Source organism: Croceibacterium ferulae, from assembly GCF_003660445.1.
In the GTDB taxonomy this organism is placed as follows: domain Bacteria; phylum Pseudomonadota; class Alphaproteobacteria; order Sphingomonadales; family Sphingomonadaceae; genus Croceibacterium; species Croceibacterium ferulae.
This window is the reverse complement of record NZ_QZVQ01000008.1, coordinates 1-225,436: the sequence shown is the minus strand read 5'-3', so window position 1 is coordinate 225,436 and position 225,436 is coordinate 1. Positions and strand designations below refer to the sequence as shown.

Genomic DNA, 225,436 nt, shown 5'->3' with positions numbered 1-225,436 from the left:
CGTCGCGCTGGAGCACTTCACCGCCCTGTTCGCGCACGAGTTCCTGGCGCAGCCCGACCGCTACATCAGCGGGGACAACGAACAGGCGGAACTGTGGCGCTGGCACTCGGTCGAGGAGATCGAGCACAAGGCGGTGGCTTACGACACCTGGAACCACGCGACCCGCAGCATGAGCCGGTGGAAGCGCTGGAGCCTGCGCAGCGCGCTGATGCTGCGCGTCACGCGCAACTTCATGCGCAGCGCCAATCGCGACGCGCTGGACCTTCTGGCGCAGGACGGGATCACCGGCATGCGGGCCAAGGCGCGGCTGGCCTGGTACCTGCTGGGTCGGCCGGGCATGCTGCGCCGCCTGCTGCCCGCCTGGGCCGCCTTCTTCCTGCCGGGCTTCCATCCGTGGGACCGGGACGATTCGGCGCTGATCCGGGGCTACGATGCGCCCCGGACCGGGCACGATCACGCCGCGGCGTTGATGCCGGCCACATAGGCGTCCGACCGGACCCAGGCCGATCGCCCGGCTTGGGCCGGGTCGCCATCGGCCAGATCCGTCTCGTACTCCACCGCCGGTGCCGCCCCGCCGCGCGCCAGGCTGGCGCAGGTGCCGACGGCCTCGGTCGGGCGAAAACCGGCGGCCACCAGCACGCGGCCCGAAGCGGGATTGTCGGCCATGTGCCGCCCGCGCAGGTGCCGGTGGCCGGCCATGCGGGCGATGGCGAGCAGGCCCGACAGCGCCTCCCGCGCATAGCCATGTCCCTGCGCGGCGGGCGTGATCCAGTAGCCGACCTCCGCCGGGGCACCCTCGGCACCCGCGTGCAGGCCGCAGCCGCCGATCACCGTGCCGCCTTCATCCGGGATCGTGACCAGCAGACCGGGAAGGAGCGGATCGCGCGGAGCGCCGATCCAGGCGAGCGCATCGCTTTCCTCGTAAGGCCATGGCACGCGCGCCAGCATCCGCGCCACCGGCGCATGCGCGATGGCCCGGGTCAGCGCGGGTGCATCCTCTGCCCAGGCGGGCCGCAAGAACAGGCGTTCGGTGCGGATGAACATTCTCGTGTCTCCATATCCCACCACGCAACCTTCTCGCAGGCGCTTGTGGCGAAGTGATGGCAGACCTGTTGCAAAACGATGCCAGGGCCAGCCGGTGGAGAGGGAGAATGCAAAAAAGGGAGACGGGGTGGCCCCATCTCCCTCGATAAACCGGTATCGTCGCGCCGGCTGGGCCATCCCGTCTGGACAGCCCCGTCAGCGAACTATCCTGATGTTATTCTGCGGCCTCGGCCATCATGTCGACCGACACGTAGGAACGGCCCAGCTTGCCGGTGTGAAAGCGCACGCGGCCTTCGCCCAGCGAGAACAGGGTGTGATCCTTGCCGATGCCGACATTGGTGCCGGGATAGAACTTGGTGCCGCGCTGACGCACGAGAATGTTGCCGCCGACCACGACCTGGCCGCCGAACTTCTTCACGCCAAGGCGCCGGCCTTCCGAGTCGCGACCGTTGCGCGACGAGCCGCCTGCTTTCTTATGTGCCATTGTCTAACTCCTCGAAGCCCAGCCGGGCTTAAGCCTTGCCGACCGAAACGATGCGCAGCAGCGTCAGCTGCTGGCGATGACCGTTCTTGCGGCGGTAGTTGTGCCGGCGGCGCTTCTTGAACACGATCACCTTCTCGCTCTTCGCCTGGGCGATGATTTCGGCGCTGACGGTCACGCCGGCCACATCGGCCAGGCCATCGTCTTCGCCGGCGAGCAGGATGTCGCCCAGCGTGATCGTCTCGCCAGCCTCGCCGGCCAGCTTCTCGACCGCGATCTTGTCTCCTGCGGCGACGCGGTACTGCTTACCGCCGGTGCGCACTACTGCGAACATGGTGTCTCGTATCCGTTCTTGCGATGACGCCCCACTGCGGAACGCCGACAGGGCACCCGAAACGGGCGCCGGAAAGTGCAGGGCCGATAAGGGACAGCGGCCGGGCTGTCAATGGCCGCGCCCGCTTTGCACACCCTCCAACCCGACGATCTGGCCCTTGGCCGCCACCCCCGCTAAGGCGGAAGGCGATGCGACGCAACACCCCCATCGCGGCCCTGCTGCTGCTGCCGCTTTTCCTGCCGGCCTGTGCGCCGGCGGCGGAAGGCTATCCCAGCCTGGCGATTCGCCCGGCCGAACGCGCCAGCGGTGCCTGGACCCCGCCGCCGCGCCACATCCCGCCCCCGCCGCCCGCCGCCGCCCTCGCCAGCCTGGATGCGCTGGCGGCAGAGGCCCGCGCGGCGCACGGCGCCTTCACCGAACAGACGGCGCAGGCGACTCGCCTGGTGACCGCCGGCCGCAATGCCGCGGTGGGCAGCGAGGCCTGGGCCCGCGCGCAGGTCGCCCGGTCCAGCCTGGGGGCGGCGCACAGCCGCACGCTGGTCCCGCTCGCCAGCATGGACCGGTTGTATGTGGAAGCGTCCAGCGCCGGCGAGGACCTGGACCGCATCGCCGCCGTGCACGCCGAGGTGGAGGCGCTGGCACAGCAGGAGGACGCCGTGCTGGCCGGGCTGGGGAACTAAGGCACGCGCGGCCTGCCCGGGTGCGGGTCAGGCGGGGCTGGACAGCTTCATCAGCACCAGCCCGCTCACGATCAGCAGGGCGGCTGCCACCCGCATGGCGGACAGCGTCTCCCCCAGGAAGGTCACGCCCACCACGAAGGCGCCGATCGCGCCGATCCCGGTCCAGATCGTGTAGGCCGTCCCCAGCGGCAGCACGCGCATCGACCATGCGAGCAAGCCGAAGCTGACGAGCATGGCGACCGCCGTGACGATGCTGGGCAACAGCCGGGTGAAGCCTTGCGACTCCTTCATGGCGGAGGCCCAGACGACCTCGAACAGACCCGCGACAACCAGGGCGATCCACGCCATTGCAGCCTCCTTCAAAGCTGCCGGGCCGTCCCGGTCTTGATCACCCACCGTGGGGCGGGAACGTGGTCGCCGCCCCGGCGATCTAGGTCAGGCCGGGCCGCCCATCAAGCGGGCGATTCGCGCCAGCGGGCCAGATCGGCATGATCCTGCTCGCGCGGCTCGATCCAGTGCCAGCCATCGGCGCGCTGCTCCCGCTTCCAGAACCAGGCATCGGATTTCAGATGGTCTATCGCGTAATCCGCCGCCTGAAACGCATCGCGCCGATGGCGCGCAGCGGCCGCGACCAGCACGATCGGCTCGCCCGGCCGCATTAGGCCGGTGCGGTGCCAGATCAGCAGGCCGGCGAGCGGCCAGCGGGCCAGAACCTGTTCGCCCAGCGCCGTCATCCCCGGCAAAGTCAGCGGGGCATAATGGCTCAGTTCCAGCGCCAGCACATCGCTGTCCAGCCGGACCTGCCCGGTGAAGCTGGTGATCCCGCCGGCCTGCGGATGGGCGGCGGCAAAGGCATCCACCGCCGCGCCGGGCGCAAAGGGCGCGTCCAGCAGGCGGATGTCGGCGCCCATCTCAGCCGCCGCTGACCGGCGGCAGCAGGGCGACCTCGTCCCCATCGCCCGCCTGCAGCTGCGTCTTGTCTGCCAGCAGCGCGCCGTTCAGCGCCAGCCGCACCCGGTCGCTGGCGATCTGCGCCGCCAATACGGTGTCGAGCGCGCCCAGCAGGCCCGCCCAGTCCAGCGGCGCGGGCAGCTGGCGAGTCGCTCCGCCAGCCTGCCCGGCAAGACGGCCGAGGAAAACGAGCGTGACCATCACCCGCCGGTCAGCGACATGTGCCGCGGCTGCGCCGGCGCGGCGCCGCGCACATGGGTGAAATGGTGCCGCTCCGGCTTGATGGCCATGGCGGTGTCCAGCGCCTCTGCCAGCAGCGCATCCGGCGTGTCCGATCGCAAGGCCGCGCGCAGGTCGACCTGCTCCGCCCCGCCAAGGCAAGCGAACAGCTGCCCGGTCGCCGTCACCCGGATGCGGTTGCAGGTGGCGCAGAAATTGTTGGTCAGCGGCGTGATGAAGCCCAGCCGCCCGCCGGTTTCCAGCACATCGACATAGCGCGCCGGCCCGCCGGACCGGTGCGCGCTGTCCACCAGCGTCCAGCGTGCCTCCAGATCGTCGCGCACGGCGGTCAGCGGCAGGTAATGGTCCACCCGCTCGCCCTCGACCTCGCCCAGCGGCATGACCTCGATCAGCGTCACCTCGTGCCCGTGCCCGTGCGCCCAGGCGACCAGGTCGGGAATCTCGTGCTGGTTCAGCCCCTTCAGCGCCACGATGTTCAGCTTGACCGCCAGGCCCGCAGCGGCAGCCGCGCGGATGCCTTCCAGCACCTGCGCCAGCTGGTCCCGCCGGGTCAGTTCGAAGAACAGGCCCGGGTCCAGCGTGTCGAGCGAGACGTTGACCCGCCGGATGCCGGCCGCGAACAGCGCCTCCGCATGGGTGGCGAGCTGCGTGCCGTTGGTGGTGAGCGTCAGCTCGTCCAGCCCGTCTCCCAGCCGGCGGCCCAGCGCCTGCACCAGCTCGATCACGTCGCGCCGGACCAGCGGCTCGCCCCCGGTCAGACGAATCTTGCGGATGCCGCGGTCGATCATGGCAAGCGCCAGCCGGTGCAGTTCCTCCAGGCTCAGCACCTCCTTGCGGGGCAGGAACTGCATGCGTTCGGGCATGCAATAGGTGCAGCGCAGGTCGCACCGGTCCGTCACCGACAGGCGCAGATAGGTGATGCGGCGGTCGAACGCATCCACAAGAGGGCCGGAGGCACAGCTCATCCAGCAGCCAATCTAGGCCCGACTGCCGGAATTGCCATCCACGGCGAACAACTGCCCGGTGATGGCGGGCGCATCCGCCAGCCAGGCGATGGTGGCGGCGGTCGCTGGATCATCATGCCCCTCAACGCCGTTGACGCGCCGTGGTGCCGCCTCGCGCGCCAATTCCTGCACAATCGCCAGCCGCCAGGCGCGATAGGGGTGATCGGCAAGCGGGAAATGGATGGCGAGATCGTCGCCTTGCTCCAGCAGCGCACGCGCGCGCGGCAGGTCGGCGGCATGGAACGCGGCGGCGGCATCCAGCGGCGCGGCGGCCAGCGGCCCCGCCACCAGCACGGCCTGCGCCATCAGCGGCGTTCCCGCCGCAGGGTGATGCCGATCTGCTCGTCCGCCTCGCTCAGCGCCAGCTTCACGATCTTCACCGTCACCACCAGCACGCGCGCATCGGCGACGAACAGGGTTTCCGCCACATGGTCGGCCACCGATTCGATCAGCGTGAAGTGGACCCCCGCCGGCAGGGCGTCGGACCCGGCGAACTTCAGGTCCATGTAGTTCTTGCTGGCCGACAGCGGCGTATCGGGCGCGTAGCGTTCCGCCGGCTTCATCTCGACAGTGATGGTAAAGCGCAGCGGCTGCGGCTTGCCGGTCTCTTCCGAATAGATGCCGGTGTGCACGTCGTGCACGAAATCGGCGATTTCCAGCATCAGTCGGTCGGCCATGGGCGCGCACTGGCAGGCAGGCGCCGTGCTGTCCAGCGGGCGCGACGGTTGCAACCGGGCACCGATTGCTGAACAAGCGCGGGAGCGGGAGGGGTATGATGCAGATGGAGGCACGCCTGGCCGGGGCAACCACCGGCCCTGCCCTACAGGTGGCCGGCCGGCACTTCCCGCAGCTGGACGGCCTGCGCGCGCTGGCGGTCATGTGCGTGCTGATCACGCATTACTGGCTGCAATCGGGGCATCTGGGCCATCTGGGCGTGCGGCTGTTCTTCGTGCTCAGCGGCTTCCTGATCACCGGCATCCTGCTGGAACAGCGCCCCGCCGCCGGCCCCGCCCCGCTGGGACCGCTGCTGCGCAGCTTCTACGCCCGGCGCATCCTGCGGCTGTTCCCGACCTATTACCTGATGCTGGCCATCGCCATCGCGCTGAACGTGGAGGGGGTGCGGGAAACGGCGGAGTACCACGTCACCTTCCTGTCCAACCTGTGGTATGCGCGCCAGCCCGACTGGGAGCCGTGGACGACGGTCCATCTGTGGACCCTGTCGGTGGAGGAGCAGTTCTACGTCGTCTGGCCGCTGGTCATGCTGCTGGTCCCGCGCCGCTGGCTGCTGGCGATGCTGGCGGCGACGATCGCGGGCGGCGTCGCGTTCCGCTTCGCCTGCGGGCTGATCTGGCCGGACATGCCGCCGCAGGACGTGCTGATGCCGGCGATGATGGACGCGCTGGCGCTGGGCGGGCTGGTGGCGGCGCTGCTCCACCGGCAGGCTGGCGACATCGCCGCGCGGGAACGGCTGCTGCAGATCCTGGCCGGCGCCAGCCTGCTGTGCCTGGCGCTGGTCGGCGCGACTGTGCTGATCGACCTGCCCTATGCCGTGATGGACTTCGCCTGCACCGTGCCGATGGCCTTCCTGGTGCTGGCCGCGCGCCATGGCATCCCGGGGCGGGTCGGCCGTGCGCTGGAATATCGCGCCGTCCGCTATCTGGGGCGGATCAGCTATGGCCTGTATATCTGGCACCTGCTCGCCTGGGTGTTGGTGATCGCGGCCATGCCGGCGCGGAACTGGGACCAGCCGGGACCGGTGACCTTCATGGTCGTCAGCGTGGTGGCGATCGCCCTGGGCGCGGCATCATGGCACTGGGTGGAACAGCCGTTCAACGGGCTGAAGCGCCTGTTCCCCTATGCGCGGCGTCCGCAGCCTGAGCGCTCCGCACTGTAGCCGTCCACGTGTCACGGAAGGGCTGCTCCGCCTCAGCCCGGATGGGAGATGATGCCAGCGGGTTCCGCCTCCTAAATCTGTCGGGAACGCACAGAGTATGAGGTCTAATATCGAATGATCCGACCGGAAGTCACGATGATTGAACTGAGTGCGACGGTGGCATGGCCCTTTGTAGATCTACTCAACGCATCATCCTCCGATGCGGGAGTTAGTCTGCAATACCATTTCGTAGTTACATGAAAACGCCAGAGAAGATTTACACATCTTTGCTGTGGTCAAATTATGAAATACAATGTCATTATGATATTTGTCGCGGTCCAAGCCTTTGGTTGAGCGATCTTTTACGTTACTCAGCGTAAAGTGGCCAAGCTTGTTCTCCAATCCCTGCCTTTTGCAGCAAAGCGAGAAGAAGCTGTCTTCACGACCGTAGTGTCCGGCAAACAGTTCATCGTAGCCGCCAACCTTGAAGAAGTCCTGCCGCCTTATCATGAAGCAATTCACATTATGCTTTAGCTCTTCAACTTCCCTTTGATCCCCAATCTTCCGAAATGTCCGGCGAGATGGAGTCACCTTTTCGCCAAGCCGCAGCTGGCGGGCCGTGGCAAGAACAAGGTCCACTTGATCGGGCTCAATGAGATGATCGACATCCATGAACAAGATCACCTGATTTCTAGCTTCAAGTGCGCCAACATTCCGTGCGCCGGCCTGATTCCACGTGATATCATCCAGCACTCTGAAAATTCTAAGATCCGGAACCGATTGGTAGCTTGAAAAATCCATTACCTTGTCACTGTGATCATCGACAAGGACGAGCTCGCACTGTTGTGGATACCTTTTAACGATCGACTCGTAATTACGAATGAGTGCGTCCACTCCCTCCTCGTTGTTATAAAAGTTTACAACAATGCTTAAAGTCATGAGCAACATCCTATAACAGCGGACTTGGGGGTGGTTGTCCTCGGCGCGCCGGCAGTCTCTGCAGCGATCAGCAATCCATCCACTTTCCACTCTCCCCCGGCGAAATCGCGGAGGTCGAGGCGCTACCCTCGCGACCAGCGCGCGAAGATGGCCGTGGGCAGCAGGCGGCCGCCCTCGCCTTCCTCGCGCATCGCCAGATCGCCATGCTCCACCGTGCCGGGCAGGTCGGCGAACAGGCCGTGCAGCAGGCCGCCCAGCGCCAGGCTGGACATGCGCACGGCATAGACGGTGAGGAACAGGAAGCGGCTGTCGCCATCCAGCAGGCGGCGGCAATCGGCCAGCAGCGGCGGCAGGTGCTCCTCCAGCCGCCAGACTTCCCCGCCGGGGCCGCGGCCGAATTTCGGCGGGTCCAGGATGATGCCGTCATAACGCCGCCCCCGCCGCACCTCGCGCGCGGCGAACTTCGCGGCATCGTCCACCAGCCAGCGGACCGGGCGGTCCTCCATGCCGGACAGGGCGGCGTTGGCGCGCGCCTGCGCCACCGATTTCTTGCTGGCATCGACATGCGTGACGGGGCCGTGGGCGGAGAGCGACAGCGTGCCCACACCGGTGTAGCCGAACAGGTTCAGCGTCTCCGCCGGAGCGGCCAGGCCGGCCAGCTGATCGCCCATCCAGTCCCACACCGGGGCCATGTCGGGGAAGAACGCCAGGTGGCGGAACGGGGTGCATTGCGCGGTGAAGCGCACATCGCCGCGCGCCAGCGGCCAGCCATCCGCCGGCAATGCATGGTCGAACTGCCAGCGGCCGCCGCCATCCTCGTCCGATCCGGGGATGAACTCGCCATCCGCCTGCCAGTCACCCCGGCGCGGCGGCCACAGCGCCTGCCCTTCCGGGCGGATCAGGCGGTGCGGGCCATAGCGTTCCAGCTTGCGCCCGTCGCCGCTGTCGATCAGCCCGTAATCGCCCCAGCCGGCGCCGGCCAGCAGCACTGGCTGTTCGCGAAATTCTGCCATCAGCCCACGACCTCAGCCGTGCGGATGCGCGTGCTGCAGGATGTAACCGCTCACCGCCTCATAGGTGCCGGGCAGCTCGGTATAGCGCTCCTCCCGCTCGAACAGGTCGCCCAGCCGATGCGGCAGGCTGGGGCGCTGGCCGGTCGCCCGCTCCACCGCGTCGCGGAACTTGGCGGGGTGCGCGGTCGCCAGTGTCACCACCGGCACATGCGCCGGCAGGCCGCAGGCGAGCGCGGCATGCAGGCCGATCGCAGTGTGCGGGTCGATCAGCTGGCCGCACCGGTCCTTGGCCCAGGCCATCGCCTCGGCCATCTCCATCTCGTCCGCCCGGCAGCTGGCAAAGCCGCGGGCCGCGCCTGCGATCTGCTCAGGGGTCAGGCGCATGGCGCCGGCGGATTCGAAGCTGCGCATCTGTTCGGCCAGCAGCAGCCCGTCCCGGCCGCCGCAATCGAACAGCAGCCGCTCGAAATTGCTCGACACCTGGATGTCCATGCTGGGGGCTGCGGTGGCGGTGACCACGCCCGCGGAATAGTCGCCGGCCGACAGCGCCCGGTGCAGGATGTCGTTCACATTGGTGGCGACGATCAGCCGCGCGATCGGCAGGCCCATGCTCTGCGCCACATGGCCGGCGAACACGTCGCCGAAATTGCCGGTCGGCACGCTGAAGGCGACCTCCCGCTCCGGCGCGCCCAGCTGCAGGGCGGCATGGAAGTAATACACCACCTGCGCCATCAGCCGCGCCCAGTTGATGGAGTTTACCGCACCCAGCCGCAGCGGGCCGTTGACCGCCGCGTCGCCGAACATGCGCTTCACCATCGCCTGCGCATCGTCGAAGCTGCCATCGATGGCGATGTTGTGCACATTAGGCGCCAGCACGGTGGTCATCTGCCGGCGCTGCACATCGCTGACGCGGCCATGCGGGTGGAGCATGAAGATCTCCACATTGTCGCGGCCCGCCACCGCGTCGATCGCGGCGGAGCCGGTGTCGCCGCTGGTCGCGCCGACGATCGTCAGCCGCCCTTCGTGACGCGCCAGGAACTCCTCGAACAGCCGACCCAGCAGTTGCAGCGCCACGTCCTTGAACGCCAGCGTGGGGCCGTGGAACAGCTCCAGCAGCCAGTGCTGCTCGTCCAGCTGCACCAACGGGGTCACGGCCTTGTGATCGAACCGGGCATAGGCACGGCGGCACAGGTCGCGCAGCTTGTCCTCGGTCAGGCTGTCGCCCACGAAAGGCAGCATCACCCGCACGGCCAGCTCCGCATAAGGCAGGCCGCGCATCGCCGCGATCTGCTCGGGCGTGAAGCGGGGCCACTCGCGCGGCAGATACAGCCCGCCATCGGCCGCGAGGCCGGTCAGCGTCACCTGTTCGAAGTCGAGCGCGGGCGCGGTGCCGCGAGTGGAGATGTAATCCATCGTGCCAGCGCGCCTAGCGGCCGGTTGCGGGGGAGGCAAGGTCCGTCGGGCCTGCGCGGCGGCGCAACGCCATTGCGTAAATGACCGCCGCCGTGATCGCAAAGAAGAACCATTGCCCGGCATAGGACAGGTGATTGTTCGGCAGCGCCTTGGGGTCGGGGCGGGCCAGTACCTCCAGCCCGGCCTGCGGCGGATCGGCGACCAACCGCGCGCCCTCGCCCGCCGGTGCCACCGTGCCGGTCACCCGGCCGCCGTCCCATACCGGCGGGGTGGGGGCAGCGGACCAGCCCAGCGCCACTTCCGCCTCGCCGCCTTCGGCCAGCCGGCACTTCGCGACATGCGCCCAGCCCGATTGTCCCTTGGCCGAACGGCCGGCGGTCTCCCGCATTCCCAGCACAACTGCGCAGGTGAAGCTGCTCGGCCGGTACAGTGCGGCCTCTCGTGCAGCGCCGTCATCCGGCCATGCTACAGGCGGCAGGGTTTCCGCGTCAGCGTAGCGGGCGATCATGTCGCCCTTCCATTCCGCCCTGCGCAGCTGCCACACACCCAGCACCAGCATCAGCGCCACCGCCGCCGCCACCACGATCGTGGGCAGCAGCGGCACCCGCCGGCGGGCCGACGGCATCAGTGGTATGCGGCGCCCCAGCCGCCCCAGACATAGACGGTGATGAACAGGAACAGCCACACCACGTCCACGAAGTGCCAGTACCAGGCCGCCGCCTCGAACCCGAAATGCTGGCGCGGGGTGAAGTGGCCGGCATAGGTGCGGCGCAGGCACACGGCCAAGAAGATGGTGCCCACCAGCACGTGGAAGCCGTGAAAGCCCGTCGCCATGAAGAAGGCGCTGGAATAGGTGTTGCCGCCGAACTCGAACGGCGCATGCGCATATTCGTAGAACTGCACGAAGCTGAACACCACGCCCAGGATGATGGTCAGCCACAGGCCGGTCTTCAGCCCTTCACGATCACCATGGATCAGGGAATGGTGCGCCCAGGTGACGGTGGTGCCCGAACATAGCAGGATCAGCGTGTTCAGCAGCGGCAGGGCGAAGGGGTCCATGACCGCCTCGATCCCCGCAGGCGGCCAGACCCCGCCGACCACCTCGACCAGTTCGCTGGGGAACAGGGCGAAATCGAACCACGCCCAGAACCAGCCAACGAAGAACATAACTTCGGAGGCGATGAAGGTGATCATGCCGTACCGCAGGTGCAGCTGCACCACCGGCGTGTGATCGCCCGCCTGCGCTTCCTTCACGATGGAGGACAGCCACAGATAGAAGCCCGCGATCACCCCGGCGATGCCCAGCCCCAGCACCACACCGGCGCCCGCCAGGTCGTGCATGAACAGCACCATGCCGCTGGTAAAGGTCAGCGCGGCGACCGACATAAGCAGCGGCCAGGCCGACGGTGGCAGGATGTGATATTCGTGGTTCTTTGCGCCGGCCATGCCCTGATCCCGTGACTTCGATGTTCTTGCGTCGATGTGTAATCCGCCGCTGCGGCGCGGTCCAGTGCCGCTATTCCTTGCGGTGAAAAGTGTAGCTCAGCGTGATCTGTTCCACGTCCTTCATGTTCGGATCGTCCGCCGCGGCAGGGTCGACGAAGAACAGCACCGGCATCGCGACGCTTTCACCCGGCTGCAGCACCTGTTCGGTGAAGCAGAAGCACTGGATCTTGTTGAAATGCACGCCTGCCTGCTCCGGCTCCACATTGAAGGTGGCGGTGCCGGTGATGGGCCTGTCGGTGTCGTTGCGGGCGTCGAAGATCACCATGTCGCGCTCGCCGATGGTGACGCGGTCGATCGTCTGGCGGGGCGCGAAGCTCCAATGGAGATCGCGCGCGGTGTTGGCATCGAACCGGATGGAGAACTGCCGCGCGCCCGCGCTGCCGGCGAATTGCGCGGCCAGATCGGCATCGGCCAGGCTGGCCCGCTGCGTCGTGCCGCCGAACCCGGTGACCTGGCAGAACAGGCGATACAGCGGCACGGAGGCGAACCCCAGGCCCAGCATGGCGAGCGCCGCCAGCAATGCCAGCAGCCCGGTGCGGCGATTGCGATGATGCAGCGGTGCGCTGGCCATCAGACGGTGAACTTCACGAAGGTGATGGCGTAGAACAGCACCACCATGAACAACAGCGCCAGCCCCAGCGCGCGGTTGCGGTTGCGGCGGGTGCGGGCGATCGCCTCCTGCTGCTCGCGCGGGGTCATGCCAGCACCAGCCGGTCGGCCACCAGCGCGCCGAACAGCACGAACAGGTACAGCACGGAATAGCCGAACAGCCGCTTCTCCGGCCGCATCGCATCCCCTTCCCCGCTGCGCCGGAACGCCACCGGCAGCGACAGCGCCACGAACAGCGCCGACAGCGTCAAGGCGGAAATGCCGTAGATCGCGCCCGCCCCGCCGATCGCCCAGGGCGCCAGCGTCACCGGCAGCAGCACCAGCGAATAGATCAGGATCTGCCGCCGCGTCGCCGCCTGACCGGCCACCACCGGCAGCATGGGGATGCCGGCATTGGCGTAATCGGTGCGCACGAACAGGGCCAGCGCCCAGAAATGCGGCGGTGTCCACAGGAAGATGATGGCGAACAGCAGCACCGGCATGGCGGTGATCTCGCCCGTCACCGCGATCCAGCCGATCAGCGGCGGGAAGGCCCCGGCGCCGCCGCCGATCACGATGTTCTGCGGCGTGCGCGGCTTCAGCCAGATGGTGTAGACCACCGCATAATAGACGATGGAGATCGCCAGCACGATCGCCGCCAGCCAGTGGATCGCCAGCCCCATGATCCCGACGGAGGCGCAGGACAGCGCGATCCCGAAATCGCGCGCATCGGTCCGCGCCATGCGGCCGGTCGGCAGCGGGCGCTTGGCGGTGCGCTTCATCAGCGCGTCGATATCGGCCTCCCACCACTGGTTCAGCGCCGCCGCCCCGCCCGCGCCCAGCGCGATGCACAGGATCGCGGCGAAGCCCAGCACGGGATGGATGTGGCCGGGCGCCGCCAGCAGGCCGCACAGGCCGGTGAACACCACCAGGCTCATCACGCGCGGCTTGGTCAGCGCCACGAAGTCGCGCCAGTCGGCAGGCAGCTGGATCGCCGGTGCGGGGGGTGGCGCAGGCTGCGCCGGATTGAAGGACATGCCCTGCCCTATAGCGATGCCGAGGCCCGGGGCCAACTGCCCGGCCGGCATGTTGTGCGCCGGGGGCGAAGCTGCTTTAGCGCCGGCCATGCGTATCCATCCCGCCCTGCTCGCCACCGCGCTGATCGCGGTCCTCGCCCCTGCCGCCCATGCGCGGACCGATCACGACCTGCAGGCCTGGGGCAATCTGACCGTGACCGGCGCGATCGCCGGCGACCTGGTCTATTTCGCGGAAGTGCAGCCCCGCATCACTGAAGATCTGTCCCGCGTGTCGCAGACCCTGCTGCGCCCGGCCATCGGGGTGGCGGTGACGCCCGACGTCACCGTGTACCAGGGCTATGCCAAGGTGCTGCAGCCGGTGCCCGGTGGTGGGTCGGCGGACGAGGACCGGTCGTTCCAGCAGGTGTCGTGGATGATGCAGCGCGGCCCGCGCGAGATCCAGTCGCGCACCCGGTTCGAACAGCGCTGGAACGAGCGCGGCGACGACACCGGCTTTCGCCTGCGGCAGATGATCCGCTACGAACATGCGCTGGGCGATGGCACCGGCCCGGCGCTGCTGACGTCGGTGGAGGCGTTCGTGGCGCTGAACGACACGGACTGGGGCGCGCGCGGCGGCTTTGACCAGCTGCGCACCTTTGTGGGTGCGGAGGTGCCGCTGCCCGGCGCCTCCACCGTCGAGGCCGGCTACCTGAACCAGCTGGTCGACGGCGCGGGCAGCACCCGCATGGGACACACCCTGTCCGTGGCGCTGTTCATCCGCCACTAGGACGCCCTCTCCCGGCGCGCATCTCACGACAAGGCGCGCCGGCCCGGCACCGTCAGTGCGCGGGCCGGTCGTCGGCCGGGCCGATGTGGTCGTGATAGTCGTGATGGCTCTCGATCACCGGCAGCGTCTCGTACTGGTGGAACGGCGGCGGGCTGGACAGCGTCCATTCCAGCGTGGTCGCACCCTCGCCCCAATAATTGCCCTCCGCCCGGCGGCCCGCCACCAGCGCCCAGGCGATGTTCACGAAGAACACCAGCATGGACACGGCCATGATGACATAGCCGATGGAGGCGATCTCGTTCCAGTAGGAGAAGGCCGGTGTGTAGTCGGGGTAACGGCGGGGCATCCCGTTCATGCCCAGGAAGTGCATGGGGAAGAAGATCACGTTCACGCCGACGAAGAAGCCCCAGAAATGGATGTGCGCCAGCAGCTCGGAATGCCACCGCCCGCTCATCTTCGGGAACCAGTAGTAGAAGGCCGCGAACAGGCTGAACACCGCACCCATCGACAGCACGTAGTGGAAGTGCGCCACCACATAATAGGTGTCGTGCAGGTTGTCGTCCACGCCGCCATTGGCCAGCACCACGCCGGTGACGCCGCCGACGGTGAACAGGAAGATGAAGCCCAGCGCCCACACCATGGGCGACTTGAACTCCAGGCTGCCGCCCCACATCGTGGCGACCCAGCTGAAGATCTTCACGCCGGTCGGCACCGCGATCAGCATGGTGGCCGCGGTGAAATACATCTTCGTGTTCACGTCCAGGCCGGTCGTATACATGTGGTGCGCCCACACGACGAAGCCGATCACACCGATCGCCACCATGGCGTAGGCCATGCCGAGATAGCCGAACACCGGCTTACGGCTGAAGGTCGCCACGATCTGGCTGATCATGCCGAAGCCCGGCAGGATCATGATGTACACTTCGGGATGGCCGAAGAACCAGAACAGATGCTGGTACAGCACCGGATCGCCGCCGCCCGCCTGGTCAAAGAAGGTCGTGCCGAAATTGCGGTCGGTCAGCAGCATGGTGATTGCGGCCGCCAGCACCGGCAACGCCAGCAGCAGCAGGAAGGCGGTGACCAGCACGGACCACGCGAACAGCGGCATCTTGTGCAGCGTCATGCCAGGTGCGCGCATGTTGAAGATGGTGGTGATGAAGTTGATCGCGCCCATGATCGACCCGGCACCCGCCAGGTGGAGCGAGAAGATCGCGAAATCGACCGCCGGGCCCACGCTGCCGCTGGTCGACAGCGGGGCATAGACCGTCCAGCCGGTTCCCGCGCCAAGGCCCGTTCCGCCCGGCACGAAGGCGCTGAACATCAGCGAGCAGAAACCCGCCACCGTCAGCCAGAAGCTGATATTGTTCATCCGCGGGAAGGCCATGTCCGGCGCGCCGATCATCAGCGGCACGAACCAGTTGCCGAAGCCGCCGATCATCGCCGGCATGACCATGAAGAACACCATGATCAGGCCGTGCGCGCTGATCAGCACGTTCCACATATGGCCGTTCTTGTCGAAATCGGCCGGGCCGCCGCCCAGGAACTCGACCCACCAGCCCAGATACTGGATGCCCGGCTCCGCCAGCTCGGCACGCATGATGCCCGACACCGCGCCGCCGATGATGCCCGCGCAGATGGCGAAGATCAGGTACAGCGTACCGATGTCCTTGTGGTTCGTGGACATGAACCAGCGCTGAAAGAAGGGCGGCTTGTGATCGGCATCGTGATGATGCGCGTGATCGTCATGATGCGCCTGGAAGGCGCTGGCAGACGAGGGGGCGGTGGTGGCCATGGTCAGCGGATCCTGGCTGAATGTTCTGCGATGAAACGGGTGGTGGCGCGCGGCATCAGGCGGCCTCTGGCACCGGAGTGCCGGGCGCGGTCTCCTCGGTCGGCGGGGCACCGGCGCCGGGGGCACCCTCCACACCGCTTTCCGGTTCCTGCGCCGGGGCCAGCGCAGGCGCTGCTTCCGGCCCGCCCAGCGTGCCACCCTTGGACAGCAGCCATGCGTTGAATTGCGGGCGCGGCAGGGCCTCCACCGCGATCGGCATGTAGGCATGGCGCGCGCCGCACAGCTCGGAACACTGGCCGTAATAGATGCCCGGCTCCTCGATGAACAGCACCCGCTCGTTCAGGCGGCCGGGCACGGCGTCGATCTTGAACCACAGGCTGGGCACCGCGAAGGAGTGGATCACGTCCGCGCCGGTGGTCTGGATGCGGATCGGCTCGCCCGCGGGCACCACCATCCGGTTGTCCACCGCCAGCTGCGGCGGCAGGCCCTGCGCGATGGCATCACCTTCGTCCATCATGTTGGAGATCACCTCGAACCCGCCATTGTCGGGATAGGTGTAGCCCCAGTACCATTGGTAGCCGGTCACCTTCACCGTCAGCGCGTCTTCCGGCGGGCTGCGATATTGGCGCGACAGCAGCGTGATCGAGGGCACGGCGATCGCGACCAGGATCAGCACCGGCACCGCAGTCCAGATCACCTCGATCAGGGTGTTGTGACTGGTGCGGCTGGGCACGGCATTGGCCCGGCGGTTGTAGCGGGCAACCACCCACAGCAGCAGGCCCAGCACCACCAGGCTGATCGCCACGATCAGCGGCAGCAGGATCGCGTCATGCATCCACAGCGCGTAATGCCCGTCAGGCGTATGCTGCTGCTGGAAGGTCATGGCGCCGTCCGTCGGCTGCCCCTTGATCCATTCGGGGCCGAGCGGGGTGTAGCCGCCCGTGGCCGGCTGCGCACCGACCACTGCATCGGTGGTGGACGGTTCCGCCGCAGCTGCCGCGGACACGCTGTCCGACGCAACGTTGGGCGACTGCGTGTCTTCCACATTGGTCACCGCAGCGCCCGGCTCGTTCGCCGGCACGGCGGCCGTTGCCGCAACGGCTCCGCCGCCCAGCGCAAGCGCCGCAAGCAGCGGCAACAGGCGGCGTGCTGGCCGCGATGCAAGATTGCCCAGGTTCATTTCCCCGCCGGTCTGTAATATTGCCAACTAATCGTTCCAAACTGGCAGCAATCTTCAGTGAAGGCAACCGGCGCGTGCAGTCGTCGCTTGCGCCCCCTGCTGGCCATGTGGCCCGCGCCACACGGGCCACGCGCCCGCTTGCCCCCCGGTGCAAGCGCTTCTACGGATGTCCGATCGCGCCGCCGGCCCTCTGCCGCGCGTGCGGAACGGGGAAATTGTTGCCGACCATGACCGATGACGAGGTGCTTGCCGAATTCCGTGCCAGCCATGCCTTGCTGGAGGGGCATTTTCGCCTGTCGAGCGGGCGGCACAGCGCCTGGTACCTGCAATGCGCCCGCGTGCTGATGAACGGCGAACGCGCCAGCCGCCTCGCCCGCGCGCTGGTCCAGAAGCTGCCGCGCGAACTGCGCCCGCGCATCGACGTGGTCGTCTCGCCCGCGATGGGTGGCCTGATCATCGGGCACGAGGTCGGCCGCGCACTGGAACGCGACGCCATCTTCCTGGAACGGCCGGAAGGCACGTTCGAACTGCGCCGCGGCTTTGCGCTGAACCCGGGTGACAGGGTGCTGATGGTGGAGGATGTCGTCACCACCGGCCTGTCCAGCCGCGAAGCGATCAAGGCGGTCGAGGCCGCCGGGGGCGAGGTGCTGGGGGAGGTCGCACTGGTGGACCGCTCCGCCGGCGCGGTCGATCTGGGCGTGCCGTTCTACCCGCTGGTGGAGATCAACTTCCCCACCTACGCCCCCGAGGACCTTCCGCCCGAACTGGCGGAACGGCCCGTCACCAAGCCGGGCAGCCGCGCCTGATGGCCAGCGGCGCCTTGGTCGGCGGAATGGGCGGACGCCTTCGGCTGGGGGTCAATATCGACCACGTCGCCACCATCCGCAATGCCCGCGGGGGCGAGCATCCCGACCCGGTCCGCGCGGCGGAGATCGTCGCCCGTGTCGGCGGGGACGGCATCACCGCCCATCTGCGGGAGGATCGCCGCCATATCCGCGATGACGATCTGCGCCGCATCCAGGATGCGACCGACCTGCCGCTGAACCTGGAAATGGCCGCGACGGAGGAGATGCTGGCCATCGCCCTCGCCCATCGCCCGCACGCCGCCTGCATCGTGCCCGAACGGCGGGAGGAACGCACCACCGAAGGGGGGCTGGACGCCGCCGGGCAGCACAATCGCCTGGCGCCGATCGTCGCCCGGCTGGGCGATGCCGGCATCCGCGTCAGCCTGTTCATCGCGCCGGAGGAACGCCAGCTGGAAGCCGCCATCCGCCTGGGCGCCCCGGCCGTCGAGTTCCACACCGGCGAATATGCCCATGCCACCGGCGAACAGCTGCCGATCGAACTGCGCCGCATCGCCGACATGGCCGCGCTGGCGGCCAAGAACGGGATCGAGCCGCATGCCGGCCACGGCCTGACTTACGACAATGTGCAGCCGGTCGCCGCCATCCCGCAGTTGGCGGAGCTCAATATCGGCCATTACCTGGTGGGCGAGGCGGTGTTCGTGGGGCTGGAGGCAGCCGTGCGGCAGATGCGCGAGCTGATGGATGCGGCGCGCTAGATGATCATCGGCCTTGGTTCCGACCTGTGCAACATCGACCGGATCCAGGCCGCGCTGGACCGGCATGGCGACCGGTTCGAACAGCGCTGTTTCACCGAACTCGAACGCGCCAAGGCGGCGCGGCGGCCCTTCACCCGCGCCGGCACCTACGCCAAGCGCTTCGCCGCGAAGGAGGCGTTCAGCAAGGCGGTCGGCACCGGCTTCTTCCAGGGCGTCTACATGAAGGATATCGGCGTCGTGAACCTGCCATCGGGCGCGCCGACGCTGGCGCTGACGGGCGGCGCGGCGGCGCGGCTGGCGCAGCTGACGCCGGCCGGGCACGAGATGGTCGTTCATCTCACCCTCACCGACGATCACCCATGGGCGCAGGCCTTCGTGATCCTGGAAGCCCGGCCCCGATGAGCTCCGTCCCCGACACCCTGTCCGACCATCCGGCAGAGCCGCCGGCCCCCCCGCCGGCCACAGCCCGCAAGCGCGAGCGGGTCGACTGGCTGGCCGAACTGCGCGGCCTGGCCCTGATGCTGCTGGCGGTGCTCGCCTTTCACAGCCTGGTGGCCAAGCCGTTCTACATCCCGTCGATCTCCATGCTGCCCAATTTGCAGGTGGGCGACCGGCTGATCGTCAGCAAATATCCCTATGGCTGGAGCTGGGTGTCCGCCAGCTTCCACCTCCTGCCCCGCTCCACCCACCGCATCATGCCCGCGACACCCGCTTATGGCGATGTGGTGATCGTGGTCCCGCCTGATCGGGCGGAGGATTACATCAAGCGCGTCGTCGCCCTGCCGGGGGACCGGATCGCCGTGGCCGACGGGCAGATCATCCTGAACGGGGAGCCCGTTCCGCAGGAGGTGGTGCCCCCGGCGCGCATCCCGGTGGCGGACCAGCAGTTCTGCGGCGGCGCACCCTGCCTCGCCGCCTTCGAAGGCTACCGCGTGACGCTGGCCGATGGCAGCCAGGTGTACGAGCCGCCGACCTATCGCGAGACGCTGCCCAACGGCGCCACCTATCTGGTGATCGACGACAATGCGGACGGCCTGCTCGACAACCGGCCCGAAGTGACCGTGCCCGAGGGGCATGTCTTCCTGATGGGCGACAATCGCGACCATTCGGCCGACAGCCGCGCCGATGCCGCGCCGATCGGCAACGGGCTGGGCGGGCCGGTGCCGATCGCCGATGTCGGCGGCCGCGCGGAACTGGTGACCTTCTCGCTCGACGGCAGCGAAGGCTGGAACCCGCTGAGCTGGATCCCGGCGCTCCGGTCCGGCCGCGCCGGCACCTCGCTGCGCCCGGACCGGGCGGCACCGTGAGCGCGCGGGAACGAAGCTGCCGGCGGGGCGTCGCGAGGCCGTGACCGAACCCGACAGCGACACCGAAGCCGACCACCGCCCCAGCCCCGCGCGCATCCTCAATCCGGAAATCCGGTTCGAGGTGCAGCGCGCGATGGCCTGGGTCGCGGTGGTCGGGCTGGCGGTGCTGTTCGTCCACATCTCGCAATCCCTGCTGGTGATCTTCGGCGGGCTGGTCTTCGCCGCGATGATCGATGGCGGTGCGCGGCTGCTGGGCCGGGTGCTGCCGGTCGGGCGATCGTTCCGCATCCTGATCGTGCTGCTGCTGTCGATCGCCTTCTTCCTGTGGCTGTTCTACTTCGCCGGGTCGAACATCTCGCAGGAGGCGGCGCAGCTGCCCACGCTGGTGCAGCAGCAGAGCATCCGCACCATGACCTGGCTGCAGAACCGCGGCATCGCGGTCGATTTCGGCATGGTGCAGAACCTGGCCGGCCAGCTGATGAGCGGAGTCGGCATGGTCACCTCCTATATCGGCGGCTTCGTCGGCGGACTGACCACGATGTTCCTGATCCTGATCATCGGCCTCTATGTGGCGCTGGAACCTCGCCTGTACGAACGCGGGCTCGGCTGGATGCTGCCGCGTGGATCGCGTGACGATTTCCACGTCACCATGCTGCGCATGGCCAGCACGATGCGGCGGCTGCTGGCCGGGCGGCTGGTCGGCATGGTGTTCGAAGGGGTGCTGACCTACGCCCTGCTGGCCTTCTGGGGCGTGCCGATGGCCGCGCTGCTGGGCATCCTGACCGGCCTGCTGGCCTTCCTGCCCAATGTCGGCGCGGTCGTCTCCGGCCTGCTGATGGTGCTGGTCGGCTTTTCCGGCGGGGTCGACATGGGGCTGTACACCATCGCCGTCTACGTGATCGTGCAAGGGTTCGACGGCTATGTCGTGGTGCCGCTGATCGCGCGCAAGACGGTGGACCTCGCCCCGGCGCTGGTGCTGGGGGCGCAGCTGATCATGGGCATCCTGTTCGGCATCCTGGGCCTGTTCCTGGCCGATCCGCTGATGGCGATGATCAAGGTCATGCTGGAACGCCGCAGCGAACGGCTGGAAGCAGGCGAGAACACCATGGCGACACCGACACTCCATGGCGCGTAAGTTCCTGTATGTGATCGCCGGCCTGGTCCTGCTCGGCGCGGCCGTGCTGTTCGCCCTGCGCATCTGGGGGCAGGACCTGACGCGCGTCGCGCTGATCCCCTCCGCCGCGTTCGAGGAACAGGCCCCGCTGGCCGGCAACGCCTATGCCGATCCGCGCATGTGGCTGTCGCATCCCCGCTTCCGGCGCGACACCGACCCGGCGCGCTGGCTGCCGCCCGGTATCGAGCCCGGGCCGGAGCTGCCGGCCGCGGTGTTCTTCGTCCACCCGACCAGCTATCTGGAACGCGCCCGCTGGAACGCCCCGCTGGACGATGCGCAGAGCCAGTCGCGCGCCCGCACCTTCGTGCGCGGCCTCGCCAGCCCGTTCAACGCGGCGGCGCAGGTCTGGGCGCCCCGTTATCGCCAGGCGACCTTTGGCGCCTTCCTGACCGATGCGCCCGAAGGGGCCCAGGCGCTGGACGCCGCCTATGCCGATGTCGCGCAGGCCTTCGACCTGTTCCTGGCGGAGGCCGAGCCCGGACAGCCGATCGTGCTGGCCGGCCACAGCCAGGGCGCACTGCATGTGCTGCGTCTGCTGCGTGAACGGGTCGCCGGCACGCCGCTGGCCGACCGGATCGCCGCCGTCTACGCCGTCGGCTGGCCCATCTCCGTCGCGCACGACCTGCCCGCTCTCCCGCTGCCCGCCTGCGCCACGCCGGACCAGGCGGGCTGCATCATCGGCTGGTCCTCCTTCGCGGAGCCGGCCGATCCCGGCCTGCTGCTGGACAGCTACGCCATGTCCCCCGGCTTCGACGGGCAGCAACGCGGCGACAGCCCGATTCTGTGCTTCAATCCGCTGACCGGCACGATCGGCGGCACGGCGCCCGCCAGCGCCAATGCCGGCACGCTGGTGCCCGATGAAGGGCTGGAGAACGGCCGGCTGGTGCCCGGCGCCGTGCCCGCCCGGTGTGACGAGCAGGGCCTGCTGCTGATCGGCGACCCGCCCGAACTCGGGCCCTATGTGCTGCCGGGCAACAATTACCACGTCTACGACATTCCCCTGTTCTGGCGCGACCTGCGCGCCGACCTGGCCCGGCGGGTTGGCGCATGGCAGAACAGCTGACCCCGCCCATGATCACGCCCCCCATGATCACGGAGGACGCCCGCGCCTTCGCCGGCGCGTTGCCCGATGGCGGTGTGCTGCTGGGGCTCGACCTCGGCACCAAGACGATCGGCACCGCCTTCTGCGATCCGGGCTGGGGCTTCGCCACCGCCGGCAAGACCCTGCCCCGCGGCAAGTTCACCGCCGACCTGGCCACCCTGCGCGCGCTGATCGCGGAGCGGCGCGTGACCGGGATGGTGCTCGGCCTGCCGCTCAACATGGACGGCAGCGCCGGCCCGCGCGTCCAGGCGACGCGCGCCTTTGCCCGCAATTGCGCGGTCCTTTCCCTGCCGATCCTGCTGTGGGACGAACGCTGGTCCACCCAGAGCGCGGAGCGGGCGATGATCTCGCAGGACATGAGCCGCGCCAAACGCGCTACCCGCATCGATTCGCACGCCGCCGCGATCATCCTGCAGGCCGCGATCGACCGTCTGGCGGGCGGCTGGCTGGACTAGCGGCGGGCCGGCGGGCGGGCGGAAGTCTAACCTGCCTCGTCACCCGCGCTGTCAGGCGTGATCTTCGGCGGTTCCGGATTGTCCGGCCCCGGCAAGGTCTCCGGCCTGTCCTCGGGAACAGGCGTACCGTCCGGCTTGCGCTCGGGATCAGGAGCGTAGGGATCGGGGGGAAGCGTGGCCATTCCGTGTTCTCCTGTGATGAAAGCCGAACCGCCAACTCTGGTCCGGGGTTCCAAGGGTTGGCCGGGCCCTGATGCCACTGCTTACCGGTATCGCCGCACAACGATGCGCGTCGCGGAGCCGAGCACGAGCGACTACGATCGAATAGCTCGCCGCCTTCAAGGTGGCCCACACTCCATCATCTGTCGTCGCCTCTGCGCCGGCAGGGGCCCAGCTGACCTCGTCACCAGCAACGCCAAGACGGCGGAGCCGCGGATTACCCCTGTCTTCGCAGGGGCAACGGTCATTATGGTGTTAGGTCCGCTTGTGGGTGGAAACCAGACGCGAGCCTGCCCTACTCATTCCAAAGTTCTGGGTGACGACTTTTGCTCTCTTCGCGAAAAAGTTCTTCAGCTCGTCGCAGAAGGTCTGCGCCTTCTTTGCTGTATCTTGCCGCTTCTGCTTCACTGACTACGCGACACAAATGGTTGAGAAAAGTAGCGCTGTATTCTGCTTCATTGCCGCTCGACCAGTCCGAACAAGTTCCACTTGCAGGTGGAAGGCCCAATCCTTCGCTATCAAGCCACTTGACGTGCATCTTCGATGAACTCGGTCTCAGCCGAAGCTCATCGTGTGCCGCGCGCATTGCAAGCAGAAGGGCTTGTATCCCATCTACGCCCCATATCGTCCGCTCGGACGTCCCATCTGGCCAGTCAATTGCAAAGCGACAGCTGTAATCTTGGCCATCCGTGATCGGCTGAAAGAATCTACAGCATATGACGTCACTATCCAAAGTGAAGCTTCTTTCAACATAGATGCGCTCTTGGGTCATTCGTCACCTCGCCTTAGCACTTTGATCCAGGTCGGCATTGTCGGCAATGGGGCGTAAGCGGACAATCCTCCCCCAGCGGGGGAGGGGGACCACCCGCAGGGTGGTGGAGGGGCACGCGCCGCCTCTCAACAGGGAGCTGGCCAGGAGCGTTCGGAGAGATCGCGGGGTGCCCCTCCACCCCTCGCTGCGCGAGCGGTCCCCCTCCCCGTGCCGGGGAGGATGTCGCCCGCACCACGCCAGCCAAAAGCATTTTCCTACACCCACACGCCCCCCCTACGCGCGTGGGCATGAGCAACCGCCGCAACTCCAGCAAACGGCCCCGCCACAAGCCGTGGGCACCTTACCTCAAGCTGCCCGCCTTCCTCCCCGTCCCGCTGCGCACCCGCCGTGACGGCTGGACCCCCGCGCGGCAGGCCCGCTTCATCGCCCTGCTCGCCGAAACCGCCTGCGTGCGGAAGGCCGCACAGCTGCTCGGCCTGACCCGCGAGTCCGCCTATCGCCTGCGCAAGCATCCCGGCGCCGGCTCGTTCCGTGCCGCATGGGAGACCGCGATAAGGGGAAAACAGCAGCCCCGCTGGAAGTTCACACCGGTGGAAGCGCGCACGCTGGCACTGGAGGGGCCGTTCCACATCGCGCTGTATCGCGGCCGGGCCCGCACGATCTGGAGAAAGCCCGATGATTCAAGGCTTTTGTCCGCCATCCACCGGCTCGACCGACTGATCGGCGACGTTCTGGACGCCCCCTACGCATGGCCGGACCTGCGGCGACAAATCCGCCGTTCCGTGTAACCCCCGCCTCTGCCACAATGGGACCCATGCCGATGACCCGCTTCGCCGCCGCCCTGCCCCTGCTGCTGCTCGCCGCCTGCAACGGCCAGCCGGATGATCTGCCCGGCGGCGAGGATCCGCGCCCTTACGCCGGGATCGCCGAAAGCGACCGGCTGCGCTTTACCGGAACGGAGCCGTTCTGGGGCGGGGAGGTGCGCGGCACGACCCTGCGCTTCAGCACGGCGGAGGAGCCGGAGGGGCGCAGCATCACCGTCACCCGCTTTGCCGGGCGCGGCGGGGCCAGCTGGTCGGGCGAACTGGCCGGCGCGCCCTTCACCCTGCTGGCCAGCGAAGGGGCGTGCAGCGACGGCATGTCCGACCGGAGCTACCCGTTCACCGTCACCGTCCAGAATGGCGAGCAGCTGCTGTCCGGCTGCGGCTGGACCGATGCCCGCCCGTTCACCGGGTCGGAGGCGCCATAGGGCTCAGCTCTCGCCGGCCGGCCCCAGCTTGGCCTGCAGCACCTGGTTCACGACCTGCGGATTGGCCTTGCCCGCCATCGCCTTCATGGTCTGCCCCACGAAGAAGCCGAACAGCGCCGCCTTGCCGCCGCGATACTGCGCCACCTTGTCGCCATTGGCCGCCAGCACCTGATCGGCGGCGGCCTCGATCGCGCCGCTGTCGGATTCCTGCTTCAGGCCTTCGCGCTCCACGATCACGCCGGGCGCATCGCCGGTGGCGATCATGCCTTCCAGTACCTGCTTGGCGATGGAGGCCGAAATGGTCCCCTTGCCCACCAGCGCCAGCAGTTCCGCCCCGCTCTCCGGCGTCACCGCGCCATCGCCCGGCGTCCGGCCCGCCTTGTTCAGCGCGCCCATCAGTTCGGACAGCAGCCAGTTGGCCGCCTGCTTCGCGACCTCGGCGGGCTGCTTGCCCTGCGCGGTGGCGCTGGTCAGCAGCAGCGCCTCGAACCAGCGCGCCGTCTCCACCTCGGCGGTCAGCACATGGGCGTTGTAGTCGCTGAGGCCCAGCGCCTCGACATAGCGGGTGCGCTTGGCATCGGGCAGTTCGGGCAGGCTCTCGCGGCACTCGTCCAGGAACGCCTCGTCCAGCTCCAGCGGCAGCAGGTCGGGGTCCGGGAAGTAGCGGTAGTCGTGCGCATCTTCCTTGGAGCGCATGGACCGCGTGGTGCCGGTCCCCGGATCGAACAGCCGCGTCTCCTGCACGATGGCGCCGCCATCCTCCAGCAGGTCCACCTGCCGGCGTGCCTCATGCTCGATCGCGGCCATGACGAAGCGGACCGAGTTGACGTTCTTGGTCTCCGTCCGCGTGCCCAGCGGCTCTCCCGCACGGCGGACGGACACGTTGACATCGGCGCGCATGGAGCCTTCCTCCATGTTGCCGTCGCAACTGCCGACATAGCGCAGGATAGCCCGCAGCTTGCGCAGGTAGGCGCCGGCTTCCGCCGGGCTCGCCATGTCGGGGCGGCTGACGATCTCCATCAACGCCACGCCGCTGCGGTTCAGGTCGACATAGGACATGGTCGGATGCTGGTCGTGCATCAGCTTCCCGGCATCCTGCTCCACATGGATGCGCTCGATCCCGATCACCTTGTCCGCCGGGATGCCCGCCTTCTCGTCCGCCTCGATGGTCAGCGATCCCTCGCCCACCAGCGGGTGGTACAGCTGGCTGATCTGGTAGCCCTGCGGCAGGTCGGCATAGAAGTAGTTCTTGCGGTCGAACCGGCTCCACCGGTTGATCTGCGCCTCGATCGCCATGCCGGTGCGCACCGCCTGGCGGATGCATTCGCGGTTCAGCACCGGCAGCATGCCGGGCATCGCCGCGTCCACCAGGCTGACCTGCGCGTTCGGCTCCGCCCCGAAGGTGGTGGCCGCGCCGGAGAACAGCTTGGCGTTGGAAGTGACCTGCGCATGGACTTCGAGGCCGATCACGACCTCCCAGTCGCCAGTGGCGCCGTGAATGCGATAAGTGCTCATCAGTTCTGCCTAGTGCGGGCAATGCAGGCTGTGAAGAGCCTTAGGCGGGCTGCGAGACCGCCCTCTTGCGCCCGAGCAGCTTCCGTCCGAGCCGCACGCCTGGTTTTTCCACATACTCCGTCAGCACCCATGCCGCGGCAAGCACGACCATGAGCCAGACCGCCTTGAAGGCCAGGCTGCCCATGATGCCGTCCAGGTCGACCAGCCAGTGCACGAGAACCCATACGGGCATGTGCACGATGTAGATCGAGAACGACAGGTCACCCAGCTTCAGCAAGGGCGGCAGGCTCAACACGCTGTGGGACCGGGTGCCGGCCACCATGATGAGGGTGATGAAGATGGGGGTGAACATCGCGATGATCGGAGCAAGATCCCGCAACACGATCAGTACGGCAAAGGCGCACAGGAACAGCGGCACGAACCATCGCGTCGTCGGAACGGAGATGAAGCCGCGATCGATCATGGCCGCAAGCACTGCTCCGAGCGAGATACCGACAAAGCCGCGCATGATCGGGTAGTACACATCGGGCGTGACGATGCAGGACAGCCACCCTTGCGCCACCACCAGCAGTGCAAAGGCCGCGAACATCGTCACTCGCGGGATCCGCCACAGTTGCAAGACCCCGAGCCCAAGCAGCACGGTGATATAGACCTGGACGTTCACGGACCAGCTCGGCTGGTTCCAGCCCGGGAAACCATCGAAGAAGAAGATGTATAGCCCGAAGAACTCGGCCGCGAGAGGGGCCGGATGGACCGGCTTCAGCACAGCCGGATCGGTTCCGCCCCAGATCATCAGCGCCCTGATGGTAAACAGCAGCGCCAGAACAACCATGTGGCAGGGCAACAGCCTGAAGACGCGCTCGATCAGCGCCTCCCCGATCGGGCGCGGCCTTTTCACATAGGATTTCGCCAGCACAAAACCGCTGAGGACGAAGAAGAAGTCCACGATGACCGGGAAGGCGGGAGTGACCACCACCCCGCCGCTGACCTTGTGCAGGAAAGACTTGAGGCCGAAATGACCGAGTACGATCACGACCGAGAGGATCCCCCGGATCCCGTCGAGATCACGGTATCGCCTATGGTCCTCGGGCGGTGTCATTCCGAGCCACTTACAGCATGCGATTGCACAAGTGAACCGGCTATGTTGCACTGCACACTTGGGCACGAGGCTCAGATCGTCAGCGCCTCCCGCTCCGCCGCGCCGGCGCCCCAGCGCCGCGCATGGTCGCGCGACCAGCGGCGGGCGGGCTCCTCCAGCCAGCGAAAGGAGAGCGCGGACAGGCCGACCGTCAGGGCGATCATCACCAGCGACATGATGGTGGCCGCTCCCTGGTCCAGAGCCAGCGTGCCGAGCCCGAAGGGGCGCGGATCGGTGGCCACAAGGTCCGGCCGGCCCATTGCCTGCAGCACCGCCGGCCCGGCCTTAGCCAGCGGGCGGATCAGCAGCATGTGCAGCATGTAGATGGAGTAGGACAATGTGCCGAGCACGATCAGCGGGCGCAGCTGCAGCAGCCGGCTGACCCAGCCCTTGTCCCGCGCAAAGATCAGCACCGTCGCGGCAAAGACGGGCGATGTCAGCAGCAGCGTGCTGTTGCCCAGCGGCATCGCCGCGAGCAGCCAGACCAGTGCGGCAAGGCTCGCCACCTCCAGCAACGTCAGCCAGCTCGCGCCAATCTGCCCGTGCCAGCGGCGGTGCAGCCAGTGGCAGCCGACGCCCAGCCCGAAACCCAGCATGCCGCGTTGCAGCAGCCGGCCGAGCCCCGGGTGATTCCACTCCAGAGCCAGGGCCGCCACGCATCCGCCGACCAGCAAGGCCGCCAGCGTCAGCCCGCGCCGTCCACGGCCGAACAGGGTGGCGGCGATGGCGTACAGCACGATCTCGACCGAGATCGACCAGCTGACCGGCGCATAATGGTTGTTGGCGCCGGTGGCGAAGCCGTCCAGCAGCAACAGGCCGCGCCAGAACAGCAGCGGATTGCTCCGTTCCCCCAGCACGCCGTGGACATAGAACAGCTCGAACGCACTGGCCGCCAGCACCGCGGCCACATGCAGCGGCACCACCCGCCCCAGCCGCAGCGCCAGGAACTGCCGGCGCGAGAAGCCCTGCGCCAGACGCTCGCCATAACTGGCGGCAATCACGAAGCCTGACAGGACGAAGAAGAAGTCCACCATCAGCCAGCCATTGCGCAGGAAGCCTGCGCCGGCCAGCCAGCCGAACGGTCCCATGTGGAACAGCATCACGGCAATCGCCGCCACGCCGCGCAATGAATCGAGAGCGATGAACCGTCCGCCATCCGGCAGGCGGGCCAGCGCCTCCCGACTGGCTACCACCAGCGGTCCGGCTGCGCGGTAAAGCCGGCGCGCTGTTCGATCGCCAGGGCGGCGTTCAGCACGCCCTGCTCGTCCAGCGGACGGCCGATCAGCTGCAGGCCCAGCGGCAGGCCCGCAGGATCAAGCCCGGCCGGCACGCTCATCGCCGGCAGGCCGGCAAGGCTGGCGGGCACGGAGAACACGTCGTTCAGATACATCGCCAGCGGATCGGACAGCTTCTCGCCCAGCGCGAAGGCGGTGTTGGGGGCGGTCGGCGCCAGGATGACGTCGCACTTGTCCCACGCTTCGGCAAAGTCACGCGCCACCAGCGCGCGCACCTTCATCGCCTGCGTGTAATAAGCGTCGTAATAGCCGGCGGAGAGCACATAGGTGCCGATCAGGATGCGGCGCTTGACCTCGTCGCCGAAGCCGGCGGCGCGGGTGGCGGCATACATGTCCTGCAGATTGGCGCCCTGCGGCAGGTCGCGCAGACCGTACCGCACGCCATCATAGCGAGCCAGGTTGCTGGACGCTTCCGCCGGGGCGATGATGTAATAGGCTGGCAGCGCATATTCGGTATGCGGCAGGCTGATGTCGACCACTTCGGCTCCGGCATCCTTCAGCCAGGCGATGCCGTCGTCCCACGCCTTCAGAATGGCGGCATCGGTGCCGTCCATCCGGTATTCGCGCGGAATGCCGACGCGCTTGCCCTTCAGGTCGGCATTCAGCGCGCCGCTCCAGTCCGGCACCGGCAGGTCGAGGCTGGTGGAATCCTTCGGGTCGAAGCCCGCCATCGCCTGCAGCATCAGCGCGCAATCGGCCACGCTGCGCGCCATCGGGCCCGCCTGATCCAGCGAGGACGCAAAGGCGACGACGCCCCAGCGACTGCACCGGCCATAGGTCGGCTTGATGCCGCAGATCCCGGTCAAGGCGGCGGGCTGCCGGATGGAGCCGCCGGTGTCGGTTCCGGTCGCCGCCGGTGCCAGCCGCGCCGCCACCGCCGCGCTGCTGCCGCCGGAGGAGCCGCCGGGGGTCAGGCCGGCAGTGCTGCCGTTCCTGCGCCATGGGCTGACGACATCACCGAAATAGCTGGTCTCGTTGGAAGAGCCCATCGCGAACTGGTCGAGGTTCAGCTTGCCCAGCATGCCAGCGCCGGCGTCCCACAGGCGCTGGCTGACCGTGCTTTCGTAGCGCGGCGTGAAGCCTTCCAGGATGTGGCTGGCTGCCGTGGTCTGCACGCCGTTGGTGGCGAACAGGTCCTTCATGCCGATCGGCACGCCGGCCATCAGGCCCAGCTCGCGCCCGGCGGCGCGGTCCGCATCCACCTTGTCCGCCGCCGCGAGCGCGTGGTCGGGCGTGGTGACAATGAAGGCGTTCAGCGCGGAGGCATCCGCGACCGCCGCATTGCAGGCCTCGGCCACCTCGCGCGCGGTGAAGGTGCCGGCGGCGACACCGTCACGGATCGCCTGGACGCCCAGGTGAGTCAGTTCGGGCTGTGTCAGTTCGCTCATCACTCGATCACCTTGGGCACGCCGAAGAAGCCGTGCTCCGCCGCGGGGGCGTTGGCCAGCACCGCATCGCGCACGCCGCCGCCGGTCAGCGGGTCGGCGTTCACCACATCGTCACGCAGACGCAGGGGCTGCGCGATAACGGCGGTCATCGGCTCCACGCCGGTCACATCCACCTGACCCAGCTGCTCCACGAAGCCCAGGATCTTGTTCAGTTCCGGCACCATACGGTCCAGCGCGGCATCATCCATGCTGATGCGCGCCAGGGAGGCGATCTTGGCCACGGTGGCCTTGTCGACGGACATGCTGTTCCTTCGGCTCGCTGCTTACTGGCCGGCCGGCGGAGCGGCAGGACCGCCTGCGCCCGGTGCGCCCGGCATGCCACCCGGCGCGCCGCCACCCTGCATCATCTGCTGCATCATCATCTGCTGCTGCATCTGCATGATTTCCTCCCGCGTGCGGAACTCGATCAGTTCGACCTCGAAGGTCAGGTCGGCATTGGGGGGGATCGGCCCGCCGGGCCCGCTGCCCTGTGCGCCATAGCCCTGCGCGGCCGGGATGTGCACGCGATAACGGCCACCCGTCTGCATCGCCTGCAGCGCGGTGGAGAAGCCCGGCACGACCTGGTCGACCGGCATGGGCGCCTGCTGGTTCTCGTCGAACACGGTGCCGTCGTCCAGCGTGCCGCGATAGCTGACCAGAGCATAGTCGGTCGCGCCCGGGCTGGGGCCGGTGCCTTCGGCCAGCGTCTCGATCGTGACGCCTTCGGCCAGGGTCCGCACCTTGGGCACCGCGGCCCAGGCGACGCCGGCGGCGGCCAGCAGCACGATCACGATGCCGATCCACAGCTTCGTGAGCGATCCCTTGGCGATGGGCTGCAACGGTACGCGGGTGATTTCGGTCATGAAACGGCTGATCCCTGAAATGCGAAGGGGCGCGAAGGATGATCCCTTTCGCGCCCCCTTGGCTGAAGCAATGGCGGCCTGCAAGCGGCGAGGTGATGCCCCCCGCCGGCCACCCGTGCCGGACGGCTTACTTGCCGCCGTCACGCTCCACGCGCTTGCGCTCCAGCTTGCGGGCGCGGCGCACGGCGGCGGCCTTTTCGCGGGCGCGCTTCTCGCTCGGCTTCTCGAAGTGACGGCGCAGCTTCATTTCGCGATACACACCCTCACGCTGCAGCTTCTTCTTGAGCGCGCGAAGGGCCTGCTCCACATTGTTGTCGCGAACCATGATCTGCATAAAAGTAACGCCACCTCTTTCGGCTGATCCCCTCTAGCGGGTGAAGGGTCAAAATGATGAAGGAGCCGAAGCTGCACGCAGCCCGGCAACAATTCTGCCGCGCCCGTTATCGCACTCGGGTCGAAAAAGCAACCCGACCTGCCCGGCCATATCCGCCATTCCCGCAAACAAAAAAAATGGCCCGGTCGTTGCCGACCGGGCCTGAAAAGTTTGGGAGAGGATGCCTGAAAGGCCCGTCCCTTATGTCTGCGGCGGATGATTCGGCATAACGCATAAACCACATGGAGTGTTGCATAGGACGCAACACTACAGCTCGTGCTAGCGGTGAAAACCGCGGGGCTCGACAGGCGCTCCCGCCCGCGCGACAAGACGATCCGAACAGGAGCGCACAGCATGGTCGAGACACGTCGCAGGTTCCTTGCCATCGGTGGCGGCGCGGCCGCCGCCTCGCTGGCACTGTCCATCCGGCCGGCCGCTGCGCTGATGCAGGATCGCGGTGCGGTGCGCGCGACCGGGCAGGACATGCCCGGCAATGTCGAGCTACCCGCCAGCCCGCCGGAGCCTGGCAGTTCGGACAGCATCGGCTTCGCCATTGTCGGCCTGGGCGGTTACGCGCTCAACCAGATGATGCCCCGGTTCGAGCAGGCGAAGGGCGCGCATATCGCCGCCATCGTGTCCGGCAACCCGGACAAGCTGCGCCGCGTGGGCGACGCCTACGGCATCCCGGCGGATGCGCGCCATTCCTACGAGACATTCGGCAACATCGCGGGGGATGACCGGATCGACGCCGTCTATATCGCCCTGCCGAGCGGGCTACATGCCGAGTGGGCGATCCAGGCCTTTGCCGCGGGCAAGCATGTCCTGTGCGAGAAGCCCATGGCGCTCAGCAGTGCCGAGTGCGAGCGGATGATCGCGGCCAGCCGGCGCGCCGACCGCAAGCTGATGATCGCCTACCGCTCGCATTTCGAGCCGCACAACATGCAGGCCATGGAACTGATGGCGCAGGACGCCACGGGCCAGTTGCGGCTGATCCGGGCCGAGAATTCCTATCGCATGCAACCGACCACTCCTGCGGAAAACTGGCGCGTCGATCGCGCCCTGGCAGGCGGTGGCCCGCTGGAGGATCTGGGGATCTACTCGCTGCAGGCGGCGCTGTACCTTGCCGGGGAGATGCCCGAGAGCATCAGCGCCAGCACCTTCAAACCGGCAGACGATCCGCGCTTCGCCCAGATCTTCGCGCATGTCTCGTCCCATTGGCGCTTTCCGTCGGGCGCCGTGGCGCAGATCGCCACCTCCTACGATTCCGCCGGCATCAACTTCGCGGAGGCGCGCGGCACGACGGGCGCGCTGACGCTGAAGCCGGCGACCAGCTATTCCGGCCAGAAGATGACGCTGGAAAGCGGAGGTGACCGCCGCGAGCTGTCGCCCGGCGACCCGTCAGTGCAGTTCGCGGGCCAGCTCGACCATTTCGTGGACGCCATCCGCAACAACACGCCGATCAGGACGCCCGGCGAGATGGGCCTGCGTGACCTGCGCCTGATGGAGGCGATCTATGCCGCCGCCGCGACCGGGCGGACCGTGCATCTCAACCCCGATGGAACAATGCGGGGCTGACCCGGCTCCCGTAGCCGAACCTAGAACGCCGGCTCGTATCCCGGTGGCAGGTCGCCTTCGCCCTCTAGCCCCGTCGCGGCGGGATTGTTGGAGGAATGGATGCCGCATTCGGTCTTGTTCCAGCCGCGCCAGCGCCCGGCGCGCGGGTCCTCGCCGTCGGCCACCGGGCTGGTGCATGGCTCGCACCCGACGGACAGGTAGCCCTGCCCTTCCAGCGGGTGACGCGGCAGGTCGTTGGCGGCGAACCAGGCATCCAGGTCCGCCTTGGTCCAGTCGCCCAGCGGATTGATCTTCAGCCGCCCGTCCTCGATCTCGAACCGGGGCAGGTTCTGGCGGGTGGAGGACTGGAACGCCTTTCGGCCGGAGATCCAGGCATCCAGGCCGTTCTTGGCGCGGGCCAGCGGCTCCACCTTGCGGATCGCGCAGCAGCCGTCCGGATCCCAGCCCCAGCGCAGGCCGGCCTCGTCCTTTGTCTGCAGCGCGGCCGGATCGGGCCGGACAACCCGTGAGTCGGTGAAGCCCAGCCGGGCGATCAGCGTGTCGCGATAATCCAGCGTTTCGGGAAACATCTTCTCCGTATCGACGAAGATCACCGGCACGGTCCGGTCGGCCTTGGCCACCAGGTCCAGCAGCACGGCGCTTTCCGTGCCGAAAGAGGAGACCACCGCCAACCGGCCCAGGCTGCCTTCGGCGAAAAGCTGCGCCAGCATGGTCTGCACATCCACCCCGGCGAAGCGGGCGTTCAGCGCATCGGCATCCGCCTGCACGAAGCTGGGGCCGGTATCGATGATGTCGCGCGCACGGCTAGCCATTGGTGTCACCATTCCGCTCACCATGCCGAAGGGTCCAGATCGGCGCGCGGCCATCGACCGCCGCCTGATAAACTTCGGGCCAGGTCGCGAAGGCGCGCGCGGCGTCCTCCTCGTCCAGCCGCACGCCGGGCGCGAAGCTGTCGAACCCGCAGCGGCGCATATGGCTGAGCTGGTCGATCAGCACATCGCCCACCGCGCGCAGTTCGCCCTGGTAGCCGGCTTCACGCAGGATGCGTGCCGCGGAATAGCCGCGTCCGTCCCCGAAGGAGGGGAAGTTCACCTCCACCAGCGCGATGCGGCCAAGATGCGGCAGCAGGTCGCGGGCATCGTCGCCCGGTTCGATCCGCACGGCGCTGGCATTGGTCTGCCCCACGAAGGCATCCACCGTCACCGCCGGGTGATCGACCATCTCGTCCTCGCGGAAACGGAACTGAACATCGTCCAGCTCGCGCGCCTCGCTGTCGGTTCCGCTGATCGGCTCAGCCATAAAGCGCCTCCTTGAACGGTTCCATGCCGATCCGGCGATAGGTGTCGAGGAACCGCTCGCCATCCTGCCGTTGCGCCAGATAGACCTCGGTCGTCTTCTCGATCGCGTCCACCACGCCGTCCTCGTCGAAACCGGGACCGGTGATCTTGCCCAGGGACGTGTCCGCCCCCTCGCTGCCGCCCAGCAGCAGCTGGTAGTTCTCGCGTCCCTTGCGATCCACGCCCAGCACGCCGATGTGGCCGGCATGGTGGTGGCCGCAGGCGTTGATGCAGCCGCTGATCTTCAGCTTCAGCTCGCCGATCACCGCATCCTTGCCGTTGTCGGAAAAGCGCTGGCTGATCTTCTGCGCCAGCGGGATCGCCCGCGCATTGGCCAGGCTGCAATAGTCCAGGCCCGGGCAGGCGATGATGTCGCCGATATTGTCCAGGTTGGCGGTCGCCAGCCCGGCCGTGTCCAGCCGTTGCCACAGCTCGTACAGGCGGCGCTGCTCCACATGCGGCAGGACGATGTTCTGCGCATGGGTCACGCGGCACTCGTCGAAGGAGAACTCCTTCGCCAGATCGGCCATCAGGTGGATCTGCGCCGCGGTGGCGTCACCCGGGATGCCGCCGACCGGCTTCAGGCTGATCGTGGCGGAGGTGTAGCCGTGCACGCGGTGCAGGTGCGTGTTCTGCTGCACCCAGGCGGCAAAGGCCGGGTCGGACTGGTCGACGCCATCGCTCAGCCCTTCCACGAAGGGCGGATCGGCGAAGAAGGTGCGGATCCGCTGCAGCTCCGCGAAGGGCGGCTCCACGCCCTGGTCCAGCAGCTGCTGGTATTCGGCATCGACCTGCGCGGCGTAATCTTCCGCGCCGATCTCGTGCAGCAGGATCTTGATGCGCGCCTTGTACTTGTTGTCGCGCCGGCCGTAGCGGTTGTAGACGCGCAGGCACGCCTCCGCATAGGTGATCAGCCGATCCAGCGGCACCCATTCGCGCACCAGATGGCTGATCATCGGCGTGCGGCCCATGCCCCCGCCGACATAGAAGGCAGCGCCCAGCTCGCCGGCATCGTTCTTGTGGATGCGGATGCCGATATCGTGCAGCCGCATGGCCGCGCGATCGGTTTCCGACGCGATCACCGCGATCTTGAACTTGCGCGGCAGGTAACTGAATTCCGGGTGGAAGCTGGACCATTGGCGCATCAGCTCCGCATAGGGGCGCGGGTCGGCGACCTCGTCCGCCGCGGCACCGGCGAAATGGTCGGCGCTGATGTTGCGGATGCAGTTGCCGCTGGTCTGGATGGCATGCATCTCCACGGTGGACAGCTCGGCCAGGATGTCGGGCGCGTCCTCCAGCTTGATCCAGTTGTACTGGATGTTCTGACGGGTGGTGAAATGGCCATAACCGCGGTCGTACTTGTCCGCGATGGTGCCCAGCATGTGCATCTGCGTGCTGTTCAGCGTGCCATAGGGCACCGCCACCCGCAGCATGTAGGCGTGCAGCTGCAGGTACAGGCCATTCATCAGCCGCAGCGGCTTGAACTGGTCTTCCGTCAGCTTGCCATCCAGCCGGCGGCGCACCTGGTCACGGAACTCCGCGACACGGGCATCGACCATCTGCTGGTCGTATCGGTCATACTGGTACATCAGATCACCCAGGTGCCGGCCTCGGGATCGGCCGGTCGCAAAGTCAGGTCGGCGCGGACGGTGGGGCCCAGCGCGCGGATGCGGTCCTTGATATGCGCCGGCCGCACGCGGCCTTGCGCATCGGTGGTGGCCTCGATCGCATAGGGCACCACCACGCGCCGCTCGGCTTCCTCGCGCGCGGCGATGCTGGCGGCGTCCTCGCCCACGTCGCAGGCATCCTCCACATGCAGGGACCAGCTGCTGCCGTCCCACCACACGACGGCGCCGCTCTTCAGGTCGCTGCCGGTCAGGATCTTCATGCTGCTGCTGCTCCAAGCGCGACGGGGACCAGCGCGGCGTCACTGCCGCGCGTCACGGCGCCGATAACGATCAATGCGGGGCTGACCACCCCTTCCTGCGCCACCAGGTCGGGCAGCCCGGCGAGGCACCCGCGCAGCACCCGCATTTCCGGGCGTGCGCCATTCTCGATCACGGCCACTGCCGTGTCGGGCGCCAGGCCGTCGGCCATCAGCTTTTCGGCGATCTGCGGGGCGGTCTTCACGCCCATGAAGATCACCAGCGTGCGCCCCGTGCCGGCCAGACCGGCCCAGTCCTGTTCCGCCAGGCCCTTGCACTGGCCCGCCACGAAGCTGACGATGCTGGCATGGTCGCGATGGGTCAGTGGGATCTGCGCGGCGGCTGCGGCACCCAGCGCGCTGGACACGCCCGGCACCACCTCAACCGGCACGCCGGCGGCGCGGCAGGCCTCCGCCTCCTCGCCCCCGCGGCCGAAGATGAACGGGTCGCCGCCCTTCAGCCGCACGACATCCCGCCCGGCCAGCGCATGGCGGACCAGCAGCGCGTTGATGTCATCCTGCGGCAAGGTATGATGCGCACGGCGCTTGGCGACGTTCACCAGCAGTGCGCCGGCCGGGGCCAGTGCCAGAACGGCAGGTTCCACCAGCCCGTCATGCACGACGATGCCCGCCTGCCCGATCAGCCGCGCGGCGCGCAGCGTCAGCAGGTCCGGATCACCCGGTCCCGCACCCACCAGAAAGACTGTGCCTGTTGCCATGGCGCCCAGATGCGCATGGCGGCCAATTCATTCCAGCGAGAAACGATATGGCGGGGGCTAGGTCAGCTTTCCCGCTGTGCGTCGGTCGCTGCAGCCGGCGGTGTTTCGCGCCTTTCCAGCGCGGCGATCAGCCGTTCGAACTGGGCATTGTCGCGCAGGTTCAGGTCGCGCTGCGGGAACGGCACCTCGATGCCGTTGGCCTTGAACAGCGCCCACAGCCGCTTCAGCACTTCGGATTTCACATTGCCGACGCCCTCTTCGGGATCGGTGATCCAGCAGTGGATGGTGAACAGCAGCCAGCTTTCGCCGTAATCGGACAGCCAGGCGGTGGGCGGCGGGGTCGCCAGCACGCGCCGGGCACCGCGCGCGGCCTCCAGCATCAGCTCCTCCGCCCGCACGATGTCGCTCTTGTACGATATGCCGACGGGAATCTGCACCCGCACGCGCCGGCTGGAATAGGACCAGTTCTCCACCTGATTGACCATCAGGTTCTCGTTCGGGATCAGATATTCCTTCTCGTCCCGCGTGATGATCGACACGGCGCGCACGCCGATCTTGCGGATCTGGCCGAACGTTTCGTTGCCGGCCATGTCGGTCACGGCGATCACGTCGCCCGGCTTGATGGACCGGTCCATCAGTAGGATGATGCCGGCGATCAGGTTGCCGAAGGTCTTCTGCAGGCCGAAACCGATGGCCAGGCCAAAGGCGCCGGAGAACACCGCCAGCGCGGTCAGGTCGATTCCCAGCAGGTCGACCCCCATCAGGATGGCGATCGTCCAGACGACGATCGTCACCATCTTTTCGCCCAGCACCGCCTGCGACGGGTTCAGGCGGGTCACCTTGCGCAGCAGCCGGTGGCCGAACTTGTTGCCCAGCCGCGCGCCGACGAACACGCCCACGATCACCAGCACCACGACCAGCAGGGTCCACAGCGAGAAACGCGTGTCCCCGACGGTGAAGCCGATCACATCCAGCTGGGTGACGATGTCGCCGACCGTGGTGCTGCGATCGTTGATCGCCTCGCTCAGCGCCTCGGCCCCGACCAGCTCCTCCGGCACCTCCACCGGGGTTGCCGGCGTCACCGGCACGTCGATGATCGGTGGCGAGATCGTCGCTTCCGGCGTCGGTGTCGGTGTCGGCGTCGCTGCCGGACTGGTCAGCGCGCCGAGCACGGCGGTCATGCGCGGTCCATTGCCGCGAATGCCTGCGCCAGGTCGGCGATCAGGTCGGCCGGATCCTCCAGCCCGATGGCCAGGCGCACGCCCAGCCGGTCCTCCGCCGCCCAGCCGGACCGGGGCCAGACAGTGCTGGTGCGGATGCGCTGCGGATCGACCGGGACCACCAGGCTTTCATAGCCGCCCCAGGAAAAACCGATGCCGAACAGGCGCAGATTGTCGATCAGCCGCGCCCGGTCGCCAACGCCGCGGCCGCGCAGCACGAAGGAGAACAAGCCGCAGCCGCCGTCGAAGTCGCGCCGCCACAGATCGTGCCCGGGTGCACCCGGCAGCATGGGGCACAGCACATGCGCCACCTGCTCCTGCGCCCCCAGCCATTCCGCCACCGCCAGCGCACTGTCCGCCTGTCGCTGCAAGCGCAGACCCATGGTCCGCAGGCCGCGCAGGGCCAGGGCCGCATCGTCCGGACTGACCACCTGCCCCAGCAATTGCGCGCGTTCGCGCAAGGCATCGTGCACGGCAGCCGTGGCCGTGACCGCGCCCATCATCAGGTCCGAATGCCCGCCCACATGCTTGGTCAGCGCCAGCACGCTGGCATCCACGCCATGGCGGATCGCCGTGAAGCCGGTCGGCCCGGCCCAGGTATTGTCCAGCACGCTGAAGGCGCCGCGCTCCCGCGCGATGGCGGCCAGCGCGGGCACGTCGCACACCTCCATCGTCAGGCTGCCGGGACTTTCCAGCAGCACCACCTTGGTGCGCGGGCAGAAGGCATCCCGGTAGGCGGCGATGTCCAGCGGATCGAACCAGCGCGTCTCTATCCCCAGCGGCGCCAGCAGCTTCTCCGCCAGAGAGCGGCTCGGCTCGTAGGCGTTGTCGCTCATCAGCAGCACGTCGCCCGCATTCAGCAGGCCCAGCAGCGCGCCGCTGATCGCGGCGAGGCCGCTGGGGTACAGCAGCGTCCCGGCCGCGCCCGGCTCCAGCCCGGTCAGGGCATCGCACAGTGCCCATTGCGTGGGCGTGCCGCGCCGGCCGTAGAAGAAATGCCCATCCGCATTGGGACGGCCCGCCGCCAGATCGGCGCTGTCGGCATACAGATGCGTGGAGCCGCGCCAGACCGGCACATTGACCACGGGGCCGGTCCATTCGGGCCGGCGACCGGCGGCAACCAGCCTGGTCCCGAGGCCGCAATCGTCAGGTGCGTCGCTCATCCGGCAGCCTTCGGTGTCGCAGGATCCGCGCCCCATTCGCTCCAGCTGCCATCATAGAGCGCCGTGTCGGTCTTGCCGGCCAGCCGCATGGCGAACAGCAGCACCGCCGCCGTCACCCCGCTCCCGCAGGTGGTGACCACCGGCCGCGTCCAGTCGAGGCCGGCGGCATCGAACGCGGCGCGCAGCTGCGCCGGGGGCAGGAAGGTGCCGTCAGCGGCGAACATTGCCTTGTAGGGCAGGTTCAGCGAATGCGGAATGTGCCCGCCCGCCAGGGCAGGGTTGGCCTCCGGCTCCTCGGCCGTGAACCGTGCGCGGCTGCGGGCGTCGAGCACCTGTTCGGCACCGCTGTCGAGATTGGCGAGCAGGTCGGCCTTGCTGCGCACCGACATGGCCGTGGCTCCCGGCTGCCAGTCGCCGGCCGGCTGCACCGCGGTGGCTCCGCTCTCCAGCGGGCGCCCCTCGGCCCGCCACTTGGCCAGGCCCCCGTCCAGGATCGCCACATCGGTGAAGCCATGCTGGCGGAAGATGAACCATGCACGGGCCGCGGTCCTGATGTCGCTGTCGTCATACAGCACCACCCGCGTGCCCGCGCCGATGCCCAGTTTCCGCAGCCGGGTCGCAAACTGCTCCGCAGTGGGCAGCGCCGCCGGAACCGGGCTGGCACGATCGGTCAGGCTGGCGAGATCGAGGAAGAGCGCACCCGGAACATGCGCGGCGGCATGCTCGGCAGCGGCATCGCGCGCGGCGGCGGGCAGGTGGGCGGAGGCATCCAGCACCACCAGCCCGGCCTCCCCGGCATGATCGGCCAGCCAGCCTGTGGAAACGAGTTCGTTCATGCCTGCGATGCGTAGCGAAGCGGGCACGGGCGGTAAACCGTTCAGCCCAGCACGCGGGCCAGCAGCGGGGCAACCACGCGGGGTCCGGCATCCAGCCGCACCGGCTGCACCTGCCCGCCCTGGCCCGGCGGGCCGACCAGCAGGGTCAGCGTGCGGCGCCCCTGCCCGTCGCCCTCCAGCGCCAGTCGCAGCAGCGGCACGAACAGGCTGGACCGCCCCTGCCGGATGGCGGTGACCTGCGCCAGCGGCAGGCGCACCTCGGCGGCGATAGTCCGGGTGTCACCCGGCGGCAGGCTGGCCAGCTGCGCGATGACAGGGGCCTCTCCCGCCGGACCGCCCAGTTGCTCCGTCTGCTGCAGGGCCGCATGGGCCCCGATCATGTCGGCCCGCAGCACCAGTCCGGTCAGCGGTGCCGGTCCGGCATGCCGCAGGGTCAGATCGAAGGAGAGCGCAGCGTTCATCAGCGACAGGCTGAGCCGTCCGGCGGTGACATGCATCTCCACGCCTGCCAGGCCGACATCGACCTGGAAGTCGGATGCGGGCGAAGCCGCCGGAGCGGGTGCAGGTGCGGGCGCAGGCCGGGGGGCCGGAACAGGTGCCGGAGGCGCCTGCGGCACGATACGCTCTTCGCGCTTCGACTGCGCCGGCTCGACCCTGTGCCGTCTGCGGCGCAGCACCAGCAGCAGCGCCCCGCCCGCCAGCAGTCCGGCGCCCGCGAGCCAGCCGAGCATGGTTACGCTGCCCTCCTCCGATCCCTCGGCCGTCGGTACCGGCGGCGCTACCGGCGGAGGCGATTGCGGCGCATCGCTGATGGCGGGTTCTGGCACCGGGGTGACAGGTGCGGGAGCCGGCTCTGCCGCCAGAGAGGGTCCGCTGTCCGGTGCGGCCGGGCGATCCGCAGCCGGACTTGGTGCGGAGGTCGGGCTTGCGGTTGGCGTCGGCCGCGCGGATCGCGCTGGCGCGGCTGTGCGCGCGGGGGCGGGCGGCACCACCAGCGGCGGTGGCGGCTGCACCGCTTGCGTGGCGGTCGGGGTGGGTGATGGCGCGGGCGTCGCGCGGCTCTGCGGCAGGTCGGGCGCGACCGGGCCCTGGCGCTCCGGCTCGGGCGAGGCGGTCGGCTGGGCCGGCGGCAGGCGGAAGTCCGGCACCGCCACCTGCGCCAGTGCCGTACCATGCAGCAATGCTGCGCTCACCAATGCTGCGGACCGTGCCGCTGTCCTGCCCCAAACCATGCCCGCCGCTTGCTAGCCTGCGCTGAACGGCTTGTGAACTGGTTACGCCCCCTCTTGCGATGCCCGCCCAACGAAGGCAGGGCCGCCGGCATGAGCGAACCCCTGTTTCTTGGCCAGTCCACCCCGCTGCCCGCCTCGCCCGAAGAGGCGCGGCTGGATTACGTGCCCAACCCGCGCAAGGACGAACTGTTCTGCGTCCGCTTCGCCGCGCCGGAATTCACCAGCCTGTGCCCGGTGACAGGACAGCCTGATTTCGCGCATCTGGTGATTGATTATGCACCGGGCAAAACGATCGTGGAATCGAAGAGTCTGAAGCTGTTCCTGGGATCATTCCGCAATCATTGCGGCTTCCACGAAGACGTGACCGTGGGGATTGGCCGCCGCCTGTTTGACGAGATGCAGCCGCAATGGCTGCGCATCGGCGGCTACTGGTACCCGCGCGGCGGCATCCCGATCGACGTGTTCTGGCAGAGCGGTGCGCCCCCGGCCGGATTGTGGCTGCCCGATCAGGGCGTCGCCCCCTATCGCGGCCGGGGGTAATCGGGTCAGATCTCGCTTTCGACTTCGCGGCTAGCGGACTGCAGATCTTCGCCAGCACCGGATACGGTGTTGCAGGCGGTGGTCGCCAGGGTCAGGACGGCGAGGGTGGAAAGCGTGATGGCGCGCAGGGTCATGGGTAATCTCCCGTAAGGGTTGCTGTGCCCTGCCAACGTCTTCCTTGTAGCAGCGTTCCCCAGGCCGCTTGCGGGCAGACCCGCCGCGGGCCGCAAGGTCGATGACAAACCGCATGGAACCGGCTAATTCCGCGCCGGCGGGCAAATCTCGGGATCGGACGGAAAGGGCCTCCCGGCCCGGACAGTCGCGCCATGATGGGGGGAATGAGCGGTGGACAGGCGTCAATTCCTCGTCCGGTCAGGCCTGGTCTCGCTGGGCAGCCTGCTGTCGGCAGGCTGCGGCGGCGAAGATGGCGGCTCGCCCCCGGCCGGCGGGGCACCGCCTGCCGGGGTACCGCCGGTGGCATCGCCGCCGCTGCCCGGCGAAACGGTCGTGATCGCTCTCGTGGGCTCCAGCAGCGCGATGCAATATGTCTCCCGCTTCGACGGGCCGACCAGCGACGCCCGGGTGCAGGTCACGCGCGACGGCACCCGCTACGCGACGCTGCAGAGCGGTGCCTTCGGCAAGGTCGCGGGGCAGGCGATCGTGCAGGCGACGGGGAAGAACGTCGTCTTCATTGATGGCGGCGTTTCGGGTGCCACACTGGCCAGCTGGGCGGAGACCGGCTCGACCCATCGGCGCCAGCTGGTGAACAGCATCAGGGCGGCCGGCCGGGCGGATCTGGTACTGCTGCAGGCTGGCTGGAACGATGCGGCGAGCGGTCTGGTCAGAAGCCGCGAAGAGCAGTTCCGTCTGTTCCGCACCCTGATCGGTGCCATCCGGTCTGAAGCCGCCATCCCGAATGCACCTGTCGTGCTGGGCGCCTGCCAGAACCTGCATGGCGGGGTGGCTGGCCGGCAGGACCAGCTGGCCCTGCAGCGCCTGGCCGAACTGGACGCCGCGGCCGGCATCCCTGACGTCGCTTACGGCTTCTCGACCTATGACCTGCCGACTCATGACGGGACGCATCAGTCGGAGCAGGGACAGATCCTCTCCGGCGGGCGGTTCGCCGAACAGGTGATCGCGCGCCTGGCCGGCCAGACGCTGCCGCGGGGCCCGCGGGGGACAGCCGCCACGCAGGTGAGCGATTCCATGACGCAGATCCGGCTGGATCTAGCGGGCGGGGCCGACTTCATGCCGGCCAGCGGGCTCGACGGCTTCTTCGTGGGGGACGCCGCGGGACGGAGTCCTGTCACCTCCGCCGTCCGGATCGATGCGAATACCATCCAGCTGGTGCATCGCCCGCTGGACATGCGGCAGGGGACGGTCCGTTATGCGCTCGATTCCGCGCTTCGCCTGCCCGGCTGTGTCCGCGACACCTCCGCCCTCGCCCGCCCGATGGAGCCGATGCTGCTGCCGGTCGGCAGCGCTGCGACGGGAATGGTGCCGGCTGCAGGATTCGAACCCGCGGCCCCCTGATTACAAATCAGGTGCTCTACCAACTGAGCTAAGCCGGCCTGATGCCAAAGGCACGGGGCGCCTGATGCATCACGGAACACCGAAGGTCCAGCCCTCCGTTGCAGCAAGCTGCGGGGTGAGCGCGGGCGGGCACCACAGCTCCGGACGCTCCGCCGCCAGCCGCAGCCAGGCCGCCGCGAGCAGCGCGTCCGCCGCATGGTCGGTGATCGCGCCGCTGCCGGGCACGGGCGGACTGCCCAGCATCGCCAGGGCATCGTTCAGCGCCACCATTTCGCGCATCTTGGCCCGCCCCGCGCTGCGGCCGGCGGCGATGGCAGGAATGGCGGTGTAGATCTCCACCACCACCGAACCCGCCGCCGGCAGCGGGTCGACCGGCCAGACGGGCAACCGCCCCGCCAGCCGGTGCAGCAGGCGCATGCCCGCAAGACTGGCCTTGCCGACCTGAGCGGCCCCCACCAGGTTGAAATTCGAGGTCGGGCGGCAGCCCAGAACGCTGGCCTGCGCGCCCTCCGTCACTCGCAACCGCCCGCGCCGGTGCGCGGTGCCGGGCAGGTGGAACCGGTCTCCTTCCCGCCCGCCATGACGGCGGAAATGACGGCTCGCCTCCGGATGATCGACGAAGCTGCCGACGCCGAGATGCGGGTCGCCGGCGCACACCCGGTCCACCAGCGCCCACAGCGCGCGCGCATCGGGCGGGCTGGCGGCCCAGCCGGGAAAGAAGGCGCCGCAATCCGCAGAGGGCAGCGACAGGCCGAGGTCGAGGCCGACCAGCGTGTCTGCCGGCAGCTCGGCCAGCAACCAGTCCAGCACCTCCGCCCGTGACCAGATGTGGCCGGGGCGGACGGGCGCCGGTGCGCCGGCGAGGCCGCACAGCGCCACGGCGATGCCCGGCTGCCGCTCGCCCGCCGCGCCGGACCAGTCGATCGCGGCGAAATGCGTGAAGCGGCTCATCCCCGGCGCAGTTCCTCCCGCCGCCGGTTCCACCAGGCGAGGCGTTCCTTCACCTGCCGCTCGAACCCGCGCTCCACCGGGCGGTAGAACTCCTGTGGCCCCAGATCTTCCGGCCAGTAATCCGCGCCGGAGAACCCGTCCGCCGCCTCGTGGTCGTAGGCGTAATCCTTGCCATAGCCGATATCCTTCATCAGCTTGGTGGGTGCGTTCAGGATGGAGGGCGGCGGCGGGAGGCTGCCGGTCTCGCGCGCGGATTTCCATGCCGCCTTCATCGCCTTGTAGGCGGCATTCGATTTCGGCGCGGTGGCGCAATAAAGGCAGGCCTGCACGATCGCCAGTTCGCCCTCCGGCGACCCGAGGAACTGGTAGGCATCCTTCGCCGCCAGGCATTGCACCAGCGCCTGCGGATCCGCGAGGCCGATATCCTCCGCCGCGAAGCGGACGATCCGGCGCAGCACATAGAGCGGCTCCTCGCCAGCCGTGAGCATCCGGGCGAGATAATACAGCGCGGCCTGCGGGTCCGATCCGCGCAGGGATTTATGCAGGGCGGAGATGAGGTTGTAGTGCCCGTCCCGGTCCTTGTCATACACCGCCACGCGCCGCTGCAGGAACGCACCCAGTGCCGCGGGATCGAGCGGTCCGGGCAGCTGTGCCGCATAGAGCGTCTCCGCCTGGTTCAGCAGGAAGCGGCCGTCACCATCGGCGCTGGCGACCAGCGCATCGCGCGCCGGCGGTGTCAGCGGCAACGGTCCTTCCAGCGCTTCCGCCCGGTCCAGCAGCCGCTCCAGCGCGTCCGCGCCCAGCCGATGCAGGATCAGCACCTGCGCCCGGCTGAGCAGCGCGGCGTTGAGTTCGAAGCTAGGGTTCTCCGTCGTGGCGCCGACCAGCGTGACCGTCCCGGATTCGACAAAGGGCAGGAAGCCATCCTGCTGCGCCCGGTTGAAGCGGTGGATCTCGTCCACGAATAGCAGGGTGCGCTGCCCGGCGGCGCGGGCGCGATCGGCTTCGGCAAAGGCCTTCTTCAGGTCGGCCACGCCGGAGAACACCGCGCTGACCGCGTGATAGCGCATGCCGGTGGCGTCGGCGAGCAGCCGGGCGATGCTGGTCTTGCCGGTGCCGGGCGGCCCCCACAGGATCAGGCTGGCCAGACGCCCTGCCGCGACCATCCGGCCGATCGGCCCTTCCGCGCCGGTCAGATGCTCCTGCCCGATCACCTCCCCCAGATCGCGCGGGCGCAACCTGTCGGCCAGCGGGGCGTCGGCGGCGGGCTGGTCGGGTGCGGGCGGCGGGTCGGCGGGGAAGAGGTCGGTCATGGGGTGGGCATATAGGGGGTTACACGAAACGGCGTAGATGTGGCTGGGTGACGGCCCATGCCAGCAGGTCATCCTGCTGCGATGGCGTGAGGTGGGCAACCAGCCGGTCAAGCCGGGTGACGAAGCTCAACAGCCTGGAATCGTCGGGTTTTCTCCAGATGGTGCGCGGGGAACCGCGATGGAGCGCGATGCGGAAGGGGCCCTCCACGGCGAGATCGCGGGCTTCGGCCTGTGTGAACTTCCAGCGCGGCTGCTGCTTTCCGCTCACCGCGGTGTCCCATGCTGCGCGGAAGGAGCCGGCGCGGGGATGGCGGCGCAGGCGGTAGGCGGATTCGCGGGTCAGGCCGATCGCCTGTGCGGCTTTCCGCACGCAGGCGGTGCGGACCAGCGCGGCGATGAAGCGCGCCTGGCGGGCGGGGGTCCAGCCATCGCGCCGTGTGCGCAGCGGCACCGGGAGGAAGGGCGGGATCTGGAGATAGGCTGTCCAGGGCTTGTGGCGGCGGCGGGTGATCGGGCGGCGTTTGCTCATGAGCTCGCGCGTAGGCTTCGGGCGTGGGTGTAGGAAAATGCTTTGGGGCGGGTTGCGCTGGCGTCCCTCGACAGGCTCAGGATGAGCGAGGTTGAGGTGGCGGGTTTCGCCCCATTGCGGCCATTCGTCCCGCTTGTCATATTGCAGCATGGCTAAAGACGTTGTGGAGCGTTGGGTACCCTCAACAGGGTTAGGCGAGCGGCCTGCGAGCATTTTCGATACAACATGGCAGGGCGGCCAGCAGCGCCTTATAGTCAATTTGAAACTTGCCACCGACGCCGGAGAAGATGACGAGGCTAATGCCCTGATTATCTTTCACGACGTGTTCGCCTATCAGATCTTCGATGAAGACATGGACACTAGCGGATTGCTAAACGCGCCAGCTGCGGAACTGGCTATAGGATACCCATGCGGCGGCAGGTGGCCTTTTCTTGTAGTCAGATCATCGACCTGGGTGAGTCAGTTGGTCGAGCAGCACCGCGGGTGGACCAAAGCAGACTTTCGACATTTCATCGTCACGTCGCGGAACATGCATCTACATGTTTCCTGCCGGAATCTAGCGGCTCCCAGTTATATCGCATAACGAAGCTCCCTACGACTGCTTGCCACCAATACCTGTAAATCGAACAGCGGCGATTTCGAACCCGACCTTGCTTGACCCTAAGGTAGGGAGACAATTGCCAGGGCGAGATCGGCCACGAAAGGCGTGGTCTCGTACCGGAGCTGGCCATCGCGGACCGGATGATCCGACACGCGCACGACCTCGCCTGTCACCGTATTCCACTCCATCACCTGCACCCGCCCTGTCGCCATTGGCAGCGTCAGCATGGCAGGTCGTGGCGGAGCGTCCTGGCGCATGCGTCCGTCGCCATCCAGCGATCGGGCGCGCAGCAGCCAGGCGACGGCCTGGCTGTCGTCCCCGCAGGCGAACAGGTGATGACCCGTGGCGCTGCCCTCGGCATTGAGGTTGCGGCGGGCGAAGCGCGACCAGTCGATCAGCGGCATGAACCCGGCCATCGCCTGCTGCGCGACGCGCATGCCGGCCGTCAGCACATGCGGGTGGCGGTTGGGCCAGCGCATGCCGCCCCCTGCCCCGCCCGATGCCAGATGCGCCCAGGCCATGTGGCGGAAATATTCGTCGTCGAACGCTTCCGGCAGGGTGATCCGCCGGTCCTTGAAGCTGTGGATCGGGCCATGCTCGGTATCGAGGAAGGGGCGCCCGTCCGTGATCTCCGCCAGGCATTCGCGCACGATGTCGCCCATGGCGCGCGCCGGGGCGACGGTGTTGCGCGGATTGTCGATCGAGCGTTCGCCGTAGATGTGGATGGTGGCGAAATCGAGCGCCGGATGGCGGAAGATCGGATCGTGCAAGGGCTGGTCCGGCTTCCAGCGCAGTTCGGGCCCGTAGATCGATACGGTCTGCAGGTGCGACCGGCCATGCAGCTGCTGTTCGCGCATCCGCACATGGCGGGAGAGATCCTCGATCACCTCGCCGAAGCAGCCGGCATCATCGCGGGCATGGGCCGGGTGGATCTCGTTCCACAGATCCCAGGCAAACAGCGTGCCCGACCCGCCCCAGCGCTCGATCGCGAAGTCCAGTCGGGTCTTCAGCGCATCGCGCGTCTCGGCAGACAGCAGCGCTTCCCGCATGGAGGCGAGCGGGCCGCCATTGGCGCTGTTCCACGGATGCTGTTTCCATCGCATCCACATCCAGAACGTGTCCAGCGGAGTCAGCAGGATGCGCAGGCCGACCGCCTCGCACAGGGCGAACAGATCGTCCCACACCTGCACCATCGCGGGCACGAAGCGGCCGGCGGGCTTTTCCAGGAAGCGGTGCCGGCCGCGGGCATCCTCCAGCATCAGGCGCAGGCAGGTGACGCCGCTCGCCTTCAGCCAGCGCAGGTGCCGTTCCACCGCCGGCAGGTCGCGCCGGCGGAACAGCGGCGCCAGTTCGGGCCAGTCGATCGAATCGTTCTGCCCGATCGGGTGCCACGGGACGCCGGTCTCGTCGCAGAAATAGGGCGCGCTCGCCGCGACCTCGATCCACGGCAGCCCCGGTGTCGTCCCCGTCACTCGACAGCGATGGCCGGGGCAGCGGGCGGCTGCTCCTGCAGTTCCGCCTTGTGCCGGCGATAGGTCGCCAACGCCTGGCCCACCACCTGATCCATGTTGTAATAGCGGTAGGTGGCCAGCCGGCCGACGAACAGCACATCGGGCCGGGCGTTGGCGAGCGCCTCGTACCGCTTGTACAATGCCTGGTTGTCGGCGCGCGGGATGGGGTAATAGGGATCACCCTCCGCCCGCGGATACTCATAGGTGATGCTGGTCTTCGGCGATTGCTGGCCGGTCAGGTGCTTGTATTCGGTGATACGCGTATGCAGCACCTCCTCGTCCGGGTAGTTCACGACGGCGACCGGCTGCAGCCATTCCTGCTCCAGCGTCTCGTGCACGAATTCCAGCGAGCGGTAGGGCAGCTTGCCGAAGCGATAATCGAAGAACTCGTCGATTGGCCCGGTGAACACCAGCCGGTCGTAATCCACCGTGTCCTGCACCTGCGCAAAATCGGTGCCGGTGCGAACGTCGATGTTGGGGTGATCGAGCATGGCGGCGAACATGGCGGTGTAGCCATCGCGCGGCATGAACTGGAACTTGTCCCCGAAATAGCGATCGTCGGTGTTGGTGCGCGTCGGCACCCGGGCGGTGACGCTCTTGTCCAGATCGGCCGGGTCGATGCCCCATTGCTTGCGGGTGTAGCCGCGGAAGAAGGTGCGATACAGGTCGCGTCCGACGGCGGAGACCACGACATCCTCCGATGTGCGCACCACCGGCACCGGCTCGGCCCGCGCGGCCAGGAAAGCCGCCGCCTCCTCGTCGGTGGTCAGGTCCAGGCCGTAGAGGCGGTTCAGCGTCGTGCGGTTGATCGGGACGGGCAGCAATTGTTCGTCCACGCTGGCCAGCACGCGATGCTCGTAGGCGTGCCATTCGGTAAACTGGGACAGGTAGTCGAAGATCTCCGCACTGTTGGTGTGAAAGATGTGCGGGCCATATTGATGGATCAGGATGCCCGCCGCATCGGGCCGGTCGAAGGCATTGCCGGCGATATGCGGGCGGCGGTCGATCACCAGCACGCGCTTGCCGCCATCGCGGGCGAGCCGTTCGGCCATGACCGACCCGGCAAAGCCGGCGCCGACCACCAGATAGTCGTAACGGTCCTTGTGCACCGCGGTCAGGTGCGGGCGCTCCGGCTCCGCCACCTGGCGGATATGCGCCAGCATGCGGGCGGCGACCTGGTCCCACGATTGCGCGGACAGCAAGGCGTCGGCCTCCGCACGCCAGTGATCACCATCGCGGCGCAGTTGCAGTGCCTGCTCGCACGCGGCGACGAACGCTTCCGCCCCGTCGGCGATCAGCACGCCGGTGACCGTACCGTAATGGCGGATCACGTCGGCGATCGGGGTCGAGACGACCGGCAGGCCGGCGGCGAGATATTCCGGCGTCTTGGTGGGGCTGATGAAGCGGGTCGCCTCGTTGATGGCGAATGGCATCAGCGCCACGTCCCACCCGGCCGCGCAGGCGGGCAGTTCGTCATAGGTGCGCGCGCCGAGATAGTGGATGTTGGGCCGCCGCGGCAGATCGGCGGGGTCGATCTTCACCACCGGGCCGACCATCGCGAGCGACCAGTCGGGCCGGGCATCGGCAATGGCGGCGATCAGGGCCAGATCCATCCGCTCGTCGATCACGCCATAGAAGCCGAAGCACGGGCGTGGCAGGGCGGAGGTATCGGCCGCGGCCGGCCCTGTCCGCGCGGTCGCGAAGTGGGCGACATCGACGCTGGAGGGGAACGGATGCACCGACGGGTGCTGCTCGCGTTTCACCTCGTACAGGCTGTAGCCGCCGGTGAACACCAGGTCGGCCGCCGCCAGCAGCTGGCGCTCCAGCGGGATCAGTTCGGGCGGTGCGAAGCGGAAATTGGCCAGCTCGTCCATGCAGTCATAGACGGTGCAGGCCGCGTCCAGATGGGCCGAGAACGGCAGCATCATGGGCGTGTAATACCATCGCAGCAGCGGCCCGGGCATGTCGCCCACCTGCCGGTCGAGCAGTTCGCGCAAAGCCTGGCGGCGGGCGTCGCCGGCAAGATGGCGCGGCAGACGCGGAGTGGCGACCGTGACGCCGGGTGCCGCTTCCCGCAGGTCCAGGCTGGCCGCTTCGTCATCGGTATCGATCGGCTCTTCCCAGAACAGCACGTCCATCGTCCGGGCAAACCGGACCATCAGATGCTGCGGGCGCTGAAAGACGAAATCCCACCTCAGATGAGAAAAGCATAGCAGCGTGCCTGAGGAGGCGGGCGGAGTGCTGGGCCGATCCGAGCCGGCAGGGATCTTGGGCAATACTGTTTCCTGAAAAGCAGTGAGCTAAGTAAATGCTTGCAGGTCCGGCAAGTTCCTTGGCCGTCGGAAGTCGAGGTGCAACCCGGATCAAGACCCGGTCGCTTCCTAACTAATGTCAGTATTTACGGCGGCAAAGATGTGTCGGCAGCGACACACGCCGGCCTGCAGCGGTTGCGCTGCTTCTTTTCGGATTGTGGAGATGGAGCGGGTGAAGGGAATCGAACCCTCGTATTCAGCTTGGGAAGCTGCTGCTCTACCATTGAGCTACACCCGCGATGGCGCGGCGAGTGCCATGCCGCCCCCGTGCCGTCAATCCGGTTATTCCGCCGTGCCGCCATGCGCCGGCCGGTCACCCATCCTCTCCCCCAGGCGCACGGCGCGTTCGGGTGCCCATTCGTCGTTGAAGGCAATCGTACCCTGCTGCCACAGCATCACCACGGTGGAACCGAGCAGGAAGCGGCCCATCTCCGCCCCCTTGGCCAACGAGATGTCGCGATCGGCATAATGCCACTCGGCAATCTTGCCAGTACGCCGGGCATTGACCTGCCCGTGCCACACGGTGCTCATGCTGCCGACGATGGTGGCGCCGACCAGCACCATGGCGAAGGGGCCGTGCTCCGGCGAATCGAACAGGCACACGACCCGTTCGTTGCGGGCGAACAGGCCGGGCACGCCGCGCGCCGTGACCGGGTTCACGGAAAACAGCGCGCCCGGCACATGGATCATCCGTAGCAACCGGCCGGCGCAGGGCATGTGCACGCGGTGGTAATCGCGCGGGCTGAGATACAGGTTGGCGAAACTGCCATGGCGGAACGGCGCCGCCAGCTCCGGATCGCCGCCCAGCAGCTGCACCGTGGTGAAGCGGTGTCCCTTGGCCTGCACCATGTGGTGATCGTCGATCGCGCCCAGCTGGCTGATCCGGCCATCCACCGGGGAGACGAAGTCGGCCGAGGCCAACGGCCGCAGGCCGGGCTTCAACGCGCGGGTGAAGAAGTGGTTGAAGCTGGTATAATGGGCCGGATCGGCCTGCTCCGCCTCCGCCATGTCGACCCGGTACCGGGTAATGAACCAGCGGATCAGCCGGGTGGTCAGCCCGCCGCCCTGCGCCCCGGCGACCCGCCCGGCGAGGCGGGTCATCAGCTGCTTGGGCAGCACATATTGCAGCAGGACGGCCGGGGTTCGTGTCATCAGGGATGCTTATGGCCGATCCTTCCGGTCCGACAAGGGCCTCACTCCGCTCGACGAACGCGCTTGCCGCCGGTGGGCTGTGCGTTACTCATCAGGGGATCAGACATCCGGGGGGAGAGTTCACATGTTCAAGCACTTGGCGACCAGCGGCTCCATCGCCGCTCTGGCCCTGGCCATCGCCCCAACCAACGCACTTGCCCAATCGGGAGATTCCATGACCGCCCCGCAAAGTTCCAATGCCGCCGACGCCGTGAAGTCCGTTCCGCTGATCCCGCGCGATGCGCTGTATGGCAATCCCACGCGCGCTGGCGGGCAGATCAGCCCGGATGGACAGTGGATCAGCTGGCTGGCGCCGCACGAGGGCGTGATGAATGTCTGGATCGCGCCCGCCGCCAGCCCGGACCAGGCGCGCCGCATGACCAGTTCGACCGACCGGCCGATCCCGCAATATTTCTGGGCGCCCGATGCGCGCAGCATCCTGTATGTGCAGGACAAGGGCGGGGACGAGAATTACCTGCTGTATCAGGTGGATGTGGCCAGCGGGCAGGAGCGCACGCTGACCCCGTTCGAGAATACGCGGGTGCAGGTCGTCGGCACGTCCAACACCATCACCGACAAGGTGCTGGTTGGCGTGAACAACCGCGATCCGCGGCTGCACGACGTCCACCTGCTGGACCTGACCACTGGCGAGCTGACGCCGGTGATGGAAAATTCCGGCTATGTCGGCTTCCTCGCCGATGACAGCCTGACCCTGCGCTGGGCGCTGCAGATGAACGCCGCCGGCGGCACCGACATGTTCGAGATCACCGACGGCAAGGTCGCCGAAACCCCGCGCGAGAGCACGGCAATGGAAGATTCGCTGACCACCAGCGTCGCCGGCTACACCACCGACGGCAAGACGCTGTACTGGATCGATTCGCGCGGGCGCAACACCGCGGCGCTGATCGCCGAAGACACCACCACCGGTGAAAAGCGGATCATCGCCGAAAGCGACAAGGCCGATATCGGCGGCACCATGACCGATCCCCGCACGGGCGAGGTGGAGGCCTATTCGGTCAACTACCTGCGAACCGAGTGGACCGCGCTGGATGCCGAAGTGGGTGCCAGCCTGGCCTTCCTCGGCAGCCAGCTGGAAGGTGATTTCGGCGTGCAGTCGCGCACGCATGACGACACCAAGTGGGTTGTGTGGAACGACCCGCTGACCGGGCCGACCAGGGTCTATGTCTATGACCGCCCCGCCGGCACGCTGACCGAGTTCTACAACAGCCGACCAGAGCTGGAGGGCGCGCCGCTGCAGCCGATGCACCCGGTGGAGATCGCCGCACGCGACGGCAAGCCGCTGGTCAGCTACCTGACCCTGCCCCCCGGCAGCGATCCCGACGGCGACGGCGTGCCCGATGCCGCGGTGCCGATGGTGCTGCTGGTGCATGGCGGGCCGTGGGCGCGCGACAATTACGGCTTCAACCGGGCGCATCAATGGCTGGCCAATCGCGGCTATGCCGTGCTGTCCGTCAATTTCCGCGGCTCCACCGGGCTTGGCAAGGACTTCATCAATGCGGGCAACCTGCAGTGGGGCGCGGCGATGCATGAGGATCTGCTGGACGCGGTGAGCTGGGCCGTGGCCGGGGGGATCGCTCTGCCTGAGAAGGTGGCGATCATGGGCGGCTCCTATGGCGGCTATGCCACGCTGGCGGGCCTGACCTTCACGCCCGAGACCTTCGCCTGCGGGGTCGACATCGTCGGCCCGTCCAACCTGGAAACGCTGCTGGAGACCATCCCCGCCTATTGGGAGCCGATGGTGAAGCAGTTTCACGAGCGGATGGGCGACCCCACCACGCCCGAAGGGCTGGCGCTGCTGAAGGAGCGCAGCCCGCTGTACAAGGCCGGCGAGATCACCAAGCCGCTGCTGATCGGCCAGGGCGCCAACGATCCGCGGGTGAAGCAGTCCGAAAGCGACCAGATCGTGGCGGCGATGCAGGCGGCGGGCGTGCCGGTCACCTACGTGCTGTTCCCCGATGAAGGGCACGGCTTTGCCAAGCCGGTGAACAACATCGCGTTCAATGCCGTGGCCGAGAACTTCCTGGCGACCTGCCTGGGCGGCCGGGCGGAACCTGTGGGCGACACGGTCACCAGCTCCACGGCGCAAGTGCTGGCGGGTGCCGAGATCGTGGGGCTACCCACGGAAACAACCGCACAGTAGAAATCCGCAAGGGGAACCATTCCGGCAATGTTTCCCCGCTGAAACATCCGGAGTGGTTTCTCTTGCTGGCGCACCGGCGATCGCCTAGGCCGGGCTTCATGCAGGCGGCATTGACAGCGACGGGACTGGTGTGCCGCCGGGGCGACCGGCTGCTATGGGGTCCGCTGGAACTGGCGCTGGCGCCGGGGCAGGCCCTGCACCTGACCGGGCCGAATGGGATCGGCAAGACCAGCCTGCTGCGGATCGCGGCCGGATTGCTGCGTCCGTTCGCAGGGGCGGTGGAGCGATCCGGCGCCTTTGCCCTGCTGGATGGGGCGCTGGCGCTGGATGAACACCAACCCCTCGATGCCGCGCTCGCCTTCTGGCGGCGCATGGATGGCGGCCCGATGCCGCTGGAGCGGCTGGGCCTCCACACCCTGCTGGATGTGCCGGTGCGCTATCTGTCCACCGGGCAGCGCAAGCGTGCTGCGCTGGCGCGGCTGATCGGACAAGGGGCCCGACACTGGCTGCTGGACGAGCCGCTGAACGGGCTGGACGATGCCGGCGTGGCGCTGGTCGAGACACTGATCGCGGAGCGGCGCGCGCAAGGGGGCGCGGTGATCGTCGCCAGCCACCAGCCGATCGCGCTGGATGGCGCGGCGGTGATGGACCTGCGGACCCACGCGGCATGAGGGTCGCGGCGACCTTGCTGCGGCGCGATCTTGCGACCCTGCTGCCGGGGCGCCAAGGCGGCACGCTGCTGCCGCTGCTGTTCTTCCTGGCGGTGGCGATGCTGTACCCCTTCGCCGTAGGGCCGGACCCGCAGCTGCTGGCGCGCACCGGCGGCGGGGTGATCTGGGTGGCCGCGCTGCTCGCCGCGATCCTGCCGCTGGACCGGCTGCTGGCCAGCGATTTCCAGAGCGGCTTCTTCGATCAGTGGGCGATGCGGGGCATTGCGGAGGAGCTGGTGGTCGCCATCCGGCTGCTGGCGCACTGGCTGAGCTTCGGACCGCCGCTGATGCTGGCCGCCCTGCCCGCCGCCGCGCTGCTGGGGCTGGACGGACGCACGCTGGCGATCGTGGAGCTGGGCCTGCTGGCGGGCACGCCGGGGCTGGCGGCGATCGGCATCATCATCGCCGCGCTGACACTGGGCCTTCGCAGCGCCGGCATGGCGCTCGCCGGGCTGCTGCTGATCCCGCTGGCCGTGCCGCTGCTGGTGTTCGGTGCCGGTGCGCTGAGCACCGGTGGTACCAGCGGCGTGGCGCTGTGCGGCGCGATCAGCCTGGTGCTGGTGGCGCTGGCGCCCTTCGCCGGCGGTGCCGCGATCCGCGCCGCACGGGAGAGCTAGCCCCTACGCTCAGGCGAAGTTCGGCTTCTCGATCCCAGCGGGGCTGCCGGTGAAGATCTCGCACCCGTCCTCGGTGATGCCGATGGAATGTTCGAACTGCGCGGACAGGCTCTTGTCCCGCGTCACCGCGGTCCAGCCATCGTTCAGCACCTTCACCGCCGGGCGGCCCAGATTGATCATCGGTTCGATGGTGAAGATCATGCCAGGCTTCAGTTCCGGACCGGTGCCGGCGCGTCCGGCATGGACCACCTCCGGGGCGTCATGAAACAGACGGCCCACGCCATGGCCGCAGAAATCGCGCACCACGCCATACCGGTGCCCTTCGGCATAGTCCTGGATCGCCGCGCCGATATCGCCCAGCCGGCCGCCGGGACGGGCATGTTCGATGCCGATCATCAGGCATTCGTACGTCACCTCGATCAGGCGCTTCGCCTTGATGGAGGTTTCGCCCGCCACATACATCCGGCTGGAATCGCCGTGCCAGCCATCCAGCAGCGGCGTCACGTCGATGTTCAGGATGTCGCCATCCTTCAGCGTCTTGGCCGAAGGGATGCCATGGCACACGACATGGTTGATGGAGATGCAGGAGGAGTGGGTATAGCCGCGATAGCCCAGCGTGGCCGGCACGGAGCCGCCATCCAGCATCATGGTGCGGATACGGTCGTCCAGTTCCCCCGTGGTGACGCCGGGCCGCACATATTCCCCGATCGCGTCCAGGATCTCCGCCGCCAGCCGCCCCGCCCGGCGCATGCCGGCAAAGGCGTCCGGCCCGTGCAGCTTGATGGTCCCGTCGCGAGTGACGGCATCGCCCGCCTCGATCTGCTGATATTCGGTCATGCCGCGCGATGTAGCGGCTGGTGCCCGGCTTTTCCAGCCGGACCGGCCACTCAGGCCCGGCTGCGGGTGGCGAAGCTGTTGCGGTACTGCGGCTTGACCGTCTGCAGCACGGCCCGGTCAACCGGCAGGTTCACCCGGAAATCGCCCTCCGCATAGGGGCCGGCGACGTAGGGGCCGGCATAGAGGGTCAGACGGTCGAACCGGCGCCCGTTGCCGGAGCCGACCAGCACGGTCAGCTCGTCCATGTCCGGGCAGTTGTTGAACAGGTCGTCCGCATCGGGGTTCACCGGTTCGCCGCGACGTTCCTCCCGCTGCTTGTTCAGCCCGTCGCAGAACCGGTCGCCCAGCGCGTCTTCCAGTGCCTGGGGCGAGGTGAACAGCTCGATCGCCTCGATCGCCTCGGCCTCCTGCTTGTCCCACACCAGCGACGACACGCCATAGATCCCGTGCGCGCCGCCGCTATAGCTGCTGAATTCGTTCGACAGGCTCAGCCAGTCGGGAAGGCTGGCCACGACCTTCCATTCCGCCTGGTAGCTGTGCTTGTTGTACGGAAAGCCGTCCGCCCGCGCCTCCCGCTTCGCCTGCGCGGAGGAGGTGGCGAGTTCGGTGCGGCGTTGTTCCAGCTGTCGGTCCAGCAGGTCACCCAGCGGGGCGATCGATCCCGCCGCAGCCGGATAGCTGTAGGTGAACATGTAATCGTCAGTTTCTTCCGTCACGGCACGCGCCCCGCCGCTCTTGCGCGCTGCCAGCCCGGTTTCGACAGGCTGAGGGGCGGGCGAGTCGGTGGCGACTGCGGTGACGGTGGCGGCGGGCGCGTCCGCCTGCTGCTCCGGCTGCTCCCCGGCAGGTCCGGTGCAGCCGGCCATCGCTGCCGAACAGGCAAGAAGGAGAACCAAGCGCATCACGGACAACCTTTCCAAACCTTGCGCAAACAGGCAAGCGGCCTTTCTATGGGCACGAAAGACGAATTGATCCAGCCGGATCGCGGCGGCGCCGCCACCACCATCCGCCTGGTCACGACCGACAGCTTCGACCGCACCGCCACAACGCTGAGCGGACCGCAACGCTCCCTGCTGGCGGCACAGCGCTTCACCGGCAAGCCCGGACAGACCGCGATCGTACCGGATGGCGAGAGCTGGCTGGCGCTGGGCGGGGTCAAGGATGCAGCCCGGCTGACCAGCTGGTGCCTGGCCCGGCTGGCCGAGGTGCTGCCCGCCGGCACATACCGGCTGGCGGACGAGAGCGGGTTGGCCGGCGTCGGCCATGCCCTGCTCGGCTGGCAGACCGCGCAATATCGCTTCACCCGCTATGCCAGCGACCCTGCCGCCGAAGGCCCGCGGGTGCTGCTGACCAGGGAAGCGGCGGCGATCGACGGCGCGCTGGCGGAAGCGCGCGCGATGCAGCTGGTGCGCGATCTGGTGAACACACCGGCAGAGGACATGGGGCCCGCCGCGCTGCAGCAGGTGGCCGAGGGGATCGCCGCCGCCACCCGCGCGGAACTGACCGTGATCCGCGGCGAAGGGTTGGAAGCGGACTACCCGATGATCCACGCCGTGGGCCGCGCCGCCGCGCACCATCATGCGCCCCGCCTGCTGCACCTGACCTGGGGCCGTGCCGGCGCGCCGGTGCTGGCACTGGTCGGCAAGGGGGTGTGCTTCGATTCGGGCGGGCTCGACATCAAGCCGTCGGCCGGCATGCTGCTGATGAAGAAGGACATGGGCGGCGCGGCGCATGCCCTGGCCCTCGCGCGGCTGGTGATGGAGGCCGGGCTGGATGTGCGGCTGCATTGCCTGGTCCCGGCGGTGGAGAATGCCATCGCCGGCAACGCCTTCCGCCCGGGTGACGTGCTGCGCAGCCGCAAGGGGCTGAGCGTGGAGATCGGCAATACCGATGCCGAAGGGCGCCTGATCCTGGCCGATGCGCTGACCCGCGCCAGCGAGGAGAGCCCCGCCCTTCTGCTCGACTTCGCCACCCTGACCGGCGCGGCGCGGGTGGCGCTGGGCCCCGACCTGCCGGCCATGTTCGCCCGAGAGGACGCGACGGCGGAGGCGCTGCTGGCCGCAGGGCGCGCGCAGGATGATCCGGTCTGGCGCCTGCCGCTGCACGCCCCCTATGCCGAAGGGCTGAAGTCCGACATCGCCGATATCAACAATGCCACCGCCAACAGCTTCGCCGGCGCGGTCACCGCCGCGCTGTTCCTGGATCGGTTCGTGAGCGACGATGCGGCGGGCCGGCCGATCGACTGGGCGCATTTCGACACCTTCGCCTGGAACCCCGCCGCCCGCCCCGGCCGCCCGCGCGGCGGAGAGGCGCTGGGCCTGCGGGCCGCCTGGCACATGCTGCGCGCCCGCTTCGCAGGTTGAGCCATGTTGGTGCGGCTTGCCGATCGGGCGGTCGGCAGGTAAGCGCCCGCGATGCACGTGACAGAGGAACCGAGTGGCGCGATCGCCGCCCATCCGGATGATGCCGCCGGTGCGGATATGCACCGCAATCGGGGCCCCTATGCGCTGAGCGGCGCGGTCGAACGGCCCGCCGCCGGGGCGCTGCCGCTGCGCGGCGACCTGGCGCATATCGCGCTCGCCGGCCGGCATTTCGTGCCCCATTACGCCGTGCCGCAGCCGCGCACCGTGCTGCCCGGCGGCGCGCCGCTGCTGCCGCAGCCGGACATGGCGGCAGAGGAATTGTGCACGCTGATGGAAGGCGACAGTTTCGAAGTGCTGGAGGTCGGGCCGGATTGGGCCTGGGGCTGCCTGTCGCTGGAAGGGCCGGTCGGCTATGTCCGGCTGGACCGGCTGGAGATGCTGCCCTGATGGCGCACACGGTGTTCATCGACGGCGCGGCCGGTACGACCGGGCTGGAGATCGTGGAGCGGCTGGCACCCCGCCCGGAGTTCGAGCTGCTGGTGCTGGAAGGCGACCGCCGCAAGGATCCCGCCGCCCGCCGCGAAGCGCTGAACGAGGCGGACTTCGCCATCCTGTGCCTGCCGGATGACGCCGCTCGCGAGGCAGTCGCGCTGATCGATCCGGCCAGCGTCACGCGGGTGATCGACGCCTCCACCGCGTTCCGGGTGGCGACAGGCTGGACCTATGGCTTCCCCGAACTGGTCGGGCGCGACGTCGTCGCCGGTGCGCAGCGGGTGAGCAATCCCGGCTGCTACCCCACCGGTTTCCTGGCGCTGGTGGCGCCGTTGGTGCGCGGCGGCCTGCTGCCGGCGGACTGGCCCTACACCGTCAACGCCGTGTCCGGTTATTCCGGCGGCGGCAAGGCGCTGATCGAACGGTTCGAGGATGATGGCGACATCGCCTGGCGCGGCTATGGCTTGGCGCTGGGGCACAAGCATCTGGCGGAGATGCGCCGGCATGGCGGGCTGGTGCATGACCCGGTCTTCTCACCGGCGGTGATAGCCGCCCATCGCGGCATGGCGGTGGAAGTGCCGCTGCCGCTGGTGGCCATCCCCGGTGCAGCCCCTGCCGATGCGTTGCGGAATGCGCTGGCGGAGTTCTATGCCGGCAGTCCGGTCGTGTCTGTGGCCGATGCGCGGCCCGACGAACTGCTGCTGCGCGCCGGCGCCCCGGGCAGCGACCGGCTGGAACTGCATGTGTTCGCCGCCGCCGACGGCAGCCAGGCGCGGCTCATCGCTCTGCTCGACAATCTGGGCAAGGGCGCGAGCGGTGCGGCGATCCAGTCGCTGAACCTGATGGCCGGGCTGGACGAGGCGAGCGGGCTGCGGCTGTAAGCCGCTGCCGCATTTGCGGGCACTTGCCGCCTTTTTAGGCAATGAATTGACGCAAAACCGGCCCGGCGTGAACGAAGCCGTTGCTCCGGTAGCACAATCATGTTGCAATCTTGCTGATCGCTCTTTCGCGGCGCAGCACAATTGTCTACGCCCCGAACAGGAATCGCGCCACGGCAGCGATCAGGACAGTCCGGCATCGGACCCGCGGGGACAGTTGTGAAGAAGATCGAAGCGATCATCAAACCCTTCAAGCTCGACGAGGTGAAGGAGGCGCTGCACGAGGTCGGCGTGTCCGGCATCACCGTGACCGAGGCGAAGGGCTTCGGCCGGCAGAAGGGCCATACCGAGCTCTATCGCGGCGCCGAATATGTGGTCGACTTCCTGCCCAAGGTGAAGCTGGAGGTCGTGGTGCCCGACAGCCTGGCCGATGCGGTGGTGGAGGCGGTCAGCGCCGCGGCCCAGACCGGGCGCATCGGCGACGGCAAGATCTTCGTCAGCACCGTCGACACCGTGCTGCGCATCCGCACCGGAGAGCGGGACGACGCCGCGATCTGAACCGAATTCCGCAGGGTCGCGGCCCTGCGCCCAAGCATTCTAGCGTCAAGGAAGGAACGCCATGTCCACTGCATCGGAAGTCATGAAGCGGATCAAGGACGAGGAGATCGAGTGGGTCGACCTGCGCTTCACCGATCCCAAGGGCAAGTGGCACCACCTGTCCATGGTCGCATCCGCGCTGGACGAGGACCAGCTGGAAGAAGGCCTGATGTTCGACGGCTCCTCCATCGAAGGATGGAAGGTCATCAATGAATCGGACATGGTGCTGAAGCCCGACCTGACCGAGGTCTATATGGACCCGTTCAGCGCCACGCCGATGATGATCGTGTTCTGCGACATCATCGAGCCGTCGACCGGCGAATGGTATGCCCGCGACCCGCGCACCACCGCCAAGCGCGCCGAAAACTACATGAAGAGCCTGGGCATCGGCGACACCGTCTATGTCGGCCCCGAAGCCGAGTTCTTCATGTTCGACGATGTGCGCTGGCACGACGGCTACAACGGTTCCGGCTTCCAGATCGACGATATCGAGCTGCCGACCAACACCAACACCGAAATGGACGCCGGCAATATGGGCCACCGTCCGCGCGTGAAGGGCGGCTACTTCCCGGTGGCGCCGGTGGACAGCGCCGTCGACATCCGTGGCGAGATGGTTTCCACCATGCTGGAAATGGGCCTGCCCTGCGACAAGCACCACCACGAGGTGGCGGCGGCGCAGCACGAGCTGGGCATGACCTTCGGCACGCTGGTGCAGACGGCCGACCGCATGCAGATCTACAAGTATGTGGTCCACATGGTCGCCCACGCCTACGGCAAGACCGCGACCTTCATGCCCAAGCCGATCAAGGGCGACAATGGCAGCGGCATGCACACCCACTTCTCGATCTGGGATGGCGGCAAGCCGACCTTCGCCGGCAACGGCTATGCCGGCCTGTCGGACACCTGCCTGTATTTCATCGGCGGCGTGATCAAGCATGCCAAGGCGCTGAACGCCTTCACCAACCCGACCACCAACAGCTACAAGCGGCTGGTGCCGGGCTTCGAGGCGCCGGTGCTGCTGGCCTATTCCGCGCGCAACCGTTCGGCCTCGTGCCGCATCCCCTACGGTTCGGGCGAGAAGAGCAAGCGGGTGGAGTTCCGCTTCCCTGACGCGATGGCCAACCCCTATCTGTGCTACGCCGCGCTGCTGATGGCCGGCCTGGACGGCATCCAGAACCGCATCCACCCGGGTGAGGCGATGGACAAGAACCTGTACGACCTGCCCCCGGCCGAACTGGCCGAGGTGCCGACCGTCTGCGCTTCGCTGCGCGAGGCCCTCGATTCGGTCATGGCCGATCACGAGTTCCTGCTGCGCGGTGACGTGTTTACCAAGGAGCAGATCGAGGCCTATGTCGAGCTGAAGCAGGAAGAGGTGATCCGCTTCGAGACCACGCCGAGCGCGGTCGAGTTCGACATGTACTACAGCGCCTGATCGGCTCTGCAGCGACATGACAAGGGGCGTCCGGAGCGATCCGGGCGCCCTTTTCCGAATGCGGCAAGGCGACAGTTGCTGAACCGGTGTGGTTCCTTCTCTGGCTTGGGAGAAACCATTTTCCTACACCTCCATGCTGTTCCTAATGCGCTGCCCTTGCCATCGGAGGACAGCAGATGAACAGGAAAGCCATTTTCGACGCCGTACGCCTGATCCTGGGCCGGGGTATCTCCCGATCGGAAGTCACCCGGCTGGATGACGCCATTGACCAGGCGATCACCAGCGAAACAACGACCGGTGGCGAGCGGATGATCGGTGATGCGGGATTGCGGCTGATCCGGGAGTTCGAGGGCTGCGCAAAGCGGCGCAGTGATGGGACGGTCGAGGCCTATCCCGATCCCGGCACCGGCGGCGCCCCGTGGACGATTGGCTGGGGCTCGACCACGGACGAGGACGGCAAGGCGATTACCCCCGGCGCGGTGTGGGCGCAGGAGCGGTGCGATGCGCGCTTCGCCACGCATGTCGCGCAGTTTGCCGAAGAGTTGGCAGCGCTGCTGGGCGAGAGTGCAACGGGCCGGAACCAGTTCGATGCGCTGGTCTCCCTCGCCTACAATATCGGTACGCAGGCGCTGGCCAGTTCCACGCTGCTGCGGATGCACCTGGCCGGTGACCATGCCGGCGCGGCGGAGCAGTTCGGGCGCTGGAACCGGGCGGGCGGACGTGTGCTGGCCGGACTGGTGCGGCGGCGTGCGGCCGAGACGGCGCTGTACCGCCGGGCGGACGGTCCGCTCGGCTAGTCCTGCTTGACCTTGTATTGCTGCTGCCCGCCCGGGGCGCCGTCCTTGCCTTCGCCGCTCAGCTTGCGATCGCCTTCCTGGGGAGCGGCGGTGACCCGGGCGATCAGCGCCGCCTGTTCCTCGTCACCGAAGCGCACCCAGCCGGTGGCCTCCAGCCGTTCCAGCGGGCGGTAGCGGACCTTGTACTGCATCCGGCTGGAGCCATCGACCCAGTAGCCGAGATAGACGTAGCGCAGCCCCTCGGCAGCGGCGCGGCGGATATGTTCCAGGATGATGTAGTTGCCCAGCCCCGCCCGTGCGCCATCGTCGGGGTCATAGAAGCTGTAGATCATCGACAGCCCGTCGCCCTGCCGGTCGGTCAGGCAGGCGCCGATCAGGCGGCCGGGCTCGCCATGCTCGTCCGGCTCCCGATATTCGATCATGCTGCTGGAGACGGTCGTGTGTTCCACCATGTCGGCGAAGTCGATCTCGTCCATCGCCGCCATGCCGCCGCCGGGATGGCGGCTGGCGAGGTAGCGTTGCAGCAGGGCGAACTGTTCGGCGGTAGCCCAGGGGCGGCATTCGGTGACGATCAGGTCGCCATTGCGCCTGAACGCCCGCTTCTGCGTGGAGGAGGGGCGAAATTCCTCCGCGACGACGCGGACCGACACGCAGGCGCGGCAATCCAGGCAGCTGGGGCGGTAGGCAACGGTCTGGCTGCGGCGGAAGCCGATCCGGCTCAGCGCATCGTTCAACCCGTCCGCCTGGGGGCCCTTCAGCTCCGTGAAGACCTTGCGTTCGGTCCGCCCGGGCAGATACGGACACGGCGACGGTGTCGTCACGAAGAACCGGGGAAAGCGCACAGGGGCGGTCACGTTCCGGGCATACTTTCCTGGGGGGCGGCAGAAATCAGCGGCGTCTGAGCGGAAAGGTAGGCACTAAGCGCCCGCCTGCAAACCACTTTCGCCGAATATCTGCGCACTGTCCCCTGCTGGATCAGTTGAGTTCGACCTGGCCGACCAGATAGCCGCGCTGTTCCAGTGCGGTCACCAGCCGTTCGATCTGCGACCGGTCCCGCGCCTCGCATTCGATGTCGGTGATCAGCCCCTTGGCAGGCAGGGTGGTGAAGATGCGCTGGTGGTAGATTTCCAGGATGTTGACGTTGTGCGCGTCGAACTCCCGCATGACCTTGTACAGCGCGCCCGGCCGGTCCTGCAGCGTGATGCGCAGCCGGGCGATGCGGCCCGACCGGGCAAGATCGCGCAGCAGCACATTGGTCAGCAGCCTTGTGTCGATATTGCCGCCGCACAGGACCAGGCCCAGCGTGCGGCCGGCGAAACGCTCGCGGTGCGCCAGCACCGCCGCCAGCCCCGCCGCGCCGGCGCCTTCCACCACCGTCTTCTCGATCTGCAACAGCAGCGCGACGGCGCGCTCCAGCTCGCTTTCGCCGACCAGCAGGATGTCGTCGACGACATCGGCGATGATCCGGCTGGTGAAGACCCCTGGCTCCTTGACCGCGATGCCTTCCGCCAGCGTGTCGCCGCCGGCGGGCATCACCTGTCCCTTCAGCCGGGCATACATGGACGGGTAGAGTTCCGCCTGCACGCCGATCACCTCGATCGCCGGGCTCTGCGCCTTGGCGACGGTGCCCATGCCGGAGATCAGCCCGCCTCCACCGATCGGCGTCACGATGCAGTCGATATCCGGCGCATCGGCCAGCATCTCCAGCGCCACGGTGCCCTGCCCTGCGGCGATATGCGGGTGATCGAACGGGTGGACGAAGGTCAGGCCCAGCTCCGTTTCCAGCAGGTGGGCATGGGCCTTGGCCTCGTCAAAGGTCTCGCCTTCCAGCACGACGGTGCCGCCGACCTGCTCGGTCTGCATGATCTTCACGGTGGGCGTGGTGCGCGGCATCACGATGGTGACGGGCACGCCCAGCCGTGAACCGTGATAGGACAGGCCCTGCGCATGGTTGCCCGCGCTGGCGGTGATGACACCGCGCGCGGCCTGGAGCGGGTCCATCTGCAGCAGGGCGTTCAGCGCGCCGCGTTCCTTGTAGGCGGCGGTGAACTGGTGGTTCTCGAACTTCAGCCAGATCTCCGCGCCGGTGATCTGCGACAGCGTGCGGCTGTAATGGGTGGGCGTGCGCACCACGGCGCCGGCGATGCGGGCGGCGGCGCCCTCTACATCGCCAAGGGTGAGGGTGCTGTCGAGCAGGTCTGCACTGTCCATGGGCGGTGCGCGTAGCCCAAAGCGGCGCAGGAGAAAACCGGCACGGCGGGCAATCGTTGCTTTGCCGCGCCGCAGGCGGCATTGGCGGCGCATGAGCGAACCCCTGCAGATCACCTTCCTGGGCATTGGCGTGATGGGCGCGCCGATGGCCGGCCACCTGGCGCGCGCGGGACACCGCGTCACCGTATGGAACCGCACCGCCGCCAAGGCGGAGAGCTGGGTGCAACGGCATGACGGGCTGGATGTGGCGAGCGCGCCTTCCGTGGCGGAGGCCGTGCAGGCCGCGCAGGTGGTGCTGTGCTGCGTCGGCAATGATGCCGATCTGGCGCAGGTTGCACTGGGCAAGGGTGGCGCGCTGGCCGCCATGCAGGCCGGCGCGCTGTTCGTGGATCACACCACCGTCTCCCCGGCCGCCGCGCGGCAGGTTGCGGCGGAGGCGGAGCGGCTCGGCCTGCTGGCGCTGGATGCGCCCGTCTCCGGCGGGCAGGCGGGTGCGGAGAACGGCAAACTGTCGGTGATGTGCGGCGGCACGGCGGAGGCGATGGCCCGGGCCGAGCCGGTGCTGCAGGCCTATGCCGCCCGCATCGTCCATATCGGGGAGGCCGGCGCCGGGCAGAGCGCCAAGGCAGTCAACCAGATCTGCATCGCCGGCACGCTGGCCGGCCTGTCCGAAGCGGTCGGCTTCGCGCAGGGCCAGGGGCTGGAGATGGACAAGGTGCTGCAGGCGATCGGCGGCGGCGCGGCGCAGAGCTGGCAGATGGACAATCGCTGGACCAGCATGGCGGCGGGCGAGTTCGACTTCGGCTTCGCGATCGACTGGATGCGCAAGGATCTCGCCATCGCGCTGGCCACCGCCAATGCCGCCGGGCAGCCGCTGCCGGTGACCGCGCTGGTGGACCAGCTCTATGCCGCCGTGCAGGCCACCGGCGGCGGGCGGCAGGACACCAGCGCGCTGGTCCGCCACCTGCCGGAGGTCGCCCGATGAAGCGCGCCCTGCTGCTCGCCGCCGCGCTGCTGGCCGCGACTGCCCCGCCGGCCCTGGCGGATACGCTGGTCGACAACATCAACGGCATCTCGATCGATCGCGAGGGCCAGGTCACGCGCTTTCGTGGAATGGTGATCGATGATGCCGGGCGCATCACACGGCTGCTGCAGCGGCGCGACAAGGCGCCGGAAGGCATCGACTATCACCAGGATGGGCGCGGCCGGACGGTGATCCCCGGGCTGATCGACGGCCACCTGCACCTGATGGGCCTGGGGCTGGCGCAGCTGACACTGGACCTGTCGGACACCGATTCCCTGCAGGAGGCGCTGGACAAGCTGGCCGCCTATGCCGCCGCCAAGCCGGACCAGCCCTGGCTGATCGGCCGCGGCTGGAATCAGGAGCGCTGGGGTCTGGGCCGGTTCCCGACCGCGGCCGAACTGGACGCGGTGGTGGGCGACCGCCCGGTGTGGCTGGCCCGTGCCGACGGCCATGCGGGTTGGGCCAATTCGGTCGCGCTGGCGGCCGCCGGTGTGACGGCCGAGACGGCCGATCCCACGGGTGGCCGGATCGAACGCGTCGCGGGGTCGAAAGCGCCCGCTGGCGTGCTGGTGGATGCCGCCACCGCGCTGGTCGATGCGCAGGTGCCGCCGCCGCGCGCGTCCGACCGCGACCTGGCCCTGTACGAGGCGCAGCGCGTGCTGCTGCGCAATGGCGTCACCGCCGTGGCCGACATGGGCACCAGCGTGGAAGACTGGATGACTTACCGCCGGGCGGGCGATGCCGGGCGGCTGGACATCCGCGTGATGGCCTATGCCGCCAATGTGGATGCCTTGCTGCTGATCGGCGGCCCTGCGCCAACCCTGTGGCTGTATGACGACCGGCTGCGGCTGAACGGGATCAAGCTGTTCCTGGATGGCGCGCTGGGATCGCGCGGCGCACTGCTGAACGCCCCCTATGCCGATGATCCGGACAATCGCGGCCTGCCGCTGCTGGACGGAACGCAGCTGCGCAACCTGATGAGCCGCGCGGCGATGGACGAGTTCCAGGTGGCGATCCACGCCATCGGGGACCGCGCCAATCGGGAGGCGCTGGATGCCATCGCCGAACTGTCCGACGACTATGATGGCGATCGGCGGTGGCGGATCGAACATGCGCAGGTGGTGGACCCGGCGGACATCACCCGCTTCGGCCAGCATGGCACGATCGCCTCCATGCAGCCGCAGCACCAGCCGTCGGACCGGCAGATGACGGAGGCGCGGCTGGGGCCGGACCGGCTGGCGGGCGCCTATGCCTGGCGCTCCATGCTGGCGGCGGGCGCGCCGCTGGCCTTCGGCTCCGACGCGCCGGTGGAGCCGCCGCTGCCCTTCACCGGCATGGCGGCCGCGATCAGCCGCACGGGGGCCGATGGCCAGCCGTTCGGCGGGTGGCAGCCGCAGGAGGCGATCAGCCGCGAACAGGCACTGGCCGCCTACACGGTCGGTGCGGCCTATGCGGGCTTTGCCGACCGGCGCTTCGGGCAGTTGGCCGAAGGACAACGGGCGGATTTCCTGGTGATCGACCGCGACCCGCTGATGGCCAGCCCGGAAGAGATGCGCGAGATTCGCGTGCTGGAAACCTGGATCAACGGCCGCAAGGTGTTCGGTGGCGAGGAGGCCCGCGCGCCCGACGCTGCCGGCCGCTGACGCGCGAGGGGTTGCGCCGGGACGGCGAGCGTCTATTGCCGCTGCAAATCACTTGCAGATAACGAGGATCGTGTGGCGTTCGACGGCTTGCTGTTGCTGGGGCGGGAAAACAGCCTTCACGCTCGCGGCAATGCCCGACATCTGCGGCCCGGGCCGAATGGGCTGGAGGCAGCCGCCGCCCGGCTGCTGAGCGCGGCAGAGGACAGCGCAATCGTGGCCGGGGCGATGCCGTTCGATCCGGCGCAGGACAGCTACCTGTTCGCCGCCGGCGCGCTGCACCATGGCCCTGCCGCGGAGGCGGTGCTGGACACCGCGTCCGCCGCGTCTTCCGCCATCCTGCGCCGGCTGGACGAGACGGGCGACTATGCCGCGATGGTGGCGCAGGCGCTGCGCCTGATCGACGGTGGCGCGCTCAGCAAGGTGGTGCTGGCCCGGCAGATGGCGGCCCGGGCGAGCGAGCCGGTCGATCCGCTGGTGCTGGCCCGCCGGCTGCATGCCGCCGACCCTTCGGTGCTGACCTTCCTGCTGGACCTGGCGCCGGTATCCGGCCGGGGGAACCACTGGCTGGTGGGCGCCACGCCGGAACTGCTGGTGGAGCGGCGCGCGGCGGCCATCCTGTCGCACCCGCTGGCCGGCTCCACCCCGCGCGGGATCGACCGGGTGAGCGACGAGGCGGCAGGCCGTCGGCTGCTGCAGTCGGACAAGGACCGGCGCGAGCACGCGCTGGTGGTGGAATATATCGCCGACCTGCTGGCGCCGCTGTGCGCCGATCTGGCCGTGGACGGCCCTGCCCTGCGCTCCACGGCCACGATGTGGCATCTGGGCACCCGGATCAGCGGCACGCTAGCCGGAGGCGACGGGCCGAGCGCGGCGGGGCTGGCGGCGCTGCTGCATCCCACCCCGGCGGTCGGCGGCGTCCCGCGCACTGCGGCGCTGCAGGCGATCCGTGATCTGGAGGGCGACCGCCGGGGCTTCTATGGCGGGGCGATCGGCTGGGTCGATGCGGCGGGCGACGGGCAGTGGCACGTCACGCTGCGCTGCGCCGAGATCAGTGGGTGCGACGTCCTGCTGCATGCGGGCGCCGGGATCGTCGCCGGATCGGAACCCGCGGCCGAGTTGGCGGAGACCACCGCCAAGTTCCAGGCCATGCTGCGCGCGCTGGAGCTCGACATGCCCGTACAGGCCGGAGAAGCCGCATGACCGACACCCCGCGCCGCCTGCCCGGCATCGCCCCCTACCCCATGCCCGCCGCCGCGGACTGGCCGGCCTCCCGCGCGGACTGGCTGCTGGAGCGGGACCGGGCCGCGCTGCTGGTGCATGACATGCAGCATTACTTCGTCGACGCCTTCCAGGCCGAGCCGGTGCCGGATCTGGTGCAGCATATCGGCACCCTGCTGTCGGCGGCGCGGAGCACGGGCGTGCCGGTGTTCTACACCGCGCAGCAGGGTGACCAGCTGCTGGCCGACCGGGGCCGGCAGGCCGATCTGTGGGGCCCGGGCATGCGCCATGTGCCGGAGCATCAGCCGATCATCCCCGCGCTGGCCCCTGCCCCGGAGGATATCGTGCTGGTCAAGCACCGCTACAGCGCGTTCCAGCGCAGCAATCTGGAGGTGCTGATGCGGGCGCGCGGGCGGGACCAGCTGATCGTGTGCGGAATCTATGCCCATATCGGCTGCCTGTTCACCGCGGCCGAGGCGTTCCAGCTGGACCTGCAGCCCTTCATGGTGGGCGATGCGCTGGGAGACTTCTCCCGCGAGTGGCACGACGCCGCGTTGCGCCAGGCGGCGGATGCTTGCGCGCGGGTGGTGGCCACGAATGATGTGCTGGAGGCGCTGCGGTGAGCCGGTCGCTGGGGCTGGAGGGGCGGATCGCCTTCGTCACCGGAGCGGCCGGCGGCATCGGCGCGGCGGTGGTGCGGCTGCTGCGGGAGGAAGGCGCGCGGGTGATGGCGACCGACCTCACCCTTCCCGCCGGCCCGGATGCGGCGGTGCTCGACGTGACCGACAGCGGCGCGATGGATGCGCTGGTGGTACGGGTGGAGCGCGAGTGGGGGCCGATCGCGCTGGGCGTGAGTGTCGCCGGCGTGCTGTCCACCGCATCGGTGCTGGAGCTGGACGATGCGGAGTGGCGGCGGACCTTTGCGGTCAATGCCGATGGCGTGTTCCACCTGGGCCGCGCGCTGGGGCGGGTGATGGCGCCGCGCGGGCGTGGCAGCATCGTCACCGTCGGGTCCAACGCGGCGGGCATTCCGCGGCAGAACATGGCCGCCTATGCCGCGTCCAAGGCGGCGGCGGCGATGTTCACCCGCTGCCTGGGGCTGGAGCTGGCGCCGCACGGCATCCGCTGCAACCATGTGGCCCCCGGATCGACGCTGACGCCGATGCAGACCGGCATGTGGGCCGACGAGGACGGCGCCGCGCGGGTGATCGCGGGCAGCCTGGAAGCCTACAAGACCGGCATCCCGCTGGGCAAGCTCGCCACGCCGGAGGACATTGCGGAGACGGTGCTGTTCCTGCTGAGCGACCGCGCCGGGCACATCACCATGGCCGATCTGTATGTGGATGGCGGGGCGACGCTCAGGGCCTGAGCCTGGGTCGGCGTGTAGGTACGCAGGGCACCGAGTGTGCGGCCCTGCCCGGCGGTGCGGTGCATGGCGAGGTGCGCGCGAACCTGTTCCAGCTGCTGCCGGCCCGCAATGAGGGCCGCACCCGGCAAGGGTGACACAGGTGACGCAGGTTCGCGTCGGCTTGCCCGATTTCGCGTCACCCTGGCGGCATCCGGTGTCACCTTGCCGCCGTCCGGTGTGACCCTGCGCGGCGGCAGTGTCACTTTGCCGCCATCCGGCGTGACCCTGCGCAGCGGCGGTGTCACCTTGCCACCTGGCGGTGTCACGCACCGCAGCAGCCGGTGTCGCGTTGCCGATCACCCGTGTAACCTTGCAGCGCGGCTCGCGTCACCGTGGCGCAGGCGATAGGTGCTCTCCCGCGACAGGCCGAGCTGCTGCGCCGCTTTGCGCACGCAGCCGCCCTGCGCCAGCAAGGTGATGCACCCCGCCTGCCGCTCCGCCGTCCACCCGTCCCGCCTTGTGCGGGTGGGCACGGGCAGGAAGGGCGGGAGCCTGAGGTAAGGCTGCCAGGGCTTGTGGCGCGGGCGGCTGGTGGCGCGCCGAGGGCGGGCGGTATTGCGGCGGTTGCTCATCGCCGGAGGCGGTAGGTGTCGGACGGGGATGTAGGAAAGTGGTTAGTAAATCCCGAATGTCGGAGGTCGTTTGTTATAGGCAAAACGTTCGGCCTTGCTTTTCTGCAACCCAACGATAAAGTTGTGTTCATGCTCCCCGCGATGGTCGCTCGGCCTCACTCAGCTTTCGATGTGCTCCCCCAAGGGCTGCATCATGTCAGCTTAAGGGAGTTCCGAGACGTATTCGCCTACAACGATCATCGCGCTTGGTTGTTTGAAGGCCTCGTGCTTGCCTGCCGCGCCCTGCGGCAGGCGGGCTGCGGAAGAATCTATATCGGCGGAAGCTATGTGAGTTCGAAAGAGCGCCCTGGGGATTACGACGCATGCTGGGATCCAGCCGGGGTGCTGCCAAGCCTCGACCCTGTCTTGTATGACGACAACCTCGCTCTGGAACGAAGACAGATCTACCGAGGAGACCTGCTGATCGGGGGAGCGCATGATGGCCCAGCAGGAGAGAACTTCCGGTTCCTTTCACGTGACAAAGTCACGCACGAAGAGAGAGGAATGGTAGGTATGAAGTTGAATATTTTGGAACTTTTAAACATATGATCAAGAACGAGCGCGAGTATCGCTCCACGCGCAAATCGTTAGCTGGGTACGAGACCTCACTCTCTAAGTTCGACTTGCTAAAGCTAATCGCCAGTGGCGTAGACCCTGTGATTGCTCACGCTCAAAAGGCATCTTACGAGCGACAAGCTAAAGATCTTCGTGAGCAATTAGTTGCATACGAGCGACGTCGCCAGTCGGGTGACGAGCCAATCGAGATAGAGGGCTTGCCCGAATTAGGAAGGGCCTTGGTTGAGGCGCGGATTGCTGCTGGGTTGACACAACGCGAGTTGGCCAACGTTGCGGGTGTGCAAGAGCAGCAAATTCAGAAATACGAGAAAGAACTCTACGAGTCGGCTAGTCTGAGGCGAGTAGCGGAGATGGGGCGTGCAATCGGCGTACGCTTCACAGCCACGGTCTCAGTTGAACGCCAGAAGGAAGCTGTAGAGCAAGGCTTGCCAGAAGATCTTACTCTAGCTGACTTCCCCTTCGCCATGATGAATTCACGCGGTTGGTTCGATACCCGTATCGACCTGCGACGAACGTCCCCTGCGGAGCGTAGTCGTGTTCTCGCAGACTTCTTTCATCGGGCACCCTCTGAGATCAGCGTGGCCCTGCATCGTAAAACTAACGGAGAAATCTCGACAGCACGGCGGGCTGCACTGCTCGCGTGGCAAGCGCGCGTTCTGTCTCACGCCCGCAGAAAAATCGGGCTCGCGCGTCAGTTTTCACCACCGTCGGCCGAGGACACCGCACAGATCGCTAAGCTTAGTGCAGTTCCTAATGGCATCGAAAGTGCGTTTCAGCTGCTGCTTCAGCATGGCATTATCGTAGTCGTTGAACCACATCTGCCAAAGACGAAGCTGGATGGAGCAGCAATGTCCCTCGACGGACGCTATGGCGTTATAGGTATAACGGCTCGTCATGACCGAGTGGATAACTTCTGGTTCGTTCTACTGCACGAACTGGGGCACCTTGTTCGCCACTGGCCAAGAGTCTTGTACGGTGCCATTCTCGATGAGAATGCTGGTGAGTCCAACGACGAGGTCCTTGAAAGTGAAGCTGACGAATTTGCTGAAAACGCGATAATCCCTCGTACTACTTGGCAATCATCATTGATCAGGTTCACAAAATCAGCCGATGCAGTAAGAGACTTTGCTGGACGCAATCACATTCATCCAGCGCTTGTCGCAGGGCGTATCCGGCGTGAGCGAAGCTACAAAGAATTTAGTGACATGCTCGGCAATGGTGAAGTTAGCATCGCACTCCGTGCGTTAGGCATCTTGGAGTAGGTATTATGCACGCGTCGCAAGCAATTTACCTCCCGCAGCTAAAGTGGAAGGCAGGCGAGCGCCGCGCCTTGAAAAGCGTCTCCTCTGCTCGAAGCGGGCGCGTCCTCCCAGCTTTTAAGATCCCGCCGGCTGGAAGCTTCGATCCAGATCAACAGCGGGTGCTCACAACTGTTGAGTATCTGCACAGCTTTGGCCGCCAGCTCGCTGACTGTTGGGATCGTCGCCTCGCTTTCATCGATGCAGAGTTGATTGATGATCAGCGGCATAGCGCAGTTGTTACTGACCATCCTCTGACGGCTTTAATCGAGCGAGCCAGATTGGCTGGAGCTAATGCGGCGCCAGTATTTGGCCTTCGCAATTCCGCCGCGTACTATCAAGCTGTCCAAAGATACGCAGAGCGGAATCCTGCTGCTCCCGCGTGTTTTCGGCTTGAGCTTGGCGAAATTGAAAGCGTCTCAAGTGCTGAAACACTGACGCAGTTCGCTTCTCAACTCAGCTTAACGACGCAGTCTGTAATCCTGCTTCTCGATGGTGGCCCACTCGAAATCTCCGACGGAGAGGATTTCACTCACCTCCTAAGCGCTCAGGTAGCCCGCCTCATCGCACCAAACACGTGGGCTCGTGTCTTCTGGAGCGCCACATCCTTTCCTGAGAAGCCGCGCCTTAAAGCTGGAATGGATGGTCAATTTTCTAGAGCAGACTGGAAACTCTACCAGGCGATTTTGGCAAACAGCGCCGAATTTCCGATTGTGCCAATGTTCTCAGATTATGCGCTTGAATACCCTTCGGCATACGCGCCATTCAACGGTGCTCCATCTGCCCATCTACGATACTCCTGCCCGGAATATTACCATATTTTCAAGGGACCCTCGGTCAGGAAAGAGCGCGGCTACAAAGCTATTTTCGAGGTGGCCGAACGTCTTGTTGCATCCGATGCATTTAGCGGGGTTGGTTTTAGCTCAGGTGACGCATTCATTCATCAACTTGCCGATGGGATGGGAAGGACTGGAGATGCTGCGGCCTGGCGATGGTCGGCAACGGATCACCATTTCACGCTAGTCATAGACCAGCTCGCCAAGGCAATGGGACTGGAACACGATGTTGCTCGTACCAGCCCAGCAGCTAAGCAATTGGAACTGATTTAGAATCGACAGCGAAACAGCTACCGTTTCGCGCCAACAAAAAGGGCGGCCCCTACGGACCGCCCCTCTCAGCACCTCAGCACTGACACCAGGCCTCAGGCCATCGCGGGCATCAGCTTCTCGCCGGCGATCCGCTGCATGGCCTTCTGCACCTTCTCGAAGGCGCGCACCTCGATCTGGCGGATGCGTTCGCGGCTGACGTCGTAGACCTGGCTCAGCTCCTCCAGCGTCTGCGGGTCGTCGGTCAGGCGGCGTTCGGTCAGGATGTGCTTCTCCCGATCGTTCAGCCCGTCCATCGCCTCCACCAGCATGGAGTGGCGCACGCGGGCCTCCTCCGCCTCGGCCACGACGTGGTCCTGCAGCGGGCGGTCGTCGGTCAGCCAGTCCTGCCACTGGCCGCCGCCTTCCTCGTCGGCGCGCATGGAGACGTTCAGCGAGGCATCGCCGCCCATCATCATGCGGCGGTTCATGTTGATGACCTCCTGCTCCGGCACGCCCAGGTCGGTCGCGATCTTGGCGACATCGGTCGGGTGCATGTCGGAGTCCTCGTAGGCCTCCAGCTGCTTCTTCATGCGGCGCAGGTTGAAGAACAGCTTCTTCTGCGCGGCGGTGGTGCCCATCTTGACCAGCGACCAGCTGCGCAGGATGTATTCCTGGATAGACGCCTTGATCCACCACATGGCGTAGGTCGCCAGGCGGAAGCCGCGATCGGGCTCGAACTTCTTCACGCCCTGCATCAGGCCGACATTGCCTTCGGAGATCAGGTCGCTGACCGGCAGGCCGTAGCCGCGATAGCCCATGGCGATCTTGGCCACGAGACGCAGGTGACTGGTGACCAGTTGCGCGGCGGCCTCCGGATCCTCATGTTCCTGGTACCGCTTGGCGAGCATGTATTCCTGCTCCGGCTTCAGCACGGGGAATTTCTTGATCTGCGACAGGTAGCGGTTGAGGCTCTGTTCGCCCCCGAGTGCCGGCACTGTCAGTTTTCTCTGCTCGCTCATCATCTGTGTCCCACAACCTTGTGTCGGCCAATCATTGCGTGGACCCCTTCTGGGCATCCACAGGGCCCGGCCACTCCTGCCCCCAACGGTCTTATATACCGACCGATCCTGTAATTCAGCTTCGTTTCGTCGATATCATTGACCGCATTCGTCGATTAACTGGCGCATATCGGCCGGCAGCGGACTGCTGAAGTGCAGGTATTCGCCGCTGACCGGATGGACGAAGCCGAGTTCCGCCGCGTGCAGCGCCTGCCGCGTGAAGCCGAGCTCCCGCAGGATCGGCCGGACGATGGAATTGGCGCGCCCATAGACTGGATCTCCCAATAGCGGATGGCCGATTGACAGGAGGTGAACCCTGACCTGGTGCGTGCGGCCGGTCTCCAGCCGGCACTCCACCACGGCCGCGCCGGTGAGTCGTTGAAGGGTCTTGTAATGGGTAACGGCATGTTTGCCGCGTGAGGAATCCTTGGGCAGCACGGCCATTTTCTTGCGGTCCGCATCCGACCGCCCGAGGCGCGCGGTGATGGTGCCGGCGGGCGGCTGCGGGTGGCCGTTGGTGACGGCGAGGTAGGCGCGGGTAATGGAATGATCGGCGAACTGGCGGGCGAGGCCTTCATGCGCGCGGTCGCTCTTGGCCACCACCAGCAGGCCGGACGTGTCCTTGTCGATCCGGTGCACGATGCCCGGCCGCGCGACGCCGCCGATGCCCGACAGCTGGCCGGCGCAATGGTGCAGCAGGGCGTTGACCAGCGTGCCGTCCGGATTGCCGGCGGCGGGGTGGACGACCATGCCGGCGGGCTTGTCCACCACCAGCAGGTCGGCATCCTCGTGCACGATGGTCAGCGGGATCTGTTGCGGCAGGGCGTGGGGGTCGGTGGCCGGGGGCAGGCGGATGGCGAAGGAGGCGCCGTCGGGCGCCTTGGCGCTGGGGGAAGTGGCGGGGGTGGCCGCGACGGTGATGGCGCCTTCGGCCAGCAGCGCCTTGATCCGTTCGCGCGACAGGCCGCTCGCCTCCGCCAGCGCCTTGTCCAGCCGGGGCCCGCCGGCCAGCGTGCCGGTGATTGTATCTGCCGCTGTCATGCCGCAGGCTGTGCCGCATGGAATGGACGGTCACAAGCGCCGTGCTGGCGGTGATGCGCAGCGCAGCGGCGGCGGCGCATCCGCGGGAATGCTGCGGCCTGCTGCTGGGCCGGGGGCAGGCGATCGTGCAGGCGGTGCCGGCGGCCAATGTGGCGGCCGAGCCCTGGCACCGGTTCGAGATCGATCCCGCCACGCTGATCGCGGCGCACCGGGCGGCGCGGGCCGGGGGGCCGGCGGTGCTGGGCTATTACCACTCCCACCCGACCGGCGATGCGCGCCCCTCCGCCACGGACCAGGCGCAGGCCGCCGGCGACGGGCGGGTGTGGGCGATCGTGGCGGCGTGCGACGTATGCTGGTGGCAGGACGACGAAGCGGGCTTCGTGCAGCTTTCCTGTTCCCTCGCGGAAAGCTAAGGGCGGCAATGATGATTTCACAACCCGATCTCGCCGCCCTGCTCTGTTCGCGCCTGTGCCACGATCTTGTCAGCCCCGTCTCCGCCTTCGGCAACGGGCTGGAACTGCTGGAGCACGAGAACGACCCCGCCATGCGCGACAGCTGCACGCAGCTGCTGGCACAGAGCGCGCGGGTGGCGGCCGACAAGCTGACCTTCTTCCGCTACGCCTTTGGCGCGGCCGGTTCTTCCGTGCAGGAGATGCCGGTGGCCGAGATGCGGGAGCTGATCACGGCGCTGGCCGCCGGCGGGCGCGACGTGGCGCTTGAGTGGGGCATCGCGGCGGACACGCTGCCCGGCCCGGCGGCCAAGCTGCTGCTGAACATGGCGGCGATCGGCCTGGACACTCTGGTGCGCGGCGGCGTGCTGGCCATTGCGGCGGAGCGGCGTGGCGGCGACGTCGAGATCGCCATCCGCGCGGAAGGCGACCGGATCGCGATGGACCGCGACATCGGCCGCGCGCTGGACGGCACCCTGCCCCCGCACCAGCTGTCCGCCCGCACCGCCCCGGCCGCACTGGTGCGCCAGCTGGCACAGGCGCATGGCGGCACCGTGCAGCAGGCGCAGGGCGACGGCGTGCTGGTGATGGGCGCCACGATCGGCGCGCCGGCCGATGCAGGCGCGGATGGCTGAGGACGAGCTCGTCCACCGGGAGGTCCCCTCCCCCAACTGGAACGAGCGGGCCGGCGCCATCTCCGCCGTGGTGCTGCATTATACCGAGATGCCGTTCGATGCCGCGCTGGCCCGGCTGATCGACCCGGCGGCGGAGGTCAGCGCGCATTACCTGATCAGCGAGGCGGGCGAGGTGATCCGGCTGGTGGCGGAGGAGAAGCGCGCCTGGCATGCAGGCGCCAGCTTCTGGCGGGGCCTGCGGGACGTGAACTCCGCCAGCATCGGGATCGAGCTGGACCATCCGGGCCATGCCGGCGGGTACCGCCCCTTCGCCCGGGCGCAGATCGACGCGCTGCTGCCGCTGCTGGCGCGCATCGTGCAGACCCATGACATCCCGCGCGCCAATGTGGTCGGCCATTCGGACGTCGCCCCCACGCGCAAGATCGACCCGGGCGAGCTGTTCCCGTGGGACCGGCTGGCGCGCCACCGCCTGTGCCTGGCCCGGCCGGAACGGCTGGACCTGGGCGATCCGTTCGACAATGACGGCGCCTTCATGCTGGCGCTGGAGCGGTTCGGGTACGACATCACGGACAGCCACAAGGTGGTGGAGGCGTTCCAGCGCCGCTGGCGGCCCGAACATATCGACGGCATCGTGGATGGCGAGGTGCGCGCGATCCTGTTCCAGCTGCTGGTGGACCGGGACGCCGGACGGACACGTTAAAGGGAGAGCGCAGGATGCCGCAGGTCGATAGTGCACAGGGACTGCTGGTCGAGGCGCTGCAGGACATGGCCGACGCCGCGCGGGCGCTGGCGGAGCGGGGCGGCGCGCTGGCGGCGGCGGTGCATGACGACGCCTTGCGCGCGCTGATCCACGCCGACCTGCCCCACGCCGGGGAGGAAGCAAAGACGCTGGCCGAGCTGCTGGCCCGGCTGGGTGCCGAGGCGCAGGGCGCGGACAATATCTGGCTGCGCGCGATCCTGGACGATGCCTGCCGCGATACCGAGACGGAGGTGCCCGGCCGCTGGCGCGATGTCGCGCTGGCCGGAGCGCTGCGCAAGGGCAAGCAGGCGCAGCGGGTCAGCTACGAGACGGCGATGGCGCTGGCGGCGCATCTGGGCGATGCGGAGATGGCGGGCGACCTGGAAGGCCTGCGCAATGGCGCGGCGCGGGTGGATGCGGTGCTGGCGGTGCGGTTGCGGGCGCTGGTCGGGGACAAGGGTGTGGGGTGACGGGGTTACGCCGGTTCGCGTCGGCTTGGCCGCATTTCCCGTCGGCTTGCACCGGGCAGGCGACACCGTGCCGACCGGTGGTGTCGCCATGCCGATCACACCCTGCCGCCTTGCGCACCGGCCCTGTCGCCAAGGTGGCGGACAGCGTCACCTTGGCGGGGCGCGATGTCGCGGTGTGGCGAGGAACTGTCGCCCAGCCCGGCGGGTGTGTCGGTTTGCAGCCAGGGCAGTCCTTCCGCGAACCACCTTGCATCGTTCTGCCGGCGCCGCGCGGCCGCCCGCTGCGTCTCCGCCCGCGAGGGTAGCAGCGCCGCCTGCTTCAGCCCGGCGGCGAGCGCCAGCGGCCAGGCCTGCGCCACGGTGAGCGAGCGGTCGCGCAGGCGATAGGCCGATTGCCGCGTCATCCCGACGCTGCGCGCCGCGCGCGCCACATTGCCGTGGCGGCCGAGGTCATCGAGGAAGGCCAGCGCCTTGGCCGCGGTCCAGCGGTACTGGTCGTGCGCGAGCGGATCGGGGTGGCGGGTGCGGGGTGAGGCGGCTGGCGACGGGGCACCGGGCGGGGGCGTGGTCATCCTCAAGCTTTGGGCAGATCGGGGGCGTGTAGGAAAATGGTTTTGGACGGTGGGGTTCTGGCGCGGGCCGACTGAACCGGGCGGCTGCGTTTCACCACATGCTGCGTTATACGTCAGACCGCCCGCCCGGCTCACGAACAGGAGCGCGACCTTGGACTACTGGCCCCAGCGTTTCACCGCCCCGGATGGCACGGAGATGGTCGTGATGCGCGCCGAGGATTGGGAGCGCCTGAGCGCCTATGCCGAGGACGAGGAAGATGTGCGGATCGCGGACGCGCGGCTGGCGCGGTTTGATGCCGGCGAGGGGACGATGCCGGGCAAGGTGCTCAACCTGATCCTGGACGAGAACCTGTCCCCGCTCGCCGCATGGCGCCGCTATTGCGGGCTGTCGCAGGCGGCTTTGGCGCAGAAGGCGGGCTTGAGCCAGGTGTGGGTCAGCCGGATCGAGGCCGGCGCCGGCTATGGCTCGCGCGCGACGCGGCGGAAGCTGGCGGCGGCGCTGGAGGCGCCGGTCTGGGCGTCGGAGCAGGAGTGATCGAAGCGCCCTTCCGCCAACCACACCTACGTCATTGCAAGCGCAGCGAAGCCATTCGGGGTCGAATGGGGTGACGCATGTGGCTCTGGGCCGCCATGTCACCTCCGGCTACTCGCGATGACGATTTTGGAAGCTGGTGGCGGCCTCGGAGGAACGCACCGACACCAGCTATGACCCGTGCGCTTTGCCGTTGCTGACTTTGACGGATCAGCGCCCATCGCGTGACCGCCGGATTACGGATGAGCGGGTTACGGTGATGGCCACGCATTGGCGAAGTACGTTGTTGAGCTTTCACGAGGGAGATCAAGCACCGAACTACACGACTCTACCCGACTCCACATACAACGCCTACTAACATAAATCGCCATTTAGCTTACTTAGCGCGTTTTAAGTCGTTTATAGCTTCCAAGAGCCGAATTGTCGCGTTGCCATCGAGTGCGTCACCCTCATACCTACCTTCATAAAGGCCTTGGAGATTTGAAGGAAGCTTCACACCATTCTTGACAAGAAGTATAAACCTCTTGCCGTACAAAGCCATTGCAGCACCGATCTCGATTAGCACGTTAGGATTTAGAACAATGTGCTCTTTCGCCTCAGCATCGATCAAGGTCATTTCACCTTCGACGTGAATAATCGCGGCGCCACACTCACGCATATCATTCATTACTTTTTCGGGGACTGGTTGTGAAATCGACTGCCTCTCCACCGAAACGACCGCCTCCATCTCACCGAACGACAAAAGCTTTTTTATCGGATCCACAAACTGTTTATTATAACCATGAGTAATAAATACCTTCTTATTCGCAGTATCTTTGCGAATAAAACCAGTATCAATATTCTCAGATGACTTTGCTTCTATATCTTCGTTTGTAGTTGACTTTGCAAGCGGTTCACCGCTCTCCAAGTCCACCCTATCGCTTACATCGATCTCGTCATCAGCTGGTATCTTAGAAGAGTTAGGCCCTGCCCTCTCCAGATTGATATACTTTTTCCCCTTTATCTCTTGCAACATACCAATGGACGCCGCACCCTCAACTATCAACGCGTAAACAGACGACGCTCTTTCTCGCGGGACACCTAGCGCTACAAGAACATTTTCAGCGATGCGCTCGGGGGGAAGCGGACTGTTATTATACTTGTTTAGAAAAGTTCCAACAATGTTCGGCGTAAGCAGCGCTTCCCGCTTTCCGGAAATATCATCACCTTCTGCCAGAGGAGATAAGATTTGGTTAGCCAAAGGTGTCAGTGAAATTTCAGCTGCGTTGTAAGCACCGGAAGTCAAACCATAAGCTATCGCAGAGCCCGTGAGCATCCTAAAATGACTCGAGTTCGGAGCGAGGTTCATCGCTGCAGCCACATCTAACGGCTTAGTCGCAGCGCCTGCATAATTGTCCGCTATGGCAGACGCTACTCTCAATGCGTCCTCAAGCGAGTAGGCGGGAACGTCAGTTTGACTAACTCTTACTCGCTTGGCCTTAGGACTTGAAGGCTCGCCTTGCTTCTCTCCCACACCGTCCCCCTATTCGCTGCGGAGCGAGAATAAGCGGTTTCGTCTCGTTCCTGCAAGCTCGGGCACTTGTTAATTCTCATAAGCGGGTCAGGTTAGCAGCATACTCGTTGCCATCGCCCGCGATAGTCGCTCGTTACTACCCCTTCGCCTTCCCCTTATGCTCGGCAATCAGCCGGTCCAGTTCCGCGATGCGCATGCGCTCCGGCGTGGTCTTGGGGAGGCCCTTGAGGCGACAGGTCGCCCACAGGGCCTTGCGCTCGGATTCCAGCGCCTTGAGGTAGAGATCGGCCATGGCGTGTGTTCGCGCCCCGCGGGCCGGTTGTAAAGCGCGGGCGTGGCTTCGGGGCCCTCCGGAGTGCGGCAGGGTGGGGGAAACCAACGCGGCGCCGCGTCGTTCGCCTTCCATCCCCCACAGCAGAAGAGGAGTCATCTGCCATGAAGTTCGTCACCCTTGCCGCCCTGTCCTCGCTCGCGCTGGGCGTGGCCGCGTGCCAGTCCGAGGCGGAGAAGCAGGCCGATGCGACGGAGGACGCGCTGGAGCAGCGGGCCGATGCCGGCGTTGCCGCCGCCGACGGGTCGGCCGTCGCGCTGGGCATGACGGAGCGGCAGCTGCTGGATGCCGATCTCGTCTCCGCCAATGGCACCGAACTGGGCGAGGTGCAGGCCCTGCGCCGCACCGGCGACCAGGTGAGCGGGGAGGTGACCGGCCTGATCGTGGAGCTGGAGAACAGCAATCCCGACCGCTACGTCACCGTGCCGCTGCAGGGCCTGACCACGCGCAAGGATGGCAACGACATGGATGTGCAGACCGCGCTGACCGCCGCCGAACTGGCCGCGATGCCGGACGTCCAGCTGCCGACCACCTGATGATGGCGGCGGGGGCGATGGCGCGCGGCCTCGCCCCCGCTTCCCCTCAATCCTGCTCGCGGCCGTTGGCGCCGATATAGAGTTCGTTGCCGCCGAGGCGGTATTTCTCGCTCATGGCGGCCATGCCCGCCTCCGCATCCTTCGCCGCGAAGTCGCGCACTTCCTGCGTGATCTTCATGGAGCAGAATTTCGGCCCGCACATGGAACAGAAATGCGCCGTCTTGGCGCCTTCGGCCGGCAGGGTCTGGTCGTGGTACTGTTCGGCCGTTTCGGGATCGAGCGACAGGTTGAACTGGTCCCGCCAGCGGAATTCGAACCGCGCGAGGCTGAGCGCGTCGTCGCGCACCTGCGCCGCCGGGTGGCCCTTGGCCAGGTCGGCGGCATGGGCGGCCAGCTTGTAGGTGACGACGCCGACCTTCACATCGTCCCGATCGGGCAGGCCCAGATGCTCCTTGGGCGTGACGTAGCAGAGCATCGCCGTGCCGTACCAGCCGATCTGCGCCGCGCCGATGCCGCTGGTGATGTGGTCGTAACCCGGCGCGATGTCGGTGACGAGGGGCCCGAGGGTGTAGAACGGCGCCTCCCCGCAGGCCTCCAGCTGCTTGGTCATGTTCTCCTTGATCTTGTGCATCGGGACATGGCCCGGCCCTTCGATCATGACCTGCACGTCCTGCGCCCAGGCGCGCTTGGTCAGCTCGCCCAGCGTGTAGAGTTCGGCGAACTGCGCCTCGTCATTGGCGTCGGCGATGGAGCCGGGGCGCAGGCCGTCGCCCAGCGAATAGGCGATGTCGTAGGCGGCGCAGATCTCGGTGATCTCGTCGAAATGTTCGTACAGGAAGCTCTCGCGGTGGTGGGACAGGCACCACTTGGCCATGATGGAGCCGCCGCGGCTGACGATGCCGGTGACGCGCTTGGCGGTCATCGGGATGTAGGGCAGGCGCACGCCGGCGTGGATGGTGAAGTAGTCGACGCCCTGTTCCGCCTGTTCGATCAGCGTGTCGCGGAAGATCTCCCAGGTCAGGTCCTCCGCAATGCCGCCGACCTTTTCCAGCGCCTGGTAGATGGGGACGGTGCCGATGGGGACGGGGGAGTTGCGGATGATCCATTCGCGCGTGTCGTGGATGTTGCGACCGGTGCTGAGGTCCATCACGGTGTCGGCGCCCCAGCGGATCGACCAGACCAGCTTGTCCACCTCGGCCGCCACGTCGGACGCCACTGCGCTGTTGCCGATATTGGCGTTGATCTTGACCAGGAAGTTGCGGCCGATCGCCATCGGTTCGCATTCGGGGTGGTTGACGTTGGAGGGGATGATTGCGCGGCCGCGGGCGAGTTCGCTGCGCACGAATTCGGGGGTGACGTATTCCGGGATCTCGGCGCCCCAGCTGTTGCCGTCCAGTTCGCGGCGGACGAATTCGCGGCCGAGATTCTCGCGTTCGGCCACATACTCCATCTCGGGCGTGATGATGCCTTGGCGGGCGTAGTGCATCTGGCTGATGTTGCGGCCGGCTTTCGCGCGCAGGGGGCGGCGGATGGTGTTGGGATAGGCGGGGACGCCGGCGGAGCGGTCGGGGCCCTTGAGGCCGTTATCCTCCGGCTTCACTTCGCGTGCGTCATACGCCTCCACGTCATTGCGGGCGAGTTGCCAGGGGCGGCGCAGCAAAGGCAGGCCGGCGGCGATGTCGATGGTGGCGTCGGGGTCGGTGTAGGGGCCGGAAGTGTCATAGACCCGCACCGGCGGTTCGCCACAGGAAGGCTCCAGCACGATTTCGCGCATGGCCACGCGGTGCGGGCCGACATGGATCTTGCGCGATCCGCGGATGGGTCCGGTGGTGACGCCGATTTCCAGCGGGGAATTGATGTCGGCCATGTACACGCTCTCCGTTTGTCGGAGGAGGTGCGGAAAGCCGGATTGCGCCTGTGCCGCCGCCCTTCCCTCCGCCCGTATTAACGGGTTCAGGTTCGACGGGTCGTGGGATGCCAGCCCCACCTCTCAGCCATGGCAGGCTCCCCGAGGGTGCCGGCAGGATAGGCCGGCACCCTCGGGCATGCAAGGGTCAGAACGTGTAGGCGAGGCCGATGCCGCCGACCCACTGGTCGGCGCTGCCGCGGATGCTGGTGAAGGGCGTATCCTCCGCCGAGCCGAACAGCCGGTTGTAGCTGGCGAGGCCGACGATGGAGAGGCCGCCATCGGTGATGTCGCCATTTAGGTCGAACCCGGCGACCAGGTTGATACCGGCCGACTTGAAGCCGCCATCGGCGTCATATTGCGGCAGGCCGGTGACGGCCGCATCCGCCGCCGTGACGCCGTAATAATATTCCGCGAAGGAATCGTCGACCCATTCGGCGTTGGCGTTCAGCGCCGCGAAGATGCCGCGGCTGAGCGGGGTCAGATAGCTGATGCCCGGCGTGATCACCATGCCGTCATGCGCGCCGGCCACGTCCCAACGAATGTCGGAACTGACGGTCAGCCGGTCATAGGGATGCAGCACCTGCGCGAAGGTCACGCCGGCATTGGCGCCGACCTCCACCGCCAGATCTTGATCCTCCAGCCGTTCCACGACATCGTCCTTCACGTCACCGTCGCGGCCGAAGCGCAGGCGGGCGACGGGGCCGAGCTGGAACTGCACATTGCCCGGCGTGTCGTAATCGCTGATCAGATCAAGGGCGATGCCACCCGCACGCGGGGCGATGCCGATGCCGCCCACCCGCCCGGCGATCGCCGGAAACGGGGTCACGACGTAATCATCCGACCCTTCATAGGTCGGCACCAGGCCCACGCCGGCGCCGATGATGAAGAAATCGCCGTCCAGCACGCCGGCATCGACCTGATCGCGCGGCATGTCATATTCGGTGGCCCGAACCGTTCCGGACGCGCCGGCCGTGTCCTGGGCGATCGCAGGCGCGGCGAGCAGAGCGGCCAGAGCGACGCCGGGAAGGATAATTCGCATGTTGTTTTGGGACCCCAAGGATGATTTGCGCGATACGTTCGGAACGTCGCCTTGTTCCTGCCGCAGGTAGAAAGATGGCTGCATTGCCTCCGCCCGGCGATCGGGTAAGGCAAGGCACATGAGCAGCGCCCCCGGCAGCAATGGATGCGACGTGGCGATCGTCGGCGGCGGGCTGGCGGGCGGGCTGATCGCGCTGGCGCTGGCGACACGCTGCCCGCAGCTGCACCTGCGGGTGATCGAGGAAGGCGCGCGGGCCGGCGGCAATCACCGGTGGAGCTGGTTCGCCAGCGACCTGAACGCAGCGGGCACGAAGCTGGTGGCGCCGCTGCGCAAGGCGGAGTGGCAGGCGGGCTACGAAGTCGATTTCCCGCGGTTTCGGCGGGTGCTGGACACGCGATATCGCTCGCTCGCCTCGCATGATTTCGCCGCCCATCTGGCGGCCGCGCTGCCCGCCGGCACGCTGGTGACGGGGAAGCGGGCCGAGGCGGTCGCGGCCGACGGCGTGATGCTGCCCGGTGGCGAGCGGCTGCCGGCGGGCGCGGTGATCGATTGTCGCGGGTTCCGGCCGACGCGGCACCTGCGGGGCGGCTGGCAGGTGTTCCTGGGCCGCCACCTGCGGGTGGACCGGCCGCACGGGCTGACGCGGCCGACCATCATGGATGCGCGGGTCGACCAGACCGACGGGTACCGCTTCGTCTATGTCCTGCCGCTGGCGGCGGACGAGCTGTTCATCGAAGATACCTATTACCAGGACAGCCCGGTGCTGGACCGCGCGCTGCTGTCGGCGCGGCTGGATGCCTATGCCGCCGCGCATGGCTGGACGGGGACGATGCTGGCGGAGGAGACGGGCGTGCTGCCGGTGATCACCGGGGGCGACTTTGCAGCCTGGCAGGCAGAGAGCCGTGTGCCGGGCGTGGCGCGGGCCGGGGCGGGCGCCGGCTTCGTCCATCCGCTGACCAGCTACACCCTGCCTTTCGCGGTCGAGACGGCACTGGCCGTGGCGGATGCCTTCGCGCAAACGCCCGGCCTGACAGGCACGGCACTGGCCGATCTGCTGGAACGGCGCGGGCGCGAGCACTGGCAGGCGATGGGCTTCTATCGCCTGCTCGGCACCATGCTGTTCGGCGCGGCCGATCCGGCGGAGCGTTATCGCGTGTTCGAGCGTTTCTATACGCTGAAGCCATCGCTGGTCGAACGGTTCTATGCCGGGCGCAGCACCTGGACTGACAAGGCGCGGGTGCTGAGCGGACGGCCGCCAGTGCCGGTGGCCGCGGCGGTGCGGGCACTGGCAGGCAACCGGCCGCGGCTCTATCTTGGCGCGCAACAACAAAGGGATAGTGCATGATCGACCCCCAGGCGAAGCGCGCCTGCATCATCGGTGCCGGGTTCGGCGGGCTGGCGCTCGCCATCCGCCTGCAATCCGCCGGCATCGCCACCACCGTGGTGGAAGCGCGCGACAAGCCGGGCGGGCGCGCCTATTACTGGCAGCGCGACGGCTTCACCTTCGATGCCGGGCCGACCGTGGTGACCGACCCGGCCTGCCTGCAGGAATTGTGGGCCATCACCGGCCATGACATGGCCCGTGATATCGAACTGATGCCGGTGATGCCGTTCTATCGCCTGAACTGGCCGGACGGGGTCAATTTCGATTATTCCAACGATGATGCACAGCTGAAGCGGGAGATCGCCAAGCTCGATCCCGGCGATATCGATGGCTACGAACGCTTCCTGGAATATTCGGCGGGCGTGTTCCAGGAAGGCTACGTCAAGCTGGGCAGCGTGCCGTTCCTGGACTTCGCCAGCATGATCAAGGCCGCGCCCGCGCTGATGAAGCATCAGGCGTGGCGGTCGGTCTATTCGGTGGTCAGTTCCTACGTGAAGAGCGAGAAGCTGCGCGAGGCGCTGAGCTTCCACACGCTGCTGGTGGGCGGCAATCCGATGACCACCAGTTCGATCTACGCCCTGATCCACAAGCTGGAGAAGGATGGCGGCGTGTGGTGGGCGCGCGGCGGCACCAACCGCCTGATCGCGGCCATGGTACGCCATTTCGAGCGGCTGGGCGGCGTGGTCCGGCTGGGCGATCCGGTGACCGCGATCGGCACGATGGGCGACCGGGCAAGCGACGTGACCTGTGCCAGCGGCTGGAACGAGAGCTTCGACGCGGTGGCCAGCAATGGCGACATCGTCCATTCCTATCGCGACCTGCTGAGCGGCAACCAGCGCGGCCAGCGCGAGGGGCGCAAGCTGATGAAGAAGCGCTTCAGCCCCAGCCTGTTCGTGGTGCATTTCGGGGTGGAGGGCACCTGGCCCGGCATCCCGCACCACATGATCCTGTTCGGCCCGCGCTATAAGGGCCTGCTGGACGACATCTACACCCATGGCGTGCTGCCGGAAGATTTCTCCATCTACCTGCACCATCCCAGCGTCAGCGATCCCTCGATGGCGCCGCCGGGCATGAGCACCTTCTATGCGCTGGTGCCGGTCGCGCATATGGGCAAGCTGGCGATCGACTGGTCGGTGGTCGGCCCGCAGCTGGAGAAGCGCATCCTGGACGAGGTCGGCCGCCGGCTGATCCCCGACATCCACAACCGCATCGTGACCAAGTTCCATTATGCCCCGCCCGATTTCGCCACCGACCTGAACGCCCATCTGGGCAGCGCCTTCAGCCTGGAACCGATGCTGACGCAGAGCGCGTTCTTCCGGGGTCACAACCGCGACGACGTGATCCGCAACTTCTACCTGGTGGGTGCGGGCACCCATCCTGGCGCGGGGATCCCGGGGGTTGTGGGAAGTGCGAAGGCGACGGCGGGGCTGATGCTGGAGGATCTGGCGGGGTGAACACCGAGCGGTCCGGAGAGTGGCCCGTGCCCCTCCACCACCCTGCGGGTGGCCCCCCTCCTCGTATCGGGGAGAATCATCGCAATCCTCCCCCGCCGGGGGAGGGGGACCATGCGCAGCATGGTGGAGGGGCACCCGGTCATCTCTCCGGACGGCGAGATACGGTAAAGCAGGCCCGCAAGCTGCGGAGTGAGATGACGTTGCCCGAAAGCCTGCTGTGGAGCGAATTGCGGCAGCGGCCCGGCGGGTTCAAGTTCCGGCGGCAACACGCAGCAGGCGACTACATACTCGACTTCTATTGCGCGGCAGCCAAGCTGACGATTAAAGTTGATGGCTGGGTTCATGACACGGTGCTTCAGGCCCGCAAAGATGAGGCTCGGTCTTGCTGGCTGCGGAGCCGAGGTGTGGCAACGACCCGGATACCGGCCCGGCTTGTGATGGAGAACAAGGGCGCAGTCGTGGCGCGGGTGGTGCAGATTTGTCGGGAACGGCTGGCAGCGTCCGGAGAGCGGCCCGTGCCCCTCCACCATCCTGCGGATGGTCCCCCTCCCCGTTCCGGGGAGGAATTTGCGTGACGGTGCTGGTGCTGGACGGAGCCACGATGGGGTCGCTGGCGGATCTGCACGCGCAGGTGGCGCGGCATCCGGAGACGCCGGGCGATCACGGCCCCAATCTCGATGCGCTGTTCGACGTGCTGCTCGCCTATTACACCGCCCCCTTGCAGGTGACCTGGCGCAATGCCGCCGCGGCGCGGGCCACGCTGGGGCCGGATTTTGCCCGGGCGCAGCAGGTGTTCGACGATGCGGTCGAGTATTACCGTTCCAAGGGCCGCCCGGCCGAGTTCACCATTATCGAAGGACCCGAAGCGCCATGAACCGCCTTGCCGTCTATTGCGGCTCCGCCACGCCCGCCGATCCGCGCTATGTCGCACTGGCCCATGAAACGGGCGCCCTGCTGGCGCAACGCGGGATCGGCGTGGTCTATGGCGGGGGCACGCGCGGGCTGATGGGGGCGCTGGCGAGTGGCGCGCTGTCCGCCGGGGGCGAGGTGATCGGCGTGATCCCGGAGGCGCTGGCCGCCACTGCGGAGGTGGCCAACCATGCCTGCACCGAGCTGATCACCGTGGCCAACATGCACGAGCGCAAGCTGCGCTTCACCGACCTGTCGGACGGGTTCCTGACCCTGCCCGGCGGGGTCGGCACGATGGACGAATTGTGGGAGGCGATGAGCTGGGCGCAGCTAGGCTACCACACCAAGCCGGTGGGTCTGCTGAACGCCTTCGGCTTCTATGACGGGCTGGTGGCGTTCAACCGGACCATGGCCGAGACCGGCTTCGTCCGGCCCACCCACCAGAACATCATGCTGGTGGAGCACGAGCTGGAGCCGCTGCTGGACCGCATGGCCGCCTATCAGCCGCACCGCCCGATCTTTGCCATGACAGCGGAGGAACTGTGAGCACCACCCCGCCCATCCGACCCGCGAACCGCCGCCCGCTGACCGTGCCGCGCCGGCTGCTGGCCCCGTCGCGCATCATGCGCCCCACCCCGCGCCAGATCGGCGGCGGGCGGGAGCGGGAGGACCTGGTGGCAGAGGCGCACCGCGCCATCCGCAAGGGCAGCAAGAGCTTCGCCGCGGCCAGCCGCCTGTTCGACCGTGACACGCGCGAAAAGGCGTGGCTGCTCTATGCCTGGTGCCGGCGGTGCGACGACATCGCCGACGGGCAGGATAGCGGTTTCACCCTGCGCCCCGGCACTGACGGGCACGAGCGGATCACCGGCATCCGGGTGCTGACGGGCCGCGCGCTGGAAGGCCAGCCGACAGCGGAGCCCGCCTTCGACGCCTTTGGTCAGGTCGCGCTGGAGGCCGGGCTGAAGGCCGACATGGCGGCCGATGTGATCGAAGGCTTCGCGCTGGACCTGGCGGGCTGGCGTCCGCGCACGGAGATGGATCTGTGGCGCTACTGCTATCACGTGGCCGGCGCGGTCGGCGTGATGATGGCGCGGGTCATGGGCGTGGAGGCGGATGACGAGGATCTGCTCGACCGCGCATGCGACCTGGGCCTCGCCTTCCAGCTGGGCAATATCGTGCGCGACATCAGCGAGGATGATGCGGGCGGGCGCTGCTACATCCCGGTGGAATGGCTGGCCGAGGCGGACATTCCGCCCGGCGAGCACATGAAGCCGGCCTTCCGCCCGCAACTGGTGGCGCTGGTGGCGCGGATGGTGGCGCTGGCGGAGGAGCGCGAGGCATCGGCGCGGATCGGGGCGGCGAGCCTGTCGTTCCGGCAGCGCTGGGCCGTGCTGGCGGCGGCCAACATCTATGGCGCGATCGGGCGCAAGGTGCGCGCGAAGGGTGCCAAGGCGTGGGACCGGCGGGTGCGGATCGGCAAGCTGGCCAAGCTGCGCCACGTCCTCGCCGCCCTGTTCGAGGCGCTGCGCTCTCCCGCAGAGCCGCCGGCGCAATGGCCGACGCCGTCGCGCGGGCAGATCCTGCTGGCGGTGCGGATGGCCGGGCCGATCGCACCGATGCCGATGACTCCGCTGCCTGATGAGGATAGTGTGTAGTCACAAAAGAAACTGGGTGAGGCTGCCATGATCCGTTCCGTCCTGATCGCCAATCGCGGCGAGATCGCCTGCCGCATCATCCGCACGGCGCGGGCGATGGGGATCCGCACGATCGCGGTCCATTCCGACGCCGATGCCCGCGCGCTGCATGTGCGCGAGGCGGACGAGGCGGTGCCGATCGGTCCGGCCCCGGCGGCGGAAAGCTATCTGGTGGCGGAGCGGATCATCGAGGCGGCGCTGGCGAGCGGGGCCGATGCGGTGCATCCGGGCTACGGCTTCCTGTCGGAGAACGCCGAGTTTGCCGAGGCCGTGATGGCCGCCGGCCTGATCTGGGTGGGCGCGCCGCCGGCGGCCATCCGCGCCATGGGGCTGAAGGACGCTGCCAAGCAGCGGATGCGCGCCGCCGGCGTGCCGGTGACACCCGGCTATGACGGGGCGGAGCAGGATGCCGCCAGCCTGGCTGAACATGCGGAGGCGATCGGCTGGCCGGTGCTGATCAAGGCGGTGGCCGGTGGCGGCGGCAAGGGGATGCGGCTGGTGGAGAACCGCGGCGACTTCCTGGCTGCGCTGGACAGCTGCCGGCGGGAGGCCGCCGCATCCTTCGGAAATGACCGAGTGCTGCTGGAGAAGTGGATCAGCGCGCCGCGCCATATCGAGGTGCAGGTGTTCGGCGATGCCCACGGCAATGTCGTGCACCTGTTCGAACGCGACTGTTCGCTGCAGCGGCGGCACCAGAAGGTGATCGAGGAAGCGCCCGCCCCCGGCATGGACGACGCCACCCGCGCGGCGATCTGCGATGCCGCGGTGCGCGCGGCGCGGGCGGTCGACTATGTCGGCGCGGGCACGGTGGAGTTCATCGCCGATGGCAGCCGGGGCCTGGCCGCCGATCGCGTCTTCTTCATGGAGATGAACACCCGCCTGCAGGTGGAGCACCCGGTGACCGAGGCGATCACCGGGGTCGACCTGGTGGAATGGCAGCTGCGCGTGGCCGCGGGCGAGAAGCTGCCGCTGAGCCAGGACGAGCTGGCGATCCGCGGCCATGCGGTGGAGGCGCGGCTCTATGCCGAGGATCCGGCGCGCGGCTTCCTGCCGGCGACCGGCCCGCTGGAGCTGCTGGACTGGGGCGAGACGCCGATCCGGATCGAGACGGGCGTGGAACAGGGCGACCAGGTGTCGCCGTTCTACGACCCGATGATCGCCAAGCTGGTGGCGCATGGCGAGGACCGGGCAGAGGCCCATGGCCAGCTGGCCGCCGCCTTGCGCGATCTGCGGGTCTGGCCGGTGCGCACCAACGCCGCCTTCCTGCTCGCCTGCCTGAGCGATCCGGTGGTGCAGACCGGGCAGGCGACCACCGGCCTGATCGCGGAACGCGGCGCAGATCTGACCGACAACGGCGGGCCAGGCGACAATGAGTGGCAGATGGCGGCGCTGGCGCTGTTCGCGCCGTTTTACAGCGCGGGCGAGCAGGCGATGGCCGGCCCGTGGGACCGCGCCGCCGGCCTGCGGCTGAACGCCCCCGATGCGATGCAGGTCACCGTGCAGCATCACGGCCCCGGCGGCGAGACGGAGCTGCGCCGGATGAACCTGGCCGAATGCGTCTATGCCAGCGGCACGGCGGTGCCGGTCAGCGGGCGGGATGGGGACGGCGTGCTGGCCACCCGCGATGCGCAGCCCTTCCTGTTCAGCCTGCCGCGCTTCGATGCCAGTGCCCTGAAGGCCGGCGATGGCGCGATCCTGGCGCCGATGCCCGGGCGGGTGATCGCCGTGGACGTGGCGGAGGGGCAGGCCGTCACCGCCGGGCAGCGGCTGCTGGTGCTGGAGGCGATGAAGATGGAACACGCGCTGACCGCCCCGGTGGACGGCATCGTGACCGACCTGCAGGTGGCCACCGGCGCGCAGGTGCAGGTGGATGCCTCGCTGGTGCGGGTCAGGCCACCGGAGGAATAGGCGCCGGCCCCTTGCGCGGCGCGTTCAGGCGGCGGAACAGCTTGCCCCGTTCGCTGAACAGCACCAGCACCAGTGCCGACACGCTGCAGATCAGCAGCGCATGGGCAAACGGGCGCGCGCTGCCATCATAGGCCTGCCCGATCATCAGGCCGACCACCGCCGCGCCGAACATGCGGCAGAAGGTCTGCACCGAACTGGCCGCACCGGCGATGCGCGCGAAGGGCTGCATGGCGATGGAGCCGAAATTGGCGCCGAGGAAGCCCAGCAGCATCAGGTTGGTGGCCATCAGCGGCAGGAACACCGCCAGCTCGCCCGGCCGGTAATGCGCGGCCCAGACCTGCGCCGCGGACACCACGATGAAGGTCAGCACACCCGCATGGCTGACCCGGCGGGCGCCGAACCGTTCCACGATGCGCGAATTGACGACGTTGGACACCACCATCATCGCCGCCGTACCGCCGAACACGATGGGAAACCACGAGCCCACGCCAAAATGTTCGCCCAGCAATTGCTGCGCGCTGTTGACGTAACCGAACACCGCCCCGACCAGCAGCCCGGCCCCCAGGACATAGCCGATCGCACCACGGTTCAGCAGGCCGGTGCGCATGTTGCGCAGCACGACCGGCAGTTCCACCCGCTGGCGGTTCTCTGGATGCAGGGTCTCCGGCAGGCGCAGCCACACCCACAGGCCCGTCAGGGCGGCCACGGCGGCGAACAGGATGAAGATCCAGCGCCAGCCGGCGAACAGCAGCACGGCCTGCCCCAGGCTGGGGGCGATCACCGGCACGGTGATGAACACGGCGCTGACCAGGCTCATCAGCCGGGCCATGCGATCGCCTTCATACTGGTCGCGGATGATGGCGGTGGGCACCACCATCAGCCCGGCGCACAGGATGCCCTGGATACCGCGCAACGCCAGCAGCACTTCGAAGGAATGGATCGATGCGATCAGCAGCGAGCAGAACGCATAGGCCGCCAGGCTGACGAACAGCACGGGCCGGCGACCGAACCGGTCGGCCAGCGATCCCGGCAACAGGCAGCCCAGGCCATTGGCCAGCAGATAGACCGCCACCACCAGCTGCCGCCGGTTGCCATCGGCGACGTTCAGCTCCGTCGCCATCTGGCCCAGCGCGGGCAGCATGGCGTCGATGGCGAGCGCGTTGAGGCTCATCAGCAGGGCGACGATCACCACCAGTTCGCGCTGGCCGATGATCTTGCTGTGGGGGGAAGCGGCGGGGGTAGCCATGCCTCGCGCCTAGACCCATGTTGCAGCGCGGTAAACACTTCTTGGCAGCATGGCGGCACAGGATCTGCTAGGAACAGGTGGTGAACAGCCAGCCGGCCCTGATCGAATCGACGCCAGAGGCGCGCCAAACCGCGCCCCGGCCGGCCGCAGATGTCGAGGGCGCGCCCGGCGACACGCTGCGCAAGATCATCCATGTGGACATGGACGCCTTCTTCGCCAGCGTGGAGCAGCGCGACGATCCTTCGCTGCGCGGCAAGCCGGTGGCGGTGGGCGGCGGCAGCGGGCGGGGCGTGGTCGCGGCGGCCAGCTACGAAGCGCGGGTGTTCGGCGTCCGCTCCGCCATGCCGTCCGCCACCGCGCGGCGGCTGTGCCCGGACCTGATCTTCTGCCACACACGGTTCGACGTCTATCACGAGATATCGCAGCAGATCCGCGCCATCTTCGCCCGCTTCACCGACCTGATCGAGCCGCTTAGCCTGGACGAAGCCTATCTGGACGTCACCCGCAACCATTTCGGCATCGCGTCCGCCACCACCATCGCGCGGGAGATCCGGCGGCTGATCCATGAGCAGACGCAGCTGACCGCCAGTGCGGGCGTGTCGTACAACAAGTTCCTGGCCAAGCTCGCCAGCGACCAGAACAAGCCGGACGGATTGTGCGTCATCAAGCCCGGCGAAGGCGCCAGCTTCGTGGCGGCGCTGCCGGTGCGGCGGTTCCACGGCATCGGACCGCGTGGGGCGGAGAAGATGGCCCGGCTGGGGGTGGAAACGGGCGCGGATCTGGCGGGCAAGGATGCCGAGTGGCTGACCACGCATTTCGGCAGCTTCGGCGACTACCTGTTCCACGCCGCGCGCGGGATCGATCATCGGCCGGTGCGCGCGCATCGGGAACGCAAGTCCATCGGCGGGGAGCGGACCTTCCACAACGACCTGCACGCGGATGACGATCTGCGCGCCATGCTGGAAAGCATCATCGAGATCGTCTGGACCCGCATCGCCGAGAAAGGCGCCAAGGGGCGCACGGTCACGCTGAAGCTGAAATACAATGATTTCCAGCTGATGACCCGGGCCCGATCCCTCTCGCTACCCGTCTCCGGCCGGGAACAGTTCACGCAAGTCGCCCGCGACCTGCTGGCCGAGCAGTTGCCCCTGCCCCGCCCCATCCGGCTGATGGGCCTGACGTTGAGCGCGCTGGGCGACGGCCCGGAAACGCCCGCCGAGGTGCCGCGGGCCGAGCAGCTGACCTTGCTCTAAAGTCGCCGCCTACAACCGCGCCAGCCGCGCCCGCGTGCGGGCGGAGACCGGCGGCAGCGCGTCTGGCGCGAAGAGCTGCGCGGCGGCGACTTCGCGGCGGTCGGGCCGCGGCTCTCCGGCCAGGGTGGCGGCGAACAGGTGGACGGTGTTGGTGGCCCCGTACAGATCCTCCTCCGTCACCTGCAACAGGCGCAGATCCGTCACCGGGCAGCCCAGTTCCTCGCAGAATTCGCGGGCGGCGGCATCGGCGAATGGCTCGTTCCGGCGCACGCCGCCGCCGGGCAGCACCCAGTCGCGCGAGCCGTAGGTCTGCCGGATCAGCAGCACCCTGCCCGCCTCGTCACGCGCGATCACGCTGACGCCGTGGATGTGCGGCCGGGCCAGGCGCCACCAGCCGACGCGCAGCACATGGCCGACCCGCAGCGCCAGCCGGTGGACCGGTGCCGGGATCAGCATCGGTGCATCATGCGAAGCAGGTGACCGGAATGCCCTGCGCCTCCGCGCTGCGTAGCAGGCGGGCAACGGGCAGGTCAATTTCGCCCGCGACTGCCGCCTCGAACAGCGCCAGCTTCTGTTCGCCGCGGATCACGAACAGCACCTCACCGGTGGCGAGCAGCGCCGGCAGGGTCAGGGTGATCCGGTCGAACGGGGCGTGCGGCGGCAGCGGATCGGGCGTGATGCGGCGGATCGCCTGCGGATCGTCCGCCTGCGGGTCGGTTTCGGGGAACAGGCTGGCGACATGGCCATCATCGCCCATGCCCAGCCAGGTCAGCGCGAAACGCGGCGGGACGGCATCTTCCGCCAGTGGCACGATGTCCGCCCCCACCTTCCCCAGCGCGGCGGCGATCATGCCGGCATTGCTGGCCGGGTGGTCCACCGGCACGCAGCGATCGTCTCCTGGCCAGATGGCGACGCGGGACCAGTCCAGCGGCATGCCGGCCAGCGCCTGCAGCACCGGCCGGGGCGTGGAGCCACCGGGCAGGCACAGCGACACGCGGGCATCCGCCGGCGCGGCCTGCTCCGCCGCGGCGAGGCGGTGGTGGAGCCAGGCGGCGACCTGGTCGTCGTCGGCGTTGCGGATGATCTCGACCATGGTGGGGCTCCTTCGGGGCCGATGCCTATGGCAGGCCGGCGTCGGCGGCAAGGCCGCCTGCGGCACGGGGGTGGAACCGCAAGCGCCGCCACCGCTTTTGGAACACGAGCCGACGGGCATTTCGCGCCGCATAAAAGTCGGCAGTCAAAGCAAGAGGAACCAAGATGGCAAGCCAGACCGACACGCTTCGCGAACTGTTCGTTACCGGCCTCGTCAACGCCCATGCGGTGGAGAAGCAGGCCCTGTCCATCATGACCCCGCAGCTGGAGCGGATCGAGAACTACCCCGAGGTGGCCGACCGGCTGCGCCTGCATATCGAAGAGACGCACGGCCAGATCGCCCGGCTGGACGAGCTGCTGGAAGGCCTCGGCACCTCCTCATCCACGCTGAAGGATATTGGGCTCAGCATGTCGGGCAGCATGGCGGCCATCGGACATTCGGTGGCTGGTGACGAGATCGTGAAGAACAGCTTCGCCAATTACGCCTTCGAACATTTCGAGATCGCGGCCTACAAGTCGCTGCTGGTGATGGCCGAAGATGGCGGCTTCACGCAGGCGACCCCGCTGCTGACGCAGTCGCTGAAGGAAGAGCAGGACATGGCGCAGTGGATCGACGATTCGCTGCCGCTGGTCACGCGCCGCTATGCCGCGCTGTATGCCGAAGGGGGCTCCTCCGCCGCCAAGGTGTGATCGTTCGGGGCCGGCGCGGCTCAGGCTGCGCCGGCCTCAGAAGCCCAGCCCGGCGATGAAGCGGTCCCAGATGGGCAGCGGCAGGGCGCCCCCGGTCGCCTGGGCGTGGCCGTTGCCATAACGGCCGTCAGCGCCTTGGGGCCGATGCTCCGCCAGGAATGCCAGCAGGTCGCGTCCGCTGGCGCTGCGGGCGGCGAAGTGGACCCAGCCTTCCCGATAACCGTCATTGGCGGCGATCACGATCTTGTCGCGCAGGCGCCCGCGCCATTGCTGCGCGATCAGCGAGTGGATCTGGCACGGCGAGGTGAACCGGATCAGCGCCACGTCGCCCACGATGCGCGGAGCGACCTTGCGCGCGGCCTCGACCGCTTCGCGCACCTCGGCCTTGGCGGCGCGCAGGGCCTCGGCGTCGGGACTGTCGCCTTTGGTGATGCCCTTGGGTCCGTCGCAGCCGAGCAGCAGGCGCAACGCCGGGCTGGCATCCGCCGCCGCCGTGCGGCGGGGCGCGTTGACCAGCGAGGTCGCATCGCGCAGCGCGGTCTTGCCCCAGCGTGCCTGCGCCTCCGCCAGCTCGGCAAAGCCGGCGCTTTCCGCCATGTCGCCGACCAGCCCGATGCCCGCCAGCCACAGCAGGTCCGCCTGGTCGCCCAGCGCGCCTGCCGCCCACCAGGCGATCAGCGCGCTGGTCGGCTCGGGCTCGAGGCCGTGGCCGCTCAGCGTGATGGCATGCGGCGGCGTGCCGGTGGGGCGATGGTGGTCGATCACCAGCACCGGCATGTCCGGCAGCACCGCTTCCGGGCGGGTGCCGAGATCGGCGACCACCAGGCCGCCGGGGTCCAGCGCCTGCAGCCGGGCGGCGAAGCTGTCGTCCCACGGTGTCTCCGCCTTGCCGACGATCACCGGTTCGGCCGCCCGGCCAGCGGCGCGCAGGGCCCGCACGATGATCGCCGCCGCGGACAGGCCGTCCGCATCGAAATGCGCCCCCACCGCGACCGGACGCGTGTCATCGAGCTGCGCCAGGAAGCGCGCCATGCCGGCCGCCGCTGCAGCCTGCGGATCGGTCGTGTGGAGGTCGCCGATCATGCGATCGCTGCCGCCGCCAGCCCGCGCACATCGACCCGCGCCTTCAGCCGCGCGGCCAGCAGGGCGGTGCCGCTGACCTTGCGCTGCACGAACAGCGTTTCGACATGCGGGACATGCCAGGTCGCCCGGTCGGCGATCATGGCCTTGGCCTCCTCCCGCACCACCGGCACGAAGGCGCGGTCGCCGAAGTCGAACGGGCCGGGGCGGTTCAGTGCCGCGTCGATCGCGGCGATGATCCGGTCCACCGCCGGACGGTGCGCGGCCGCCGCGTCGGCACCCAGGAAGCCGGTCTCCACCGCGACCTGGCGGACGGTGTCCAGATCGCGCGACAGGCCGGCCTCGATCAGGCGGCGATAGGCGGCGACCGTGCCGGCATCCACCGCGCGGGTGGCGCCGAAATCCAGCAGCACCAGCCGGCCGCTCTCCGGCTGCCAGCGGTAATTGGCGAAGTTGGGGTCGGTCTGCATCACCCCGAAAGCGAACAGTTCCTGCAGCACCAGCGAGACCAGCGCGGTCATCGCCCGGTCGCGGGCGTCCTGCGCGGCCTCCCCCAGTGCCTCGATCGGGCGGCCTTCGATGAAGCTCATGGCCAGCACCCGACCGGTGGTCAGCGCCTCCTCCAGCTCCGGCACGACATAGCGGTCGTCGCCCGCCAGGCGTTCGCGGTAGAGCCGCATCTGCTCGCCTTCGCGGCGGTAATCCGCCTCGTCCGCCAGCTGGCGCTTGGCCTCCGCCAGCAGGGGCGCGAGGTCGAGCGTCGCCGGCAACAGGCCGGACACGCGCAGCAGGGTGGCGACATTGTCGACATCGGCATCGATGCTGGCGGCGACGCCGGGATATTGCACCTTGATCGCCAGCACGCGCCCGTCCGGCAGGGTGGCGCGATGAACCTGCCCAATGGAGGCAGCGGCGATAGGGCTGGCGTCGAACTGGCGGAACCGGCGGCGCCAGTCCGCGCCCCATTCGGCCTTCAGCACGCCGTCCAGCTGCTGCGGCGGCATGCGATAGGCCTGGTCACGGACGCGCGCCAGGATGGCAGACAGTTCGGGCGGCAGCAGGTCGCCCGCATCCATGGAGATCATCTGCCCCAGCTTCAGCGCCGCGCCGCGCAGGTGGGACAGCCGGTCGGCGACGCGGGTGGCGTTGCCCGGCGTCAACATCATGGTGCTGAGCGACGGCCGCTCCCCCGCGGCCAGCCGCCGCGCGCCTTCCGCCACCATGCCGCCGGCCACACCGCCGGCCAGCCGCCCGAAGGAGCCGAGCCGGGCGAGGCGACCCGAAGGGATCGGGCGATAGCGGCTGGTGTCGTCATCAGGCATGGGGCGACAACGCGAGGCAGGCCGAACCGTGCCCTCGGCCCGAAGGTGCTACCCTTCGGCGATCACCTGCCGCAGGTACTTGGCATAGTCCGACTTGCCGAGGCGGACGCAGCAGCGTTCCAGCCCGGCGGCGTCGATGAAGCCCTGGCGGAAGGCGACCTCCTCCGGACTGGCGATCTTGAAGCCCTGCCGCTTTTCCAGCACGCGGACATAGACGGCGGCATCCAGCAGGCTGTCGGGCGTGCCGGTGTCGAGCCAGGCATAGCCGCGGCCCATCACCTCCACATTCAGCTGGCCGCGCTCCAGATAGACGCGGTTGACGTCGGTGATCTCCAGCTCCCCGCGCGGGGATGGCTGCAGGTTGGCGGCGATGTCGACCACCTGCGCGTCGTAGAAATACAGCCCCGTCACGGCATAGCTGGAGCGGGGCGCGGCGGGCTTCTCCTCGATGGAGATGGCCCGTCGCTGTGCGTCGAACTCGACCACGCCGTACCGCTCGGGATCGGTGACATGGTAGGCGAACACGCTGGCGCCCGTCTGGGACGCACGCGCATTGCCCAGCAGTTCGGGCATGCCGTGGCCGTAAAAGATGTTGTCGCCCAGGATCAGCGCGGAGGGTTCCCCGCCCACGAAGTCCGCGCCGATGATATAGGCCTGCGCCAGCCCGTCGGGGCTGGGCTGTTCGGCGAATTCGAACCGCATGCCCCATTGCGAACCATCGCCCAGCAGGGCGCGGAAGGCGGGCAGGTCGCGGGGGGTGGAGATGATCAGCACCTCCCGGATGCCCGCCAGCATCAGCGTGCTGAGCGGGTAGTAGATCATCGGCTTGTCATAGACGCTCATCATCTGCTTCGAGCTGGCGAGTGTCATCGGATACAGGCGCGAGCCGCTGCCGCCGGCGAGGATGATGCCTTTCATGGGAAAAGTCCTTCTAGTTGTTCGCGGCGAGCAGGCGGGCGACCACCGGCGGCAGGGCATCCTGCCAGCGGGGCAGCACGACGCCATGCGCCGTCTCGATCCGGCGGCAATCGAGCCGCGAATTGGCCGGCCGCGTGGCCGGCGTGGGATAATCGGCGGTGGTGATGGCATTCACCCGCGCGCTCGGGCCGCCGTGTGTTACGGATGCAGCGAAGATCGCCTGGGCGAACTCGGCCCAGCTGGCCTCCCCAGCGGCGGTCATGTGGAACACGCCGCGCTGCGCCGGATCATCCCCGGCGGCGAGATTGGCCGCGACCCGCAACACGCCATCGGCGATGTCGAGCGCGCTTGTGGGATTGCCGACCTGGTCACCCACCACGCCCAGCTCGTCCCGCGTCTCGGCGAGCCGCAGCATGGTGCGCACGAAGTTGGCGCCGAACGGGCTGTAGACCCAGGCGGTGCGCAGGATCGCGCTGTTCGGGTGCGCGGCCATCACGGCCTGCTCGCCCGCCAGCTTGGTGGCGCCGTAGACGCCGGTCGGCCCGGTCGGATCATCCTCCCGCCACGGGCGGTCGAGCGAACCGTCGAACACGTAATCGGTGGAGATGTGCACCAGCGGCACGCCCAGCCGCGCGGCGGTCTCCGCCACGGCGCCGGCACCGGTGGCGTTGGTCGCATGGGCGGCCTCGGCCTCGCTCTCGGCCTTGTCCACCGCGGTCCACGCCGCGGCGGAGACGATGGCGTCGGGCCGCGCCGCTTCCAGCGCGGGCAGGATGCTCGCTGGATCGGCCAGGTCGAGTGCCGGGCGACCGATCGCGATCACCTCGTGCCCCGCCAGGGGTCCACGTTCCAGCAGGCTGGTGACGACCTGCCCGCTGGTGCCGGTGACGGCGATCCTCATGCGGGCGCCTTCGCCTCGAGCCCGAGGCGCTGGCCGTCATACTGGTCGCGCAAGGGCTGCCACCACCATTCGTTGTCAAGATACCAGCGCACCGTCTTGGCGATGCCGCTGTCGAAATTCTCCTGCGCCCGCCAGCCCAGCTCCGTCTCCAGCCTTGTGGCGTCGATGGCGTAGCGCGCATCGTGGCCCGGACGGTCGGTGACGAAGGTGATCAGGCTCTCGCGCGGGGTATCGGTGGGGACCAGCTCGTCCAGCACGGCGCAGATACGGCGGACCACGTCGATGTTGCGGCGTTCGTTGCGGCCGCCGACATTGTAGGTCTCGCCCACCCGGCCCTTCTCGGCGATCAGGTCCAGCGCGCGGGCGTGGTCGTCCACATACAGCCAGTCGCGCACATTCTCCCCCTTGCCGTAGACCGGCAGTGGCTTGCCCGCGAGCGCGTTGAGAATGGTCAGCGGGATCAGCTTTTCCGGGAAGTGGTACGGCCCGTAATTGTTGGAGCAGTTCGATACCACCACCGGCAGGCCGTAGGTCCGTTGCCACGCCTTCGCCAGATGGTCGGACGCGGCCTTGCTGGCCGAATAGGGGCTGCTGGGATCGTACGGCGTGCTCTCGTGGAACAGGCCGGTGTCGCCCAGCGAGCCATAGACCTCGTCGGTCGAGACATGCAGGAAGCGGAACGCCTCCTTCGCGTCGGCATCCAGCGTGTTCCAGTACTGCCGCGCCGCCTCCAGCAGGGTGAAGGTGCCCACCACATTGGTGCCGATGAAATCGGCTGCACCGGTAATCGAACGGTCGACATGGCTTTCGGCCGCCAGGTGCATGATGCGGTCGGGCCGGAACTCGGCCATCGCCGCATCCATCGCGGCACGGTCGCGGATGTCGGCATGCAGGAAGCGGTGATGGTTGCTGTCGGCCACGGCCTTCAGCGATGCCTCGCACCCCGCATAGGTCAGCGCATCCACGGTCAGGACATCATAGCCCTTGTCCAGCACCAGATGGCGCACGAGGGCCGAGCCGATGAAGCCGGCACCGCCGGTGACGATCACGCGCATGGTCAGTCCTGTTCCGCTTGGAAGGTGAAATAGGTGGGCAGGTCGGCCAGCCGCGGCTGCCGGCCGTCCTTGGCCGACAAGGTCGTGGCATTGGCCACGTCGGGCCAGTCGATGCCAATCGCCGGGTCATCCCAGGCGAGCCCCTTGTCGCACTCCGCATTGTAATATCCGCCGGCCACCTTGTAGCTGATGACCGTGTCGGGCTCCATCGTGCAGAAGCCATGCGCGAAGCCCGGCGGCACCCACAATTGGCGGCCATTGCCCGGCGTCAGCACCTCGCCCACCCATTGGCCATAGGTCGGGGAACCCGCGCGGATGTCCACCGCCACGTCGAACAGCGCGCCGGCGGTGCAGCGCACCAGCTTGCCCTGCGCATGCGGATCGGACTGAAAGTGCAGCCCGCGGACCGTGCCCACGCGGCTGCTGAGGGACTCATTATCCTGCACGAACTGGAACGCGCCCACTTCCGCCGCGAACAGGTCCGCACGGAAGGTTTCCGCAAAATAGCCGCGATCATCGCCGTGGCGGCGGGGGGTGAGCAGCTTGGCGCCGGCCAGGCTGAGAGGTCTGATCTCCATATCGCCCCCTTTAGCCAGCTTCGCGCGCCCTGCAATGCCGGACCAGGCCCGGGCGGCGGTCGGCCCGGAGCCGCGCTTTTCCCGCACTCGCCTTGCGCTGTAGCGCGACCGCCGATAATGCCGCCGCCCAGCCCAAGCAGTTCAGCTTGAAGGACAAATCGTGATCGTTACCCTGCCGGATGCGGCAATCCTTGCAGACGAAGCCATTCTTGCCCGCGGCGCCGAGGTGCTGCAGATCGAGAGCGAGGCCCTGCAATCCCTCCGCCGCAGCCTGGACGATTCCTTCGTGAACGCCTGCAAGACGATCCTGGCGGCCAAGGGGCGCGTCGTCGTCACCGGCATCGGCAAGTCGGGCCATATCGGCCGCAAGGCTGCCGCGACCTTCTCCGCCACGGGCACGCCCGCCAGCTATGTGCATCCGGGCGAGGCGGCGCATGGCGATCTCGGCATGCTGGTGGCCGGCGATGCCCTGATCGTGATCTCGAATTCCGGGAATACATCCGAACTGCAGGCCTTCCTGACCTATGCCCGCGCGATCGGCGTGCCGGTGATCGGCATCGCTTCGCGGCCGGGATCGCTGGTCATGCGTCATGCCGACGTGCAGCTGTGCATTCCGGTCGAGCGCGAGGCCTGCAATGCCAACATCGCCCCGACCACATCGACGACGCTGCAGCTTGCCCTGTGCGATGCGCTGGCGATGAGCGTGATGGACATGCGCGGCTTCTCGCAAGAGGGGATGAAGCTGCTGCATCCCGGCGGGGCCATCGGCCTGCGCCTGCTGCCTGTCAGCGAGATGATGCATACCGGCCCGGAAATGCCGCTCATCACCGCCGACACCTCCATGGCGGACGTGCTTTCGGTGATGACTTCGCGCGGCTTCGGCATTGCGGGGATCGTGAACGATGCCAGGGAACTGCTGGGCGTGATCACCGACGGCGACCTGCGGCGTAATTTCGAACGCTTGCAGAGCTGCTCGGCCGGCGATGTCATGACGCTGTCGCCCAAGACGCTCGCCTGCGACATGAGCGCCGAAACCGCGCTGGAAGTCCTCAACGACCAGAAGATCACCGCCGCCTTCGTTCATGAACCCGGCAACACCCGTCCCGTCGGCATCGTGCATATCCATGACTTCGTGCGCGTCGGCCTGAGCTGATCCGGGCCGACCCGTGCCGGAGAGCGATGTATCGGGCCGCAGCCTGAAGGAGCGATGGCTCAGGGCGCAGGTCCACCTCGACGCGTTCCGGAGCAATCCGGCCGACTACCTGACCGCAGTGAAGTCGCGCCTGCTCGGGCTCAGGCTTCGCTCCCGCCACCAGTTCTCGGCTCTGCTGGGTCATTCGCCCCGCGCCTACGATCTGTGGATGGCGTCGCGCGAGCCGGCCCGGCTGGCGGCGCTGCCGACCAAGGGGCGTGGTGACGGGCCGCAGATCGTCGCGGTGATCGATTGCCGGCAGTCGTCGCATGGCTGCGACCGGTCGATCGCCGCGCTGCAGGCGGCGGGCAGCGACCGGATCGTCGCATTGGGGGCCGACCATCCCGCGGGCGCGACGACCGTGCTGGACGATGTCGTGGCGCTGGCCGACTACCTGGTGGCGCTGGGGGATGAGACGGTCTGGGTCCTGCCGGTGCAGCCGGGCGACCGGGTCAGCCCCGTCGCCATCGGCGCCTATCGCGCGGCGATCGAGGCTGCCCCCGGAGCCAGCCGGATCTATGCCGATGACGACCTGATCGACGATGCGGATCGCCGCCACTCCCCGCACTTCAAGCCTGTCTGGAACGCCGAACTCGTGCGGCATCTGGACTATGTCACGGGCGCCAGCGTGTTCGCCTGCGATCCGCGGCAGATCGGCCAGTCCTGGCCCGCGGGCGAGCAGGCCGGGAGCGAGCCCGTGCGCCTGCCCCATGTGCTGCACCATCGGCGCAGCCGGCCGGAGGCGCGGCTGGCGGAGCCGGCGGCGCCCTGCGACAGGCTGCCGCATGTCACGGTGATCGTGCCGACCCGCGACGGGGAGGCGCTGCTGCGCAAGTGCATGGAAGGGCTGGCGGCGACGCGCTACCCCTCGTTCGACTGCATGGTCATCGACAACGCCTCCGCCGACCCCGGCGCGCTGGCGTTCCTGCAGGAGCTGGAAGCCGGCGGGGCAACGATCATCCGCGAGCCCGGCGCGTTCAACTATGCCGGCATGCACAACCGCGCCGTCAGCCAGGCGCGCGGCGAGGTGCTGTGCCTGCTGAACAACGACATCGAGATGATCGGACCCGACTGGCTGGAGCGCATGGTCGTCCACGCGATCCGCGACGATGTCGGCGCAGTGGGCGCCAAGCTGCTATATCCTGACGGAACGATCCAGCATGCCGGGGTCGTCACCGGCATCGGTGGCGGAGCGGCGCATGCCCACCGGTTGCAGGAGGATAGCGAGCCCGGCTATTTCTCGCGCGCGCACCTGCCGCAATTCGTGTCGGCGGTGACGGCCGCCTGCCTGGTGGTGGAACGGCGGAAGTTCGAGGCGGTCGGCGGGTTCGATGCGGAGAATTTCGCCGTCGCCTTCAACGATGTCGATCTGTGCCTGAAGCTGAACCGCGCAGGCTGGCAGAGCTTCTACGAGCCGCGCGCGGTGCTGATCCATCATGAATCCAAGTCCCGCGGGCGCGACGATACGGAGGTTAAGCGCAAGCGCTTCGCCGGGGAGCTGGCCGCGCTGAAGCAACGCTGGCACACGGACACGCAGCGTGACCCGTACCATCATCCGGAGCTCAGCGTGTTCAGCGAACACTTCGTGGTGAGCCTGTGACGCAGCGGCTGGATCTCGGCAATGTCAGCCTGTGCGCCGCCGCATCGGTCAACGTGGCGGCAACGCTACGCGCGCTGGTGCGCTGCATGCAGGTGGCGGATTTCGGCGAGGTCCTGCTGTTCACCGATGCGCCGGACCTGGCCGTGCCCGCCGGAATCCGGGTGGTGGAGATCGACCGGCTGACCTCGTCCCAAGCCTATTCGGCCTTCATGCTGCGCGACCTGCCGCAATGGGTGCGGCTGGATCATTGCCTGGTCGTCCAGTGGGACGGGTTCATCCTGGATCCGGCAGCCTGGGATCCTGCGTTCCTGGTATTCGACTATATCGGCGCGCCATGGCCGCAATTTGGCGATGGACACGATGTCGGCAATGGCGGCTTTTCGCTCAGGAGCCGGCGCCTGCTGCAGGCGTGCAGCCACATCATGCCCGGCCCGCGCGAGCCGGAGGATGTGGCGATCTGCCGGTCCGCCCGGCCCTATCTGGAAGAAAGCCACGGCATCCGCTTCGCTGACGCGGCAACCGCCTCGCGCTTCGCGTTCGAGCGGGATCGCCGGGCGGCGCGTGCCTTCGGCTTCCACGGCGTCTTCAATCTTGTCGAGGCCGTGGGGGTGGACGAGTTCTGGGAAATCTACCGCGAGCTGGACGACCGCCGTACCGTCTGGGTCGATTTCAGGCTGATCCTGAAGACCTATCTGCGGAGCGGCGGCCGATGGGGCCGCGCGTTCCGGATCGTCCGCGACCGCTGCACCGGCCGCTGAACGGCAGGCCCGCCGGCTGGTGCCTTAGCGGTCCTGCAGGGCGGGTTCCGCCACCGCCGCTTCGGAGCGGAGGTACAGGTCGCGCTCGTTCAGCCAGAGGTCGGCATAGTCGACATTCTGCCATTCATCGAACCACGGGCCGCCATTGGTGTAATGCACCACCCGCGGCGTCCTGTCAGGCTTGGGGTATTCCCCTTCGAGGAAGTTCCAGTCCAGGTCCAGCGCGCCCACATGGCTCTGGTCGGCGATCCAGTCGAACCGGTGAAGAAATGCCGGCGAAGCGCTGTTGACGACCTGCGGGGTGAGGGCCTGCACGTCCGGATGGGCGCAGTTGAACACCATGAAGGACGACCAGTTCTTGCGCGGGTAGACGGTCTGCTTCTTGCCGTCCATCTTCACCATCTGCGACGGATCGTATTCGTGCTGCACGACATACACCGCCTTTTCCGGATCGAGCCCGTCGAGCACGCCCCGCACATCCGTGGTGTAAAGGAAGTCACAATCGCAGAACACCACCCAGCCTTCGGTCTGGGCCGCAAGGTAGGGGGTAAGAAATCGGGTCAGGGAAAACTCGGTCGTGGCCGTCGCGTCGATCGGGCGAGTATAAAGGCCAAGCTCCCGAACTACGGACTGCCTGATGGGATAGACCGCGACTTCACCATTGGAATGACGCAGCAGTGAATGTCGTGCAACCTGCCAGGCGATGTCTTCCCGAGTGTCATAGCCGACATAGATCTTGGCAGAAGGTGTTTCAGTCATTGCAGGCACTACGCTGTGGTCCCAAATTCGATCTGCAAGCTCAAGGCCGTATTTTCGGGCCATCGCAGTCCCTTGAAACAAAGGTGAATGCCGCCGGGATGTCAATGAACAAGATCGCCCGGCAGCCTGGAGTACCCGGAAAAATCCGGCACGCCGCACCACCAGCACGATCCATGCCGCCCGGCGTTGCCCCCGATCGGCGTTCTCGCGTAGGGGAGCGACACATGGCAGGGCCGGATTACGTAGGTGATTGAGAATTCTCGGTAGATTTCTGGCGCAGCGCCGCTCCTGGCGGCGGGCGAAGCAGGCCCTGGCCGGCACGTCGTGGTTCGATGCCGCATGGTACGTGGCGCGTTCGCCGCAGGCGGCCCGTGATCCGCTGGGTCATTACTGCCGCCGGGGCTGGCGCGATGGCCTCGACCCCGGCCCGTGGTTCAGCACCGCCGGCTATCTGGACGCCCACCCCGATGTGGCCCGCGCAGGCACCAATCCCCTGCTCCACTTCATCACCAGCGGCCAGCAGGAAGGGCGCTGGCCGGCGGGGACGAAACCTGACGAGCACGACCGGTTTCCCCGCGCCATCGCGCCGGAGCGGGCCGGCAAGGAGACCCCCGACCGGGCGATCGTGTTCCTTGTCGATCTGGTGCAGGATGTCGGCGTGTTGCGGCCGCTGGTGCTGATGGCAACCGGGTACGATCTGCCGATCATCATCCTGGTGTCGGGACGCTTCGCCTTCCTGGACGGTGACGGCGCGTGGCAGGACGAGATCGCCGCCCTTGCCGATGAAACCGGGGCCACGGTCCTGATCTTCGGCACGGCCGATGAGGCGGCGGCGGTGCTGCCGCCGCATGGCCTGATGTTCTCGGCCAGCGAATCCTCCGCACCCGCCCATGCCCTGAACCACGCCGTCTTCACGGTGGCCCCGGCGCGGTTGCACAAGGTGACAGTGCAGCATGGCTTCGAATGCCTGGGTTTCCGGCACAACCGGGAACATGACCGGGCGCACGGGGAGGTCATCCGGTTCGCGGCCGACACCGTGTGCGCCTGGTATGACCGCCCGGCTCTCACCGCGTTCGTGCCCGACGCCAGCACCCGCCTCCTGGTCACGGGGCCGCCCAGCCTGCTCGATCCGCCCATGCGCGGAGCACTGGCCCAAGGGCCCGGCACGCCGCTGCCGGGCCTCGTCAGCGAGAACCTTCATTCCGTGCGCTATGTGGCGGATGACCGCCTGGTCGAGGAATTCCTGCGGGCGCTGTCGCGGCTTGCCGCATCGGAAGACGGACATTCGATCGCGCTCAGGCCGCATCCGGCGGGGGCGTTCGTCGCAAACCAGCAGGGCCGCCTGCCGGGCAATGTTCGGCCCAGGCCGGGACCGCTGTGGAAGATCGGCCTGCCGGATCACGCCTATGCCATCTGCTCGCCATCCTCCTTCGCGATCGACGCCATGCTGGCCGGCCTGCCGACCGCCATCTGGCAGGATCGCGGCGGGACGGTCGATACCGCCGCCTTCGACGGGCTGCCCAAGGTATCATCGCCGGATGAATGGATCGCGTTCGCGCATCGGGCCCGCAAACGCCCGCAGGACTTCGCCGGGGCGCAGGACCGGTGGCTGCGGGCGCTGGGCTTCGTGACGGACCCTGCCGTTGTCCGGGATCGGTTCGCCGGGCTGTTCGCGACGCATGCCGGCCGGCGGCACGGGCCTTGATTGATTTTCGCCCACACGCCCCCTAACGGACGGCGCAGCGACCACGTGCAGGCGCGGCTCTGCCGCGGCGGGGTCGGCAGGCATCAGAGAGGCAGGGCCCGGCAAGGCTTGCGGCTCACCTCTCCCAAGAACAAGGTTTGAACATGGCAGTCACGCTCTCCGACAGCGTCACATTCGCGAACGACAAGCCGTTCGTCCTGATTGGCGGAATGAACGTCATCGAGAGCGAGGACATGGTCATGGAGGTGGCGCAGACCTTCGTGAATGTCTCGAAGAAGCTGGGCATTCCCTGTGTGTTCAAGGCGTCCTTCGACAAGGCGAACCGGTCGTCCATCACCTCCTTCCGCGGCCCCGGCCTGGAGAAGGGGCTGGAAGTCCTGAGCGCGGTCAAGGCGCGCTTCGGCGTTCCGGTGCTGACCGATGTGCACGAGCCCGATCAGGCCGCCCCTGCCGCCCAGGTCGCCGACATCATCCAGCTGCCGGCCTTCCTGGCCCGCCAGACGGATCTGGTGGTGGCAATGGGCAAGACCGATGCGGTCATCAACATCAAGAAGCCGCAATTCCTGGCCCCGCACGAGATGCGGCACATCATCCGCAAGTTCGCCGAAGCCGGCAACGAGAAGATCATCCTGTGCGAACGCGGCAGCAGCTTCGGCTACAACAATCTGGTGGTCGACATGCTGGGCATGGATTCCATGAAGCCGATGGCCCCGGTCGTGTTCGACGTGACCCACGCGCTGCAGAAGCCCGGTGGCCGGGAAGACAGCGCGGATGGCCGCCGCGCGCAGGTGGCGGCGCTGGCGCGGTCGGGCATGGCGCTGGGCATTGCCGGCCTGTTCCTGGAAGCCCACCCCGACCCTGACCAGGCGAAGTGCGATGGCCCGTGCGCGCTGCCGCTCGATGCGCTGGAGCCGTTCCTGGTGCAGATGCAGGCGATCGACACGGTCGTGAAGTCCCTGCCGCAGATCACCACCGGCTGACCTGCCCGGCCCGGCTTGCCCCCGCGGGCGAGCCGGGCGGATCAGGTGTTGGTGATCGCTTCCTCGTCACACAGGACCTGCATCAGCGCCTCCGCATCATGCACCCGCGCCTGTTCGGAAGAGTCAGGCTTCGCGCGAGGCTTCACCTTTGCCGCAGGCTGCGCCTGATCGCCATTCTCGCTGTAATGCTTCAGGAACAGGCCCATGACATGGCTTACGCCCTCTGGCGCGATCTCGCGACGATCTGACTGGTAGTAATTCGAGCAGGTGAATGGCGAGGTGATGATTTCGTAAGAAGGGTAATAGTCGCAAAGGGTATTCTGTGCCGTGACCTGTTCGGCCGCGATGCGCAGTATCGCCTTGGAATAGGATGTCGACAGCGCGACATGCCGGTCCTCCGCCGTTGCATTCAACGGCACGGGCGACACCGTGACGATCACCTTGACGTCAGGATTGCGGGCCCGGATGAAATCGAGGCTCCACTGCAGGTCCTCGACAACTTCAGGCAGGGTCAGATTGTGGAAACTGTACCGGTCTTCGTCATAATGCCCGCCGGCAACGCCGGGCGCGAGCGGGAAGGCCGCGCCGTCCCGATTATCGTACCAGATCTCGGTCAGGCCCAGCGTAAAGACGAAGACGCTCATCTCCTCGATTGCTGCGCGCACCGCAGCAAGGTGCACTTCACGGTCCAGGGCGACTTCGCGCGGGCTGATATAGCCCCCCGGCAGGATCTGCGGGCGGAACGGATCGACCCAGCGGCCGTCCTGCGTCTCCCACGCGGAATCGAGGGGCTCGAACTCACCATAGGCCCGCTGCAGCAGCTGCCGCAGCTGCCGGGTACTATAGACGTTGCCATAGCGCGCCGAGAACAGGCCGTAGTTCAGCCTGGCTGCATGCTCCTCCGTCAGCAGAGGATGGGGCTGTTCGGTGACAAGGAAGTTGAAGCCTGCCGTCGCCAGGTAGCGCGCGACGTGCTGCGCGAAACAGCTGCCGGCTGTGACCACCTTGTCATCCATCCCGATGCGGAAGGACGGTGTCCCGACCGGATCGAACGACGCCATGTCCGTCAGCGCGGGTTCCTTGCGCCAGAACTGGTAATCGGGCCGGCCCACATATGGATGGCGCTTAGACATTCAGCTCCTCCCTGAGATGTTCGAGCACGCAACGGCCGTAGGCAGCGTTTCCATGCGTGGGGTCCTTGTCCCACAGTGAGCGCAGCAGGAAGCTCTTCTCGTCCTGGCTGCTTGGCGGGGCAGCAACGAACTCGATCCCATGCTCCAGATACGCTTTTCGCATCGCGTCGCACAGCACCGAATACAACTTCCGGCGCACGCTTGGCGGAGCGATCCCGGCCTCGATCAGGTCCGCAAAGGCGTTCGGCACCTGTGTGCGTTGGTCGAACGACCAGAAGGGCGGCGGCGGCGCCAGTGCATGAACCGGGCAGTCGAAATGCGATCTGACTTCGAGAGCCCGCTGAAGGCCGGACTGCAAGCGTCTGCTAAGAATTTCCTCGATCGCCGCGAACGGCACGAGAGTACGACCGTCCTTGATGTTTTCGTAAGGAGGGCAGACGAGATCGAACGGGGGATCTGTCTCGATCAGGCCGACAAGATTATTCTCGGTACCGCCGAACGCCAGCACCAGATGCCGCGGACGATAGCCCGCGAATGAATCGAAATCGATCTTGCCGCCGCTTGCTGCGCTGGACCTGTTGCGCACATCGATTGCAACAAAGTCGGTTTCATCGGCAGCTTTTATCGCGCGAGCAATAGCGTTGGCGTGACTTTCACCCAAGATCAGCACCGCTGCGCCGAACTGTTGCTGAGCACTCATAACCGGCGGCATCTCCGTCGCTTTTGCCATCGCTGTCGGTCTGGCTGAGCCTTGCGTTGACACAATCTCCAGCCGTAGGCCATAGCCGCCAACCTTGCTTCGGGCCCAAAATCTGGAAAAAATTGGCGCAATGTCCACAGGAAGTGACGCAGAAAACATGAGCGGCTCGCAGCAGCGGATCTGCCTGTTGGTGACAGGAATGCATTGTGGCGGCAGCGCCATTCTGGCCTCCGTCCTGCACATGCTGGGCGCGGACTTGCCGCGCACGATGGGTGCGGACGATCAACCGGCCGACGCGGCGATGGAGGGCTCGGAACAGATCGCTTTCGCGGAGCTCAACGACGACATCCTCGCCTCCGCAGGGACGGGATGGCAGTATGCCGACCCGGTCAATTCGGACTGGTACGCCTCACCCAAGTTCGCCGGCTTCAAGGCTCGCGCCGCGGCGCTGATCGATGCCGAGTTTGAAGGCTCGCCTTTCTTCGTCCTGAACGATCCACGCATCGCCCGTTTGCTGCCGTTCTGGCACGACGTGTTGAAGGACTGCGGCGTCAGATTGGCGATCGTGGCGCTGTATCGCGAACCCGAGGATGTCGTGCGCGATCTGCAATCCGCGTGCGGGCTTCATCCTGACGTCGCCCGGTTGCTGTGGCTGCGAAACCATCTCGAAGCGGAGCGGGCCTCGCGGGGCATGGCGCGATGCCACATACAGTTGTCGTCGCTTCTGGATGACCCGGAAACCGCAATCAGCACAATCGGCGATGCGGCCGACGTCACCTGGCCCGCCTACTCCGCCCGTACACGCAACGACATCGACCGCTTCCTGGGCGATCAGGCGAGCGGCATGTCCGCCAGAGCGCCCAGATCGGGCGACGATTGGTTCGCCACCGCACGCTCGGTCTTCCGGGACTGGGCGATCTCGGGGGAAACGCCTGATGGGCATGCGCTGCTCGATCGCGTGCACTCTGCGTTCGACGATGCGATGGCCCATCTGGGACAGCCGCTGGACGCCATGATCGCTCTGGCTGACGAACTGCGTCGCCATCAGCAGAGCGTGTCCGACCTGCAGGCGCAGATCGACCGATCAGCGGCGCAGCAGGAGCCGCAAGGTCTTTCCGCAGAAGACGCGGCCCTGTTCGAGCAGCAGAAGGCCGAAGTTGTCGCCTTGAGGACGGCCCTGCAGCACGCGCAAGATGAGCATGATGCAAATGTCGCAGCCGCTTCCGCCGACGAGGCACGGCGCATCGAAGACCGCTGGGCACGTGTCTTTTCCGCGAACCAGTTCGCCCGCGATCGGCTGGACGAGCAGAATGGCGCGTTCCAGCGGTCCATTCTGCAACTCAGCGAAGAACTCGAGGTGCTGCGCACCCGCTTGGCCGAAAGCGATGGCGAAATCGCCAGACTGCAGATCCTGGCGATCTCGGAGAAGGTGGAGACCGCGCCGAACCAGCTGCAAACAGTCGCCCATTTACAGGCCAACATCAGCGATCGCGACCAGACTATCCGCAAGCTGCGCGAGACCTTGGAAAGCCGCTCCGCGAAGATGGAACAGCTGCGCAAAAGTCTCGCAGCCCGCGAAGCCTCCCTGACGCAACCGCGCAACTTGTCAGGGCTTGTGGCGACGAAGGCCGCCTCCCCGCGCAACGCAGCAACCGGGCAGAGCTGGCCGCCTGCGGCTCTGACAGCTGCATTGTCTCCCAAGAGCTGGTTTTCAGCCAAAGCCAGGCGCGCAGCGACGCAGCATCGCAGGGCCCGTGAGATAGTGGGGCAAAGCGGCCTGTTCGATGCAGAATGGTACAGCGCGCACTACCCTGACGTGACAGCTGCCGGACTGGACCCGCTGGATCACTTCATCCGCGTCGGCGGCAGCGAGAGACGCCATCCAAGCGAGCGCTTCAACAGCAAATGGTATCTCGACCAGTATCCCGATGTCCAGGAAGCAGGCATCAATCCGCTGTTGCACTATCTGGAACACGGCCACGACGAAGGGCGCCAAATGCGCCCCGTGGGCGAATCCGCGCACGATGCCGGGCCATTCACTCCTCCGATCGCGGGGAAGGAAGCGCATCTGGCGAAGGAGAAGCGTCCCAGAGCCGCCGCCGCGCCAACCGAATTCGAAACCGCCTGGCAGGCGCGCAGCACCGCTTGGAGCGAACTTGCGACGCCGCGGGCTCCCCATGCCCTCCTCATCGACGGCACCGTCCCGGGTGCCGTGACAATCGGCACGCAGGTGATCGGGCTTGCGGGGAGCGGCCTGTCCGGAGCTACCCTCGACAGGTTGCGGCTGTTCGCCGCGCTGCGCATGGATCTCCCCGAAGAGGCACGCTCCGTCCGCGTCGGCACGGAGCATGCCGTCATCGGCGAGGCACATGATTGCCTGACCCGTGCAGGACTGGGGATCGACCTGCTGGCAGATGTCTGGCTGGCCGGAGAATCCCTGATGCGCATCCGAATGGATGACGCCGGGATCAACGGCGCCGGCACGATACGCGCCTACCAGTTTTCGCAGACTGGAGCGCTGGCATGCTGCGGCGATGGGGCGCTTCTCGGCACATCCGCCGACCTGATCGACGTCAAGATCGACAGCCAGATGCTCGGATTGCTGCTGGTCGTCAGCGATGACGGAGAGACCATACGCCATGTAGCACTCCTGCCCTTTCCGTCGCTGGTCAGGGGTGGGCTCCACTACAGTGAGCTGGCCTGCATCGAGGGAGCGCCTGGCTATGTCGCTTCCCTGTCCGACTACAGCCACAGCCTCGCGCTGGAATTCTATGGCTGGCCGCAGGGTCCGGACTTTTGTTCGATCGGACGCATCGCCGTCGATTTGCGTGGTGCGACCGGGATCGAGCCGATCTTTCGTCAGGACGTCGCAGAGGCGTTCCTCGCCCAGTATGGCATTGCAGTGCACGCCGCAGGCGGACGGCAGGAAGGCGGAATGTCCGATCTCGCGCAGCGGCTCGACAGCAAGGTCCCAGGCGAGGTGACGGCTTACCGCACGGCGCAAGGCGCAACGCTGGAGCTGCCCGCGGATTGCCTGCCGTCCATCTACAGCCTGGTGTCCCGTCGCATCGGCACGCACGTTGCGGCGACGAGCTACTGCGTAGCCGACGCGGCAACACTGGCGCCTACGGCCCTGGTATGCCTGCCCATCCCATCGGAGCAGATGGCACGATTGCACCATCCCGACCTGCCGGCACAGTTTCCGCTGCTTGTCGATCAGGTCGGCGACGAGAGACCGGGCGCGGGAGCAATCGCTGCACCGCTGGCAATTCGGTTCTTCAACGCGCTTTCGTGGCAGGTAGACCCCCTGATGCCGGTGTCGCCTGATCAGGTGCTGCCACTTGCTCAGGTTCCCGACACGGCAGAACGCACGATGGCAGACGCGACCCCGTTGATCACCGCCATCATCGATCTGCCCGCAGGCGCCGCAGCGCCCGACCAGCTGATTGCATCTCTTGCATTGCAGGGCCTTGCTGCGCAGTTGGAGGTCATCCTGGCATGCAGCGACGAGGGCGAGCAGCTGAACGGCATTCTGGCCGACAATGGTACGGCGCAGTTCTTCGGACCGGTGCGCCAGAGCGTCGGCAACGGGGCGTCCCGTGCGGCGCGGCTGAACCAGGCCGCTTCGCTGGCGAAGGGACAGTACCTCTTGTTCGTCGATCCGGAGGTGCTGCTTGTCGACCCCCGCACACTGGCCGCCCTGTTGGCGATGGCGATGCAGCCGAATGTTGGTTCGGCGGCATGCGCCATCGTGACGGAACGTGACAAAGCGGATGCCCGCGTCCATTCGGCGGGGTACTTTCCCACCCGCATGGGCCTGTACTCGGACCCGATCTTTGAGGTGTCCCGGTTCGACGTGGCGCATGCCTTGCCCGCCGCGACATATCCGGTCGTGGCCAACCAGCTGAAATGCTGCATTGTCCCGGCCGAGGTCTGGGCAACGCTGGGCGGGATTGATGCCGCGCGTTTCCCGGCGGCAGGGTTCGATCTTGATCTGGGGTACCGCGCGGGATTGGCAGGACTGGTCCATTATTGCACCACCCTGGTCAGGGCGGCCAGCGCGAACGAGGTTTTCAACGCGGACTTCCCCGACCCGATCGCTCACCGGTCGATGCGTGTTGCCGCCTGGCAGCCCTTGCTCGACCGGGTGACATTGATGCGGGAGTTGCATCGGTGAATATCCAGGTGCTCGTTCAGGGCGAGCAATGGCTCAACCGTGCGGGTGTCCGTATCCGGTATCGCCGGATTGCGCCGCACCTCCTGCCGCTCGGAAGTTCGCTGTCTGTCGATGTGATCGGCGCGCAGGTCAATCGGGACCGGGTTGGCGCGGATGTCGTGATCCTGAGCAAGTGTACAGATGCGCGTGGCCTTACGGTTGCGGAGGTGCTGCGGGAGAAAGGCGTGATCGTCGGCGTCGACTTGTTCGACGACTATTTCAGCACACGGACAGGTCCGTGTCTGCCGCACCGTGAGATGCTGCGGCAGATGGCCAAACGGGTAGATTTCTTCCTGTGCTCGACTGCGCGGATGCAGCAGGTCAGCCGGCAGTTCGCCCCTGACATGCCGGTTCACGTCCTCAACGATCCGTTCGACGATTTCGACAAGGATGCTCTTGCGCGGCAGCTGAACGACAAGGCGAAGAGTGCCTTGGCAAATCGCAAGTTTGAAGTTCTTTGGTTCGGCAACGGGGACAATCCGGTGTTTCCGGTCGGACTTGAAGACCTTGCCGCCTTCTCGGCATCGCTACGCAAACTTGCGGGCGGGGGCTTCGATGTTAACCTCAGAGTCCTGACCAACCTGCGCGCCCTCGGCGTCCATAACCTTGCGCGCCTGCGCAATCTGCCGGTGCCGACGACCATCGAAGAGTGGAGCGAGGAACGCGAGCGTGAATGCCTGAAACAGGCGCTCGTGTCCTTTATCCCCGTCAACTTCCAGAACTTCAGCATCGCAAAGTCGCTGAACCGGGGCATCTCGGCCCTGACGGGCGGCACGCAGGTGCTTTCGCCCGGCTACCAGCTTTATGACAAACTGGGCTCGTTCCTATATCATGAACCGAACCGCCTGCTGGATGATCTCGCTGCGGGCACGCTCAGATTGCGGCCGGCAACCCTCGACCCACTTGGGCGGCAGATGAATGACCTTGCCGACCCCGGCACCGAAGCTGCCAGATTGTGCGCGTTCGTGCGCGAGCTTGACGCGGCGCGCGCACAGACGGTGATTGCCAGACCGAAACAGCGTTTCTCCCGCGCCGTTCTGCACGGAAGAACATCTGTCTCGTCGGTGGACGGGCTGTGCCGACAAGTTGGGTGGCTGTCGATCGCCAGCCCTTTCACCTCGTCGAAGCGGCCGTTCGATGTGAACATCGGCTTTTTCGGCGACAGACAGACCGTACATATTCGTTTCTCGCGCGAGGGCCTGAAATTCGTCCGGCCTGAATGGCGTTCCAGTATCACCGACTTTGCCAACCCGAGCAGTAACTTTGCAGGTGGGATGGACGTACCCGATGGCCCGGGCGCAACCATATTACGCCGCCTTCGCCCCGCGATGATCGAGACGCGAGCGGGCAGGATTCTGCATTATGCAAGCGTCATCCAGGCAACAGAGGACATAATAGGCCGCATTCTCGAGGACACGGCACTCACCTTGTCTGAAAAGGAAAATCCCCTGATGTCGCTGGGCTCCGCTCCCTTTCGGGCGATCACTGCAGGATGATCCCCTACTCACCAGCCGCAGCTCGCCCGCTTTCGGGCGTCTTCCTGTTCGACCTGATCCAGGATGTCAGCGTCCTGCGGCCCATCGTGCGCATTCTTGCCGCCGAGACCGATCTCTCGCTGTGCCTGCTGGTTTCCGAACTGTTCACCCGGCGCGACATGTCAGGTTTATGGTATGCTGAACTGGAAGAACTGGCCGAACAGGCCGGAGCGCAGATCGCCCGCTTCGACAGCCCCTTCGCAGCCGTCCAGCATCTGCAGGAGAGGCGCGGATTGCTGTTCTCGGCCAGCGAAACCAATCTTCGCGGCCACGCGACGAACCATAACGTGTTCCTTGCCGCGCCGCCTGCCTTCACGCGCATCACGATCCAGCACGGGCATGAATGCGTCGGCTTCAATCAGAATCGCGAACAGACCCTTGCGCACGGCTCTGCTGTCCGCTTCGCTGCCGACGTCATTTGCGGGTGGACGCCGGTGGAGGAGATGCGTCACCTGTGCGCGTCGGAACGGAACAAATATTTCGAACTGGGCCCGCCGCTCCTCCTCAACCGCCTGATAGACCAGAGCCGGCCAGTGTCGGGAGTCCAGACGGGACTTGTCTGCGAAAACCTCCATTCGGTGCGCATGAAGACCACCGGCGATTTTCAGATGACCTACCTGGAAACGTTGCTGGCCTTCGCGCATGCGCAAGCCGATGAAGGGCGGCAGGTGGCCCTGCGCCCCCACCCTGGTGGGCAGTTCGTCCTGAAGAACAAGATAGCGCTTCCGGACAATGTCGTTCTTGCCAACAACCCGATGTACAAGACCGACCTTCAGCGGTTCGCCTACGGCATCTCGGCGCCGTCCTCGGTCCTCATCGACATGGTCCTTGCCGGAATTCCCACGGCTGTGTGGACCGACGTCAACTCGGTCATCGACATTTCGGGTTATGCCGGCCTGACCACCGTCTCGACACTCGAGGACTGGACGGCATTCGCCGACGCGGCCGTGCGTGATCCCGAACCGATCCGCAAGCGGCAGGCCGAGTTCCTGCGCCGCATGGCGCTCAATGTGTCACCAGCCCTGGTCCGCGATCGCCTGCTTGCTCTCGTCCGGGGATTGCTGGCACAACACAGGTCGGAAGCCGCGCCTGTTCCCGAGGGAAGTCGGCGGCGCGTTCTTCTGGTTGCCAATGGCGTGATCCCTAGCCTGCACATCAGCTTCCTGAAGCCTCTGCAAGAACTGGAGCAGGCGGGCCGCGTATCCTTGCGCGTGCTTACCGAGAAGGACATCGTCCGGGCTTCCGGCAAGGGGAAGGATCGCGATCCGGCACGGGGAACCGCGTTTGCACTGTCGCAAGTGGAAGAGTTCCAGCCGGATATCGCGGTGTTCTGCAGGTACAGCGGACCTGATGTCGAGGCCATGGTGACCAAGTTGAAGGCCTCTCGGGTGCCGGTCATATTCCACAGCGACGACGATCTTCTGAACGTTCCGATCGATCTGGGCGAAAAGAAGTTCATAGAGCACAACCGTGTCGAGCGCACCTCGACCATTCGCTTCCTGATCGAGCAGGCGGATTTCGTGTACTGCTCGACCCCGCGCCTGCGTGAACGTTTCGTCGAATTGGGTTTCAACCGGGATATGTATGCCGGGAAGATCTACTGCTCCCGCGACATCTTCGCTGAAGCGGAGATGCGGCCGGTCCGCACGATCGGGTTCATGGGCTACGACAACAGGCCGGAACTGACCCGCATCGTACCGGTCCTGGCCGACATTCTAGCCAAGTATCCTGAAGTCCGCTTCGAACTGTTCGGGGCAATGGCCCTGCCCGCTGATCTTGTTGCATTCGGCGACCGGGCCGTCGCCTTCCCGCCGATCGCTGACTATGATCTGTTCGTCGAACGGTTTCACCAGATGCAGTGGGACATCGGCTTGTGTCCAGTCCATCCTACGCCATTCAACGTGGTGAAGGCCGATACCAAATGGGTGGACTACACTTCGATCGGCACCGCTGTCGTGGCAAGCCGGGGCACCGCCTATGACATCTGTTGCCAGGACGGGTGCGGTTTGCTGGTGGAGACTGTCGAGGACTGGCGGGAAGCGCTGGAGAGCCTGATCGAACGACCGCAGGCCCGGTACGACATGGTGCGCGCCGCCCAGAAGAAGGTTCGCGAGCACTACTCCCAAAGTGACCTTACTCGCCAGGTGCTGGAGGTTTTTGATCTGGCGCAGGCACAGGTTCGGCAAGGTCAGGCGTAGGCGCGCGCCGGTTGCGACCTCTCCGGACCGGATCTGACTTGGGTCCGGCCGAATTCGGCAACGTCGCGATCCGGGTCGCACTCCCTTTGCCGCTCCGGTGCAGCGCGATCATGCAACATCGCTTTTTCCTCAACAAGTTGCCTATAGTTGTTGCAATTCGGCGCTTTCCCCGATGTGGTGATCGAGGGGAAACGACTTTCAAACTGGGTGGGAAATGTTGGCATCGAAGGTTGGGGCAATCAACGCGTCGGTCGAAGCGCGTGGATCGCGATATGCGACGCGTGGCGAACTGACCGGCTGGCTTCCGCGGCCGACCCGCCGGTCATACATCGACGAGATCATTCTCAGCATCGATGGAGAGGACGTGTCGCGGACCTCCCACCGGTTTGATGCCCCGACGGCAGGCCAGCAGCCGGCCAACAAGCTGAACCGCGCCGAATTTTCGGTCGTCATACCCGCTGAGTATTATGGACGTACAATCCTGCTGGATCTTCGTACTTCCACCGCGACGGTTGGCGAAGGTGCGGTCCAGCTTGACGTCGATGCCGAGGGGAACGCAGTCCTTGCCACCCTGAGTGATGATCAACGCAAGAAGCTGGTTCGCGCAACCCAGCTCTTTCGTGAGAAACGGCTGGATCGGGCAGGAGAAATCTTCCGTCGATCCTGCTGCGACGACCTGTTTGCAGACTTCCAGCTCAGCCTGGTCGCAGCACGTTGCTTTGCGTCGGAAATGGACCGGGAAGCCGCACAGATCATCCTGTCGCAGGCGCTGCTTCCGGCGATGCACGACTACAACGCACTTACTCAGGTCGGAAAGCTTCTGCTCACTCTCGACCGTCACGGCGAAGCGGAGGAACTGTTCGACCGGGCGATCGCCATGGATCCGCATGCCTTTGACGCACGCAACGGCAAGATCAGGGCGATCATCGGCGCGGAAGACTGGTCGCTCGCTTTGGCGGAGGCACACAGGCTGCGTCGGACAATGCCGGCCGGTATGCCGCAAATGGCGGAACTGGGAGGCACGATCGCCTGGCTCTACCTCAACATTTCCGAGCCTGAGCGCGCCTTGGCGGAGGTGATGATGGCGCTGTCAAACTTCCCGGACAACATCCGGCTCATGCAGATACGCGGCGATGCGCTGGTGAGATTGTCCCGCTACGAAGAAGCCATCGGGATCTACAGGCAGGCTCTCGACAAAGATCCCAAACTGCCGCTCCTTCGCAAACGTATGGCCAGCGCCTTGATGCTGGTTGGTAGGTTTGGCGAATCGGCCGACAGCGATGTCGGCCGCATGGCGACGCCGGTCTTCGCCAAGCTGAACCAGGTTCCGCCTGATGTGCCGATCTGGCGCGGCGAACCGAAGCTGCCAGGCAAATTGCTGATCTGGTCGGAGGTCAATTTCGGCATCGGGCAGAATCTGCTGCATGGCAGCCTGGTGCCAGATCTGATCGGGATCGGCCTGCAGGTGATCGTCGAAGTCGATCCGCGCCTGGTTCCCGTGTTCAAGGCTGCGATGCCCCAGATCGAGATCGTCGCCCAGGCGCCACGGGGTGCCAAACGCGGCGAATGGATGCAGGACGTGGTGCGGCACCTGCCGATCGGGTCTCTGTCCCGCTATCTCAGGCGGGAATTGGCCGATTTTGACGCCTCCAGGCCTTATCTGTGGTACGACCGCGAGCGCGCCGCGAAATTCCGGGCCGACCTGCTGACCCGCGCACCGCAGGCGAGATTCCTGATCGGGATCTCATGGACCTCCAACAACCCCTATGTCGGCAATGACAAATCAGTCTCGCTTGCCGATCTGCTGTCCTCGCTTGACCTTCCCGGTGTGGCACTCGTCAATCTGCAGTATGGCGATCATGACGAGGAGATCGCCGATGCCGTCGCCAAGACCGGCGTTCCGCTCCTGCAATGTCGCGAGATAGACAATACCAACGATCTGGCGGGCCTGTGCGACCTGATGGGTGCGCTCGACATGGTGGTGTGCATCGGCCACACCACTGCGCATCTGGCCGGCGGCCTGGGTATTCGAAACCTTGTCATGGTTCCAAGTTCACCGTTCTCGCACTGGCTCGGGTCCGGCGAACGATGCGTTTGGTATCCGAACAGCGTCGTGCTGCGCCAGTCGAGCGAGCAGCGGGGCGATTGGTCCGGGGTGCTGATCGAAGCTCAGCAGCATGTCGCGCAAAGCCTTCTCGGGGTGACCGAGACTATTCCGAAGGTGCCTGCACCGCCCTCGGACACAACCGCGACCTTCTGTCGCAATGTCCTGCAATTGGCAGCCATGAGCTACCATTATGACGTGATCGCGGCGGTGGTCTCGATCGTGGAGCAGCGATATCCTCTCGATCCGGGAATGATGGAGCAGGTGGGCGACACGCAATACCGGCTCGGCCAGTTCAATCGGGCCATCCGCAGCTTCAACATCGCGCTAGCTGCAGGAGGCGACAAGGCGGAGCTGACGCGCAAGAAGGCGAAAGTCCTGCTGGAGAACTATGATCTCGAGGCAGCTGAGGAACTGCTCGCCTCCGTTCTTCAAGACGACGCGGAGCTGAAGGATTCGCATCCGGAACTCGTCGTGATGCACGCTCAGGTGCTTGCGAACCGGGGGCATTTTGCCGAGGTCGTGGAAGTCCTTTCCGATTTGCTGATCCGCGAACCAGGCCATGTCGAGGCGGCGCTGACATGTGCGCACGCATTGTCCCGCCGCGGCGAACACGCCCGGTCGATCTCAATCCTGCGCGCTGCGTTGCGGATTGTCCCTTCTGCAGAAATCGAATGCGCGCTGAGCATCGAGATCGGCCATGCTGGCATGCACGAGCTGGCAGTGCAGGGGCTGGATCTCACGCTCGCCCGCGAGCGTGAAGCGGTCGGGGTCTTCTGGCGCGCTCAGTTCGGCGGGCCATCGCCAGGTGCGGCCAAGGTGCGGTTCGGCAAACTCGACGGCAGTCTGCCGCAGGACGCGTCAGGCTGCATCACCGTCTACGTCTGCATGGATACCGGCTACTGCGCTAGGTACCTGCGTGTGATCGCCGGCTCCATCATGGAAAACGCCCCGTCGGCCAAGCTTCACATCCACCTGGTCAATCCTCAGGCAGCCTCTCTGAAACTGGCTGAAAAGACGCGCGAACTGATGGGATCCGACCGCTTCAGCTGCTCCTTCGAGCAGACAAAGATGCCAGATTTCAGCCCGGAGGCGCGCAAGACCTATTTTGCATCGATCCGCTTTGTGAGGCTGGCGGAAATCATGCGCGTCTGCCCAGGAACATACTATGTCATGGATGCTGACAACATCGTGCGTGGCGAGCTCCGCTCGTGCATGGCCTTGATGCACGGTGCCGACCTCCTGATCCGCAACCGCTTCACGTTATTGCCGCATCTGGCTGTCGCCGCGTGCGGCATTCTGCTGGGCGACACGGATGCCGCCCGCAACTTTATCGAACGGACCGCCGAATACATCCTGACCGCATTCCGGAGCGGCGACGTGGCGTGGTTCCTGGATCAGATCGCCTTGACCATTGCAATGAACGAAACGCCTCCGGAGCCCGGATTGCAGTTGCGCGTCAAGCAGTTGCCTACCGCACTGCTCGATTGGGACTTTCACGATGACTCGCTTGTCTGGACCGGCAAAGGCAAGCGGCAGGCGCGCAACGAGCGCTACATCAACGAATACCGGTATTACAACGAGACGTTTGATCATCTTGCGCTCGATGCGACCGGTGCACATGCAGGCAGCGAAGTGTAGCTGCCTGCGCGAGTTGGCGCTGCCCACTCGCCTTCTCGCCCCCGTCGCTTGAAGGACGCACGGCGCATGCAATCGGCAATGATCGTGCTAGGCGCCAGGCACAGACATATGAAGATCAAGAGTATCAGCCAATGACCAAGACTATCCTGATCACCGGCGGGGCCGGCTTCATCGGAACCCATTTGACCCGCCTTGCCGTCGCCGCCGGTCACAAGGTTCGTATACTCGACAACCTGTCGCCGCAGATACACGGACCCTTGCCCGATTTCGCACCCATTGCAGGCGCAGAATTCATCCATGGTGACGTGACCGTGCGCGGCGATGTGGAGCAGGCGCTCGCCGGGGTTGATGCCGTGGTGCACTTGGCAGCGGAGACTGGCACCGGTCAGTCGATGTACGAGATTGACCGCTATTATCGGGTCAACGTCCAGGCAACGGCAATCCTGTTCGACATTCTGGCGAATACGCAGCACTCGGTCAGCAATTTCGTCCTGTCGTCCAGCCGCTCGGTCTACGGCGAAGGCGCTTACCTATGCTTTGCATGTGCCGCAGAGGGCAAGCGCTGCTTCCCGGCGAGCCGCTCCCCCCAGCAGCTTGCCGCGCATGACTGGACGCCGAAGTGCCCGAGCTGTGGATCGGACCTCCAGGCCACGGCGACGCAGGAGTCCGACAAGCTCGCGCCAGCCTCTATCTACGCTGCCACGAAGCTCGCTCAGGAGGATCTGGTGCGGGTGGGCGCGGCGGCGCTCGGCCTCGGCTACGCGATACTGCGCTTCCAGAATGTCTTTGGCGAAGGTCAGTCGCTCAGCAACCCCTACACCGGCATCCTGTCGATCTTTTCTACCCGGATCCGTCTCGGCCAATCCCTGCCGGTCTTTGAAGACGGCGAGGAAACCCGCGATTTCGTCCATGTCGAGGATGTTGCAAATGCGGTGCTGCGTTGCATCGAGAAGCCTGTGCAAGCCGGCGTGACTGTCAATGTCGGCCAGGGCGAAGCGACTTCGATCATGGAGGTTGCGAAGCTGTTGTCACGCCTGATGGGCTCCGACATCGAGCCACATGTCACTGCACAATATCGCGTGGGCGATATCCGCCACAACTATGCCGACAATGCCACTCTCAAGGCAGCTACCGGCTTTGTACCGCAGATCTCGCTGGAAGACGGGATGCGGCGCTTCTGCGACTGGGTGGCAGCGCAGCCGATCCCCGAGGATCTGCTGGACAAGGCGAATGCCGAACTGAAAGCGCGGAACCTGATGGGCTGAGCTGCGGTCAGGGCAGATCGGTCGGCCTGGTGCCAGGAAGATCCGGCTGCCCAGCCCAGCTCGGCTTTCGTTCATCGCCGGCCGATATGCTCGGCCTAAACGCATCTTGCGCAGTTCACGCGTGGCAGCCAATCCGCTGGGGAGTCCGAATGAAATCCGTCCAACGCACAAGGCTCATGCTCTCGACGCTTGGGCTGCTCTCATGTCTGACCACCGTCATGCCCAGCGCAGCCGCGGCTGCCTATCCGGGCGATGGGCCCGCTCCCTTGCGATCACTGAAACAGTTCGGCGCCCGTGGCGACGGGGTCAGTGATGATACGCCAGCATTGCAAAAGGCGCTCGGGCAGTCGGATCAATTCTGCCTGGACGGAGAAGGCCTGACATACAGCGTCAATGGGACGTTGCGGATCACGAAGAACCTGTGCTTGGTGAACATTCGGCTGGAGCAGCGTCAGGTCCCCTACGACACCAGCGCAATGATCAAGGGCGATTGCCCGGCAATCAGTGACCCCGCAATCGTTGTATCCTGTGGCGACCCGGCCCTTGTCGGTGACGCACCGGCCGAGTTGCAAGCCTACCTCAACGTCCGCACGCTTCTTGTCCGGCCTGACGATGTTCGCCGCGATATCTCCGTTTTCATGGACAAGGTCGTGATCGACAAGGGCAACGATCCGCGATCCGGATCACGGACGGACGCAGCCGGCATCTGGATCGACCATGCCAAAGGTGTTGTCCTTACCGATGTCGAGATTACCGGAGCGGGCAAGGGATACGGCCTGTTCATCTCGGCATCCAGCGATGTCACCCTGACCCGCCTCAACGTCCACGACCTTACATGGGCGCCCTATGCGGGCGATGCGGACCTTACCATGGCAGGCGTGGCGGCAAGCGGCTGGAATACCTTCCCGATCCGTGAATTTCGTTATGCCGGACAAGACGGCCTCACGCAGGGCGGTTTCAAGGGCGTCCGCGTGCAGGAACAGATCAGCTGTGTCACGATTGCCAGCTCAAATCATGTCGTCTTCCGTGACGCCACAATCGAGCGCTGTGGTGCCGAGTTTGCGGAAGGTTTCATTCCATGGCAGGCGGACGGCCTTACCGTGGGTGGCACATCGTCCGACCTGACCATCGAAGGCGACACCAGGATCGCATCGACGTGGGAAGGGATTGATTTGATTGGCGGTAACGATGGCATTGACCAGGTCCACATCCGCGGGGCCACCATTTCGGACAGCTTCAGCTTCGGTGTGAAGTGGGGCTACAAGGTGTCAAATTCGATACTCGAAGACACGAACATCACCAATGCCGGTCTGGCCGGCGTGGTGATCTACGGCCCCGTTCGATCGGTAGCGGTTAACGACGTTCGCATCTCCGGCATCGGCAGCGTGAACTTCCCCACCGGCGTCTCCTCGCCTTGGGACGGTAACAAGGTCGGACTGCTGATCGCGGCAGGGGCAAACCCCGGAACCAGGGAAACCTACCCACAAGGTGTAGAGATCGACGGCCTCAGCGTGAATGGCGGCCCCCACTGCCACCGGGGCTATCTGAACGAGGGCGGTTCCCAGATCCGGATTGCAGGTTCGCGCCTGACGAACTGCAACTTCTCATCCAAGCTCGACTGACCTCTGCGGCCGGGCGGTCTGCACCGTTGCGGGCGCCGCCCGGCCGTTCAATTCACCGTCTGGGTGATGTTGATGATCGAGAACGCCGTCTGCGTGATGATCGAGACGAACTTCTGCAGGTCCACACCCGGCGCATTGCTCACGTACAGCACGTCGCCATTGTGCATGCGGAAGCTCTGGGCAAGAAAGAAGCTGCCCGGATCGCTCAGATTGGCGCGGTAGATGACAGGAACCTTGCCATCCGGCGTCGTGCGAGCCCCTTGGTATTCGGGCCCGAGCACTGCGGGATCCTCCAACCGGAAGATAAAGACGCCCTTTACGTCCGCCCGCGCATCCTGAACGCCTGCCACTCGGCCCAAAGCCTGGCTCAGGGTGAGGCCGGTCGCTTCGAACGGTATCTCGGCGCTGAGGCCGGTGGCTCCCATGGAGACGAAGCTATACGGCTGGAAGATCGCGGTGACGACGTCATCGGCCTTCAGCGTGATATTCTGCCGTGGGTCGCGGATGACCGTATTCATCGGCAGTGCAACCACCTGCGATCCTCGGGTGATTTGAATGGTCATCTTGTCGACCTGCTGGCGCACTCCGCCCGCACTCGCCAGAACATCCAGCAGACGCTCGCCGCGAGGGGTCAGCGGCACACGCGCGCTCATGTTGACCTCCCCGATCACGGTCACGTTGGAGGTGGCGTTGCGGGCCAGGCCGACAATCACCTGCGGCTGGTTGGCGATCCCCTGGAGCCTTGCCCGAATATCTGCTTCCAGCTGCCGGAAGGTTTTCCCCGCGGCTTGCAGCGTACCGATGAAGGGCAACGAAATCGTACCCTGCTCGTCGACCATCTGCTGCGGCATGTCCGTGCTCTTGGCAATTTCGAGCGAGGTGGCCGCGGTAAGAACCGTCGCGCCTCCCAACATGCCAAACAGCGCCGCCGGCGGTGCCTCCCAGATCGTGACGTCGATCACGTCGCCGCGCCCGATCACCGATCCCACAGATGGGCTTTCGCCTAGCACCTCCGAAAACAGGTTCGGCTCATCCGCCTCCACCAGGCGACGGGCAACCGCGTCGTTCAACGGGATGATCTGGATATCGCCGCTGGCGACCGCCTCCGACTCCCCTGACAGGACCCTGCGGGTGGAAGGCCCGCTGCTACCAAGCGTGTTACAGCCTGCCAGTGCAAGTACGGAAAGCGCCACGCCCGCGCTCAACAGAAATCGGCGACAGGAGAACGTCGCCCCTTGCGGATGATCGGCAGCAACAGGCATTATATTCCACTCATCGTTTGCATCTCGCGCGTCTAGGGCCCGGCGAGGATTGATTCAAATTGTCAATTTTCGCAGCCGTGCCGGCTAGCGGGCCTGTTACTCACCAGCCACAGGCTCCTCGGCAGCGGCTATCCTGCCGCTTCTGTGCGGGTTTCCGGCATCCGCCGGTACAAGCCTGATTGCGCAGGAACGCCTTTGCTGTTCAAACTCCATATGGCACACAAGGCACGACCCTGTGTATCAAGCGCCCGTACACCCGGTGGTCAATGGTGTCGAGTTTCGGCGCTGGTGGTCCACTCACCTGTCGCACAGCCCTTCGAAATCGACCCGACCGCGTGCCGGTTTAGTGATTGCATCGCCACGGTTTTCCGCCCATTAGCGCGCCTTCCAGCCTGCTATCTGAGCTGGACAATGTCGAGAATACCGGACTGTTACACGAATGATATTCGCACGATTCAAGAACATTGGCGGTCTTTTTGCCGTCTGCGTAATCATCCCGGTGTTCTTGTCGATCGTGTATTTCGGCTTTCTCGCAACCGACGTTTACATCTCCGAATCTAGATTTGTCGTCCGCAGTCCCGAAAAGCCTTCGTCCGGGGGGTTAGGCCTCATGCTGGCGAGCTCGGGGGCGTTTTCGGCCGCGAGCGAGGAGTCCAACGCCGCCCAGGCGTTCCTGGAATCCCGTGACGCGCTGAGGGCGGTCGATCAGGGCGGCCAGTTCAGGGCAGCCTTTGAACGCCCGCATATCTGGTTTGCAGAGCGGGTCAGCGCGCTGGAAGAAGGCGATACTTTCGAGGATCTCTACAAGTACTACCTGAAGCATGTGAAGCTCGAGAGCGATGCGACTACCTCGATCGCGACGCTGAGCGTGCGCGCATACACTCCCCAGGATGCACATCGCATCAACGAGCAGCTGCTGCGGATGACGGAGCAGACGGTGAACCGCATGAACCAGCGCGGTCGGGCGGACATGATCCGGTTTGCGGAAGTCGAAGTGAATGATGCCAAGGAGCAGGCGCGTGAGGCGGCACAGGCGCTGGCCGCCTATCGCAATCGCGAAGGGGTCGTCGATCCGGAACTGGAGGCCACTGCCAAACTGGAGATGATCTCCAAGCTGCAGGACGAGGTTATCACAACCCGCGCCCAACTGGCGCAGCTGCGCGAATTCACGCCGCGCAATCCGCAGATACCGGTTCTGGCAAACCGCAGCCGGACGCTCGACGAGGAAATCCGCCGCCAGATGGGCAGCCTGGCCGGCGGCAGCAATTCGCTGGCGCAGAGCAGCGTGGAATTCCAGCGCTTGTTCCTGGAAAACGAATTCGCCGGCCAGCAGCTTGCCGTGACCCTCGCCTCCTTCCAGGAGGCCCGCAACGAGGCGCGCCGCCAGCAGGTCTACGTGCAGCGGATCTCGGAACCCAACCTGCCTGACGATCCGCTGGAGCCGCGCAGGACTCGCGGTGTCCTCGCGACCTTGGTGCTTGGTCTGGTGGCCTGGGGTATCGCATCCATGCTGGTTGCAGGTATCAAAGAACATGCCCAGTGACATCGTAACCGGTACGGGCGGCGGCATGCGCCACTTTCTGTACGCGCTGAAAGTTCAGCGCCGGGTGGTGAGTGCACTGATCCTGCGCGAAATCGTCACTCGCTATGGCCGGAGCAATATCGGTTTCCTGTGGTTGTTCGTGGAACCGATGCTGTTCACGCTCGCGGTCACGGCTCTCTGGACCGCAACGCGCACCGTTCATGGGTCCGATCTCCCGATCGTGGCCTTTGCGCTGACCGGCTATGCAGCGATGCTGCTGTGGCGCAGCATGCCCGCTCGATGCATGGGCGCGGTCGAAAGCAACCGCTCGCTGCTGTTCCATCGGCAGGTGCGCATACTCGACGTGTACATTTCACGGATCGTGCTCGAATTCGCGGCGACATCATCCAGTTTCGTGCTGCTCGGCATCACTTTCTGGGCATTCGAGTGGCTGCTCCCGCCGGAAGATGTGCTTGAAGTGATTGGTGGGTGGCTCCTGCTCGCGTGGTTCGGCATGGGTCTGGGCCTTACCCTTGGGGGGCTGTCGGAAAAGGTCGACCTGATCCAGAAGTTCTGGCCGCCATTCTCGTACCTGCTCTTCCCGCTGTCCGGCGCCGCGTTCATAGCAGATGCGCTTCCGCCCAGCGCGCGGGAGCTCGTGCTCTGGCTGCCGATGCTTAACTGCGTGGAAATTATCCGCGAGGGGTATTTCGGCACAAAGATGACTGCTCATTATTACCTCGACTACGTACTGATCTTCAATCTGGCGCTGACGATCGCCGGACTTTCGCTCGTCCGTCAGATCGGCATGACTTCGAACACTCAATGATCCGTCTAGAAAACGTCACCAAAGTGTACGACTCCAATGCCGGGCCGCGCACGATCCTGAATGGTGTGAGCCTGACGGTGAGCCCGGGCGAGCGGCTGGGGATCCTGGGCCGCAATGGCGCGGGCAAGTCCACGCTGGTCCGCGTGATCAGCGGGGCCGAACCGCTCACCAGCGGCCATATCGAACGAACGATGAGCGTTTCGTGGCCGCTGGCATTTGCCGGTGGTTTTCACGGTCGGCTTACCGGCGCGGACAATCTGCGCTTTATCTGCCGCATCTATGGCGCCGATTATCGGGACAAGATCGACTTCGTCAAAGAGTTCACCGAACTGGGCTCATACCTGAATGAACCTGTGCAGATCTATTCGTCGGGGATGCGGGCGCGGCTCGCGTTCGCGATCTCGATGACCATCGATTTCGATTGCTACCTGATCGACGAGGTGATGGCGGTCGGCGACGAATCTTTCCGCGAGAAATGTCAGTACGAACTTTTCGAAAAGCGCAAGGACAAGGCCATGGTCATGGTCTCCCATAGCCGGCGCTATCTCGAAAAGACCTGCAGCCGGTTCCTGCTGTTCCGCAACGGAAATACCGAAGAATACGAAACCTTCGATCAAGCATACCACGAATATAAGGCCATGCTGCAGGACAGCCCCGCGTCGACTTAGCTCTTCGGGTAACCGTCGCCTTCACACCTTCACGATGCGCAAGGCGATATAGGGCTTGCCCGGCAGCGCGACGCTGGGCCGCGCCGGATCGTGCGCGTCGTACTCGTCCAGCTGCACCATGTTGAACACACCGTCCACCGGCGTCACGGTCATGTTCCAGGTGTCGAGCACGTCGATGCGGAACTGGTGATGCGGGTCGGCCTCGCGGGTGGGCAGCCTGACCTGCCATTCGGTCGGCTGCGCGCGGCCGAAATATTTCAGGTACCAGGTGAAGTCGCGCCCACCCAGGTGGTAGTCCCAGAACTGCTGCAGCGGATCGATGCCGGGGATCGGCGCCTCTTCCAGTACCTGGCGCAGGAAGGCCAGCCGCGGCGGGCTGGTGCCGCGCAGCGTGCCGCCCTGCCCCAGCCATGAGATGTCGGGATTGTCGTCGCTGCTGAACACCTCGCCATGGCCGACATAGCAGCCGCCCAGCGTGCCCCACCAGAACCGCTCGACCAGTTCCTCCCCGCTCAGCCGAGCCCAGCGCTTGCTGGAATTGCCTTCATAGACCACCTCGTCGAAGATCACCGCCTTCTGCGCGAACAGGCGATGCGGATGGACCCGCCCGTCATCCAGCGGCGCCGCGCCGTGCTGGACGCTGGCATGCGTGATCCACGGCTTGCGGTGATCGTAATAGACGTGGAGCTGGTGGATCGAGCGCAACCGGTCATGCGGATCGGCGGCGACCAGCACCTGGAACAGGTGGTCCCAGTCGGCCACCTCCTTGCCTTCGACGATGTCGTATTCGTTGGCCATCGACCACCAGACATTGCGGTAGGCACCAAACCGGGCGGCGACATAGCGCAGGTATCGCTCGTCATCCGCGCGGCGCATCTGCGAATAGCCGCGCTTCGCATCATAGGGGTGGAACAGGATCACGTCCGCCTCGATGCCCAGCTCGCCCAGCCGGCCGATGCGATCCTCGAACCGGCGAAAATAGTCCGGGTCGGGCCGGGTCGGGTCCCAGTCCTTCGGCCCGCCGCCAGTACGCACGAAGGGGTCGGTCGCGACGGAGGCGACGTTCGGGAAGACGCACATGCGGATCTTGTTGAACGGGGCCGTGCGCAGCGTGGCCAGCGTCTCGGCACAGCGCGCATCCGATTGCAGGGCCCAGGAATAGGCGGTGGTGCCCACCGGCCGGTACGGCGTGCCATCGGCATAGGCGAAGTGATAACCGTCGCGGCTCATGCGCACCGGTCCGCGATTGCCCCGCCCCGGCGTGATGCTGGCGAAGGCGCCTGTCCGGCCATCCAGCGCTGCGACATTGCTGACGGTGCGCCAGCTCCATTGCCCCAGATCGGGCGGACTGAAGCGGATGCGATAGACGCCCGCGCCATCGTAGAATCCCGGCACCTCGACCTGCCGGTCACCTGACCGGAACAGCCCGGCCAGCTGCACATCGTCAAACGGATTGCCGCCCGCCGGCCCGTCCAGCACGATCTCGTGCACGCCCCAGCGTTCCACCTGCGGCTGCCGCGCGGCCGCCGCGTGCGGCGCCACCGCCATTGCGCCCGTGGCCAGCGTGGTGCCCAGCAGCACCCTGCGCGTGATCGTCATCGACATCCCTCCCGCTCGACACCGCATTTCGCGGTTGGCATGCGCAAACATAATATCATATGCTGTTTGGAAGCAAGAAGATGGGGAGAGCAGATGGCGGGCGAGCAGATCACGGCAGGGCCGGACACGCAGAAGGACGACTGGAAGAACACGATCCTGGCGGGCCTCGCCAATTACATCGACGCCGGCTCGATCGTCGCGGGATCGGCCGCGCTGGCGCTGTGGATGCAGGAATATGCGCTCAGCCCCAGCTTCGTCGGCCTGATCGGCGCGCTGGGCCCCAACGCCATCTCGGCCGGGCTGGGCGCGTTCATCGGCGGGAGGCTGTGCGACCTGTTCGGGCGCAAGAAGATCTACCAGTACGATATGCTGTTCTACGCCTTCGGCATGCTGTGGCTGATCTTCGCGATGAATGCGTGGATGGTGCTGATCGGCTTCTTCCTGGTCGGCCTCGCCGTCGGGGCCGACATTCCGGCATCGTGGTCGCTGATTGCGGAGGCTGCGCCCAAGGGGTCGCGCGGCAAGCATAGTGGTGTCGCGCAGGTGCTGTGGTATCTGGGCCCGGTCGTCGTCCTGCTGATGTTCCTGGTGCTGGAGCCGCTGGGCCTGCTGGGCGCGCGGATCGTCTTCGGGCATCTCGCCGTGCTGGCGCTGGGCCTCACCTTCCTGCGCTCCCGCATGAAGGAATCGCAACGCTGGCTGGATGCGCAGGTGGAGCAGGAAGCCGCCGGCACCACGGCAAAGCCCGCCCGCCTGCGCGACCTTATGCAGGCGAAATGGATCGGCCCGATGGCGTTCCTGATCGGCATGTACGGCATGTGGAACCTGTGGGCGGGCACCAACGGGTTCTTCTTCCCTTACATCCTGCGCACGGTCGGCAATCAGAGCCAGGGCATGTCGGTGGCGATCCAGTCGCTCAGCTTCTTCATCGGCATGCTGTCGATCTGGCTGATCTTCATGAAGCTGTCGGACAGGGTGAACCAGCGGCTGCTGTTCCTGGTGTCCGCCATCATGCAGGTCGTGGGCATGTCGCTGCTGGCGATCTTCCCGCTGACGCTGCCGATGGCCTTGCTGCACGTCTTCCTGATGGCGGTGGGCCAGGGCTTTGGCGCGCAGTGCTTCTTCCAGCTGTGGAGCGCGGAGATGTTCCCCACCCTGCTGCGCAGCACGGCGCAGGGGCTGATGTTCGGCATCGTCCGGATCTCGCTGGGCGTGTTCAGCTTCTTTGTGCCCATCCTGACCTCCACCGGGTTCCAGACCCTGGCCTGGATCCTGACCGGGTTCCTGGTGCTGAGCGGCGTGATCGGCTTCCTGGGTGCGCCCCGGAACGAGGGCAAGTCGCTGGAGGAACTGGAGGAGAAGATGGCCTAGCGGGAGGCGCGATCCACCGCGGCGTGCCAGTCGCGGCGGATCGCCAGGCGCCGGGGCTCCGGCAAGGTGGCTGCGAAGCTGTCCTCGGGCTGCAGGCGCAAGCGGTCGCCGCCCAGCCCCAGCGCCGCGCCCGCCATCCGCGCGGCGCCCAGCGCACTTGCCCCGGCGGCCTGCGGGCGGCGGATGGTGCGCCCCGTCAGGTCGGCCAGCATCTGCGCCAGCATGGCGTTGCCGGCCGCCCCACCGTCGATGGACAGGCTGGCGGTGCGGGTGCCGAGATCGGCATGCATTGCATCGAGCACGTCGCCGATCTGGTGCGCGATGGCTTCCAGCGTGGCGCGGGCGACATGGGCCGCCCCGGTGCCCAGCGTCATGCCGTGAATGGTACCGCGTGCCTCCGGCCGCCAATACGGCGCACCGAGCCCGGCCAGGGCGGGAACGAAGGTGACCCCGCCACTGTCAGCGACCGTGCCGGCCAGTGCGGTCAGCGCGTCCTCGTCCGCCAGGCCGAGCAGCCCCGTGACAAAGGCGGCGGCATGGCCGGAAACGGAGATGTTGCCTTCCAGCGCGTGCTGCACCTGCCCGCCGCGAGACCAGGCCACCGTGCTCGACAGGCCGTGAGTCGACCGGACGCGGCCGGCGGTCGGCGTCATCAGCGAGCTGCCGGTGCCGATCGTCGCCTTCACCGCGCCGGGTGCTTCGATGCCATGGGCGAACAAAGCGGCATGGCTGTCCCCGATCATTGCATGGACCGGCGTGCCGGGCGGCAGGCCCAGCGCGGCGGCGACCGGGCCGAAATCGCTGTCGGACGGCATGATCGCCGGCAGCATGGCCAGCGGCACGTCGAAGATCCGCGCCAGTTCCGCGTCCCAGCCAAGCGTGTCGAGATTGAACAGCTGCGTGCGGGAGGCGTTGCTGTGATCGGTCGCATGCACCGCGCCGCCGGTCAGGTTCCACAGCAGCCAGCTGTCGATCGTGCCGCAGCGCAGCTCGCCCAGCGTGGCGCGGCTGCGGCCATCGGGCAGGCTGTCGAGCAGCACGGCCAGCTTGGCCGCGGGGAACATCGGGTCGAGCCCCACCCCGCTGCGCCGGACCACCTCCGCCTCCACGCCGCGATCCCGCAACTCGCGGCAGCGGGCGGCCGAACGCTGGCACTGCCACGATACGGCAGGGGTCACGGGGCGGCCGGTCGCCGCATCCCAGATCACCATTGTCTCGCGCTGGTTGGCAATCGCGACCGCCACGATCCCCGCCGGCGCCGCTGCCGCCACTTCGGCGATCAGCGCGGCCACCGTGTCCCATATGTCGGCCGCGGACTGCTCGGCCCAGCCCGGCTGCGGGAAGGACAGGCGCAGCGATCGCGAACGTGACAGCACCGCCCGCCCGTCCGGCGCCAGCAGCAGCGCCTTGGTGTTGGTCGTGCCCTGGTCGATCGCCAGGATCAGCGGGTCGCTCATCCGCCGCGCTTCGACTGCAGCACCTCTCGCGCGGCGGCGACGATGCCGGTGGCGGTCAGGCCGTGCTGCTCCATCAGCCATTCCGCCGATCCGGTCGGAAGGAAGCCGGGAAAGCCCAGCATGCGCATCGGCACCGGCGCATGGCGCGCGCACCATTCGGCCACCGCCCCGCCCAGCCCGCCATGGGCCAGCCCTTCCTCCGCCGTCACGATCGCGCCGGTCGCCGCGGCCTGCGCAAGGGCCGCTTCGTCGATCGGCGAAACCGTCGCCATGTTGATCACGCGCGCCCCGATCCCGTCCGCCGCCAGCAGTTCCGCCGCCGCGACGGCGCGGTGGACCAGCGTACCGCTCGCCACGATCGCCAGGTCGCCGCCGTCATGCAGCGTTTCCGCCACGCCGATCCGGAAGGGGGCGTCGGGCCGGACAAGTTCCGGCACCGGCATGCGGCTGATGCGCAGATAGACCGGCCCGTCATGCGCCACCGCCGCGCGGATCGCCTGCCCCGTCTGCCACGGATCGGCCGGGACGATCACCGTCAGCTTGTCGATCGCGCGCAGCCAGGCGACATCCTCGATGCTGTGATGGGTCGCCCCCAGCTCGCCATAGGCGACCCCGCTGGAGATGCCGCACAGCTTCACATTGGCCTGGCTGTAGGCACAGTCGACCTTGATCTGCTCCATTGCTCGCGCGGTCAGGAAACAGCCCGCACCGCTGACGAAGGGCACCTTGCCGCCATTTGCGAGGCCCGCCCCCACGCCGACCATGTTCTGCTCGGCAATGCCGACATTGACCAGCCGCTCGGGAAAGCGGTCGCGGAACTTGCCCAGCTTGGACGAGCCGACCGAATCGTTGACCACCGCCACGATGCGCGGGTCGTCCGCGGCCAGCTCCTCCAGCGTGGCGACATAGGCGTTGCGGCAGTCGAACATGCCCTCGCTCGGTGCAGTCCCGCTCATCGTCCAGCCTCCGCTTCCAGTTCGGCAAGTGCCGCCGCATATTGCTCGGCATTCGGCACGCCGTGATGCCAGCCGGCCTGGTCGCGCATGTAGCTGACGCCGTGGCCCTTGAAGGTGTGCGCGATGATGCACAGCGGCACGTCGCGCGGCGCGGCGGCGGCGTCGAACGCCTGCAGCAGCGCGGCGTGGTCATGGCCGTCCATTTCCGCCACCTTCCAGCCGAAGGCGCGCCACTTGTCGGCCAGCGGCTCCAGCGCGTTGGTATCCTCGGTCCGGGCGCCCTGCTGCAGCCGGTTGCGGTCGACGATCACCGTCAGCCGGCCCAGCTTGCGGTGGCCGGCCAGCATCGCGGCCTCCCACATGCTGCCTTCCTGCAGCTCGCCGTCGCCGGTCAGCACGAAGGTGCGAAAATCGGCGCCATCGATCTGCCCGGCGATGGCGATGCCCACGCCGACGGGGAAGCCGTGGCCCAGCGGCCCGGTATTGGTCTCCACCCCCGGCAGATAGATGCGGTTGGGATGGCCGTTCAGCCGCGATCCCGGGCGCAGATAGGTGTCGAGCTCCGCCTCCGGGAAGAAGCCCCGCCCGGCCAGCGCGGAATAGAGCGCGCCGGTGCAATGCCCCTTGCTCATCACGAAACGGTCCCGGCCGGGCGCATCGGGCGCGGCAGGATCGATCCGCAGCACATCGAAATACAGGCTGGCCAGGATGTCGGTCGCCGACAGATCCCCGCCGGGATGCCCCTGCCCTGCCGCCACGATCATCCCCAGCAGCCGCTGCCGCATCCAGCCGGCGCGCTCGCGAATATGCGCGGCGCGCTGCTCCATGTTGTTCCGGTTCAACTTGTCTGTCATATGATGACCCTACCGGGCAAGAGGCTGTGAGGCAATCGGGAGGATGACAATGGGCAAGCAACGCTACGGCGCCGGCATCTGGCATTTCGCCACCTATGTGGATCGCTACGCCACGGACGGTTATGGCGAGGCGCGGCCGCTGCTGGAGATGATCGATCTGGCCGGCCAGGTGGACGATCTGTCCATGGTCGACATCAACTACCCCTTCGTCGATCCCAGCCTGTCGCTGGACGCGGTCGAGCAGGCGCTGGCCCGCAACAATCTGTCCGTCATCGGCATCACGCCGGAAATCTACACCCGCCAGTTCGCCAAGGGCGCCTTCACCAACCCCGATGCGGGTATCCGCCGGCTGGCCAACGCAATGTGCAACGACGCGGCCGATGTGGTCCGGCGCTTCGGCGCCGATTACGTGAAGCTGTGGCCGGGGCAGGATGGGTGGGACTACCCCTTCCAGGTCGATCATCGCAAGCTGTGGCAGGCCAGCGTGGAGGGCGTCGCGGAACTCGCCGGGCAGAACCCCGACCTGAAATTCGTCATCGAATACAAGCCGCGCGAGCCGCGCGTGCATATGAGCTATGACAGCGTGGCGCGCACGCTGCTGGGCATCGAGAAGATGGGCCTGCCCAATGTCGGCATCCTGCTCGATTTCGGGCATTCGCTGTATGGCGGGGAAAGCCCGGCCGATGCGGCGCAGCTGGCGATCGACCATGGCCGCCTGTTCGGCATGGACGTGAACGACAACCTCCGCGGCTGGGACGACGACCTGATCGCCGGCTCCATCCACCCGATCGAGCTGTTCGAGTTCTTCTACACGCTGCGCAAGAACAACTGGGAAGGTGTGTGGCAGCTGGACCAGTTCCCCTTCCGCGAGGACTCCGTCGCCGCCGCCAATTCGGCGATCGGGTTCCTCAAGACGATCGAGCGCGCCCTGGACAAGCTGGATTTCGAGGCGATGCAGGCGGCGCAGGACCGGCAGGACGCGGTCACCGCGCTGAACCTGGCGCGCGCCGCGCTGTTCAGCTCCTACTGAGGCATACCGACCCGTGATCATCTCCTCCGCCGCCGACTTCCGCGAAGCCGCCCGCCGGCGCGTGCCGCGCTTCCTGTTCGATTATGCGGATGGCGGCGCCTATGCGGAGGAGACGATGCGCCGCAACGCCAGCGATCTGGGCGCCATCGGCCTGACCCAGCGGGTGCTGCGCGATGTCGCCTCCATCGATCTCAGGACCACGCTGTTCGGGCGCGAGATCGCGATGCCGGTGGTCCTGGGGCCGGTCGGGATCAGCGGCATGTTCGCCCGGCGCGGGGAGATCCAGGCGGCGCGCGCCGCCGCCGCCGCCGACATCCCCACCTGCCTGTCCACCGTGTCGATCTGCCCGATCGAGGAGGTGGCGCGGGTGGCCGATCCGTTCTGGTTCCAGCTTTACGTCATCCGCGACCGGGCGTTCATGCGCGACCTGATCGTGCGGGCGAAGGAGGCCGGCGCAAAGGCGCTGGTGTTCACGGTCGACATGCCCGTGCCCGGCGCGCGCTATCGCGATGCCCATTCCGGCATGTCGGGCCCGCGTGCCCCGCTGCGGCGCATCCTGCAGGCGATGGGCAAGCCGCACTGGGCGTGGAATGTCGGCCTGCATGGCCGCCCGCACAGCCTAGGCAATCTGCTGCCGGTGCTGGGCAAGGATAGCGGGCTGAACGACTACATGGGCTGGCTCGGCACCAATTTCGACCCGACGATCCAGTGGCGCGACCTGGACTGGATCCGCGCCGCATGGGACGGGCCGCTGATCATCAAGGGCATCCTGCACCCGGAGGATGCGCGCGAGGCCGCCCGCATCGGGGCCGACGGGATCGTGGTGTCCAATCATGGCGGGCGGCAGCTGGACGGCGTGCGATCCAGCGCCCGCGCGCTGCCGGCCATTGCCGATGCGGTGGGCGACAGCCTGACCGTGCTGGCCGATGGCGGAGTCCGCAGCGGGCTGGACGTGGTGCGGATGCTGGCGCTCGGGGCGCAGGGCGTGATGCTCGGCCGGGCATGGCTCTATGCACTGGCGGCGCAGGGCGAGGCGGGCGTCGCCACGCTGCTGCAACTGATCGCGCGCGAGATGACCGTCGCCATGACGCTGACCGGGGTCAACCGGATCGCCGCCATCGACCGTTCGATCCTGGATGGAGGGCAGCCGTGACCGCCTTGGCCGTCAGCGACCTGCGCGCCGAGCAGACGGTTGAACTGCTGGGCACCGAAATGCGCCAGCCGCGCCTGTCCTGGCGGATCGAGGCCGAGGGGCGCGGCGTGGCGCAGGTCAACTACCGCATCCGGGCCGCCGCCAGTCCGGACCTGGACGGCGCGTTGCTGTGGGACAGCGGCACCGTGCAGTCGGATGCGTGCTTCGACATCCGCTATGAGGGGCCGCCGCTCGCCTCCACCCAGCGCGTATGGTGGTCGGTGGAGGTGACCGACAATCGCGGCCTGCTCGCCCGCTCCGCCCCCAGCTGGTTCGAGGCGGGGCTGCTGGAGACCGGCGACTGGCGCGGCGACTGGCTGGAAGCGGAGGACGCCACCGCCGCCGCCGAACGCGCCGCCGGGCTGGCCTGGGTCTGGAGCGACACCGCGCTCGATCCCCGCCCGCATGCCTTCCGCCTCGACCTGGACCCGTCCGATGATGTGATCCGGGTGGAGGTGCTGGTATCGGGCAAGGACCATCTGCGCGGCGCGTGGATCGATGGCGTACCGGCGGCGCTGGACCAGCCGTGGGACTACGACACGCCGCTGCCTTTCTGGGGAACGCTGAGCCCGGTCGCCGTGCCGGCCGCCCCCGTGCCGCGGACCATCGGCGTACTGGTGCAGGCCGATGTGACGGGCTTCTTCCCGGTCGATGGCGGCGCCTTTGCTGCGCTGATCCGCCTGCACCGGCGGGACGGCCGCGTGGATCGCATCGTTAGCGGACCCGAATGGCGCGTGCGGGCCGATCCTCCCTCCGGCTGGCAGGCACCCGGTTTCGACGCGCGTGGCTGGTCCGCCGCCGTGCCCAGCGGCGCGAACACGCATAACGACCCGCGCCCGTCCGAACCGGTGATGCACCTGCAAGGCCGCTTCGATGCCCGCGGGCAAGTCGTGGCCGCACGCCTCTATGCCACCGCGCTGGGCGCCTATGACGCATCCATCAATGGGCGGCGCGTGTCCGATGCGGTGCTGTCGCCGGAGATCAGCGTCGCGGACCGGCACATCTTCTACCAGACCCATGACGTGACCGCCCTGATCGCGGCGAGCGGCAATACGATCGACGTGCTGGTGGGCGATGGCTGGTATGCCAGCCCGTTCGGCTGGCGCATCGAACGCTACGCCTTCGGCCCCGCACCCCGCCGGTTCCGCGCCCAGCTGCGGCTCGACTATGCGGACAGCTCGCAGGAATGGATCGCCACAGGACCCGACTGGCGGATCGCGCCGTCGCATATCCTGAGCTCCGAGATCTATGATGGCGAGACGGCCGATGCGCGCCGGCAATCACGCGACTGGGGCCCGGCAAAGCTCGGCACCGATCCCGGCGTGCCGCTGCTCCCGCTCACCTCCCCGCCGCTGCGCCCGGTGGAGGAACGGCGTGCGCTGGCCATCAGCGAGCCGGCACCGGGCCGCTTCGTGTTCGACTTCGGGCAGAACTTCTCCGGCTGGGTCCGCATCAGTGCGCAAGGGCCGGCGGGCACCACCATCACCGCCCGCTTCGCCGAACTGCTGCATGCCGATGGCACCGCCGACCTCGCCAATCTGCGGCTGGCGCGCGCGACCGACCGCTTCACGCTCGCCGGCACCGGCGCCGCCGAAACGCTCGAGCCACGCTTCACCTATCACGGCTTCCGTTATGTCGAGATCGAGGGCTATCCCGGCACGCCCGGTATCGAGGACGTGGTCGGCGTGGTGGTCCACAATGATTGCCGCGTCACCGGTGCGCTAGACTTCCCGCAGGCCCCGCTGCTGCAGAACATCTGGCGCAATGCCATGTGGAGCCAGAAGTCCAACTTCTTCGCCGTGCCCACCGACTGCCCGCAGCGGGACGAGCGGATGGGCTGGATGGGCGACATCCAGGTGTTCGCCGATGCCGCCGCCTTCAACATGGAGGTCGGCCCGTTCCTGCGCCGTTTCCTGGTGGAGGCGCGCGCCGCGCAGCGCCCTGATGGCGGATACCCCATCGTCGTGCCGCAGCCGCAATCCTACCCCGACGTGGTCACCGCCGGCTGGAGCGAGGCGGGCGTGATCCTGCCGTGGCAGCTGTGGCAACGCTATGGCGACACCTCCGTCATCGACGAGAACTGGGCGGCGATGGAGGCGTGGATGGACCATGTCGCCGGCCACAATCCTGACGGCATCTGGCGGCATCAGCGCGGGCTGGACCTGGGCGACTGGCTGTCGGTCGATGCGATCAGGCCGGATGACGAGACGACGCCGCGCGGCCTGTGCGCCACCGCCTACTGGGCATGGTGCGCCGAACTGATGGCGACAATGGCCACCGCCACCGGCCGCACCAGCGAGGCCGCCCATTACGCCCGGCTGCGCACCGGCATCGGGCAGGCCTTCGCCGCCGAATATCTGCGCGGCGACGGCACCGCCGGCAATGGCAGCCAGACCAGCCAGGTGCTGGCCCTGCACATGGGCCTGGTCCCGCCCGAGCAACGCGCCGCCGCCGCTGATGTGCTGGCGGCCGACATCCGCGCGCGCGGAATGAAGCTGTCGACCGGCTTCCTGGGCACGCCCTACATCCTGGACGTGCTGGCCGATGCTTGGCTGCTGGAGGAGGTCAGCGGACTGCTGCTGCAGACCGGCTACCCCAGCTGGGGCTACATGGTCGCACAAGGGGCCACGACCATGTGGGAACGGTGGAACGGCGACACCGGCGACCTCGCGATGAACAGCTACAACCATTATGCCTTCGGCGCGGTGGTTGGCTTCTTCTACCGTCGCCTCGCCGGGATCGCCCCGGCGGCGCCGGGCTTCCGCCGGATCGCGGTGCAGCCCTTGTGGCTGCCGCAGGTCGGGCCGGTGAACGCGCAATACGCCTCTGCCATGGGCCTGATCGCGACCCGCACCGAAGGCAATGCCGAGGGGCTGACCGCCCTGTCCCTCACCGTGCCGCCCAACTGCGTGGCCGAGATCGAGCTGCCGGATCGGGGCATCTGGATCGAGGGCGAGCAGGAGCTGCCGTCCCATCGTGTCTCCGTGCCATCGGGAGAGTACCGCTTCACCCTGCGCGATTGACGCCCTCTTGCCAGCTTGCTGATCATCATACGTCTTATGACACATGGGAGAGAGTGGTGGTTACGCTGTTCGGCGAGACGATGACCCGGCGGGCACTGGCGGAGCGGACGGGGAGCCTGTCGCAGTTCGCCGGCGTGCGCCTGTCGACCCTGGGCGACGGGGTGGAGCGCGGCAATCGCCTGCTGGAGTTCCGCACCGGCACCGGGCTGCGCTTCACCGTGCTGGTCGACCGGGCAATGGACATCGCCGAATGCGAGCATGCCGGGCGCAGCGTGGGCTGGCACTCGCCTTCAGGCTTCCGCCATCCGTCGCTGCACGATTACGAGGGCGAAGGCGGGCTCGGCTGGTTCCGGTCCATGTCCGGGCTGAACATCACCTGCGGGCTGGACCACACGCTGTTCATGCATGACGACCCCGCGGGCCATTACCATTACGGCCCGCGGCAGAAGGTATCCTCCTCCCTGCACGGCCGCATCGGCACGGTCCCCGCCCGGCTGACCGGCTATGGCGAGCACTGGGACGGTGACACTTGCGTGCTGTGGGCCGAAGGCGTCGTGCAGCAATCGACCGTGTTCGGGGAAGACCTGCACCTCATCCGCCGGATCGAGGCCGATGTCGGTGGCGACGCAATCCGGCTGCACGACCGGGTGGTCAATCACGGTTTCTACCGCACGCCGCACATGTACTGCTACCACATCAATGTCGGGCATCCGGTGCTGGCCGAGGGCGCGCGTTATGTCGCGCCGATCCGCAAGGTGCTGTGGGCGGCGCATGCTGATGACTACCAGGGCCAGGGCGTCGGCTATCGCACCGCGCCCGCGCCGATCCGCAACTTCCACGAACAGGTGTGGCAGCATGACATGGCCGCCGATGCGCAAGGGCGCGTCAATGTGGCGCTGGTCAACGAGGCGATCGGCTTCGGCTTCGAGGTCGAGACGCTGAAGAGCCAGTTCCCCGCCATGTACCAGTGGCAGAACTTCCACGCCGGCCATTACGCGATGGGGATCGAGCCTTCCACCAACCACGTCCTGGGCAAGGAATTCGCGCGCGAACGGGGCGAGCTGATCTGGCTGGAGCATGGCGAGGAGCGGCAATATGACACGGTGCTGCGCATCCTGCCGAACGGCGCCGCCGTGACCGATGCGGTCGCGCGGATCGAGGCGGTGCAGCGCCAGCCGGACGAGGATTATCCGCAGCCGACCGGCGATTTCCCCGACATCGCCGGGCACGCCTCGTGAACGGCCGCACCGTTCTCTACACCGGGGCCGCCGGCGGGTTGGGGCTGGAGACGACCGTCCTGCTGCTGCGCCGCGGTGCCACCGTGGTCGCCATCGACAATGACGCCGCCAAGATCGCCCAGCTCGAAGCCGCGGCTGCCAGTGCTGGCGACGGCCGGCTGCTGGTGTCCACCGCCGACCTGTCCGATCTCGCCGGCTTCCGCGCCGAGCTCGACCGGCTGCTGGGCGATGTCGGCCGGTTCGACGTGGTCATCAACAACGCCGCGATCTACCCGTCGAAACCGTTCGAGGAGTTCACGATCGAGGATCACCAGCTGGTCCAGCGCGTGAATGTCGATGCCGGCATCGTCGCGGTGCAGGCTGCGCTGCCCGGCATGCGCGAACGCGGCTGGGGCCGGATCATCAACATTTCCAGCATCACCATTTCCGGCTGCTGGGCCAACCTGTCGCCCTATGTCGCCTCCAAGGGCGCGCTGATCGGCCTGACCCGCGCCTGGGCGCGCGAGTTCGGCCCGTATGGCATCACCGTGAACGCCATCGCGCCGGGCGCCTTCCCGACCGACGCCGAGAAGATCCATCCCGATCCGGCAGGCTACAACCGAATGGTGCTCGACGCGCAGGCGATCAAGCGCCGCGGCACGGCAGACGACATCGCCGCCGCCATCGCCTTCTTCGCTGCCGACGAGGCTAGCTTCATCACCGGTCAGACGCTGCACGTGAACGGCGGCTGGGTCATGGCCTGAGGACCTGATTGCATGACAATTCTCAATGGTATCCGCGTGCTCGACTGCTCCATCGCCATGGCCGGGCCGCTGGCGGCGCAGCGGCTGGGCGACATGGGGGCGGACGTCGTGAAGGTGGAGCCGACCTCCGGCGAATGGCAGCGCCATGCCTCCGCCGGCGGGGCGACCGGCAACAAGATCAACGTCTCCTTTCTGTCGCTCAACCGCAACAAGCGCTCGCTGGCAGTCGACCTGAAGGCGCCGGAGGGCAAGGCGCTGCTGCTGGAGATGGTGAAGACCGCCGACGTGTTCCTGCAGAACTACCGCCCCGGCGTGGCCGAGCGGCTGGGCGTCGATTACGCCACCCTGTCGGCGATCAATCCGCGGCTGATCTACGTCTCCATGTCGGGCTATGGCGAGGACGGGCCGTACCGTCTTTATCCCGGGCAGGACCTGCTGCTGCAGGGCATGTCCGGCGCGATGCTGTCGGCGGGCGCGGAGGGGCAGCCCCCTGCCCCTGCCGGGCAGTATCTGGTCGATGCCGTCACCGCCTATTCCGCCTTCGAAGGCGCGCTGGCTGCGCTGTTCCACCGCGAACGCACGGGCGAAGGGCAGCTGGTGCAGGTCAACATGCTGGACGCGATCACCACGCTGCAGATGCAGGAGCTGTCGGTGTTCACCGTCGGCAACAAGCCGCAGACCCGCTCGGCGGAGGCGCATGCCCACTCCTATATCCGCGCACCCTATGGCGTGTTCGCGACCAGCGACGGCTTTATCACGCTGGCGATGGCCAAGCTGGTGAAGCTGGGCGAGGTGCTGGACGATCCGTTCTTCGCCACGCTGGACGAGGAGCGCGATGGCTGGACCCAGCGTGACGCGATTTTCGGCCGGATCAGGGAGCGGCTGACGGCGAAGACCAGCGCCGAGTGGCTCGCCGCCTTCCGCGCGGCGGACATCTGGGCCGGGCCGGTCTATGGCTATGCTGACCTGGTCGACGATCCGCAGATCAAACATAACGGCACCTTCGTGGAGTATGACCATCCGACCGAAGGCCGGGTGAAGACGCCGGGCTTCCCCATCCGCTTCTCCAGGACGCCGTCCGCCATCACCCGCGGCGCGCCGCTGGTGGGCGAGCACAGCCATGCGGTGCTGTCGGAACTGGGACTGGACGACGAAGCGATAACGCAGCTTATCGAGTCCGGTGTGGTGCGGCAGCACGCATGACCGCCCGCTATCACGGCCTCACCTGGGATCACCCGCGCGGCTATGCGGCGCTGGCTGCTTCGGGTGGGGAACTGATCCACTGGGACAAGCATCCGCTGGAAGGTTTCGAGTCCCGCCCGATCGCGGAGCAATGCGCGCTGTACGATCTCGTCGTGCTGGACCATCCGCATGTGGGCGAAGCGGTTGCGGCCGAGTGCCTGATCCCGCTGGAGGAGCTGTTCGCGGCTGACGAACTCGCTGGCTGGCGCGCGGCGACGATCGGGCCGTCCTTCGCCAGCTACCGCTACGCCGGCATGCACTGGGCACTCCCGCTGGACGCGGCGACGCAGGTGATGGCCTGCCACCGCGACCTCGCCGAAACGCCGGACAGCTGGGACGCGGTGATCGCGCTGGCCGGACGGGTGCCGGTGGCGCTCTCGCTTGCCGGCCCCCATGCCGCGCTCAGCTTCCAGTCGGTTGCCGGGGCGCTCGGCGCCGAAGCACGGCCGGCCGAGAGCTTCATGGACCGCGATGTTGCCCGAGAAGCCTATGCGATCATGGCGCGGCTGACCGCTGACGCCACGCGCGCCGGCGTGACGATGAACCCGATCGCCATGCTGGAGGAGATGGAAGCGGGCGACGGGCCGGCCTTGTGCCCGCTGATCTATGGCTATGTGAACTATTCCGCCGCCGGCACCGTGCGCTACGCCGATGCGCCGCGCGGGCCCGGCGGGCGGATCGGCTCCACCCTGGGCGGCACCGGCATCGCCGTGTCGCGCCGGGCGGAGGTCACGCCGGAGCTGCTGGACCACCTGCGCTGGCTGATGTCGGATGCGGCGCAGTGCGGCTTCATCCCGCAGCATCAGGGGCAGCCCTCCTTCCGCTCGGCCTGGACCGATCCGGCGGTGGATAGCGCCGCCAACGGCTTCTACTCCGCCACCCGCGCCACGCTGGAGGCCGCATCGCTGCGGCCCCGCCACAATGGCGCCATCGCTTTCCAGACCGAGGCATCGGCCCTGCTGCGCGCCGGCCTGCTCGACCTGACGCCGGCGGACACGGTGCTCGACGCCGTCGAAGCCGCCTACCGACGCCACCATCCTGCCGGAGCGGAAACATGAGTGACGAACTGACCTTCGCCGTGGCGGACCATGTGGCCACGATCGTGATCAACCGCCCGGCCAAGCTGAACGCGATGACGCCCGCCATGGCGGATGCGCTGGTCGCCGCCATTACCGAGTGCAACACCTCCGATGCGGTGCGCTGCGTGGTGGTGACCGGCGCGGGCGAGAAGGCGTTCAGCGCCGGATCCGACATCACCACGCTCGACAATTACGCAACGCCCTGGGACTTCCGCAATCGGGCCGATTATTGCGACGCGCTGCGCGCCTGCCGCAAGCCGGTGATCGCGGCGATCAACGGCTATGCGCTGGGCGGCGGGCTGGAAACGGCCATGGCCTGCGACATCCGCATCGCTTCGGCCAATGCCCGCTTCGCCGCGCCGGAGATCAAGCTGGGCTGGATCGGCGGCGGCGGCATGGCGGCGGGGTTGAGCTATTCTGTCGGCAGTTCCAACGCCGCCATGATGCTGCTGACGGGCGACATGATCGACGCGCAGCAAGCGCTCGCCTGGGGGCTGGTCAGCGAGGTGCTGGCACCCGATGCGCTGCTGCCCCGCGCGCAGGCAATCGCCCGCACCATCGCAGCCCGCGCGCCGATCGCGGCGGAGATCGCGAAACTGAACCTGCGCGCGGCGTTTACCATGCCATGGGACAAGGCCATCGAATATGAGCGCGAGCTGCAGGCCATCTGCTTCGCCACTGAAGACGCGCATGAAGGTCGCGCCGCCTTCGCCGAAAAGCGCGACCCCCAATTCAGGAGGCGCTGAGGCATGAGACCCCGCATCCTGCTGACCCGCCGCTGGCCACAGGCGGTCGAGGACCGGCTGGCCCGCGACTATGAGGTGACGCTCAACGCCGCCGATCAGCCGCTCGACGGTGCCGCGCTGGCGGCGGCGATGCGCGAGCATGACGCCGTGTGCCCGACCGTCACCGACAAGCTGCCGGCAGAGGTGGTCACCGCTGGCGGCAGGGCGCGGATCATCGCCAATTACGGGGCTGGGTTCGAACATATAGACCTGGATGCCGCGCGCGCGGCCGGGATCGCCGTCACGAACACGCCCGACGTGCTGACCGACGCCACCGCCGACATCGCCATGCTGCTGATCCTGATGGCCACGCGGCGCGCATCCGAAGGCGAGCGCGAATTGCGCGCCGGCGCGTGGACCGGATGGCGCCCGACCCACCTGCTGGGGCAGAGCCTGGCCGGCAAGACCCTGGGGCTGATCGGCTATGGCCGCATCGCCCGCGCCACCGCCGACCGGGCGCGGGCGTTCGGCATGAAGATCATCTATCACAGCCGCAGCCGCGCGGAGGATATGCCGGCGGACAGCTATCGCGCCACGCCGCACGCACTGGCTGCGGACGCCCATGTCGTGTCGCTGCACGCGCCGGGCGGCGATGCCACGCGGCACATGGTCGATGCCGCCTTCCTTTCCGCCATGCGGCCCGATGCCGCGCTGGTGAACACCGCGCGCGGCACTCTGGTGGACGAGGCCGCGCTGGCACAGGCGCTGAACGCCGGGACCATCGCCGCCGCCGGGCTGGACGTCCATGCGCAGGAACCGCAGGTCGCACCCGCATTGCTGGCCTGCCGCAACGCCGTGCTGCTGCCGCATCTGGGCAGCGCCACGCTGGAGACGCGGGTGGCCATGGGGATGCGCGTGGCCGACAATCTCGATACGTTCTTCGGCGGCGGGGAGCCGCATGACCGGGTCGCTTGACCGGGTCGATGCGGCTGTCAGCGGCTGGCTGTCCGGCCGTACCGAACCGCTGATCCTGGGCCTGTGCGGCGCGCAGGGTTCGGGCAAGTCGACGCTGGCGGAAGGATTGCGGGACCGGATGACGGGACGCGGGGTGCGCACCGCCATCCTGTCACTGGACGACCTGTATCTGGATGGCGCCGCCCGTGCGGCGCTCGCGGCTCGGATCCACCCGCTGCTGCGCACGCGCGGCGTGCCGCTGACCCATGATGTGGCGCGCGGCATCCGCGTCATCGACCATGTCCGTGCTGGCCGGCCGGTCACCCTGCCCCGGTTCGACAAGGCGCGGGACGAGCCGGCGGCGGATACCGCGCCGGTGGACGGCATCGACCTGCTGCTCTTCGAAGGCTGGTGCGTCGGCGCCACCCCGCAGGCCGAGGCCGCGCTGGTGGAGCCGATCAATCCGCTGGAACGGGAGGCCGATGGGGATGGCACCTGGCGGCGCGCGGTCAACGCAGCCTTGCGGACGGACTATGCCGCTTTGTTCGGCCGGATCGACCGGCTGGTACTGCTCGCCGCGCCCGGCTTCGAGGTCGTGGCCGGCTGGCGGACGGAGCAGGAGCAGACGCTCCGCCGGGGGATCGAGGCGGCGGGCGGCGACACGTCCGGCCTGATGAATGCCGCCGCCATCGCCCGCTTCGTGCAGCATTACGAGCGGCTGACCCGCCACATCCTGCACGAGATGCCCGCCCGCGCCGACCTCGTCCTCCCGCTCGACGGGGCCCGCCGGCTGCGCGCCTAGCGGCGCACCCCGGCATTGCGGATCACGTTCTCCGCCTCGACCGGCCAGTCACGATCCGGCACCAGCACATTGTCGCGCGCCACATTGCCGATCTCCGCCAGCCAGCGCCCGCCGGTGGTGCTGGAGCTGTGCCAGTTGCCGGTCGCCAGATTGTCGGTCGAGATGCGCCGCTGGTACATCTTGCCCGCGGTGTTGATGTTCAGCCACTTGCCGCGCGTCTCGATGACATTGCCCGTCACGTCGAAATGCTTGCTGCCTTCGTCCAGGTAGATCGCGATCTTGTCGTCGATGTCGAAGATGTGGTTGCCGCGGATCACCGCACCGGGATTGGCCGACAGATTGTAGATCGCCCCGCCATCCATGAACCACGTCTTCACGCCGTGGATGCGGTTGTTCTCCACCACGGTATCCCGCAGCGTGGTGGGCGTGGTGTAGCGGGTGTTGTGGACGTAACCCTGCTGGTTTTCGTCATAGTTCGGGTTGCCGCCAACATCGTTGTAGCCCCAGCCCCAGCCCACCGCGATGGCGTCATAGGGCGCGTCGGTGATGTCGTTATGCGCGATCCGCGCGCCGCTGATGTAGGTGGTCAGGATCGCGGCATTGTCCTTGTAGTCCTGCGATACCGTGGCGATCGTGTTGTCCTCGATCACCAGGTCGCGGTTCACCAGTGCTGCGTCCTGCGGATGGTGCGCGTCCTCCCGTACGCCGCCGGCCATGATCGCACTGCCGGACAGGACGGCGAAGTGGTTGCGCGCCACCCGAACCCGCGCCGTCGCATGGCCCATGCCGCTGCGGTTCGCGGTCGGATCGTTGCCGATGCCCAGGCCGATCTGCCCCAGCTGCGTGAAGCGGTTGCCCTCGAACGTCACGTCGCGCGCGGCGGCGACCTGCACGGCGGCGGGCATCTGGTGCCATTTCTGGCGCATGGATTCGAACTCGACACAGCCCCAGCCGCACTCCTGCCACGCATTGGCCGGGCGGATCGGCGACACGTCCGACAGATAGGCGCCGCTCTGCTGGTTGGCGTAGCCGGTCGGCAGCGACGGCCCCAGCCAGCTGGTGTAGGAGAAGCGCAGGCCGCGGAAGGTCAGCCGCTCGACCGGCTGCGCGGGGGCGCCGGCGATCGACACCAGCGCATCCAGCCGCGGGATCACCACCTTCAGCTGGCGGATGTCGTCATCCTGCGCGACGCGCAGATACAGCTTGCCCGCCTCCGGATCGATGAACCACTGGTACGGGTTGGCATGCCAGTCATTGGTCTTGCCGACGAATTCCAGCGCATTGACCAGGAACAGGCGGGAATCCTCCGGGAAGATCGGCTTGGTGATCGTGTCGTAGCCCCAGCTGTTATTGTCCCACGCCGGCTGCTGCATCGTCACCGTCCGGCCGGAGATCGACTGCACGGGAGAATAGCGGTCGGTGAAGAAGCCGGTCGCCTCCACCTCCATCCGGCCGGGCTGCGCCACTTCGGCCACCCAGGCGAGATCGGGGTTGACGATGTCGAAGCCGGTGCCGGAGAACGCGACATCGCGCGCCTCGATCTCGATCCAGGGCCGTTCCGCCAGCTGGTCGTTGACCCATAGCTGGCGCGTGTCGAGCCCCTTGGGCACATCGGCGACCCAGATGCGGCGCTCCTCGTCATGCAGACGGAAGCCCGCCACGGCCAGGCCGCCGGACAGCACCGGTTCGGCCCCGTCCGCCGCACGCCACTCCACCCGATATGCCCCCTGCCCGCCATCGGCCGCGCGGAAGTCGAGCGGGGCGGCAAGGTCGTAGGTGCCGTCCGCCAGCACCACCGTCACATCGTTGCCGGCATTGGCGGCGCGCACCAGTTCCTGCGCGCGGGGCAGCGTCCTCACCGGCCGCTCCGCGGTGCCGGCGGCGCGGTCGTTGCCGTCGGGCGAGACATGCACGGTCACCTGCGCCTCGGCCGCGATGGCGGACACGGATGCCAGCAGCGCGGCGACGATCGCCATGCCGGCACGCAGGCGGGGGGCCTCAACACTCATCGATCCAGCTCCTGAAATTGTCTGCTGTTATCCGCCGGTGGACAGCGGTCCGCATAAACGTATGATGTCTTACGATTAGGGCGCATGCAAGCGCTGATGAAGGAGAGCGCATGTTTACCGAAGGAACCGCCCTCGATCGCCGGTCCATGCTGATGACCTGCGGTGCGGCACTGATCGCCGCCGGCTGGATCGACCAGGCCCATGCCGTGGCGGAGGGGGTGTTCGAGGATGTCCGGCATTATGGCGCCGTCGGCGATGGCGTGGCGATCGACAGCCCGGCCATCAACCGCGCGATCGAGGCTGCGGCGCAGCGCGGCGGCGGCACGATCGTGGTGCCGCCGGGCCGCTATCTGTGCTTCACCCTGCGCCTGCGCGACAATATCGCGCTGGTCCTGTCCGCCGGGGCGACGATCATCGCCGCCGATCCGGACACACATGGCGCCCATTACGATCCGCCCGAAAACTACATGGAAGAGCAGTTCCAGGATTTCGGGATCACCCATGTCCATAACAGCCTGATCGTGGGAGACGGCGTGACCAACGTCGCGATCCTGGGGCCGGGCATGCTGCATGGTGTGGGTCTGGACCGGGCAGGTCCGGGCGAACGCTGGCATGGCCGGGGCCAGTGGCAATCGGCCGCCGCGCTGGGCATCACCCCGCGCGAACAGGCGCTGCAGAACCCGGAGGAACGCGCGGCTGTCGGCCGGGCGAACAAGACGATCGGGCTGATGAACTGCCGCGGCGTGCGATTGCAGGATTTCACGATCCTGCAGGCCGGTCATTTCGGCGTGATCGCCCATGGCTGCAGCAACATGCAGATCGAAGGGCTGGTGATCGACACCGACCGAGACGGCATCGACATCGACGCCTGCCGCGACGTGCGGATCGTGAACTGCACGGTCAACGCGCCCAAGGACGACGCCATCGTGCTGAAGAGCAGCTACGCGCTCGGTCGGGCGGTCCTGTGCGAGGATATTCTGGTGTCGGGCTGCAAGACCAGCGGCTATCTTATGGGATCGCTGCTGGATGGCACGTACCGCAAGTCGGACTACAATATCGAGAATATCGGCCCGCTCGGCCGGATCAAGCTGGGCACGGAAACCAATGGCGGGTTCCGCAACATCCGCATCACCGACTGCATCTGCACGGCGACGCGCGGCATCCTGATGGGGATCGTCGATGGCGGCACGCTGGAGGATGTGTCGGTGTCCAACATCACGATCCGCGATCCGTTCAACCATCCGCTGTTCGTCCACCATGGCGCTCGCATGCGTGCGCCACGCGGCACCCCGGTCGGCAAGGTGCGTCGCATCCAGTTCGACGGGATCAGCGTGACCGGTGCCCCGACGCCCTATGTCTGCGGGGTGGAGGGGATCGCCGATGCGCCGGTGGAGGATGTCACCTTCCGCGATATCGACATCGTCGCGAAAGGCGGCGGCACGGCGGAAGATGCCGCCCGCACTCCCGAATATCGCCGCGAGACCAGCCTGGAGGTCAGCTATCTCGGCACGCTGCCGGCGGCCGGGCTGTATGCCCGCCATGCCCGCCGGCTGACCGTGCGCGGCTTCAGCCTGCGGGTGGAGGCACCGGATGCGCGGCCCATCATCGCCCTGCGCGATGTCGCCGGCGCCAATATCGACGCGGTCACCTCCCCTGCCCCGCGCGCCGCGGTGGCCGATGCGCAGGGCAGCACCGATGTGGCGCTCGGCACCACCCGCACGCTCGGCGACTGACATAAGAAGGGCGCCCCGGTTGGCAGACCGGGGCGCCCATGTTCCGCCGGGTGGGGACCGGCGGGGGAGATCGATCAGAAGCGGATGCGCGCGCCGGCCGAGACACGCCGGCCGGTCTGCCGGTATTCCTTCGTGCGATCCTCCGTCACGGAGTAGATGAACTCCTTGGCATTGTTCACGTTGATCGCGTCGGCGAAGATCGTGAACTGCTCCGTGAGGTCGTAGGCCAGGCTGAGATCGAGCTGGCCGTAGGCGTCGAAATATTCAGGCTCGCCATTGCGGCCCGATGCCACCTGCAGGAAGTTGCTGCGATAGGTGTAGGCCGCCCGGGCCGTGACGCCGTACTTCTCGTAGAAGCCGACTAGGCTGTACGAATGCTTGGACAGCCCCTCCAGCCCGAACGACACATTGGCCACCGCATTGGTGTAGTTCGCATTGGAGTCGGTGTAGTTGTAGCTGGTCTGCACGCCGAAGCCGTCGAACGGTGCCGGCAGCCAGCTGGAGAAGGATTGGCGGTAGCCGACCTCGAACCCCTTCACCGTCGCGCCCTCACCATTGTCGGGCACGGTCACCTGGAACGTCACCTGGTCCACCACCTGCGGCGTGGTGGTCAGCGTCACGAAGCTTTCGATATCCTTGTAGAAGGCGGCGAAGTTCAGCAATGAATCCGGCGTGAAGTACCATTCCAGCCCGGCCTCAACCTGCTTGGCACGGAAGGGTTGCAGATCGGGATTGCCGCGCCGGATCGTCTCGTTGCCCGGATTGGTCTGGATCGACTGGCGGGGCGACAGGTCGGACAGGGTCGGCCGGGTGATCACCTTGGACGCGGCGAAGCGCAGCAGCAGCTCGTCCGTCAGCGACAGGCGCAGGTTCACCGAAGGCAGCCAGTCCTGGTACTTGCCACGGAAGCTGACCGGGATCACCGGCGACACCACCACGATGTTCTGCCCGCCTTCGTTCGGCCGGGCGCTGACCACGGTGCGTGACGCGCCGGAGGAGGTGTAGTCGGTATCCTCGAACCGCAGGCCGACATTCACCGCCAGCGGCAGCCCGCCGACCTCCGTGTCGAGCGAGCCCATCACATAGGCAGCGCGCACATTCTCATCCACTTCGGACGAAGCGGCGGGGGAGAACACCGCCGGGTCGAAGGTCCGCCCATCCTCGGCCGCGAACTGGTCGATCTGGTTCACCAGTGCCTGCGGATCGTAGATCAGCCAGTCGCGCAGGATGTTGCCGCCGCCGCCGGGGAAGAAGCCGCGGTTCGTCGGCTCGAACAGGGAGGGCGGCAAGACGCGGTTGGAGTCGCAATAAACGCATTGTTCGGCAAACGACGTCTCGTCGGCGGTGATCGTCTTCACGCGGCGCTGGATCAGCCCGCCGGCCGCCAGGGTGAACGCGCCGCCGCCCGGGTTCCATTCGGCATCCGCGCGCGCTTCCGCGATCTCGTCATCGATATTCGCGCCACCGCCCCAGATGTAATAATGCGCGGTCACCCCGTTGGGATTGGTCGCCGCATCGGCGTAGTTCGGGCTGGTGAAGCCGTAATCGTAGATCGGGCTGCCGCTGCGCCGGTCCCAGAACAGGTCGACATTCTTGCGGCGGATGGTGGTGAACAGATTGTTCTCCTTGCCGCGACGCTTCGCGTTGGACAGCGAGCCGTCCAGCTTGATGCGCAGATCGTCCGTCGCTTCCCAGTCGAAATTGATGCCCAGCTGGTCGGTGGTGACGTCGCGATCGTCATACTGGATGATCTGGTCGACGAAGCCGCCGACATAGCGCTGGTACAGCGCCTCGCCATTCTCCACCACCTGGTCCACCAGCGTGCCGCCGGCGAAATCATAGGCGAGGCCGGTCTGCTGCTCCACGAACCGGGCCTTGGAATACAGGCCGTCGACCGACACGGTCAGCCGGTCGGACGGGCGGAACTGGAACGCCGCATTCACGCCCCAGCGGGTCAGGTCACGCTCGAAGAAGAACGGCGACAGGTTGGACGGCATCGACACACTGCTGAACGGCGCGACATCCGGGCCGATGCGCGCGCCCGGCACGCCGCCGCGATTGTAGTAGCTGTCGGTGCTCGACCGCCGCACATGCCCCGCGCCGATGGTGAACTCGTCGATCCGGTTCTCCTGCTTCGAATAGACCCCGCCCAGGGCGAAGGCCATCGTGCCGTCCTCGTTCTTCCAGCTGCCGACGGCGGAGACTTCGGGATTGTAGCTGTCCGCCAGTTCCGACCACATGCCGGAGGCCGACCCGGCGAAGCTGACGCCGCTGCGGCCATTGATGGGGCGGATCGTGCGCACGTCGACCGTGGCGCCGATCGACGCGCCGTTGATGCTGGCCTGCGGCGACTTGTAGACATCCGCGCCCGAGATGATTTCGGATGGCAGCACGTCGAACGAGAATTCGCGGCCATTATTGTCGGTCGCCAGCGTGCGGCCGTTCACGGTGACTGCGTTGAACTTGGGCCCGAAGCCGCGAACGGTGACAAAGCGCCCTTCACCGCGGTTGCGTTCGATGGTCACGCCGGGGATGCGCTGCAGCGATTCCGCCACGTTGTTGTCCGGCAGCTTGCCCAGATCTTCCGCCACGATGGAATCGACCACGACGACCGCGTTGCGCTTGATGTCGATCGCCGCCCGTTCGGCGGCCCGGATGCCGGTGACGACGATTTCCTCGCCCGCCTGCACATCGGCATCATCCGCCTCGGCCTGCCGCGCCGGCTGGATCACCTGCGCCGCGGCAACGCTGCCCCAGGTCACTGCCTGCAGCGCGGTTGCAACCAGAAGCGCGCGACGCGCACGTCCACTCACCTGTGCCATCAACTCACCCATCCCTATCAATTATCTTGTGACGCTATGCTGCGCCCTGCTTCGGCAAATGTCAAATGATGTAATACGTACTATGTTTAGCGAACGCCCCGGATCGGCACAACACAGATGGCCGATCCGAACACGAACAGGATCGCGGCCCAGAAGATCGTGCGGTAATCCCCGCCGCTCAGGCCCAGCAGCGCCGCGGCCATCACCGGGCTGATGATCTGCGGGATGTTCACGGCGGTGGTCAGCACGCCCAGGTCGCGCCCTTCATCCCCCAGCGCGCTTTGCGGCAGCACCTGCGTCATCAGCGCGATGTCGATGGACATGAACATGCCGTATCCCACGCCGATAATGGCCGCATAGGCCCACATGCCGGTCATGGACGGGAACGCCAGCGGCGCGACCATGGCGCAGCCCATGATCAGGCTGCCCGCGATCACGAAGGGCTTGCGCCGCTGGATCCGGTCCGACCACCAGCCGGACACCAGCGCGGAGGCGACCAGGCCGACCAGCGTGATCACCGCCATGTTGGCGATGGTGGTGTTTGAAGCGTCGTCGCTCAGCCCGATATAATCGCGCAGGATATACAGCAGGTAGGCGGCGACGCCCTGATAGCCCATGTAGATGGTGAACCGGCTGAGGAACGCCCAGGCGAAGTCCGGATGCTCGCGCGGGCTGATCCAGAAGCCGCGCACGAACTCGCCCCACTTGATCGGCCGGCGCGGCATCGTCTCGCTCGACGGTTCGCGGTTCAGCGTCACGAAGGCTAGGCACGACACCGCGATGGCGGCGGCGAACAGGCCATAGGCCAGCGTCGCCTGCCCGGCCAGGTAGCCCGCGACCACCGTGCCGGCGGTCAGCCCCGCGGTCATTCCGGCGCCCACGATGCCGGACACGCCGCCGCGCACTTCCGGCGCGAAGCGGTCGGCGATCAGGGTGGTCATCGCCGGCTGCATGGAATTGTAGGCGATTGCCGCCATCACCCACAGCACCATCAGCGACCACAGGCTGGTCATCCACGACACGCCGAACAGCGCCAGCGAGCCGACGAGGGAGCCGATCGCGATCCACGGCGTGCGGCGGCCCCAGCGGCTGCGCGTCCGGTCCGACAGCGCGCCGGCGATCGGGGTCGCCAGGGTCGAGAAGATGGAGGTGATGGCGAACAGCAGCGCCAGATTGTTCGCCTTGTTGTCCGGGTCCAGGATCGCGATCTGGTTGGGCAGCAACACGCCGAGCACGCCGCTATACAGCGCCATCAGCAGGAAGAAGTTCGCCATCAGCGAGAACTGCAGCCGCGTGCGTGCGCGGCCCAGCACATAGGCGGGATCGGCCACGGCGGTGGTCATGCGCCGACCTCCGGCACCAGCCGCAGGCCGGCATCGCGCGGGCGCTTGTGCGGTCCGCCGGCCGCGTTCCAGCTGCCCTCCACCCTGTGCTGCGCGATGGCGACCTCGTCCACCACGATGCCCAGCCCCGGGCGGTCGCCCAGGATGATGCCGCCATCGGCGATCTGCTGGTCGATATCCAGCCCCGCCGGCCAGTTGAAGTCCTGCACCTCTATGCCGATCATGTTGGGCAAGGCGGCGGCGGCATGGGCTACGGGGTTGCCGTCATATCCCACGGGGGAAACCGGCAGGTCGCGCACATGCGCGGCGATGCCGACGCGGGTGAAATGGGTGATGCCCCATACGCTGCCCGCCTGCACGACATCCACGGCGCCGGCATCGAACAAGGGCGCGAACTGTTCCAGCCCGGTCAGGTTCTCGCCCGTCGCCACGGCGCAGCGGGCCGCGCGGGTGATCGCGGCATGGCCGGCGGCATCCCAGCGGCGCACCGGCTCCTCGATCCAGGTGAGGTCGATCCCCGCCGCCTCGATCGCGGCCAGATGGCGGATCGCCTGCTTGCGGTTCCAGCTTTCATTGACGTCCAGCATCAGCGCGGGTGCGGGCGTGTTCGCGCCCATGATCTCGCGCACCAGCTTCAGCCGGCGGATGTCGCGCGCCAGATCCTTGCCGCCCTTGATCTTGGCCGAGTCGAAGCCGCGCTCCGCCCACAGGGCATAATGGGCGGCGAACTCCTCGTCCTCCAGCCCGTAGCACAGGCCGGAGGCGTAGCCGCGCACAAACCGGTCGGCCGCGCCCAGCGTGCGCCACAGCGGTTCGTCCGCCATCTTGGCCTTCAGGTCCCACAGCGCCATGTCGATCGCGGCGATGGCGCCATAAGTCAGGCCGGTGTGCCCGCTCTTGAACACATGCGACAGCATGCTGTCGTAAAGGGCGGGCGCGGCGCGGGGGTCTTGCCCTTCCACCGCGGGGAAGACCCGGGCGATCTCCGCATGCTGGCCCAGGCCGATCCCTTCCAGCCCGCCGTCTGTCTCGAGGATCAGCACCGGCACTTCGGTGATGCCCGAAGTGATGACCCCATTGGCATCGCCGACCGGGCGCCGCCAGTCATGCGACGTGACCAGGCTTCGGTAGCCGGTGATTTTCATTGATGCCCCCTCCGCAACCACCACGTGTGATCAGAACAAAGGTATTATGTATTATCTTTGATCTTGGCAAGGCGTTGACGAAGCAGCATTACCATGGGCAGGTATTGACGATCGCTGCCATCCGACCGGGAAGAGACGCATAGCCATGTACGAGAAACCTGCCGCGGATTCGCTGCGCATCCGGCGGCGCCCCCGTCTGGCGGAAGCCGTGGTGGAGGATGTGGTCAAGTCCATCGTGACCGAGACCTACCCCGCCGGCACCGCCCTGCCGCCCGAAGGCATGCTGGGCGACATGTACGGCGTCAGCCGCACCGTGATCCGCGAAGCGACCATGGCGCTGACGGAAAAGGGGCTGGTCGTGTCCCAGCAGGGGCGCGGCACGATCGTGCGCGAATCCAGCGGGTGGGACATGCTCGACCCGCTGATCCTGAGCGCGCTGTTCCAGCGGGAAGACGGCCTCAGCTATCTGGACAACCTTTCGCTGATCCGGTCGCTGCTGGAAGGCGAGATGACGTACAAGACGGCCGAGCGCCGGACTGCCGAGCAGCTGGAGGAACTGGGCCAGCAGATGGCGAAGCTGGAAAGCCTGATCCCCCACCCCGCCGCCTATGTGCACGAGGATGTCATGTTCCACGACATCATCATGCGCATTTCGGGCGACAAGCTGAGCAAGGCGGTGATAGACGGCCTGCAGTCGGAGGCGCTGCGCAATCATGGCTATAGCGGCCGGCTGAACGTGGAGCATGTCCGCGCCACCCATGTTGCGCACGAGACAATCTATGACGCGATCGTGAAGGGCAACGGACCCGCCGCGCGCAAGGCGATGCGCGAACATATCGAAAGCTCCTGGGCGCGCCGACGTGCCGCCCGCGACTCCGCAGACTGAGCGAGGCCTCCGCCATGACCATCCGCCTCCTCGACTCGCATCTGCATTTCTGGCGGATCGGCGGTCCCGGCCAGGTCTGGCCGGACGCGGACTGGCCGCGCATTCACCGCGACTTCCTGCCCGCCGACCTGCATGCCGAGGCGGCGGGGCGCCAGCTTCTTGGCGCGGTGCTGGTCCAGTCGCAGGCCGATGATCGCGACACGGACTGGATGCTGGGGCTGGACGATCCGCTGATCCGCGCCATCGTCACCTGGGTCGATCTGGCGGATGGTGCCGCGCCGGACCGCATCCGCCACCTGGCCGCGCAACCGCGCGTGCGCGGCGTGCGGCCCATGCTGCAGGGCATCGCTGATACGGAGTGGATCCTACGGCCGGAGCTCGATCCGGCATTGCGGGCCACGGTCGACACCGGCCTGCGGTTCGACGCGCTGATCGAACCCCGGCATCTGCCCACCCTGCACCGCTTCGCGACACGCTGGCCCGACCTGCCCATCGTCATCGACCACGCAGCCAAGCCCCGGATCGCCGAAAACGGGCTCGATCCGTGGCGGGACGAGATGGCCGCGCTCGCGACGCTGCCGAATGTCTGGTGCAAGCTGTCGGGCCTCAGGACGGAACAGGCGCCGGGGCAACCTGCGGAGGAGCTGCGACCCTATGTCGCCCACCTGCTGGCCTGTTTCGGCGACCGGCTGATGTGGGGCAGCGACTGGCCGGTCCTGCGCCACAGCGGCGACAGCTACGCTGCATGGATCGACACCACGCTGGACCTGATGGGACCGCAAGCGCCCGCCATGCTGGATCGGCTGTTCGTCGGCGCGGCTGCCGCGTTCTACGACATTGACGTATGACGTATTATGATTTAACGGCCTAGGGAAGCAAGCTGGAGAGCGAAGGGCGCATGGTCGATCTTACCGCACTGGGACGGCTCGGCTTCGGCGCCGGATCGATCGGCAACCTCTATCGCGCCCTGTCGGATGCGGAGGCGCACGCAACCGTGCTTGCCGCCTGGGAGGCGGGCCTGCGCTATTTCGACACGGCCCCCCATTACGGCTTCGGCCTGAGCGAGAAGCGTCTGGGCGCTGCGCTGGCGGAGGCTGATCCGCACGAGAGCGCGATCATCTCCACCAAGGTCGGCCGCCGGCTGGACCCGGTGCCTGCGGGCACCGATCTGTCGGCCCTGCGCCAGGCCTTTGTCACGCCCGAGCCGTATGAAAGCGTGTTCGACTACAGCTACGACGCGGTGATGCGATCGTTCGAGGCCAGCCGCCACCGCCTCCGGCGCGAGCGGATCGACATCCTCTACGTCCATGATCTCGGCCGCATGGCCCACGGGGAGGACCATCCCCGCCGCTTCGCCGAGTTCATGGAAGGCGGCTATCGCGCGCTGCGCGAATTGCGCGCGGCGGGCGTGGTCCGCGCCGTCGGGCTGGGCGTGAACGAGACGGAGGTCTGCGAGGAGGTCATGGCCGTCGGCGAGATCGACGTGGTGCTGCTCGCCGGCCGATACACCCTGCTGGAACAGGACGCGCTCGCCACCTTCCTGCCCTTGTGCCAGCAGCGCGACGTGAAGATCGTGCTGGGCGGGCCGTACAATTCCGGCATCCTGGCCAAGGGCGTGCGCGGCGGCGGCGAGGTCCACTACGATTACCAGCCCGCGCCCGCGCATATCGTGGAGCGGGTCGGCGCGATCGAGGACATCTGCGCCGCCCATGGCGTGCCGCTGGCCGCCGCCGCCCTGCAGTTCCCGCTGGCGCACCCGCAGGTCGTGTCGGTCATCCCCGGCATGAACAGCCCCCGGCAGGTGGCGCAGGCGGTGGCGCTAATGGACACGATCATTCCGCCCGCGCTGTGGCGCGACCTGCAGGATCGCCAGCTCATCCGCGCCGACGCACCCGTTCCCGACCACTCACAGGAAGCCTGATCCATGCGCCTTCAGGGCAAGACCGCCATCATCACCGCCGCGGGCCAAGGCATCGGCCGCGCCACCGCCGAACTGTTCATCCGCGAAGGCGCGCGCGTGATCGCGGCCGACATCAACCCGGACACCCTGGCCACGCTGGAGGGCTGCGACACGCATGTGCTGGACCTGACCGATGGCGACGCGATCACCCGCTTCGCCGGGGAGGCCGGCCCGGTGGACATCCTGTTCAACTGCGCCGGCTTCGTCCATGCGGGCACGATCCTGACGACGGAGGAGTCCGACTTCGACTTCTCCTTCGACCTGAACGTCCGTTCCGCCTTTCGCATGATCCGCGCCTTCCTGCCGGGCATGCTGGAGCGGGGCGGCGGGTCGATCGTCAACATGTCCTCCGTCGCCGGATCGATCATCGCGGTGCCCAACCGCTTCGTCTATTGCGCGTCCAAGGCGGCGGTGATCGGCCTGACCAAGTCGGTGGCGCAGGACTTCGTGGCCCAGGGCATCCGCTGCAACGCGATCTGCCCCGGCACGGTGCAGTCGCCCTCGCTCGATGACCGGATGGCCGCGACCGGCGATGCGGAGAAGGCGCGCGCCGATTTCGTCGCCCGCCAGCCGATGGGGCGGCTGGGCGGCCCGGCGGAGATCGCCGAACTGGCGCTGTATCTCGGCAGCGACCTGTCATCCTACACCACCGGCACGGTCAACATCATCGATGGCGGGTGGAGCAACGCATGAGCGGGCGCATCTGCCTCGCGCTCGACCTGGTCGAGGATGCCGACCTGATCGCGGAATATGAACACTGGCACCGGGTGGGCAACACCGACCCGGCGGTCACCCGCTCCATCCGCGATGCCGGGATCCTGGAAATGGAGATCTACCGGGCGGGGAACCGGATGTTCATGATCATCGAGACAGACGACACCTATTCGGACGCGGCGAAGGCTGCGGCCGATGCCGCCAACCCGGCGGTGATCGCCTGGACCGCGAAGATGCGGCAGTTCCAGCAGCCGATTCCCGCCGCCGGACCGGACGGGACATGGCTGCCCATGCAGCGCGTCTTCCGCCTGACTGAACACGAAGGCTGACGGCGCCGCCCAGCCGCGGAAAAGGCAAGGGCGGGCGCAGCACCAGGCTGCGCCCGCCCTTCGCTTGTCCGCCTCAGGTCAGCGCGGGGTCACGTCGATTGCCGAGACGATCGCCTCGCCGATCTCGCCGGTGAACTCCAGCACCAGCGCCCCGTCTTCCGCCCGCGCGGGCAGTTCGACGGTGGTGGCCGTCATCCCGCCGCCGGCGCGCGCCACCGGGTCGATCCGCACCGGCCGCGCGCCGCCGGCCGCCACGGTGAACACCCGCTTGCCCGCCTCCGTCTCCACCGGATCGAACAGGTGCAGCGTCACATTGTACCGGCCATCGGGCACCGGCAGGGCGTAGCGGAAGGACTGCCCTGCCCGCCAGCTGGCATACAGCTCCGGCACTTCGGCCCCGACCACGATCTTGGGCGCGGCGCGCTGCTGGTCGGCGGCGTAGAGTTCGCGCTGATAGGGGTTCAGCGTATAGCCCAGCCCGCCTGCGAAGAAGTTGTCGGAGCCGTAGCGCGTGCCGCCCGCCAGCGTCACACCCTCCAGCGATCCGGCGCGCACATGCACCGCCCGCTCCGGCCCGGAGTAGCGCAGCATCATGCTGTCGCTCTGCCCGCCGGCCGCGGCCTCGATGCGGTTCTCCCCGGCGGACAATTGCACGCCCGGCCACACGCAGACGAAATCCGCGCAGGCCGCCATGCCGATGTCGCGCCCGTTCACCCGCAGCGAAGCCTCCGCCGCGTTGGAATAGGCGCGCACATCCACCACGCGGTAGGCCCGGTCGACGTAGCGGCGCCCCGTCAGGTGCAGCACGGGGTCCTTGCTCCATGCCGCCTTGTAGAACCAGAATGCGTCCTTCCTGATGCCCCGATCGAAGGTGACCAGCCCCTTGGTGTTGATGTCGCTGCTGTCGCCTTCCTCCCTGAGGTCGGAGGTCGCATCGAACATCTGCCAGACCCAGCTGCCCCACATGAAGTCGAGCGGCGCCAGTTCCTTCCATGACAGTTCGTGGACGGCCGCCTGCACCTCTTCCGCCTGCGGGCGATAGATGCTCTCGATCTTGCCGCCATGGACATTGTCGGTGTGCTGGGTGGTCGCGCCGCCAGCGCCATATTCGCCAACGCCGACCGGCAGCGTGGGCATTTCCCGGTGATAGCCGCGCATCACGTCGCCCAGCCGGGTGGCGTCGGCGACGCGGCCGGAGACATACCAGCCGTAATACAGGTTGAAGCCGACCGCATCCGCCGTGCCGGAGGTGTAGTCGCGCCCGTCATCGGGTTCGCCCGGCAGCACTTCGCAGCAGGCGGCGATGGTGGTGGGGCGGCTGGCATCCTCGCGCTTCGCTACCGCATCCAGCGCATCCATCAGGGGCCGGGCGTTGGACGGCGTCAGCCCCTTGGACGACCAGTTGGTGATCTCGTTGCCGATGCCCCAAACCGCCACGGAGGGGTGGTTGTAGTTCTGCCGGATCAGCTCCACCATCTGCGCCTCCGCACTGGCGCGCATCTGCGGCGGCGTGTCCGCCACGCCCGGGATGGAGGCGAGATTGACCAGCCCCAGTTCGGCCCACAGCATCATGCCGTTGCGGTCGGCCAGGTCGTAGAACGGGGTGGCATGATTGTAATGCGCCAGCCGCACCGAATTGGCGCCCACTTCACGGATCAGCGCCATGTCCTCGGCATGGTCGGCCTCGCTCAGGGCCCAGCCCTTTTCCTGCCGGTCCTGATGGCGATTGACGCCGCGCAGGCGCAGCGGCTGGCCATTCAGCAGAAAGCCCCTGTCGGGATCGACCGCCACCGTGCGCAGGCCCAGCGGCTGCTCCACACTGTCCAGCACCGTGCCGTCGCGCCCGACCAGTTCGGCCACCATGCGGTAGAGATACGGATCGTCCAGCCCGTTCCAGCGCCGGGGGGAACGGATGGTCAGCGCAAGCTCCCGCGCGGCCGCCTCGCCCGCGGCCAGGCGCAGGGCCTCATCGCCGGCGGCCACCTGCTGGCCGGCCGCGTCGAGCACGCGCGTCCGCAGGGTGAAGCGGCCCGCCCGCCCGGCATTGCGCAGGCGCGCCAGCACGGCCACCCGGGCGGCGGCATCGTCCAGTTCGACGACGCGGCCGTAGATCCCCGGCCCGCCATGATCCAGCAGGTCGAAATGCGCCTGTTCCGCCACGATCAGCGATACCGGGCGGTAAAGCCCGCCATACATGAAGAAATCGCCGGAGATCGGCACGATGAACTCGGTCGTGCTGCCGGGTCCGGGCTTGGAATTGTCGACCCGCACCGCCAGCACGTTCTCGCCCGGCTGCACCGCATCGGTCGCATCCAGGCGGAACCGGCTGAAGGCGCCTTCATGCCGGCCCAGCTTGCGGCCATTGACCCAGACCTCGGCGATGATGCTGGCCGCATCGAACTGCAGAAAGGTGCGCTGCCCCGCGGCATCCGGCGGCAGGGTGAACCGCGTGCGGTACCAGCCCACGCCGCGCGTGGTGTCGGCGTCCGGCCGGCGGGTCAGGTCGTAATTGCCCAACTTGTTCCAGGTGTGCGGTACCGCCACCTGCTGCCACCCGGCATCGTCGAACGCCGGGGCGCTGGCATCGCCGCCGACCTCGCCCAGATGGAACCGCCAGCCATCGGCCAGCGGCGTCTCGCTGCGGGCCTGCGCCGCCACAGGTGCGACCAGCGCCCATGCGAGCATCAGGGCCAGGATCTGCCTCAGCATCTGTCTCTCCATTGTCTCAGCTCGTCACGATCTGCCCGGGGGCGCCGTTCACCCGGACGTTCTCCATCCGGATATTGCTGGTGTTGCGCGCGATCAGCGCGGTGCGTTCAGGGTCGGTCAGCCGCACGTCGATGTTGCGCAGCAGGAAGTCGCTGACCTGTGTCGTCGCGTTGCCGCTGATGGTGCCGAAGCTGCGGGTCGTGCCGCGCACATCCTCGATCACCACGTCGCGGATGATCGCACCGGGCATCTGCGGTTCGACCCTGGTGCCGTGGTTCAGCCGCGCATTGACGATCAGACCGATTGCCGGGTCGCTCCAGGTGAAGTTGGGGATGTCGGTGCCGTGGAACACCTCGCCATTGTGCCAGCGATCGACCGGCGTCGGCGCCTCGGCCAGCCACACCCCTTTCACCCGCAGCTTCTCGTACACCTGCCCCGGCGTGTCGGGGCGGATCTTGAAGCGGATGGTCGGGATGTCGCCGACATTGGTGATCCGTTCCACCAGCACGTCGCGGATGATGGTGGCGTTGGTGCCATAGGTGATGCAGCCCAGCCCGTGTTCGAAGATGCAGTCATGGATGTGGATCCGCTCCACCGGCGGCGCTTCGGCATAGGCGGCAGCGCCCGGACCCTGCGTGCCCTTCAGCGCGATGCAGTCATCATCGACGGAAAAGCGGCAGCGGCGCACCACGATGTCCTGGCAGCTGTCGAGGTCCACGCCATCGCTGCTGGGCGCGCGGATCTCGTGCGGCACCTCGAACCGGCAATCCTCCACCACCGAATTGCGGCAGCGATACATGTGCAGGTTCCAGAAGGCCGGATCCTTGAACAGCACCCCGCTGACCAGCACATCGTCGCAATCCTCGATCGAGCAAAGCTGCGGCAGGTGGTAATAGACCTTGTTGCCGTCCAGATACTCCTCCGGCAGGGTGAAGAACCGGCGCCAGAACGGATCGCCCTGCCCGTCCAGCGTGCCGGGGCCGACGATCCGCAGGCCGTGATTGCCGGACGCATTCACCAGCGCCAGCCGCAACGGCTCGGGATAGGCTTCCACGAAGCGGCGCATGACCAGCGGGTAATCGGCCAGGTCGGCTGATCCCTTCAGCACGCCACCCTTGCGCAATTCCAGGCCGACGCCCGGCTTCAGCCAGATCGAGCCGCTGACGAACACGCCGGCGGGCACCGCGATCATGCCGCCGCCATCGCGCGCGCAGGCGTCGATCGCGGCCTGGATCGCCCGCGTGTTGACCGTGCGGCCATCGCCCACCGCGCCATGATCACGGATGTCCACCGTCCGGCGGCGCTGCGCCCATCCGGCGCCGGGCAGCGCCGCCGCGGCCGCCGCAACCGGCATCGTCATCAGCAGGTTTCGCCGTGTATTCACGCGCCCTTCTCTCCCTTTTCGTTCTCGTTGACGTATGACGTATCATGACTTACCAGCAAGGTACAGGGCGACGACCGCTCGCCACGTCATGAGGGATTGCGCATGAAGCTCTGCCGTTACGGAACAGCCGGGGACGAGAAGCCGGGCCTGATCGACGCCGATGGAAACATCCGCGACCTTTCGGGTCACATGGACGATCTTGGCCCGTCCGCGCTGGCGCCGGCGGCTCTTGCGCGGCTGGCGGCGATCGACCCGGCATCGCTGCCGCAGGTGGATGGTGCGGTTCGTTACGGCGTCCCGTTCACGGGCACGCGGCAATTCGTGGCGATCGGCCTGAACTATGCCGACCATGCCGCGGAATCGAACCTGCCCATCCCGGATGAGCCGGTGGTGTTCAACAAGTGGGTCAGTTGCCTGCAGGGCCCGAACGATCCGGTGACCATCCCGCGCGGTTCGATCAAGACCGACTGGGAGGTGGAACTGGGCGTCGTGATCGGCACCGCTGCCTCCAACGTCACCGAGGCCGCGGCTCTGGATCATGTCGCCGGCTATGTCGTGGTCAACGACGTGTCGGAACGCGCCTGGCAGACCGAGCGCGGCCCCACCTGGGACAAGGGCAAGGGCTTCCCCACCTTCGGCCCCGTCGGCCCGTGGCTGGTCACGGCAGACGAGGTCGGCGATCCGCAGGCGTTGCGCATGTGGCTGGACGTGAACGGCGAACGCAAGCAGGACGGTTCCACCGCGACCATGATCTTCACCGTCGCGCAGATCATAGCCTATTGCTCGCAATTCATGACCCTGTTGCCGGGCGACATCATCACCACCGGCACGCCGCCCGGCGTCGGCCTGGGGCAACGGCCGGAACCGTGGTACCTGAAAGCGGGTGATGTGGTCGCCCTGGGCATCGAGAAGCTGGGCGGACAGCAGCAGACCTTCGTGGCTGCGCCCGGCGCCTGACAGCGACGGACCCGCCGCCGCCAATCGCCTCGCACGGTACTGAGCGCGAGAGCACCTTGCAGCACGCCCTTTGGGTCAGCGGCTCGAGGACATACGTGGCCCGGCCGGAGGTGGCCTGACCGGGTCGTTGCTCCGGCTGTCGCGCTCACCGGGGTGCAGCGAGGACGATGGACAGGAGCCTGCGACCTGACGCTTGTACGGTGGCTGTTTGCACGCGCGGCACTGGTCGGGCTGGCCAGGGCTGGCTAAGACGCAATTCATGAACAGATTGTCCGGAAGCACCAGGCGCCCCGGGACCATGGATGAGGCGCGCAAGGGAAGCAGTCGTGACGCCCGCCTGACGCGTGGACTGTCCGGCACCAATCTCGCCCGCGCTGGCGACTACAACCAGCGCACCGTGCTGCAGGCGATCCGGCTGACTAAAGAGACGACGCGGATCGCCCTGGCGGAGCAGACGGGCCTGACCCCGGCGACGATCGCCAACATCACCAACCGCCTGATCGATGCCGGGCTGGTGCGCAATGCCGGACGGCTGCTGGGCGGACGCGGGCAGCCGCCGCTGCGCCTGCAGGTGGAGCCCGACGGCGCGTTCGGCATCGGATTGTGCATCGACCGCGACCACCTGACCATCATCATCCTAGACCTCGCCGGGCTGGTGCGCGCGCGCCGCACCGCCGACATGCCCTTCGCCATGCCGGACGACGTGCTCGGCTTCGTGCGCGAACAGATGGCGATGCTGCGAGCCGAAGGCAGCTTCGACCCTGCCAACGTCCTGGGCGTCGGCGTCGCCATGCCCGACGAACTCGGCCGCATCTCCCTGCCCGGCCAGCCCGCCGGCTATACCGTGTGGAACGGAACGGACGTGGCCGGGCTGCTGTCGGCGGAGCTGCCCTGGCCGATCCACATCGACAATGACGCCGCTGCCGCCGCCCTGGGGGAGGCGCAGACCGGCACTGCGCTGGCGACGCCCAGCTTCTTCTACCTGCTGCTGGCGGCCGGGCTGGGCGGCGGGCTGGTGATCGACCGCGCATATCACCGGGGCGCCCATTCCCGCAGCGGGGAGATCGGCCTGATGCCGGATCCCACCGCGCGGCGAGAGGGCGCACTGGTGCAGGACACGGTGTCCATGTCCGCGCTGTACCAGCGGCTGGCGCATGCGGGGATCACCGGGGTGCCGCCCGCGGAACTGGCCGGCGATGATCCGGCGCTGGCGGCGGTGGTCGATTGCTGGATCGTGGATGCTGCCCGTTCGCTCACCGCGCCGTTGATTGCGGTGCAATGCCTGATCGATCCCGACGTGGTGCTGCTGGGCGGGCGGCTGCCGCCCCCGCTGCTCGACCGGCTGGCGCGCGCGCTGAATGCCGTGCTGGACCAGATCCGTATGCCCACGCGCGGCATGGTACGTGCCGCCAGCATGGCGAAGGATGCGCCCGCCGTGGGCGCGGCGCTGCTGCCGTTCCTGGATCACCTGCTGCCGTCGGACGCCATCCTGATGCAGGCCGGCCGCGCGGAAATCTGACTGTGCGGGAGGGAGAGGAAGTTTGCTCCAGCGGTCCAGGCACCTTGGCGTGTCGGCACTCTGCAGGGACTAATCTGCTCGACCCTGAATCTACCCCCGGATCGGCGTGGGCGGCTTGCCGATCCGGATGTCGCCTCGCTTCGCGCCTTCGGCAGCGCGCAGCGGGCAACCTGTTCCGACAATCTGGCCACCCATGCTCTGGCCGATGTTCACCTGTCCATGCACGCTGCGGTAATCGTCGGTGAGGCGGTAGATGTCACCGCCGTGCAGCAGCACATAACCAGCGCCGTCTTGTCCTGGAACGTGCCCATGTCCCACTTCCTGATCGGCTTGCCGTCGAACAGCAGCGGCCCCTGGAAGGTATAGGGACCGGTGACGTCCTCTGCCGTGGCATAGCCGACGAACTGCCCGCGATAGTCGATCGCGTCGGCATGCATGAACATCACATATTCGCCGCTGGTGGGTGAGCGCATCACCTTGGGCCGCTCGCCCACCGTCTCCGGGCCGAGCGGCCCGGATTGTTGCACCGGCAGGGCCACGCTCTCGAACCGCCAGTTCACCAGATCGGTCGAGGAGTAGCAGTTGAAACCGGCAAAGGCGTTGGTCATGTCCCGGTGGGCTTCACCGAACAGGTAGTAGGTGTCGCCGTCCTTGATGATCCCGGCTCCATGCGCGCTGACCGGCAGGCCACGTTGGTCGAGCCACGGCGTGCCCGTATGGATCGCATCGTAGTGGCCTGGTATCCGCGCAGCGATGGGGTGCCCCAAGGCGGCAAGCGACAGCAAGACGCCAGCGCGCAAGGAGTTCGACAGAGCGACCATGCTTTCGGGTGTACTCGATCAAAGCTTGCCTTGGAACTCAGCGGATTACTCGACTACGATGCCGCCCTGCTCCCTGGCAGCTTCAAGCGCCAGTTCGGCACCCATCAAGTCGGTGATGTCGTGGGTCACGCCGGGAAAGCGCACGCAGCGCCCGGTCGCATCGGCGATGGCGCGTCCTTGTGCGGATACCCACCGGACGCTCCCATCAGCTTGCAGCAGGCGGTAGTTGCACTGGAAGCTGCCACATGCCTCGATAGCGGCAGCAACCTCACTCTGCAGCCGGGCGCGATCGTGAGGATGTACCTGCTTCAGGAACTCGGCGAATGGCACGCCATCGCTCGCGCAATCCGGGTGCAGGCCATAGAGCGATGCTAAGCGGGAGGTACTCGTCACGCGATCGGCGGCAACGTCCCAGTCCCACATGCCGATGCTGTTGCCTGCTGACAGGGCCAGTTCCCGCCGCCGCTCGGCTTCGTTGCTTGCACGTGCGGCCAGCACCTGCGCGGTTGTCTCCCTGGTGACGGCGAGGAAGCCGGCCACCTTGCCGGCATCGTCAAACACCGGGGAATAGCTGAACGTCCACCAGCTCTCCTCCGGTACGCCGTTCCGCCTCAGGTCCAGCAACATGTCACTCGCCGTGCAGCCCTTTCCTGAAAGGGCGCGGGACACCATGGGCTCCACATCCTCCCAGACCTCGCTCCAGACCTCCCGGAACGGTCGTCCAAGCGCCGTGTCGACGCGGTAGCCGAGTATGGGATGGTAGGCGTCGTTGTAGAAGCACAGAAGATCCGGGCCCCAGCCAAGGAACATCGGGCTGGGACATGCCAGCATCATGGCCATGATCGATCGCAAGGCGTGCGGCCACTCTGGCGGCGTCCCTAGCGGGCAATCTGACCAATCGTGCTCGGCAATCTGCAGGTCTGTGAGGCTGAACATACTTGTACTCGCAGGTTGCATAGACCCAGACATGTCTCGGGCAAGGTTCCGAGCCTATTCAATCGCTTGGCCGAGATCCGGCTCTTGTGCCAGCAACGCGTCCCGAGGATCGCCATGTAGAGTCGCCTTCCAGTGGCATCAACCTCACCTCAAGCCACTGCCTCAGTTCGGCGAACTAACTTGGCCACTTACGCGGGCCAGATCGGGTGGGGAGTGTACTGGCGCGCTCGGCCGCAACCGGGATCAAGCTGACAGGCAAGCCCTATAATCTGAGATTTGATCGGGAAGCGGCCTCAGGTTGAGGTATGTCCCCCGCTTCTCGGAAGCCGCCATCCGTTCATGTGTTCGGAGTGTTCGTGGCAGCCTCATGAGGCGGTCTGACAGCTTGTTGCCGGCGTCAGGCGGAGCGCTTTAGCGCTTTGTTTAGGCGCCTGGTTGCGGCAGTTGTAGGCGCGAGCAGCGTTGAGGAGACACAAGCCGTGGCCATAGCGATCCGGATCAGCATCCTGGCCATGGCGATCGGGCTAGCCACGGCCGCGCCCGCTCAGCAGACGTCGGACGGGAACATGCCCGCCCCTCCCCTGGACGGCTATGCCGCTGTGGACCCGTTTATCGGCACGGGCGGCGAGGGTCACACCTTTCCCGGTGCGGTCGCCCCGTTCGGCATGGTCCAGCTCAGCCCCGACACCGACACCACCTGCGTCATCCGGGAGTGCTATCCCCACGCCGCCGGCTATCGCTACGAGGATCCGACGATCCAGGGGTTCTCGCACACGCATTTCTCGGGCGCGGGCCATTCCGATCTCGGTGACTTCCTTGTCATGCCGGTCAGCGGCGACACCGTCTTGCTGGAGCCCGGCGATGCCGAGGTGCCCGGATCGGGCTATCGCTCCCGCTTCTCGCACGACCAGGAAGAGGCGAGCCCCGGCTACTACGCCGTGTCCCTCCCCGATGCCGGGGTGCAGGCGGAGATGACCGCCGGCACCCGCGTCGGCGTACACCGCTACACCTTTCAACCGGATGCCGCCGCGCACCTGGTGCTCGACCTGCGCACGTCGCTGTACAATTATCCCGGCAAGGTCCTGTGGTCGTCCTTGCGCCTCCATCCCGACGGCACGATCACCGGCACGCGAGAGACGCGGGGCTGGGCGCCGGCTCGCAAGCTCCACTTCGCGATGCGCTTCTCCGCGCCGCTGATCGGCCATGCCTTCCACAACAAGGAGGAGGCGGTCGAGTATCGCGGTTTCCAGGCGCCCGGGCGCGGTTCGGCCGCGGTACCGCAGCTTGCGGGCCGTGCACTGGTGGCGCAACTCGACTTCGGGAAGCTCGACCGCCCGCTGGAGGTGACAGTCGCGCTGTCGATGGTGGACGAGGCCGGTGCCCTGGCCAATCTCGCTGCCGAGGCCGGTGACTTCGACGCCATTCGCCGCAGCACTACCGCCGCATGGCAGCGTGAGCTCGCCGCGATCGAGATCGATGCGCCCGCGCCGATGCGCACCATGCTGTATACCGCATTCTACCACACGCTGATCGCGCCTTCGATCGCTGGCGATGTCGATGGGCGCTATCGCGGCCCGGACGACCAGGTCCACCAGGCGGGCGACTTCACCTTCCGCTCGACCTTTTCCCTGTGGGACACGTTCCGCGCGGAGCACCCGTTGCTGACTTTGGTGCAGCCGGAGCAGGTCAACAGCGACATTGTGCGCTCGCTGCTCGCCAGTCAGGCCGTCAGCCCGCATGGCATCCTGCCCGTCTGGCAGTTCCACGGGCGCGAGACCTGGACCATGATCGGTTACCACGCGGTGCCGGTGATCGCCGATGCATACCTGAAAGGGGTGCGCGGCTTCGACGCCGACGCGGCGCTGCAGGCCATGGTCAAGAGCGCCAGCTACGCGCCATATGGCGGGCTCGGCGACTATATGCAGCACGGCTATGTCGCGATCGACCGCGAGCCCGAAGCCGCGTCGAAGACGGTCGAGTACGCCTACGATGACTGGACCATCTCCCGCATGGCGCAGGCGATGGGCAGGCGCGATATCGCGGCGCAGTTCGACGCACGCGCCCGCCACTGGCGCAACACATTCGACAGCAAGACCGGCTTCGTTCGCGCGCGAAAGGCTGATGGCACCTTTCGTACGCCGTTCGATCCGACCGCGATCAATTATGGATCGGACTACACGGAGGGCAACGCCTGGCAGTACAGCTGGTTCGTGCCGCACGACCAGGCTGGGCTGTTCGATCAGATGGGCGGCGACAAGGCAGTGACGGCGAAGCTCGACCAGATGTTCGAATTCGACAATTCCAAGCTCGACTACAGTCATGCCGAGGATATCGCCGGCCTGATCGGGCAGTACATCCACGGCAACGAGCCGAGCCATCACGTCGCCTACCTGTACAACTATGCCGGCGTGCCGTGGCGCACGCAGGAGCGTTTGAAGCAGATCATCGAGAGCCAGTACAAGCCGACACCTGACGGTTTGTCGGGCAACGACGATCTGGGACAGATGTCGGCCTGGCTGCTGTTTTCCGGTCTCGGCTTCTACCCCGTCGCGCCGGGTAGCCTGGAATATGTGATCGGCCGCCCCTTCACCGACCGTACGGTGCTGAACCTGCCGAATGGCAAGCAATTCACCATCGTCGCGGAGGGGATGGACGACGCCCGCCCGTATGTCGGTGAGGTGACCCTGAACGGCCGCGCACTCGATCGCTCGTTCATCCGCCACGAGGAGATCGTGAGCGGCGGAGAGTTGCGCTTCCGGATGCAGGCGACGCCGAACCGCCAATGGGCGACCCGACAATCCGCGCGTCCCTTCTCCATGTCGTTGGCGGAGCCATAGGCCAATCAACTGATGGCCCGCATCGAGAGCACAGTCAGGTACCTGGGCGCGGACGTAGAGGATGCGCCAGAGCAGGCAGAGCGGGCCCGTCGAGCAACGTGCCATCGACGCAAGTGACGCAGGCGCCGCCGGGATGGGTGCCGAACAGCGACAATCCCCTGGCGCCGAGCCCCTGCTCGAACCGCGCCGAGCGCGCGAAATCGGGCTGCAATGCCAGCAGGTAAGAACCTGGCTGGAGAGCTTATCGATCGCGGCTTACAGTTCGCGGATCAGGCGGACCCCGAAACGCGGTGTGGTGCTGGCCCCGCGGTTCTTCTCCACGCCAAAGCCCGCCTGCAGCTGCGTGCCGGGGGCGAGCGTATGGTGCATTTGCGGCATCAGCAGCAGGCCGCCTTGCCGCCCGCCTTCGAAATTGACCTCGACCCCGGCGGTGCTCCTGTCGCTGAGATCAGCAAAGACCGAATGGTTCACGATCATCGCATTGTGCCCCTTGCGACTGCCGAGATCGACGCCGCCGATGCCGACCATCGTGACACTGCTCAGGCGCGCGCCCAGCCGCTGCCCCAGGATATAGACCAGCGTGCTGGTGTAGCTCCCGTCATGCCGGTCATGAATGCCCAGATATTGCACGCCATGGATCGCCTGGCCGTTGTTGAAGGTGCCGAAGGTGCCCTGCAGCCCGAACTTGAGCTCGCTCAGGCGCGTGTTCTCGAACGGCAGTTCCAGCTCCACCGCGAAGCGATCGAACAGGGCGTATTCGATCTCGGGCGCCCACTCGACCCGGCCGCTGTCCCATGGGGACATCTGCGCCAGCGTGTTGATCTCGAGCTCGCCTTGCTCCGCGCCGAGCGCACGGACCATATCGAAGACCATGGGTTCGGGAATGTCCGGTGCATTGTTGGCCTGGGCGGACGTGGCACAGGACAGGGCGGCCGCAACCATCAGCACGGCGGAACCACAGAAACTTCGAAGCATGAAAAATCTCCCGCAAGTACGTGTTCCCGGCGGGAGGCACGATGCAAACGGGAGGCTCAGTACAGGCGTGGCAAGGCCAGTCGACAAGTCTGGCCTGACCTTGGGAAGAATCAATCCTGCCTGGCTGGTACCGCCAGCGGGAGGCGCACGATGACCGCCAGCCCAGGCTGGTTTTCCTTGAAGGCCAATGTTCCGCCGTGCGCGGCGGTGACCGCCGATACGAGATTGAGCCCGAGGCCATGCCCGGGTGCCGATCGGCTGCGCTCCAGCCGGGTGAAGCGCTCGGCCAGTCGGGGCAGGTGCGCCTCGGCCACCCCGGGGCCGTCATCCGCAACTGTCAGCAGGGCCCATGTCGGCCCGCCATGCGTCAGATGCAGGTCGATGTGACTGCCCGGCGGCGTATGACGCAGCGCATTCTCCAGCAGGTTCACCAGCAGTTGCGCCACGAGCTCCGGATCGCCCAGGATGTGGAGCCCGGGCGAGATCCGGGCCGTAAGGCTCCGCCCGGCATCCTCGGCCACCGGCGCGTAGCTTTCGGCGAGGCCAGCAGCGCACGCGCTGAGGTCGAAGGCGCGGAAGTACCGCTTGAGGGCACCCGATTCCACCTCGGCGATGCGCAGGAGCGCGGCGAACAGCGACAGGATCGCATCTGCATCGGCGATCGCGCGCTCGACCTCTTCCTTCTGCCCGGCATCGCCACCCACGCCCGCGAGCAGGCGTTCCAGCCGCTGGCGCAGATGGGTGATGGGCGTGCGCAGGTCGTGCGCCAGGTCGCTCGACACCTGCCGCACATTGCCGACCAGGGTGTCGATCCGGTCGAGCATGCGGTTCAGCGTCCGGGCAAGCTGGTCGAACTCGTCCCCATGCCCACCGAGCGGGACGCGGGATGTGAGATCGCCGCCGATGATTGCGACGGCGGTGGCGTTCATCGTTTCCAGCCGGCGGCGGATGGCACGGCCGAACAGCCAACCCCCGGCAAGGCCGACCACCAGCATCACGCCGAAACCGCCGGCAAACAGCAGTACCATCGTCCGCTCCAGCGCGGTGGTTGCGGCGGTCTCTGCCGCCACGGTCAGCCGCAATCCTTCCGGCAGCTCGATCGTCAGCGCGCGTGCCGCATGGCTCTCGCCATCAAGGTCGCGGAACAGGATGTCCTGCCAACCGGGCGCCAGTGCGCCGGCCTCCAGCTCACCGCCCACCCGCCGCCCGGCGCGATCGAACAGCAGATAACCCAGCGTGTTGACCCCGCGATCATCGCGCCGATCCAGCGCACGCTGCAGCGCAGGCGTGCCCCCGGCGGCATGCACACGGACAAGCCCCGCCGCTTCCCGTTCGATCACGGCATCGAACTGGCGGTGTGTCGCGCGGCTGGCGATGCCGTAGGCCGTGCTGCCGAGCGCCAGCGTCGCCACAGTGAAGCACCCGACGAAGAACAGGGTGATCTGGCGCGTCGTGCCAATCCGGCTAGCCATCGGTGCGCAGCCGATAACCGACGCCGCGAACAGTCTGGATCAGGTCCTGGTCGCTGCCGGCATTCAGCTTCTGGCGCAGCCGGCTCATATGCGTCTCGACGATGTTGGTCTGCGGATCGAAGTGGAAGTGCCACACCTGTTCCAGCAGCATCGCCCGCGACACGACCCGCCCCGCCTGGCGGACGAGCTGGTCAAGCAGTTCGAACTCGCGCGGCTGCAGCACGACCCGCCGGCCATCGCGCCAGACCTCCCGCTTCAGACGGTCGAGCCGCAAGGCGCCGACGCTGGCCAGTTCGCCGATGATCGTCCCGCCCCGGCGCGCCAGGGCAGCAAGCCGGGCGCTGAGCTCCGCCATGGCGAAGGGCTTCACCAGGTAATCATCGGCGCCGCAGCCAAGCCCCACGACGCGATCCTCGATCGAGCCGAGTGCGGTCAGCATCAGGACGGGCGTGACATCTCCGCCTGCGCGCAGCCGTTCCACAAGCACGGTGCCGGGCAGATCGGGCAACAGCCGATCGACGATCACCACATCGAACTTGCCCGCTTCCGCCCGCGCCAGACCCGGCTCGCCAAGGGGTGCGACCTCCAGGTCGTGACCTTCCTCCAGCAACGCATCGCGGATGAAGCATGCCATCTCGACATCATCCTCGATCAGCAGAAGTCGCATCGTTCGGCTCCGGGAGTGAAAGGACGGGCAGGCCGAGACAGCGGCTGCCCCAGGTCGAAGTTCCGTTGCCAGCGCTTACCTGCCAGATCCAGTCCGCCATGTCGCAGCCACGCACCGCCTTTTCTTGGCGTCGGGATGTTGCCGCGACCTAACAGCCGGTGCGCACGGCGAAAGTTGATTATTCCCAACCTTCCGGCCCCGCTGTTGTTTGCTGCGGATGCGGCAATTAGGTCGCGGTCCGAACGGCGGATCTGACACGATCTTGCAGTCTGTTCGTCCACCGAGATGCCGGCGCTACGCGAATGCCGGCCCGCAGCACTTTCAGCGCGTGGCGACGTGCGATCGGGTAGCCATGTTCAATCGACCTCCTCACCCGCTGATCCGCGTTCTGGCACAGGCGGCACGTGCCGCCCGTGAACCCCGCTGATGGGAGATCTGCTGTCGAATGCCGCAACCTTGCTGGCCCAGCATCAGGACCGGGCGTTGCCGCTTCTGGCGCTGCTCGCCTTTGCGGAATGCCTCGTGGTGGTCGGCGTACTGTTCCCAGCAACGGCGACCATGATCACGGTTGGCGGGCTGATCGGCGCCGGCCTGATCGATCCTGTCGGCGGCTGCCTGGCGGCCATCGCGGGCGCCACGGTCAGTGGTTGGGCATCGTACCATCTGGGCCGCTGGATGGGGCCAGCAGCCTTTTATCGCTGGCCCTTTGCACGCCATCGCAGCGCGCTGGCCATGGCCCGCCTGTTCTTCCGGCGTCATGGCGTGCTGTGGATCTTCCTGGCCCGGTTCTATGGCCCGACCCGCGCGACGATCCCGCTTGCCGCCGGCATGATGAACATGCGCCGGCGCACCTTCGAGATCGCCAATGCCGGCTCCGCGGTCCTGTGGGTCGTCGTCCTGTTCGGGGCTGGATGGCTGGCGGAACACTCCATGGATGCTGCCATGCTCGCGCCAGCAGCAAAGATCCCGGCCTTTCTGGCACTTGCCCTTGCCACCAGCGCCGGCAGCACGCTTACAATCCGGCGGATCCTCGTCGGCGCTCGACGCACCCGACTGCTTGTTCATTAAAGTGGGACTCGTTGCGTTCGTGCAGCACATGCGAAGACCCGGTCAGTTGCGGATGGTCCATCCCTCATGGTGATGCTGGACCTGTTGGTGATCTTCGCCGTCATCACGGCGATGGTCGCAGCGAATGCCCTGTATGTGGCGGCGGAGTTTGCCACTGTGGGCGCCCGGCGATCACGGGTTCAGGAGCGGGCGGAGGCTGGTGATCGCAGTGCCGGCCGGCTGCTGGGCATCCTCCACGATCCAAAAAAGGTCGATACCTATGTCGCCGGTTGCCAGATCGGCATCACGCTGAGCAGTCTGGTGGCAGGCGCCTATGGTCAGGCGCGGCTTACGCCGATCATCGATCCTTTGCTGGGCAGTGCGGGCGGAACGGCTGCGTCCGTGATCATCGTGCTGCTGATCATCACTGTCCTGCAGGTCGTACTGGGCGAGCTGCTGCCCAAGACCATTGCGTTGCGCTACCCCGAACGGCTGTCCATTGCCACCCTGCCGCCGATGCGGCTCAGCCTCCTGCTGTTTCGTCCGCTGATCACCATCTTCAACGGCACCGCCTTTGCCCTGATGCGCCTGTTCCGGCTGCACGGCGATCACAGCCACACGCATGTCCATTCGCCGGAGGAGCTGGAGGGCTTGTTCAAGGACAGCGCTGCGGGCGGCCTGATCGATGCGGACGAGCGTGACATGCTGTTCGGCGCGCTGGCCGTCCATGACCGCACTCTGCGGGAGATCATGACCCCGCGTACACGCACCGTCACCGTTTCTGCACGGGAAACGGTATCGCAAGCGCTCGCGCGGGTAGCAGGGGCGCCTTTCTCCCGCTTCCCGGTCAGCGCTGAAGATGCGGACGAACTGATCGGGATCGTGCATATCCGGTCGCTGTTCGCGGCGTCGGAGCGTGACCCGACGGCATCTGTCGAGAGCGTCATGCTCGAACCATTGATCTTCGCCGAAACCCTGACGGTGCCCCTGTTCTGGCAGAGGCTGCGCGAGCAGGGTCGGCGCAGCGCACTGGTACTGAACGAATATGGCAGCATCTCCGGCATGGTGACGCTGGAAGATGCGCTGGAAGAGGTCTTCGGCGAGGTCCAGGACGAATTCGACGACGAGGAAGACGTCTTCATCCAACGCGAGGATGGCGCGGCTAGCGTCCGCGGCGACGTCAATCTCGCGACCCTGGCTGATCGCTACGACATCGTCCTGCCGTCGGATCGGGCAGATACGATCGGCGGCCTTGCCTGGCACGAGTTCGGCCGCCTGCCGAATGCCGGGGAAGAGGTCGCTGTTCGCGACACCGACTATCGTCTGCAGGTGGAGGCGGTGAACGGCTACCTGATCCAGCGTGTGCTGCTGACCCGCGTCGTGGACGAGCAACCGGAGCCGGAAGCATGACCGATGTTCTGCTGCCGATCATCGTCATCATCGGGTTGATCCTCGCCAACGGCGTATTCGTCGCTGCCGAATTTGCCTTGGTCGGTGCCCGTCGCAGTCGGTTGCAGACACTGTCAGACGGCGGCAGTGCCCCGGCACGCTGGATGCTTCGCGTGTTCGACCGTGAAGGTGGCAAGGACGCCTATATCGCGGTGGCGCAGCTTGGCATCACCCTCGCCAGCGTTGGTCTGGGCATGTATGGCGAGCCTGCCGTCGCGGCGTGGCTTTACGGCCCGTTCGCCTCCTGGGGTTTCACCGAGGACCAGGCCCACTCTGTCGGTTTTGTTGTGGCCTTGGGCGGCATCACCTACTTGCATGTCGTGCTGGGGGAAATGATCCCAAAGGCCTTGGCGCTGCAGGTGCCCGAGCAGGTCAGCGTGACGATCAGCCCGGTGATGCGGGCTTTCTCCCTTCTCTTCCGTCCTGCCGTCTACCTGCTGAACCAGATCGCATTCGGGTTGATGCGCCTGCTTGGCATCCCTGATCCAGGCCGGGGCGCGATGCTCTACACCAGCAAGGAACTGGAGATCGCGACGGGGGAAGTGGCAGAGAGCGGCCAGTTCGAAGAGGCTCAGCGCACCCTGATCGAGAACATCTTCGAGATGGAAGACCGTACCGCCGAACAGCTGATGACATCGCGCACCCGCATGCAGGCTCTGCCGCTGGACATGTCGGCGAACGAGGTGGCGGCTCGGATCGCTTCAGGCGCTTCCTCCCGCTATCCTGTCTACGATCGGACGCTGGACGACATTCAGGGGGTGCTGCACGTGAAGGATTTCATTCGCGCCCGCGTTACGCGTCAGAGCGAGACGCTGAACCAACTGATCCGTCCTCTGCCGCGAGTGGCCGCAACGACATCGGCCGTGGAGCTGCTCGCCCTGTTCAAGGCACAGCACCTGCAGGCGGCCCTGGTAGTGGACGAGTTCAGCGGCACGCTCGGATTCGTGACCATGGATGATCTTGTGGAAGACCTGATCGAGCGGGACGAAGGGTCCGACTGGATTCGCAAGCTGCCCGATGGCGCGCTGCTGCTGGACGGCGAGGTGTCGCTGGCGGAACTGTCAGAAGATCACGGTCTGGTGTTCGACAGCGCCGACGTGGTCACCATCGCCGGACTTCTGCTTTCGGTGCATGGGACCATGCCGGCGCAAGGGGACAGCTTCGCCTCCGGCGGCCACCAGCTCAGGGTAGAGGAAGTGCGTGGCCTGAAGATTACTCGTATCCGCGTGGAGCCACGCCGGGACCAAGGCTCCACGAGCTAACTTCCGCAATCGGAGTTCGACAATCGAACCGCAGCTCCGCGCTCGAAGGGATCATTGCAGGAATTTCGAAGCCCCCTCCCGCGCTCCAACTTTGACCGACCACTCATATCGACGCTGCGATTTACCGGCTTCAGCGCAAGTGTCTCGGCGGGGTCAAGAGGGGTCAATTCTGCCAGTCGATCTCACGAAGGTGCCTTGAACCTGCCCTCCCCCGCCAGGCGCACAAGATTGATTCTTCCCAACGTTCGGCAGGGCGTGTTCGCAAGCTGTTGTGGACACCATACGCTTTCCACCATGAACCCGATGCTCGTACCCGGCCAGCCCGCGCCCTGGTTTCATGCCGTCGCGCTCGACGGAAATCCCCGATATGCGTTCGACTCTGTCGGGGGCCGGTGGATCGTGCTGCTTCTGCTGGGCAGCGGCGGACGGGAAGGACCGCAGGCGGCCTTGCGGGTGTTGCAGGAAAACCGTGACCTGTTCGATGACCGGAGTGCCTGCTTCTTCGGTGTCACGATCGATCCCACGGATGTGAAGGCCGGGCGGATTGCGCAGCAGGTGCCGGGTATTCGCTGGTTCCTCGATTTCGATCGATCGATCTCGACCCGGTATGGTGCGGCACGGATCAGCGGCGATGCAGTCAGCTACGCACCCCATTGGTTGCTGCTTGATCCGATGTTGCGGGTGAGAAGCACGGCACCTGTCAGCGGCGGACCCGGGATCATGGCGGAGCTGCGCCAGTTGACCGGCAGGCCCGCGCCGGACCTGGCCGCACCAGTGCTGCTCGTGCCGGACGTTCTATCCGGCGATACCTGCCACCGCCTGATTGCGGCCTATGACCGGAATGGCGGAACCGAGTCCGGCTTCATGCGGGACGAGAACGGCATCACTGTCGAGCAGCTTGACCATCACCACAAACGCCGGGCCGATTACAACATAGATGATGAGGGGCTGATAGCCGAGTTGAAGGGTCGGCTTTCGCTCGCGCTCCGCCCGATGATCCAGCGGGCGTTCCAGTCCGATGCCAACCGGGTCGAACGATGGCTTGTCGCCTGTTACGATGGCGCGAGCGGCGGTCACTTCCGGGCACATCGTGACAACACGACCAAAGGCACCGCCCACCGCAAATTCGCGTGTACCATCAACCTCAATGCCGAGGATTATGAGGGCGGCGATCTGTGGTTTCCCGAGTTCGGCCAGCGCAGGTACCGGGCTCCCACTGGCGGCGCCGTGGTGTTCTCCTGCTCTCTGCTGCACGAGGCCCGACCGGTCATCAGGGGACGCCGCTATGCTTTCCTGCCATTCCTGTACGACGATGATGGCGCACGCCTGCGTGAGCGCAATCTGGCCTTTGTCGCGCCGGAACTGCAGAGCTATCGCTCCGGATTGCCGCCGGTCGCCACGCAGGCTGGCGGCCCTCCACCTCCGCGATCATGAACAACCGGTCGCCGGTACGCCATATCTCCATGTCGAGGACCCGTGCGCGCGGATCGCGGCGGTGACCTCCGCCCGGCCGTTGCCGGTGGCATGGGCGCGTTCATACTCGGCAATCAGCGCCGCGTCGGCGACCAGATCGAGAGCGAAGCAGCAACGTCGGCTCATGCCTGTGATCCTTTCCCTGGCGGCCCCCTGCCCCGCCAATCGCGCGCGGATTGTCTTTGCGCTCCAACCGTGTCGCTAGCATATATGAAACCTGGCTTACACAGAGGAGTGGGGGAACGGGATGAGGGCGCTTGTTTGCACGCAGCCGTTTGACCTGAAGCTGGAGGAGCGCGCCGCGCCGCGCAGGGGCGCGCAAGAGGTGCTGATCCGGATGCGCCGCGTCGGCATCTGCGGGACGGACTACCACATCTATACGGGTCGCCATCCGTTCCTGGCCTATCCCCGGCTGATCGGGCACGAATTGTCGGGCGAGGTGGCCGAAGCCCCGGCAGGCTCGCGCTTCGCCCCCGGGCAGATCGTCACCGTCAATCCCTATCTGCCATGCGGCACCTGCCGCGCGTGCCGGCGCGGCAAGCCCAATTGTTGCGCCGACATCCACGTGCTGGGCGTCCATGTGGATGGCGGCATGTGCGATTACCTTGCGGTGCCGGAAGCCGCGGTGATCGACGCGGCAGGGCTGACGCTGGACCAGGCGGCGATGGTGGAATTCCTGGCGATCGGCGCCCATGCGGCGAAGCGCGCGGAGGTGTCGGCGGGCGACCGGGTGCTGGTGGTCGGCGCCGGCCCGATCGGCCTTGCCACGGCGCTGTTCGCGCGGATCGCGGGGGCGGAGCGCATCGTCCTCGCCGATATGCGGGCGCCGCGCCTGGCGCTGGCCGCCACGCAGTTCGGCTTTGCCGAAGGGGTGCTCGCCGATGCCGGGCTGCGCGAAACGCTGGCGGCGATGACCGCCGGCGAGATGTTCGATCAGGTGTTCGACGCCACCGGCGCCATCGCCGCGATGAATGCCGGGCTGCCGCTGGTGGCGCATGGCGGCAATTACACGCTGGTGGGCGTGTGCAAGGACGATCTGGTCCTGCCTGATCCGGAGTTCCACAAGCGCGAGGCGACGATGCGGGCCAGCCGCAACGCGCTGTCGGGCGATTTCGACCATGTCATCGCCAGCATCCGGGCGGAGCTGATCCCCACCAGCCGCATCTGCACCCACCGCCTGTCGATCGATGACGCGCCAGCGGGCATGCCCCGCCTGATCGAGGAGGCGGACACGGTGCTGAAGGCGATCGTCACGCTCTGACCCGTTGCCCCCCGGCCTTGCCGCGGGCTGTCCGGCGCATTACGCACGCCGGCTGCAACAGGGACGACGCGATGGATGGTGAGGGCCACAAACGCGAAGCGCGCGTGCGCCGGGGCAGCTATACCGCCCCGGCGCTGGAAAAGGCCTTTCTCATCATAGAGCTGCTGGCCAGCCGGCCGCAGGGCATGCTGATCAGCGAAATGGCCACGGCGCTCGGTCGATCGCTGGGCGAACTGTTCCGCATCGTGGTGGTGATGGAGGAGGCGGGCTATCTGGAGAAGTCGCCCGCCGACGACCGCTACCGCGTCACCTACAAGTTCCTGGACATCGCTTACCGCGCCACGCCGGCACGCCGCCTGACCGCCGCCGCCTTGCCGGAGATGCAGGCACTGGCACTGACCACCGGACAATCCTGCCACCTGGTCGTGGTCGAAGGGGCGGACGGGCTGGTCATCGCGCGGGAGGAGAACCCGGGCACGCGCGGCTTCGCGCTGCGGATGGGCGCCTCGATCGACCTGGTCACGAGCTGTTCGGGCAAGGTGCTGCTGGCCTTCGCTGCGGCAACGGAAGCCGGCCGGTTGCTGGACCGGGTCGAGCTGGTCAGGGGCAGCCCGATCGGCCGCGCCGGCCTGGCCGAGGATCTGGAACAGGTCCGCGCTGCCGGCTACGCCCTGCGCGAAAGCCCAATAACGCGGGGCGTCACCGACATCAGCTATCCCATCTTCAGCTTTGGCGGCACCTGCATGGCGGCGCTTACGGTTCCCTTCCTGGAACTGATCGATGGTTCGCAATCGGTCACGATCAAGGAAGCGCGCCTGATCCTGGCCGAAACGGCCACCCGGATCAGCCATCAGCTCGGCCATCAACCCGAGTGATCGACCGCGCGTATCAAGGCCGGAACCGGGTTCTATATAATCTCCGTTACCGACCTGCATCTTTGACGTGCAGGAGCAAGCACCTGGCCTGACATTCGAGTGCCCCACGGCGACGCCGTACAGGATCGTGTCGGGCATCTGCGTGCCGACCGACGACATCGCCGCCGCCATCCCTGCCTTTCCAGCAAATCGCACTCTCCCGCTATTTTTTTGTCTTACATTCGGTATTTGTCGCCGACCGGCACGATCAAGCATGTGATTGTTCCGATAATATAGAAGAAAATGGAGGGAGGAGCGGGATGCGGTTTCTGGCCCGAACGCTGACAGGCACAGTTGCGCGGATCGCCGCGACCATCCTTGTACTGGCGGGTGCCCTGCCCGCCGGCGCCAATGATGTGAGCGGCGAGGAGGTTGTACGGGTCGATCTCGGCCCCGATACGACGCGGCCCGGCCCGGTGTTCGAAGGCTGGGGCACAGCGCTGGCCTGGTTCGCCAATGTCACCGGCGGCTGGCCGGATGTGGAGCGGGACCGGCTGGCAGACCTGTTCTACGGCCCCGGCGGGCTCGGCTGGACCATCGCCCGCTACAATATCGGCGGCGGTGCGCGCGAAGGGGCGGAACCGCTGTCGCAGCCCGGTGCCAACGTGCCCGGCTTCTGGCACAGGCCCGCGGGCGCGACGGGCACGGGCTGGTGGCGGGCCGAGGATCCCGCGATGTGGGACTGGAGCGCCGATGCCAACCAGCGCTGGTGGCTGCGGGCCATCCGGGCGCGCGTGTCCGCCCCCATATTCGAGGCGTTCTCCAACTCGCCGCCCTGGTTCATGACCGTATCGGGCGAGGTGTCCGGCGCCCGCAAGGCCACGGACGACAACCTGCTGCCCGGCGCGGAGGGGGAGTTCGCCGCCTATCTGGCGCGGGTGGTGGAGGAATTGCAGCGCCGCGACGGCGTGACCTTCCGCACCCTGTCTCCGGTGAATGAGCCGAATACGGATTACTGGTATGCCGGAAACCGGCAGGAAGGCGCGCATTGGAGCCCGGCCGCGCAGGCCCGCATGTTCGAGGCAACCGCTGCCGCGCTGAAGGCGCGCAGCCTTGCCACCCGACTCGCCGGACCGGACGAGACCAGTTCGGAACTGTTCCTGGTCGACTGGGCCACCTATTCCCCGGCCACACGGGCATTGATCGGGCAGATCAACGTCCACAGCTATGGCAACACGTTCCAGACGGCGGCGCGCGATGCCAGCCGGGCCAGCGGCATTCCCCTGTGGATGAGCGAGGTCGACCACCCGCTTCCCGGCGATCCGGAGGATTTCGACGCCATGCCATCGGCGCTGGCCTTTGCCGAGCATGTGGTGAACGACCTGAAACGGCTGGAGCCGGTGGCCTGGGTGTTCTGGCAGGCGGTCGAAAGCTTCACCGCGCGGGATGGTGCCGGCGGGTCCAACTGGGGGCTGGTGAAGGCCGATCTGCGCGCACCCGCAGAGGCGAACCATCACATCACGGTGACGCGCAAATATCATGCGATGGCGCAGTTCAGCCGCTTCATCACACCGGGATCACGGCTGCTGCCCATCAACGATCCGGACAGCGTGGCGGCGCTGACGCCGGACGGGGCCGGAATGGTCATCGTCCATGTGAACCCCGGGCTCTCCCCGCGCCAGCTCGTCACCCCCGCGGGATGGCAGGGCGCGCTGATCGTCACCGATGCGACGCACGAGGCCGCCTGCATGGCCGGCAGCACCGCGCCGCCGCGGTCGGTGGTCACGCTCGTGCTGGCCCGCCGGACGGAAAATCTGCCCTGCCGCTAGATTGCTCTTGCCGAGCTTTCTACTTTTTCTCATATGTCCGACAAATGCCTAAAAAGGCATGAACATGAGGGAGAGTGATGATGAGGGCATCCGTGTACTTGCTCGGTGTGGCGCCGCTGGCGCTGATGATCCAGCCCGCGATCGCGCAGGAGGCGCCGCCGGCCGACCCCACGCAGGCCGCGGCGGACGCGCAGGCGAGAGCGGCGCAGCGCTCACCCGGCGCGCCGGACCAGCCGGCGGGCGCACAGCAGGGCGGCTCCGTCATCACCGTCACGGGCCTGCGCGGCAGCCTGGGCACCGCCGCCGCGCTCAAGCGCAATGCCGATGCGATCATCGATGCGATCGTCGCGCAGGACATCGGCAAGCTGCCGGACGATACCGCGGCGGAAAGCATCGCCCGTATCGCCGGCGTGCAGGTCAACCGTTCGGGTGACGAGGCCAACGGCATCCTGATCCGCGGCCTCGCCAATGCGGCGACGACCTATAATGGCCGCGAGTTCTTCACGGCGGAAAACCGCTTCGTGCAGTTGCAGGACTTCCCGGCACAGGCGCTGGCCGGGATCGAGGTCTACAAGTCCGGCACCGCCGACCTGGTGGAGCCGACCCTGGCCGGGCTGATCAATGTCCGCACGCGGCGGCCGTTCGACTTCCAGGGCACGGCGATCGCGGGCGGGATTAACGGCACCTATAACGACCAGAGCCGCAAGTACGATCCGGGTGGCAACATCCTGTTTTCCACCCGCAAGGACACCTCGATCGGCGAGATCGGCATCCTGCTGAACGCCACTTACGCCCAGTCGCAATATTACAATGGCGTGCGCTATAACGGGCAAGGCATCGTCACGCCCAGCGCCGTATCCGTCATCACCCCGGAATCCGCCGGCAACAGCTTCTATTACCCCGAACGCGTCGGCCTCTACAATGATGGCGGGCGGCGGTATCGCCCGTCCGGCAATGCCAGCATCCAGTGGCGGCCGAGCAACGATTTCGAGATGTATGTCGACGCGATCTACCAGGGCTATCGCGGGCGCGGCTATATCGACAATTTCAACGTGGACATCCGCGGCTTCGACCCGACGCTGAGCGACGTGGTCCTGTCCGAGGATGGCGGCCAGGCGGTGAGCCTGACCAAGAGCGGCGGCAACCGGCAGGACATCTACCGCAGCACGAACAAGAACTACACCAACACGCGGCAGGTCGCCACCGGCGCGAAGTGGGAAACCGGGCGCATCACCCTGTCGACCGACCTCGCCTATACCTGGAGCGAGTATGGCGCCAACGAGTTCAGCCTGGATTCCTATGTCCCGCCCAAGACGGTGGCGGTTGACTTCGATCAGGATGGTGGCGCTTCGTTCGATTTCCTGGACTTCGACGTGGAGGATCCGAGCAACTATTTCTGGCGCGGCTATTATGAATCCCGTTATTACGTAAAGGGCGCCGGCTGGCAGTGGCGCGGCGACATCTCCTACGACACCGGACGGGATTGGCTGCACACGGTGCAGGCGGGCGTGCGCTACACCAACCGGGATGCGAGCGGGCAGAACGGCAACCGCTATGCCGGCACGGCCGACCTGATGATCCCGCTGACCGACCTGCCGGTCGGCGAATTGCAGCTGACGACCGATCCGTTCCGCGGCGGGTCGCAGGGCTTTGTGCAATATCTCGCGCCGGAACGCGGCGGCATCATCAACAGCCAGGACGCGCTGCGGGCGCTGAGCATCCAGTCGCTGGAACGGCTGGTGGCCGCCAATCCGAACGACCAGGGCTATCGCGACGCGCTGGCCCGGTTCCAGGCGGGGCCGCAGACTCCGTACGATCCGCTGACGGTGTTTTCGGGGGACGAGCAGAGCTATGCCGGCTACGCGCAGGGCAAGTACCGCTTCGGCCTGGGCGACATGGAACTGGACGGCGTCGTCGGCCTGCGGGTGGTCAATACGCGCGGCGAATATTCCGGCACCTCGCAGATCCAGTCGCCCGACCCCGATGGCGACGGCCCCCTGCCCGCCCCGCCGGCCACCGTCACCCCCACCACGGTGTCGCAGAACTATACCGATGTGCTGCCCAATATCAGCGCTCGGCTGAAGATCCGGCCCGACCTGCAGCTGCGGCTGGCCTATACCTACACGCGCGAACGGCCCAGCTTCGGGCAGCTGAACCCAGCGCTGCGGATCACGCAGGTCGATCCACGCAACCCCGATCCCAACCGCCCCAGCAACGTCGTCGCCTATGGCAGCAGCGGCAATCCCAACCTGGCGCCGCTGACATCCAAGAACTACGACGCCAGCCTGGAATATTACTTCACCCGCACCGGCTTCATCAGCGGGGCGGTGTTCTATCGCGACCTGTTCGGCTTCATCACCAATTTCACCCGCCGTTCCGAATTCCCCGATATCGGCCTGATCGAAACCAGCCAGCCGATCAATTCGGGCGAAGGGCACTTCTTCGGCGCGGAAGCCAATTTCCAGACCTTCCTGGATTTCCTGCCCGGTGCCTTCGCGGGCTTCGGCGTGTCGGGCAACGTCACCTATCTGGACGGGCAGTACCGCCTGCCCCGGTCGGTGGACATCGACAGCGGGGCGATCGAATATGGCGACCTGGTGACCATTCCGGGCGTGTCGAAGTGGACCTACAACGCGGCCGCCTTCTACGAACGGGCAGGGATGACCGTGCGGCTGTCCTACAATCGCCGGTCCGACTGGGTCGATTTCTACCGGCAGGATCTGGATACGGGCGGGCAGTATACGGGCGTGGGCATCCGCACGCGCGACCGGCTCGATTTCTCGGCCAATTACGACGTGACGGAAAACTTCACCCTGGCCGCCAGCGTCACCAACATCCTCGCCCGGCCGTTCGAAAACTACAACAACTACCAGCCCGGCCGGCAGTACCCGGTCGATGTGCGGGATGAAGGCCGCTATTTCGGCCTCGGCCTGCGCTTCCGCTTCGGCGAGCGAGCGCCGCGACCGGGTGCCGCGCGGCGCCCGGTCGCACCGTTCCCGCCCGGCATCCTCAGGAGGGATAATGTCCGCAAAGATCAACGGCTTCAGAAGGGCCCTGCTCGTCACGATGATGGCTTGGGCGGCCGGCGTCGCGGCGCAGGATGCGCCGCCGCAGCAGTCTCGCCCCGGATGGCCGATCAGCGACCTGCTGTTCACATCCTTTCGCGGCAATGGCGACGGCCTGCATCTGGCGGTCAGCGAGGATGACGGGCTGATCTGGCAGGATCTGGACAAGGTGTTCCTGCAGCCGTCGGTCGGCGGCGGACTGATGCGCGATCCGCATATCGTGCGCGGACCGGACGGCATCTTCCGCATGGTGTGGACCACCGGGTGGCACGACCGCGGCATCGGCTATGCCAGCTCGCCCGATCTGGTGAACTGGTCGGAGCAGCGCTTCCTGCCGGTGCTGGGCGACCTGCCGGGCGTGAACAATGCCTGGGCGCCCGAGACCTTCCATGACGCGGCGAATGGCCGTTACGTCATCACCTGGTCGTCGGACATAGACGGGCGTTTCCCCGAGACGAAATCGACGGAGCGGATGAACAACCGCACCTGGTACGTCACCACCACCGATTTCGAGACCTTCAGCCAGCCGCAGGTGCTGATCGATCCCGGCTTCGACCATATCGACACGACCATCATCGGCAGCGACGGCCGGTACATCGCGGTGTTCAAGGAAGGCGACCGGCAGGAACAGCGGCAATGGGGCGCGATCCGCTGGGCGGTGGCCGATGCGGTGACCGGCCCCTACACCCTGATGCCGCAGCCGATCGTGTCGGATTTGCGGGCGGAGGGCCCGACGCTTGCCACGGTGAACGACAAGGTGCGCCTGTATGTCGATCATTATGCCGATGGCCGGTACGGCGTGTTCGAGACGACCGACTGGAGCAGCTGGACGGACATCTCCGCCAGCGTGCAGGTCGCCGCGGGACAGCGGCACGGCACCGTGCTGACGGCGCCCGCCTGGATGGCGCAGGAACTGAGAACCGCAGCGCCCGCCGCCCTACCGGTGGAACCGGTCCCGGCGCCGCCCCCCGCCATCGGAGGCTTCACCGCCGATCCCGCGATCCGGGTCTTCGGCGACACCTACTACATCTATCCCACGTCCGACAAACCGAACTGGCAGACGACGGATTTCTCCGTCTGGTCGTCAAAGAACCTGGTCGAATGGCGAAACGAGGGCATGATCCTCGACGTGGCCAACGATCTGGGTTGGGCCAAGGTCCAGGCCTGGGCGCCCGACGTGATCGAGCGGAACGGGACATATTACATGTACTTCTGTGCGGAGGGGAATATCGGCGTCGCCACATCGGCCTCGCCCACCGGCCCCTTTGTCGATGCGCTGGGCAAGCCGCTGCTCGCCAAGGGCAGCGGGGTCGAAAGCAACACGATCGATCCCTACCCGTTCATCGACGATGACGGGCAGGCCTATCTGTATTTCGGCAATGGCCGGCTGCTGAACGTGGTCAAGCTGCAACCCGACATGATCACGCTGGACGGCCCGGTGCATGGGATCGAGCTGCGGGACCATCGGGAAGGCCCGGTCGTGTTCAAGCGCGACGGCACCTATTACTTCATGTGGTCGATCGATGATGCACGCAGCCCGAACTACCGCGTCGGGTGGGGCACCGCGCCATCGCCCATGGGCCCGGTCATGTCCCCGCAGGACGGCTTCATCGTGCTGCAACGGAACGGCGCTGCGGTGGGCACGGCGCATCACAGCGTGGTCAACGTGCCCGGAACCGATCGCTGGTATGCGGCCTACCATCGCCACGCCTTGCCCGAAGGCGGCGGGTACCAGAGGCAGACTGTACTGGCGCGGATGGAGTTCGGCCCGGATGGCGCGATCCTGCCGATGGACCCGCTGGTGCCGGCCTTCAGGCCCGGCGATGCCGGCGAGCCGGTGCCCGCGGCGGCGACCGGCCTGTGACGCGCCTGCCGGCCACCCTTGCGGCGGCGCTGGCCGGATTGTCGGTTTCGGTGATCGCGCTGGCGCAGCAACCCGCGACACAGGCGATCCCCGAGGCTGCGCCCGGTCGGCCGAGCGTGGCGGATGCCGGCGATGCGGCCTCGATCGCGGACAGCTGGGTCGTGCCGCCGGTGGTGGCGTCCGGCACTCGCCTGACCGCGCCGGCTGGGACGCGCGTGCGCTGGAGCACGGAGGGCGCCGGGCTGCAGGGAGACGTCCTGTTCAATGACGGGGATGAACCCCTGTCGGTGACGCTGACGGGGGTGATGACCCTGCCCGCCGGCGGCTCCGTGGTGAAGCGCTTCGCCGTTCAGGTGCTGGGCGGCGATGCCCGCCGGCTTGTCTCCTACACCAGGGCGCCCACCAACGCTCACGATGCCAATCAGCCGATCGTGGCGCACAGCCTCCACCTGGCGCTGGGTCAGGCGGGGGCGGCCGAGGCCGCGCCGCTGAACGACGATTACGGGGTGCTGTTTCCAGCCGGGGACTATACCGGCGTCGACCAGGTCGCGTTGCGCGGCATCGCGCAGCCATCCTTGTTCCACTTCGCGGATGGCGGCCTTGGCGTCATCGCCACGCGGGTGACGATGTCGGGTGAGGCCGACGAGACCCAGGCGTCGAGTGCGCTGATCTTCAAGGCGGACCCGGCCAGCCCGGCGGATTTCACCGAACTGGGCCTGATCGATCTGGGCACGGACACCGGCATCGTCGCGCCGGCGGCGGTCTGGGACTCCGCGGCGGAACGCTATGTCGTGTCCTGGACCGACAATGCGGGCACCCCCCGCTGGGCCACCGTGGCCGACCTGTCACGGACCGAACTGGTCGCGGCGCCGTTCTGGCCGGAGAATGGCGGGCGACGGTCGCGCATCGTGTCCGACGGCAATGTGGGCGATGTGCGCGAAGGCAGGCTGACCATTCCAGGTGCCGGGCCAACCGGTGCGCCACCGGGCCTGGTGGTGAGCCCGGCGACGGCCCTGGCGCTCACCAACCGGTTCGGGCGGATCGTGAACACGGGGGCTGCAGTGCCGCCGATCGCCATCAAGGCCGGCGATGTCGCGCCCGTGCGCCAGGCAGCGGTGCAGCTGCGCTACTCGGACGGGTCCACCGCCACCCGCAAGGTCGATTGGAATGAAGCGGACCTGCGCCGGCTGGCCTCCGCCTCCGCCGGCACCCACGTGATCCGCGGCACGGTTCGCCAGCCATCCTACCCGCAGATCTTCGCCTACAATCGCGCCGATCCCAACATCTACCGCTACGATCAGGGCGGCACCGTCCGCTACCTGTTCATCGCCACCGACGACACGGGCAACAACAATGTCGGATCGCACCACCTGCCGATCCGCGTGGCGGACAGCATCGCCGCCCTGGCCGACGCCAATGGCGGGCGGGAGCGGGAGGTGGATCTGCTGAACCGGCAGACGCGCGGCGAACGCACGGCGGAAGGGCGCGCGATCGCCGGGTGCTACTGGGCGCCCGAACTGCACGAGATCGGCGGGCGGCTTTCCGTCCTGTTCGCCCCCTGCTTCAATCCCGATGACGACCAATCGACGCAAGGCGGCAAGTGGAACACGGTGCAGGCGCATATCATGCAGCTGCGCAGCGGCGGCGATCCCGCCAACCCCGCCGACTGGTCGCAGCCCGCCGCCGTGCTCCGGGCCGACGGATCACCGCTGGGCCGCCCGGATCAGGCCGGCAATATCAGCCTGGACATGTCGTATTTCACGGCTGCCGGGCAGAGCTACTACACCTGGTCGCAGCGATACCTGCCGCCCACGGGCGAGCTGGGCGATCCGCTCACCTGGATCGCCAGGGTGGCCTCCGCCTCACCGGCGCGGCTTGCTTCCGACCCGCAGCCGATCATCGCGCCCAACCTGTCGTTCGAGGAAAACCTGTCCGAAGGCGCCTTCGCCCTGTTCCACGATGGGGAGGTCCATCTGGTCTATTCGGGCTCCTCCGTCAGCCCGACCTATGTCGTCGGCGGCGTGCGGGCGCGGGAAGGGGCGGACCTGACCGACATCGCCAGCTGGCGCAAATGGCGCGCGCCCCTGCAGAAGAGCGCGCCGATGCCGCCGGGCGTGACCGACTACCTGAACCATGAACAGGGGCCGGGCCACGGATCCTTCACCACGGACGAGGATGGCAACGCCCTGTATGTCTATCATACGTGGGGCAATGATGTGGGCGGCGACGGACGTGACACGCGGCTGCGCCGCCTCCACTGGGCGGCGGACGGGCGCCCGGTGCTGGACATGACGGCCGAGGAAGAGGTCGCGCCGGCGCACCGGGCGGTGACGCTGCAGGTGACCGTCAGGCGCAGCCCGCGATGACCCGCACACGCCACAGCGAACAAGCGACGGGAGATTTGCCATGATCAGGTTCAGCCGATGGACACCGGCCGGCGGGGTGCTGGCGCTGCTGCTGGCCGGATGCGCCGCGACCGGCGACGCGCCGCCGATGCGGGTGGCCGGCGCCGCGCCCGCCTGGGATGCGCCGGGCAACCGGAACCCGCTGCTGCCCGGCTACTTCGCCGATCCGTCCATCGTGCAGGATGGCGGGCGGTGGCACATCTTTGCCACCATCGACCCCTGGGGCAGCCGGCAGCTGGGCCTGTGGACGTCGGAGAACGGCCGCGACTGGAGCTTCTCCAGGCCCGAATGGCCGACCAAGGCGGCAGCCACCACGCCGGATTCCAGCGACGCCATGGTCTGGGCGCCATCCGTGATCAGGGCGCGGAACGGGCAATGGTTCATGTATGTCTCGGTCGGCAGCGAGGTGTGGGTCGGCACGGCGCCATCGGCAGCCGGCCCGTGGCGCGATGCCAATGGCGGCAAGCCGCTGATCGCCAAATCCTTCGCCCCCGAATATCACATGATCGATGCCGAAGCGTTCATCGACGATGACGGCACGGCTTATCTCTATTGGGGATCGGGCCACAACTGGCAGAACGGGCACTGCTTCGCGGTGCGGTTGAAGCCCGACATGGTCACCTTCGACGGCGAGCCCGTGGACGTGACGCCCGCGAATTATTTCGAAGCGCCGCTGATGGTGAAGCAGGGCGATCGCTACCTGCTGACATATAGCGACGGAAAGACGACAACGGACACCTACAAGGTCCGCTACGCCGTCGGCGACACGCCGTTCGGCCCGTTCCAGGAGGCGGCGAACAGCCCCATCCTGGTCACCGACGATGACCGCAACGTCATCAGCCCCGGCCATCATACAATATTCCGGTCCGGTGGGCAGCCCTACATCCTGTATCACCGGCAGGCTCTGCCCTGGGTGCCCGGGCGTGACGAGGTGTTGCGCCAGGTCGTCATCGATCCGCTGGATGTGCGATCCGACGGCACGATCGCCAATGTGCGGCCTTCGCATGGCGGTGACGTGGCGGGCTTCGCCGCGCATCGGACCACCGGGCTGGGATGGACCGCCAGCGGAACGGGTGGAGACACCCTGCACGGCCCGGACCGGGCGGCGGACAACAATTATGCAACGCTGTGGCAGCCTGCAGCCGCAGGCCCGGCGCAGCTTGTCGCCGATCTGGGCAGTGTCCGGCAGGTCACGGACAGCGAGCTGCGACCCGAATTCGCCGACCGGGCCTACCGCTTCGGCATCGATGTCTCGACCGATGGCCGCCAGTGGCGGACGGTCGTGCCGGTCGCGGAGCAGCAGGGCTCGCCCATCCGGTCACGCCTGGACGCCAGCGCCCGCTACGTCCGGCTGGTATTCCCCGAAGGCGGTGCGGCCGTGTGGGAGTGGGTGCTCCGCTGATCCCGGCGCCCGCTGCCTGTGTCGGGGCGCAGCGAACAGCGCTATGGTGCCGTGGTGGAAGCGTTGATCGTCCTGAAGGCGGGCGCAGGTCCGGATGCGTACGAGGCCCTGCTTGGAAGCCACCGCGTCATCGCGGCCTTGCCGCCGCGCCTCTTCGTTCTCGACGTCGGCATCGGCGAGCCGGTGGCCCTTCGCGCGCACCCGGCGGTCGAGCTGGTGCTGACCGCAGATGCCGAACTGCCCGGCACCGGTGCGCTGTCCGATACGGAGAGCCTGTTCGTCGACAGCTGGAAGCTGCGTCACACGGCCGTGAAGCCGCGGCCGGGTGATGGCCGCGACTGGGACGCGCCGGGCTTTACCCCGCCCGGCGCGCCGCCGAACCGGCGCTAGACGCCCATCGGCCACCAGCCGCGCCATCCATCCGTGAAGCCTGGCTCCCAGGCAGCGGTGAACACACGTCCGTCCAGGCCCACCACCCATGCGTCCAGGAAGTCGGGCGAACGGCTCACCCCGGTGACCGCGCCGCCGAGCGCGGTGCGCCCGCCGCGCAGGTTCCACCAGCCGTGCCAGCCATCGGTAAAGGCCGGCTCCCACGCTGCGGTGTAGGTGGTGCCGTCAGTGCCGGTGACGAAGATGTCGAGCTTGTCGGCAGAGCGCGACACCGGGTGGATCGGCGTGCCGGGCTGCGCGCGGCCGCCACGAATGTGCCACCAGCCGTGCCAGCCATCGGTGAAGCCCGGCTCCCACGCCGCCGTCATCGTCTCGCCACCATTGGCGGTGCCGAAGATGTCGAGCTTGTTGCGGCTCCTGGATATGGCGGTGAGCGGCGCGTGGCCGGGAAAGCGTATGGCGCCAATCCGCCACCAGCCCATCCATCCGCCGGAACCCGGGTGCCAAGCGGCAGTGTAGGCGTGCCCGTCTGTGCCGACGACGAAGATGTCGAGGTGATCGGGCGCGCGGCTGACCGCCGTGACCGGGGCGCCGGGTTGCCCACGGCCGCCATTGATGTGCCACCAGCCGTGCCAGCCATCGGTGAAGCCGGGCTCCCACGCCGCGGACATCACCCGCCCGCTGGTATCGGTGACGAAGATGTCCAGCTTGTCGCGGCTTCTCGACACGACATGCACCGGCGTACGCGGGGGGCAGCGCACGTCGCCGATCCGCCACCAGCCCCGCCACCCGCCCGAGGTCGGCGTCCAGGCAGCCGTGTAGACGTGACCGTCGGTGCCGGTGACGAAGATGTCGAGGTGGTCGGGCGCGCGGCTGACCGCCGTCACGGGCGCACCGGGCGCGCCGAAGCCGCCATTGAGGTGCCAGAAGCCCTGCCACCAGGTTCTCATCCCCGGCTCCCAGGCGGCGGACATGACCCGGCCGTCACGGTCGCAGAAGAAGATGTCGAGCTTGTTGCGGCTGCGCGAGACGGCGTGGACAGGCGCGCCGATGGGCAGGCGCGCGCTGGTCAGCCCCCAGCCGAAATGCCGGCGGGTGTGCGCGCACATGTCCCAGTCATTGGCCTTCATCAGGCAATTGATGCCGCCGCCAGGGGCGCAATTGGCGCAGTTGGCGTTCGGTTCGGCATAGATGCCGTGCGTGCTGGTGCAGGTGCAGCCCGAACTCGCATATTCGTCCGGAGCGGAGAAGATGTGCCCCGTCTCATGCGCGAACACGCGGTCGATGTTGGTCGGGCCCCAACCGTCATTCGCGTAATCCATCACGATGCGCGGCGACGAGGCATAGGCGAAGTGCCACAGGGGGTAGCCGCGCACGAAGAACACGCAATAGGCCCAGCGCGTGTTTAGCCGCCCGCGCAATGCGCGCACGTAGTCGATCACGCCCTGCCAGTTCTGCGTGTGCCCCAGCGCCGCCATGGCCGGGTTGCGCCAACGCTCCTCGTCGCTGGCGGCCGTGGCGTTGGTGGCGGTGGTGATGGAGACGTTGCGGATCTCGTAATGCCAGCTGATCCCGGCCGAGGGATCCTGGTTGCCGAGCCAGGTCAGCCCGGCCTGCACCTCCGCCACGACCTCCGTGCGCTGCGCCGCGCTGAACTGCGTGGCGGCATCGGGGCCGTTGACGATGATGATGCCGACGGCAACCGAACCGTCGAGCGTGGCGATCGTCGTCGGGCCGATCGCCTCCGCGCCCGTACCTGGCGCTTCACCTTCGAATACGATCGTCTCGGGCCCATATTCCGGCGGCGGGCGGCAGCCCCGCATGTCCCATGCCTCGCCATCGCGCGGGCGCCTGAGCTTGGTCTCGCGGAACTCGGCCGAGCGGCGCAGCGCGAAGGCGTCGAGACCGAACCGCTCGGTTTCGCTGAGCCCGCCCAGGGCTTCGGGCATTGCGGCCGGGCGGGTCCTGGCCCCGATCGGGGCGCGATCGATGTGCACCCGCGGCCCATAGACATGCAGCGGCATGCCAAGGTCGTTGCCTTCGCTCGTGCCTGCCCGAACCGCTTCCGCGTCGGCAGGCGGCTCCACGACCAGCACCTCAAGGTCTGGATCGATCTCGCTCATCGGGTCCTCTCCTCTGGATTATGTTTTCCGGCAGATGCGCAAGGCGCTGCCGTTCACGCGCAACCTCTCCGTGCTTCGGGATCAACCGAAGCAACAGGGACGATATTGTCACCAAATCAAACAATTAACTGATACTTCGTGTTTACGCCGGTTCTTGCCCTACCCAATGGAGAGTCAAGTATTTAGTGGCACAGATCACGACGACTCGCAGTGGAGTCCCGTCTTAATAAAACGACGTGTTCCAATTTGCAACGCGCTCTTCTTAAGCTTATGAAGTCAAGACTCCCAGGCTGCCGCTTTGCAACATTGTCTTGATCGGAGATGGTATGGATCAGCGAATTGCCGCCGCGGTTCAGGACCGCCTGCGGCAGAACCGGCCGGAAATCCTGCGCTCCATCGAAGCGGCACGCGCCGGCAACCCGCTGGCGGCGGAGAACAATGCCGAACGGCGCCGGGAGCGGCTGCAGACCAAGGCGGGCCTGACCGTGCGCGAGGCCGATGCGCTCAGCCGGGCCATTGGCGGCGGCGAAAAGGTCGTGCATGCCGCCGCCCCTGACGAGCGGAGCATGACGGAGGCGGCAACCCAGGGTCCGCCGTTCCGGGTCGCCGCGCGGCCGGAACTGGCCGAAAAGGTGTGGGGCGACACCACCGACTTCGTCAATGTCAGCTTTCTCGACAAAGGCGCGCGGATCGCCCGGGCGGTGGGGCGGGTCGCCTACCGCAACGGCCAGGCGCTCGGCAGCGGGTTCCTTATCGGCAACGGGCTGTTCCTGACCAACAACCATGTCGTCCCGACGCGGGAGGCGGCCTCGTTCCTGGCCGTCGAATTCGATTACGAGCTCGACCTGACGGGGAACCCCAAGCCGGTCACCAGCTTCGCGATCGACACCACGGTGTTCATGACCGACACTTCCGAGGCGCATGGGCTGGACTTCACCGTCTTCGCGCTGGGCGAACGGTTGACGGGCGAGCTCCCGCTGGAGGTGTTCGGCTGGAGCGGACTGTCGGATTCAGCCGACAAGCACATGCTGGGCGAGTTCGTGAACATCGTCCAGCATCCCAACGGCCGGCACAAGGAGGTCGTGCTGCGCGAGAACCGCCTGGTCGGCCGCTACGCCGACGCGCTGCATTACGTCGCCGATACCGAGCCTGGCTCCTCCGGCAGCCCGGTGTTCAACAGTGAATGGCGGCCGATCGCGCTGCATCATTGGGGCGGGCCGTGGCGGCAGGTGTTCGGCGACGACCAGAACCCGCTGGATATCGAGGTGAACGAAGGCATCCGGATCAGCGCCATCGTGCGCAACATGCGCAACCGCCTTGTCGACCTCGACGCGCATGCGCGCGAGCGGATCGCCAGGGCGCTCGACATGGGGGGCGAGCCTGAGCGGGCGGGCGACAACTTCGTGCCGGACCATCGCACGCTCGCCGGGCTGACGAGCGGCACCGCGCCATCCGCGCGCATGGATGACAGCGGCGGCGTCACCTGGACCGTGCCGGTCGAGATCTCGGTACGGCTGCCCACGCTCAGCCCGGAGCTGCCCGCGGCCAAGGCTGGCCCGGCCGCCGCCACATCGGCCGGTGCGGGCGACCCCGAGCGGCGCGCGATCGGGCTGTACGCGGACCGCCAGGGCTACAAGAGCCGCTTCATCGAGGGGTTCGACGTGCCGCTGCCCGCATTGGCCGCCGACCTCGTGCCGCTGGCCGCGCGCAGCAAGGCGGCCGGTCCGGGGGACAATCCGTTTGAGCTGAAGTACCACCATTTCAGCATTGTGATGAATGGCCGGCGCCGACTGGCCTTCTTCACCGCCTGCAACATCGACGGGGCCACGGCCAAGGCGCTTGACCGGCAGTCGGGTACGATGAAGCCGCTGCGGCCCGACAGCCCCGGCCTGAACGACAGCCTGGAGGAGGCCGCGACCGAGGCGGCGAGCTGGCGCGGGGAGCCCCGGCTGGAGCCGCATGAATTCGCCGGCAATCAGTTCTACGCCGGCCAACGCGTGGCAGGCTTCCCCAATTCGAACGACCCCGGGCGGCTCGCGCGGATGTTCCAGCGCGGCCACCTGATCCGCCGGCTGGATCCGGTGTGGGGCGAGGACGAGCAGGCGCGCGCTGCGGAGGCCGATACCTTTCACTTCACCAACGCGGCACCGCAGGTCGGCTTCTTCAACCAAGGCACCGCGGCGCCACGGACGCCCGGTTCGGGCGGCGGCAAGCTGTGGCGCGCGGTCGAGAACTACGTGTTGCGCAATGCGGTGGCGGAAAACCAGCGGGTGACGACCTTCACCGGCCCCATCTTCAGTCCCGACGACAGGCCGTTCCGCGGCCTGCAGGTGCCGACCCGCTTCTTCAAGATCGTTGTGTGGGCGGAAGGCAGCGAGCTAAGATCGCTGGCCATGCTCGCGAGCCAGGCTGAGGTGATCGAAACCTGGCCCGAGGCCATGTTCGGCGGCGCCGGCGAGTCCACCCCTGTGATCGAGGGGCCAGAGGCCTTCATGGAACCTGGCGAGCTCGACCGGGTGACGGACTTCCTCTCCACGATCGCCAGGGTCGAGCAGCTCACTGGCCTCGACTTCGGCGACGCGGCACGCGCCGCCGACGTGCGCAGCGGGGAGCAGGATGCGCAGGTCGCCAGCGAGGACCAGCTGGTGCTGCGGCCCGGGCCGGCGCCCCGCCGCACGCCACGGCGGCCATCCCGGCGGAAGCAGCCCTAGCGCGCGTGCGATGAAATCCGCCGGGCCGGCACCCGGGTGTCAGGTTCGGATCAGGCGAGCACCTTGTCCACCGCGCTGCTGAAGGCCGCCATGTCGGAGGACGAGCCGATGGTGACCCGCGACACATCGGGCCAGATCGGCCAGGAGCGGCCGATCTGCACATTCTCGGCCAGCAGCGCCTTCTGGATGTCGGCCGCGGGGCCACGCTTCCAGTCGACCATGATCATGTTGGCTTCCGAACCCGGATGGACCACCACGTCATGCTTCGACAGGCTGGCGATCGTCCGTTCGCGGTTGGCGATCATCTCGGCACGGCGGGCGGCGACCCGGTCCGCCAGCGGATAGGCGGCGGTGCCGCAGGCGAGCGCGGTGATCGGCAACGTGCCGGTGACCTGCCGCCCGTCATAGCGCATCATCTTCTCGTGCAGCGCGGGCGCTGCGAAGGTCAGGCCCAGGCGGATGCCGGCCATGCCGAACAGCTTGGAAAAGGTCCGCATCACGACCACGTCGTCCCGCGTGGCGGCCAGCCTGGCCGCGCTGGGCGCTTCGGAGAAGTGGATATAGGCCTCGTCCACCAGCACCACCGAATCGGCCGGCTTGTTGGCCACCAGCCATTCGATGTCCGACAGCGGGGTCACCGTGCCGGTCGGATTGTTGGGCGTGCAGATGTAATACAGCCCGGCTTGGGGGTTGGCGGCGAGCATGGCCCGCACGTCCAGCCCCTTGCCCGGCTGCAGCGGCACCTTGGTCAGCGGCGCTTCCAGCCAGGCGGCCGCGCGCCAGGCCGATTCGAAGGTCGGGTCGGCGGTGACGAGGCCCTTGGTGGGCGAGCAGAACGAGATCACGGAACGGACCAGCGGGTCGCCCGAGCCCGGCCACGGCAGGATGCGATCTTCCGGCACGCCATCCACCTGCGACACGGTGCGCAGCAGCATGCCGCGCTGGTCGTCGGGGTCGTAGCGATTGCCCTCGGCCGCGATGCGGCCGGCGGCGGCGACCGCCTCCGGGAAGGGGCCGGTCCAGCATTCGTTCGCGCCGATGCGCACCGCGCCGGCGATGCCGCGGGCGGCCTGGCTCTGCGCCTGGGCCTGCCCGGCCACCTGCGCCAGCATGGCCCCGCCGCCGACCAGCGCGGCGATCCGGCCGAGCTGCCGCCGGGAATAGCCGCGATCCAGCAGATCCGCGCGTGCTTCCTGTTCCATCATCTGAATGTCCCCTGATTTTGCCACCACCGGGCCAAGGCAGGGCCGCTGCCGCGCAGGCAGGCCATCACCCTTCGACCCCACGCCCCTTGTGTCCCACTACCGCAGCGCAGCGTCAAACACTTTTAGCCGCTCATGCGGTTTCTAACGCATGATTCGTCTGACTTTACTCTCTTGTTCAGAACAAACATTGCACCTAACAGGGGAATGCGACGGCATCCGGGGCTGATGAAGAAAGATGCGCGCGCTGCGGGAGCGGACCTTTGGAACAGACAGGGGTTATGCAATGATCGATATCATCGTGCCGGCATTGGGCTTGCTGGCGGCAGGGCTGGTCGCCGGCTTCGCCGCCGGACTGTTCGGCATCGGTGGCGGTTTCGTGGTGGTGCCCGCGCTGCTGATCGTGCTGCCGCTGCTGGGCGGCGATCCGCACCATCTGGCGCATGTCGCCATCGGCACCAGCGCCGCAACGATCATCGTCACCTCGCTCCGCTCGCTAAGCGCCCATGCCCGCCGCGGCGCGGTGGAGTTCGAGATCCTGCGCGGCTGGGCCCTGTGGATCGTGCTGGGATGCGGCGCGGGCGTGCTGCTGGCCGACCATGTGAACGGGCGGCTGCTGACGCTGATCTTCGCCACGGGGGTGGCGCTGATGTCCATCAACTTCCTGGTGCCGCAGCTGAGCAACAAGGTGGTGACGGACGAGATGCCCGGCGGGCCGGTCCGCGTCGCCTTCGCGACCGGCCTGGGCGCCTTTTCCAGCCTGCTGGGCATTGGCGGGGGGACGCTGGCGATCATGATGATGACGCTGTGCGGGCGGACCATCCACCGGGCCATCGCCACCGCCAGCGGCGTGGGCGCGCTGATCGCGGTGCCGACCACGATCGGCTTTGTCGCGATCGGCCTGGGGCAGCACCACCTGCCCTGGGGATCGCTGGGTTATGTCAACCTGCCGGCCACGGCGGCGGTGGCGGCGATGTCGATCCTGACCGCGCCGCTGGGCGTGGCCGCGGCGCACAGCCTGCCCAGCCGGCCGCTGAAATCCGTCTTCGGGCTGTACCTGCTGTTCGTGGCCGCGGTGATGTTCAGCCGCAGCATGTAACGCGCAGCCGTGCCGGCCGTGCCGGATCACGCCATCCCGCTGGAATCATGGCATCGCCTGGTTTATGGCCAGGCGATGAAGCTTAGCACGGTCAGCAACATCGCGCTCGACGAAGCCGATCTGAAGATCCTCGACGTCCTGCAAGGGGATGGTTCGCTGTCCATCGCCGCGGTGGCGGAACGCACGGGGCTGTCGCAGAACGGCTGCTGGCGGCGCATCCGCCGGCTGGAGGAAGAAGGCGTCATCAGCGCGCGCGTGACGCTGCTCAATCCCAAAAAGGTCGGCCTGAACCTGACCGTCTTCATTCACGTGAAGGCCAGCGAACATTCGGAAGAATGGTTCGACGCGTTCTACGCCACCGTCTCCGCCATGCCCGAGGTGGTCGAGTTCTACCGCATGGCGGGCGAGGTGGATTACCTGATCAAGCTGATCGTCGCGGACATCGCCGCGTATGATTCGGTGTACAAGCGGCTGATCAAGGCGGTGAAGATCGTGAACGTCACCAGCACCTTCGCCGTGGAGGTGCTGAAGCTGACCACCGCGCTGCCGCTGGCGCAGCGGGCGCTGCCGGACGTCGCCCCCGCCGCCTGAGCCCCACACGAAAAGGGCGGAGCCGCCGAGGCCCCGCCCTTCCCTGTTCCATGCCCCGCCAGTCTAGAAGCTGGCGCCCAGGCGGACATACCAGAACCCGCCCAGATAGCCGATCGGGGACGCATCGTTGTAGATGCGCCCGCTGCCCTGCGCGCCCGTCTGCGTGTAGATGTTGCGCAGTTCCCGGTCCGGATACTGGTCGAACAGGTTCTCCACGCCCACCGCCAGGCGGAAGCGTTCGGCCAGGGTGGCGCCCACTTCCAGGTCGAAGGTGAACTCGTCCCCGAAGGTCTGCACCGTCGGACCGGTCGCCACCACGCTGTCATAGGTGGTGATCTCCCCCGAATAGTTCAGCCGCCCGGTGACATACCAGGCATCCGCATCGAAGGTGGTGGCCAGCACCGCGCGGAATTCCGGTGTCAGCCCTTCGATGTTGAGCCCGCGCTGCGCCGTGATGGCGGCCGGGCGGGTGATGTCGATCACCTTGCTCTTGTTGTAATTGCCCGCCAGCGAGGTGTTGAGACTGCCGAAGCCGAGGGCGGTCCGGTGGGTCAGCACCGCGTCCACCCCCTGAGTCCGGGTGGCGAAGCCGTTGGTGAAGTAGTTCACCTGCCCCAGGTCGAACGCATTGCCGACACCCAGGTCGAACAAGGCCTGCTGCTGCGCCGCGGTGACGTTGAACGGCGAGGTGATGGCGATGCGATCGGTCACCTTGATGTTGTAATAGTCCACCGTCAGGTTCAGCCGGCTGCTGGGCGAGATGACCACCCCGCCCGAGAAGCTGACCGATTCCTCCGGCGTCAGCGCTTCGGAACCGAAGAAGCGGCCCGTCACGCTGTCCGGCGTCACCGTGGCGGTGGCGACCGGCACGGTGCTGCCATTGGGGAAGCCGGTCTGCACGTTGGAGGTGAAGGACTGCCCCGGGGTCGGCGCGCGGAAGCCGGTCGACACATTGCCGCGAACGGCGATCGCATCGGTAAAGGCATAGCGTGCGCTGACCTTCCCGTTCACGGTGGAGCCGAAGTCCGAGAAGTGATCGAACCGCCCGGCGATGCCCAGCGTGAACGCCTCCACGATGTCCGTTTCCAGGTCGATATAGGCCGAATAGCTGTTGCGAGAGCCATCCGCGACCGACGCCGGGCCGTAGCCGGGAAAGCCGTTGGCGCCCACCGCCGCCGTCGCCTGGAACCGCGTGCCGTCCGCCCGCTGCACCGTCTGCGTGGCATAGGGCCCGATCGCCCAGGACGCCTCGTCCCCCTGCCCGACCACATAGGTCTCGCGCCGGAACTCCAGCCCGGCGGCGATGTTCAGCGGGCTGGCGAAGCCGACCTCCAGCGGATAGCTGGCATCGAAGTTGAAGTTGGTTTCGCGCTGTTCCAGGAAGCCCAGGTAGAAGTCGGTCGGCGATTGCGGGCCGAGCGACGGGTTCAGCGTCTCGTTCATGTTGTACCGGATGCGGTCGCGTCCGGTGGCGGCGCTGAAGTCGAACCGCATGCCGAACGATGTCTCGCCGCGATAGCCGATCACGCCAGAGATATCCTCGTTGGTGGACATGAACAGCGGGACGAAGCCTTCCGGGAACAGCGAGCTGGCCTCGAAGGTGTTGCCCGTCGCGCTGTAGACCGGCGCGCCGGCGGCCGTCTGCAGGCCGGGGATCGTGTCGAGATAGATGGTGCCGACCGACTTGCCGAAGGTCTGCGGCCCGGCCTGGGTTGCGCCGGGGAAGGCCACCACGCCCGGCACGGTCACCGCGATCGGGCGGCGATAGTTGAAGTCAACCTCCTGATCGGAATAGCCGTAATTGCCGAAGAAGTAGAGCTCGGTATCCGCATCGACCGGAATGGCCGAGTTGATGACCACGCGATAGGATGTGTTTTCCGGCTGGCCATAACGCGTCGGCGGGAACGGCACGTCCACGCCCAAATCGCGCAGGGCGGCGGAATCGGGCCGGTCGCGGGCACGGTTGAACAGGCCCTGGTCGATGAACTCGCCGGAGATGTTGAAGAAACCCTCCCCCAGCTTGAAGCCGGCATTGGCCGACAGCTGCAGGTCTTCCCCGTCGCCTTCGTAGCTCTGCCCATAGCGCGCGTTCAGCTCCAGCCCGTCATCATCGTCACGCAGGCCCAGATTGATCACGCCGGCGATCGCGTCCGACCCATATTGCGCGGCCGCACCGTCTCGCAGCACCTCGACCCGGCTGAGCGCCACGGAAGGGATCTGCGACAGGTCAGGCCCCTGCGAGCCGGAGGACAGTGAGTCCCCCGCCACCTGCACCAGCGCGCTGCGATGCATGCGCTTGCCGTTGATCAGCACCAGGATCTGGTCTGGCGGAAGGCCGCGCAGGGTGGGCGGGCGGACGAAGGAGGCCCCGTCGGCGCCGGCGTTGCGCTGCTGGTTGAAGGACGGGACCAGGTTGCGCAGGATGGTCTGCAGGTTGGGGCTGGGCTGCGTTGCCAGGTCCTGCGCGGTGAACACGTCCACCGGCACGGCGGATTCTGTTAACGTGCGGTCGGTCCGGCGGGTGCCGGTGACGATGATGGATTCCTGATCAAGCTCTTCCCCGTACATGGAGGAACCGCCGGCGGAGGCGTCCCCCGCCGCCTGCGCCATGGCCGGAACGGCCATGACCTGCGGCACAACGCCCAGTGCCGCTGCAAGTGCGGCACGGGATACCAGGTGCATCGACTTCATTCAGCTTACCCCCCGAGTTGCGATCTCTCGGGCACCCCTCACTCACATGGCGGCCGGGTGACTGTGCGTTGGCGATACTCCGATCGCCGGAGGCTCACCTGCCAGACCCTGTTCCGTTCCGAACACAAGTTACGAACATGCTACTAAAGTGCAAACGATAATCTCGCTTTGCTGTGACTAAGCGCAAGGGGTTTGCATTTATGTCGCATCTTACGGGAGATACGTTTGCTCCAGCCATGCACCACGAGGAACAATGGCGGGAAGGAGCAGGCGCCCTTCCGCCCCTCCGGGCGGGGCGAAAAGGCGCCGTGGCGGAGCGGCGGAGCGGCGGAGCGGCGGCCATTCGTCAGCCGACGTCCTCCACCGTCACTTCCAGAAGGTTGTAGACCTGGCCCAGGTTCTGCACCCGCAGCCGGTAGGTGCGGCAACCATCGCCATCCTCCACGCCGGTGTCGAAGGCAAAAAGGCGCAAGGCACCGTTACGATGCCTGCCGCTGCCGCCACGCACTGTGTCGGTGTCAGGTGCCGGTGTCACCGGTTCGCCTGGACCGGCGCGCCCGTCGGCCACTCCGCGTCAGCCCGCAGCGCTGCCCTCGCCTCTTCCGTGATTGTGTAGACGGCCTACCGCTGCGCCCCGCGGTTTGCGTGATCGATGCGGCAGCCCTGGCAATGCCGCCGCACCAGCCCGGCGCAACGGATCACGCAGGCATTCGCATCAGCGGCATGGAGGCATTGCGACATTTTCTCAGCGTACGGATCGATCGGCTTGATCGCAGCAGGCGTACTCGGGTCTGCAAGTCGCCACCTCCGAGCAATCCTGTTCGACAAGACTGCGAGACAAACTGGTCGCTGGCGTGACACCAGGATCGCACGATTTTTGTCCGGGAGAAGATCGATATTCACGGCTTCGGCCCATGGACGATGAAGGCCGGCATGCAGCACGTCGCTCCGCCGTTTGATCTGTTGACCCGATGGTCACGTTGCGAGTTCATCTGGACGACGTTCCGGCCATAAACGCACCGCTTTTGATCGCACCCGGTTCCAACACGCGCGGACGTATTCCGTTCGATGAAATCGAGGGGGTGGTCCTACGATGCAGAACTGAGGTTTGCGTCGCTCAAGCAGGAGACGTGTGGCTCTATGCTACCCCAATCCTGCATGCGTCGGAGGCCGCTGAGGCACCTGCACACTGACGGGTTCTACAGCTCGACTTCGCGGCTGAAGACCTTTTTGATGGCTTGGAGTGGCTCGGCGTCTCACGGCTGCTTTCAGGCGCGATGCGGCACCGCTTGAATGACCGGATTGGGGCGTAAGCCACCATCTGCCCCTCAGCCCAGCAGCCCCTCTGCCACCAGCCGCTGTTCCAGCCCCTCCGCACCGGTGAACAGGTGCGTGTGCCAGCCGCGGGCAGCGGCGGCGGCGATGTTTTCGGGCTTGTCGTCGGTGAACAGCAGCGCGTCCGCCGGCAGGCCGAAGCGGCGGTCGGCAATGGCGTAGATGGCGGGGTCGGGCTTGATGCAGCGCTCGTCGCCGGACACGACGATGTCGCGGAACAGGTCCAGCAGCGGCTGCGTGGCGCGATATTGCGCGAAGAACTCGGTGCCGAAATTGGTCAGGGCGAACAGCGGCACGTCGCCTTCATGCAGCCGTTGCAGCAGCGCGAAGCTGCCGGGCACGTCTCCGGGGATCGATCCCACGAAACGATCGCGATAGGCGTCGAGCAGCGCGGCATGGTCGGGATATTCCGCCTGCCGCGCCGGCACCATGTCTGCCAGCATGACACCCGCGTCATGCTGCGTGTGCCAGTCTTCCGTGACCACATTGGCCAGGAACCAGTCGAGTTGCGCCGGATCGTGGATCAGCGGCGCAAACAGGTGGCGCAGGTCCCATTCGATCAGGACCCGGCCGATATCGAACACGACTGCCTGCGGCTTGCCGGCGGTCATGTCCGAAACCCCTTGGCTGATCAGCCCTGGCGGGCCTTGAAGCGGCGGTTGGTCTTGTTGATCACATAGGTGCGGCCGCGACGACGGATCACGCGGTTATCGCGGTGACGGTCCTTGAGCGACTTCAGGCTGTTGCGGATCTTCATGGGTTCTTCCAACAAAACAAAAGGCACCGAAACCAGCCCGGTGCCTGCATATCACAGGCGGTGCCGTTAAATAGGGCGCGGCCATGAGTCAAGCATCGGGGCGCAGTTCGGCCAGCTTGCGCTCCCACGCCAAGGCGTGCGTCACGATCTCCTCCAGCCGGTCATGCCGCGGCTGCCACGGCAGCGTCGCCTTGATCCGGCCGGGGTCGGAGACCAGCGAATCCGGGTCGCCCGCACGGCGCGGGCTCAGCACCCGCTCGATCCGCATGTTGGTCACCCGGTCCACCGCATCCAGCACCTCCAGCACGGAGAAGCCCCTGCCATAGCCGCAATTCATCGTCAGCGACCGCTCCGGCTCCGCCAGCAGCGCATCCAGCGCCAGCACATGCGCGTTCGCCAGGTCGCTGACATGGATGTAGTCGCGCACGCCCGTGCCGTCGGGCGTGGCATAGTCCGTGCCGAACACGCCCACATTCTGGCGCTTGCCCAGTGCCGCCTCGACCGCGACCTTGATCAGGTGGGTGGCGCCGGCGGTGGACTGACCGCTGCGCCCCTGCGGATCGGCGCCGGCCACGTTGAAGTAACGCAGCACGCAATAGTTCAGCGGATGGGCGGCGGCGGTGTCGGCCAGCATCTGCTCCGTCATCAGCTTGGACCAGCCATAGGGGTTGATCGGCCGCTTCGGGCTGTCCTCCGCAATGGGTGAGCTTTCCGGGATGCCATAGGTTGCCGCGGTGCTGCTGAAGATGAAATGCGGCACGCCCGCATCCACCGCCGCCTGCATCAGCGCCCGGCTCTTCACCGTGTTGTTGCCGTAGTACTTCAGCGGGTCGCTGACCGATTCGGGCACGATGATCGATCCGGCAAAGTGCATGATCGCCCGGATGCCCTGCTCTGCGAAGATGCGCGCAAGCAGGTCAGCATCGGCGATGTCGCCCCGGTAGAAGGTCACGCCTTCAGGCACGGCGAAGCGGAAGCCGGTGGACAGATTGTCGATCACCGTCACGGGCCAGCCACGGTCGCGCAGCGCCAGCACGGCATGGCTGCCGATATAGCCGGCGCCGCCGGTCACCAGAACAGGGATGGGATCGCTCATGCTGTGCCCCTTCGGCCGCCTCTATTGACGGTGATTGCTGCACTGCACCAAATCGCATCGGTAATGCAACTGGTCGCGGCGGCCTGTGTTGTACCGTCATGAGAACTCCCGCACTCGTCTCCGCCGCCCTCGCCGCCCTGCTGCTGTCGGCCTGCACCACCCCCGCCTATGTCTCTCCGGTGGAGGTCACGCGCTTCACCGGGTCGGCGCCCGCGCAGCTCGGCCGCGGGCCGATCGCCGTGACGGCGGCTCCGGGCGACACGGGCGCGGATTCGCTGGAGTTCAGCCTGTATCGCAACGCCGTCGCAGCCGAGTTGGGGCGCATCGGCTACAATGTGGTGGGCGGCAGCGGCGGCGGCGCGCAGGTGGCGGAAATCGCGCTGGAGCGCGGCGTCCAGGCACCGCTGGTGCCGGGCGGACGTAGCCCGGTCAGCGTGGGAGTGGGCGGCGGCACCGGCGGGTTCGGCTCCGGCCTGGGCGTCGGGGTCGGCATCAATCTGGGCGGTGGCGGCAACCGCGCCACGGAGGAACTGTATCGCCAGTTGCGGGTGACGATCCGCAGCACCAACAGCACCACCCCCTTGTGGGAGGGCCGCGCGAACTTCAGCGCCAGCACCAACAGCGACTATGCCGGCGAACAGGCCGCGGCCGGGCGACTGGCACAGGCGCTGTTCGCAGGGTTTCCCGGCGAGTCAGGAGCGACTATCGAGGTGAAATGAACGCAATCCACATCGACGCCGCCTTCGACAGCGGCAATATCGAGGTCGTCGGCATCGACGGCACCACTGCCACCCTGACGGTTCGGCGCGACCACCAGTCCGAGTTCTTCCAGTGGTTCCACTTCCGTGTCGCGGGCGAGGCCGGGCAGGCCCTGACGCTGCGCATCACCGGCCTGAACGCCTCCGCCTATCCCGGCGGCTGGCCCGACTACAATGCGGCGGTGTCGGATGACCGGCAGTTCTGGGGCCGAGCGGACAGCAGCTGGGATGCGGGCGAGGATGGCGGGACGCTGACCATCCGCTACACCCTGTCGAACGATCTTGCCTGGTTCGCCTATTTCGCCCCCTACTCGCTGGAACGGCATCAAGATCTGGTGGCGGATACTGCCGGGTGCGAAGGCGTGACCTATCGCTGTCTCGGCCAAAGCCTGGAAGGCCGGGCGATCGACTGCCTGGTGATGGGCGAAGGCGACATCCCCGTCTGGCTGTTCGCGCGGCAGCATCCGGGCGAAAGCATGGCCGAATGGTGGATGGAAGGCGCGCTGGAGATGTTGTGCGACCCGGCCGACCCGGTGGCACGCGTGCTGCGGCAGAGGTGCCGCATCCATGTGGTGCCGAACTGCAATCCGGACGGGTCGGTGCGCGGGCACCTGCGCACCAATGCGGCCGGCGTGAACCTCAACCGCGAATGGCACGAGCCGACTGCGGAACGCTCGCCCGAGGTGCTGGCCGTTCGTAACGCGATGGATGCGAGCGGCGTGCGCTTCGCCATGGACGTGCACGGGGACGAGGCGATCGCCGCCAACTTCATGGCCGGCTATGATGGCGTGCCCAGCTGGACCGACCAGCTGGGGGCGGAATATGACCGCTATTGCGCGATCCTGGACCGGCGCAGCCCCGACTTCCAGACGAAGATCGGCTATCCCAAAACGCCGGCAGGCAAGGCCAACCTGTCCATGAGCACCAACCAGCTGGCGGAACGCTTCGGCGCCTGCGCGATGACGCTGGAAATGCCGTTCAAGGACAATGCGGACTTGCCGGACCCGGTGCAGGGCTGGAGCCCGGAACGCTCCAAGCATCTGGCACGCGATTGCCTGGCCGCGCTGGCCGAGTGGCTGGACAGCTGAAGCCGTCACAGCGCCACGAGAAAGGGGCGGTGTCACCACCGCCCCTCATCGCCTTCAGATCCCCTGCGGCGCCGCATCGCCGCTGAACTTGCGGCCAGCCTTGGGAATGGCGGAACCGCGTACCGGCTGCACCGGCGACGGGCCGCTCGGCTGGTCGGGCCGGTCGATGCGGCCGCCTTCCAGCAGCTGGCGGATCTCGTCACCGGTCAGCGTCTCGTACTCCAGCAGGGCCTGGGCCAGCAGCTGCAGCTGATCCTCGTGATCGGTCAGCAGCTGGCGGGCGCGGCTGTGACCGGCTTCGACGAGGTTGCGGATTTCCTCGTCGATCAGCTTGTTCGTCTCGGCCCCGGCCATGGTGCGGTTGGTGCCGCCCATGCCCAGATAACCTTCCTGCTGATCCTCATATTGCAGCGGCCCCAGCTTGTCGCTCATGCCCCACTTGGTGACCATGTTGCGAGCCAGGCTGGTGGCGTACTGGATATCGCTGGAGGCGCCGCTCGACACCTTGTCGTGTCCAAAGACGATTTCCTCCGCGACACGGCCGCCCATGCTGACCGCCAGATTGGCGTGCATCTTGTCGCGGTGGTACGAATAATTGTCCCGTTCCGGCAGGCGCATCACCATGCCCAGCGCACGGCCGCGCGGGATGATGGTGGCCTTGTGGATCGGGTCGGACGCGGGCTCGTGCACGGCGACGATGGCATGGCCCGCCTCGTGATAGGCGGTCATCTTCTTCTCGTCGTCGGTCATCACCATGGAGCGGCGCTCCGCCCCCATCATGACCTTGTCCTTGGCCTCCTCGAACTCGGCCATGGCGACCAGCCGCTTGTTGCGGCGGGCGGCCAGCAGCGCGGCCTCGTTCACCAGGTTGGCGAGGTCCGCGCCGGAGAAGCCGGGCGTACCGCGCGCAATGGTGCGGGAGTTCACGTCGGGTGCCAGCGGCACCTTCTTCATGTGCACGGCCAGGATCTTCTCGCGCCCGTCGATGTCCGGCACGGATACGACCACCTGCCGGTCGAACCGGCCCGGGCGCAGCAGCGCGGGGTCGAGCACGTCGGGCCGGTTGGTGGCGGCGATGATGATGATGCCTTCATTCGCCTCGAAGCCGTCCATCTCGACCAGCAGCTGGTTCAGCGTCTGCTCGCGCTCGTCATTCGAATTGCCGAGCCCGTGGCCACGATGGCGACCAACCGCATCGATCTCGTCGATGAAGACGATGCACGGGGCGTTCTTCTTGGCCTGTTCGAACATGTCGCGCACGCGGCTGGCGCCGACGCCCACGAACATCTCCACGAAGTCGGAGCCGGAGATGGTGAAGAACGGCACGCGCGCCTCACCCGCGATGGCGCGGGCCAGCAGCGTCTTGCCGGTGCCGGGCGAGCCGACCAGCAGCGCGCCCTTGGGGATCTGGCCGCCCAGCTTGCTGAAGCGCTGCGGATCCTTCAGGAACTCCACGATCTCCTGCAGTTCCTCGCGTGCTTCGTCGATGCCGGCAACGTCGTCGAAGGTGACGCGGCCCTGCTTCTCGGTCAGCAGCTTGGCCTTGGACTTGCCGAAGCCCATCGCCCCGCCGGCACCGCCACCCTTCTGCACCTGACGCAGCGCGAAGAACGCGACCGCCAGGATCAGCAGGAACGGCAGCGTCTGCACCAGGATGTACAGCAGCAGGTTGCCCTCTTCCGGCGCGGTGCCGGCATAGCTGACATTGTTGTCGTCCAGCAGCGTGGTCAGTTCCGTGTCGTTGGGCACGGGCACGGTGGAGAAGCTGGCGCCGTTGCTCAGCTTGCCGGTGATCCGGTCCGGCGCGATCTGCACCTCCGTCACGTCACCATTGGCAACCTGTTCGCGGAAATCGGAATAGCGCAGCTGCGTGCCGGCATTGTTGGGCGAGCCGTTGAACATGGACACGACCAGCAGCAATGCCAGGAAGATGCCGCCCCAGATCAGCAGGCTTTTGACCCACGGATTGCCGCCGCCGCCCCCATTGGGGCCGCTGCCGCTGCTGTCCGGATCGCGATTGGTGCTCATGAAGAATCCTCGAAAGGGTAGTATCCAACATGTAGGCGGCGCCCGGTGAATGGCAAGCGAACGGCTGCCGATGCCTTCCCGGCTGCGCGTTACATGCGGAACACGCCGAAGCGCGGTGTCTCCGGGATCGGCGCCTCCAGGCAGGCGGACAGCGCCAGGCCCAGCACGTCGCGGCTCTGCGCAGGGTCGATCACGCCATCGTCCCACAGGCGGGCGGTGGCGTACCAGGGGTTGCCCTCCGCCTCGTATTTGTCGCGGATCGGGGCCTTGAACGCTTCCAGCTCCTCCGCCGTCCAGCTGTCGGCATCGCGGTGCACGGTAGCGAGCACACTGGCGGCCTGTTCGCCCCCCATCACGCTGATGCGGGCATTGGGCCAGGTGAACAGGAACCGCGGGGAGTAGGCCCGCCCGCACATGCCGTAATTGCCAGCACCGAAGCTGCCGCCGATTACCAGCGTGATCTTGGGCACCTGCGCCGTCGCCACCGCCGTCACCAGCTTGGCCCCGTGACGGGCGATGCCCTCCGCCTCGTACCGGCCGCCGACCATGAAGCCGGACACGTTCTGCAGGAACAGCAGCGGGATGCCGCGCTGGCAGGCCAGCTCGATGAAATGTGCGCCCTTGGTGGCGGATTCGCTGAACAGCACGCCATTATTGGCCAGGATAGCGACCGGCATACCCCAGATATGCGCAAAGCCGCACACCAGCGTGGTGCCGTACAGCGCCTTGAACTCGTGGAACTGCGATCCGTCCACCAGCCGGCCGATCACCTCCCGCACATCATAGGGCGCGCGCACATCCTCCGGGATCAGCGCGTACAGCTCCTCCGGATCGAGCACGGGCGGGCGCGGCTCGGCCAGTTCCAGCATGGCGCCGGGGCGCTGCGGCAGGTGGCTGACGATGTCGCGTAGGATGGTGATGGCGTGATCGTCATTCTGCGCCAGATGGTCCACCACGCCGGACTTGCGCGCATGCAGGTCACCGCCGCCCAGCTCCTCCGCCGTGATCTTCTCGCCCGTGGCGGCCTCCACCAGCGGCGGGCCGGCCAGGAACACGGTGCCCTGATTGGCGACGATCACGCTTTCGTCGCTCATCGCCGGGACATAGGCGCCGCCGGCGGTGCAATTGCCCATGACGCAGGCGATCTGCGGGATGCCCGCAGCACTCATCCGCGCCTGGTTGTAGAAGATGCGCCCGAAATGGTCGCGGTCGGGGAACACCTCCGCCTGATGCGGCAGGTTGGCCCCGCCGCTGTCGACCAGATAGATGCACGGCAGGCGGTTCGCCTCCGCGATCTCCTGCGCCCGCAGGTGCTTCTTCACCGTCAGCGGATAATAGGTGCCGCCCTTCACCGTCGCATCATTGGCGGCGATCATCGCCAGCCGGCCGGATACGCGGCCGATGCCGGCGACGATGCCCGCACCGGGCACCTCGTCCCCATACATCCCGCCCGCCGCCAGCTGGCCGATCTCCAGAAAGGGCGAACCGGGGTCGAGCAGCCTCTCCACCCGCTCCCGCGGCAGCAGCTTGCCGCGCGCCTGATGGCGGGCGCGCGAAGCCTCCCCGCCGCCAAGCGCCGCCTGCGCCACCCGCTCCCGCAGTTCCGCCGCCAGCGCGCGGTTGTGCGCGGCGCGGGCCTGCGCCTCCGGGCTGGTGGCGTCGAGCTTGCTGGAGATCGTCGGCGCGGTCATGCGCCGATCAGTTCCCGTCCGATCAGCATCCGGCGAATCTCGTTCGTGCCGGCGCCGATGTCCAGCAGCTTGGCATCGCGCAGGTAGCGTTCCACCGGGAAGTCGAGCGTGTAGCCCGCCCCGCCCAGCGCCTGGATCGCCTCGCCCGCCACGCGGAAGGCGTTCTCGCTCGCCAGCAGGATCGCGCCCGCAGCGTCGAAGCGGGTGACATTGTTGTTGGTGCAGGCCCGGGCCACGGCATAGGTGTAGGCGCGCGCCGATTGCAGCGCGACATACATGTCCGCCACCTTGGCCTGCATCAGCTGGAACGTGCCGACGGGCTTGCCGAACTGCTTGCGTTCGCGGACATAAGGGATGACCACGTCCAGGCAGGCCTGCATGATGCCCAGCTGCACGCCCGCCAGCAGCGCGCGTTCGTAGTCCAGCCCGCTCATCAGCACGGCCACGCCGCCGCCGACCTCGCCCAGCACATTGGCGTCGGGGATCACGCAGCCATCGAACAGCAGCTCGGACGTGGGCGAGCCGCGCATGCCCAGCTTCTCGATCTTCTGCCCGACGGAAAAGCCGGCCATGCCGCGCTCCACGATGAAGGCGGTGATGCCGCGCGGGCCCGCATCGGCATCGGTCTTGGCATAGACCACCAGCACATCGGCGACAGGGCCGTTGGTGATCCAGAACTTGTGCCCATCCAGCTTCCAGCCGCCATCGACGCGGTTGGCGGCCAGCTTCATGGACACGACGTCGGACCCGGCGCCGACCTCGCTCATCGCCAGTGCGCCGACCTGATCGCCGGCGATCAGCGGCGGCAACAGGCGGGCCTTCTGCTCCGCATTGCCCCAGCGCGCGATCTGGTTGATCGCCAGGTTGGAATGGACGCCATAGCTGAGGCCGACGGAGGCGCTGGCCCGGCTGATCTCCTCGATGGCGATGACATGTTCCAGATAACCCATGCCCAGACCGCCATCTTCCGGTGCGACGGTCAGGCCGTGCAGGCCCATTTCACCCATCAGGGGCCACAGCTCCGCCGGGAACTGGTCCTTCCGGTCCGTCCGTTCGGCAAGCGGGGCGACCACCTCGTCCGCGAAGCGGGCAACGCTGTCCTGGATGGTGGACGCGTCGTCGGACAGCGCCCAGTCGAACGTGGGGGTCGCTCGCATGATTGGCATTCCTCTCGCAATTTTCTTTATGCCGCGCATTATAGCGTTGCGCACGCCCAATGCCAGTGCCGCCGCATTTGACTTTCGCCCCGCCAGGCAATCTGTTAGGCAAGGTCCGGAGCACAGCACCTTGAAAACACCGCAATCTGAATCGTGGCCGTCGGCCCTGCCCGCAGCGATGGGCGAAGAGGAGCGGCTGGCCGAGGTTGCTTCCTTTGGCAGCGACGCCCTGACCGGAGACGAGGACCTGGACGCCATCGTGCGCTTCGCCGCGCAATTGTGCGAGACCCCCATATCGCTGGTCAGCCTGGTCAAGGCCGACACGCAGGTCTTCCTGGCGCGCACCGGCCTGCCGGTGTCGCAGACACCGCGCGCTCAGTCCTTCTGCGCCCATGCCATGCATCAGCGGCAGGTGATGCAGGTACCCGACGCGACAACGGATGCCCGCTTCTTCGACAACGGGCTGGTGACTGGCGCGCCGAACATCCGCTTCTATGCCGGCCATCCGCTGGTGAGTGACGACGGCGCTCCGCTGGGATCGCTGTGCGTGATCGACAGCACCGCCCGGCCGCAGGGCCTGACCCGGTTCCAGCAGGACGGACTGGCCGTGCTGGCGCGCGCCGTCATGCGCCGCCTGAATGCCCGGCGGGACGAGATGCGGGCCGTGCTGCAGCTGGAACGGCGTGAATTCCTGGTTCGCGCGCTGGCCGACAGCGTGCCGGCTCTGGTCTGGTCCGCCGATGCGGACGGCAATTTCGACTATTTCAACCGGCAGATGCAGGAGTTCACCGGACTCACCACGCTGACCGCCAGCTCCGCCATCCACCCGGATGACCTGGCCGACTGCAAGGCTCGGTGGGCGGAGTCGATCCGCACGGGCGCGCCTTACGAGATCGAGCATCGCACGCGCCGGCACGATGGCGAATATCGCTGGGTCGTTTCCCGCGCGGCGCCGGTGCGGGACGACAATGGCCGCATCGTGCGCTGGTTCGGTACCGCGACCGATATCGACACGATGCATCGCCAGTCCGAGGACAACGATCTGCTGGCCCGTGAATTGTCGCACCGGATCAAGAACATCTTTGCGGTGGTCGCAGGCCTCATATCGCTCTCCGCACGCAAGCAGCCGGAACACAAAGGCTTTGCGGATGAACTGACCGGCACGATCCGGGCGCTGGGCCGGGCGCATGATTATGTCCGCCCGACCGGCGCGGATCATCGCAACAGCCTGTTGGGCCTGCTGGGTGACCTGTTCGATCCCTACAGCTCCGCCGGCCAGAAGCGCGTGCGCGTGGTGGGTGATGACGCGGCCATTGCCGCCCGGGCGGCCACGCCCCTGGCGCTGGTGTTCCACGAACTGGCGACGAACTCCGCCAAATATGGCGCGTTGGGTGCGGATGAAGGCATCGTGCACCTGACGATCGACGATCAGGGTGACACGCTGCTGCTCCGCTGGACCGAAACGGGCGGACCGCCGGCGCAGGCCGACGGACGGATCGACGGTTTCGGATCGCGATTGGTGGAAATGAGCATCACCGGCCAGCTGGGCGGCAGCTGGGAACGGCGATTTGAGCCGGGCGGCCTGGTGTGCGAGCTGATCGTGGCGAAATCCTGCATCACCCCTTGATCGTCCCACGGCAGGCCACATCCGGCCTGTCGCCCGTTGTCCCACATCCGGTCATCGCCATTGGGCGACTTCCAGAGACGTCCGTCCTCGCTACGCTCGGCAGTGTATACGAGGGGGAAGACTGCTCAGCATGACACAAGCCGCATTGCGCCAGCCTATCGCGCTGGCCGAGCCAGCCGCGCACGAGCCAGACGCGTCCATCGCGCACAGCACGCTGGACGCGGACATGCATCGCCGCCTGTGCCGCGCCGGTGCCGGCACCCTGCTGCGCCTGTTCCTGACCGATCGGGCATTCCGCCCGCTGGTGACGCTGCGGCTGTTCCATCGCCTGCGCGGAACCCGGATCGGGCGACTGGTACATCCGCTGCTGGCCGTCGCTCACAAGCTGCTGTGCCAGATGGCGGCGATCGACCTGCCGATGAAGACGGCGATCGGGCCCGGCCTGGCCATCATGCATGGCTGGAGCCTGGTGGTGAGCCATGGCGCGGTGATCGGCCGCAACGTGACGCTGTTCCACGGCGTGACGATCGGTCAGGGCGACCGGATCGACGCCGATGGCCGGCGGGTGACGGCCTATCCGGTGATCGAGGATGATGTCTGGATCGGACCGGGTGCGGTGATCGTCGGCGACGTCCGCATAGGCGCCGGCAGCCGCATCATGGCGCATGCCATCGTGATCGAAGACGTGCCGCCGCGTTCCATGGTCGCCGCCGGAGGCGCGCGGATCGTGCGCGAGAACTGCACGCCCGACGTGCTGAACCCTGCGCCTCTCCCGAACCGCGCCCGCGCCTGACACTCTCCGCCCGGTGGCTTTCCGCAGCCCGGACGGCTAGGCTGCGCCCGATGGTGGCAAATGGTCGGAGCGGGAATGCGATGCTGCGCTTCGATGGGGTGAGCAAGACCTACGGCGACAGTGCCGCGGTGGATGGGGTGACGCTGGACTTTGCACCGGGTGCTTTCGTGGCCCTGGTCGGTGCCTCCGGATCGGGCAAGTCGACCCTGCTGCGCACCGTCAATCGCCTGGCCGAACCGACCGCTGGGCGCGTGTTGCTGGACGAACAGGATGTCGCGGCCCTGCCATCCGTGGCGCTGCGCCGGCAGGTCGGCTTCGTGTTCCAGGCGATCGGCCTGTTCCCGCATCTGACCGTGGCGGAGAATATCACAATCGGCCCGCGCATCCAGGGCATGCCCATCGCAGCGGGCCGCGTGGCGGAACTGCTCGATCTGGTGCAGCTGCCGGCGGAGCTGGCCACCCGGATGCCCGCGCAGCTGTCGGGCGGACAGCAGCAGCGGGTCGGTATCGCCCGCGCCCTGGCCACCAGCCCGCCCTTGCTGCTGCTAGACGAGCCGTTCGGCGCGCTCGACCCGGTCACCCGCGACGCGCTGGGCCGGCAGGTGCGCGCCCTGCATGACGAACTGGCGCTGACCACCGTGCTGGTGACGCATGACATGGCGGAGGCGCTGCTGCTGTGCGACCGGGTCGTGGTGCTGGATCGCGGGCGGGTGGTCGCGGACGAGACTCCCGCATCCTTGCTGGACGGGGCGGGCGGGCCGAAGGCGCAGGCGCTGGTGGCGGTGCCGCGCGATCAGGCCCGCCGCCTGGCGGGGGTGCAGCAGTGAACGGCGTGCTGATGGCCCTGGGCACTCTTGGCCCCGCCACGGCGGCGCATGTGGTGCTGGTGGCGGCGGCGTTGCTGCTGGGGATCGCGCTGGCCCTGCCGCTGGCGATCTGGGCGGGCCGGTCGCCCCATGTGGCGCGGGTGGCGCTGGGGTTTGCCGGGCTGGTGCAGACGATCCCTGCCCTCGCCTTGCTGGCGCTGTTCTTTCCCGTGCTGCTGGCGCTGCGCCCGGTCCTGGGCGAAGGATTGCCGACGCTGGGCTTCCTGCCCGCCTTGCTGGCGCTGGCGCTGTATGCGCTGCTGCCGATCCTGCGCAATGCGGTGACCGCGCTGGCGCAGCTCGACCGCGGCGTGCTGGAGGCGGCGGATGCGCTGGGATTGACGCGCTGGCAGCGGCTGCGGCTGGTGGAGGCGCCGCTGGTCGCGCCATTCGTCATGGCCGGCATCCGCACCGCCGCCGTCTGGACGGTCGGCGCGGCAACGCTCGCCACCACGATCGGGCAGCAGAGCCTGGGCGATCCGATCTTCGCCGGGCTGCAGGTGCAGGACTGGTCGCTGGTGCTGGCCGGCTGCATCGCATCGGCCGCGCTGGCGCTGACCGCCGATGCGCTGTTCGGCATGGTGGAGCGCGGCCTGGCCACCCGGCGCGCAGGCCTGGTGTGGACCGCGCTGGCGCTGCTCGCCGCCGGCCTCGCCGCCGCGCTGGTGGCGCCACGCATCGGCGCGGAGCGGGGCGAGGTGGTGACGATCGGCGCCAAGAACTTTTCCGAACAATACATCCTGGCCCGGCTGGTCGGGCGGCGGCTGGAAGCGGCGGGCTATCGCGTTAGCTACCGCGAAGGGCTGGGCTCGGCGGTGATCCATCGGGCGCTGACTAGCGGAGGGATCGACCTGTATGTCGATTACGGCGGCACGCTGTGGGCCAACGAGATGAAGCGGGAAGGCAATCCGCCGGCCGCGCAGATGAATCGGGAAATTGCCGCGTGGGAACAGGACACCAGCGGTACGCTGGTGCTGGGCGCGCTCGGGTTCGAGAACGCCTATGCGTTCGCCATGCGCCAGCCGCGGGCGCGCGAGCTGGGCGTCACCTCGCTGGAGGATCTGGCGCGGGTGGCGCCGCAGGTGACGATCGGCAGCGACCTGGAATTCTTCCGCCGGCCCGAATGGAGCGCGGTGAACGAGGCGTATGGCCTGGGCGCGGCGCGCCGCCGCACCTTTGCGCCGACCTTCATGTATGACGCGCTGGCCGGCGGGGAGGCTGACGTGATCAGCGCCTTTTCGTCCGACGGGCGGATCGCGGCGGACGATCTGCTGGTGCTGGACGATCCGGCGAACGCCTTGCCGGCCTATGATGCGCTGCTGCTGGTCACGCCCGACCGCGCGCAGGACCCGCGCCTGCTGGCCGCGCTGCGCCCGCTGGTGGGGGCGATCGGGGTCGGGGCGATGCAGCAGGCGAACTATTCGGTCGATCGCACGGCGGATAAGCGCAGCCCGGCGCAGGCAGCGGAATGGCTGGACGGGCGGATCGCAGGGCGGTGAAACCGTCCACCGAATTGTCCACACCGTAGGGCGCACCCGGGGTTCGCGCCGGGTAATGGTCAGCCTATCCTGCGTACGACTCACGAATATGACGTCAACCACAAGATGTTGTTGCATCGGCCGGCCCCGCCACATTAGGTGGTGCAAACCGCCCACCCTTTCGACGCACACCACAAGGCTTGCCCCATGTCCCTTCTTGAATCCCGTAAGACCTACAAGCCGTTCGAATATCCGTGGGCCTACGACTTCTGGAAGCGCCAGCAGCAGCTGCACTGGCTGCCGGAAGAGGTGCCGCTGGGCGAGGATTGCCGGGACTGGGCGCAGAAGCTGTCCGATCATGAGCGCAACCTGCTGACGCAGATCTTCCGCTTCTTCACGCAGGCCGATGTCGAGGTGCAGGATTGCTACCACGAGAAGTATGGCCGGGTGTTCAAGCCGACCGAGATCAAGATGATGCTGACGGCGTTCAGCAACATGGAAACGGTCCACATCGCGGCCTACAGCCACCTGCTTGACACGATCGGCATGCCGGAAAGCGAATATGGCGCCTTCCTCGATTATGACGAGATGCGCGACAAGCATGACTACATGCAGAAGTTCGGCGTCGACAATGACGAGGATATCGCCCGCACGCTGGCCATGTTCGGCGGCTTCACCGAAGGCGTGCAGCTGTTCGCCAGCTTCGCCATGCTGATGAACTTCCCGCGCTTCAACAAGATGAAGGGTATGGGGCAGATCGTCAGCTGGTCCGTGCGCGACGAAAGCCTGCATTGCGAAGGCATCACCCGCATGTTCCACGCCTTCACGCAGGAACGCGACTGCCTGACCAAGGCGGTGAAGGACGACATCGCCGATGTGTGCCAGACCACCATCCGGCTGGAGGACGCCTTCATTGACCTCGCCTTCGAGATGGGGCCGGTGCAGGGCATGACGCCCAAGGAGATCAAGAAGTACATCCGCTACATCGCGGACTGGCGCCTGACCCAGCTGGGCCTGAAGCCGATCTACCTGATCGACGAGCATCCCCTGCCCTGGCTGACCCCGCTGCTGAACGGCGTGGAGCACGCCAACTTCTTCGAGCAGCGGGCCACCGAATATTCCAAGGCCGCGACGCGCGGCAACTGGAACGAGGTGTGGTCCAGCTTCGACCAGCGGCAGAAGGCCAAGGCCGCCAACGAAGTGGAGGACGCTGTCCTGGCGAACGCAGAAGAGGATCTGGGCCTGTTCGGCCGCGCCGGGATGCAGGCGGCGGAGTAAGATGCCTGTCGCCCCGGCTGCCTGAAACAGGCGGCCGGGGCGGTGATCATCAGACGGCGGTCAGCTGCACCCGGTTGCCGCCCATGCCGCGGAACGCGCGTTCGCGGCAGGTCAGCACGATGACCTGCATGGTCCCGGCCACCTCCTCCAGCAGGTCGATCATGGCATCCAGCCTGAGATCGTCCGACCAGACCAGCGGATCGTCCAGCACCAGCGACACCGGCTGCCCCTGCTCCCCCAGCAGTTCCGCGAAGGCGACGCGCGACAGCACGGCCAGCTGTTCCTGCGTGCCCTTGGACAGATGCTCGCAGCCCTCCTCCACCCCGTCGCGGCGGATGGCATGCAGGTTCAGCGCGGCATCGAAACTGGGCGCGCAGCCCGGCAGGATGCGCCCGATATGGCGCGCGGCGCGCTTGGCCACCGGGCCGATCACCTGCTGGCTCAGCTCCTCCCGCGCACTGTCCAGCACGTCGCGCAGCAGGCGCACCGTCTCGGCTTCCAGCGTCAGCCGATCCAGCAGGGCCTTGGCAGCATCCATCTCGCCACGCGCGATATCGCGCCGCTCGCCGACCCCCTTCTCGCCCTCCAGCGTGACCGTGGTCTCCAGCCCGGCAATGACGCGCTCCAGCTCGCCCCGGCGGGCCTCTGCCGCGGCGCGCGTGCGATTGGCGCGCTCGATCTGGCGGGTGATCGCCCCCTCGTCGCTGCCTTCCGCGGCACGGCCTGCCTGGGCATGGGCCAACACCGCCTCCGCCTCGGCCTGATTGGCGGCGGCGAAGCGCGCGGGCAGGTCGGTGCAGTCGGCAGCGATGGCCGTCAGCTCCTCGGATGTGCGGTCGAGTTCGGTCTGGGCCTTCGCCTGTGCGACCGCCAGCCGGCCATCGGCGGTGGCGGCCTCCTCCAGCGCCGATTGCGCGGCGGCGGCGCGGTCGTCCGCCCGGGTGAGCGCCTGCTCCGCCTGGTCGAGCGCCAGCGCCAGTGCCGGCACATCCGGGGCCGGCGCGCTGTCCGGCTCCATGACGGCAGCATCGGCCAGCAACAGCTTCAGCGCCTTCGGCCCGGCGGCAAGGTCCAGCAGCGGGTCCGCCGGGGTCTCGGCGGTGATCTGCGCCGCCAGTGCCCGCACCTCCCCTGCCGCCTCCCGTGCGACACGATCACGCTCGCGCAATGCCGGCAGGTTGGCCGCATCATGCTGCGCCAGCAGCGCCGCATGACGGGCCCGCGCATCGGCCAGCCGCGCCTCCGCTCCGGCCAGGCTGGCCGGCGGACGCAACCACAAGGTCCGCCCCTCACCCAGATCGAGCCGCATCTCCCGCGTCAGCAGCCATTCGCCTGCCGGCACCGGTGCGCCGTCGGCCAGCAGCGGCGGATTGCCTTCATATTCGATCCGGGCGGCACCGGCGTCCAGCGCCGCCTGCGCCTGCACGATCGCGCCCTCCAATTCGGCGAGTTCATCCAGCACGCTGCGCTCAACCGCCTGCCCGGCGTGCTCCTTCAGCGTGGCTTGTTCGGCCTCCAACGTCCGCAGCGAGTCGAGCCGGTCGGCCGCACGGCGCAGGGCTTCGGCCCGCTGGTGAGCGGCGGCTCGGGCCTGCCCCTCGGACAGCGCCTGCCGCGCCGCATCGCGGGCGGTGCGCGCCTCGGCCCGGGCGGTGTTCTCCGTGGAGAGCCGGTCGCGCATCGTGGCCAGGATGGCGCCCTGCCCCTGCCGTTCCGCCTGCACCCGCGCCAGATCGGCGCGGTGCCGTTGCTCGGCCTCGACCAGCCGCGCCTGCCGCTCGGCCAGCTTCTGCAGCCCCTCCCGCTCCGCCGTGGTGCGCGCCAGCCGCTGGTCGGCGGTGGCGAGCAGTTGCCCGGCGGCCCGTGCGCGTTCGAGCTGCGTGGTCAGGTCTGCCCGGCGGGCCGTCTCCTCGGGATCGGCCAATTCGGCCTGCACCAGCCGCAGTTCCTCGCGCCGGCGCTCCAGCTCGTCGAATGCACCTTCCAGCCGGCCATGCAGCGCCACCGCCTCCGCCAGCGCCGTCTCCGCCGCGGCCAGGTCGTCCGCCGCCTGCTTCAGCTCGCCGGTGGGCCGGCCGGTCTTCGTCAGCCAGCGATTGCAGTCCTTGTCGACCTGCGCACGTACGCGATCGAACGCGGCGGAACCGAGCAGCGCGCCCGCCTCCTCCTGCAAGGCCCCGCCCAGCCCGCTGCGCAATTGCTCGCCAGGTGTGGCCGGGGCCAGCCCGTCCGCCTGGGGCACCCACAGCAGGCCCAGCGCACCCAACGTGTCCGCGTTCAACTTCGTCGATTGCTGCCCAAAGCCGAGCAGCTCCTGCAGGTGGTGCTCCGCCGCCTCGCCCTGCCAGCGCCCGCCGGGCCCGGACAGGTCGACCCGCGCGCTCTTGAGGAACCGCTTGGCCAGCGCATAGCCGGCACCATCGACCGTGAAGTCCAGCTCCACCTCCGGCGCGACATCGTCACCGAAAGGCTGCAGGCTGCGGACCGGCCCGGCGGTGGATTTGTGCCGCAGGAACAATGCCGCGCGCATCGCTTCCATCAGCGTGGACTTGCCCGTCTCGTTCGGCGCGACCACCAGGTTCAGCCCGGGGGCGAGGCCGGCGATCTCGTGCCGGGTGCGGAACTTGCGGACGTTTTCCAGGGCCACGCGGCGCACGATCATGCTCATTGTCCATCTCCCGCGCGGGCTGCTTCCACAAACAGCCGCTCCAGCGCGCGGCGGGCCAGCGCGGCATCGCTGCCGCCCGCCTCGATCCGCTCGTGCAGTAAGGCGGCGGCGCGGCCCAGCATGCCCTCACGTTGCAGGGTGGCGAGATCCTCCGGCGTGGGGCTGGCGACCAGCCCGCCTTCACGCAGGTCCAGATGACGCAGGCGGTGGGCGAGGTCATCCACCAGCGCGTCGCGGATCGCCAGCCGGTCCGCCATGGTGACCATGCCCGCCAGCGTCAGCCGCAGCAGCGCGTTGCCCGCATCCGCTGTCGCCAGCAGGCGGGCAAGCTCGGCCTGCAGGTCGCCCGCATTGTCGATCCGCCAGTCACGCTGCAGCCACCGGAACCGGCCCGTGCGCACCCGTTCCACCTGCGGCGCGGCACCGGGCGCCAGCGTCACGGCCAGGCACTGACCGGGATCGTCCCGCTCGAACCGGTCGGGCTCAGGCGTGCCGGCATACCAGGTACGATCGTCCACCTGCAGCGCGCCATGCCAGTCCCCCAGCGCCAGGTAATCCAGCGCGGATTTGCGGGCACGATCGGGCGGGAGCAGGTTGTTGGCCTCTCCCCGCGATCCGAAATCTCGGATGGAGCCATGCGCCAGCCCGATCCGCAAGGCGCCGGCAGGTGTCTCCATCCGGTCGAACGCCTCCGTCGGATCGTCCACATTGTGCCGGTGCAGCAGCGGCGCGGGCAGCAGCCATGCGCCGGGCTCCAGTTCCTGCGGCACCGCCTCCAGCAGGCAGGTTATGCGCGCCTGCGGGAAGCGGGTGGCCCAGTGCCGGACCCGATCCCACAGCCCGCCATTGCGTGCCGAATCATGATTGCCGGGCAGCAGCCACCAATGGCACGGATGCGCGGCCATCGCCTGCACCGCCTGACCGATCGTGCGTTCGGCCGGATGCTCGGTATCGAACACGTCGCCCGCGACAAGCACATGCGCCGCTCCATGTTCCGTTGCGGCACGACCGATCGCGCCGATCGCCTCGAACCGTGCCTGGTCCAGCACGTTACGGGTTTCGACCGGGAAGCTGGCGAAGGGCTTGCCCAGCTGCCAGTCGGCGGTGTGGATGAAACGCATCGAATCGGGTTCCTGATTGGCTGAACTGCCGGGGCAACCTGCACAGCGGCTGCGACAGGACCGGTCGGAACGATCGGCCATCCGGTGGCCGCTGTCATCCCGTAGACGAAGCTGACAGGCCGGTATCAACAGAAAACACGCCCAATCGTCTCCTGGCGGCCAATGATGGCTGTGATGTGGTGCACCAACCAGCAAGGGGCGCTTGATAGGTGCGGCAGCCCTCGTTATAGGCCGCCGCTTCCGGAGACGTGGGTGAGTGGCTGAAACCAGTTCCCTGCTAAGGAACCGTACTCTATCCGGGTACCGAGGGTTCGAATCCCTCCGTCTCCGCCACTAGGCGATCCGAGCTGATCGGGGATGATCCATGCCCGTCCGGCTGCACTTGGATCGTGGACGCCTGGAGCGAGAACGCCACCGTTCTTCCTGACGCAGGCGCTGCTGCCAGTGATGGCCGATGGCGGCCACATCGTGAATGTCGCCAGCGCCACCAGCCGGGTCGCGGCCGCCGGTGTTGCGCCAGTGGAGTGATTATCGCCACGATCACGCGGGATATCCGCCAGCTGGCTCCCGAACAAGGCGACGTGCTTGCCGACCTTGTGATCACCGTCATGCGGGGGCTGTCCGCTGCGGCCTTCACGGGCATGGAGTCGGCAAGGCTGCGCGCCGCTGCCCGCGCACGCAGGGGCGATGTTCGCAACCAGTCTCAGTGTCGGACCGGGCGGATGATCCGGGGTGAGCCGTCGAGCGAGGCACTGGCTGCCGGTGCTTCGCTTTCCCCCGGGATCGTTGGACGGCCTGTGCAGATCGCGACATAGGCGCCGGGAATGATCAAAGCGGAGCACCAAATGATCCGCGCGCCGTGCTGCAGGCGGCGGCGCAGGCAAAGGATCATGGATCGACCCGTTTCTGCATGGGCGCGGCCTGGCGCAACCCCAGGGACAGGGACATGCCCACGCTGATCGAGATGGTGCGCGGCGTGCGGGCGATGGGGCTGGAAACCTGCATGACCCTGGGCATGCTGACGCCGCAGCAGGCGCGGACATTGGGCGAGGCGGGTCTCGACTATTACAACCACAATATCGACACGAGCCCGGAGAACTACGCCAACGTGATCTCGACCCGCTCCTTCGCCGAGCGGCTGGAGACCCTGGACAATGTCCGCGAGGCCGGGATCAATGTGTGCTGCGGCGGGATCGTCGGCATGGGCGAGACGCGCGCGGACCGGATCGGCTTCATCCACGCGCTCGCCACCATGCCCGAGCCGCCCGAAAGCGTCCCGATCAACGCGCTGGTGCCGGTGCGCGGGACCGTGCTGGGGGACATGCTGGCGGACACGCCCCTGGCGCAGATCGACGATATCGAGTTCGTCCGGACCGTGGCCGTCGCGCGCATCACCATGCCGACCAGCATCGTCCGCCTCTCCGCCGGCCGCGAAAGCATGAGCGAGGCCACGCAGGCCTTGTGCTTCCTGGCAGGTGCGGGCTCTATCTTCACCGGTGACAAGCTGCTGACCACCGGCAATCGGGGCGAGGATTCCGACGCCGCGCTGTTTGCGAAGCTGGGACTGCGCCCGGGTGCGTAGTCGAGTATACCACTTGGCCTTACAGAATGGCGGCTGGGATAGCGGATGACGGATTACCACTTCTATGAGCCCAGACACGGGCACGGGCTGCCGCATGACCCCTTGAACGCGATGGTCGCACCGCGTCCGATCGGCTGGATGTCGACGGTGAGCGCCGGGGGCGTACGCAATCTGGC

Annotated in this window: 205 protein-coding genes, 3 tRNA genes, 2 pseudogenes and 1 riboswitch (1 of these 211 cut by a window edge); of the genes and pseudogenes, 108 read left to right on the top strand and 102 right to left on the bottom strand. The window is 67.1% G+C overall.

The features are described 5' to 3' along the window. Positions 1 to 484 carry the 3' portion of a metal-dependent hydrolase gene (locus tag D5S08_RS11250; protein WP_121118537.1) on the top strand. Its footprint begins 428 nt before the window's first position, so the window shows 484 of its 912 coding nt (coding positions 429-912); its start codon lies beyond the left edge, outside the window; it ends in the stop codon at positions 482 to 484. Here D5S08_RS11250 and D5S08_RS11245 read toward each other — a convergent pair. The 3 genes from D5S08_RS11245 to rplU form a co-directional block, all read right to left on the bottom strand. Next, positions 454 to 1,044 (bottom strand): GNAT family N-acetyltransferase, encoded by a 591-nt coding sequence (locus D5S08_RS11245; protein ID WP_121118535.1) that lies wholly within the window; start codon positions 1,042 to 1,044, stop codon positions 454 to 456. The two genes, D5S08_RS11250 and D5S08_RS11245, sit on opposite strands and share 31 nt — an antisense overlap. 214 nt (positions 1,045 to 1,258) lie before the next feature. Beyond that, positions 1,259 to 1,528 (bottom strand): 50S ribosomal protein L27, encoded by a 270-nt coding sequence (gene rpmA / locus D5S08_RS11240; protein WP_121118533.1) that lies wholly within the window; start codon positions 1,526 to 1,528, stop codon positions 1,259 to 1,261. A 28-nt stretch (positions 1,529 to 1,556) separates the two neighbouring features. Further along, a complete protein-coding gene (gene rplU, locus D5S08_RS11235; RefSeq protein ID WP_121118531.1) occupies positions 1,557 to 1,859 on the bottom strand; it encodes a 50S ribosomal protein L21 in 303 nt (100 codons plus the stop codon). A gap of 188 nt (positions 1,860 to 2,047) precedes the next feature. Between rplU and D5S08_RS11230 the strand changes: the two genes are divergently transcribed. Further along, positions 2,048 to 2,539: a hypothetical protein gene (locus D5S08_RS11230; RefSeq protein ID WP_121118529.1), complete on the top strand. Its 492-nt coding sequence runs from the start codon at positions 2,048 to 2,050 to the stop codon at positions 2,537 to 2,539. 27 nt (positions 2,540 to 2,566) lie between these two features. On the opposite strand, the gene D5S08_RS11225 is transcribed toward D5S08_RS11230, so the two are convergent. From D5S08_RS11225 to D5S08_RS11200, 6 genes are all read right to left on the bottom strand, one after another. Then, entirely contained in the window at positions 2,567 to 2,887 is a 321-nt protein-coding gene (locus D5S08_RS11225) for a DMT family transporter (RefSeq protein WP_121118527.1), read from the bottom strand. A gap of 104 nt (positions 2,888 to 2,991) precedes the next feature. Further along, entirely contained in the window at positions 2,992 to 3,450 is a 459-nt protein-coding gene (locus D5S08_RS11220) for a molybdenum cofactor biosynthesis protein MoaE (protein WP_121118525.1), read from the bottom strand. 1 nt (position 3,451) lies between these two features. Next, a complete protein-coding gene (locus D5S08_RS11215; RefSeq protein ID WP_338322975.1) occupies positions 3,452 to 3,691 on the bottom strand; it encodes a MoaD/ThiS family protein in 240 nt (79 codons plus the stop codon). Beyond that, complete coding sequence (moaA, locus tag D5S08_RS11210) at positions 3,691 to 4,695, bottom strand: GTP 3',8-cyclase MoaA (RefSeq protein ID WP_121118521.1); 1,005 nt, start codon at positions 4,693 to 4,695, stop codon at positions 3,691 to 3,693. Before moaA ends, D5S08_RS11215 begins: the two co-directional genes overlap by 1 nt. Before the next feature lie 12 nt (positions 4,696 to 4,707). After that, positions 4,708 to 5,040: a Rossmann fold domain-containing protein gene (locus D5S08_RS11205; RefSeq protein ID WP_121118519.1), complete on the bottom strand. Its 333-nt coding sequence runs from the start codon at positions 5,038 to 5,040 to the stop codon at positions 4,708 to 4,710. After that, positions 5,040 to 5,411 carry a dihydroneopterin aldolase gene (locus D5S08_RS11200; RefSeq protein ID WP_121118517.1) on the bottom strand — a complete coding sequence of 124 codons (372 nt, stop codon included), beginning with the start codon at positions 5,409 to 5,411 and terminating at the stop codon, positions 5,040 to 5,042. Before D5S08_RS11200 ends, D5S08_RS11205 begins: the two co-directional genes overlap by 1 nt. A 104-nt stretch (positions 5,412 to 5,515) precedes the next feature. Here D5S08_RS11200 and D5S08_RS11195 point away from each other — a divergent pair, with 104 nt between their 5' ends. Further along, on the top strand, positions 5,516 to 6,628 hold the full coding sequence (locus tag D5S08_RS11195) for an acyltransferase family protein (protein WP_162301962.1): 1,113 nt from the start codon (positions 5,516 to 5,518) through the stop codon (positions 6,626 to 6,628). 189 nt (positions 6,629 to 6,817) lie between these two features. On the opposite strand, the gene D5S08_RS11190 is transcribed toward D5S08_RS11195, so the two are convergent. From D5S08_RS11190 to D5S08_RS11160, 8 genes are all read right to left on the bottom strand, one after another. Then, positions 6,818 to 7,546 (bottom strand): glycosyltransferase family 2 protein, encoded by a 729-nt coding sequence (locus D5S08_RS11190; RefSeq protein ID WP_162301961.1) that lies wholly within the window; start codon positions 7,544 to 7,546, stop codon positions 6,818 to 6,820. Between the two features lie 122 nt (positions 7,547 to 7,668). Beyond that, positions 7,669 to 8,559: a class I SAM-dependent rRNA methyltransferase gene (locus D5S08_RS11185; protein ID WP_121118512.1), complete on the bottom strand. Its 891-nt coding sequence runs from the start codon at positions 8,557 to 8,559 to the stop codon at positions 7,669 to 7,671. A gap of 12 nt (positions 8,560 to 8,571) precedes the next feature. Next, the gene (thrC, locus tag D5S08_RS11180) at positions 8,572 to 9,972 is read right to left on the bottom strand and encodes a threonine synthase (protein WP_121118510.1); all 1,401 of its coding nucleotides are present in this window, start codon (positions 9,970 to 9,972) and stop codon (positions 8,572 to 8,574) included. A 13-nt stretch (positions 9,973 to 9,985) separates the two neighbouring features. Next, positions 9,986 to 10,597 (bottom strand): SURF1 family protein, encoded by a 612-nt coding sequence (locus D5S08_RS11175; RefSeq protein WP_121118508.1) that lies wholly within the window; start codon positions 10,595 to 10,597, stop codon positions 9,986 to 9,988. Continuing rightward, positions 10,597 to 11,418, bottom strand: a complete 822-nt coding sequence (locus D5S08_RS11170) for a cytochrome c oxidase subunit 3 (RefSeq protein WP_121118506.1) — start codon at positions 11,416 to 11,418, stop codon at positions 10,597 to 10,599. Before D5S08_RS11170 ends, D5S08_RS11175 begins: the two co-directional genes overlap by 1 nt. Before the next feature lie 70 nt (positions 11,419 to 11,488). Then, entirely contained in the window at positions 11,489 to 12,049 is a 561-nt protein-coding gene (locus D5S08_RS11165) for a cytochrome c oxidase assembly protein (protein ID WP_121118504.1), read from the bottom strand. Then, positions 12,049 to 12,177: a hypothetical protein gene (locus D5S08_RS17350; protein ID WP_277750413.1), complete on the bottom strand. Its 129-nt coding sequence runs from the start codon at positions 12,175 to 12,177 to the stop codon at positions 12,049 to 12,051. Before D5S08_RS17350 ends, D5S08_RS11165 begins: the two co-directional genes overlap by 1 nt. Further along, entirely contained in the window at positions 12,174 to 13,103 is a 930-nt protein-coding gene (locus D5S08_RS11160; RefSeq protein WP_121118502.1) for a heme o synthase, read from the bottom strand. The genes D5S08_RS17350 and D5S08_RS11160 overlap by 4 nt, the downstream gene beginning before the upstream one ends. Positions 13,104 to 13,191: 88 nt before the next feature. Here D5S08_RS11160 and D5S08_RS11155 point away from each other — a divergent pair, with 88 nt between their 5' ends. Further along, positions 13,192 to 13,869, top strand: coding sequence for a DUF2490 domain-containing protein (locus tag D5S08_RS11155; protein ID WP_121118500.1), 678 nt, complete (start codon positions 13,192 to 13,194; stop codon positions 13,867 to 13,869). 52 nt (positions 13,870 to 13,921) lie between these two features. Here the strand turns inward: D5S08_RS11155 and ctaD are convergent, their stop codons facing one another. Together ctaD and coxB are read right to left on the bottom strand one after the other, a co-directional pair. Further along, positions 13,922 to 15,661 (bottom strand): cytochrome c oxidase subunit I, encoded by a 1,740-nt coding sequence (gene ctaD, locus D5S08_RS11150; protein WP_121118498.1) that lies wholly within the window; start codon positions 15,659 to 15,661, stop codon positions 13,922 to 13,924. A 55-nt stretch (positions 15,662 to 15,716) separates the two neighbouring features. Further along, positions 15,717 to 16,841 (bottom strand): cytochrome c oxidase subunit II, encoded by a 1,125-nt coding sequence (gene coxB / locus D5S08_RS11145; RefSeq protein ID WP_121118496.1) that lies wholly within the window; start codon positions 16,839 to 16,841, stop codon positions 15,717 to 15,719. Positions 16,842 to 17,068: 227 nt separating this feature from the next. Here coxB and pyrE point away from each other — a divergent pair, with 227 nt between their 5' ends. The 7 genes from pyrE to ruvX are packed head-to-tail and all read left to right on the top strand — an operon-like array spanning position 17,069 to position 22,440. Beyond that, entirely contained in the window at positions 17,069 to 17,647 is a 579-nt protein-coding gene (pyrE, locus tag D5S08_RS11140; RefSeq protein ID WP_121118494.1) for an orotate phosphoribosyltransferase, read from the top strand. A 26-nt stretch (positions 17,648 to 17,673) separates the two neighbouring features. Beyond that, entirely contained in the window at positions 17,674 to 18,402 is a 729-nt protein-coding gene (locus tag D5S08_RS11135) for a pyridoxine 5'-phosphate synthase (protein ID WP_121118492.1), read from the top strand. Further along, positions 18,403 to 18,804 (top strand): holo-ACP synthase, encoded by a 402-nt coding sequence (acpS, locus tag D5S08_RS11130; RefSeq protein ID WP_121118490.1) that lies wholly within the window; start codon positions 18,403 to 18,405, stop codon positions 18,802 to 18,804. Further along, positions 18,801 to 19,709: a signal peptidase I gene (lepB, locus tag D5S08_RS11125; protein ID WP_121118488.1), complete on the top strand. Its 909-nt coding sequence runs from the start codon at positions 18,801 to 18,803 to the stop codon at positions 19,707 to 19,709. Before acpS ends, lepB begins: the two co-directional genes overlap by 4 nt. A gap of 40 nt (positions 19,710 to 19,749) precedes the next feature. Continuing rightward, positions 19,750 to 20,844, top strand: coding sequence for an AI-2E family transporter (locus D5S08_RS11120; protein WP_241557358.1), 1,095 nt, complete (start codon positions 19,750 to 19,752; stop codon positions 20,842 to 20,844). Beyond that, the gene (locus tag D5S08_RS11115; RefSeq protein ID WP_121118486.1) at positions 20,834 to 21,946 is read left to right on the top strand and encodes a DUF3089 domain-containing protein; all 1,113 of its coding nucleotides are present in this window, start codon (positions 20,834 to 20,836) and stop codon (positions 21,944 to 21,946) included. Before D5S08_RS11120 ends, D5S08_RS11115 begins: the two co-directional genes overlap by 11 nt. Before the next feature lie 23 nt (positions 21,947 to 21,969). Next, positions 21,970 to 22,440, top strand: a complete 471-nt coding sequence (gene ruvX / locus D5S08_RS11110) for a Holliday junction resolvase RuvX (protein ID WP_121118669.1) — start codon at positions 21,970 to 21,972, stop codon at positions 22,438 to 22,440. Between the two features lie 26 nt (positions 22,441 to 22,466). Here ruvX and D5S08_RS16695 read toward each other — a convergent pair whose 3' ends face one another. Together D5S08_RS16695 and D5S08_RS16450 are read right to left on the bottom strand one after the other, a co-directional pair. After that, positions 22,467 to 22,622 carry a hypothetical protein gene (locus D5S08_RS16695; RefSeq protein ID WP_155522970.1) on the bottom strand — a complete coding sequence of 52 codons (156 nt, stop codon included), beginning with the start codon at positions 22,620 to 22,622 and terminating at the stop codon, positions 22,467 to 22,469. Positions 22,623 to 22,954: 332 nt separating this feature from the next. Beyond that, a complete protein-coding gene (locus D5S08_RS16450) occupies positions 22,955 to 23,431 on the bottom strand; it encodes a DUF6968 family protein (RefSeq protein ID WP_126665543.1) in 477 nt (158 codons plus the stop codon). Between the two features lie 287 nt (positions 23,432 to 23,718). On the opposite strand from D5S08_RS16450, the gene D5S08_RS11100 reads away from it, so the two are divergent. Next, the gene (locus D5S08_RS11100; protein ID WP_121118484.1) at positions 23,719 to 24,219 is read left to right on the top strand and encodes a hypothetical protein; all 501 of its coding nucleotides are present in this window, start codon (positions 23,719 to 23,721) and stop codon (positions 24,217 to 24,219) included. A gap of 32 nt (positions 24,220 to 24,251) precedes the next feature. Continuing rightward, on the top strand, positions 24,252 to 24,680 hold the full coding sequence (locus tag D5S08_RS11095; protein ID WP_241557357.1) for a COG3650 family protein: 429 nt from the start codon (positions 24,252 to 24,254) through the stop codon (positions 24,678 to 24,680). Positions 24,681 to 24,683: 3 nt separating this feature from the next. Here the strand turns inward: D5S08_RS11095 and gatB are convergent, their stop codons facing one another. The 7 genes from gatB to rpsU form a co-directional block, all read right to left on the bottom strand. After that, the gene (gene gatB, locus D5S08_RS11090; RefSeq protein ID WP_121118480.1) at positions 24,684 to 26,195 is read right to left on the bottom strand and encodes an Asp-tRNA(Asn)/Glu-tRNA(Gln) amidotransferase subunit GatB; all 1,512 of its coding nucleotides are present in this window, start codon (positions 26,193 to 26,195) and stop codon (positions 24,684 to 24,686) included. 40 nt (positions 26,196 to 26,235) lie between these two features. After that, complete coding sequence (locus tag D5S08_RS11085) at positions 26,236 to 27,294, bottom strand: acyltransferase family protein (RefSeq protein ID WP_121118478.1); 1,059 nt, start codon at positions 27,292 to 27,294, stop codon at positions 26,236 to 26,238. A gap of 71 nt (positions 27,295 to 27,365) precedes the next feature. Further along, positions 27,366 to 28,526, bottom strand: coding sequence for an acyltransferase family protein (locus tag D5S08_RS11080; protein WP_121118476.1), 1,161 nt, complete (start codon positions 28,524 to 28,526; stop codon positions 27,366 to 27,368). Further along, the gene (gene gatA, locus D5S08_RS11075; protein ID WP_121118474.1) at positions 28,520 to 30,016 is read right to left on the bottom strand and encodes an Asp-tRNA(Asn)/Glu-tRNA(Gln) amidotransferase subunit GatA; all 1,497 of its coding nucleotides are present in this window, start codon (positions 30,014 to 30,016) and stop codon (positions 28,520 to 28,522) included. Before gatA ends, D5S08_RS11080 begins: the two co-directional genes overlap by 7 nt. Then, entirely contained in the window at positions 30,016 to 30,318 is a 303-nt protein-coding gene (gene gatC, locus D5S08_RS11070; protein ID WP_121118472.1) for an Asp-tRNA(Asn)/Glu-tRNA(Gln) amidotransferase subunit GatC, read from the bottom strand. Before gatC ends, gatA begins: the two co-directional genes overlap by 1 nt. A 21-nt stretch (positions 30,319 to 30,339) precedes the next feature. Next, positions 30,340 to 30,918 carry an FKBP-type peptidyl-prolyl cis-trans isomerase gene (locus tag D5S08_RS11065; RefSeq protein WP_121118470.1) on the bottom strand — a complete coding sequence of 193 codons (579 nt, stop codon included), beginning with the start codon at positions 30,916 to 30,918 and terminating at the stop codon, positions 30,340 to 30,342. 127 nt (positions 30,919 to 31,045) lie between these two features. Further along, on the bottom strand, positions 31,046 to 31,252 hold the full coding sequence (gene rpsU, locus D5S08_RS11060; RefSeq protein ID WP_121118468.1) for a 30S ribosomal protein S21: 207 nt from the start codon (positions 31,250 to 31,252) through the stop codon (positions 31,046 to 31,048). A 393-nt stretch (positions 31,253 to 31,645) separates the two neighbouring features. Between rpsU and D5S08_RS11055 the strand changes: the two genes are divergently transcribed. Next, positions 31,646 to 32,866: a Gfo/Idh/MocA family protein gene (locus D5S08_RS11055; RefSeq protein ID WP_121118466.1), complete on the top strand. Its 1,221-nt coding sequence runs from the start codon at positions 31,646 to 31,648 to the stop codon at positions 32,864 to 32,866. 20 nt (positions 32,867 to 32,886) lie between these two features. Here the strand turns inward: D5S08_RS11055 and D5S08_RS11050 are convergent, their stop codons facing one another. The 9 genes from D5S08_RS11050 to D5S08_RS11010 all read right to left on the bottom strand — a co-directional run bounded on the left by D5S08_RS11050 (position 32,887) and on the right by D5S08_RS11010 (position 41,258). Next, the gene (locus D5S08_RS11050) at positions 32,887 to 33,678 is read right to left on the bottom strand and encodes a phosphoadenylyl-sulfate reductase (protein WP_121118464.1); all 792 of its coding nucleotides are present in this window, start codon (positions 33,676 to 33,678) and stop codon (positions 32,887 to 32,889) included. Beyond that, the gene (locus D5S08_RS11045) at positions 33,671 to 34,165 is read right to left on the bottom strand and encodes a DUF934 domain-containing protein (RefSeq protein WP_121118462.1); all 495 of its coding nucleotides are present in this window, start codon (positions 34,163 to 34,165) and stop codon (positions 33,671 to 33,673) included. Before D5S08_RS11045 ends, D5S08_RS11050 begins: the two co-directional genes overlap by 8 nt. Then, positions 34,158 to 35,792 carry a nitrite/sulfite reductase gene (locus tag D5S08_RS11040; protein ID WP_121118460.1) on the bottom strand — a complete coding sequence of 545 codons (1,635 nt, stop codon included), beginning with the start codon at positions 35,790 to 35,792 and terminating at the stop codon, positions 34,158 to 34,160. Before D5S08_RS11040 ends, D5S08_RS11045 begins: the two co-directional genes overlap by 8 nt. Then, positions 35,792 to 36,091 (bottom strand): DUF2849 domain-containing protein, encoded by a 300-nt coding sequence (locus D5S08_RS11035; protein ID WP_121118458.1) that lies wholly within the window; start codon positions 36,089 to 36,091, stop codon positions 35,792 to 35,794. Before D5S08_RS11035 ends, D5S08_RS11040 begins: the two co-directional genes overlap by 1 nt. After that, positions 36,088 to 36,846, bottom strand: a complete 759-nt coding sequence (cobA, locus tag D5S08_RS11030; protein WP_121118456.1) for a uroporphyrinogen-III C-methyltransferase — start codon at positions 36,844 to 36,846, stop codon at positions 36,088 to 36,090. Before cobA ends, D5S08_RS11035 begins: the two co-directional genes overlap by 4 nt. 62 nt (positions 36,847 to 36,908) lie before the next feature. Continuing rightward, positions 36,909 to 38,027 (bottom strand): mechanosensitive ion channel family protein, encoded by a 1,119-nt coding sequence (locus D5S08_RS11025; protein WP_121118454.1) that lies wholly within the window; start codon positions 38,025 to 38,027, stop codon positions 36,909 to 36,911. Then, complete coding sequence (gene metC, locus D5S08_RS11020; RefSeq protein WP_121118665.1) at positions 38,024 to 39,229, bottom strand: cystathionine beta-lyase; 1,206 nt, start codon at positions 39,227 to 39,229, stop codon at positions 38,024 to 38,026. The genes D5S08_RS11025 and metC overlap by 4 nt, the downstream gene beginning before the upstream one ends. After that, positions 39,226 to 40,065, bottom strand: coding sequence for a sulfurtransferase (locus D5S08_RS11015; protein ID WP_121118452.1), 840 nt, complete (start codon positions 40,063 to 40,065; stop codon positions 39,226 to 39,228). The genes metC and D5S08_RS11015 overlap by 4 nt, the downstream gene beginning before the upstream one ends. 41 nt (positions 40,066 to 40,106) lie before the next feature. Further along, positions 40,107 to 41,258 (bottom strand): hypothetical protein, encoded by a 1,152-nt coding sequence (locus D5S08_RS11010; protein ID WP_126665542.1) that lies wholly within the window; start codon positions 41,256 to 41,258, stop codon positions 40,107 to 40,109. Between the two features lie 129 nt (positions 41,259 to 41,387). On the opposite strand from D5S08_RS11010, the gene queF reads away from it, so the two are divergent. Further along, complete coding sequence (gene queF, locus D5S08_RS11005) at positions 41,388 to 41,837, top strand: preQ(1) synthase (protein ID WP_121118449.1); 450 nt, start codon at positions 41,388 to 41,390, stop codon at positions 41,835 to 41,837. Between the two features lie 5 nt (positions 41,838 to 41,842). Here the strand turns inward: queF and D5S08_RS17345 are convergent, their stop codons facing one another. Then, on the bottom strand, positions 41,843 to 41,971 hold the full coding sequence (locus D5S08_RS17345; protein WP_277750412.1) for a hypothetical protein: 129 nt from the start codon (positions 41,969 to 41,971) through the stop codon (positions 41,843 to 41,845). A 222-nt stretch (positions 41,972 to 42,193) separates the two neighbouring features. Beyond that, positions 42,194 to 42,442 (bottom strand): hypothetical protein, encoded by a 249-nt coding sequence (locus tag D5S08_RS16445; protein ID WP_126665541.1) that lies wholly within the window; start codon positions 42,440 to 42,442, stop codon positions 42,194 to 42,196. On the opposite strand from D5S08_RS16445, the gene D5S08_RS17480 reads away from it, so the two are divergent. Next, complete coding sequence (locus D5S08_RS17480; protein WP_121118663.1) at positions 42,375 to 43,370, top strand: SGNH/GDSL hydrolase family protein; 996 nt, start codon at positions 42,375 to 42,377, stop codon at positions 43,368 to 43,370. The two genes, D5S08_RS16445 and D5S08_RS17480, sit on opposite strands and share 68 nt — an antisense overlap. On the opposite strand, the gene D5S08_RS10995 is transcribed toward D5S08_RS17480, so the two are convergent. The 9 genes from D5S08_RS10995 to asd all read right to left on the bottom strand — a co-directional run bounded on the left by D5S08_RS10995 (position 43,333) and on the right by asd (position 51,739). Further along, positions 43,333 to 43,408: transfer RNA gene (locus tag D5S08_RS10995), tRNA-Thr, on the bottom strand. The genes D5S08_RS17480 and D5S08_RS10995 overlap by 38 nt on opposite strands. A gap of 31 nt (positions 43,409 to 43,439) precedes the next feature. After that, entirely contained in the window at positions 43,440 to 44,321 is an 882-nt protein-coding gene (locus D5S08_RS10990) for a hypothetical protein (RefSeq protein WP_121118447.1), read from the bottom strand. After that, entirely contained in the window at positions 44,318 to 45,634 is a 1,317-nt protein-coding gene (locus tag D5S08_RS10985) for a replication-associated recombination protein A (RefSeq protein ID WP_121118445.1), read from the bottom strand. The genes D5S08_RS10990 and D5S08_RS10985 overlap by 4 nt, the downstream gene beginning before the upstream one ends. A gap of 19 nt (positions 45,635 to 45,653) precedes the next feature. Beyond that, a complete protein-coding gene (locus tag D5S08_RS10980) occupies positions 45,654 to 46,163 on the bottom strand; it encodes a hypothetical protein (RefSeq protein ID WP_121118443.1) in 510 nt (169 codons plus the stop codon). A gap of 190 nt (positions 46,164 to 46,353) precedes the next feature. Next, the gene (locus D5S08_RS17340; protein WP_277750411.1) at positions 46,354 to 46,482 is read right to left on the bottom strand and encodes a hypothetical protein; all 129 of its coding nucleotides are present in this window, start codon (positions 46,480 to 46,482) and stop codon (positions 46,354 to 46,356) included. 341 nt (positions 46,483 to 46,823) lie between these two features. Further along, entirely contained in the window at positions 46,824 to 48,236 is a 1,413-nt protein-coding gene (locus tag D5S08_RS10975) for a glycoside hydrolase 5 family protein (protein ID WP_121118441.1), read from the bottom strand. Next, positions 48,233 to 50,434: a UDP-galactopyranose mutase gene (glf, locus tag D5S08_RS10970; RefSeq protein ID WP_121118439.1), complete on the bottom strand. Its 2,202-nt coding sequence runs from the start codon at positions 50,432 to 50,434 to the stop codon at positions 48,233 to 48,235. The genes D5S08_RS10975 and glf overlap by 4 nt, the downstream gene beginning before the upstream one ends. Before the next feature lie 317 nt (positions 50,435 to 50,751). Then, a tRNA-Gly gene (locus tag D5S08_RS10965) sits at positions 50,752 to 50,825 on the bottom strand. 44 nt (positions 50,826 to 50,869) lie between these two features. Next, complete coding sequence (gene asd / locus D5S08_RS10960) at positions 50,870 to 51,739, bottom strand: archaetidylserine decarboxylase (protein ID WP_121118437.1); 870 nt, start codon at positions 51,737 to 51,739, stop codon at positions 50,870 to 50,872. A 124-nt stretch (positions 51,740 to 51,863) separates the two neighbouring features. On the opposite strand from asd, the gene D5S08_RS10955 reads away from it, so the two are divergent. The 3 genes from D5S08_RS10955 to D5S08_RS10945 all read left to right on the top strand — a co-directional run bounded on the left by D5S08_RS10955 (position 51,864) and on the right by D5S08_RS10945 (position 55,266). Beyond that, positions 51,864 to 53,939 carry a S9 family peptidase gene (locus D5S08_RS10955; RefSeq protein ID WP_241557355.1) on the top strand — a complete coding sequence of 692 codons (2,076 nt, stop codon included), beginning with the start codon at positions 51,864 to 51,866 and terminating at the stop codon, positions 53,937 to 53,939. A 98-nt stretch (positions 53,940 to 54,037) separates the two neighbouring features. Beyond that, positions 54,038 to 54,610 (top strand): heme ABC exporter ATP-binding protein CcmA, encoded by a 573-nt coding sequence (ccmA, locus tag D5S08_RS10950; protein ID WP_121118435.1) that lies wholly within the window; start codon positions 54,038 to 54,040, stop codon positions 54,608 to 54,610. After that, the gene (locus tag D5S08_RS10945; RefSeq protein WP_121118433.1) at positions 54,607 to 55,266 is read left to right on the top strand and encodes a heme exporter protein CcmB; all 660 of its coding nucleotides are present in this window, start codon (positions 54,607 to 54,609) and stop codon (positions 55,264 to 55,266) included. Before ccmA ends, D5S08_RS10945 begins: the two co-directional genes overlap by 4 nt. Before the next feature lie 9 nt (positions 55,267 to 55,275). Here the strand turns inward: D5S08_RS10945 and map are convergent, their stop codons facing one another. After that, entirely contained in the window at positions 55,276 to 56,103 is an 828-nt protein-coding gene (gene map, locus D5S08_RS10940; RefSeq protein WP_121118431.1) for a type I methionyl aminopeptidase, read from the bottom strand. Between the two features lie 50 nt (positions 56,104 to 56,153). Further along, positions 56,154 to 57,005, bottom strand: a complete 852-nt coding sequence (locus tag D5S08_RS10935; protein ID WP_241557354.1) for a DUF4163 domain-containing protein — start codon at positions 57,003 to 57,005, stop codon at positions 56,154 to 56,156. A 48-nt stretch (positions 57,006 to 57,053) separates the two neighbouring features. On the opposite strand from D5S08_RS10935, the gene D5S08_RS10930 reads away from it, so the two are divergent. From D5S08_RS10930 to D5S08_RS10905, 6 genes are all read left to right on the top strand, one after another. Then, a complete protein-coding gene (locus D5S08_RS10930) occupies positions 57,054 to 58,466 on the top strand; it encodes a leucyl aminopeptidase family protein (protein ID WP_121118427.1) in 1,413 nt (470 codons plus the stop codon). 51 nt (positions 58,467 to 58,517) lie between these two features. Continuing rightward, positions 58,518 to 58,913, top strand: coding sequence for a hypothetical protein (locus tag D5S08_RS10925; RefSeq protein WP_241557353.1), 396 nt, complete (start codon positions 58,518 to 58,520; stop codon positions 58,911 to 58,913). Further along, positions 58,913 to 59,839 (top strand): N-acetyl-gamma-glutamyl-phosphate reductase, encoded by a 927-nt coding sequence (argC, locus tag D5S08_RS10920; protein ID WP_121118425.1) that lies wholly within the window; start codon positions 58,913 to 58,915, stop codon positions 59,837 to 59,839. The genes D5S08_RS10925 and argC overlap by 1 nt, the downstream gene beginning before the upstream one ends. 216 nt (positions 59,840 to 60,055) lie before the next feature. Next, on the top strand, positions 60,056 to 60,394 hold the full coding sequence (locus D5S08_RS10915) for a P-II family nitrogen regulator (RefSeq protein WP_121118423.1): 339 nt from the start codon (positions 60,056 to 60,058) through the stop codon (positions 60,392 to 60,394). 61 nt (positions 60,395 to 60,455) lie between these two features. After that, positions 60,456 to 61,865 (top strand): type I glutamate--ammonia ligase, encoded by a 1,410-nt coding sequence (gene glnA / locus D5S08_RS10910; RefSeq protein ID WP_121118421.1) that lies wholly within the window; start codon positions 60,456 to 60,458, stop codon positions 61,863 to 61,865. 176 nt (positions 61,866 to 62,041) lie between these two features. Beyond that, a complete protein-coding gene (locus D5S08_RS10905) occupies positions 62,042 to 62,662 on the top strand; it encodes a lysozyme (RefSeq protein ID WP_121118419.1) in 621 nt (206 codons plus the stop codon). Here the strand turns inward: D5S08_RS10905 and D5S08_RS10900 are convergent. Beyond that, positions 62,659 to 63,516, bottom strand: coding sequence for an arginyltransferase (locus tag D5S08_RS10900; RefSeq protein ID WP_121118417.1), 858 nt, complete (start codon positions 63,514 to 63,516; stop codon positions 62,659 to 62,661). The genes D5S08_RS10905 and D5S08_RS10900 overlap by 4 nt on opposite strands. Positions 63,517 to 63,637: 121 nt before the next feature. After that, the gene (locus D5S08_RS10895; protein ID WP_121118415.1) at positions 63,638 to 64,873 is read right to left on the bottom strand and encodes a threonine ammonia-lyase; all 1,236 of its coding nucleotides are present in this window, start codon (positions 64,871 to 64,873) and stop codon (positions 63,638 to 63,640) included. Positions 64,874 to 64,964: 91 nt separating this feature from the next. Between D5S08_RS10895 and D5S08_RS10890 the strand changes: the two genes are divergently transcribed. The 5 genes from D5S08_RS10890 to D5S08_RS10870 all read left to right on the top strand — a co-directional run bounded on the left by D5S08_RS10890 (position 64,965) and on the right by D5S08_RS10870 (position 70,127). Then, positions 64,965 to 65,858 (top strand): NAD(P)-dependent oxidoreductase, encoded by an 894-nt coding sequence (locus D5S08_RS10890; protein WP_121118413.1) that lies wholly within the window; start codon positions 64,965 to 64,967, stop codon positions 65,856 to 65,858. Continuing rightward, the gene (locus D5S08_RS10885; RefSeq protein WP_121118411.1) at positions 65,855 to 67,540 is read left to right on the top strand and encodes an amidohydrolase; all 1,686 of its coding nucleotides are present in this window, start codon (positions 65,855 to 65,857) and stop codon (positions 67,538 to 67,540) included. The genes D5S08_RS10890 and D5S08_RS10885 overlap by 4 nt, the downstream gene beginning before the upstream one ends. A gap of 72 nt (positions 67,541 to 67,612) precedes the next feature. After that, positions 67,613 to 68,740 carry an isochorismate synthase gene (locus tag D5S08_RS10880; RefSeq protein ID WP_206610324.1) on the top strand — a complete coding sequence of 376 codons (1,128 nt, stop codon included), beginning with the start codon at positions 67,613 to 67,615 and terminating at the stop codon, positions 68,738 to 68,740. After that, positions 68,737 to 69,381 carry an isochorismatase family protein gene (locus tag D5S08_RS10875; protein WP_121118409.1) on the top strand — a complete coding sequence of 215 codons (645 nt, stop codon included), beginning with the start codon at positions 68,737 to 68,739 and terminating at the stop codon, positions 69,379 to 69,381. Before D5S08_RS10880 ends, D5S08_RS10875 begins: the two co-directional genes overlap by 4 nt. After that, positions 69,378 to 70,127, top strand: coding sequence for a 2,3-dihydro-2,3-dihydroxybenzoate dehydrogenase (locus tag D5S08_RS10870; RefSeq protein ID WP_206610323.1), 750 nt, complete (start codon positions 69,378 to 69,380; stop codon positions 70,125 to 70,127). Before D5S08_RS10875 ends, D5S08_RS10870 begins: the two co-directional genes overlap by 4 nt. 335 nt (positions 70,128 to 70,462) lie before the next feature. Here D5S08_RS10870 and D5S08_RS10865 read toward each other — a convergent pair whose 3' ends face one another. Further along, complete coding sequence (locus tag D5S08_RS10865) at positions 70,463 to 70,738, bottom strand: hypothetical protein (RefSeq protein WP_121118407.1); 276 nt, start codon at positions 70,736 to 70,738, stop codon at positions 70,463 to 70,465. Between the two features lie 129 nt (positions 70,739 to 70,867). Between D5S08_RS10865 and D5S08_RS16440 the strand changes: the two genes are divergently transcribed. Genes D5S08_RS16440 through D5S08_RS10850 form a run of 3 tightly spaced genes read left to right on the top strand, consistent with a single transcriptional unit; the run spans position 70,868 to position 73,760 of the window. Next, positions 70,868 to 71,326: a DUF6932 family protein gene (locus D5S08_RS16440; protein ID WP_126665540.1), complete on the top strand. Its 459-nt coding sequence runs from the start codon at positions 70,868 to 70,870 to the stop codon at positions 71,324 to 71,326. After that, the gene (locus D5S08_RS10855) at positions 71,323 to 72,615 is read left to right on the top strand and encodes an XRE family transcriptional regulator (RefSeq protein ID WP_121118403.1); all 1,293 of its coding nucleotides are present in this window, start codon (positions 71,323 to 71,325) and stop codon (positions 72,613 to 72,615) included. The genes D5S08_RS16440 and D5S08_RS10855 overlap by 4 nt, the downstream gene beginning before the upstream one ends. Before the next feature lie 5 nt (positions 72,616 to 72,620). Next, positions 72,621 to 73,760 carry a beta family protein gene (locus tag D5S08_RS10850; protein WP_121118401.1) on the top strand — a complete coding sequence of 380 codons (1,140 nt, stop codon included), beginning with the start codon at positions 72,621 to 72,623 and terminating at the stop codon, positions 73,758 to 73,760. A 92-nt stretch (positions 73,761 to 73,852) separates the two neighbouring features. Here the strand turns inward: D5S08_RS10850 and rpoH are convergent, their stop codons facing one another. Together rpoH and D5S08_RS10840 are read right to left on the bottom strand one after the other, a co-directional pair. Next, the gene (gene rpoH, locus D5S08_RS10845) at positions 73,853 to 74,758 is read right to left on the bottom strand and encodes an RNA polymerase sigma factor RpoH (RefSeq protein ID WP_121118653.1); all 906 of its coding nucleotides are present in this window, start codon (positions 74,756 to 74,758) and stop codon (positions 73,853 to 73,855) included. Positions 74,759 to 74,893: 135 nt separating this feature from the next. Beyond that, complete coding sequence (locus tag D5S08_RS10840; RefSeq protein WP_121118399.1) at positions 74,894 to 75,838, bottom strand: RluA family pseudouridine synthase; 945 nt, start codon at positions 75,836 to 75,838, stop codon at positions 74,894 to 74,896. 17 nt (positions 75,839 to 75,855) lie between these two features. On the opposite strand from D5S08_RS10840, the gene D5S08_RS10835 reads away from it, so the two are divergent. The 4 genes from D5S08_RS10835 to D5S08_RS10820 are packed head-to-tail and all read left to right on the top strand — an operon-like array spanning position 75,856 to position 78,131. Beyond that, on the top strand, positions 75,856 to 76,251 hold the full coding sequence (locus D5S08_RS10835) for a M67 family metallopeptidase (protein ID WP_121118397.1): 396 nt from the start codon (positions 75,856 to 75,858) through the stop codon (positions 76,249 to 76,251). An 8-nt stretch (positions 76,252 to 76,259) separates the two neighbouring features. After that, on the top strand, positions 76,260 to 76,922 hold the full coding sequence (locus tag D5S08_RS10830; RefSeq protein ID WP_121118395.1) for a histidine phosphotransferase family protein: 663 nt from the start codon (positions 76,260 to 76,262) through the stop codon (positions 76,920 to 76,922). Beyond that, positions 76,915 to 77,622: an N-acetylmuramoyl-L-alanine amidase gene (locus tag D5S08_RS10825; protein ID WP_121118651.1), complete on the top strand. Its 708-nt coding sequence runs from the start codon at positions 76,915 to 76,917 to the stop codon at positions 77,620 to 77,622. Before D5S08_RS10830 ends, D5S08_RS10825 begins: the two co-directional genes overlap by 8 nt. Before the next feature lie 14 nt (positions 77,623 to 77,636). After that, positions 77,637 to 78,131, top strand: coding sequence for a DUF892 family protein (locus D5S08_RS10820; RefSeq protein ID WP_121118393.1), 495 nt, complete (start codon positions 77,637 to 77,639; stop codon positions 78,129 to 78,131). 95 nt (positions 78,132 to 78,226) lie between these two features. Here the strand turns inward: D5S08_RS10820 and D5S08_RS10815 are convergent, their stop codons facing one another. Further along, on the bottom strand, positions 78,227 to 78,703 hold the full coding sequence (locus D5S08_RS10815; protein WP_121118391.1) for a hypothetical protein: 477 nt from the start codon (positions 78,701 to 78,703) through the stop codon (positions 78,227 to 78,229). Between the two features lie 151 nt (positions 78,704 to 78,854). Here D5S08_RS10815 and D5S08_RS10810 point away from each other — a divergent pair, with 151 nt between their 5' ends. Further along, positions 78,855 to 79,238 (top strand): helix-turn-helix domain-containing protein, encoded by a 384-nt coding sequence (locus D5S08_RS10810; protein ID WP_121118389.1) that lies wholly within the window; start codon positions 78,855 to 78,857, stop codon positions 79,236 to 79,238. 373 nt (positions 79,239 to 79,611) lie between these two features. Here the strand turns inward: D5S08_RS10810 and D5S08_RS10805 are convergent, their stop codons facing one another. Continuing rightward, entirely contained in the window at positions 79,612 to 80,748 is a 1,137-nt protein-coding gene (locus tag D5S08_RS10805) for a TIR domain-containing protein (protein WP_126665539.1), read from the bottom strand. A gap of 136 nt (positions 80,749 to 80,884) precedes the next feature. Then, positions 80,885 to 81,040: a hypothetical protein gene (locus D5S08_RS16920; RefSeq protein WP_175578926.1), complete on the bottom strand. Its 156-nt coding sequence runs from the start codon at positions 81,038 to 81,040 to the stop codon at positions 80,885 to 80,887. Between the two features lie 143 nt (positions 81,041 to 81,183). Between D5S08_RS16920 and D5S08_RS10800 the strand changes: the two genes are divergently transcribed. Beyond that, positions 81,184 to 81,615, top strand: a complete 432-nt coding sequence (locus D5S08_RS10800) for a PRC-barrel domain containing protein (RefSeq protein WP_121118385.1) — start codon at positions 81,184 to 81,186, stop codon at positions 81,613 to 81,615. Positions 81,616 to 81,661: 46 nt separating this feature from the next. Here the strand turns inward: D5S08_RS10800 and thiC are convergent, their stop codons facing one another. Next, a complete protein-coding gene (gene thiC / locus D5S08_RS10795) occupies positions 81,662 to 83,482 on the bottom strand; it encodes a phosphomethylpyrimidine synthase ThiC (RefSeq protein ID WP_121118383.1) in 1,821 nt (606 codons plus the stop codon). Positions 83,483 to 83,528: 46 nt separating this feature from the next. Continuing rightward, positions 83,529 to 83,636: riboswitch (TPP riboswitch) on the bottom strand. A gap of 33 nt (positions 83,637 to 83,669) precedes the next feature. Then, positions 83,670 to 84,563, bottom strand: coding sequence for a MipA/OmpV family protein (locus D5S08_RS10790; RefSeq protein ID WP_121118381.1), 894 nt, complete (start codon positions 84,561 to 84,563; stop codon positions 83,670 to 83,672). 118 nt (positions 84,564 to 84,681) lie between these two features. On the opposite strand from D5S08_RS10790, the gene crtY reads away from it, so the two are divergent. The 7 genes from crtY (at position 84,682) to D5S08_RS10755 (ending at position 91,912) form a co-directional block, all read left to right on the top strand. Then, on the top strand, positions 84,682 to 85,908 hold the full coding sequence (crtY, locus tag D5S08_RS10785; RefSeq protein ID WP_121118379.1) for a lycopene beta-cyclase CrtY: 1,227 nt from the start codon (positions 84,682 to 84,684) through the stop codon (positions 85,906 to 85,908). Further along, a complete protein-coding gene (locus tag D5S08_RS10780; protein ID WP_121118377.1) occupies positions 85,905 to 87,401 on the top strand; it encodes a phytoene desaturase in 1,497 nt (498 codons plus the stop codon). The genes crtY and D5S08_RS10780 overlap by 4 nt, the downstream gene beginning before the upstream one ends. After that, entirely contained in the window at positions 87,398 to 87,976 is a 579-nt protein-coding gene (locus D5S08_RS10775; protein ID WP_338322972.1) for an endonuclease domain-containing protein, read from the top strand. The genes D5S08_RS10780 and D5S08_RS10775 overlap by 4 nt, the downstream gene beginning before the upstream one ends. Further along, a complete protein-coding gene (locus D5S08_RS10770; RefSeq protein WP_121118375.1) occupies positions 87,973 to 88,275 on the top strand; it encodes a barstar family protein in 303 nt (100 codons plus the stop codon). The genes D5S08_RS10775 and D5S08_RS10770 overlap by 4 nt, the downstream gene beginning before the upstream one ends. Further along, complete coding sequence (locus D5S08_RS10765; RefSeq protein ID WP_121118373.1) at positions 88,272 to 88,856, top strand: LOG family protein; 585 nt, start codon at positions 88,272 to 88,274, stop codon at positions 88,854 to 88,856. The genes D5S08_RS10770 and D5S08_RS10765 overlap by 4 nt, the downstream gene beginning before the upstream one ends. A gap of 77 nt (positions 88,857 to 88,933) precedes the next feature. After that, a complete protein-coding gene (locus D5S08_RS10760) occupies positions 88,934 to 89,965 on the top strand; it encodes a phytoene/squalene synthase family protein (RefSeq protein WP_121118647.1) in 1,032 nt (343 codons plus the stop codon). 27 nt (positions 89,966 to 89,992) lie between these two features. Beyond that, positions 89,993 to 91,912 (top strand): acetyl/propionyl/methylcrotonyl-CoA carboxylase subunit alpha, encoded by a 1,920-nt coding sequence (locus D5S08_RS10755; RefSeq protein WP_121118371.1) that lies wholly within the window; start codon positions 89,993 to 89,995, stop codon positions 91,910 to 91,912. Here D5S08_RS10755 and D5S08_RS10750 read toward each other — a convergent pair. After that, positions 91,893 to 93,158, bottom strand: coding sequence for a multidrug effflux MFS transporter (locus tag D5S08_RS10750; RefSeq protein ID WP_121118370.1), 1,266 nt, complete (start codon positions 93,156 to 93,158; stop codon positions 91,893 to 91,895). The genes D5S08_RS10755 and D5S08_RS10750 overlap by 20 nt on opposite strands. Positions 93,159 to 93,334: 176 nt before the next feature. Between D5S08_RS10750 and dinB the strand changes: the two genes are divergently transcribed. Beyond that, positions 93,335 to 94,411 carry a DNA polymerase IV gene (dinB, locus tag D5S08_RS10745; RefSeq protein ID WP_277750414.1) on the top strand — a complete coding sequence of 359 codons (1,077 nt, stop codon included), beginning with the start codon at positions 93,335 to 93,337 and terminating at the stop codon, positions 94,409 to 94,411. 9 nt (positions 94,412 to 94,420) lie between these two features. Here dinB and D5S08_RS10740 read toward each other — a convergent pair whose 3' ends face one another. Both D5S08_RS10740 and D5S08_RS10735 read right to left on the bottom strand, forming a co-directional pair. Continuing rightward, on the bottom strand, positions 94,421 to 94,867 hold the full coding sequence (locus D5S08_RS10740) for an NUDIX domain-containing protein (protein WP_121118368.1): 447 nt from the start codon (positions 94,865 to 94,867) through the stop codon (positions 94,421 to 94,423). Between the two features lie 7 nt (positions 94,868 to 94,874). Beyond that, positions 94,875 to 95,504 (bottom strand): 6-phosphogluconolactonase, encoded by a 630-nt coding sequence (locus D5S08_RS10735; protein WP_121118365.1) that lies wholly within the window; start codon positions 95,502 to 95,504, stop codon positions 94,875 to 94,877. Between the two features lie 164 nt (positions 95,505 to 95,668). Here D5S08_RS10735 and D5S08_RS10730 point away from each other — a divergent pair, with 164 nt between their 5' ends. Continuing rightward, positions 95,669 to 96,193 carry a ferritin-like domain-containing protein gene (locus D5S08_RS10730; RefSeq protein WP_121118363.1) on the top strand — a complete coding sequence of 175 codons (525 nt, stop codon included), beginning with the start codon at positions 95,669 to 95,671 and terminating at the stop codon, positions 96,191 to 96,193. Positions 96,194 to 96,229: 36 nt separating this feature from the next. Here the strand turns inward: D5S08_RS10730 and D5S08_RS10725 are convergent, their stop codons facing one another. The 6 genes from D5S08_RS10725 to rfbC are packed head-to-tail and all read right to left on the bottom strand — an operon-like array spanning position 96,230 to position 102,047. Continuing rightward, the gene (locus D5S08_RS10725) at positions 96,230 to 97,276 is read right to left on the bottom strand and encodes a single-stranded-DNA-specific exonuclease RecJ (protein WP_121118361.1); all 1,047 of its coding nucleotides are present in this window, start codon (positions 97,274 to 97,276) and stop codon (positions 96,230 to 96,232) included. After that, positions 97,273 to 98,595, bottom strand: coding sequence for an ABC1 kinase family protein (locus D5S08_RS10720; protein WP_121118359.1), 1,323 nt, complete (start codon positions 98,593 to 98,595; stop codon positions 97,273 to 97,275). Before D5S08_RS10720 ends, D5S08_RS10725 begins: the two co-directional genes overlap by 4 nt. A 48-nt stretch (positions 98,596 to 98,643) precedes the next feature. After that, positions 98,644 to 99,513 (bottom strand): glucose-1-phosphate thymidylyltransferase RfbA, encoded by an 870-nt coding sequence (gene rfbA / locus D5S08_RS10715; RefSeq protein WP_121118357.1) that lies wholly within the window; start codon positions 99,511 to 99,513, stop codon positions 98,644 to 98,646. A 13-nt stretch (positions 99,514 to 99,526) separates the two neighbouring features. Next, positions 99,527 to 100,414, bottom strand: a complete 888-nt coding sequence (rfbD, locus tag D5S08_RS10710) for a dTDP-4-dehydrorhamnose reductase (RefSeq protein WP_121118355.1) — start codon at positions 100,412 to 100,414, stop codon at positions 99,527 to 99,529. After that, positions 100,411 to 101,469, bottom strand: coding sequence for a dTDP-glucose 4,6-dehydratase (rfbB, locus tag D5S08_RS10705; RefSeq protein ID WP_121118353.1), 1,059 nt, complete (start codon positions 101,467 to 101,469; stop codon positions 100,411 to 100,413). Before rfbB ends, rfbD begins: the two co-directional genes overlap by 4 nt. 2 nt (positions 101,470 to 101,471) lie before the next feature. Continuing rightward, positions 101,472 to 102,047: a dTDP-4-dehydrorhamnose 3,5-epimerase gene (gene rfbC, locus D5S08_RS10700; protein WP_121118351.1), complete on the bottom strand. Its 576-nt coding sequence runs from the start codon at positions 102,045 to 102,047 to the stop codon at positions 101,472 to 101,474. 160 nt (positions 102,048 to 102,207) lie between these two features. Between rfbC and D5S08_RS10695 the strand changes: the two genes are divergently transcribed. From D5S08_RS10695 to D5S08_RS10685, 3 genes are read left to right on the top strand one after another with little or no spacing between them, the layout of a single operon-like run. Then, the gene (locus D5S08_RS10695; RefSeq protein ID WP_241557351.1) at positions 102,208 to 103,200 is read left to right on the top strand and encodes a KpsF/GutQ family sugar-phosphate isomerase; all 993 of its coding nucleotides are present in this window, start codon (positions 102,208 to 102,210) and stop codon (positions 103,198 to 103,200) included. 13 nt (positions 103,201 to 103,213) lie between these two features. Beyond that, positions 103,214 to 104,839 (top strand): glycosyltransferase family 2 protein, encoded by a 1,626-nt coding sequence (locus D5S08_RS10690; protein ID WP_241557350.1) that lies wholly within the window; start codon positions 103,214 to 103,216, stop codon positions 104,837 to 104,839. Then, positions 104,836 to 105,597, top strand: coding sequence for a DUF5672 family protein (locus D5S08_RS10685; protein ID WP_121118349.1), 762 nt, complete (start codon positions 104,836 to 104,838; stop codon positions 105,595 to 105,597). Before D5S08_RS10690 ends, D5S08_RS10685 begins: the two co-directional genes overlap by 4 nt. A 24-nt stretch (positions 105,598 to 105,621) precedes the next feature. Here the strand turns inward: D5S08_RS10685 and D5S08_RS10680 are convergent, their stop codons facing one another. Beyond that, entirely contained in the window at positions 105,622 to 106,356 is a 735-nt protein-coding gene (locus tag D5S08_RS10680; protein ID WP_121118347.1) for a glycosyltransferase, read from the bottom strand. Positions 106,357 to 106,702: 346 nt separating this feature from the next. Between D5S08_RS10680 and D5S08_RS10675 the strand changes: the two genes are divergently transcribed. Both D5S08_RS10675 and kdsA read left to right on the top strand, forming a co-directional pair. Then, on the top strand, positions 106,703 to 108,061 hold the full coding sequence (locus D5S08_RS10675) for a hypothetical protein (protein ID WP_121118345.1): 1,359 nt from the start codon (positions 106,703 to 106,705) through the stop codon (positions 108,059 to 108,061). Between the two features lie 143 nt (positions 108,062 to 108,204). After that, positions 108,205 to 109,041 carry a 3-deoxy-8-phosphooctulonate synthase gene (gene kdsA, locus D5S08_RS10670; RefSeq protein WP_121118343.1) on the top strand — a complete coding sequence of 279 codons (837 nt, stop codon included), beginning with the start codon at positions 108,205 to 108,207 and terminating at the stop codon, positions 109,039 to 109,041. 41 nt (positions 109,042 to 109,082) lie between these two features. On the opposite strand, the gene D5S08_RS10665 is transcribed toward kdsA, so the two are convergent. Continuing rightward, positions 109,083 to 110,174, bottom strand: coding sequence for a GSCFA domain-containing protein (locus D5S08_RS10665; RefSeq protein WP_121118341.1), 1,092 nt, complete (start codon positions 110,172 to 110,174; stop codon positions 109,083 to 109,085). Further along, positions 110,167 to 110,904 carry a hypothetical protein gene (locus tag D5S08_RS10660; RefSeq protein WP_126665538.1) on the bottom strand — a complete coding sequence of 246 codons (738 nt, stop codon included), beginning with the start codon at positions 110,902 to 110,904 and terminating at the stop codon, positions 110,167 to 110,169. Before D5S08_RS10660 ends, D5S08_RS10665 begins: the two co-directional genes overlap by 8 nt. Positions 110,905 to 111,004: 100 nt before the next feature. Between D5S08_RS10660 and D5S08_RS10655 the strand changes: the two genes are divergently transcribed. The 6 genes from D5S08_RS10655 to D5S08_RS10630 all read left to right on the top strand — a co-directional run bounded on the left by D5S08_RS10655 (position 111,005) and on the right by D5S08_RS10630 (position 125,455). Continuing rightward, positions 111,005 to 115,051: a hypothetical protein gene (locus tag D5S08_RS10655; protein ID WP_126665537.1), complete on the top strand. Its 4,047-nt coding sequence runs from the start codon at positions 111,005 to 111,007 to the stop codon at positions 115,049 to 115,051. Continuing rightward, positions 115,048 to 116,586 carry a hypothetical protein gene (locus D5S08_RS10650; protein WP_121118335.1) on the top strand — a complete coding sequence of 513 codons (1,539 nt, stop codon included), beginning with the start codon at positions 115,048 to 115,050 and terminating at the stop codon, positions 116,584 to 116,586. Before D5S08_RS10655 ends, D5S08_RS10650 begins: the two co-directional genes overlap by 4 nt. Next, complete coding sequence (locus D5S08_RS10645) at positions 116,583 to 118,823, top strand: glycosyltransferase family protein (RefSeq protein WP_121118333.1); 2,241 nt, start codon at positions 116,583 to 116,585, stop codon at positions 118,821 to 118,823. Before D5S08_RS10650 ends, D5S08_RS10645 begins: the two co-directional genes overlap by 4 nt. 214 nt (positions 118,824 to 119,037) lie before the next feature. After that, entirely contained in the window at positions 119,038 to 122,568 is a 3,531-nt protein-coding gene (locus tag D5S08_RS10640) for a tetratricopeptide repeat protein (RefSeq protein ID WP_121118331.1), read from the top strand. A gap of 131 nt (positions 122,569 to 122,699) precedes the next feature. Next, a complete protein-coding gene (locus D5S08_RS10635; protein WP_121118329.1) occupies positions 122,700 to 123,833 on the top strand; it encodes an NAD-dependent epimerase/dehydratase family protein in 1,134 nt (377 codons plus the stop codon). 218 nt (positions 123,834 to 124,051) lie between these two features. Continuing rightward, positions 124,052 to 125,455: a pectate lyase family protein gene (locus tag D5S08_RS10630; RefSeq protein WP_206610322.1), complete on the top strand. Its 1,404-nt coding sequence runs from the start codon at positions 124,052 to 124,054 to the stop codon at positions 125,453 to 125,455. Positions 125,456 to 125,502: 47 nt separating this feature from the next. Here the strand turns inward: D5S08_RS10630 and D5S08_RS10625 are convergent, their stop codons facing one another. Next, positions 125,503 to 126,717: a polysaccharide biosynthesis/export family protein gene (locus D5S08_RS10625; protein WP_121118325.1), complete on the bottom strand. Its 1,215-nt coding sequence runs from the start codon at positions 126,715 to 126,717 to the stop codon at positions 125,503 to 125,505. A 439-nt stretch (positions 126,718 to 127,156) separates the two neighbouring features. Here D5S08_RS10625 and D5S08_RS10620 point away from each other — a divergent pair, with 439 nt between their 5' ends. The 3 genes from D5S08_RS10620 to D5S08_RS10610 are packed head-to-tail and all read left to right on the top strand — an operon-like array spanning position 127,157 to position 129,736. Beyond that, a complete protein-coding gene (locus tag D5S08_RS10620) occupies positions 127,157 to 128,260 on the top strand; it encodes a KpsE/RkpR family capsule polysaccharide export protein (protein WP_121118323.1) in 1,104 nt (367 codons plus the stop codon). Further along, the gene (locus D5S08_RS10615) at positions 128,250 to 129,068 is read left to right on the top strand and encodes an ABC transporter permease (protein WP_241557349.1); all 819 of its coding nucleotides are present in this window, start codon (positions 128,250 to 128,252) and stop codon (positions 129,066 to 129,068) included. Before D5S08_RS10620 ends, D5S08_RS10615 begins: the two co-directional genes overlap by 11 nt. Further along, on the top strand, positions 129,065 to 129,736 hold the full coding sequence (locus D5S08_RS10610; protein WP_121118321.1) for an ABC transporter ATP-binding protein: 672 nt from the start codon (positions 129,065 to 129,067) through the stop codon (positions 129,734 to 129,736). The genes D5S08_RS10615 and D5S08_RS10610 overlap by 4 nt, the downstream gene beginning before the upstream one ends. A 21-nt stretch (positions 129,737 to 129,757) precedes the next feature. Here D5S08_RS10610 and D5S08_RS10605 read toward each other — a convergent pair whose 3' ends face one another. Further along, entirely contained in the window at positions 129,758 to 131,335 is a 1,578-nt protein-coding gene (locus tag D5S08_RS10605) for a DUF5060 domain-containing protein (RefSeq protein WP_121118637.1), read from the bottom strand. 93 nt (positions 131,336 to 131,428) lie between these two features. On the opposite strand from D5S08_RS10605, the gene D5S08_RS10600 reads away from it, so the two are divergent. After that, complete coding sequence (locus tag D5S08_RS10600) at positions 131,429 to 132,706, top strand: MFS transporter (protein WP_121118319.1); 1,278 nt, start codon at positions 131,429 to 131,431, stop codon at positions 132,704 to 132,706. Here the strand turns inward: D5S08_RS10600 and D5S08_RS10595 are convergent. Genes D5S08_RS10595 through D5S08_RS10585 form a run of 3 tightly spaced genes read right to left on the bottom strand, consistent with a single transcriptional unit; the run spans position 132,703 to position 135,973 of the window. Continuing rightward, positions 132,703 to 134,163, bottom strand: coding sequence for an FGGY family carbohydrate kinase (locus D5S08_RS10595; protein ID WP_121118318.1), 1,461 nt, complete (start codon positions 134,161 to 134,163; stop codon positions 132,703 to 132,705). The two genes, D5S08_RS10600 and D5S08_RS10595, sit on opposite strands and share 4 nt — an antisense overlap. Beyond that, entirely contained in the window at positions 134,160 to 135,119 is a 960-nt protein-coding gene (locus D5S08_RS10590; RefSeq protein ID WP_121118316.1) for a transketolase family protein, read from the bottom strand. Before D5S08_RS10590 ends, D5S08_RS10595 begins: the two co-directional genes overlap by 4 nt. Continuing rightward, entirely contained in the window at positions 135,116 to 135,973 is an 858-nt protein-coding gene (locus D5S08_RS10585; RefSeq protein ID WP_241557348.1) for a transketolase, read from the bottom strand. The genes D5S08_RS10590 and D5S08_RS10585 overlap by 4 nt, the downstream gene beginning before the upstream one ends. Positions 135,974 to 136,022: 49 nt before the next feature. Between D5S08_RS10585 and D5S08_RS10580 the strand changes: the two genes are divergently transcribed. The 10 genes from D5S08_RS10580 to D5S08_RS10535 are packed head-to-tail and all read left to right on the top strand — an operon-like array spanning position 136,023 to position 148,001. Further along, a complete protein-coding gene (locus D5S08_RS10580) occupies positions 136,023 to 137,003 on the top strand; it encodes a sugar phosphate isomerase/epimerase family protein (protein ID WP_121118314.1) in 981 nt (326 codons plus the stop codon). 13 nt (positions 137,004 to 137,016) lie between these two features. Next, positions 137,017 to 138,156, top strand: a complete 1,140-nt coding sequence (gene lldD, locus D5S08_RS10575) for an FMN-dependent L-lactate dehydrogenase LldD (RefSeq protein ID WP_121118312.1) — start codon at positions 137,017 to 137,019, stop codon at positions 138,154 to 138,156. Next, entirely contained in the window at positions 138,153 to 141,218 is a 3,066-nt protein-coding gene (locus D5S08_RS10570; RefSeq protein WP_121118310.1) for an alpha-L-rhamnosidase, read from the top strand. Before lldD ends, D5S08_RS10570 begins: the two co-directional genes overlap by 4 nt. Positions 141,219 to 141,274: 56 nt before the next feature. Then, entirely contained in the window at positions 141,275 to 142,456 is a 1,182-nt protein-coding gene (locus tag D5S08_RS10565) for an aldose 1-epimerase family protein (RefSeq protein ID WP_121118633.1), read from the top strand. Next, entirely contained in the window at positions 142,453 to 143,199 is a 747-nt protein-coding gene (locus D5S08_RS10560) for an SDR family NAD(P)-dependent oxidoreductase (RefSeq protein ID WP_121118308.1), read from the top strand. Before D5S08_RS10565 ends, D5S08_RS10560 begins: the two co-directional genes overlap by 4 nt. Before the next feature lie 12 nt (positions 143,200 to 143,211). Then, the gene (locus D5S08_RS10555) at positions 143,212 to 144,402 is read left to right on the top strand and encodes a CaiB/BaiF CoA transferase family protein (RefSeq protein WP_121118306.1); all 1,191 of its coding nucleotides are present in this window, start codon (positions 143,212 to 143,214) and stop codon (positions 144,400 to 144,402) included. Continuing rightward, positions 144,399 to 145,499 (top strand): type 2 periplasmic-binding domain-containing protein, encoded by a 1,101-nt coding sequence (locus tag D5S08_RS10550; RefSeq protein WP_121118304.1) that lies wholly within the window; start codon positions 144,399 to 144,401, stop codon positions 145,497 to 145,499. The genes D5S08_RS10555 and D5S08_RS10550 overlap by 4 nt, the downstream gene beginning before the upstream one ends. After that, complete coding sequence (locus tag D5S08_RS10545) at positions 145,496 to 146,266, top strand: enoyl-CoA hydratase/isomerase family protein (RefSeq protein ID WP_121118302.1); 771 nt, start codon at positions 145,496 to 145,498, stop codon at positions 146,264 to 146,266. The genes D5S08_RS10550 and D5S08_RS10545 overlap by 4 nt, the downstream gene beginning before the upstream one ends. Before the next feature lie 3 nt (positions 146,267 to 146,269). Continuing rightward, entirely contained in the window at positions 146,270 to 147,220 is a 951-nt protein-coding gene (locus D5S08_RS10540) for a 2-hydroxyacid dehydrogenase (protein WP_121118300.1), read from the top strand. Next, positions 147,204 to 148,001 carry a kinase gene (locus tag D5S08_RS10535; protein ID WP_121118298.1) on the top strand — a complete coding sequence of 266 codons (798 nt, stop codon included), beginning with the start codon at positions 147,204 to 147,206 and terminating at the stop codon, positions 147,999 to 148,001. The genes D5S08_RS10540 and D5S08_RS10535 overlap by 17 nt, the downstream gene beginning before the upstream one ends. On the opposite strand, the gene D5S08_RS10530 is transcribed toward D5S08_RS10535, so the two are convergent. Beyond that, positions 147,998 to 150,010: a right-handed parallel beta-helix repeat-containing protein gene (locus D5S08_RS10530; protein ID WP_121118296.1), complete on the bottom strand. Its 2,013-nt coding sequence runs from the start codon at positions 150,008 to 150,010 to the stop codon at positions 147,998 to 148,000. The two genes, D5S08_RS10535 and D5S08_RS10530, sit on opposite strands and share 4 nt — an antisense overlap. Positions 150,011 to 150,120: 110 nt before the next feature. Here D5S08_RS10530 and D5S08_RS10525 point away from each other — a divergent pair, with 110 nt between their 5' ends. Next, entirely contained in the window at positions 150,121 to 151,743 is a 1,623-nt protein-coding gene (locus D5S08_RS10525; protein WP_121118294.1) for a rhamnogalacturonidase, read from the top strand. A gap of 74 nt (positions 151,744 to 151,817) precedes the next feature. Here the strand turns inward: D5S08_RS10525 and D5S08_RS10520 are convergent, their stop codons facing one another. From D5S08_RS10520 to D5S08_RS10510, 3 genes are all read right to left on the bottom strand, one after another. After that, on the bottom strand, positions 151,818 to 154,505 hold the full coding sequence (locus D5S08_RS10520) for a TonB-dependent receptor (protein WP_241557347.1): 2,688 nt from the start codon (positions 154,503 to 154,505) through the stop codon (positions 151,818 to 151,820). Between the two features lie 146 nt (positions 154,506 to 154,651). After that, entirely contained in the window at positions 154,652 to 155,908 is a 1,257-nt protein-coding gene (locus D5S08_RS10515; RefSeq protein ID WP_121118292.1) for an MFS transporter, read from the bottom strand. Beyond that, a complete protein-coding gene (locus tag D5S08_RS10510) occupies positions 155,905 to 157,053 on the bottom strand; it encodes a mandelate racemase/muconate lactonizing enzyme family protein (RefSeq protein WP_121118290.1) in 1,149 nt (382 codons plus the stop codon). Before D5S08_RS10510 ends, D5S08_RS10515 begins: the two co-directional genes overlap by 4 nt. Positions 157,054 to 157,198: 145 nt before the next feature. Here D5S08_RS10510 and D5S08_RS10505 point away from each other — a divergent pair, with 145 nt between their 5' ends. From D5S08_RS10505 to D5S08_RS10485, 5 genes are read left to right on the top strand one after another with little or no spacing between them, the layout of a single operon-like run. After that, positions 157,199 to 157,939: a FadR/GntR family transcriptional regulator gene (locus tag D5S08_RS10505; RefSeq protein ID WP_121118288.1), complete on the top strand. Its 741-nt coding sequence runs from the start codon at positions 157,199 to 157,201 to the stop codon at positions 157,937 to 157,939. A gap of 14 nt (positions 157,940 to 157,953) precedes the next feature. After that, positions 157,954 to 158,787 (top strand): amidohydrolase family protein, encoded by an 834-nt coding sequence (locus D5S08_RS10500; protein WP_175578925.1) that lies wholly within the window; start codon positions 157,954 to 157,956, stop codon positions 158,785 to 158,787. A gap of 50 nt (positions 158,788 to 158,837) precedes the next feature. Continuing rightward, a complete protein-coding gene (locus D5S08_RS10495) occupies positions 158,838 to 159,860 on the top strand; it encodes an aldo/keto reductase (protein WP_121118286.1) in 1,023 nt (340 codons plus the stop codon). A 3-nt stretch (positions 159,861 to 159,863) separates the two neighbouring features. Next, positions 159,864 to 160,592 carry an SDR family oxidoreductase gene (locus D5S08_RS10490; RefSeq protein WP_121118284.1) on the top strand — a complete coding sequence of 243 codons (729 nt, stop codon included), beginning with the start codon at positions 159,864 to 159,866 and terminating at the stop codon, positions 160,590 to 160,592. Further along, a complete protein-coding gene (locus D5S08_RS10485; protein WP_121118282.1) occupies positions 160,589 to 160,942 on the top strand; it encodes an L-rhamnose mutarotase in 354 nt (117 codons plus the stop codon). The genes D5S08_RS10490 and D5S08_RS10485 overlap by 4 nt, the downstream gene beginning before the upstream one ends. A 78-nt stretch (positions 160,943 to 161,020) precedes the next feature. Here D5S08_RS10485 and D5S08_RS10480 read toward each other — a convergent pair whose 3' ends face one another. Next, entirely contained in the window at positions 161,021 to 163,651 is a 2,631-nt protein-coding gene (locus tag D5S08_RS10480) for a glycoside hydrolase family 2 TIM barrel-domain containing protein (protein WP_162301959.1), read from the bottom strand. A gap of 16 nt (positions 163,652 to 163,667) precedes the next feature. Further along, on the bottom strand, positions 163,668 to 165,035 hold the full coding sequence (locus tag D5S08_RS10475; RefSeq protein ID WP_126665536.1) for a glycoside hydrolase family 28 protein: 1,368 nt from the start codon (positions 165,033 to 165,035) through the stop codon (positions 163,668 to 163,670). Between the two features lie 102 nt (positions 165,036 to 165,137). Here D5S08_RS10475 and D5S08_RS10470 point away from each other — a divergent pair, with 102 nt between their 5' ends. Next, positions 165,138 to 165,992 (top strand): fumarylacetoacetate hydrolase family protein, encoded by an 855-nt coding sequence (locus D5S08_RS10470; RefSeq protein ID WP_121118277.1) that lies wholly within the window; start codon positions 165,138 to 165,140, stop codon positions 165,990 to 165,992. A 298-nt stretch (positions 165,993 to 166,290) separates the two neighbouring features. Continuing rightward, positions 166,291 to 167,511: an ROK family transcriptional regulator gene (locus D5S08_RS10465; protein ID WP_121118275.1), complete on the top strand. Its 1,221-nt coding sequence runs from the start codon at positions 166,291 to 166,293 to the stop codon at positions 167,509 to 167,511. Positions 167,512 to 167,720: 209 nt separating this feature from the next. Here D5S08_RS10465 and D5S08_RS10460 read toward each other — a convergent pair whose 3' ends face one another. Together D5S08_RS10460 and D5S08_RS10455 are read right to left on the bottom strand one after the other, a co-directional pair. Then, entirely contained in the window at positions 167,721 to 168,332 is a 612-nt protein-coding gene (locus D5S08_RS10460; protein WP_206610321.1) for a family 43 glycosylhydrolase, read from the bottom strand. 45 nt (positions 168,333 to 168,377) lie between these two features. After that, entirely contained in the window at positions 168,378 to 169,172 is a 795-nt protein-coding gene (locus D5S08_RS10455; RefSeq protein ID WP_162301958.1) for a PAS domain-containing protein, read from the bottom strand. A gap of 662 nt (positions 169,173 to 169,834) precedes the next feature. Between D5S08_RS10455 and D5S08_RS10450 the strand changes: the two genes are divergently transcribed. Continuing rightward, entirely contained in the window at positions 169,835 to 172,105 is a 2,271-nt protein-coding gene (locus D5S08_RS10450) for a GH92 family glycosyl hydrolase (RefSeq protein WP_241557367.1), read from the top strand. A gap of 255 nt (positions 172,106 to 172,360) precedes the next feature. Here D5S08_RS10450 and D5S08_RS10445 read toward each other — a convergent pair whose 3' ends face one another. The 3 genes from D5S08_RS10445 to D5S08_RS10435 all read right to left on the bottom strand — a co-directional run bounded on the left by D5S08_RS10445 (position 172,361) and on the right by D5S08_RS10435 (position 175,219). Then, on the bottom strand, positions 172,361 to 173,080 hold the full coding sequence (locus D5S08_RS10445; protein ID WP_241557346.1) for a hypothetical protein: 720 nt from the start codon (positions 173,078 to 173,080) through the stop codon (positions 172,361 to 172,363). A gap of 110 nt (positions 173,081 to 173,190) precedes the next feature. Next, positions 173,191 to 174,552, bottom strand: coding sequence for a HAMP domain-containing sensor histidine kinase (locus D5S08_RS10440; protein WP_121118271.1), 1,362 nt, complete (start codon positions 174,550 to 174,552; stop codon positions 173,191 to 173,193). After that, complete coding sequence (locus D5S08_RS10435) at positions 174,545 to 175,219, bottom strand: response regulator transcription factor (RefSeq protein WP_121118269.1); 675 nt, start codon at positions 175,217 to 175,219, stop codon at positions 174,545 to 174,547. Before D5S08_RS10435 ends, D5S08_RS10440 begins: the two co-directional genes overlap by 8 nt. Before the next feature lie 426 nt (positions 175,220 to 175,645). Here D5S08_RS10435 and D5S08_RS10430 point away from each other — a divergent pair, with 426 nt between their 5' ends. From D5S08_RS10430 to D5S08_RS10415, 4 genes are all read left to right on the top strand, one after another. Next, a complete protein-coding gene (locus D5S08_RS10430; RefSeq protein WP_121118267.1) occupies positions 175,646 to 176,287 on the top strand; it encodes a DedA family protein in 642 nt (213 codons plus the stop codon). Between the two features lie 72 nt (positions 176,288 to 176,359). Further along, positions 176,360 to 177,676: a hemolysin family protein gene (locus D5S08_RS10425; RefSeq protein ID WP_162301957.1), complete on the top strand. Its 1,317-nt coding sequence runs from the start codon at positions 176,360 to 176,362 to the stop codon at positions 177,674 to 177,676. Next, complete coding sequence (locus D5S08_RS10420) at positions 177,673 to 178,977, top strand: hemolysin family protein (protein WP_121118265.1); 1,305 nt, start codon at positions 177,673 to 177,675, stop codon at positions 178,975 to 178,977. The genes D5S08_RS10425 and D5S08_RS10420 overlap by 4 nt, the downstream gene beginning before the upstream one ends. Positions 178,978 to 179,172: 195 nt before the next feature. Beyond that, the gene (locus D5S08_RS10415; RefSeq protein WP_241557345.1) at positions 179,173 to 180,411 is read left to right on the top strand and encodes a 2OG-Fe(II) oxygenase; all 1,239 of its coding nucleotides are present in this window, start codon (positions 179,173 to 179,175) and stop codon (positions 180,409 to 180,411) included. On the opposite strand, the gene D5S08_RS16630 is transcribed toward D5S08_RS10415, so the two are convergent. Then, positions 180,406 to 180,576, bottom strand: a complete 171-nt coding sequence (locus D5S08_RS16630) for an L-rhamnose mutarotase (protein WP_145963207.1) — start codon at positions 180,574 to 180,576, stop codon at positions 180,406 to 180,408. The genes D5S08_RS10415 and D5S08_RS16630 overlap by 6 nt on opposite strands. A gap of 121 nt (positions 180,577 to 180,697) precedes the next feature. On the opposite strand from D5S08_RS16630, the gene D5S08_RS10410 reads away from it, so the two are divergent. The 8 genes from D5S08_RS10410 (at position 180,698) to D5S08_RS10375 (ending at position 193,520) form a co-directional block, all read left to right on the top strand. Further along, positions 180,698 to 181,711, top strand: a complete 1,014-nt coding sequence (locus tag D5S08_RS10410) for a zinc-binding alcohol dehydrogenase family protein (protein ID WP_121118261.1) — start codon at positions 180,698 to 180,700, stop codon at positions 181,709 to 181,711. A gap of 71 nt (positions 181,712 to 181,782) precedes the next feature. Further along, positions 181,783 to 182,586, top strand: coding sequence for an IclR family transcriptional regulator (locus tag D5S08_RS10405; RefSeq protein WP_121118259.1), 804 nt, complete (start codon positions 181,783 to 181,785; stop codon positions 182,584 to 182,586). 299 nt (positions 182,587 to 182,885) lie between these two features. Further along, entirely contained in the window at positions 182,886 to 184,394 is a 1,509-nt protein-coding gene (locus tag D5S08_RS10400; protein WP_121118247.1) for a glycoside hydrolase, read from the top strand. A gap of 77 nt (positions 184,395 to 184,471) precedes the next feature. Further along, complete coding sequence (locus D5S08_RS17145) at positions 184,472 to 187,600, top strand: TonB-dependent receptor (protein ID WP_241557344.1); 3,129 nt, start codon at positions 184,472 to 184,474, stop codon at positions 187,598 to 187,600. Between the two features lie 61 nt (positions 187,601 to 187,661). Beyond that, complete coding sequence (locus D5S08_RS17410; protein WP_338322976.1) at positions 187,662 to 189,323, top strand: glycoside hydrolase family 43 protein; 1,662 nt, start codon at positions 187,662 to 187,664, stop codon at positions 189,321 to 189,323. Then, complete coding sequence (locus D5S08_RS10385) at positions 189,320 to 191,689, top strand: family 43 glycosylhydrolase (protein WP_121118243.1); 2,370 nt, start codon at positions 189,320 to 189,322, stop codon at positions 191,687 to 191,689. Before D5S08_RS17410 ends, D5S08_RS10385 begins: the two co-directional genes overlap by 4 nt. A 40-nt stretch (positions 191,690 to 191,729) precedes the next feature. Next, positions 191,730 to 193,130 carry a family 43 glycosylhydrolase gene (locus D5S08_RS10380; RefSeq protein ID WP_241557343.1) on the top strand — a complete coding sequence of 467 codons (1,401 nt, stop codon included), beginning with the start codon at positions 191,730 to 191,732 and terminating at the stop codon, positions 193,128 to 193,130. 18 nt (positions 193,131 to 193,148) lie between these two features. Further along, positions 193,149 to 193,520: a hypothetical protein gene (locus D5S08_RS10375; RefSeq protein ID WP_121118241.1), complete on the top strand. Its 372-nt coding sequence runs from the start codon at positions 193,149 to 193,151 to the stop codon at positions 193,518 to 193,520. Here the strand turns inward: D5S08_RS10375 and D5S08_RS10370 are convergent. Then, positions 193,517 to 195,643 (bottom strand): PLL family lectin, encoded by a 2,127-nt coding sequence (locus tag D5S08_RS10370; RefSeq protein WP_121118239.1) that lies wholly within the window; start codon positions 195,641 to 195,643, stop codon positions 193,517 to 193,519. The genes D5S08_RS10375 and D5S08_RS10370 overlap by 4 nt on opposite strands. A 326-nt stretch (positions 195,644 to 195,969) precedes the next feature. Between D5S08_RS10370 and D5S08_RS10365 the strand changes: the two genes are divergently transcribed. Beyond that, positions 195,970 to 198,354, top strand: coding sequence for a DNA/RNA non-specific endonuclease (locus tag D5S08_RS10365; protein ID WP_121118237.1), 2,385 nt, complete (start codon positions 195,970 to 195,972; stop codon positions 198,352 to 198,354). A gap of 50 nt (positions 198,355 to 198,404) precedes the next feature. Here the strand turns inward: D5S08_RS10365 and D5S08_RS10360 are convergent, their stop codons facing one another. Continuing rightward, entirely contained in the window at positions 198,405 to 199,559 is a 1,155-nt protein-coding gene (locus D5S08_RS10360) for a pyridoxal phosphate-dependent aminotransferase (protein ID WP_121118236.1), read from the bottom strand. A gap of 283 nt (positions 199,560 to 199,842) precedes the next feature. Between D5S08_RS10360 and D5S08_RS10355 the strand changes: the two genes are divergently transcribed. Together D5S08_RS10355 and D5S08_RS10350 are read left to right on the top strand one after the other, a co-directional pair. After that, positions 199,843 to 200,655 carry a sulfite exporter TauE/SafE family protein gene (locus tag D5S08_RS10355; protein WP_121118234.1) on the top strand — a complete coding sequence of 271 codons (813 nt, stop codon included), beginning with the start codon at positions 199,843 to 199,845 and terminating at the stop codon, positions 200,653 to 200,655. Positions 200,656 to 200,730: 75 nt separating this feature from the next. Continuing rightward, a complete protein-coding gene (locus tag D5S08_RS10350; RefSeq protein WP_121118619.1) occupies positions 200,731 to 201,246 on the top strand; it encodes an Lrp/AsnC family transcriptional regulator in 516 nt (171 codons plus the stop codon). Positions 201,247 to 201,309: 63 nt separating this feature from the next. Here the strand turns inward: D5S08_RS10350 and D5S08_RS10345 are convergent, their stop codons facing one another. From D5S08_RS10345 to galE, 5 genes are all read right to left on the bottom strand, one after another. Further along, on the bottom strand, positions 201,310 to 203,937 hold the full coding sequence (locus D5S08_RS10345) for a TonB-dependent receptor plug domain-containing protein (RefSeq protein ID WP_121118233.1): 2,628 nt from the start codon (positions 203,935 to 203,937) through the stop codon (positions 201,310 to 201,312). Between the two features lie 346 nt (positions 203,938 to 204,283). Next, on the bottom strand, positions 204,284 to 204,409 hold the full coding sequence (locus D5S08_RS17335; RefSeq protein ID WP_277750410.1) for a hypothetical protein: 126 nt from the start codon (positions 204,407 to 204,409) through the stop codon (positions 204,284 to 204,286). A gap of 856 nt (positions 204,410 to 205,265) precedes the next feature. Next, positions 205,266 to 205,883, bottom strand: a complete 618-nt coding sequence (locus D5S08_RS10340; RefSeq protein ID WP_121118231.1) for an HAD family hydrolase — start codon at positions 205,881 to 205,883, stop codon at positions 205,266 to 205,268. A 20-nt stretch (positions 205,884 to 205,903) separates the two neighbouring features. Next, a complete protein-coding gene (gene ykgO / locus D5S08_RS10335) occupies positions 205,904 to 206,029 on the bottom strand; it encodes a type B 50S ribosomal protein L36 (protein WP_003046794.1) in 126 nt (41 codons plus the stop codon). An 88-nt stretch (positions 206,030 to 206,117) separates the two neighbouring features. Beyond that, positions 206,118 to 207,125, bottom strand: a complete 1,008-nt coding sequence (gene galE, locus D5S08_RS10330) for a UDP-glucose 4-epimerase GalE (protein ID WP_121118229.1) — start codon at positions 207,123 to 207,125, stop codon at positions 206,118 to 206,120. A 98-nt stretch (positions 207,126 to 207,223) separates the two neighbouring features. On the opposite strand from galE, the gene D5S08_RS10325 reads away from it, so the two are divergent. Both D5S08_RS10325 and D5S08_RS10320 read left to right on the top strand, forming a co-directional pair. Further along, complete coding sequence (locus D5S08_RS10325; RefSeq protein ID WP_126665534.1) at positions 207,224 to 207,844, top strand: DUF4136 domain-containing protein; 621 nt, start codon at positions 207,224 to 207,226, stop codon at positions 207,842 to 207,844. Then, positions 207,841 to 208,971, top strand: a complete 1,131-nt coding sequence (locus tag D5S08_RS10320; RefSeq protein ID WP_121118225.1) for a M14 family metallopeptidase — start codon at positions 207,841 to 207,843, stop codon at positions 208,969 to 208,971. The genes D5S08_RS10325 and D5S08_RS10320 overlap by 4 nt, the downstream gene beginning before the upstream one ends. Positions 208,972 to 209,025: 54 nt before the next feature. On the opposite strand, the gene ftsH is transcribed toward D5S08_RS10320, so the two are convergent. The 3 genes from ftsH to D5S08_RS10305 all read right to left on the bottom strand — a co-directional run bounded on the left by ftsH (position 209,026) and on the right by D5S08_RS10305 (position 213,847). After that, positions 209,026 to 210,999: an ATP-dependent zinc metalloprotease FtsH gene (ftsH, locus tag D5S08_RS10315; protein WP_121118223.1), complete on the bottom strand. Its 1,974-nt coding sequence runs from the start codon at positions 210,997 to 210,999 to the stop codon at positions 209,026 to 209,028. 89 nt (positions 211,000 to 211,088) lie between these two features. Continuing rightward, complete coding sequence (locus D5S08_RS10310; RefSeq protein ID WP_121118221.1) at positions 211,089 to 212,690, bottom strand: carboxyl transferase domain-containing protein; 1,602 nt, start codon at positions 212,688 to 212,690, stop codon at positions 211,089 to 211,091. Further along, positions 212,687 to 213,847: an acyl-CoA dehydrogenase family protein gene (locus tag D5S08_RS10305; protein WP_121118218.1), complete on the bottom strand. Its 1,161-nt coding sequence runs from the start codon at positions 213,845 to 213,847 to the stop codon at positions 212,687 to 212,689. The genes D5S08_RS10310 and D5S08_RS10305 overlap by 4 nt, the downstream gene beginning before the upstream one ends. 178 nt (positions 213,848 to 214,025) lie before the next feature. Here D5S08_RS10305 and D5S08_RS10300 point away from each other — a divergent pair, with 178 nt between their 5' ends. The 5 genes from D5S08_RS10300 to D5S08_RS10280 all read left to right on the top strand — a co-directional run bounded on the left by D5S08_RS10300 (position 214,026) and on the right by D5S08_RS10280 (position 219,889). Then, entirely contained in the window at positions 214,026 to 215,474 is a 1,449-nt protein-coding gene (locus D5S08_RS10300; protein WP_121118216.1) for a sensor histidine kinase, read from the top strand. Positions 215,475 to 215,604: 130 nt separating this feature from the next. Then, a complete protein-coding gene (locus tag D5S08_RS10295; RefSeq protein ID WP_121118214.1) occupies positions 215,605 to 216,267 on the top strand; it encodes a serine O-acetyltransferase in 663 nt (220 codons plus the stop codon). An 80-nt stretch (positions 216,268 to 216,347) separates the two neighbouring features. Continuing rightward, positions 216,348 to 217,094: an ATP-binding cassette domain-containing protein gene (locus tag D5S08_RS10290; RefSeq protein WP_121118212.1), complete on the top strand. Its 747-nt coding sequence runs from the start codon at positions 216,348 to 216,350 to the stop codon at positions 217,092 to 217,094. A gap of 11 nt (positions 217,095 to 217,105) precedes the next feature. Further along, positions 217,106 to 218,632, top strand: coding sequence for an ABC transporter permease/substrate-binding protein (locus tag D5S08_RS10285; protein ID WP_175578923.1), 1,527 nt, complete (start codon positions 217,106 to 217,108; stop codon positions 218,630 to 218,632). Positions 218,633 to 218,818: 186 nt separating this feature from the next. Continuing rightward, entirely contained in the window at positions 218,819 to 219,889 is a 1,071-nt protein-coding gene (locus D5S08_RS10280; protein ID WP_121118208.1) for a ribonucleotide-diphosphate reductase subunit beta, read from the top strand. Positions 219,890 to 219,938: 49 nt separating this feature from the next. On the opposite strand, the gene D5S08_RS10275 is transcribed toward D5S08_RS10280, so the two are convergent. Further along, complete coding sequence (locus D5S08_RS10275; protein ID WP_121118206.1) at positions 219,939 to 222,557, bottom strand: AAA family ATPase; 2,619 nt, start codon at positions 222,555 to 222,557, stop codon at positions 219,939 to 219,941. Continuing rightward, positions 222,554 to 223,678, bottom strand: coding sequence for a metallophosphoesterase family protein (locus D5S08_RS10270; RefSeq protein ID WP_121118204.1), 1,125 nt, complete (start codon positions 223,676 to 223,678; stop codon positions 222,554 to 222,556). The genes D5S08_RS10275 and D5S08_RS10270 overlap by 4 nt, the downstream gene beginning before the upstream one ends. 242 nt (positions 223,679 to 223,920) lie before the next feature. On the opposite strand from D5S08_RS10270, the gene D5S08_RS10265 reads away from it, so the two are divergent. Further along, positions 223,921 to 224,011 (top strand) — tRNA-Ser (locus D5S08_RS10265). A gap of 24 nt (positions 224,012 to 224,035) precedes the next feature. Beyond that, a complete protein-coding gene (locus tag D5S08_RS17135; protein WP_241557342.1) occupies positions 224,036 to 224,206 on the top strand; it encodes a hypothetical protein in 171 nt (56 codons plus the stop codon). A 175-nt stretch (positions 224,207 to 224,381) separates the two neighbouring features. Here the strand turns inward: D5S08_RS17135 and D5S08_RS16625 are convergent, their stop codons facing one another. After that, positions 224,382 to 224,570, bottom strand: coding sequence for a hypothetical protein (locus D5S08_RS16625; protein ID WP_145963204.1), 189 nt, complete (start codon positions 224,568 to 224,570; stop codon positions 224,382 to 224,384). On the opposite strand from D5S08_RS16625, the pseudogene bioB reads away from it, so the two are divergent. Both bioB and D5S08_RS17130 read left to right on the top strand, forming a co-directional pair. Then, positions 224,526 to 225,260: pseudogene (bioB, locus tag D5S08_RS10250) on the top strand (biotin synthase BioB); the annotation flags it as partial. The gene D5S08_RS16625 and the pseudogene bioB overlap by 45 nt on opposite strands. 45 nt (positions 225,261 to 225,305) lie before the next feature. Continuing rightward, positions 225,306 to 225,436, top strand: a pseudogene (locus D5S08_RS17130) (flavin reductase family protein); the annotation flags it as partial.

Excerpts from the sequence above, each read along its gene's own strand:
- D5S08_RS11025 (WP_121118454.1), bottom strand. The coding sequence starts at position 38,027 with ATGACCGCCGTGCTCGGCGCGCTGACCAGTCCGGCAGCGACGCCGACA.
- rfbA (WP_121118357.1), bottom strand. The coding sequence starts at position 99,513 with ATGAAAGGCATCATCCTCGCCGGCGGCAGCGGCTCGCGCCTGTATCCG.
- pyrE (WP_121118494.1), top strand. The coding sequence starts at position 17,069 with ATGACCGATGACGAGGTGCTTGCCGAATTCCGTGCCAGCCATGCCTTG.
- rpoH (WP_121118653.1), bottom strand. The coding sequence starts at position 74,758 with ATGAGCGAGCAGAGAAAACTGACAGTGCCGGCACTCGGGGGCGAACAG.
- D5S08_RS10510 (WP_121118290.1), bottom strand. The coding sequence starts at position 157,053 with ATGAAAATCACCGGCTACCGAAGCCTGGTCACGTCGCATGACTGGCGG.
- D5S08_RS11200 (WP_121118517.1), bottom strand. The coding sequence starts at position 5,411 with ATGGCCGACCGACTGATGCTGGAAATCGCCGATTTCGTGCACGACGTG.
- glnA (WP_121118421.1), top strand. The coding sequence starts at position 60,456 with ATGTCCACTGCATCGGAAGTCATGAAGCGGATCAAGGACGAGGAGATC.
- D5S08_RS11035 (WP_121118458.1), bottom strand. The coding sequence starts at position 36,091 with ATGAAGATCCTGACCGGCAGCGACCTGAAGAGCGGCGCCGTCGTGTGG.
- D5S08_RS10615 (WP_241557349.1), top strand. The coding sequence starts at position 128,250 with ATGCCCAGTGACATCGTAACCGGTACGGGCGGCGGCATGCGCCACTTT.
- D5S08_RS11195 (WP_162301962.1), top strand. The coding sequence starts at position 5,516 with ATGGAGGCACGCCTGGCCGGGGCAACCACCGGCCCTGCCCTACAGGTG.
- D5S08_RS11245 (WP_121118535.1), bottom strand. The coding sequence starts at position 1,044 with ATGTTCATCCGCACCGAACGCCTGTTCTTGCGGCCCGCCTGGGCAGAG.
- D5S08_RS10555 (WP_121118306.1), top strand. The coding sequence starts at position 143,212 with ATGACAATTCTCAATGGTATCCGCGTGCTCGACTGCTCCATCGCCATG.
- D5S08_RS10495 (WP_121118286.1), top strand. The coding sequence starts at position 158,838 with ATGGTCGATCTTACCGCACTGGGACGGCTCGGCTTCGGCGCCGGATCG.
- D5S08_RS10655 (WP_126665537.1), top strand. The coding sequence starts at position 111,005 with ATGTCCACAGGAAGTGACGCAGAAAACATGAGCGGCTCGCAGCAGCGG.
- D5S08_RS10980 (WP_121118443.1), bottom strand. The coding sequence starts at position 46,163 with ATGAGCAAACGCCGCCCGATCACCCGCCGCCGCCACAAGCCCTGGACA.
- D5S08_RS11015 (WP_121118452.1), bottom strand. The coding sequence starts at position 40,065 with ATGAACGAACTCGTTTCCACAGGCTGGCTGGCCGATCATGCCGGGGAG.
- glf (WP_121118439.1), bottom strand. The coding sequence starts at position 50,434 with ATGGTCCGGTTTGCCCGGACGATGGACGTGCTGTTCTGGGAAGAGCCG.
- metC (WP_121118665.1), bottom strand. The coding sequence starts at position 39,229 with ATGAGCGACGCACCTGACGATTGCGGCCTCGGGACCAGGCTGGTTGCC.
- thiC (WP_121118383.1), bottom strand. The coding sequence starts at position 83,482 with ATGGCCGACATCAATTCCCCGCTGGAAATCGGCGTCACCACCGGACCC.
- D5S08_RS10830 (WP_121118395.1), top strand. The coding sequence starts at position 76,260 with ATGATGATTTCACAACCCGATCTCGCCGCCCTGCTCTGTTCGCGCCTG.
- D5S08_RS10930 (WP_121118427.1), top strand. The coding sequence starts at position 57,054 with ATGGGCACGAAAGACGAATTGATCCAGCCGGATCGCGGCGGCGCCGCC.
- D5S08_RS17135 (WP_241557342.1), top strand. The coding sequence starts at position 224,036 with ATGATCCATGCCCGTCCGGCTGCACTTGGATCGTGGACGCCTGGAGCG.
- crtY (WP_121118379.1), top strand. The coding sequence starts at position 84,682 with ATGAGCAGCGCCCCCGGCAGCAATGGATGCGACGTGGCGATCGTCGGC.
- D5S08_RS10410 (WP_121118261.1), top strand. The coding sequence starts at position 180,698 with ATGAGGGCGCTTGTTTGCACGCAGCCGTTTGACCTGAAGCTGGAGGAG.
- D5S08_RS10300 (WP_121118216.1), top strand. The coding sequence starts at position 214,026 with ATGGGCGAAGAGGAGCGGCTGGCCGAGGTTGCTTCCTTTGGCAGCGAC.
- D5S08_RS10595 (WP_121118318.1), bottom strand. The coding sequence starts at position 134,163 with ATGAGCGACCCGCTGATCCTGGCGATCGACCAGGGCACGACCAACACC.
- D5S08_RS10740 (WP_121118368.1), bottom strand. The coding sequence starts at position 94,867 with ATGCTGATCCCGGCACCGGTCCACCGGCTGGCGCTGCGGGTCGGCCAT.
- D5S08_RS10925 (WP_241557353.1), top strand. The coding sequence starts at position 58,518 with ATGCACGTGACAGAGGAACCGAGTGGCGCGATCGCCGCCCATCCGGAT.
- D5S08_RS16625 (WP_145963204.1), bottom strand. The coding sequence starts at position 224,570 with ATGATCCTTTGCCTGCGCCGCCGCCTGCAGCACGGCGCGCGGATCATT.
- D5S08_RS11055 (WP_121118466.1), top strand. The coding sequence starts at position 31,646 with ATGGTCGAGACACGTCGCAGGTTCCTTGCCATCGGTGGCGGCGCGGCC.
- gatB (WP_121118480.1), bottom strand. The coding sequence starts at position 26,195 with ATGAGCACTTATCGCATTCACGGCGCCACTGGCGACTGGGAGGTCGTG.
- D5S08_RS10420 (WP_121118265.1), top strand. The coding sequence starts at position 177,673 with ATGACCGATGTTCTGCTGCCGATCATCGTCATCATCGGGTTGATCCTC.
- D5S08_RS10825 (WP_121118651.1), top strand. The coding sequence starts at position 76,915 with ATGGCTGAGGACGAGCTCGTCCACCGGGAGGTCCCCTCCCCCAACTGG.
- D5S08_RS10400 (WP_121118247.1), top strand. The coding sequence starts at position 182,886 with ATGCGGTTTCTGGCCCGAACGCTGACAGGCACAGTTGCGCGGATCGCC.
- D5S08_RS10645 (WP_121118333.1), top strand. The coding sequence starts at position 116,583 with ATGATCCCCTACTCACCAGCCGCAGCTCGCCCGCTTTCGGGCGTCTTC.
- D5S08_RS16440 (WP_126665540.1), top strand. The coding sequence starts at position 70,868 with ATGCTCCCCGCGATGGTCGCTCGGCCTCACTCAGCTTTCGATGTGCTC.
- ctaD (WP_121118498.1), bottom strand. The coding sequence starts at position 15,661 with ATGGCCACCACCGCCCCCTCGTCTGCCAGCGCCTTCCAGGCGCATCAT.
- D5S08_RS10430 (WP_121118267.1), top strand. The coding sequence starts at position 175,646 with ATGGGAGATCTGCTGTCGAATGCCGCAACCTTGCTGGCCCAGCATCAG.
- D5S08_RS10275 (WP_121118206.1), bottom strand. The coding sequence starts at position 222,557 with ATGAGCATGATCGTGCGCCGCGTGGCCCTGGAAAACGTCCGCAAGTTC.
- D5S08_RS10935 (WP_241557354.1), bottom strand. The coding sequence starts at position 57,005 with ATGCGCTTGGTTCTCCTTCTTGCCTGTTCGGCAGCGATGGCCGGCTGC.
- D5S08_RS10515 (WP_121118292.1), bottom strand. The coding sequence starts at position 155,908 with ATGACCACCGCCGTGGCCGATCCCGCCTATGTGCTGGGCCGCGCACGC.
- D5S08_RS10955 (WP_241557355.1), top strand. The coding sequence starts at position 51,864 with ATGTTCAAGCACTTGGCGACCAGCGGCTCCATCGCCGCTCTGGCCCTG.
- rpmA (WP_121118533.1), bottom strand. The coding sequence starts at position 1,528 with ATGGCACATAAGAAAGCAGGCGGCTCGTCGCGCAACGGTCGCGACTCG.
- lepB (WP_121118488.1), top strand. The coding sequence starts at position 18,801 with ATGAGCTCCGTCCCCGACACCCTGTCCGACCATCCGGCAGAGCCGCCG.
- D5S08_RS10290 (WP_121118212.1), top strand. The coding sequence starts at position 216,348 with ATGCTGCGCTTCGATGGGGTGAGCAAGACCTACGGCGACAGTGCCGCG.
- D5S08_RS10490 (WP_121118284.1), top strand. The coding sequence starts at position 159,864 with ATGCGCCTTCAGGGCAAGACCGCCATCATCACCGCCGCGGGCCAAGGC.
- D5S08_RS16920 (WP_175578926.1), bottom strand. The coding sequence starts at position 81,040 with ATGGCCGATCTCTACCTCAAGGCGCTGGAATCCGAGCGCAAGGCCCTG.
- D5S08_RS11085 (WP_121118478.1), bottom strand. The coding sequence starts at position 27,294 with ATGACACCGCCCGAGGACCATAGGCGATACCGTGATCTCGACGGGATC.
- rplU (WP_121118531.1), bottom strand. The coding sequence starts at position 1,859 with ATGTTCGCAGTAGTGCGCACCGGCGGTAAGCAGTACCGCGTCGCCGCA.
- D5S08_RS10780 (WP_121118377.1), top strand. The coding sequence starts at position 85,905 with ATGATCGACCCCCAGGCGAAGCGCGCCTGCATCATCGGTGCCGGGTTC.
- D5S08_RS11115 (WP_121118486.1), top strand. The coding sequence starts at position 20,834 with ATGGCGCGTAAGTTCCTGTATGTGATCGCCGGCCTGGTCCTGCTCGGC.
- D5S08_RS17410 (WP_338322976.1), top strand. The coding sequence starts at position 187,662 with ATGCGCGATCCGCATATCGTGCGCGGACCGGACGGCATCTTCCGCATG.
- D5S08_RS11040 (WP_121118460.1), bottom strand. The coding sequence starts at position 35,792 with ATGTACCAGTATGACCGATACGACCAGCAGATGGTCGATGCCCGTGTC.
- D5S08_RS17350 (WP_277750413.1), bottom strand. The coding sequence starts at position 12,177 with ATGACCCCGCGCGAGCAGCAGGAGGCGATCGCCCGCACCCGCCGCAAC.
- D5S08_RS10760 (WP_121118647.1), top strand. The coding sequence starts at position 88,934 with ATGCGCCCCACCCCGCGCCAGATCGGCGGCGGGCGGGAGCGGGAGGAC.
- D5S08_RS10790 (WP_121118381.1), bottom strand. The coding sequence starts at position 84,563 with ATGCGAATTATCCTTCCCGGCGTCGCTCTGGCCGCTCTGCTCGCCGCG.
- D5S08_RS10530 (WP_121118296.1), bottom strand. The coding sequence starts at position 150,010 with ATGAGTGTTGAGGCCCCCCGCCTGCGTGCCGGCATGGCGATCGTCGCC.
- D5S08_RS11155 (WP_121118500.1), top strand. The coding sequence starts at position 13,192 with ATGCGTATCCATCCCGCCCTGCTCGCCACCGCGCTGATCGCGGTCCTC.
- D5S08_RS10895 (WP_121118415.1), bottom strand. The coding sequence starts at position 64,873 with ATGGACAGTGCAGACCTGCTCGACAGCACCCTCACCCTTGGCGATGTA.
- D5S08_RS10325 (WP_126665534.1), top strand. The coding sequence starts at position 207,224 with ATGAGAACTCCCGCACTCGTCTCCGCCGCCCTCGCCGCCCTGCTGCTG.
- D5S08_RS10550 (WP_121118304.1), top strand. The coding sequence starts at position 144,399 with ATGACCGCCCGCTATCACGGCCTCACCTGGGATCACCCGCGCGGCTAT.
- acpS (WP_121118490.1), top strand. The coding sequence starts at position 18,403 with ATGATCATCGGCCTTGGTTCCGACCTGTGCAACATCGACCGGATCCAG.
- D5S08_RS10750 (WP_121118370.1), bottom strand. The coding sequence starts at position 93,158 with ATGGCTACCCCCGCCGCTTCCCCCCACAGCAAGATCATCGGCCAGCGC.
- D5S08_RS11065 (WP_121118470.1), bottom strand. The coding sequence starts at position 30,918 with ATGACCGAAATCACCCGCGTACCGTTGCAGCCCATCGCCAAGGGATCG.
- D5S08_RS10440 (WP_121118271.1), bottom strand. The coding sequence starts at position 174,552 with ATGGCTAGCCGGATTGGCACGACGCGCCAGATCACCCTGTTCTTCGTC.
- D5S08_RS10500 (WP_175578925.1), top strand. The coding sequence starts at position 157,954 with ATGACCATCCGCCTCCTCGACTCGCATCTGCATTTCTGGCGGATCGGC.
- D5S08_RS10680 (WP_121118347.1), bottom strand. The coding sequence starts at position 106,356 with ATGACTGAAACACCTTCTGCCAAGATCTATGTCGGCTATGACACTCGG.
- D5S08_RS11215 (WP_338322975.1), bottom strand. The coding sequence starts at position 3,691 with ATGGTCACGCTCGTTTTCCTCGGCCGTCTTGCCGGGCAGGCTGGCGGA.
- ccmA (WP_121118435.1), top strand. The coding sequence starts at position 54,038 with ATGCAGGCGGCATTGACAGCGACGGGACTGGTGTGCCGCCGGGGCGAC.
- D5S08_RS10320 (WP_121118225.1), top strand. The coding sequence starts at position 207,841 with ATGAACGCAATCCACATCGACGCCGCCTTCGACAGCGGCAATATCGAG.
- D5S08_RS17345 (WP_277750412.1), bottom strand. The coding sequence starts at position 41,971 with ATGACCCTGCGCGCCATCACGCTTTCCACCCTCGCCGTCCTGACCCTG.
- D5S08_RS11190 (WP_162301961.1), bottom strand. The coding sequence starts at position 7,546 with ATGACTTTAAGCATTGTTGTAAACTTTTATAACAACGAGGAGGGAGTG.
- kdsA (WP_121118343.1), top strand. The coding sequence starts at position 108,205 with ATGGCAGTCACGCTCTCCGACAGCGTCACATTCGCGAACGACAAGCCG.
- D5S08_RS10480 (WP_162301959.1), bottom strand. The coding sequence starts at position 163,651 with ATGCTGAGGCAGATCCTGGCCCTGATGCTCGCATGGGCGCTGGTCGCA.
- D5S08_RS17480 (WP_121118663.1), top strand. The coding sequence starts at position 42,375 with ATGCAATATGTCTCCCGCTTCGACGGGCCGACCAGCGACGCCCGGGTG.
- D5S08_RS11170 (WP_121118506.1), bottom strand. The coding sequence starts at position 11,418 with ATGGCCGGCGCAAAGAACCACGAATATCACATCCTGCCACCGTCGGCC.
- D5S08_RS10730 (WP_121118363.1), top strand. The coding sequence starts at position 95,669 with ATGGCAAGCCAGACCGACACGCTTCGCGAACTGTTCGTTACCGGCCTC.
- D5S08_RS10820 (WP_121118393.1), top strand. The coding sequence starts at position 77,637 with ATGCCGCAGGTCGATAGTGCACAGGGACTGCTGGTCGAGGCGCTGCAG.
- D5S08_RS10305 (WP_121118218.1), bottom strand. The coding sequence starts at position 213,847 with ATGCGAGCGACCCCCACGTTCGACTGGGCGCTGTCCGACGACGCGTCC.
- D5S08_RS10815 (WP_121118391.1), bottom strand. The coding sequence starts at position 78,703 with ATGACCACGCCCCCGCCCGGTGCCCCGTCGCCAGCCGCCTCACCCCGC.
- ftsH (WP_121118223.1), bottom strand. The coding sequence starts at position 210,999 with ATGAGCACCAATCGCGATCCGGACAGCAGCGGCAGCGGCCCCAATGGG.
- D5S08_RS16630 (WP_145963207.1), bottom strand. The coding sequence starts at position 180,576 with ATGAGCCGACGTTGCTGCTTCGCTCTCGATCTGGTCGCCGACGCGGCG.
- coxB (WP_121118496.1), bottom strand. The coding sequence starts at position 16,841 with ATGAACCTGGGCAATCTTGCATCGCGGCCAGCACGCCGCCTGTTGCCG.
- rpsU (WP_121118468.1), bottom strand. The coding sequence starts at position 31,252 with ATGCAGATCATGGTTCGCGACAACAATGTGGAGCAGGCCCTTCGCGCG.
- ykgO (WP_003046794.1), bottom strand. The coding sequence starts at position 206,029 with ATGAAGATCCGCAACAGCCTGAAGTCGCTCAAGGACCGTCACCGCGAT.
- D5S08_RS10735 (WP_121118365.1), bottom strand. The coding sequence starts at position 95,504 with ATGGTCGAGATCATCCGCAACGCCGACGACGACCAGGTCGCCGCCTGG.
- map (WP_121118431.1), bottom strand. The coding sequence starts at position 56,103 with ATGACCGAATATCAGCAGATCGAGGCGGGCGATGCCGTCACTCGCGAC.
- D5S08_RS10600 (WP_121118319.1), top strand. The coding sequence starts at position 131,429 with ATGGCGGGCGAGCAGATCACGGCAGGGCCGGACACGCAGAAGGACGAC.
- D5S08_RS10605 (WP_121118637.1), bottom strand. The coding sequence starts at position 131,335 with ATGACGATCACGCGCAGGGTGCTGCTGGGCACCACGCTGGCCACGGGC.
- D5S08_RS10990 (WP_121118447.1), bottom strand. The coding sequence starts at position 44,321 with ATGAGCCGCTTCACGCATTTCGCCGCGATCGACTGGTCCGGCGCGGCG.
- D5S08_RS10285 (WP_175578923.1), top strand. The coding sequence starts at position 217,106 with ATGGCCCTGGGCACTCTTGGCCCCGCCACGGCGGCGCATGTGGTGCTG.
- D5S08_RS11230 (WP_121118529.1), top strand. The coding sequence starts at position 2,048 with ATGCGACGCAACACCCCCATCGCGGCCCTGCTGCTGCTGCCGCTTTTC.
- D5S08_RS10485 (WP_121118282.1), top strand. The coding sequence starts at position 160,589 with ATGAGCGGGCGCATCTGCCTCGCGCTCGACCTGGTCGAGGATGCCGAC.
- queF (WP_121118449.1), top strand. The coding sequence starts at position 41,388 with ATGAGCGAACCCCTGTTTCTTGGCCAGTCCACCCCGCTGCCCGCCTCG.
- D5S08_RS10625 (WP_121118325.1), bottom strand. The coding sequence starts at position 126,717 with ATGCCTGTTGCTGCCGATCATCCGCAAGGGGCGACGTTCTCCTGTCGC.
- D5S08_RS11160 (WP_121118502.1), bottom strand. The coding sequence starts at position 13,103 with ATGTCCTTCAATCCGGCGCAGCCTGCGCCACCCCCCGCACCGGCGATC.
- D5S08_RS10590 (WP_121118316.1), bottom strand. The coding sequence starts at position 135,119 with ATGAGCGGGACTGCACCGAGCGAGGGCATGTTCGACTGCCGCAACGCC.
- D5S08_RS10945 (WP_121118433.1), top strand. The coding sequence starts at position 54,607 with ATGAGGGTCGCGGCGACCTTGCTGCGGCGCGATCTTGCGACCCTGCTG.
- D5S08_RS10890 (WP_121118413.1), top strand. The coding sequence starts at position 64,965 with ATGAGCGAACCCCTGCAGATCACCTTCCTGGGCATTGGCGTGATGGGC.
- D5S08_RS10380 (WP_241557343.1), top strand. The coding sequence starts at position 191,730 with ATGATCAGGTTCAGCCGATGGACACCGGCCGGCGGGGTGCTGGCGCTG.
- D5S08_RS10370 (WP_121118239.1), bottom strand. The coding sequence starts at position 195,643 with ATGAGCGAGATCGATCCAGACCTTGAGGTGCTGGTCGTGGAGCCGCCT.
- D5S08_RS11220 (WP_121118525.1), bottom strand. The coding sequence starts at position 3,450 with ATGGGCGCCGACATCCGCCTGCTGGACGCGCCCTTTGCGCCCGGCGCG.
- argC (WP_121118425.1), top strand. The coding sequence starts at position 58,913 with ATGGCGCACACGGTGTTCATCGACGGCGCGGCCGGTACGACCGGGCTG.
- D5S08_RS17145 (WP_241557344.1), top strand. The coding sequence starts at position 184,472 with ATGATGAGGGCATCCGTGTACTTGCTCGGTGTGGCGCCGCTGGCGCTG.
- ruvX (WP_121118669.1), top strand. The coding sequence starts at position 21,970 with ATGATCACGGAGGACGCCCGCGCCTTCGCCGGCGCGTTGCCCGATGGC.
- D5S08_RS11205 (WP_121118519.1), bottom strand. The coding sequence starts at position 5,040 with ATGGCGCAGGCCGTGCTGGTGGCGGGGCCGCTGGCCGCCGCGCCGCTG.
- D5S08_RS11045 (WP_121118462.1), bottom strand. The coding sequence starts at position 34,165 with ATGGCTGAGCCGATCAGCGGAACCGACAGCGAGGCGCGCGAGCTGGAC.
- D5S08_RS10470 (WP_121118277.1), top strand. The coding sequence starts at position 165,138 with ATGAAGCTCTGCCGTTACGGAACAGCCGGGGACGAGAAGCCGGGCCTG.
- D5S08_RS10350 (WP_121118619.1), top strand. The coding sequence starts at position 200,731 with ATGAAGCTTAGCACGGTCAGCAACATCGCGCTCGACGAAGCCGATCTG.
- D5S08_RS10660 (WP_126665538.1), bottom strand. The coding sequence starts at position 110,904 with ATGGCAAAAGCGACGGAGATGCCGCCGGTTATGAGTGCTCAGCAACAG.
- D5S08_RS10270 (WP_121118204.1), bottom strand. The coding sequence starts at position 223,678 with ATGCGTTTCATCCACACCGCCGACTGGCAGCTGGGCAAGCCCTTCGCC.
- D5S08_RS10355 (WP_121118234.1), top strand. The coding sequence starts at position 199,843 with ATGATCGATATCATCGTGCCGGCATTGGGCTTGCTGGCGGCAGGGCTG.
- D5S08_RS10425 (WP_162301957.1), top strand. The coding sequence starts at position 176,360 with ATGCTGGACCTGTTGGTGATCTTCGCCGTCATCACGGCGATGGTCGCA.
- D5S08_RS10280 (WP_121118208.1), top strand. The coding sequence starts at position 218,819 with ATGTCCCTTCTTGAATCCCGTAAGACCTACAAGCCGTTCGAATATCCG.
- D5S08_RS10720 (WP_121118359.1), bottom strand. The coding sequence starts at position 98,595 with ATGCCTGATGACGACACCAGCCGCTATCGCCCGATCCCTTCGGGTCGC.
- D5S08_RS10630 (WP_206610322.1), top strand. The coding sequence starts at position 124,052 with ATGCCCAGCGCAGCCGCGGCTGCCTATCCGGGCGATGGGCCCGCTCCC.
- D5S08_RS10435 (WP_121118269.1), bottom strand. The coding sequence starts at position 175,219 with ATGCGACTTCTGCTGATCGAGGATGATGTCGAGATGGCATGCTTCATC.
- D5S08_RS11135 (WP_121118492.1), top strand. The coding sequence starts at position 17,674 with ATGGGCGGACGCCTTCGGCTGGGGGTCAATATCGACCACGTCGCCACC.
- gatC (WP_121118472.1), bottom strand. The coding sequence starts at position 30,318 with ATGTCCGTCGACAAGGCCACCGTGGCCAAGATCGCCTCCCTGGCGCGC.
- D5S08_RS11225 (WP_121118527.1), bottom strand. The coding sequence starts at position 2,887 with ATGGCGTGGATCGCCCTGGTTGTCGCGGGTCTGTTCGAGGTCGTCTGG.
- D5S08_RS10460 (WP_206610321.1), bottom strand. The coding sequence starts at position 168,332 with ATGGTCGCTCTGTCGAACTCCTTGCGCGCTGGCGTCTTGCTGTCGCTT.
- D5S08_RS10340 (WP_121118231.1), bottom strand. The coding sequence starts at position 205,883 with ATGACCGCCGGCAAGCCGCAGGCAGTCGTGTTCGATATCGGCCGGGTC.
- D5S08_RS10835 (WP_121118397.1), top strand. The coding sequence starts at position 75,856 with ATGGAATGGACGGTCACAAGCGCCGTGCTGGCGGTGATGCGCAGCGCA.
- D5S08_RS10365 (WP_121118237.1), top strand. The coding sequence starts at position 195,970 with ATGGATCAGCGAATTGCCGCCGCGGTTCAGGACCGCCTGCGGCAGAAC.
- D5S08_RS10635 (WP_121118329.1), top strand. The coding sequence starts at position 122,700 with ATGACCAAGACTATCCTGATCACCGGCGGGGCCGGCTTCATCGGAACC.
- D5S08_RS10405 (WP_121118259.1), top strand. The coding sequence starts at position 181,783 with ATGGATGGTGAGGGCCACAAACGCGAAGCGCGCGTGCGCCGGGGCAGC.
- D5S08_RS10855 (WP_121118403.1), top strand. The coding sequence starts at position 71,323 with ATGATCAAGAACGAGCGCGAGTATCGCTCCACGCGCAAATCGTTAGCT.
- D5S08_RS10455 (WP_162301958.1), bottom strand. The coding sequence starts at position 169,172 with ATGGCCATGATGCTGGCATGTCCCAGCCCGATGTTCCTTGGCTGGGGC.
- D5S08_RS10610 (WP_121118321.1), top strand. The coding sequence starts at position 129,065 with ATGATCCGTCTAGAAAACGTCACCAAAGTGTACGACTCCAATGCCGGG.
- D5S08_RS11185 (WP_121118512.1), bottom strand. The coding sequence starts at position 8,559 with ATGGCAGAATTTCGCGAACAGCCAGTGCTGCTGGCCGGCGCCGGCTGG.
- D5S08_RS10445 (WP_241557346.1), bottom strand. The coding sequence starts at position 173,080 with ATGCTTCGAAGTTTCTGTGGTTCCGCCGTGCTGATGGTTGCGGCCGCC.
- D5S08_RS10755 (WP_121118371.1), top strand. The coding sequence starts at position 89,993 with ATGATCCGTTCCGTCCTGATCGCCAATCGCGGCGAGATCGCCTGCCGC.
- D5S08_RS11175 (WP_121118508.1), bottom strand. The coding sequence starts at position 10,597 with ATGCCGTCGGCCCGCCGGCGGGTGCCGCTGCTGCCCACGATCGTGGTG.
- thrC (WP_121118510.1), bottom strand. The coding sequence starts at position 9,972 with ATGGATTACATCTCCACTCGCGGCACCGCGCCCGCGCTCGACTTCGAA.
- asd (WP_121118437.1), bottom strand. The coding sequence starts at position 51,739 with ATGACACGAACCCCGGCCGTCCTGCTGCAATATGTGCTGCCCAAGCAG.
- D5S08_RS16695 (WP_155522970.1), bottom strand. The coding sequence starts at position 22,622 with ATGGCCACGCTTCCCCCCGATCCCTACGCTCCTGATCCCGAGCGCAAG.
- D5S08_RS10580 (WP_121118314.1), top strand. The coding sequence starts at position 136,023 with ATGGGCAAGCAACGCTACGGCGCCGGCATCTGGCATTTCGCCACCTAT.
- D5S08_RS10865 (WP_121118407.1), bottom strand. The coding sequence starts at position 70,738 with ATGAGCAACCGCCGCAATACCGCCCGCCCTCGGCGCGCCACCAGCCGC.
- D5S08_RS10725 (WP_121118361.1), bottom strand. The coding sequence starts at position 97,276 with ATGATCGGCGACCTCCACACGACCGATCCGCAGGCTGCAGCGGCGGCC.
- D5S08_RS10640 (WP_121118331.1), top strand. The coding sequence starts at position 119,038 with ATGTTGGCATCGAAGGTTGGGGCAATCAACGCGTCGGTCGAAGCGCGT.
- D5S08_RS10545 (WP_121118302.1), top strand. The coding sequence starts at position 145,496 with ATGAGTGACGAACTGACCTTCGCCGTGGCGGACCATGTGGCCACGATC.
- D5S08_RS10345 (WP_121118233.1), bottom strand. The coding sequence starts at position 203,937 with ATGAAGTCGATGCACCTGGTATCCCGTGCCGCACTTGCAGCGGCACTG.
- rfbD (WP_121118355.1), bottom strand. The coding sequence starts at position 100,414 with ATGAGGATCGCCGTCACCGGCACCAGCGGGCAGGTCGTCACCAGCCTG.
- D5S08_RS10465 (WP_121118275.1), top strand. The coding sequence starts at position 166,291 with ATGGATGAGGCGCGCAAGGGAAGCAGTCGTGACGCCCGCCTGACGCGT.
- rfbB (WP_121118353.1), bottom strand. The coding sequence starts at position 101,469 with ATGCGCGTGATCGTCACCGGCGGTGCCGGCTTCATCGGCTCGGCCCTC.
- cobA (WP_121118456.1), bottom strand. The coding sequence starts at position 36,846 with ATGGCAACAGGCACAGTCTTTCTGGTGGGTGCGGGACCGGGTGATCCG.
- D5S08_RS10840 (WP_121118399.1), bottom strand. The coding sequence starts at position 75,838 with ATGACAGCGGCAGATACAATCACCGGCACGCTGGCCGGCGGGCCCCGG.
- D5S08_RS10525 (WP_121118294.1), top strand. The coding sequence starts at position 150,121 with ATGTTTACCGAAGGAACCGCCCTCGATCGCCGGTCCATGCTGATGACC.
- D5S08_RS10620 (WP_121118323.1), top strand. The coding sequence starts at position 127,157 with ATGATATTCGCACGATTCAAGAACATTGGCGGTCTTTTTGCCGTCTGC.
- D5S08_RS10765 (WP_121118373.1), top strand. The coding sequence starts at position 88,272 with ATGAACCGCCTTGCCGTCTATTGCGGCTCCGCCACGCCCGCCGATCCG.
- D5S08_RS10360 (WP_121118236.1), bottom strand. The coding sequence starts at position 199,559 with ATGATGGAACAGGAAGCACGCGCGGATCTGCTGGATCGCGGCTATTCC.
- D5S08_RS10885 (WP_121118411.1), top strand. The coding sequence starts at position 65,855 with ATGAAGCGCGCCCTGCTGCTCGCCGCCGCGCTGCTGGCCGCGACTGCC.
- gatA (WP_121118474.1), bottom strand. The coding sequence starts at position 30,016 with ATGAGCGAACTGACACAGCCCGAACTGACTCACCTGGGCGTCCAGGCG.
- galE (WP_121118229.1), bottom strand. The coding sequence starts at position 207,125 with ATGAGCGATCCCATCCCTGTTCTGGTGACCGGCGGCGCCGGCTATATC.
- D5S08_RS11095 (WP_241557357.1), top strand. The coding sequence starts at position 24,252 with ATGACCCGCTTCGCCGCCGCCCTGCCCCTGCTGCTGCTCGCCGCCTGC.
- D5S08_RS16450 (WP_126665543.1), bottom strand. The coding sequence starts at position 23,431 with ATGACCCAAGAGCGCATCTATGTTGAAAGAAGCTTCACTTTGGATAGT.
- D5S08_RS11050 (WP_121118464.1), bottom strand. The coding sequence starts at position 33,678 with ATGGCTAGCCGTGCGCGCGACATCATCGATACCGGCCCCAGCTTCGTG.
- D5S08_RS10505 (WP_121118288.1), top strand. The coding sequence starts at position 157,199 with ATGTACGAGAAACCTGCCGCGGATTCGCTGCGCATCCGGCGGCGCCCC.
- D5S08_RS10585 (WP_241557348.1), bottom strand. The coding sequence starts at position 135,973 with ATGACAGACAAGTTGAACCGGAACAACATGGAGCAGCGCGCCGCGCAT.
- D5S08_RS10905 (WP_121118419.1), top strand. The coding sequence starts at position 62,042 with ATGAACAGGAAAGCCATTTTCGACGCCGTACGCCTGATCCTGGGCCGG.
- D5S08_RS10985 (WP_121118445.1), bottom strand. The coding sequence starts at position 45,634 with ATGACCGACCTCTTCCCCGCCGACCCGCCGCCCGCACCCGACCAGCCC.
- moaA (WP_121118521.1), bottom strand. The coding sequence starts at position 4,695 with ATGAGCTGTGCCTCCGGCCCTCTTGTGGATGCGTTCGACCGCCGCATC.
- D5S08_RS10875 (WP_121118409.1), top strand. The coding sequence starts at position 68,737 with ATGACCGACACCCCGCGCCGCCTGCCCGGCATCGCCCCCTACCCCATG.
- D5S08_RS11100 (WP_121118484.1), top strand. The coding sequence starts at position 23,719 with ATGAGCAACCGCCGCAACTCCAGCAAACGGCCCCGCCACAAGCCGTGG.
- D5S08_RS10310 (WP_121118221.1), bottom strand. The coding sequence starts at position 212,690 with ATGACCGCGCCGACGATCTCCAGCAAGCTCGACGCCACCAGCCCGGAG.
- D5S08_RS10535 (WP_121118298.1), top strand. The coding sequence starts at position 147,204 with ATGACCGGGTCGCTTGACCGGGTCGATGCGGCTGTCAGCGGCTGGCTG.
- D5S08_RS10540 (WP_121118300.1), top strand. The coding sequence starts at position 146,270 with ATGAGACCCCGCATCCTGCTGACCCGCCGCTGGCCACAGGCGGTCGAG.
- D5S08_RS10850 (WP_121118401.1), top strand. The coding sequence starts at position 72,621 with ATGCACGCGTCGCAAGCAATTTACCTCCCGCAGCTAAAGTGGAAGGCA.
- D5S08_RS10450 (WP_241557367.1), top strand. The coding sequence starts at position 169,835 with ATGCCCGCCCCTCCCCTGGACGGCTATGCCGCTGTGGACCCGTTTATC.
- D5S08_RS11165 (WP_121118504.1), bottom strand. The coding sequence starts at position 12,049 with ATGGCCAGCGCACCGCTGCATCATCGCAATCGCCGCACCGGGCTGCTG.
- D5S08_RS10295 (WP_121118214.1), top strand. The coding sequence starts at position 215,605 with ATGACACAAGCCGCATTGCGCCAGCCTATCGCGCTGGCCGAGCCAGCC.
- rfbC (WP_121118351.1), bottom strand. The coding sequence starts at position 102,047 with ATGGAGATCAGACCTCTCAGCCTGGCCGGCGCCAAGCTGCTCACCCCC.
- D5S08_RS10665 (WP_121118341.1), bottom strand. The coding sequence starts at position 110,174 with ATGTCTAAGCGCCATCCATATGTGGGCCGGCCCGATTACCAGTTCTGG.
- D5S08_RS10800 (WP_121118385.1), top strand. The coding sequence starts at position 81,184 with ATGAAGTTCGTCACCCTTGCCGCCCTGTCCTCGCTCGCGCTGGGCGTG.